Source organism: Autumnicola musiva (genome assembly GCF_031846585.1).
In the GTDB taxonomy this organism is placed as follows: Bacteria; Bacteroidota; Bacteroidia; order Flavobacteriales; family Flavobacteriaceae; genus Autumnicola; species Autumnicola musiva.
Window position 1 is genome coordinate 1 of record NZ_JAVRHK010000010.1, and the last position, 180,706, is coordinate 180,706.

121 protein-coding genes and 1 pseudogene are annotated in these 180,706 nt (G+C 39.2%); 14 read left to right on the top strand and 108 right to left on the bottom strand.

The genetic code is table 11. The features are described from left to right. From RM539_RS13240 to RM539_RS13275, 8 genes are all read right to left on the bottom strand, one after another. Positions 1-219: glucuronate isomerase (locus RM539_RS13240; RefSeq protein WP_311503889.1), on the bottom strand; the 219-nt coding region annotated here is incomplete at its 3' end. 79 nt (positions 220-298) lie between these two features. Next, positions 299-1,060: an SDR family NAD(P)-dependent oxidoreductase gene (locus tag RM539_RS13245; protein ID WP_311503890.1), complete on the bottom strand. Its 762-nt coding sequence runs from the start codon at positions 1,058-1,060 to the stop codon at positions 299-301. A gap of 6 nt (positions 1,061-1,066) precedes the next feature. Beyond that, a complete protein-coding gene (gene kduI, locus RM539_RS13250; protein ID WP_311503891.1) occupies positions 1,067-1,903 on the bottom strand; it encodes a 5-dehydro-4-deoxy-D-glucuronate isomerase in 837 nt (278 codons plus the stop codon). 340 nt (positions 1,904-2,243) lie between these two features. After that, positions 2,244-3,662, bottom strand: a complete 1,419-nt coding sequence (locus RM539_RS13255) for a purine-cytosine permease family protein (protein WP_311503892.1) — start codon at positions 3,660-3,662, stop codon at positions 2,244-2,246. 124 nt (positions 3,663-3,786) lie between these two features. Further along, on the bottom strand, positions 3,787-4,938 hold the full coding sequence (locus RM539_RS13260; protein ID WP_311503893.1) for an alpha-hydroxy acid oxidase: 1,152 nt from the start codon (positions 4,936-4,938) through the stop codon (positions 3,787-3,789). A gap of 75 nt (positions 4,939-5,013) precedes the next feature. Beyond that, a complete protein-coding gene (locus tag RM539_RS13265; RefSeq protein WP_311503894.1) occupies positions 5,014-6,399 on the bottom strand; it encodes an FGGY-family carbohydrate kinase in 1,386 nt (461 codons plus the stop codon). A 13-nt stretch (positions 6,400-6,412) separates the two neighbouring features. After that, positions 6,413-7,693, bottom strand: coding sequence for a sugar isomerase (locus RM539_RS13270; RefSeq protein WP_311503895.1), 1,281 nt, complete (start codon positions 7,691-7,693; stop codon positions 6,413-6,415). 71 nt (positions 7,694-7,764) lie between these two features. Further along, complete coding sequence (locus RM539_RS13275) at positions 7,765-9,861, bottom strand: bifunctional aldolase/short-chain dehydrogenase (RefSeq protein WP_311503896.1); 2,097 nt, start codon at positions 9,859-9,861, stop codon at positions 7,765-7,767. Positions 9,862-10,012: 151 nt separating this feature from the next. Between RM539_RS13275 and RM539_RS13280 the strand changes: the two genes are divergently transcribed. Beyond that, a complete protein-coding gene (locus tag RM539_RS13280; protein ID WP_311503897.1) occupies positions 10,013-11,059 on the top strand; it encodes a GntR family transcriptional regulator in 1,047 nt (348 codons plus the stop codon). Here RM539_RS13280 and fucP read toward each other — a convergent pair. The 50 genes from fucP to RM539_RS13530 form a co-directional block, all read right to left on the bottom strand. Next, positions 11,051-12,361: an L-fucose:H+ symporter permease gene (gene fucP, locus RM539_RS13285; RefSeq protein WP_311503898.1), complete on the bottom strand. Its 1,311-nt coding sequence runs from the start codon at positions 12,359-12,361 to the stop codon at positions 11,051-11,053. The genes RM539_RS13280 and fucP overlap by 9 nt on opposite strands. Positions 12,362-12,371: 10 nt before the next feature. After that, positions 12,372-13,163 carry an SDR family oxidoreductase gene (locus RM539_RS13290; protein WP_311503899.1) on the bottom strand — a complete coding sequence of 264 codons (792 nt, stop codon included), beginning with the start codon at positions 13,161-13,163 and terminating at the stop codon, positions 12,372-12,374. Positions 13,164-13,166: 3 nt separating this feature from the next. Continuing rightward, positions 13,167-13,994: an amidohydrolase family protein gene (locus RM539_RS13295; RefSeq protein ID WP_311503900.1), complete on the bottom strand. Its 828-nt coding sequence runs from the start codon at positions 13,992-13,994 to the stop codon at positions 13,167-13,169. Between the two features lie 12 nt (positions 13,995-14,006). Then, positions 14,007-14,351 (bottom strand): L-rhamnose mutarotase, encoded by a 345-nt coding sequence (locus RM539_RS13300; protein ID WP_311503901.1) that lies wholly within the window; start codon positions 14,349-14,351, stop codon positions 14,007-14,009. A 10-nt stretch (positions 14,352-14,361) separates the two neighbouring features. Next, positions 14,362-15,372, bottom strand: a complete 1,011-nt coding sequence (locus tag RM539_RS13305) for a zinc-binding alcohol dehydrogenase family protein (RefSeq protein ID WP_311503902.1) — start codon at positions 15,370-15,372, stop codon at positions 14,362-14,364. A 12-nt stretch (positions 15,373-15,384) separates the two neighbouring features. Further along, the gene (galB, locus tag RM539_RS13310; RefSeq protein WP_311503903.1) at positions 15,385-17,841 is read right to left on the bottom strand and encodes a beta-galactosidase GalB; all 2,457 of its coding nucleotides are present in this window, start codon (positions 17,839-17,841) and stop codon (positions 15,385-15,387) included. Further along, positions 17,842-21,375: a malectin domain-containing carbohydrate-binding protein gene (locus RM539_RS13315; RefSeq protein WP_311503904.1), complete on the bottom strand. Its 3,534-nt coding sequence runs from the start codon at positions 21,373-21,375 to the stop codon at positions 17,842-17,844. It abuts the gene before it with no gap. 14 nt (positions 21,376-21,389) lie between these two features. Beyond that, on the bottom strand, positions 21,390-22,319 hold the full coding sequence (locus tag RM539_RS13320; protein ID WP_311503905.1) for a TIM barrel protein: 930 nt from the start codon (positions 22,317-22,319) through the stop codon (positions 21,390-21,392). A 162-nt stretch (positions 22,320-22,481) separates the two neighbouring features. Continuing rightward, positions 22,482-24,056 carry an MGH1-like glycoside hydrolase domain-containing protein gene (locus RM539_RS13325; protein WP_311503906.1) on the bottom strand — a complete coding sequence of 525 codons (1,575 nt, stop codon included), beginning with the start codon at positions 24,054-24,056 and terminating at the stop codon, positions 22,482-22,484. Positions 24,057-24,062: 6 nt separating this feature from the next. Continuing rightward, positions 24,063-26,519, bottom strand: a complete 2,457-nt coding sequence (locus RM539_RS13330) for a glycoside hydrolase family 95 protein (RefSeq protein ID WP_311503907.1) — start codon at positions 26,517-26,519, stop codon at positions 24,063-24,065. Next, the gene (locus RM539_RS13335) at positions 26,512-27,960 is read right to left on the bottom strand and encodes an acetylxylan esterase (protein ID WP_311503908.1); all 1,449 of its coding nucleotides are present in this window, start codon (positions 27,958-27,960) and stop codon (positions 26,512-26,514) included. The genes RM539_RS13330 and RM539_RS13335 overlap by 8 nt, the downstream gene beginning before the upstream one ends. Then, positions 27,960-30,755, bottom strand: coding sequence for a glycoside hydrolase family 78 protein (locus RM539_RS13340; RefSeq protein ID WP_311503909.1), 2,796 nt, complete (start codon positions 30,753-30,755; stop codon positions 27,960-27,962). Before RM539_RS13340 ends, RM539_RS13335 begins: the two co-directional genes overlap by 1 nt. Beyond that, a complete protein-coding gene (locus tag RM539_RS13345) occupies positions 30,755-32,620 on the bottom strand; it encodes a six-hairpin glycosidase (protein WP_311503910.1) in 1,866 nt (621 codons plus the stop codon). Before RM539_RS13345 ends, RM539_RS13340 begins: the two co-directional genes overlap by 1 nt. A gap of 32 nt (positions 32,621-32,652) precedes the next feature. Then, complete coding sequence (locus RM539_RS13350; RefSeq protein ID WP_311503911.1) at positions 32,653-33,633, bottom strand: glycoside hydrolase family 43 protein; 981 nt, start codon at positions 33,631-33,633, stop codon at positions 32,653-32,655. Positions 33,634-33,639: 6 nt separating this feature from the next. Then, a complete protein-coding gene (locus RM539_RS13355; RefSeq protein WP_311503912.1) occupies positions 33,640-35,211 on the bottom strand; it encodes a glycoside hydrolase family 28 protein in 1,572 nt (523 codons plus the stop codon). Between the two features lie 16 nt (positions 35,212-35,227). Further along, positions 35,228-36,664 (bottom strand): glycoside hydrolase family 140 protein, encoded by a 1,437-nt coding sequence (locus RM539_RS13360; RefSeq protein ID WP_311503913.1) that lies wholly within the window; start codon positions 36,662-36,664, stop codon positions 35,228-35,230. Between the two features lie 3 nt (positions 36,665-36,667). Next, positions 36,668-39,793, bottom strand: coding sequence for a DUF6298 domain-containing protein (locus tag RM539_RS13365; protein WP_311503914.1), 3,126 nt, complete (start codon positions 39,791-39,793; stop codon positions 36,668-36,670). A 136-nt stretch (positions 39,794-39,929) separates the two neighbouring features. Next, positions 39,930-40,559, bottom strand: coding sequence for a DUF3826 domain-containing protein (locus RM539_RS13370; RefSeq protein ID WP_311503915.1), 630 nt, complete (start codon positions 40,557-40,559; stop codon positions 39,930-39,932). Positions 40,560-40,621: 62 nt separating this feature from the next. Further along, a complete protein-coding gene (locus RM539_RS13375) occupies positions 40,622-42,328 on the bottom strand; it encodes a pectate lyase family protein (RefSeq protein WP_311503916.1) in 1,707 nt (568 codons plus the stop codon). 81 nt (positions 42,329-42,409) lie between these two features. Further along, positions 42,410-44,104 (bottom strand): RagB/SusD family nutrient uptake outer membrane protein, encoded by a 1,695-nt coding sequence (locus RM539_RS13380; RefSeq protein ID WP_311503917.1) that lies wholly within the window; start codon positions 44,102-44,104, stop codon positions 42,410-42,412. A gap of 35 nt (positions 44,105-44,139) precedes the next feature. Continuing rightward, a complete protein-coding gene (locus RM539_RS13385) occupies positions 44,140-47,157 on the bottom strand; it encodes a SusC/RagA family TonB-linked outer membrane protein (protein ID WP_311503918.1) in 3,018 nt (1,005 codons plus the stop codon). A gap of 276 nt (positions 47,158-47,433) precedes the next feature. Continuing rightward, the gene (locus tag RM539_RS13390; protein WP_311503919.1) at positions 47,434-48,087 is read right to left on the bottom strand and encodes a DUF3826 domain-containing protein; all 654 of its coding nucleotides are present in this window, start codon (positions 48,085-48,087) and stop codon (positions 47,434-47,436) included. Between the two features lie 34 nt (positions 48,088-48,121). Continuing rightward, positions 48,122-49,846: a pectate lyase family protein gene (locus tag RM539_RS13395; protein ID WP_311503920.1), complete on the bottom strand. Its 1,725-nt coding sequence runs from the start codon at positions 49,844-49,846 to the stop codon at positions 48,122-48,124. A 373-nt stretch (positions 49,847-50,219) separates the two neighbouring features. After that, positions 50,220-52,331, bottom strand: coding sequence for a DUF3826 domain-containing protein (locus RM539_RS13400; RefSeq protein ID WP_311503921.1), 2,112 nt, complete (start codon positions 52,329-52,331; stop codon positions 50,220-50,222). A gap of 34 nt (positions 52,332-52,365) precedes the next feature. Further along, the gene (locus RM539_RS13405) at positions 52,366-54,081 is read right to left on the bottom strand and encodes a pectate lyase family protein (RefSeq protein WP_311503922.1); all 1,716 of its coding nucleotides are present in this window, start codon (positions 54,079-54,081) and stop codon (positions 52,366-52,368) included. Positions 54,082-54,157: 76 nt separating this feature from the next. Then, a complete protein-coding gene (locus RM539_RS13410) occupies positions 54,158-56,134 on the bottom strand; it encodes a RagB/SusD family nutrient uptake outer membrane protein (protein ID WP_311503923.1) in 1,977 nt (658 codons plus the stop codon). Between the two features lie 17 nt (positions 56,135-56,151). After that, complete coding sequence (locus tag RM539_RS13415) at positions 56,152-59,358, bottom strand: SusC/RagA family TonB-linked outer membrane protein (protein WP_311503924.1); 3,207 nt, start codon at positions 59,356-59,358, stop codon at positions 56,152-56,154. A gap of 422 nt (positions 59,359-59,780) precedes the next feature. Continuing rightward, positions 59,781-60,647, bottom strand: a complete 867-nt coding sequence (locus RM539_RS13420) for a PKD domain-containing protein (RefSeq protein WP_311503925.1) — start codon at positions 60,645-60,647, stop codon at positions 59,781-59,783. A 187-nt stretch (positions 60,648-60,834) separates the two neighbouring features. Next, positions 60,835-62,292, bottom strand: a complete 1,458-nt coding sequence (locus RM539_RS13425) for a pectate lyase family protein (RefSeq protein WP_311503926.1) — start codon at positions 62,290-62,292, stop codon at positions 60,835-60,837. Positions 62,293-62,480: 188 nt separating this feature from the next. Next, positions 62,481-64,091, bottom strand: a complete 1,611-nt coding sequence (locus RM539_RS13430) for a RagB/SusD family nutrient uptake outer membrane protein (protein WP_311503927.1) — start codon at positions 64,089-64,091, stop codon at positions 62,481-62,483. A gap of 25 nt (positions 64,092-64,116) precedes the next feature. Then, positions 64,117-67,128, bottom strand: a complete 3,012-nt coding sequence (locus RM539_RS13435) for a SusC/RagA family TonB-linked outer membrane protein (RefSeq protein ID WP_311503928.1) — start codon at positions 67,126-67,128, stop codon at positions 64,117-64,119. A 122-nt stretch (positions 67,129-67,250) separates the two neighbouring features. Beyond that, positions 67,251-68,516 (bottom strand): nucleoside hydrolase-like domain-containing protein, encoded by a 1,266-nt coding sequence (locus RM539_RS13440; RefSeq protein WP_311503929.1) that lies wholly within the window; start codon positions 68,514-68,516, stop codon positions 67,251-67,253. Between the two features lie 361 nt (positions 68,517-68,877). Next, positions 68,878-70,443 (bottom strand): sodium:solute symporter family protein, encoded by a 1,566-nt coding sequence (locus tag RM539_RS13445; protein WP_311503930.1) that lies wholly within the window; start codon positions 70,441-70,443, stop codon positions 68,878-68,880. 121 nt (positions 70,444-70,564) lie between these two features. Then, positions 70,565-72,070, bottom strand: coding sequence for an MGH1-like glycoside hydrolase domain-containing protein (locus RM539_RS13450; RefSeq protein WP_311503931.1), 1,506 nt, complete (start codon positions 72,068-72,070; stop codon positions 70,565-70,567). 432 nt (positions 72,071-72,502) lie between these two features. After that, positions 72,503-73,384, bottom strand: a complete 882-nt coding sequence (locus RM539_RS13455) for a hypothetical protein (protein WP_311503932.1) — start codon at positions 73,382-73,384, stop codon at positions 72,503-72,505. 1,091 nt (positions 73,385-74,475) lie between these two features. Then, the gene (locus RM539_RS13460; RefSeq protein ID WP_311503933.1) at positions 74,476-75,798 is read right to left on the bottom strand and encodes a pectate lyase family protein; all 1,323 of its coding nucleotides are present in this window, start codon (positions 75,796-75,798) and stop codon (positions 74,476-74,478) included. Positions 75,799-75,847: 49 nt separating this feature from the next. Further along, a complete protein-coding gene (locus RM539_RS13465; protein ID WP_311503934.1) occupies positions 75,848-77,557 on the bottom strand; it encodes a glycoside hydrolase family protein in 1,710 nt (569 codons plus the stop codon). A 196-nt stretch (positions 77,558-77,753) separates the two neighbouring features. Then, positions 77,754-79,778 carry an aceric acid hydrolase gene (locus tag RM539_RS13470; RefSeq protein WP_311503935.1) on the bottom strand — a complete coding sequence of 675 codons (2,025 nt, stop codon included), beginning with the start codon at positions 79,776-79,778 and terminating at the stop codon, positions 77,754-77,756. 15 nt (positions 79,779-79,793) lie between these two features. Then, positions 79,794-82,244 (bottom strand): pectate lyase family protein, encoded by a 2,451-nt coding sequence (locus RM539_RS13475; RefSeq protein WP_311503936.1) that lies wholly within the window; start codon positions 82,242-82,244, stop codon positions 79,794-79,796. A 285-nt stretch (positions 82,245-82,529) separates the two neighbouring features. Then, entirely contained in the window at positions 82,530-83,729 is a 1,200-nt protein-coding gene (locus RM539_RS13480) for a pectinesterase family protein (protein WP_311503937.1), read from the bottom strand. Positions 83,730-83,850: 121 nt separating this feature from the next. After that, a complete protein-coding gene (locus tag RM539_RS13485) occupies positions 83,851-85,299 on the bottom strand; it encodes a pectate lyase family protein (RefSeq protein ID WP_311503938.1) in 1,449 nt (482 codons plus the stop codon). Beyond that, a complete protein-coding gene (locus RM539_RS13490; protein WP_311503939.1) occupies positions 85,296-87,620 on the bottom strand; it encodes a DUF5703 domain-containing protein in 2,325 nt (774 codons plus the stop codon). Before RM539_RS13490 ends, RM539_RS13485 begins: the two co-directional genes overlap by 4 nt. An 11-nt stretch (positions 87,621-87,631) precedes the next feature. Continuing rightward, positions 87,632-89,059, bottom strand: coding sequence for a sialate O-acetylesterase (locus RM539_RS13495; RefSeq protein ID WP_311503940.1), 1,428 nt, complete (start codon positions 89,057-89,059; stop codon positions 87,632-87,634). 78 nt (positions 89,060-89,137) lie between these two features. After that, on the bottom strand, positions 89,138-90,409 hold the full coding sequence (locus RM539_RS13500) for a bile acid:sodium symporter family protein (RefSeq protein WP_311503941.1): 1,272 nt from the start codon (positions 90,407-90,409) through the stop codon (positions 89,138-89,140). A 1-nt stretch (position 90,410) separates the two neighbouring features. Next, positions 90,411-91,073: an aspartate/glutamate racemase family protein gene (locus RM539_RS13505; RefSeq protein WP_311503942.1), complete on the bottom strand. Its 663-nt coding sequence runs from the start codon at positions 91,071-91,073 to the stop codon at positions 90,411-90,413. 21 nt (positions 91,074-91,094) lie between these two features. Then, complete coding sequence (locus RM539_RS13510) at positions 91,095-92,483, bottom strand: four-carbon acid sugar kinase family protein (RefSeq protein WP_311503943.1); 1,389 nt, start codon at positions 92,481-92,483, stop codon at positions 91,095-91,097. Beyond that, a complete protein-coding gene (locus tag RM539_RS13515) occupies positions 92,483-93,727 on the bottom strand; it encodes a ribulose-bisphosphate carboxylase large subunit family protein (protein ID WP_311503944.1) in 1,245 nt (414 codons plus the stop codon). Before RM539_RS13515 ends, RM539_RS13510 begins: the two co-directional genes overlap by 1 nt. An 82-nt stretch (positions 93,728-93,809) precedes the next feature. Next, positions 93,810-97,214, bottom strand: coding sequence for a glycosyl hydrolase (locus tag RM539_RS13520; RefSeq protein WP_311503945.1), 3,405 nt, complete (start codon positions 97,212-97,214; stop codon positions 93,810-93,812). Next, a complete protein-coding gene (locus RM539_RS13525) occupies positions 97,214-100,483 on the bottom strand; it encodes a glycoside hydrolase family 2 TIM barrel-domain containing protein (protein ID WP_311503946.1) in 3,270 nt (1,089 codons plus the stop codon). Before RM539_RS13525 ends, RM539_RS13520 begins: the two co-directional genes overlap by 1 nt. Before the next feature lie 7 nt (positions 100,484-100,490). Next, positions 100,491-101,621 (bottom strand): glycoside hydrolase family protein, encoded by a 1,131-nt coding sequence (locus RM539_RS13530; RefSeq protein ID WP_311503947.1) that lies wholly within the window; start codon positions 101,619-101,621, stop codon positions 100,491-100,493. Between the two features lie 231 nt (positions 101,622-101,852). Between RM539_RS13530 and RM539_RS13535 the strand changes: the two genes are divergently transcribed. The 3 genes from RM539_RS13535 to RM539_RS13545 all read left to right on the top strand — a co-directional run bounded on the left by RM539_RS13535 (position 101,853) and on the right by RM539_RS13545 (position 107,728). Then, a complete protein-coding gene (locus RM539_RS13535) occupies positions 101,853-102,260 on the top strand; it encodes a carboxypeptidase-like regulatory domain-containing protein (RefSeq protein ID WP_311503948.1) in 408 nt (135 codons plus the stop codon). Between the two features lie 68 nt (positions 102,261-102,328). Further along, positions 102,329-104,602: an outer membrane beta-barrel protein gene (locus RM539_RS13540; protein WP_311503949.1), complete on the top strand. Its 2,274-nt coding sequence runs from the start codon at positions 102,329-102,331 to the stop codon at positions 104,600-104,602. A gap of 387 nt (positions 104,603-104,989) precedes the next feature. Then, positions 104,990-107,728, top strand: a complete 2,739-nt coding sequence (locus RM539_RS13545; RefSeq protein ID WP_311503950.1) for an outer membrane beta-barrel protein — start codon at positions 104,990-104,992, stop codon at positions 107,726-107,728. Positions 107,729-107,806: 78 nt separating this feature from the next. Here RM539_RS13545 and RM539_RS13550 read toward each other — a convergent pair whose 3' ends face one another. The 48 genes from RM539_RS13550 to RM539_RS13785 form a co-directional block, all read right to left on the bottom strand. After that, positions 107,807-108,214: a toxin-antitoxin system YwqK family antitoxin gene (locus RM539_RS13550; protein ID WP_311503951.1), complete on the bottom strand. Its 408-nt coding sequence runs from the start codon at positions 108,212-108,214 to the stop codon at positions 107,807-107,809. Positions 108,215-108,353: 139 nt separating this feature from the next. Beyond that, positions 108,354-109,595 carry a glucuronyl esterase domain-containing protein gene (locus RM539_RS13555; protein ID WP_311503952.1) on the bottom strand — a complete coding sequence of 414 codons (1,242 nt, stop codon included), beginning with the start codon at positions 109,593-109,595 and terminating at the stop codon, positions 108,354-108,356. After that, positions 109,592-109,921 carry a hypothetical protein gene (locus RM539_RS13560; RefSeq protein ID WP_311503953.1) on the bottom strand — a complete coding sequence of 110 codons (330 nt, stop codon included), beginning with the start codon at positions 109,919-109,921 and terminating at the stop codon, positions 109,592-109,594. Before RM539_RS13560 ends, RM539_RS13555 begins: the two co-directional genes overlap by 4 nt. 90 nt (positions 109,922-110,011) lie before the next feature. Next, positions 110,012-111,649: a glycoside hydrolase family 28 protein gene (locus tag RM539_RS13565; RefSeq protein WP_311503954.1), complete on the bottom strand. Its 1,638-nt coding sequence runs from the start codon at positions 111,647-111,649 to the stop codon at positions 110,012-110,014. Between the two features lie 10 nt (positions 111,650-111,659). Next, complete coding sequence (locus tag RM539_RS13570; protein ID WP_311503955.1) at positions 111,660-112,697, bottom strand: Gfo/Idh/MocA family protein; 1,038 nt, start codon at positions 112,695-112,697, stop codon at positions 111,660-111,662. Positions 112,698-112,708: 11 nt separating this feature from the next. Continuing rightward, positions 112,709-113,926: a four-carbon acid sugar kinase family protein gene (locus RM539_RS13575; RefSeq protein WP_311503956.1), complete on the bottom strand. Its 1,218-nt coding sequence runs from the start codon at positions 113,924-113,926 to the stop codon at positions 112,709-112,711. Next, positions 113,868-114,908, bottom strand: a complete 1,041-nt coding sequence (gene pdxA / locus RM539_RS13580; RefSeq protein WP_311503957.1) for a 4-hydroxythreonine-4-phosphate dehydrogenase PdxA — start codon at positions 114,906-114,908, stop codon at positions 113,868-113,870. The genes RM539_RS13575 and pdxA overlap by 59 nt, the downstream gene beginning before the upstream one ends. 8 nt (positions 114,909-114,916) lie before the next feature. Next, positions 114,917-115,852: a dihydrodipicolinate synthase family protein gene (locus RM539_RS13585; protein ID WP_311503958.1), complete on the bottom strand. Its 936-nt coding sequence runs from the start codon at positions 115,850-115,852 to the stop codon at positions 114,917-114,919. Between the two features lie 3 nt (positions 115,853-115,855). Next, the gene (locus tag RM539_RS13590) at positions 115,856-116,998 is read right to left on the bottom strand and encodes an iron-containing alcohol dehydrogenase (protein ID WP_311503959.1); all 1,143 of its coding nucleotides are present in this window, start codon (positions 116,996-116,998) and stop codon (positions 115,856-115,858) included. A 39-nt stretch (positions 116,999-117,037) separates the two neighbouring features. Further along, positions 117,038-118,072: an L-rhamnose/proton symporter RhaT gene (locus RM539_RS13595; RefSeq protein ID WP_311503960.1), complete on the bottom strand. Its 1,035-nt coding sequence runs from the start codon at positions 118,070-118,072 to the stop codon at positions 117,038-117,040. Continuing rightward, on the bottom strand, positions 118,072-118,932 hold the full coding sequence (locus RM539_RS13600; protein WP_311503961.1) for an amidohydrolase family protein: 861 nt from the start codon (positions 118,930-118,932) through the stop codon (positions 118,072-118,074). Before RM539_RS13600 ends, RM539_RS13595 begins: the two co-directional genes overlap by 1 nt. A 3-nt stretch (positions 118,933-118,935) precedes the next feature. After that, positions 118,936-120,084 (bottom strand): CaiB/BaiF CoA transferase family protein, encoded by a 1,149-nt coding sequence (locus tag RM539_RS13605; protein ID WP_311503962.1) that lies wholly within the window; start codon positions 120,082-120,084, stop codon positions 118,936-118,938. After that, entirely contained in the window at positions 120,081-121,250 is a 1,170-nt protein-coding gene (locus RM539_RS13610) for a CaiB/BaiF CoA transferase family protein (protein ID WP_311503963.1), read from the bottom strand. Before RM539_RS13610 ends, RM539_RS13605 begins: the two co-directional genes overlap by 4 nt. Beyond that, the gene (locus RM539_RS13615; RefSeq protein WP_311503964.1) at positions 121,237-122,403 is read right to left on the bottom strand and encodes an ABC transporter substrate-binding protein; all 1,167 of its coding nucleotides are present in this window, start codon (positions 122,401-122,403) and stop codon (positions 121,237-121,239) included. Before RM539_RS13615 ends, RM539_RS13610 begins: the two co-directional genes overlap by 14 nt. Then, complete coding sequence (locus RM539_RS13620; protein WP_311503965.1) at positions 122,403-122,846, bottom strand: MaoC family dehydratase; 444 nt, start codon at positions 122,844-122,846, stop codon at positions 122,403-122,405. Before RM539_RS13620 ends, RM539_RS13615 begins: the two co-directional genes overlap by 1 nt. Positions 122,847-122,894: 48 nt before the next feature. After that, the gene (locus tag RM539_RS13625; protein ID WP_311503966.1) at positions 122,895-123,767 is read right to left on the bottom strand and encodes a hypothetical protein; all 873 of its coding nucleotides are present in this window, start codon (positions 123,765-123,767) and stop codon (positions 122,895-122,897) included. Positions 123,768-123,788: 21 nt separating this feature from the next. Continuing rightward, entirely contained in the window at positions 123,789-125,996 is a 2,208-nt protein-coding gene (locus RM539_RS13630; RefSeq protein ID WP_311503967.1) for an alpha-L-rhamnosidase-related protein, read from the bottom strand. A gap of 69 nt (positions 125,997-126,065) precedes the next feature. Continuing rightward, positions 126,066-128,789 carry an alpha-d-galacturonidase gene (locus tag RM539_RS13635; protein ID WP_311503968.1) on the bottom strand — a complete coding sequence of 908 codons (2,724 nt, stop codon included), beginning with the start codon at positions 128,787-128,789 and terminating at the stop codon, positions 126,066-126,068. 41 nt (positions 128,790-128,830) lie between these two features. Then, positions 128,831-129,595, bottom strand: a complete 765-nt coding sequence (locus RM539_RS13640) for an SDR family NAD(P)-dependent oxidoreductase (RefSeq protein ID WP_311503969.1) — start codon at positions 129,593-129,595, stop codon at positions 128,831-128,833. Then, complete coding sequence (locus RM539_RS13645; protein WP_311503970.1) at positions 129,596-130,675, bottom strand: mandelate racemase/muconate lactonizing enzyme family protein; 1,080 nt, start codon at positions 130,673-130,675, stop codon at positions 129,596-129,598. It abuts the gene before it with no gap. Between the two features lie 11 nt (positions 130,676-130,686). Next, positions 130,687-132,270 (bottom strand): sodium:solute symporter, encoded by a 1,584-nt coding sequence (locus RM539_RS13650; RefSeq protein WP_311503971.1) that lies wholly within the window; start codon positions 132,268-132,270, stop codon positions 130,687-130,689. Between the two features lie 14 nt (positions 132,271-132,284). After that, entirely contained in the window at positions 132,285-133,373 is a 1,089-nt protein-coding gene (locus tag RM539_RS13655) for a Gfo/Idh/MocA family protein (RefSeq protein WP_311503972.1), read from the bottom strand. 1 nt (position 133,374) lies between these two features. Beyond that, entirely contained in the window at positions 133,375-135,255 is a 1,881-nt protein-coding gene (locus tag RM539_RS13660; RefSeq protein WP_311503973.1) for a right-handed parallel beta-helix repeat-containing protein, read from the bottom strand. A 135-nt stretch (positions 135,256-135,390) separates the two neighbouring features. Beyond that, positions 135,391-135,675 (bottom strand): hypothetical protein, encoded by a 285-nt coding sequence (locus tag RM539_RS13665; RefSeq protein ID WP_489752681.1) that lies wholly within the window; start codon positions 135,673-135,675, stop codon positions 135,391-135,393. A gap of 57 nt (positions 135,676-135,732) precedes the next feature. Beyond that, positions 135,733-138,558, bottom strand: a complete 2,826-nt coding sequence (locus tag RM539_RS13670) for a glycoside hydrolase family 2 TIM barrel-domain containing protein (RefSeq protein ID WP_311503974.1) — start codon at positions 138,556-138,558, stop codon at positions 135,733-135,735. Between the two features lie 55 nt (positions 138,559-138,613). Next, positions 138,614-140,128, bottom strand: coding sequence for an FGGY-family carbohydrate kinase (locus RM539_RS13675; RefSeq protein WP_311503975.1), 1,515 nt, complete (start codon positions 140,126-140,128; stop codon positions 138,614-138,616). Next, positions 140,118-141,104, bottom strand: coding sequence for an ABC transporter permease (locus tag RM539_RS13680; protein WP_311503976.1), 987 nt, complete (start codon positions 141,102-141,104; stop codon positions 140,118-140,120). Before RM539_RS13680 ends, RM539_RS13675 begins: the two co-directional genes overlap by 11 nt. A gap of 12 nt (positions 141,105-141,116) precedes the next feature. After that, positions 141,117-142,634 (bottom strand): sugar ABC transporter ATP-binding protein, encoded by a 1,518-nt coding sequence (locus tag RM539_RS13685; protein WP_311503977.1) that lies wholly within the window; start codon positions 142,632-142,634, stop codon positions 141,117-141,119. Positions 142,635-142,637: 3 nt separating this feature from the next. Then, positions 142,638-143,294, bottom strand: a complete 657-nt coding sequence (locus RM539_RS13690; RefSeq protein WP_311503978.1) for a DUF2291 family protein — start codon at positions 143,292-143,294, stop codon at positions 142,638-142,640. Next, positions 143,263-144,216 (bottom strand): D-ribose ABC transporter substrate-binding protein, encoded by a 954-nt coding sequence (locus RM539_RS13695; protein ID WP_311503979.1) that lies wholly within the window; start codon positions 144,214-144,216, stop codon positions 143,263-143,265. The genes RM539_RS13690 and RM539_RS13695 overlap by 32 nt, the downstream gene beginning before the upstream one ends. Then, positions 144,213-145,157, bottom strand: a complete 945-nt coding sequence (locus RM539_RS13700) for a transketolase family protein (protein WP_311503980.1) — start codon at positions 145,155-145,157, stop codon at positions 144,213-144,215. The genes RM539_RS13695 and RM539_RS13700 overlap by 4 nt, the downstream gene beginning before the upstream one ends. Next, on the bottom strand, positions 145,154-145,999 hold the full coding sequence (locus RM539_RS13705; protein WP_311503981.1) for a transketolase: 846 nt from the start codon (positions 145,997-145,999) through the stop codon (positions 145,154-145,156). Before RM539_RS13705 ends, RM539_RS13700 begins: the two co-directional genes overlap by 4 nt. 19 nt (positions 146,000-146,018) lie before the next feature. Further along, entirely contained in the window at positions 146,019-147,428 is a 1,410-nt protein-coding gene (locus RM539_RS13710; RefSeq protein WP_311503982.1) for an L-fucose/L-arabinose isomerase family protein, read from the bottom strand. Between the two features lie 126 nt (positions 147,429-147,554). Next, positions 147,555-149,159 (bottom strand): glycoside hydrolase family 28 protein, encoded by a 1,605-nt coding sequence (locus RM539_RS13715; protein ID WP_311503983.1) that lies wholly within the window; start codon positions 149,157-149,159, stop codon positions 147,555-147,557. A 17-nt stretch (positions 149,160-149,176) separates the two neighbouring features. Further along, a complete protein-coding gene (locus RM539_RS13720; RefSeq protein WP_311503984.1) occupies positions 149,177-150,886 on the bottom strand; it encodes a hypothetical protein in 1,710 nt (569 codons plus the stop codon). 10 nt (positions 150,887-150,896) lie between these two features. Continuing rightward, positions 150,897-152,399, bottom strand: coding sequence for a sodium:solute symporter family protein (locus RM539_RS13725; RefSeq protein ID WP_311503985.1), 1,503 nt, complete (start codon positions 152,397-152,399; stop codon positions 150,897-150,899). Next, positions 152,400-153,326, bottom strand: a complete 927-nt coding sequence (locus tag RM539_RS13730; RefSeq protein ID WP_311503986.1) for a dihydrodipicolinate synthase family protein — start codon at positions 153,324-153,326, stop codon at positions 152,400-152,402. Positions 153,327-153,409: 83 nt separating this feature from the next. Beyond that, positions 153,410-154,273, bottom strand: a complete 864-nt coding sequence (locus RM539_RS13735) for a fumarylacetoacetate hydrolase family protein (protein ID WP_311503987.1) — start codon at positions 154,271-154,273, stop codon at positions 153,410-153,412. A 9-nt stretch (positions 154,274-154,282) separates the two neighbouring features. Beyond that, a complete protein-coding gene (locus tag RM539_RS13740; protein WP_311503988.1) occupies positions 154,283-155,062 on the bottom strand; it encodes an SDR family NAD(P)-dependent oxidoreductase in 780 nt (259 codons plus the stop codon). Positions 155,063-155,067: 5 nt separating this feature from the next. Further along, positions 155,068-155,715: a DUF3826 domain-containing protein gene (locus RM539_RS13745; RefSeq protein ID WP_311503989.1), complete on the bottom strand. Its 648-nt coding sequence runs from the start codon at positions 155,713-155,715 to the stop codon at positions 155,068-155,070. Positions 155,716-155,828: 113 nt separating this feature from the next. Beyond that, positions 155,829-157,076: a glycoside hydrolase family 88/105 protein gene (locus tag RM539_RS13750; protein ID WP_311503990.1), complete on the bottom strand. Its 1,248-nt coding sequence runs from the start codon at positions 157,074-157,076 to the stop codon at positions 155,829-155,831. A 282-nt stretch (positions 157,077-157,358) separates the two neighbouring features. Continuing rightward, entirely contained in the window at positions 157,359-157,982 is a 624-nt protein-coding gene (locus RM539_RS13755) for a magnetosome magnetite crystal formation protein family (RefSeq protein WP_311503991.1), read from the bottom strand. Positions 157,983-158,278: 296 nt separating this feature from the next. Beyond that, on the bottom strand, positions 158,279-159,181 hold the full coding sequence (locus RM539_RS13760) for a DUF6807 family protein (protein WP_311503992.1): 903 nt from the start codon (positions 159,179-159,181) through the stop codon (positions 158,279-158,281). A gap of 157 nt (positions 159,182-159,338) precedes the next feature. Beyond that, positions 159,339-161,189 carry a right-handed parallel beta-helix repeat-containing protein gene (locus tag RM539_RS13765; RefSeq protein WP_311503993.1) on the bottom strand — a complete coding sequence of 617 codons (1,851 nt, stop codon included), beginning with the start codon at positions 161,187-161,189 and terminating at the stop codon, positions 159,339-159,341. Then, the gene (locus tag RM539_RS13770) at positions 161,186-164,038 is read right to left on the bottom strand and encodes a T9SS type A sorting domain-containing protein (protein WP_311503994.1); all 2,853 of its coding nucleotides are present in this window, start codon (positions 164,036-164,038) and stop codon (positions 161,186-161,188) included. Before RM539_RS13770 ends, RM539_RS13765 begins: the two co-directional genes overlap by 4 nt. Before the next feature lie 267 nt (positions 164,039-164,305). Then, positions 164,306-165,862, bottom strand: a complete 1,557-nt coding sequence (locus RM539_RS13775; protein WP_311503995.1) for a DUF5123 domain-containing protein — start codon at positions 165,860-165,862, stop codon at positions 164,306-164,308. Between the two features lie 28 nt (positions 165,863-165,890). Further along, on the bottom strand, positions 165,891-167,684 hold the full coding sequence (locus tag RM539_RS13780; protein ID WP_311503996.1) for a RagB/SusD family nutrient uptake outer membrane protein: 1,794 nt from the start codon (positions 167,682-167,684) through the stop codon (positions 165,891-165,893). Positions 167,685-167,696: 12 nt separating this feature from the next. Further along, positions 167,697-170,966: a SusC/RagA family TonB-linked outer membrane protein gene (locus RM539_RS13785; RefSeq protein WP_311503997.1), complete on the bottom strand. Its 3,270-nt coding sequence runs from the start codon at positions 170,964-170,966 to the stop codon at positions 167,697-167,699. A gap of 974 nt (positions 170,967-171,940) precedes the next feature. Here RM539_RS13785 and RM539_RS13790 point away from each other — a divergent pair. From RM539_RS13790 to RM539_RS13825, 8 genes are all read left to right on the top strand, one after another. Continuing rightward, positions 171,941-172,189: a helix-turn-helix domain-containing protein gene (locus RM539_RS13790; RefSeq protein ID WP_432264632.1), complete on the top strand. Its 249-nt coding sequence runs from the start codon at positions 171,941-171,943 to the stop codon at positions 172,187-172,189. 178 nt (positions 172,190-172,367) lie between these two features. After that, positions 172,368-173,213, top strand: coding sequence for an SDR family oxidoreductase (locus RM539_RS13795; RefSeq protein WP_311503998.1), 846 nt, complete (start codon positions 172,368-172,370; stop codon positions 173,211-173,213). An 11-nt stretch (positions 173,214-173,224) separates the two neighbouring features. Further along, complete coding sequence (locus tag RM539_RS13800) at positions 173,225-173,473, top strand: Atu4866 domain-containing protein (protein WP_311503999.1); 249 nt, start codon at positions 173,225-173,227, stop codon at positions 173,471-173,473. A gap of 16 nt (positions 173,474-173,489) precedes the next feature. Further along, positions 173,490-174,404, top strand: coding sequence for a helix-turn-helix domain-containing protein (locus tag RM539_RS13805; RefSeq protein WP_311504000.1), 915 nt, complete (start codon positions 173,490-173,492; stop codon positions 174,402-174,404). 74 nt (positions 174,405-174,478) lie between these two features. After that, a complete protein-coding gene (locus RM539_RS13810) occupies positions 174,479-174,700 on the top strand; it encodes an EamA family transporter (protein WP_311504001.1) in 222 nt (73 codons plus the stop codon). Continuing rightward, complete coding sequence (locus RM539_RS13815) at positions 174,700-175,188, top strand: hypothetical protein (protein WP_311504002.1); 489 nt, start codon at positions 174,700-174,702, stop codon at positions 175,186-175,188. The genes RM539_RS13810 and RM539_RS13815 overlap by 1 nt, the downstream gene beginning before the upstream one ends. A 179-nt stretch (positions 175,189-175,367) precedes the next feature. Continuing rightward, positions 175,368-176,258, top strand: coding sequence for an NAD(P)H-binding protein (locus tag RM539_RS13820; protein WP_311504003.1), 891 nt, complete (start codon positions 175,368-175,370; stop codon positions 176,256-176,258). A 19-nt stretch (positions 176,259-176,277) separates the two neighbouring features. Beyond that, positions 176,278-177,198, top strand: a complete 921-nt coding sequence (locus RM539_RS13825) for a helix-turn-helix domain-containing protein (protein ID WP_311504008.1) — start codon at positions 176,278-176,280, stop codon at positions 177,196-177,198. Between the two features lie 278 nt (positions 177,199-177,476). Here the strand turns inward: RM539_RS13825 and RM539_RS13830 are convergent, their stop codons facing one another. Then, the gene (locus RM539_RS13830; RefSeq protein ID WP_432264631.1) at positions 177,477-177,689 is read right to left on the bottom strand and encodes an integrase core domain-containing protein; all 213 of its coding nucleotides are present in this window, start codon (positions 177,687-177,689) and stop codon (positions 177,477-177,479) included. Positions 177,690-177,931: 242 nt separating this feature from the next. On the opposite strand from RM539_RS13830, the gene istA reads away from it, so the two are divergent. Together istA and istB are read left to right on the top strand one after the other, a co-directional pair. Continuing rightward, positions 177,932-179,515 carry an IS21 family transposase gene (gene istA, locus RM539_RS13835; protein ID WP_311504004.1) on the top strand — a complete coding sequence of 528 codons (1,584 nt, stop codon included), beginning with the start codon at positions 177,932-177,934 and terminating at the stop codon, positions 179,513-179,515. Between the two features lie 20 nt (positions 179,516-179,535). Next, positions 179,536-180,261, top strand: coding sequence for an IS21-like element helper ATPase IstB (istB, locus tag RM539_RS13840; protein WP_311504005.1), 726 nt, complete (start codon positions 179,536-179,538; stop codon positions 180,259-180,261). Positions 180,262-180,392: 131 nt separating this feature from the next. On the opposite strand, the pseudogene RM539_RS13845 reads toward istB, so the two are convergent. After that, positions 180,393-180,700 (bottom strand): annotated as a pseudogene (locus tag RM539_RS13845) (transposase); the annotation flags it as partial. Positions 180,701-180,706: the final 6 nt, after the last annotated feature.

Here is a 180,706-nt window from a genome sequence, read left to right on the forward strand (position 1 = left end):
GTCTACACCTAAAGTACGCATGGCACGCCACTTATAGTGATCTCCCGCCAGCCACACCTGGGTGATATTTTCAAATTTACGGTCCTCTACAATGTCTTTGGGAGGCAAGTGGTTATGATAATCTATAATGGGCTGATCTGCCGAATATTTTTGATAAAGTTCCTGTGCATATTTATTCTGTAACAGGAAATTATCGGTTATAAAAGTGTCGTTCTTCATGTTTGGTTTTATTCTTCATTTAATTTCTTCCGCGGAAACCTTTCTTAAAGAGGCACCCGAAATTTGGCAATTTTGGCCTTTATCTTCCCATCCAGCCGCCATCTACGGTAAGAATCGCCCCGCTCATATAGTCACTGGCTTTAGAAGCCAGAAAGATAATAGGGCCGTGAAAATCCTTGGGCTCGCCCCATCTTCCGGCAGGAATCCGCGATAAAATAGCTTCGCTGCGCTCTTCATTATCTCGTAAAGCCTGGGTATTATCGGTAGCGATATATCCAGGCGCAATAGCGTTAACCTGCACGCCTTTGGACGCCCATTCGTTGGAAAAAGCCATAGTAAGCTGGCCAATGGCGCCCTTGGAAGCAGCGTAGCCCGGAACGGTAATCCCGCCCTGAAAAGTGAGCAGGGATGCTGTAAATATTACTTTCCCGCTACCCCTTTTAATCATTTCTTTTCCAAACTCGCGGGTGAGGATAAATTGAGAATTCTGATTGACTTCTATAACCTTATCCCAGTATTCATCGGGATGTTCCGCAGCAGGTTTACGCATAATGGTTCCCGCATTGTTGACTAAAATATCAATTTTAGGATGTTCCGATTTTACTTTTTCTATAAAGGCGTAAAGGGCTTTCCTGTCTGAAAAATCACATTGATAGCCCTGGAATTTACGGCCTTTAGCCTGTACCGCTTTTTCTATATTGGAACCTTCTGTTTCCAGACTTGCTGAAACTCCTAAAATATCGGCGCCGGCTTCTGCCAAAGCTTCGGCCATCGCAAATCCAATTCCACGTTTACAACCGGTAACCAGTGCTGTTTTTCCTTCTAATTTAAATAAATCCATGCTTATCTACTTCAATTCGTTTACAGCTACTTTATCCATATCTCCATAGTCCAGGTTCTCCCCAGCCATACCCCAGATAAAGGTGTAATTTGATGTTCCGGCACCAGCGTGAATAGACCATTCGGGCGATAATACCGCCTGGTGGTTTTTTAAGAAAATATGCCTGGTCTCGTCTGGCTGCCCCATATAGTGACTAATAGTCTGGCCTTCTTCCAGGTCAAAATAAAAATAGGCTTCCATTCTCCTGGTGTGCGTATGCGGTGGCATGGTATTCCAGATGTTGCCTTCAACTAATTCCGTCATTCCCATCTGTAATTGACAGGTCTCCACAATACTATTTACAATCAGTTTGTTCAGGATACGTTTATTGGCATATTTGGCATCTCCGAGTTCAATGACCTCAGCGTCTTCTTTTCCCACTTTTTTAGTAGGATACGCATAATGTGCCGGAGCAGAATTCAGATAAAAATAAGGCTGTTCGCCCCCGGATTTCTCAAAAATCACTTCTTTCTTGCCCTGTCCTACATATAAGGCTTCTTTGTTAGCAAGCTCATAAACTTCTCCGTCCACAGTTACTTTTCCGGCACCTCCAACATTGATAATCCCTAGTTCCCGGCGGTCAAGGAAATTTTCAGATTTTAAATCGTCTATTGTCTCCAATTTTACAGCTTTATCAACAGGAAAAACTCCTCCAACAATAAAGCGATCGTACATGGAATAGGTAAGGTTGATCTCGTCTTTTTTAAAGAGTTCAGGGATTAAAAAGTGCTCGCGAAGCTCTTTTGTAGTATATCTTTTCACATCCTCCGGATGGTGTGCGTATCTGAATTCTGAGTTGGTCATTTGTATGTATTTTTAGTTAAACATGCAATCGATTACACGAATATAATCAAATTTTTCAGTTTATAAAATTCTAATTTTCTTTGAAAGAATGAAATTCTTATTTTCCACACTAAAGTAAATCATTAATAAACAGGTTTTCTTTTAGAATGAAGATTTATTTAACGTCTTATAATCTCAATATTTCCAATATACAGAAAATTTTCAGGCTTGTCTATCCTGTAGCATACTGCTTCCGTAAATGTTCATTAAATAACACTAGGAATAATTTAATTAAGCAGAAATAAGTGAACCATCCTGTTAATGATGTCAAAACGCAAAAAATTTCCGCACTTAATAATTTCTACCTTTTAAATTTCTTCTGATAGGTTTTACTGATTAGCAAAAATAAAATTCCGCAGCTTAACCAGGCAGGCAAGGTTAAGAAAGAGAGGAAAATGTCGAACTGAATGGAGATAATATAAAATACTCCAGCACTTATCAGCCAGGCCCAGAATACAGCCTGATTAAATTTGATTCCTGATTTTTCAGCATAAAAAGATTGAATGCCGGCTTTTTTTCCGAAGAAGTATTCAAAAACAATCACTGCTCCAATTGGTGCCAGAATAAATCCATACAGGGCAACAAAATCTAACAATTTCATAGCAAAAGCAGGGAAAAGGCCAGCTATGGTAGCAACTGTTCCAGCGATGATTGTAACCCAAAAGGTTGAAGTTTTAGAGATCACCGCCTGAAAAGCAAGGCCTGCACGATAAATAGTTGGGTTAGCGGTTGTCCAGCCTGCGAGAATTACCGCTAAAATTCCAAATACACCAATAGCATTATAAGCTAATGGGCCCGGTGCCACAGGAGGTGCCGCACCATTATTCAATAGCACCTGGGCTTCGGGGGATTGCAGGTACACCGCATAAAGCAAAGCTGCAGCTATCCATGCGATATAATGCCCGATATAAATCCCGGCAGCCGTTGTCCAGCCTGCTCCCGGATTTTTGGCAAATCTAAAAACCGAAAGATCAGACATCCCAATATGCATCGCAGCATTTGCAAACCATGACCATAAAAAGACATGCCAGAAGGTATATTTAATCTGTCCCGGAAATGGCTCACTGCCTTCTCCCCATATATTCCAGAATTCTGAAAAACTGCTTATTTCAAGATTAACTAATGACACTATTCCGCAGGCAATGAATGCAAGAACAATAACAGGCGACATCCAGTTTGCTGCCTTTGCAACCATACTATAACCCCTTGCAGCCACTACAGAAATTACTGCGCCAATACATAACACAATGATTACCCATGTTGCGCTGTTGGGCATGGTATCGGTAAGTCTGGGCATTTCCATATTAAATGGAATACCCACTGCGGTAGCTGAAATTGTAATCATCGCACCTGCCAGAAAGCAAAACAGCAAACCATTAGCCAGGTTATAAACAGTGACAAGTCTGGTACCGCAAATTTTCTCAAGGTGATAGTAAAGGGTATAACGGAATTTGGTTCCAATTTCTGCAGTCAGAAATCGCCAGCTAAGTACAGCCATCAAATTCCCCAAAAGTAAACCCACAATCAAATCAAAAGCGCTGACTCCCGTAGTTAGGAACAGGGGGCCAATTACGAATTCGGTTCCAGCGGCATGTTCCCCGGCATACATTCCAAGAAAACTTTTCCAGCTCTTAAGTTTGGATTCCGGTATACGCTCACGTTCGAATTCTCCCGAAACCTTTTCTTCTATAACTTCTTCTTCTACTTGTGCCAGGCTCATTGATTTATATTTATTAATAGAATACTACCTCTAATTTTAATTCACAATTTTTCATCCTAACCTACTATAAGATGTTAGATAAATTATATCTACTCAATCATGGATTGCTCAATTCTAAAATTTACTACTCCCTCACCATATATTTTGGTAAATCGGTTATTTGTTCACAGCAAACCTGTTCCAAAACTTGTTGCAGTTGCATTTTAAGCATTGCAATAGTGTGGTCACCACCTTTATCACCCAAAGCTCCAACTCCATACATAAACGACCGGCCTAAAAAGCTGAAATCAGCCCCACTGCTCATCACTCTGGCAATATCAGGACCCGAACGAATTCCACTGTCCATCATTACCGTAATTCTGTCTTTGTATTTTTCAGCGATATGAGAAAGTGGTTTTATGGTGGATTCCCCGGCATCTAACTGGCGACCTCCGTGATTAGAGACAATAATCCCGTCAAAACCTAAACGAATCGCTTCTTCAGCATCCTCATCAGAAACTACACCTTTCAATACCAGTTTCCCTTTCCACAAATCCCGCAATGGTTTTATTTTTTCTTCATTTAATCTTCCTGAAAAAGTGGCATCCATCCATTTTCCAAGCTGTTTGATGCTCATCCCCTTTTTCATATACTTCTCCATTGTGGCGAAGTTTGGCTGCCCGTGTTTTAGGGTTTGCATTGCCCAGGTAGGCTTACCCATTACCTGAAGTACATTCCGAAAATTTATTTGTGGCGGCATCGCCAATCCGTTTCTAATTTCTTTGGGGCGATATCCAAAAGTGGGCACATCGCATAAAATTACTAATACCGGAACTTCAGCCGCCTCAGCTCTTTTTAAAATATCGTCTCTTAACCATTCTTCCGTAGGATGATATAACTGAAACCATGCCCGACCTTCAGTAAGTTCACTTGCCCTCTCAATACTTGTGGTAGTTACCGTACTTAAAATAAATGGGATGTTATGCTTCAGGGAAGCTTTGGCTAAAATTTCAGGGGCATTTGGCCACATCAAACCTTGCAAACCAATAGGTGAAATTCCAAAAGGGGCATCGTATTTAATACCGAACAGTTCGGTTTCCAATTTTGATTTACTATAATTTTTAAGATATCGTGGTTTAAGCTGAACTTCCCTAATTTCAGCAGTATTTCTATAAATATTTATGTTTTCATTACATCCTCCATCCAGGTACTCAAATGCAAAACGCGGCATACGCTTTTTTGCACGCTCACGCAGTGCTTCAATAGAGGGATATTCAGTATCAAAAGGAAATGCCATAAATTGTTTAAGTTTTTTAGATTAAATTCAACGGAATTTAAAGGATTTTATAGTAAAGACATTTTCTTTAAAGGATCACTTTACAAATAATAATGGCACCAGCTTTTTCATGCGGTAATTCTCCTTCAAGAAGTTGGAAGCCACTTTTTTGTTCGAAATTACCATAGCCGCGCCCAATGCAGATCCCAATGGCGATTGCGTGGAGAGCACCTTAAATTCACTAAAATGATGGGACATCAGTTTCATAAACACATCATTATCGGTAAAGCCGCCATCTATGTATATTGTTTTAATATCTGAATTTCCGATTGCTTTTCGAATGGTATGAATTTGTAATTCCATAAGCTCAATCATAAGCTGATGGTAAGCTTCTTCAAACGTTTTAAAAGGTTCAAGATCGGTTTTATGAAGTTGTTTACGCTTTAGAGAGATTCCTTCAAATTTGAAATAAATGGAAGGCTTTTCAATCAATTTTAAATAAAGGTCCTGGTCAAATTCTACATTACGGTGGTACCCGTATTCCTTTCCGTAGTAATTTCCAAGTTTTTCCACCTGCAGGCGGTATTCATTCCCCATAAAAAAGCGGGAAGCTTTTACACGTTTTCCGTCTACTCTTAAATAATTAAGACAATTGTGCTGAATATCCTCTTCGGAAAGTTTTTCTGAATTAAAAGGGTTTAAAGAAATACTCCAGGTTCCTGTGGAAAGTAGCAAAAATGGCTTTTTCTTGCTGAGAATATAAGGCAGCAATGCCGAAGAACTGTCGTGTATCCCAACCCCAATTTTAATCTTTTTGCCGTTATAAGAGGTATTGATACTTGCTGAAGTAGGCACAATGGGCGCAAGAATCTTATCAATTTCCTCTTCATAAACCCACTGATGGTAATCTTCAGCATCAAAATCCCAAAGATTGGTGTGGCAGCCAATACTGGTATATTCACTTACCGGAATTCCGGTAAATAAATATGACAAATATTGTGGCAAATGAAGGCTGTATTTTATTTTACTGAAAACTTCAGGACGCCTCTTTTTTAGCCAATATAGCTGCATTCCCGAATTGAGCATACCGGCCTGCGGGGAAGCGGTTTCAGCTGAAAATTTTAGTTCATCTCCATGTTTGCCATAAAATTCCTCTTCCACAGAACTTTCAATCGATTTCGTGTAATTGTATAATGGAGTGAGCACATTGCCATCATGATCAAGATGGACAAAGCTGGCTCCATAAGAAGAAAAATTTACCGCTTTAACTTCATATTGGTCATTTTCCAGAATGGCATCAAAAGTAGATTTTATCCAGTTTTGTAATTCATGGATATCTTCTGCAGGATAACCTTCTTCGTCTTTTGTCTCTGGTAACCGGGTATAATCACGAAAAACCTCCTTATAATTCTTGTTAAACAAGAAGAATTTTTTATTGGTTTTCCCTATATCAAAAACAGCGGTAACTTTAATTTTTGTCATTCTGAAAATAAATTTATAACCCCGTAGCTTTTGTTTTTGTCCCTCTTTCTTTAATCAGATTTTTTCGTATTCCCAGATGGCGATAGGCCTGCAGAGGATCTATAGCTGCACCTGATTTTTCCCGCGCAGCTTTCAGCAAAGGCCGAACATCGGTCCTGTAAGCATCCTGCAGGATTTCCTGGCATCTCACCACGTCATTTTCTGCCTGTGCTTCTTTTAAAGCTTTTTGATCTACAAGAAGTGCCTGGGCATAAGCAATGAGAATAGCTTCTAAAGACTGAATTAAATCTTCCAGCGGATCTTTAGTGTTATGGCTGGCATCTATCATCCAGGATAAACCCGGATTTTGCGGATTATTCTCCATTCCATAGACTAGCTCATTAAAAATAAGAAACAATGCATAAGGCTTTATAGAACCTACTGTAACATCATCATCACCATATTTGCTATCGTTAAAATGAAAACCTCCCAGTTTTCCCTTCAGCATTAAGGTGGCAACAATTTGTTCAATATTGGTATTTGGCAGATGATGCCCCAAATCTACCAAAGTATAAGCTCTTTCCCCGCAGGCATTTGCCAGCATAAAAGAAGTGCCCCAATCCTGAATAACGGTACTATAGAAATTAGGTTCGTACGGCTTGTATTCAATAAACATTTTCCAGTCCTGCGGCAATTTGCCATAGATTTGGTTCAGACTGTCTTCAGTATTTTGTAAAGCTGTTTGAAAGTTATTCTGCCCAGGAAAATTCGCCCCGTCTGCCAACCATACGGTAAGGCTTTTAGAACCTAACTCTTTCCCGATTTTTATTACCTCGTGATTATGCTGAATGGCGTATTCCCTTACCGCTTTATCTGTATTACTTAAAGAACCAAATTTATAAGTCTTTTTTGCATCTGGCTGGTTCTGGAAGGTATTAGAATTCATGGCGTCAAAAACGATACCATGAGATTGGGCAATTTCTTTAACCGCTTTTACATCCCCGGGACTATCCCATGGAATGTGCAGGGAAACCGCTCCGGCGGATTTTGTGAGTGCATGCAGAATTCCAATATCATCTAATTTTTGTTCCAGGGAAGCAGGTTCGCCTCCGTAAGAAAACCGGCCAAACCTTGTGCCTCCTGCTCCAAGAGCCCAACTGGGAATCGCCACCTGGAAATCGGCTAATTTTTTAATTATTTCATCTAAAGATAATTTTCTGTTGGAAAATTTATTCCGAAGAAATTGTAATTCGGACGTATAAGAAACTTCCTGCTTTTCATTTAAATCTGACAGGTGATCTGTAGTTATTTTCATTTTTGCTACTTACATTCAAATAAGACCCCACAGTTACATCCTGTGAGGTCCGTAATCAGGCTAATTTAATTTTATCTTACGAAAGCATTTGCCATACCTCCATCTACATTAATGGTATTTCCGGTGCTTTTTTCCAGAATACCCACGCAGGCAAATACACCCTTGGCAATATCTTCCGGAAGGATAATCTCCTGTAATAAATTACGTTTTGCATAATGCTTTGGAAGATCTTCTACTTCTATGTTGTAGGCTTTTGCACGGCCCTCGGCCCATTCTCCTTCCCAAATTTTACTTCCTACAATTACTCCATCGGGATTTACAGTATTCACCCTAATATGGTCACCGCCTAATTCTGCAGCAAGTAACCTGGTCATGTGTTGTTGTGCGGCCTTGGCAGTTCCGTAGCCTACATTATTAGGCCCTGAAACCAATCCATTTTTGCTGGCAATATTCACAATATCACCGCCAAGGTTTTGTTTTTTCATTATAGCCACTCCTTTTTGTGCCATCATAAACTGGCCTTTAACCAAGACATCCTGCAAAAGCTCCCAATCTTTAAGCGTGGTATCTTCAAGGGATTTAGAAATGGCCAATCCTGCCGAATGTACAATAATATCTACCCCTCCAAAGGCAAGACAGGCTTTTTTGTAAGCTTCTTCAATAGAATCTTCTTTTGTTACATCACAGATAGCAACACTAACCTGGTCCTTTTTATAAGTTTTTAAAGCTTGTTGTAAAGCCTCTTCGGTAAGATCGGTAAGAACCACATTGGCACCTTCAGCAACAAGCTTGTCTGCAATTGCCTTTCCTATTCCTCCTGCTGCACCAGTTACAACTGCAATTTTACGTGAGAGGGGTTTTTCAGCAGGCATTCTTTGTAATTTTGCTTCCTCCAACAGCCAGTATTCAATATCAAAAGCCTCTTGTCTTGGGAGAGAGGTGTATTGTGAAATAGCTTCAGCACCACGCATTACATTTATAGCATTTACATAGAACTCACTTGCCACTCGTGCTGTCTGCTTGTTTTTTGCAAAACTAAACATGCCAACACCAGGATAAATGATAATTACCGGATTAGGATCACGCATAGCCGGACTGTTATCATGCTTACAATTTTCATAATATTCTCTGTATTCTTCACGATACCGGTCAAATGAAGGCTGCAGTTTTTTCAGAACTTCTTCTGTATTCGTTACATTTTCCGAAGTATCCAGATTCAGTATAAGCGGTTGAATTTTTGTTCGCAGAAAATGATCTGGACAGGAAGTGCCCATCGGCGCCAACCTTTCCAAATCATTACTGTTGATATATTCTAAAACTATATCACTATCGGTAAAGTGTCCAATCATTTGATTTTCTGAAGAGGCAAGCCCGCGTAGCAGAGGCATCAGTTCAGCAGCCTTCTGCTTCCTTTCTTCCGCAGCAAGGCTCTTTATTTTTTGTCCGCCAAAGGTGCTGCCTTTTTCTTTTACTTTCTTAGCAATATATTCTGAAGCCGTCTCGATAACATCAAGGCTGTTCATATAACACTCATAGGAAGTATCGCCCCAGGTAAAGAGTCCGTGGCTTCCAAGAACAATTCCGCGAATTCCGGGATTCTCTTCCAAACATTTTTCCAGCTGAAGACCAAGATCAAAACCAGGTCGCTGCCAGGGTACCCAACCCATAGTATCTCCCCAAATTTCTTTGGTTACCTGCTCACTATCTTTTGCGGCTGCAACTGCGATTAAAGCATCAGGATGTAAATGATCTATATGTTTAAAGGGAAGCAGTCCATGCAATGGCGTATCTATAGATGGGGCTTTACTATTAAGATCATAAATACAGTGATTGAACAGGCCTACCATGCGGTCTTCATCTTCAATCCCGCGATAAACATTTTTTAAATTACGTAATCTCTCCGTATATAAACCTGCTATTCCTGACCTGTCAAGAGTTCCAATATCTCCGCCCGATCCTTTTACCCACATTACTTCTACATCCTCTTCTGTGAGTGGGTCCTTTTCAATGGTTTTACAGCTGGTATTTCCACCTCCGTAGTTAGTGATTCGCAAATCGGCACCCAGAATATTGGAGCGGTACAAAAATAAAGCGACCTGATCGTCGCCTAATGCCTGAGCTTTTTCATTATCCCAGAGGTAGTCTACGTACTGAAAAGTTTTTTCCATTTTTCTAAAATTTCGGTTAAAGCATTTAATCTCAAATCTAGAACATAGGATTTAGGCTTCTATCCTGTAGTATACTGCTATTATTTTAAATAATTTTTAACAGCGGTACATTATTTGTTTAAATTTACCCTCATACCTAATGCGCAATAAGATGACACAGCTTTTACAAATAAAAATAGATGAAAACTCCCGTATACCAAAATATAAGCAGGTAGTTGATTCTATTATTGATGATATTTCCAAAGGAAATCTTACTGTTGGTGAAAAAATCCCGTCAATCAATCAACTTAGTGAAGATCTTTATCTTTCAAGGGATACTGTAGAAAAAGCCTACAAAGTACTAAAAGAAAAAAAAGTTATCATATCTGTTAAAGGAAAAGGATTTTATACCGCTAAAACTGATTTAATTTCTAAGGTAAATGTTTTTTTCCTTATCAATAAACCCAGCACTTATAAGATGATCATTTACAATTCTTTTGTTAATGGATTAGGAGTAAATGGCCATGTAAATCTTTTCATTTATCATTGTGAAGAATCCTTGTTCATAAGGACCTTAGAAAGAAATCTGGGGTTTTATGATTATTATGTAATAATGCCTCATTTTAAGGATGAAAATCTTAATCATCTAAGTTATACTAAAGATGTTCTTCAAGTTGTGGAACGTATACCAAAGGATAAGTTAATAATGCTGGATAATACTAAACCAGATATAACAGGGAATTATGGAGCCATATACCAGGATTTTGAAAAAGATATTTTCTATGCTTTAGGCGAAGCCTTAGAAAAATTGAAAAAATATGATAAGCTGATCCTTGTTTATCCCAGCAAATCTGTAAATCCTTATCCAAAGAGGATTATGCATGGATTTCGAAAATTCTGTATTCAAAATGAGTTTGATTTCGAAATACTTGATGAAATTTATGAAGACATGGAACTTCAAAGTAAAGATTTATATGTAACAATTCAAGAGCGTGATCTGGTTAATCTTGTACGACAAACAAGAGAGAAGAACCTAAAACTTGGAAGGGATATAGGTATAATATCTTATAATGATACTCCTTTAAAAGATTTATTGGGAATTACGGTAATAAGCACCGATTTTAAAGCTATGGGAGAAAGTGCTGCCTTTATGGTCTTAAAAAACAAAAAGGAAAAAGTAAAAAATGTCTTCAAATATATAGAGCGCAACTCAGTCTAACTTTCGGCTTACGGTTTTTCCATAGAACATTACCACAAAAAAGCACAGCAGTGGAAGAATAAATGAAAAATTAACTTCGGGAACTCCAAGAATTCTGGTATCGGTATAGCCCGTACCTCCTATGTCTAAAATTAATCCCTGCAGGGTGGGCATTAAAGCTCCTCCAACAATTGCCATTACTAAAAAAGCAGCACCAAATTTAGCATCCTGATCAAGACCTTCCAGCGCTACTCCATAAATGGTCGGGAACATGATGGACATGAAGAAAGAAATACCTACTAGTGTATAGAGGCCAATAAATCCAGATATAAAAATGGTGACTATTGTACAAACAGAAGCACCTATGGCGAAATAGAACAACAAACTACCTGAATTTAGATATTTCATAAGGGCGGTGCCAATCCACCTTCCAATGAGAAAAACTACCAAAGCGGCAATACCATAATTTACTGCCGTGGCATTATCTATCCCTATAGACTCCGCATACTGATACAGGTAAGTCCAGACCATTATTTGAGCACCAACATAAAACATCTGTGCCACCACGCCCCAGGCAAACCTGCCGTTTTGAAACAATCTTTTTATAGACAGCCCAATATGAGTCTTAGCCTCCTGCTCCTTATTCTGAGGCATTTTTGTAAAAAGAATGATCATAAAAAATGCAATTACCACTAATCCCAGAAAGACATAAGGGTCACGAATCACCGCCAGATCTGAAGTACGAATTGCGTTTCTTCCAGATTCATCCAGAGTTTCATAAAGCAATCTTCCTGAGGGCGCCACATCATCGGACTGTAAAGCTCTTAAAATGTAATTTTGTGCCACAATCAAACCGGCAAGAGCCCCCATAGGGTTAAAGGCCTGGGCAAGATTAAGGCGCCGGGTGGCTGTCTTTGGATCCCCCATAGCCAAAATATAGGGATTGGCAGTGGTTTCTAAAAAAGCCAGGCCAAAAGTTAGGATATACAAGGCAGCCAGGAAGAAGTAAAACTCTTCATAAGCCGCGGCAGGATAAAATAACAATGCGCCCACGACATATAAAACAAGTCCCAGCAACACGCCTTTTTTATATGTGTAGCGGTTCACAAAGATCGCGGCAGGCAAAGCCATGGTAAAATACCCCCCGTAAAAAGCCAGCTGCACCAGCGAAGCCTGAAAATTATCCAGTTCCAGCACCTTTTTAAAGGCAGAAACCATAGGATTGGTTATATCGTTTGCGAAACCCCATAAAGCGAATAATGAAGTAACCAGAATAAATGGAAATAATACTTTTTTTGATATTACCGGTGCGTCTGTTTTCATTAGTAAAATATTATTTTTTTAATAACGCCCTATCAAGATGAACGTAACCGCCATCTACATAAATAAACTGACCAGTAGTGTGACTCGATTTTTCAGAAATAAGAAACAGTGCCATATCGGCTATTTCTTTTGGTGTGGTCATGCGATTTTCAAGCGGAATTTTATCTTCAATAGCTTTTCGTTTTGCGTCTCCTTCTTCTAAAGTCTCCAGCCAGTTTTTGTAGGCCGGGGTCATACTTTCAGCAATTATCAATGCGTTACATCTTATTTTATCTTTAATTAAATCTACAGCCCATTCACGGGTTAACCCCAGCACGCCTCCTTTAGAAGCCGCATAACCGGAGGTTCCTCCCTGGCCGGTGGTTGCCACCTTAGATCCAATATTTAAAATATTCCCCTGTCTTTTCTTCAACAAGGGCAGGGCGTATTTTACTGTGGCATAATAACTAATAAGATTTAAATGAATAGAGTATAAAAAATCTTCCATAGAAGCATCCAGACCTGCACCATCGTTCACCCCAACATTATTTATAATCACGTCTATACCGGAAAATTCATTATCAATTTTTTCTACTGAAGCTTTAATCTGTTCAGGCTTTGATAGATCAGTTTGAAAGAACCTGGCTCCAGGCACCAGCTGCTTAAGGTGTTTTTCATATTCGAATCCACGCTCATTCCTATCCAGAATAACCGGAATAGCTCCTTCTTTAGCTAAAGCAAAAACCATTGTCTGCCCAATACTTCCTTCAATCCCGGCACCGCCGGTAATAAGCACAATTTTATCTTTAAGCTTTAAATCCATTTTTTACAACTTATAAATTTTTCTCGCATTGCCAATCCAGAAAGCTTGCTGTTCCTCCTCACTACAACCCTGAATGGCTTTTTTGGCAATTTTTTTAACTTCTGAATATTCTCCTGCAACCAAACATACCGGCCAGTCAGATCCAAACATGAGCCTTTTGGGACCAAAGCACTCTAAAGTGATATCAAGATAAGGTTTTAACTGCTCATAAGTCCACGATTTATAATCTGCTTCAGTAATTATTCCTGAAAATTTGCAGAATACGTTTTCATATTTTGCAATTTCAGTCATCAATATTTTCCAGCCGTCTATAAATCCGTCTTTAATATAAGGTTTAGCAATATGATCGATTATAAAATTTTGCTTCGGAAACTTTCTAACAAATTCCAAAACCGCTCCCAGCTGATGTGGAAACACCAGGATTTCATAAATAAACCCGTAGTTTTCTAATTTTGATATCCCATCACAGAATTCCTTCTGAAGCAAAAAGTTTGGATCGGCTTCTCCCTGGACTATATGTCGAAAACCTTTTATTTTATCAAAACCTGAATAATAATTCAGTCTTTCTTCAATATTATTTGCTTTAAAATCTACCCAACCAGTTATTCCTTTGATAAAATCATTTTCTTCGGAAAGTTTCAGCAGAAAATCGTTTTCAGCTTCGGTCTGATCTGCCTGTACAGCAATGCAGCCTTCCACTCCATTCCTTTTTAAAACAGGCTGAAGGTCTTCCGGAAGAAAATCTCTCCGGATGCGTTTCATATTATCATCTATCCAGTTGTGTTTTACTGAATCGTATTTCCAAAAATGCTGATGAGTATCAATTATCATAATATATGACTATTATCCATGTTCTGATAAATCAAAAATTTTTTCCATCAAAATCCATTTTTCACCATTTGAAAAATTCGGTATCTTCTGAAATTTATTCATCATAGTCTCCCATTTTTGTACCTGCTCATTTTCAGCATCCATGAGTCTTTTTTCCTTCAAACTGAAGGTATCATCAGCATCTATAATCATAAACATTCGGGTATCAATTAGGTAAATTTCCATATTCAAAACGCCTGAGGTTTTGATGCTTTCCAGTACTTCCTTCCAAACATTCCCTTTTTTATGATACTCTTTGTACTCCTTAATTAATTCTGGATCATTTTTTAGATCACAAGTAAAACAGAACTTTTGCATAAACCCGAATTTAGGAAAATTTCACCATTGCTTTAATCACTCCGGTCTGCGGATCCAGCCAGGAATCAAAATTTTTAATCATTTCAGAAAAATTGACCTGATGGGTGACAAAAGATTTCGTAGGAAAGTTCTTTAAATTATCAATTACAAACTGAAAATCTTCCCGCGTGGCATTACGGCTACACATCAAAGTAGTTTCCTTAGCATGTATTTTTGGGTGCTCATAAGTTAGTTCTCCTTTAGAGAGACCTACAAGCACAAACCTTCCTCCATGCGCCATATAATCTCCCCCGTTTTCCAGCGCCCTCTTGTTCCCGGTGGCATCAAAAACCGCTGTCGCCATATCTTCATTTGTGATTTCAGCAATTTTATTTACAGGATCTTCCATAACATTAAAAGCATGCTCAACTCCAATATCTTTTTTGGCATATTCCAACCTGTCATTGTTAACGTCCAACGCAATAACTTCAGCTCCTACAATTTGGGCCAATTTCATGAGCCCAATTCCTATAGGGCCGCAACCAATCACCACTACTTTCTCTCTTGACTGAATATTGGCCCTTCCAATAGCATGCGCACCAATTGCCAAAGGTTCCACGATTGCCATTTCGTTAAATGATAATCCGTTGGCCGGGATCAATAAATCATTTCGAACGGAGATCACCTCTTGCATCCCACCATCGGCATGTACTCCCAAAACCTTAATATTTGCACAACAATTTGTTTTCCCGTTTCGGCAGGCGATACATTTCCCGCAGCTCACATAAGGCATGATAATTACATTATCTCCTTTCTTAAAACCCTGCTCATTTTCTCCAATTTCGAGGATTTCCGCGGCGAGTTCATGGCCAAGGATACGCGGATATTTAAAGAAAGCCTGATTTCCAGCATAGGCATGCAAATCGGTTCCACAAATCCCCACCCGGTGTACTTTCAGCAATGCTTCTCCATCTTTTTTCGTGGGAGCTTCCTTTTCTTTTAACTGAAAATTATTCGGTTCTTCACAAACTATATATCTCATAGTTTTTTCAGTTTAATTTTTAGTTTGAATAGTAATGCTTTCAGAAGTCAATCCATCTGAAACGGCTCTTAACTCTACAGGTTCATTTTCGTAGTTGGACTGAATAATTACCAGGCACTTCCCATTAAAAGCCTTGCGTTGTTCTGCTTTAAATGGTTCCAGGCTGGCCTGATAACCATTATCCACACCTACAATTTTCCCTCCTCCTGAAATTTCAAATTTTACCAGATTTTCTGCTCTTGGAGCAAGCGTTCCTTTTTCATCCAGAATATTAACAGTTACAAAAATCATATCATTACCATCTGGATCCAATTCCTTCTTATTTGCCTCCAACTCAATCTGGGCAGGGGCTCCGGCAGTTTCTATCGTTCTTTCCAGTACGGTTTCGCCGTCTTTCCTGGAAACCGCCTTCAATGTACCCGGTATATAACTCACGCGCCAGGAGATATGTAAATCATCACCCTGCTTTGATTTTGTTCCTAAGGATTCTCCATTCAGAAAAAGCTCCACTTCATCGGCATTATTATAATAAGCCCATACATCTACTGTTTCTCCTTTTTCCCAGTTCCAGTGCGGGAATACGTGCAGCACATCCTTATTGGTCCATTCACTCTGGTACATATAATAAATGTCCTTTGGAAAACCTGCCAGATCGATAATTCCAAAGTAGGAACTCCTGGCCGGATAGGGATAAGGAATTGGTTCTCCCAGATAATCAAAACCGGTCCAGACAAACATTCCGGCCATAAAATCTAATTTTTTAACTGCTTTCCAGGTTTCTTCGTGGGTTGAACCCCAATAGGCTGAAACCTGGTCGTAAGCCGAAACGGTTAGATCCTCATTTCCATCAAATTCGGCATTATGTGCGGGAGGCCAGTTTCTACGTTCATCGGAAGGCATATCATAACTACCGCGAGTCATCAACCCGGATACACTTTCTGAAGAAAGGAATTTTTGATCTGGAAAACGATTAGGAAGATCCTTATAGGCTTCATGCTTGTAATTGAAACCAAGCACATCAAGTGCACCTGACTGCCAAATGTAGTTTTTCTCCGGAATATTTTCAGTTAAGGCAATAGTGACAGGACGGGTTGTGTCTATAGATTTTACAATATCAACCAGCTCCCTGGTTATTGAAATACCGGTACTGTCAAATTGTTCCCGAATCTCATTCCCGATACTCCACATCATTATAGAAGGATGATTACGGTCCCTTAAGACCATATCTTTTAAATCCTTTTCATACCATTCATCCCAATCAGTATGATAATCCTCATCTACTTTTTGCTTTTTCCAAACATCGAAAGCTTCATCCTGCACGATAAAACCCATACTGTCTGTTAATTTCAACATTTCAGGTGATGGCGGATTATGGGCAGTTCTTATGGCGTTTGCACCCATATCCTTCAAAAGTTTTAACCTTCTTTCCAGGGCATGGATATTTATTGCGGCACCCAAAGCACCAAGATCATGATGCAGGCAAACGCCATGGATCTTAGTAGGTTCCCCATTGAGGAAAAATCCTTTTTCAGCATCAAAATGAAATTCTCTTATTCCAAGAGGTGTTTCATAATCATCCATTAAAGTATTTCCATTATAAATCTTCGTCTTAATGGTGTAGAGGTAAGGATGATCTGTATCCCAAATTTTTGGATCTTTTACAATAAAATTGTGGTTCACCGTCAAAGAGTCCTGGGCAGAAATTTCCAGTTCCTTCTCCTGAGAAGTAATCTCGCGATCTTCTGAATCAAAAATAGTACTTACAACCCTTATATTTCTAACAGTATCCTGGGAGTTCCTAATGTTTACTTCCAGGTTTACCCTGGCACTATCTTTCGACACTTCCGGTGTGGTCACAAAAGTACCCCAGTGGTCTATATGGACTTTGTTTTTAGCAATGAGATAAACATTCCTGTAGATACCAGATCCCGTGTACCAGCGGGAATTGGGTTGCGCTGAATTATCGACCCTAACCGCTATCGTATTTTCCTCTCCAAACTTCAGGTGAGGGGTAAGATCGTACTGAAAAGAAATATAACCAAATGGTCTTTTTCCCACAGATTGGCCATTGATCCAAACCTCGCTGTTTCGGTAAACTCCGCCAAAAGAAATAAAAACCTTGCGATCATTCCAATCAACCGGAACCGGAAATGACTTGCGATACCACCCAATTCCGGCAGGCAATGCGCCACCTTCGGGCTTAGTAGCGTGTTCTTCGCTAAATTCTCCCTCTATACTCCAATCGTGCGGCACCTCTAAAGTTCTCCATTCTGAAAGATTTATGGAATCTTCTTTTGCTTTAGGATGGTCTCCCAACTGAAAGTTCCAGTCCTTATTGAAATTTTGAACAATCCTGCCATCTTGCTCCTTCTGCTCTTCCTGATCTTCCTGATCTTCACAGGAAAGAATTCCCAAGGCGAAAAAGCAAATTAAAACTGATTTTAAAGTATTTATATAATATCCTCTCATTTATTGAAATTCAAAAGATTCTAATCTAAGTCCCTGCAGGTTTTCTCCTGAAATCCTTATCTTATATTTCCCGGCATTAATATACCCGCCGGTGGTAGTATTCAGTATTTTCCATTTTTCGTTGCGTATGGGAAAAGTTATCTTATCGTTACGGACTATAGAGCCATTCACGGCAATGATTTCAAATTTAACCTCGATGGGTTTATCACTTACATTCATGTACCGGAACCGGAGCAAATGAATACCAGCCAGGCCGGTATTAACTTCCCACTCGATGCTGGCCGGACTTTTATTCCCGAAATCCACATAATCATCATCCTTAAAATTGCCGGTTTTTTCTCCGGCATAAAGCGCATCTTCCGCTTCAAATTTCACAGAAGGCCTGGCTTCTTCTCCTTCGCCCATTTCATAAGCCGGCATAACAGCTATGGAGAAATTGGCATTTTCAATAGTTGAAAACTGAAGTTTTTCATCAGCAGATATCGTGTCAAGATATACCTGATATTCTTCATTTTTTGAATTGATCGCCTTTCCTACAATTTTGGTGAAATTCTGAAGCCAATCCGGTTTATTAAGAGAATCTGTCGTAGATAACACGTAGACACCTGATCTTTCATTTACACTAAATGAACCTGAAACTTCTTCATTTTCAGGAAAACTTAACCATTCAGCTCCAAACACCTGATATGGTAAAGTGGTCCATTCAGTATTGGCATTAGTATATTGCTTTTGTCCGATATCCAGCCAGGTTTTTTTCTGAATCTTATCTGAAGAAATATCTTTTATATTTCCGGGAGAAGCACTGGCGGGTGTTTGCTTTTTACCCCTAATGGCAATAGCAGAAATAATTGCCTGTCCTGAAGTTACCTTTGGAAAATCTATAACCAGTTTACCATTTTTGGCTTCAGTAGTAAAAGTCTTTTTTATCGCGGTATCGTGGCCTGCTTCTTTCCAGATGTCGAAATTTTTAAGAACCACCTCATCATTAATCGCAATATCAAAATTTCTCCAGTTGGTACAATCCAGCCCGCCCCCTGTACCATACCAGGGCTCAACAAAATAAAGATCCACCTGATATTGACCATTTTTTACCGGGAATTCATACTTTAATTTACCCATTCCATAACGAAAGTTCTGGAACAATTCCCAGTTCTTAGTATTTTGGATTAGATCCCAGGTTCTACGCTGGCTTGCATAAAAAGCAGGTAAATTTTCGAAATCATCGGTCCATGAAATTGATCCCCAGGTATCTTCTTCAGATTTGTGAACATCTGCCTGCCAGGTATTCCCGAAACTATCGGTAAATTCAGGTCCACCGGCATTCACCCGGTATATATAATTATCTTCTGAAGGCTCTAAAACTTCTTCTTCAGAATATAATTGCTCAAAATTTGGTGATTCGGGAAGGTTATTCAATACAATAACATCTGTTGCGACCTCTTTTCCGTTCACAAAACCTTTTGCCTTCAACATATTGTATTCCACATTCACATTATCCCACTGGAAGTGTTCGCCAGTACCCGGATTCTTCTTTCTTCCAAGAGAATTACCATTCATATCATTCAGCAATTCAACTTCATCACAATTGGAATACACCACGATACTATCCTTCACTCCGGGGTTCTGCCAACGGTTGGGCCAGGTGTGTGATACGATATAAACCATGGGATCGGTCTTTTTAGAAGCGTAATTCCCTCGATACATATAATAGGCATCCGTCGGTTCTCCCCAGGCAGTAAATAGACCCTTATAATTTACCGGACCAATCCTGTCTATATCGCGATAAGCTTCTCCATTCTGAATCCTTCCAGGATTTTCATGTGAACTAAAAAGCCAGTTGTACTGCCCTACCACACTATCCCGCACTTTTTCTGCTTCGCGAACTTTTATTTCCATAAGTTGAGAAAAGCGATTTTCACTATATTCCCCATCCTGATCAAAAGGTCCCTCGGTATGAACATCGGCAGTTCGCCAGGCACCATATTCCCCATTTAGCAGATCATTCTTTAGTTCATTCGCATAGTTATACGGGTCCCCGCCGTAGGTACCGGACCAGTTCTGGATCACATTCCAGTCGGTTCCTTCCCCGCCGTTACAGGTGGTTACCAGTCGCTGCTGAGAAGAGGTAGGATCCATTTCCCTGATGATCCTGGTAGCCTCCCTGGCAAAAGCCTCGGGAATAGTACTCTCATTTTGAAGCCCCCACATAATAATTGATGGGCTGTTTCTACGTTCTTTGATCCAGTCCCGAAGTAACTTTTTGAAATTTTCCTTAAATTCAGGTGTATCATACCATATATGCGCTGAAAACTGGCTCCAGAAAAGGATTCCTTTCTCATCCCAATGTTGCTGGTATCTTAAATTATGAGGTTGATGCGCCTCACGAAAAGCATTGAACCCCCCGGCGATCATCTGGCTCACCCTCGCTTCTACCATTTCTTCTGTAAAGGAGTGGCTTTTCCCCATCATATGTTCATATTCACAGGTACCATTAATAAAATAAGGTTTGCCATTTAAGTGAAAACGCTGATCACCGTCATTCCTGTTATGCGGATAACTGATCCACCTTATGCCATACGGGGTTTCAAGCCTGTCAACAATTTTACCATTCTGCTTAACTATTGTTTCGAGATTGTAGAGATAAGGATCTTCAGGCGACCAGAGATTCGGATTTTTAATTAGCGGTAATTCCTGTTTGATGGTCTTACCTGCTTCCTCGTTATGAAGATCAAAACTGTTCACAATTTCGGCAACAGCAACGCCGTTCGCGTCGACCAGGCGGTTAAGGATCTCTATACTTTCTGAAGAATTACCGTAATTTTTTAATTCTGTCTCTACAAAAAGCCGGGCCTGTTCCTCAGAAATATTTCTATCATTCCAGATATGAACCCCAAAAGGTTCTATTTTGATATCATTTGTAACGATCAGCGAGACCGGGCGAAAGATCCCCATGGGCTGCGAACCTTCTGAAAATCCCCATTCCCCCGAACAACCCCCACATACCCAGGGTAAATCGGCGATAAAAGGCGGATGTTCTGCCTTTACAGTAATAATATTTTCAGTTCCAAAATCGATCGCATCCGTAATATCGATCGTAAATGTGGTACGGCCTCCTTTATGGCTTCCTACTTCTTTTCCGTTCACCCAAACAGTTGCGTAGGAACCAACGCCTTCAAAAAAAAGAAAATGACGCTTTTCTGTATTTTCAGGATCGAGTTCCAGGCTTTTGCGATACCATGCAGTTCCATGTAAATTACCGTGTTTCATACGGCGATACCCATAATATTGATCCCAGTTATGAGGCACCTCTACCTGTTCCCAGGCGGAATCGTTGAAATTGTTGTTTATAATGTTTGAAGTATCGGCTATTACACCCGAATCTTCCCTCGCAGTTTTCCAGTTATCATTCAGGGAAATGATCTGGCGGGCTTCTGTAGCCACATCTGTTGTAGAAACTTCTGGTTTTGTATCTCCCGTCTTACAGGAAAAGACAGCAAACAGAAAAATACTTAAGATCAACTTTGGTTTGATCATAAAAATCTTGGACTTTATTTATTCTGAAATACGGATTTTAGATAAGCTACATTGGCTCCATAATTTGCCTTTCGGTCGTGGACGTGATCGGTATCCCGGGAACGTTCTACGATCAACCAGCCTTTCCAGTTCATCTTATCCAAGGTTTTTTTAACTGCCGGCATATTAAGGGCCGGATCGTTTTCTATAAGTTCCCCATCGGTATTACTGGCGTGTATCTGTGCGATATTTTCGTTGCCCAGTATTTCCAGTTCCATGCAGATATCCTTTTCATTTTTTATCGCATTGGCAAAATTAAAAGAGCTCTTTATATTTGGAGATCCTATTTCTTCAAGAAATTCTTTCTCAGCCTTTGCATCATAAGAAGTTTCCACGCCAATTACTCCTCCTATTTCGCCGACTTCCTGACCTGCCCATTTTAAACGCTTCACAATTTCAGGCCGCAATTCGGGATATTTGATCATATCACCTTTTACACCCAACGGCAAATAGGCATTTTTTACTTTCATTTCTTCCATAACATCAATACAGTCCTTCACCATGAGATGTACGGTAGGCCTTTCAGCAAATGATTGTGCATAAAAACCAGACATTGCTACCGAACTAATCTCCACTCCGGTCTCTTTAGACTTCTGAAGGAATTGTGCTCTTATTTCCGGATCACCCAACTTATTGTCAAAAGTTACGCGATCACCCAGCCCGCCCATATCCATCTCGATTCCATCAGCATTGAGTTCATTTGCGAAACTGAAGGCACTTAATTTTTGTCTTTTTAAGATCATCCAGTCACAAACTGCTATTTTGTATCGTTCTTCTTTTAATCTGTGAAGCGAAAAAGCATTTGCTGAAATAAACGATGAGCCAAGGTAAACCCCCAACGAACCCAGAGCAGTTTTTTTTATAAAATCCCTTCTGGCTGTATTCTTTTCAAACTGTTCACTCATCGAATTATAAATTACTCTTCTCGAATTAAGATATTCAGTTTGAAAAATATCCTTTTAACAGGAATTTAGTATCCTGTACTATCCCGAAGCGATACAACCAGGATCGTGCATAGATAGATTTAGCCAGAATTAGTTTTAAATAATGTGCTGAATTTAAAAAATCTAGGAAGAAATGAGATGGCCAAGATTTTCTGACGAGGCAATTTCCTCTCCGTTTCTGAAAATCTTCAGCCCTTTACCCTTATTGTATTTATCGCCGGTTTTATCCCAGATAATAGTAAGAATATCCCCATGATAAAGCACATTATCCAGACAAAAATAGTCCCATTGATCTTCCGGAACTAAAGGATTTACTTCAATTTTTTCATCGGCTCTTGGTCTTAATCCAACCAGCCCGGTAATTACAAGATCGTTAAAAGTAGAATGATTATAATAGCGACTCCTTTCACGATCTCCCATTAGCCAGTATCCGGTGGATTCATCAAGATATTCTCCTATATAAGGACGGCCTCTGTAATATTGTGATTCCACATATCGATCCATTAGCTGATAATAATCTTCCTTCTCTACAATATCCTGATCATAATTATTCATAAAATTAGCCAGGGCAGTCATTGTTTGTGAGGTTGCAAAAGGCCATACTGCACCATCCCATTCACAGGTGCCGGTACCATGGCTTCTAAAGCGCGGACTTCTCCTTTCCGCTGTGGTCAAACCGAAAGGCGCCAGAAAACCTTCCTCATTTTTCACCTGTTTCCAGGCTTCATTATATTTAGAATTTTCATCTGGTAAATTGAAATACCAGGGAATAAATCCTATTGCCTCCCGAACATTCGCGCAGGTATCATTTTCAGTAAAAGTCTCGAAAAACTGATCTTTTGCATTCCACAGTTTTTCTTCAACCAGTTGCTTTAAAGTATCCGCTTTGGCTTCAAAGGTCGCAGCAAGCTCCTCGTCACCTTTCATCCTTGCCATTTCAGCAAGAGCCTTGGCATTTCCATACATATAACTATTTATAGTGGGCCGTGCATTTTTAACATGGCGACCACCACTTAGCGATTCTTCCATTCCATCTTTAACATCGTATTGCCAGAAAAGACCATCATCCCTGCGACGGTCCCCTTCCCAGGCTTTATACTCTTCTACCAGATCTGGAAACATATCCAGTAAATATTCCTCATTCTGGTCTACCAAATATTTATCATAAAGGCTCGAAGCAGTCCAGCTGCTAAAGGACCTTAATTTTTCCATATTCTCACCCTCATTCCCCCTGAACCATACATGCACGTTCTGATCTATATAATCTTTATTGTGCAGCCATCGAAATTCGTGGATATGATGACTTAGCGCACAGCTAATGAGGTTGAATTTATCTGCATAAGATCTTTCTACCAGAAATTCGGTGATCGCATAACCTTCAGGCGTCTCTTTTATATGTTTCCTGGCAGTCCACCAGCGGTAATAATACATTTCTTCAAAACTTTTTTGAGAAGTTTCAAAAAGCGGAATGTTCTTTTGCATCCAGTTCCAGGAACTATCGTTCGGAATTGCCTGCACGATGTTCTCCCCTTCCATATTATTAAATTTTTCGGCATAATTCTGAAAATCATTGGCTTTTAGAATAAATGCCTTCGAGCTGGTTTGCTGTTCCTCAGCTCCATTTTCAGTATCACAGGAAAATGAAATAAAACTCAGAAAAAACAATATTGAAAATAACTTTATATATCTCAGATTCATAAATGTTTATTTTGAATAAAATGTATAGATTTTACCTTTTTCGGTTTGAATATCGTATTCGTAGAATTTAGGCAGATCGGGTTTTGAAGTTTCAGTTTTGTCTGAAATTAGCGGTTCTTTGACCGGGTATATCTTGAAAAATGGATTTGGATTCTCTCCTTTCGCAATTTTTAGATCACCCAACTTCAGTTTAGTTGATGTCCGAAGCCGAAGATTTCCGCCTAAATTGGATTTAATCGTAAGCTTTGCCGGTTCGTTAGCTTCCCACTCCAGACTTTCAATGGTAAAACCTCCCCGGGCACGAATACCTTCAATTTTGCCTTTTTTCCATGCATCGGGCAGTGCCGGTAATAAATGAACAGCTCCTTCGTGGCTCTGCATCAGCATTTCAGCAATTCCCGCGGTAACGCCAAAATTCCCATCAATCTGAAATGGTGGATGCGCATCCAGCATATTCGGATAACTGCCGCCACCATCACTGCCTACCAGGCCTAACTGATCGTTAAGTAATTTATAAGCGCGATTTCCATCCAGCAACCTTGCCCATAAGTTCACCTTCCAGCCCATAGACCAGCCTGTTGATTTATCACCACGGTGCTCCAAAACAACTTTTGAAGCTTCAAAAAGCTCTGGGTTTCGAAAAGGTGAGATCTGGTTACTTGGAAAAAGTCCGTATAAATGTGAAACGTGACGGTGATCGTCTTCAGGATCGTCCCAATCCTTCAGCCATTCCTGTAACTGCCCGTAACGACCAATTTGCATAGGCGCCAGTTTTTCTTTTGCAGACTCTAATTTTCCCACGAAATCGTCATCTTTGGAAAGAATTTCTGCGGCTTCGGCTGTGTGCGAGAAAAGATCGAACACCAACTGGTTATCCATTGTTGAACCTGCGGTTATAGACGCATTCCCTTCGCCACCGCCATGAGAATTCTCCGGAGAATTGGAAGGTACTACAACAGACCAGCCATATTCAGGATGCGGGATCATAAAATCCAGGAAAAATTCAGCAGAACCTTTCATAATTGGATAGATCTCTGCCAGATATTCCTTATCACCGGAATAAAGGTAGCGTTCCCACAGATCCTGCATAAGCCAGGCTCCCCCGGCGGGCCACATTCCAGAATGAGCGTTATCAATAGGCCCGGTTATTCTCCAGATATCGGTATTGTGATGCAGCACCCAGCCATCAGCATCATACATTATTTGCGCTGTTTCCCTTCCGGTTTCGCTTACCTCTTTTGCCAGCTGAATAAAAGGTTCATGCATCTCCGGAAGATTAGTAAGTTCCGCAGGCCAGTAATTCATTTCGGCATTAATATTCATGGTGTATTTGCTTTCCCATGGTGGGAAAAGCATATCGTTCCAGATTCCCTGCAGGTTTGCGGGCTGTCCACCAGGCTGAGAACTGGAAATGAGCAGGTATCTTCCAAACTGGAAATACAATGAAACCAGTTGTGGATCATCCTGATCTGAAAAATTTTTAATTCTAAGATTTGTAGGTTGATTTACGGCATCGGTTTTCCCAAGATCGAGGGAAACGCGGTTAAAAAACTTCTGATAATAATCCGTATGATCTTTCCTGATCGTTTCAAAATCTCTCCGTCGGGCCTCGCTTAGCAAACGCTTTGTTTTTTCCCTCACATCTACCGAAAGATCCTTGTAATTTTTAAAATTTGTAGCGATAGAAATATAAATGGTTGCTTCATCTGCGCCATTAATAGCAATATATCCATCTTCAGATTTTGCTGTACCACCTTTAGTTTCAACAGCTGCCCTTCCTTCAAAATCCACTCCGCCTCTCAATCCTTCATGATTACTGGATGTGCCATCCAGCATAATCACATCTTCCCTGCTCACCGGGTCAGTTTTATCAAAAGGACTGTTCATTAAAACATTACAGGTAATGCTTCCTGGTTTATCTGCGGAAAGTTTTACCGCCACCACGTCATCTTCAAATGCTGAAATTATTTCACGTTTATAAGTTACCCCGTCTACTTTGTAAGAAACTGAAGCTATCGCTTTTGAAATATCAAGACCCCGGTAATAATCTGAATAATTATTATGTCCCGGAAAAGAAATATACACATTACCAAATGTCTGGTAAGGCATTCCATTGTTGGTCTGCGAGCGAATATCGCTGGTGGCAAGATCCTGAGCTTCCTTATATTTTCCTTCAAAGATGAGCTGCCTCACCTTTGGAAGTGCCTTTAAAGCCTTCTCGTGAGCAATACTGTTTGGCTGGCCAGCCCAAATGGTTTCTTCATTTAACTGCAAACGTTCTACGGAAGGATTACCAAAGATCATAGCTCCCAGTCGGCCATTCCCAATGGGAAGAGCTTCATTCCAGTTTTCAGCAGGTTTATCATACCATAGCTTCATGTTATTTTCAGACTGTCCATAGCCCGAAAAAACTGAAAGCACCAGTAAGATTACTAAATTAATGTTTTTAAATATTTTATTCATTTTGATCTTTTTCGTAGGTTTCGCCAAAAAGGGAATATAATTTATCAATATCCTTAATAGCATTTTCTGGTAGTTTTTCTCCGTTCTTTCCGAAGACTTTCATTTGATTTTCAGTTTCTACAGTTATATCTTCTGAAATTTTATCATCCTCAGTAATCTTTGTAATATCCAGGTTTAGATATCTGGCCATAAACGGATACATTGCCTTACGTTTGGACTCCTTATAATTATGGCCTTCCTCCTGAAAATGGGCATTTTCAACCTTCTCTTCAGCATCATAAAATGAATACACATCCCTGATGAAAGGATACTCAAGATCGGGGACATTTTGAGTCCAATCCTGCCCGTCGGATATAATCAACTGGGGCCTTGGAGCAGCCATTGCAGAAATTTCAGCATTATTGGTTCCATTACCACATAAATGTATTGGCTGACCACTTTCACAGGGACATCCACCTGAAAAATAGGAAGAAACCATAACCACCGGAACAGAAACCTTTATTCTGTCATCGATTGCCGTGAGAAATAGAGTATGAGAACCTCCGCCGGAACCTCCTGTAATACCAATTCTTGATGAGTCTGCTTCAGGAAGCTGTACTAAATAATCCAGTAGTTTTTTTCCATTTAACACCTGAATAGTTTGTGCCATACTGGTTCGGTGATATTCATACGGAAACTGAAGTGCCGATTCTCCCCAAGCGAAAAGATCATAACTCACTACAAGCGCTCCCATTTTTGCCAGATTTGCACATCTAATTTGTTCACTTTCGCGATAGCGGCCATCTCCAAAATGACCATTTGGAGATAATATTACCGCGTTCTTTTTCTTCAGCGGAAAAGGCTTATAAATCGAACCGGTGGCGTAAACACCAGGAACAATTTCTAAAGCGATATTTTCAACGGTATATCCTTTATATTTTCTCTTTTTAGTAGTAATTACTTCGGGATTTTTAACTTCAGAAGCTTTTTCGAGCTTTAAAGCGTCCTTTATACAGGATTTCAAATCAGCTTTACGAGATTCCCATTCGGCTTTGGTATCGTAAAGATTTTGCAGGTAATTCAACCTTTCCCGGCCCAAATCCGGAGTACGGCGGGGATAATCAAACTTTCGGATACTGTAAACAGAATCTGATTCTTTCCAGTACATTAAATTAAAAGGAGCCAGGACAGCTGTTAACGAAACTTCCAGGTTATCCTGACGGATACGCCAATCGGCATAATCAAGTTTCTTCCCTTCCAGCAACTTTTTTTCATCATTAATTTTTACATCATATATTTCCTCAATACGATCGATGGTTTCAGTAATCGATTGATTAAAATTGGTATCGGAATTCTGCGAAAGAATCGGGATAGACGCCACTAAAAAAAGACAAAGAAAAAGAACGCTTCCTCGGTGGGAAAGCTGTTTTATACCCTTTAACTTGTTCGATTCCTTTGCCATTATAGTCTTACATTTATTGAATAGGACCCGGAACCAACTTCAAAAACAGTTTTGCCTGATATGTTCTCATATGTCTCAAGTTTTTCAGCATTTAAAGTAACTTCTGAAAATTCATTTACTGGAAGCTTTACGGTAGCACTGGTATTTGCAGGAATTGTAAATTTAAAGCTAAGCCCTTCACTATCTCTCTCCCATTCTGAAATTATTTTACCATAAAGTGATTCGTAAGAAGCTTTTACAAATTCCATATCTCCTACAAGTTCGGGTTGTAAGAAGAAATGCTTATATCCGGGGTTTTCTTCATCAGGAACAATTCCTGCCAGACTCTTATAGAACCATTCTTCAATCTGACCCATCATAAAATGATTCAGAGAATTGCCATTCCGCGGATCCCATTGTTCGGTGAGTGTGGTTAAACCGAATTTGATCTGAAAACCATAGCCTGGTGTATCGTAATGATTCTGCATCTTATACATCACTTCGTTTTGGTCATTTTCAGCAAGTGTTTGAAAAAGGTACCTGTTTCCTACGTCTCCGGTAGTAAGCCTGTAATTGTTAGCCTTTATTGTATCGAGCAGACTGTTCATCACTTTCTCTTTATTTTCAGGTTCCACGATTCCCATATAAATCGGAACAGCATTGCTAAACTGGCTGCCAGTAGCATAATTTCCTTTTTTTGGGTTATAAAACCTGTTGTTGAAAGCTTTTCTGATTTCCGTGGATAAATTTTGATATTTTTTAGCATCCTGGTTTCGTCCCAGCATATCTGCAGCTTTTGCAACTAAACTGGCCCCATAGAAGTAATGGCTAGTAGCAGAAAGGGCAATTGGGCTGTTTTTGGAATATCCCGCAGCATGTTCACCGTAATCGTACCAGTCACCAAGACCGTGATCTACAATGTGATTTTCGGCTGTTGAAGAAAGATAGTCCACATACTTTGTCATAACCGGGTAATATTGCTCAATTAAAGAGGCATCACCATAATATTCATAATACATCCACGGCAGCATGATTCCGGCAAGGCCCCATTCGGGAGAATCGGTAAAGTCTCCACCAAAGATGATATATTCGGGTGCGATATTGGGAATAAGTCCATTTTCCCGCTGCGCATCGGCAATATCCCGCATTATTTTCGGTATAAAGCCTTCCAGATGATAATTATAAAAAAGCCCAGGGCCATTAAGATGTGTTTCCTCTAGCCAACCCAGTTTCTCCCGGTGCGGACAGTCGGTAAACACACTATGAAAATTACTTTTTATAGCTGCATCAATAAGCTCGTGCGCTTTATTAAAAATCTCATTCGAACTTGTAAAAGTGCCGCCTGGTTTAGCCGAATTGTTCACAAATAGTGAATTTACCTCCAGTACTGTTGGCAAACCCTCCATTTCATCCTTCTTGTAATTTGCACCTTCAATCTGTATATACTGGTAACCATAATAACTGAAGTAAGGCCGCCATTCCTCTATACCGTCGCCTTTAAATGTATATTCATAATAATACGGTTTTCCAGAACCGCCCTGGGCAATGGTGCCATCATCCTGAAGTTTTTCTCCAACCCAAATCTTTATCTTATCCCCTCTTTTTCCCCTGGCTTTGATTTTTGGAAAACCAGAAAGGTTCTGCCCCATATCCAATATATAGGTAGTATCATTAAAGGAATTTACCTCCTTTACTTTATAGCTTTTGGTCAATGAAACCGGAGGAGCTGTCTGAGGAATTAGCTTTCCTTTTGGCGCTTGCTGTAAAACAACTGGTTTCCAGGAAGCGGCATCAAAATCCGGAGTATTCCATCCCGGTTGCTCCATCCGGGCATCATAATCTTCCCCGCCAAAAAGCGTATTAAAGGTTATTGGACTCTTAGTATATTTCCAGCTATCGTCTGTTTTAATAATTTCTTCGGAACCATCTTCATAAGTAAGTCTAAGTTGAAGAAACAAAGTCGGTGGACCAAAACTAACAAAGAACTTGGAATACCTGTCGCCAATAACATTGTACATTCCGTTCCCAAGCATCACACCTACAGCATTTTCTCCTTGCTGAAGGTTTGTGGTTACATCATAAATATTATAATAAACCGTCTTATCATAATCGGTCCATAATGGAGCAAACTCACTATTACCAATATTTTTACCATTGATACTCAGCTTATAATGACCTAATCCGGAAACATAGACCTTGGCAGATTTAATATCCTTACCTGACTGAAATTCCTTCCGCAGCATGATACTCCGGTAAGCAAGAGAATCTACCGCATCCACTATTGAATCCCGCTTTGATTTTTTGAAGGTAGGTGTATGCATTTTCCGCCCTTCTGGCAAGTAACTGTCTGCCCTGGAAATTGCTCCAATCCATTCTGCTTTAAGAGCATCTTCACCGGGAGCAGTGAAGAAATGCGAAGTTTCGCTTTCTGAAGTTGTATTATTACCTGTCCATACCTGTATTTTCCAGTAATAATCCTGAGCGTTTTTCAATTTAGGACCTGCATATTTTATATGCTGGCTTTTTTCTGAATTAACCTTACCGCTATCCCAGTATAAATTACCATCAAAATCTTTATTTTCAGAAAGCTGAATGCGATAAGCCAACTGCTTTACATTAAAACCGGAAGATTGTAACTGCCATCCAAATCGCACCTCTTCAGGAGAAATCCCCATAGGGTTGAACTGCATGGCTACTTCTGGCTCTTCAACTTTCAAATCCTGAACCACAGGTACCGATTTTTCCTCTACCTTGCTTCCACAGGAAAAGAATAAAACCGATAAAAAAACATATATGATCTTAAATTTGATTTTCATTATTTGGAGAAAACTCCTGTTTTTAGACCTTTAATATAAAATGCTGCTTCGGGAATCTGCTTGCCGGGATTTTCCAAATCTTCGTGGTTTGCAGCCGGGCTTTCGGGAGTGGGTTCATATCTTTGATCTCCTGTTCTAAACATAATCCTTTCAAATTCATGTACAGGAGCATAAAAAATAAGGCGTTTTTCATCACCTCCATTCACCTGAACCGTATAAGATCTTGTTTCGGGTTCCAGGCGAACATCAATTCTATAGTTTTCACCTGCTTCATAATCTGCCAGCTTACTATATCTGTATCCTGCTTTAGCTTTTAATTCCCCATTTTCATCAAAAATAAGCCTTACCGCAGGCTGACCTTTTTCATTCTGGAATTCAACCTGAAGTTTCCCGTGGTCATTTTGCTCTGGACGGATTGTAAAAGAAGCCTCAAGATTTTTTGTAGTAGGAATAATCCTTTCTACCCTGGCATAATCATAGGCATCTTTATCCTTCAAGGCCAGCCATTTTTGATCGTTACTTTTCTCAATTTTTACGGGAGCCTGTTCCAAATCATAAATATTCCAGTATTTTAACTCCTCGCCATCAGGCATTAAATTAAAAACCTCATCAGCATGAGATTCAGCATTTGCTGTAATAGGAACGGGAACAGAAGCAACCCAAATATCTTCTTTATTCATGCTGTAGGTAACCCACATTTTCCCATCTGGTGGCGTGCCGTTTCCTTCAAGGATACCGCGTACGTATTGCGGGCCCCAGGATTTATAATTTCCGCCGTAACGCATCGTGGATATTTCCCCGTGAATCAGTAAAAGATCATTATAAACGATCCCATCTTCACTGGTGGAAACTGCTAGCGGCCATCTGAATTCTGAAGGATTATAAACTGTGGCATAATTTCCATCTGAAGTTTCCTGGCCCCATATCTTAGCATTTTTGTTTACAAATCCAGGAGCACGTAAAGGATGATATTTCCATGTTTCCCCTCCGTCCAGGCTTATTGAAGTTAAAGCATGCTTCCACAATCCCACTACTCGGTCATCAGGTAAATGATAATAACTGAATGCTTTAAATTGTTCCTGCAAAGGTATAAGCGGATCATCCCGATCCTGCTCTTCAACCCATTGTTGCATCATCAATGGTTTAGTAAGCAATTCCTCACAAGCTTGAATGAACTCCTCATCATCGCTTTCTTTATAAAATGGGAATTCAGATAAAGACTGATCCCAGTTTTTGTTGTAACGTATAAAATATATAGGGCCAAAACTTCCATTATCATAAATTTCCCTAACAACCCTTCCAATTCCATTTCCATCATTTGGAGAATCGTGTTCATCCATTGCAATTCCATAATACCCCAAAGCCAGAAGTTTATCTCCGGAAGAAACATAGAATCCCATTCGCTGATGCATAACCGAAGTAAGATCCTTGGCGGTGGCAGGATGCCCCTCCTTTTTATAACCATCAGGAATTGGATATACCGGGAAAAGCACTTCTGGTTTACCCCAGTTTTTCCCATCTTCTGAAGTAATCACGTATGACTGCCCCGGCGGAATATGTTCCCCTACCGGGTTGCTTAAATACTGCACAAAAAAAGTATCATCCCAATAGGCGAGGTTAGGCGCATGATTATAGGTCCAGCCATAATAATCTGCTGATTGTGGATGTTCTCTGCTGGCGCGCATTATTTGTCTGGCATGAACACCTACTGCAGGACGTAACTGCCCGTGATGGTAATCTATATTAGACAAGGTGCTACCAACATATTTAACAGTATCCACATCCTGTGCCAATACGGCATATGAAAATAAGCCGAAACAAACGGCTATAGCTATCTTGGTTAAATTCTCTGAATTTAATCGCATTGAAGTAAGATTAATATTATGGTTAAAAATTGCTATTTTAATTCCTTGCTTTTGGAGATAAGTCCGTCAAGAACTTTTCCTGAGATTCGGGTTATTGTCCCGTGTTTATGTCCTTCAGGCAGTTCAATTTTATCACTGATGTTAGTGAACTGATGAAAATTTTCAGTTTCAACGGCACCAAAGCTTTTCTCACCATAATGATCATAATAAATGATATATTTCCCATCCTGTTGTATCACGGTGGGACCTTCGGTTTTAAATCCGGTGAAGGGTTTTGAAATGTTCCTGTAAGGCCCCAACGGATCAGACCCAAAAGCCACCCTAAGATTTCTGTTAGGCCGGGTATTGTCTTTTATTACCAATACATAATCATCCTTGCCTCTTTTCACAATGACACAGTCGATCATACTGAAACCGGCATTCATAAAAAGTTGTGTATCTGTAAATTTCTTAAAATCCTTGGTCGTGGTGAAATACATACGGTGGTTGTTCTTCTCTTCTTCCTGTCCTTTTTCAAAACGATAGGGGATTGTAGAAGCCCAAAGAATAATAAACCTATCGCGATCTTTATCGTAAAACAGTTCCGGAGCCCAGACATTCACCACATCCGATTCATGGGCCATTGCAGGAATGTATTCTGCTTCGCTCCAGTTGATGAAATCTTTTGTACTGGCATGACCAAAACCATTTCCTCCCTGCCACTCTGTAGTCCAGACCATATGATATGTACCGTCCGGACCCTTTTCTACTGAAGGATCCCGCATAATTTTGCTTTCGCCGACATTTGGCTTAAGGTAAGGACCGCCAAGATTTTTCCAATGATAACCATCATCACTATAAGCCAGATAAAGACCTTCATCGGCCGGTTCCCGGAAACTCGTAAATAGATATACAGAATCCTGTTCATTTTCCTGCTGTTCCTGGATATCCTGCCCCACTGAAACATTCTTGCCTTTTTGATCTTTACAAGAAAAAATTAGAATTAGAAGTATTAACAGTAGCCCTTTTTTCATCGATTTTTATTTTTTTTGAATGATAGCGTTTTTTCCGACTTCTGCACTTTGCTCTAAAATTTTCCCGGCTTTGGGAAGAATATTGTTCTGAAAATGAATGTTCTCTGTCTGGTCTCCCGAAACAGAAAAGAAAATATCGAAAGGCTGAAATATAACGGAATTGCCAAGCAGCATATTTTTCACATTTTCAGCCTTAATAATCGCTGTATTTTTAAGAGGATTTTCAGATTCTACATTATCAAGTACAAGGTCTTCGGAATTTTTAAATTCAAAAGAAGGCCCCATTTCAGTAGTTACAGAGACATCATGAAATTCAACATTTTTAGCAACAGAAACGTAAAAACCTTCTTTAGCCTGAAAATTGATATCTGAAAAAGAGATATTTTGCACCGGCATTTCTTCAATTCCCAATATTTTTCCGGCAGCATTAATATTCTTGCCTGTTATACCCGAAAAATGAATGTTTCTGAAGGTGGGAGTTCTTTCTGAAACCGGTTCTATTTCTTTATTCTTATCATAAAACATATTCATCATTATCGCCTCGTCCTGAATATTGTTCATTATAATGTTAGATACTCTAATGTCTTCTACGGTACCACCCCGACCACGAGCAGTCTTTAGCCGTATTCCACGATCGGTTCCGTCAAAAATGCAATTTGAGATCGTTACCTTTTTTACTCCGCCAGACATTTCACTACCTATTACCACACCACCATGTCCACTAAGCATGGTACAGTTGGTAATGGTAACATTCTCGGTGGGAGTCGCCCATTTTCGCCCATCGGCATCACGGCCAGATTTGATGGTAATACAATCATCACCCACGCTAATATGACAATCTGAAATATGAACATTCTTACATGAAGTAGGGTTGATCCCATCGGTATTTGGTGAGGGCGGATTATAAATGGTGACGCCGGTAATTCGAATATTATTGCAGAAGGCAGGATTCACCGTCCAGAACGGACTGTTTTTTATCGTAATACCTTCAATAAGAATATTTTCAGATTGAAAGGCCTGAAATAAAGGCGGCCTGAAAAACATCAGGTTCATGGTGCGCTGGTAGTATTCAGAAGTTTCAAGGTTTGGATTTTGTTCCTTCCACATCTTTTGATATTTATTGAGCGGAAGTTTCTCTTCAGCCAATTCAATATCATACATAGAGTTCCACCATTTCTTTCCCTGTCCGTCTATAGTCCCTCTACCCGTAATCGCTATATTTTTTACATTATTGGCATAGATTAGTGGAGAGAAATTGTTCATCACCGTACCTTCCCATCGCATTTGTACAAAAGGCAGATAATTATCAAAATCGTCTGAAAACCGCAACACTGCACCCGCATCAAGGTGAAGTGTGATATCACTTTTTAATCGAATGCCGCCTGTGAGATAATCGCCGGCTGGAAAATAAATGGTGCCGCCGCCTTTTGCCGAAGCTTCATTTATGGCTCCCTGAATGATATCTGTAATAACAGAATCTATGGTTTGAGCCCGCCTTTCGGAGATATTGATCCATCCGTCCTGTGCAAAATTCAGTAACGGGATAAAGAAGAATATGATTAAGATTTTCTTTGACATCTTTAGCTTTTTAGCACTAGGATTTTTGCTCAAGAATAAGCACCCAGTCGTTTCCATCTTCCTGTTTTCCTTCTGGTCTAAATGTATATTTTTCTCCATCTGCCTGAGGCAATTCACCTATTTCGCTTTTTTTACCGGTTCTGGGATCGTACCAGCTGGCTTTAAAATCTTCAAAATTCAGTTCACTGGCGTCGATTTCTATTTCCCGGCCGTTGTACGTATAGACCAAAGCATAGCCATCACCACTGGTGGCAGGCAGATAATCATATCGTTCACCACTGTTCAGTACAAGAGTAGAATCAGGTCTTCTGCTGAAATAAGGATAATCAACTATAAGTTTCTTCACGTATTGCATTTGTTTAGCTCCGGGATCATCAAGGGCTACATCCCAGGCTTTTTTGTTTCCATAAGCTCCGGTTTCATCTCCGGCCGGATGCATTTGCATCACCGCGCTATGACCATAGGTAAATCCGGCAGCTCCTGCAAAAACCGACCAATATGCATAACGCCTAATTTCATGAGCTTTCCAAAAGGGCTGCAAAGTATCATGAAGTCCGTATGGAATACCTTCATAAGAGGGTTCTCCATCCAATGTTGGCTTTACAGGCTTTAATTCGTAATCGGCTTTTACATAACGCCAGTTATCTTCGCCATAATTTTTTTCGGTATCATCCTGGGCATAGGTTCTGTGGCCAGACTGAAACATATTGAAATCCAACCAGTCTGCCTCATGAAACCAGTCGGAAGAATCGTGCCTGCCACGCGGATGAAAAGTAATAAGTTTTTCAGGATTGTACTCGTTCAGGGTTTCCCCCAGTGCATTCCAGACATTGGTGTATTCATTTCCAAAAGTATCTCCTCCGTTCAGCCAGATCACATTTTCTTTATCCTTATATCTTTCGGCAAGAAACTTGGCATATTCCCGCGCCTGCTCTTCGGTAACATTTTCGATATTTCCACCCCACACCGGAACCATAGCCATATAAATACCATTTTCTTCCGCTGTTTTCACCGCATAATCGATATGATCCCAAAAATCGTATTGAAGGGAATCTGAAGCGTCAGCCCCATCGGTTACCACAGGTTCGGCTACATTTTGTTTTACCAGTGCAGTATCTTTATATACATTTACTGCGTCAAGCGAATGCAGTACCATGGCCTGTATTACATTGAACTCTTTAGATTTTCGATCTTCAATATATTTTTTGATTTGATCACGATCCAGACGATTAAACATAAGCCAACCTGTGTCTCCCAGCCAGAAAAAAGGTTCTCCGTTTTCTTTCTGAAAATAACGGTTGTTTTCTGAAATTGATAACGCACTAAGCGTGGTATCCTGTTTAACATTAGCTGCTTCTTGTGCACTTTCATTTTCCGAATTGTCCCGGCATCCGGATAACAACAAAAGTATGGATAGAATACCGCAAAGATTTAGAACAGATGTTTTGGTCATAATTTAAATTTTTTCAATAAAAAATATTTTTTCAACTTTTGAAGGATTTATACTCACAACAGAACCTGCCTTCAAAATTTCTTTTTTGGTGGCATTACCGCTTTCCGGATCAATTACATATACCTGAAATTTCCCTTTGGTATTACTTAGATCTACTACAAACTGTTGACTTTGATTTAGATAATACAAATAGGCCTGACCTTTATTCTGAAGTGTCCAAATATTACTTTGATAATCTTCTCCTTGAACCAAAGACATTTTGGGAATTTCATTATAAAATGATTCCAAAGAAACCTGTGGGATGCTTGGCAAAGAAGCGGTAGCCATAAGTTGTGCCCATCCAAAACGGGGAGCACCGTTTGTATTATATACCACCGCTTTTTCAGGAAATTGTTCCCTGTATTCCCTGATTGCACGGTAAACTGATCTTGTAGATTCCTTACCGTTTTCCATTTTTCGTGCATGTTGTCGTGGTGCAAGATTTTTTCCTCCTTCGGGAGCATAAGTTTCACCATTTTCACGGTAGTACCAGTACTTAATATCGATTACGTCTACAATAGAAGACCGTTCCTTGTCCTGCAGAATAGCATCCTGAACATCTTTAGTAGCACTTAGGCCAATCAAGGCTTCATTCTCATGATCTGCTTCCCAGTCCTTAATAACATCTACCCAAAACTGTGTAAAATGAAGGGGACCGGTATATTCAGCACTGGTAAACTGGACAACATTACCCTGATTTTTAAAATTATCAAGAGATTTCCTGATATAAGCTGCATGTAAACCTCTTCGTTTTTCGTTAGTTATATCGTAAAATTGTCGCGCCAGAAAAATGCGCTTGTCCCCGGCGTAAGGTGGAGGTTCAGGGAAACCAGTATCATTAATATTATTCGCAGAGCGCCAGGGAGAACTTGACCAGTGTGCCCCGGCCTCCAAAATATTATGCTGGAAGTACTGCTGGTGGAAAAGCATCTGCCCTTCCTGCTCAGCCAGTTCAGCATAACGTTGTAACCTTGACCAGTACCACGTGTTATATTTGGTAAGATCATATTTGCTTAGATGGTCCCAGGCCAGGCCTTCACCGCTGCGTGCGAAAGGTTGCTCATAGAATGGTGGCCAGGTATCAGTATCATATCTTCTAACTCTTTGATGATCGTCCATACGCCGCTCATACCACAACCCATAATTATGATCTAGTGCCACCACATTGTGCTCTTTGAGCCAATCTACAGTTTCCTCAAGATTATCTGTAAGTCCGCGGCCTCTCCTCCCTGGTGCGAAGCGGGTAACATGGGGAGTAGATTTTTGTACATCTTCATCGCGCAGGCTTCCACGCCACCACATCACGGTCATATGTTTACCTGCAAGTAACTTATCTTTAAATGTCAAAACACCGTTATTCATAGTTATTTTAAAATCATCTTCAGCTGACTCTTTATCTTTGGGAAGTTTAGATTTTAATATTTGATAACTGACTGCATTTTCATTGTTAAATTGAAGCGGCCTTCGTTTATCTACATTAGCAATCCACTGCTTTAAACCTACCAGTTCATTTGCTGCTTCCTGGGTAAGCTGTTCAGCAGCTTCCAATGTTGGACTTGTTGAAGGTTCGGTTCCTAATTCAAGTACATCTGGATTAACCGGAGTTTCACCCAATCTTTTTTCCAGTTGCGCATAGAACAAACTTCTGGGCGAAATATGGCTGTTCACTTCTTTCCAATTACCATCACCAGAATATTGTCCCCAAACCCCAAAAGCCCAATTTTCAGCAGTTGGCGGACTCGGAACTTCCATTTTTGAAGCCGAACTTTCCCAGATCACCGAATTAGCTGCTGTCCATCCGGAACCACGAGCCAGCTGACCCTGGTTAGCAAAGCTTAAAGCATCGCCATCAATAGTTACCACATCAAAAAGTACTCCGGTAGCCCAGCTGCCAATAGCCCCGCTGAAACTATATGGGAGATAGGCTTCACATTGTACGAAGGCATTGGGACCGGTAGTACCATAGCCCCCCACTGCAAAATCATGATAACCATGCTCAGAATAACAACGCTGAAAAAGCGTCTGCTGACCTTCAGTATAAAAAGTATGACGCCTGAAAGCAGCAATTTCGGAAACCGGATGAAGGGAAATACAATCTTCTACAGTAACCTGGCTGCCGGTTTTTAAAATATGTACTGCGCCCCCTGCCATATTTTCAAAATTAATACGGCGAACCCATACGTTACGGGCATTTTCTATAGCTATTCCAAGCCAGCGGTGTTGTTCATCTTTAGGATTACCTGGATCAAATTCAGATTTAATTTTAAGGTTTTCGATCCCTAATTGTTCTAATCTTCCCGGCCATTCGTATTTAAAAACCTTTAAATTATCATTTTGAGGATCCAAGTTCATGGTTAATGGAGCGCTGAGTTCTATCTTACCAGAATTTGCTGCTTCAATTCTTCGGTCCCAGCTGATATCCCAATCGTCGGTTTTCCATCCTATCCAGCCGGTTTCTGCACCAAAATCATTCATATTTAGTGTATCCAGCCACTCCTGCTCCAGCTGTTTCCTTATAAAAATATGATCGCCGGGATTAAGCTTTCCTGAAGCCGTATTAATACTTCTGGCTCCTAATGGTATAAAATTTCCATCCATGTTGAGGCTATCGGTGATCCTAAAATCTTTTTTACCAAGCACCCGAATCATAGCTTCACGTTTCACCCCGGTTCCTAAAATTATTGTTCCTTCATCTGTGTTTCCGGACCCCCTAAGCACTACTCCCGATCTATTAAGGTAAATGGTTCCCGATATTTTAAATGTCCCTTTTTCCAGGACTACAGCACCCCGAAATCCATCTGCATCAGGTTTGAGGTTGCCCACATAATCAATAGCTCTCTGTATGGCTTGAGTGGCATCTCCATCTACAGGGGCAATAACAACTTTACCCTGTACTGGCGGAATTGATACTGAAGAACTTTCGTATCCGGAGAATGAAAAATCGGGAATCTCATTTCCATAATTATCACTCACATATACTATTTCATCTTGTTCATCTTTAACAAGATCTGGATATTTTTCCTGGGAATTAGTTCCCATACCCATTAAAATAAATATAAGCAAGCATAAATCTTTGTTTTTCAAAACCATTTAATAGTATTTGGTAATTTATTTTCCTAATGAAGTTGTAAGAACAATTTGGTTATTCTCAAAATTTGTCCATCTCGATGTCCAAAACCTACTTCTTAAGCCATATTCCATGATTTTGTAAAACTCTGCTGGCTGGTTAATTTGCCCATTCTTTATCTGCGTTTGCTTTATCCCAGGTTTTACTTAATTTGCCAAAATCATAGCCTTGTGAAGCAATATAATTATTAATAATTCCGCGATATTTATCCCACCATTGAGTTTGTCCCTCTTTATTAACAGCCAGCATGGCATTCTCTCTACCCTCCACCAGCAATGCAAGAATATGAGCTTTTTCTCCAGGTTTTAGCCCAGGCACCATTTCTAAATACATATGATGAAAATTTGGAAAAGCATCATATGTCAATCCGTCTTTAACCCGTTCAACCTGATAAGGGGTTAGATCATTTTCCAGTTTATCTACATACATCCTTTTTAGAGGCAGGTATTTATCTCTTGCAATTTCATAGGCTTTCACAATCTGCGAATCTTTTTCTTTTGGATCATCTTTGTAATTCTTCTCAATACCGTTCAGAGTAACAGCTCTTTTATCTAAAATATCATCCAGTTGATCGAGGTAATATACTGTAGCTTCAATAAGTCTATTAGTTTTATCAACCTCACTGAGCCTCATTTCTTGTAAAATACTGGCGGCTAATCTGCGATGAGATAATTCAATTTCCTGGGAAATTGTAATTGTATAATTTCCCAGGGTTATGAATAAGGACAAAAGAAAAGCTTGTGAATTGAGATTCCTCATAAATTTATGATCTCTGATTGTCCTTGTTTAGACTACTTTTTATATTGATCCAGCCCATTCTCTAATTCTGCCAAAGTATCAGTATTATTATTAAGATTAGTCCAATCTATATTCTTAGTAGGGTCTATTCCATTGATATACATTTCAATGTTGGTATAACCATTTTTACCATTTGAATATTTACTTGCATCAGAAGAATCATTTGGATCCAAATTATATTTTACCTCCCATGCATTGGGCATTCCATCACTATCAGAATCTGTATAAGGCTCACCAATATATTCCGGATAACCACCTACCTGCTCCGGCCTTGTAATAATTCCTTTTTTATAAGAATCGGCAGGCAATCTCCTGTTTATGAATTCAGTACCTATTTCGGTTTCCAGTCCTTCCGGAGCATTAATTTCTCCGGTTCTTACTTGCTTAATAATTCGTTTATCTACTGGATCCCTTTTAGGAAGCGTAGCTCCCACATTATTAAGCACAAAATTATAAGCTTCTTTTGCAGACATTATATCTACATTATGCATTGAGAACATTTTATCCTGTTTGATATATTCAAAACGATCTCTTTTTTCCTCCTCAGAAACATCTTCTAATTGAACCCCACCATTCCAGTTGTTCTGAGTGACTTCAGGATTTCCTTCCACAAAATTTCCCGCTACATAAGCTCTTCCATAAGTTTTTGGATCAAGATAACCCGATTCTGGCTTAAGTATGCGGTAACTTATTGGTTCATCTTTAGGAGTAATAGGCCCAGGTTTAAAGTAGTTATTAATAATATTAAACTGCGAACGATAATCTCCACCGTCTACTGACCTGTTCCACCAATTGAAGAGTACGTTGTTCACTAAATTGAAACTACCATACATTCCTATTGAAGGATTACGGGAAATATTGTTTGCCCATAGATTTCTTATGAAAGTGCTGTTCAGGCCACCAATTGTACTTCCAAATGCGTGGTTATAGGTATCAAGACCTTCAGAGGAAATACTGTTTTGAATGGTTAAATTAGAAGTAGGCAGTTTTTCCCGATCAGAATTCTCATTGGCTTTAAACATGTTTCTGTACAAAGACATATTTTCGTCAAGTCCCCAGCTGGCAGAAATATGATCAATCATTATATTCCCCATAGGTGAGCCACCAAGTGCATCGTCCCGGCGGGTAACATCAGTCGCTCCCCTGCGGAACCGCATGTGTCTAATAATTACATCATGCGTATCTATTTTAAAGGTTTCTCCTGCTATGCAAACACCATCACCAGGAGCAGTTTGACCTGCAATAGTGACATAAGGGGCACGGATACTAATTGGCTTTTCCAGCTGGATAATACCGGCAACATTAAATACAATTATTCTCGCACCTCCGGCTTCACAAGCCTCTCTTAATGTTCCGGGACCACTATCCGCAATACTTGTCACTACAAACACTTTACCTCCACGTCCTCCGGGAGTAAAGGAACCACCACCTTCAGCACCGGGAAACGCTGGAATATCTGCTTTTAAAAAGTCTCCGGGGTAAGCCCCCCATGGGATATAAGGCTTACCTTCTTTAGCCTCCTGCCTTACAATTTTATAAACCTCGCTATCCCACAACTGTTGTAAGCGTTCTTCTTCCTTTGCCATCCTGGTATCAGTTTCAGCCTGCATATCTTCAGGAATTTCGGGATATTGAGCAAAACCCTGAAATCCAATAAAGGTCAACAGTATAAAAAACGTATAATTTTTTAGAGTCATCATTCTTAGAATTTAATAGTTTTAAAAGAACGTAAAGGAGAAGAATGTTTTCTCCTCCTCCATTCCTGGTTTTTCATCATTTATCTAATATCCCGGGTTCTGTTGTAAATCATTTGTAGCCTGATCAATTTCTCCCTGGGGAATAGGTCTTAATGCATGATAAGGCTGAAATTCAGTAATATCAGGATTATACTCCTCAATTCTTTCTTCAAGCCTTCCGGTTCTTTTTAAATCAAACCAACGCAAAAATTCACCGGCAAGTTCCCGGGCTCTCTCGTCAAGAATAAAATTAATATCTACATCAGAAGGAGATATTTGCATTTCTTCAACAGAACCTTCAGCAGCTGCTCTGGTTCTTAGTACATTGATATGTTCTGCCGCCGCCGCATTATTTCCAAGCTGGTGCTCTGCTTCAGCAGCTATTAGATACATCTCAGCTAATCTCATTACAATTATATCAAGATAGCCTGCTTCTGCCCCTGCCGACTCTCTAAACGGATCCATATATTTCTTGAGTACCACGTAATCATTCCCGGTTTTTATAGTTCCGTCAGGATTATATACACTATCCCTATCTATCACCACATAAGGCCTTTCAGACTCATTAGCAATTCTTTTTTTAGTAATAAATAAAGCAGTATCTGCGCCAGGAGTCATTGTTACCCCTTCTATTTCCGGCTCTTTATCATAAACTTCCACATCTTCATCGTCCCACGTGAATTCGGTATTTGCTATCCAGGCTTCTTTAAATGAACCATAATATCTTTCATCGATCTCTTCATCATAAAAATCTAATAATGCAAGTGTGGGCATAAATTGCCTACCATTATCTCTACCATACTCCAGACTTTGCTCAAGTCCCGGTTTACCTGAATATGGAGATAAGAAAAACTGGTGTAACTTATTTCCTCTGGTATCAAAATTAAGGGAAGGATTGTCGGAGTTACTAATTACATACAAAGCTTCTTTATTATTTTTGTTATTCTCCGGATCCCATAAATCTCCATAATTCTCCCAGAGCTCAACTCCAAATTCCTCTTTGCGATTAATCACTTCCATGGCGGCATCCCGCGCCATTTCAAAATAAGTAGCTTCATCTCCATAATAAGCTCTTGATAAGGCAGCTCTGGCAAGAAAACCATAGGCTGCTTTTTTATCTGCCCTGCTATACTGCTCACCCTGATCTATTGGCAGATGTTCTGCAGCAAATTGCAAGTCACTTAAAATTAATTCATAAAAGTCCTCTACCGAGCTTCTTTCAGAGGTTTGTATAGCCTCCTGAGTTTCCTGCGTTCTTAAAATGGCACCACCCCATTGCTCCACTATATGCCAATAATAAAATGCACGCATAAACCGAAGTTCTGCAAGGCTACTATTACGTTCTTCATCTGAAGGCCAGTCAATATTATCTATACGATTAATACCTGCATTAGACTGGTTAACCCCTATGTATAACTCTCTCCATGCATTCCGCACAAATCCCACATTGGTGTGAAAATTAACATACTGAGTGATTTCACCGGCCCATAGCCTCTTATCCCTGTTAAACCAAAGGTCTGTACCCATTTCTGCAAGAAAAATACCATCTTCCTTATTGTACCAATACCTTTGCTTATCGTAAGCAGAATTTACCAGGGTTTGAAAATTCTCTGGTGTTGAATTCCATACTTCCTCAGCGGTTGCATTTGAAGGATTATATTCATCCAGTTCACAACTAACTACTCCGAACAATAAAAGAGTGAAAAAGGTAATATATATATATCTTATAGTGTTTTTCATAACTTGTTTATTAATTTATAAAATTAAACCTCTGACTAGAGACTAATATTTAAACCGAATACAATTGTCTTTGTTAAAGGAAAAGATTCTTCACCACCTCTCTCCGGATCATACTCCCTTAGCAGAGGACTTTTAGCATAGGTCCACAAATTTGACCCAGTTCCATAAATTCTTAGTTGATTTATACCTCCTCCTAAAAAATTATCTGTTATACTATCAGGTAAAGTATAACCCAAAGAAATATTCTGAAGCTTAATAAAAGAACCATCTATAAAATTGAGCGATTGATATCCGGCATAATTAGTTAAACTCGCACCTCTACGTGGCCGCGGAAAATCATTTGTAGGATTTTCAGGAGTCCAGTAATCCATAAAGGCAGGACCATTTCTTTCTCCTGATGGATTATATCTACCTAATACTTCTGCATTAATCATTTGTCCCCAACGTGCAAACACGAAAGCACTTAAGTCAAAGCTTTTATATCTAAATGTATTCTGTAGTCCAATAACAAAATCTGGAACACTGGAACCTAAATATTGCCGATCAGCTTCATCTATAACTGAATCTCCATTTACATCCTCCAATTTGATATCACCGGGCTGAAAAGGAGTTCCTCCAAAACTTAAGGCTGCAGCCTCTTCTGCTTCAGAAATTTGCCAAATTCCCAATTTATCATATGAATAAAAGGAATTTATGGGTCTGCCCAATAATCTTGAATTATCCTCCTGTTGAATAATATCCTCACCATCAACCAGGCTAATTATCTCTTCATTATTTTTAGTAAACGTAAGTGTTGAAGTCCAGTTGAAATCATCAGAAACAATGTTTTGTGAATTAAGAAAAACTTCTATACCCCTATTTCGTGTTTCACCAATATTTTCATAAATTCTTGTTACTCCTGTTGACTGAGGGAGGAATCTGGGTAACAACAAATCAGTAGTATTCGCCTGATAAACGTCAACGGTAGCTTTTAAGCGGCTATTAAAAAATTCAAAATCCAGTCCAAGATTAGCTGTAGCTGTTTTTTCCCAGCCTAAGGAGGGATTACCCACTAAATCACTAAATAAATAAAATGTAGCCGGTACGCCACCAAAGTTTAAATTGGTTCTGGACTCCAAAACCGATTGAGTGCCATAGGGATCAATTCCAGAATTACCAGCAACACCATAGCTAGCTCTTATCTTTGCAAAATTCATTACACCATCGGCATTAAAAAATGGCTCATCACTTAATATCCATGCGGCAGCAATAGAAGGAAATGAGGCCCATTTATTACCAGGAGCCAATCTTGATGCCCCGTCATAACGATTAGTTAAAGTAAGAATATATCTATCCAGATAATCGTAATTCAACCTTCCGGCGAAGGATAATTGATTATAACCTACATAGGAGCTATATAAAAAACGACTTTCTGTTTCAGTCGCACCAAGATTATAAAAATATTGCGTAGCTAACGCCTGATTATTACCTTCTCCTATTAATTCGTCAGCATCACTTTGAATATAATTGGTTATTCCTGTAATGGTAAAATCATGATCTCCAAATGACCGACTATAGGTTAGGATATTATCCCAGTTAAAAAACCGGTTAAAAACCTGGGTTTCCCCTGCCTGGGTGAGCCTGGAATTCCGTTGAGCAAAAGCATTTTCACTTTCAAAAAAGCCATCCCTATTATTTTCCAGATTAGTTCCAAAATTTGATCGAAATTGTAAACCTTCTATAGGATTAATTTCAACATAAGCATTAAATAAAATATCACTCCTAATTTCATTATATTTCGCCACATAGGGCCGCTCATCTACTAATGGATTAACCAATGTAGGGTCTGCAGCTATTGGTGTAAGATTAATTTCTCCATTTTCATTAAAAGGAACACCAAAGGGAGACATAGTCATAGCATGTGCTAAAGGAGTGATTCGGTAATTTTGGTCATAGTAGGCTAATTGCCCATTAACCCCCGCTTCTGCCCAGGAATTAATTTCATGAGTGATTTTAAACCTTCCTGTAAATCGGTTCATATTATCACCCCTCAACATACCTTCTTCTCTAAAAAAACCACCGGAAAAGTACACCTTTGTTTTTTCCCCTCCTCCGCTAACACTAACTGTATGACTCTGCTGTATTCCATCACGAATTAGCAAATCTGTCCAATCCACCCATTGATTATTTTGAACAGCTTCCCATTCTCCGGCATTAGCAAATAGCATACGATCATCTTCAGGCGAATTCCAAAGGCCTTCTGTTCGAAATGCTTCTCTTCTAAGCCTGATGTAATCTTCTCCTGTTCTCATTTCAGGAAATTCTGCAAGCCCATTTATACCATAGTAGCCATCATAAGAAACCAAAGTCTTACCAGCTTTACCGCTTTTTGTAGTTACAAGGATTACACCATTTGCTCCCTGACTACCATAGATAGCTGTGGCAGATGCATCTTTTAAAACTTCAATAGATTCTATATCATTAGGATTAAGATCTGATATACTACCTCCCTGAAAACCATCAATAACATACAGTGGTTCGTTACTTCCACCAATAGATCTATTCCCTCTTATAGTAATATTTACATCAGCTCCTGCCTCTCCTGAAGAACGTGTAATATCCATACCCGGAACTCTACCTTTTATTGCATCAAGCGGATTGGAAGTTGGTGTTCTTACAATATCTTCCTGGTCTATAGAAACTACAGAACCAGTCAAATCTCTCCGTTTAACTTCACCATAACCAATAACTACCGTTTCCTCCAATGCCTGAACGTCTTCCTCCAGGACTACATCGATTTCGGCATTTCCATTAACTGAAATTTCCTTGGTTACATAACCTATTGAGGAAAACACCAGCACGGCATCCGGCTCTACTTCAATACTATATTCACCTTCCATATTTGTTACAGCTCCCCGATTAGTTCCCTGCACAAAGATGTTTACACCCGGAACAGTTTCTCCATTAACTGAACTTACAGTTCCGCTTACCTCTATTTCCTGAGCCTGGATGGAACCTATAACAATCAGAAAAAACGTTAAAAAAAGTCCAATTTTTTTAAATTTTTTAGTCATGCACTTCTAATTTTAATTAAATTTTACTCTCTAATAAATTAATAATATCACCAATACTTTTCAAAAAAACATAATATTTTTCCAGTATCAGAAAAATTTAGTTTCAATTTTAAAGATATTGGGTTTCTGCACTTAAACTATCCTGTTCTATACTGTTAAAAAAACTTAACAACAGGGGGAATAAGCGATATCTGTAAACACTGATAACAAAATAGGAGGTGATTGCCCATTTGACAAAGCACCTCCTATCATCTTTATAAAATTAGAATAATTGAATTATCTTTTTTCTTCAATCCTCTTAAGCCATTCTTCCTCAGCTTCCTTCAGATTATAGCCTTCAGCTGCAAGATAATTGGTAATTCGACCTTTATACTCGTTAAACCACCAATGTTTTTGATCTGAAGAACCTGCATCCATAGCATGTTCCCTGGCTTCAACCAGATTTTTATGAATAAAATCTTTTTGCTTTCTGGTTAGCTGTGGGAGCATATCCAGATAATTACCGTAGGTATTTGGAACAACTCCGTAAGTCATCCCGTCTTTTACTGCCACAACCTGTTCTGGAGTAAGTCCATCATGCAGATCATTTAAATATTCTTCATGCAGATCAGCAATATCTTCATCGGCTTTACTTTCCAATTTTTTAATCTTTTCTTCTTTCCTGGATTCCTCCATCTTGCTCTGCCTGATCTCTTCAATCTTTGCATCCCGCCCATCCTGAATCCAGCTTAGATTTCGGTATTGTTCAGCAATAAGATCTCTTACTTCCCTTTTCTTTTCAGCTGAGTTCAGGTTCATTCCGTCTACAATCTTTTGAGCCCGATCGTTAGTGACCTTTACATATTCCGGGTCAAATTCTTTTTTCTGTGCACCACAGCTATATATGGAAAAGCATAAGATGAGTGCAATTATTATCCTATTTGTTTTCATAGTGTTTTTAATGTGGTTGTAAATTCAACAAACATTACTTTTTATATTTTTCAAGACCATCTTGCAATTCTGCCAGAGTATCTTCATTATTTTCAAGATTTTTCCAATTTGCTGTACTACCAGGCTTTATACCATTGATGTACATTTCAATATTGGTATACCCATCATTATCCATATCTCCTTTTGCATCGGAATAATCATTTGGATCCAGTCCTACTGCTTTTTCATAGGCATCAGGCATCCCATCTTTATCGGCATCAGTATAAGGTGTACCTGTATATTCAGGATATCCCCCTACCTGCCGGATATCGGTAATTATCCCCTGCTTATAGGAATCGGCCGGAAGCCTCCTATGCTCAAACTGGTAAAAAGAATCAGGATCAAGGCCTTTTTCGTAAATGGCCTCTCCGGTTTTTACAGTTTTAATGATTCTTTCATCCACCGCATCTCTTTTCGGAAGAGTGGCACCAACATTTTTCATCACAAAATCATAGGCTTCTTTAGCAGGCAAAATATTTTTAAGCCATGGCATAGGCAAGGGTTCTTCTGCCTTCATATAAGGAAAGTAGGCTTTTGCTTCTTCATAAGGCATCAAATCACCATCAGTACCTTCCATCTGTACGCCATCTTTCCAGTTATCTGCAGTTATTTCAGGATAACCTTTCATAACATTCCCGGTTAAATAGGCTCTCCCAAAAACCACAGTATCTAAATCACTTCTTCCGGATTCCGGCTTTAACATCCTGTGCCCTACTCTATCGGTATCTGAAGTAACCGGGCCGGGTTTATAATAGTTGTTAATAATGTTATATTTTGCTTTATAATCCCCCCCATCAACAGACCGGTGCTTCCAATTGTAAACTACGTTATTGACAAAATTAAAAATGCCGTTCCAACCAATTGAAGGGTTACGCCCAGCATTGCTCGCCCAAAGATTACGGGTAAACATGTTGTTCTCTCCTCCAAGAGTACTCCCAAATGCATGATTATAGGTATCAAGGTCTTCAGAAAAAATACTGTTCTGAATAGTAATGTTTACCGTTGGAAGCTTTTCATCTTTATAATCGGCTCCTGGACTATACATATGCCGATAGATTGACATGTTTTCATCCAGTCCCCAGCTTGCGGAAACATGATCTATCATTATATTTCCCACAGCATTTCCTCCAATAGCATCATCCCTACGGGCAACATCGGTTGCTCCTCTTCGAAAGCGCATATGGCGTATCACTACATCATGAGTGTCTATCCACACTGTTTCGCCAGCAATTACCACTCCGTCACCAGGAGCAGTTTGTCCTGCTATGGTTATATAAGGAGCTCTGATAATTAAAGGAGTTTCTAAATCTATTTTTCCCGCCACATTAAAAACAATTATTCTTGCGCCACCTTTTTCACATGCCCACCGCAAGGAACCTGGGCCACTGTCCTCCAAGCTTGTTACAGTATATACTTCACCGCCACGACCGCCATAAGAATACATTCCTCCTCCCTGGGCACCAGGAAAAGAAGGGATTTTTGCCTGCGGTAAATCTGTAGGACGGGCTGCCCACGGAATATAAGGCTTACCCTCTCTTGCTTCTTTTAAAACTATTTTCTCAGCTTCTTTCCATGCATTGTCTGAATGTCTGTAAGCTCTCTCTTTAACGTCTTTTTCCCTCGCCCGGTCTTCTTCCGTAAGGTCAGGATATTGTGCATAAACTTCAGAACAGGCAATCATTATAAATAAAATTCCAACTATTACTTTTTCTAATTTCATATTTCTAATTTTAAATGAGCTATTTATTTAAATACCTGGTTTCATCATAAATTTTATAAAAAAGCCCAATTTTCACAATTTCCATTAATATTATTAACTTCATTTTAATAAAGTATCCTGCACCATAGGGTACGTGTAACATTAAATTCAGGTTTGAATAATTTTAAATTACTACCGGTACTATAGGAATTTTTCTGTGAAGCAACAGGTTTACTGAATATTTCCCCTGTCACAAGTAATAGTTAGGTGATCATAAACCCAATAACAAAAATCAAATTATTCAATAATTCATCATGTACGGCAACTAAATGGGGGCTGACCATACTATTTGATCAGCCCCCATCTGAAGCTTATATTAATTCAACTAAGAAAGCTAATCACTAACAGTATCGACATTATTGCCAAGATTGCGATAATTTAGTTTTTCCCGTGGATCAGTCCCATTAAGATATTCTTCAATATTGGTATAAACATCTCCGTCAGAATCAAAAGAACCATCTTCCGGATTTTCAGGATTAAGATTATATTCGTTTTCCCATTCATCAGGCATACCATCCCCGTCGGTATCTACAGGTACCTTGGCAGGATCATATGTTAGTTGCGGATATCCACCAACCTCGGAAACGTCATTAATAATTCCGGTTTCAGTGGTTGTTTTTCCTGTACGCACCATTTCTACTACACGGGTATCAACAGCATCACGTCTAGGTAAAGTTGCTCCGGCCTTTTCCAAAACAGATTCAAAAGCGGCTTCAGCCGAATGGTGTGGTGCTACTGGCCACCCTTCGAATGGGGTGTTTACGCGCGCTAGCCTCTTAAGATCATTCACGTTAGGTGAATTTGCATCACTGCCGCGCATACCAGCCCAGTTGTTGTTGGTCACATCTTTATTTTGGTGCATGATGTTGCCGGCAACATACCATTTGCCGGGACGATCTGATGCTTGAGGATACCAGTCACCATCCGCCCATGCACTACCGGGAGAGTACATATGTCGCTCTTCTATACGGGCAAAAGTGGATCTTATATTATCATTAGTGGCAGGTCCCGGTCTGAAATAATTATTAATAAGATTGACCATAGAAGTTTCATCTCCTCCATCTATTGAACGATGACCCCAATTGAATATAACATTATATCGGAAATCAAATGCACCGGACATACCTATAGATGGATTTCGGGCAGTGTTGCTAGCAAATAAGTTGTGATGAAATGTTGAGGGATTCCCTCCCCAGGTGCCACCAAAGGCATGTCCTCTGGCATCGAGAGCCTCACTTGAAATTGTCCATTGAATCGTTATATTCTCTGCGGGATCTTTTATACGAGTCGTTCCATCTGCAGATGGTCTCATATGTCGGTAAAGTGAAATGTTTTCATCCATACCCCAACTTGTAGAGCAATGATCTATTATTATGTGATGGTTCGGATTACCACCTATATTGTCATCACCCTGCCCACCAGAAGGAACGCCACGGCGTACACGCAGATGCCGGAGAATTACATTATGTGTATTAATATTAAATGTACCGGCAATACAAATACCATCACCAGGAGCAGATTGACCTGCAACAGTAATGTAAGGATCATCGATATTAAGATCACCATCAACTTTAATTGTACCTGCAACACGAAATATAACAATACGAGGGCCTTTTGTTTCTAACGCAGCTCGAAGACTACCAGGGCCGCTATCATTAAGGTTTGTAACAGCAATCACTTTGCCTCCACGTCCTCCGGTTGTAAACATACCGCCTCCCCATGCTCCGGGGAATGCAGGAATAACCTCTTCTGGCAATCGTGGGGGGTGTGGAGGTTTCTGGCCAGCTTCCTGAGTCTCCCGCTCCTTTATTCTCTTTTGCCATTCATCTCCTGCCTTTGCTAAATCATAACCACGTTCTGAAAGGTAATTATTTATTCTTCCTTTATATTTACCAAACCACCAGTGCTTCTGATGAGAGGAACCAGCATCCATTGCTTTTTCTCTGGCTTCTTCCAGATTCTCAAGGATAAATTCTTTTTCTTCTTCAGATAAATCTGGAAGCATTTCCTGAAATGCTACGTATGTTTTTGGTGCCACACCATAAGTCATCCCGTCTTTTACTGCCACAACCTGTTCTGGAGTAAGTCCATCATGCAGATCATTTAAATATTCTTCATGCAGATCAGCAATATCTTCATCAGCTTTACTTTTCAACTTCTTAATCTTTTCTTCTTTCCTGGATTCCTCCATCTTGCTCTGCCTAATCTCTTCAATCTTTGCATCCCGCCCATCCTGAATCCAGCTTAGATTTCGGTATTGTTCAGCAATAAGATCTCTTACTCCCCTTTTCTTTTCAGCTGAGTTCAGGTTCATTCCGTCTACAATCTTTTGAGCCCGATCGTTAGTGACCTTTACATATTCCGGGTCAAATTCTTTTTTCTGTGCACCACAGCTATATATTGAAAATGCCAGAATGAGTGCAATTATTAATTTATTTGTTTTCATAGTGTTTTTAATGTGGTTGTAAATTCAACAAACATTACTTTTTATATTTTTCAAGACCATCTTGCAATTCTGCCAGAGTATCTTCATTATTTTCAAGATTTTTCCAATTTGTTGTACTACCAGGCTTTATACCATTGATGTACATTTCAATATTGGTATACCCATCATTATCCATATCTCCTTTTGCATCGGAATAATCATTTGGATCCAGTCCTACTGCTTTTTCATAGGCATCAGGCATCCCATCTTTATCGGCATCAGTATAAGGTGTACCTGTATATTCAGGATATCCCCCTACCTGCCGGATATCGGTAATTATCCCCTGCTTATAGGAATCGGCCGGAAGCCTCCTATGCTCAAACTGGTAAAAAGAATCAGGATCAAGGCCTTTTTCGTAAATGGCCTCTCCGGTTTTTACAGTTTTAAGCACACGTTCATCAACCCCATCACGTACTGGTAATGTAGCCCCTACATTCTTCAAGACATAATTATAAGCATCCATTGTATGCATAATGGTTAAATGGGGCATTGGCATAGGTTTATCAACTTTTATGGTCGGGAACAAACTTTTAGATTCTTCATAAGTCATTAACTCACCATCTTTCCCTTCCATCTGTACTCCCCCATTCCAGTTATTCTCCGTAACTTCTGGAAAACCTTCTACTATGTTTCCATTCACATAGGCTCTTCCAAATAAAAGCGTATCTAAATCACTCAAACCACCTTCTGGTTTTAAAATACGATGAGCCACAGGTTCATCTTTAGGAGTAACAGGACCGGGTTTATAATAGTTGTTAACAATATTATACTTTGCTTTATAATCACCACCATCAGTGGTCCTATGACTCCAATTAAACACTATATTATTAACAAAATTAAAAATACCATTCCATCCAATAGAAGGATTTCTCCCAGCATTACTTGCCCAAAGATTTCTCATAAAAGAGCAGTTTTCACCGCCTAAGGTACTTCCAAGTGAATGGTTATAGGTGTCTAAATCTTCTGAAAAGATACTGTTTTGAATGGTAACGTTTACTGTTCCTAATTTCTCACGATCGTAATCTCCACCCGGGCTGTACATATGTCGATAGATGGACATATTTTCATCAAGGCCCCAACTTGCAGAAACATGATCTATCATAATATTTCCAACGGGATTCCCTCCAATAGCGTCATCCCTTCTACCTACAAAGGTTTCTCCCCTACGAAAACGCATATGCCGTATCACTACATCATGAGTGTTAACCCATACGGTTTCACCAGCTACCACTACTCCATCACCGGGTGCCGTTTGCCCTGCAATAGTTATATAAGGAGCGCGAACGATGAGGGGTGTTTCTAATTTTATAATGCCGGCAACATTAAACACAATGGTTCGTGCACCTCCCTGTTCGCAAGCCCACCGCAAGGAACCTGGGCCACTATCATTTAAATTAGTTACCGTGTACACTTCACCTCCACGGCCACCGTAGGTGTACATACCGCCACCTTCTGCGCCCGGGAAAGCAGGAATATCTGCCTGCGGTAAGTCAGTAGGACGAAAAGCCCAGGGAATATATGGCTTTCCCTCTCGCACCTCTTGTTTCACTACTTTAAGTGCATCTTCCCAAGCTTCATCTGAATATTTGTAAGCTTCTTCTTTAATAGCCTTTTCTTTTGCCCGATCTTCTTCCGTAAGGTCTGGATATTGTGCATAAGTTTCTATAGCACAAAAGGCTAATATTAGAAGAACAATTGATTTTCGATTCATAAATTCTTATTTGTTGAAATTGTAATAGAAATGAGCTGTTATTTTGCGATAACAGCTCATAAAGATCACGGTTAATTTAGTTCTCCTCCAATGGATCAAAAGAACCTCCCCAACCTATGGTTTGTTCTAAGTAGGGGTTTGTATCTATTAGGTCCTGGAATATTCCAAGAAAATAGAATTCGTTATACCAGGTAAAAGTCCAGTTATTCTCTGTTGGATCGAGATCATCCCGCACTTGAACACGTAGAAAATTGTCTCTCCACCATTCGGTGTATTCCTGTTGGTTTGCAATTCCATTCGGGAATTCTTCAGGTTCTCTGTCTATCACAGGAGCAACACCTTCATCATTTGGTTCAAAAGGATCTTCACTTCCTACATAATCATTGCCCTCTTCATTTTGTGCAATAAAGTAGAACCCGGTTCGTCTTGTACCATCAAGTGGTTCAATCCCAAGCCTTGAGGCTGTTCCAAAATCATCATTAAACAACATCCAACGTTTTAAGGTGTGGTATCGTTTTTGTCGCTCATAAGCTAATTCTACCTGTCGTTCTTTTACAACGGCCCCAAATAACTCATCTCTTGTGTTTACATCAGCTAATCCATAACTACCGTCGAGATTTTCAATTCCGGCACGTTCACGAATTGTCATAATGCCTTGTTTACCTTCATCAAGCATATTCACACCAATGGCAGATTCTGCAAGATTTAAGACTACTTCTGTAAAACGTATCTCCATAAAATCATTTCCTGATCTTCCCCAATTATCATCTCCGGATGCATTAGCCATAGTCATTTTTTTTACATAAAAGCCACTCGCGTTAGCAGCATCATCGGTATCTTCATTTGGAAATTCTAAGCCTTCCTCACTAAACCAGGTATAGTTCCAAGAACGATATTCCGGTTCGTCTTCGTATGGGAATCTATCGCCCGGGAATACAAAGGTGGCATAAAAACGCGGATCCCGGTTTTTATAAAAAGTTTGTAAATCATATTCATAAATATCAGATTCACCTATCTTGCTTCCATCCTTCATTGGAAAAGCATCCACAGTTTGTTTGGTTGGCTGTACTTGAGGGAATGCACCTTGATCACTGGGACGTGTAACAGCCTCCCAACCGCTGTTCAATTGTCCCTGATCTGATGATGAAGTGTTAAAGTTCCAAACCCAAACAGCCTCCGGATTATCTATATCCTGGTTCCAAATATCAGCCCAATCTCCCTGAAACAAACCAAAACCGTTAGCTTCCAGAATTCCTTTTGCTTCTAAATTTGCATCATAGGCAGATTGCCAACGGGACTGCTCATCGTCCCTATTAAATTGAGGGCTTGCCCATAATAAGGCGGCTCTACCTTTTAATGCTGCAGCAGTTCCACTTGTTACTCTTCCCCAATCAGCCGGATCTGTCCAACGACCGGGCAGTAATTCTTTGGCCATATCCAAATCAGCCATTGCTTGACCAAGTGTTTCTTCTGCAGATGCCCTGGAGGTACCACCAGTAGGATTTACAATAGGATTTTTTGCTTCCAATTCTATGGGCACTCCCCCATACCATGAAGCTAAATCATAGTACTGATAACCCCGCCAGAAGTACATCTGTCCTTTTAAATAATTTTTCATTTCCTCGTCTATCCCGTCGTATTGATCTACATTATTGATGAATAAATTAATCTGACGGATTCTGGTATATGGATTATTTCTAATACTGGTACCAATTGGAAAACCAATATAATCCCAGGCATGATATTCAGCGGGAGAAATAGTTGCCCACTCCTGATTCCATCTGGTTTCCCCATATGCCTCATCACCAGTTTGAAATAAATCATTGTTATGGGAGTTCCAATAAAATTGTGGAGCATTGCCATCTGCAGGTAAAAACAATCCATATACATAATCTATATATGCTGTTGCCCGTAATTCATCCTGAAACACCTGCTCATTTACACCTGTCCAATCCTGTTTTTCCTCAAGAAAATCATCACTACAAGATGAAGTAAGGAACACAAATGCCAATAAAAATAATTGGATTGCATGCTTTATATTAATCGTTTTCATTGTATTTATTTTTTTAATTAGAATCTAAGGTTTAGCCCTAAAGAAAATGTTCTTAACACAGGATATCCATCCCATGAACCAGTTGCGCTTTTATATGAAAATGGATTATAAAAGTTAATTGGATTAAGGGCTGTAAATCTTACACTTAAAGCTGACAGGTTGAATTTTTGCACTATTTCTTCAGGCACTGAATAACCTACATTTAGGTTAGGCATGGTAAACCGAAAACTACTCACCCGCCAAAATTCTGATGGTACGCCATTTATATCATTATAATATGGATTAGGCATGGTACCATCCGGATTTGTTTCGGGATTATAGACGTCATTCCAGATTCTGGGTACACTTTGAAAGCTCTGATCGATTTCTGGTGTAATTTCAATGTCTCTTGCATCAATAGCATCAAAACCACCCCATGACATTCCAAGAGTTGCATTAAAACTAAAGTTCTTGTACCCTAATCGTATGGTTGAGCCAAGACCAAAACTAGTGTTTGGTCTTTCAAGTTCTACGCGGTCGTTGTCATTAATAATCCCATCAGCCTCAGCAAACTCACCATTTCCTAAATGTTCTCCTCGAACATCACGGTAATAAAGCATTCCAGGCCTCAGGTTTTCCGCTGTCACACCAAAAACCTGTTGAATATTATATTCACTTACATAGGCATCAATATCTGCCTGGTTTCTAAACATTCCTAGATAATCATATCCCCAGGTTCCAACTTCTGACGGCTCTCCCTGACTTGCATTCCATGGCAAAGCCGAAGTCTCATCAAAATTTCCTACAAGGACTTTATTAGTGCTCCATCCACTATTCACGTCTATTCCATAAGTAAAGTCATTACCTATATTGTCTTGCCATCCTATGGAAAATTCTCCACCCCAGAAATCCACTTCACCAAAATTCTCTGCCGCAACAGTACCCCCAATTGAAAAAGGCACAGCTCCTGTTCGTTCAATTAACATGTTTCTTCCTCTATTATAGAAACCATCAACGTTTACATCTAATCGTCTATCAAAAAACTGCATATCAATACCTGCATTATTTTTATAATCATCACTCCAGACTGCAGCACGATTTGGAGATCTCTCCATTTTAAAACCATCAGATCTAAGATTGTCTCCTCCAAATACAGCTCCCTGTCCTGTTTGATAGGTATATCTTTGTCTCCAGGCCCACATTTGTGTATCATCTTTTCCTAATTTACCATGAGAGAATCTGATCTTAAGGAAATCAACCACATTCGAATTGAAGAAATTTTCTTTTGAAATAATCCATCCTCCTGAAATAGAATAGAAATGTCCCCAGTAATTTTCAGGTGCAAATTTTGTAGATGCATCTGATCGGTATAATAATTCAAATAAGTATTTGTCATTATACCGATAGTTTAATCGCCCTACGTATGACAAGGAACCAGATTCATATTTCCAGGTAAATCCTTCTTGCGGACCAAAAGCCGAGTTAAACTGGCCATTTGAATTTGGCGCCGGGTCTTCCCGCCGTACCTGTTGCTGCGAACCTTCGGTTTCACCACGCTCTATAGTAGCCAAAACACCTATAGTATGCCTTCCAAAGGTATTATTGTAGGTTCCAATAAAGTTATATTGTTCTGAGAATGAATCTGAATTTCGATAAAAAATACGGTTTCCATTCTCAATTTCCACGGGGTCACCAACTACTTGTGCATCCGGCGAATAAATATGTCCATTTTCTCCGCTTGTTTCGAAATTATAGAGATTATATACTGAGCCTAACTGGCTAAGTTTTCCGCTTCCCATGTTTCTTCCATAGGTCCCCCTAAATGCTAGTCCATTAATAAAAGGCACCTCATATTCGGCACTTATATTAAAAGTTAAGGTCTGATCTTGGTTTTTAGCATAGTTATCGAGGTTTTGAATTGCAAAATAATGATATCCATCCCCTCCTACTCCTCCATCAGGAATATTTACCGGCAGCCCGTTAATATAGGGAGGTATGTAACGCGGTGCCCGAAGAAGGTTATTATAATCATCTTCTGCATTCTCTCCAGTAACTTTATTAAAAGTAGTTGAACGGTTCGAGAAATTTCCGGACACCTGCAAATTCGCTTTTAAACCTGTTGCTATATCAACATTTGTTCCGGCACGAAAGGTCCATTTATCATAATCAACCTCAGCTAAATTCCCTGTTTGGGTGTAGTAAGAAGCACCACCAAAATATGTTGCACCCTCGGCTCCCCCACTTGCATTTAGTGTATGTCGTTGCGTAGTGGCAGAAGACCAGGCCTGGTCAAGCCAGTCATAACTATTGTTTTCAAAATATGCAATTTCATCATCAGAAAAAAAGTAATTATCACTATTACTATCTTCCCGATTAATATCTGGGTTACCGTAAGGGCCATTTAGCTCATTTATAAAACGTGCATATTCTGCTGCACTTAACATCTCTGTTCGTTCTTGTTCATCAGCAATACCATAAGAGCCGCTATAACTAAACTGGGGAGGACCAGCCTGACCACGTTTTGTTTTAATAACCACAGCACCATTGGCTCCTCTCGAGCCATACACCGCAGCCGCCGCATCTTTCAAAATACTTAAACTTTGAATTTCTGATGGATCAAGTTGATTAAATAATGTATTATCATTTCGTCCCTGTTCATCGATCTGGAGAATTCCATCAATAATATACAAGGGTTGGTTATTACCTCCATCTTTTGACATTGAAATTGGGTTTCTAATGGTTAGCGTGGGTTTCAAACCAGGACGAGTAGAACCGCCGGAAATATTGACACCCGGCAGTTTCCCTCGTAATGCTGTAGCTAAATTACCTACCGGCAGGTCTTCAATTTCCTCTATATCTACAGTTTCGACCGCACCGGTTAAATGCTCCCTTTTTTGCTCCCCATAACCAACAACCACAACATCACTAAGTTGTTCCTGATTTTCTTCCAGGGTGACATCAATATTGGATTCAGATCCAATCTCTCTCTCTATAGTTTTCATTCCAATGAAAGAAAACACCAGTACATCAGTTCCAAATGCTCTTATGGAATAATTTCCATCTCCATCGGTCACTACTCCATTATTAGTTCCCTTAACAAAAACACTCACCCCGGGAAGAGGCTCTCCTGTGTTGTCTACCACATCATCAGTGATGGTTCTTTGGTCACTAAGATCCTGAGCATAGGCCGTTATACCAAGACAGATAGCCAACAACAGTGTGCATACCTTTTTAATTTTTTTCATAGGTACTCTACTTTAGTTAATAATTAGTTTTTTAGTTAGGATAAATCAAAGAGACTACAACGTTTTCGATTATTCTGTTTATTTACCGGAAATACATCCGCATTAGTTAGTTTTTAAATTAACAGAAACCAAAAAAACCCCTTAAAATTATCTTAATCAAATATAACCGCTAACCAAAGTAAAAAGCATCCTGCACTGTACTGCATTTAAATATTAATAAAATTTTTAACTTTTGATGATATCTAAAGACTCCCAGTACCAAATAATTTTGGGAAATTTAAATTCAATTATTACCTGTTAATTATGGGCTGTATCAAGAAGTATTACAACTGGGGCAAAATTCAGCTCATAAAGATTATATAGTCAAAAAAAAACTGTCTGGCTCTTGCCAGACAGTTTTAGACTTCTCCTAAAAATCAATATTATTCCATATCATCAACCGGCATCAGGCTAACATTAGATATTGTTATACCTTCAGGGCCTAAATAGCCTTCATAGCTTCCAGATTTAATTACAATATAGGCGGTACCTCCTTCTTCAAAAGTAAAAATTCCATCAGCTGCACCATCACCACTACAGGATAAATCCACAATATCGCCTTCGAATGGATCTATACCACATTCAGCATAAGCGTTCAGGCTCCATAAATTATTTTCAGCATAATCATCTCCCTCAGGTTCCTCATTGCTAAAATGAAATTCCAACCAGGCCTGATTCATGCCTCCTCCAGCAACATCAGCAGAGAAATGATACTCTTTCCCAGCTTCCACCTGAATCTCCTGCCAAACTACAACATTGGTAGTTACACCTTCACCTTCATTTGAAAGGTGCAATCCTGCTTCTGTAAAAGAAACATCTGTAAGTATTTCATATCCAGCCTCCTGAACGTTCCAGGCATTCGGATCCTGAAAATTACCATCTTCAATTCTTTCTCCCTGTAATGCCGGATCAATAATCTCCACCATTCTCCGGACTTCTCCTCCATTTCCATCTCCCTGAACAGCTAAAATAACTTCAAATAGTCCACCATTAGGAAAGGTATGTGTTGGAGAATCTTCAGTTGAAAAACCACTGTCATCCCCAAAACGCCAGTAAGAAGCATCATATTGTTGAGATTCATTGTTAAAATGAACTGTAAAAGGATCTTCCGGATCTGTTTCATAACTGAATTCTGCATTATTTCCTTCTGGTAAGGATGGTAATGAATTATCGTCATCCTCTGAACATCCATACAAGAATGCCATTGTAATAATCGCAAAAAGCCTGATTTTTAAAAATGAATTTTTCATATGTTATTTTTTCTTATATAAACCTTAGGCCTATAAATTTATAATTATAGCTAAAATATAGTATCCCGCAGTATCCTGTAGAACCTGTTTAACAAAATTTGACTGAGCAACTGCACAATAAAAATTGCTGAGACCCCAATAATATCGATATAACAGATCATCTCTTACAACCGAAAACTTTCAGCGGTCAATGAGGAAGTAATAGATTAGGAAATTTATGCAAAGGGTTTTTATTATTAACAGGTATGGTATAATCTATTTCAATTTTTGGATTAGTACCGTTTAGGTATTCCTCAATATTGGTATAACCGCTTTGGTTCATATCCTGGCCTGCATCTGAAGGATCTTCAGGATTTAATCCGTATAATTCCTCCCACCAATCAGGGATTCCGTCACTATCACCATCGCTGACTGGTTCGGCAGTTTTAAGTTCCGGCCATCCTCCTACATCTTTCTGCGAATCAATGATCCCATTTTCACCAAAATAAGCAGTACCGGTACGAACTTCTTCTACAATTCTATGCTCCCAGGTATCACGTCCAGGTACAGTAACTCCGGCAAAACGAAGAATGGGAGCAACAATTTCTTTTGCCGGTTGTGTCCAGACTGGTGCCACTTCGATTGGTTCCTCCAGTTTATATTCATTAGGATTCATGTCTCCTTCAGCTTTAACCAAATCTTTCCAGTTATCATTACTTTTACGGGTTTCCAATACATTTCCGGAAACATACCAGCGTCCGGCAGGAAGACCATAGCCGCTACGGTCATCTATTCGAACAAGACGTTCCATAAGTTGTGTTACAGGGCCTGGTTTATAGTAGTTATTTATTACATTAATTTCATCAGGTTTACCATCCAGAGTACGATACTCCCAATTATAAACAAGGTTGTTACGCCAGTCAAGATTGTGTGTTCGCTCATCTGCATTTCCTGCAATGCTGGGATTTCGTGCCGTATGATGGGCCAGCAGGTTATGGTGATAGCTGGTATTTTCACCGCCCAAAGATGCACCATATCCATGCTCTCCCTTTTCATGAACAGAATTATTTAGAGCTTCAGCAACAATACACCACTGAAAGGTGACATTTTTAGCTCCGTGCCAGGTATTAATGGCTTCATCTGTAGTCCAGCTTATCGTGCAGTGGTCAACTATCACATTTTCGGCATCAGAAACTGCAATTCCATCATCGAATGTAAGATTTTCATCTCCACGCCTTACCCGAAGATATCGCACAATTGTATTATCACCACTAATATTTAATTTAGCCCCACGTAATGCAATCCCTTTACCCGGAGCTGTTTGACCTGCAATAGTTATATCCGGATTTTCAATAACAAGATCGGACTCCAGTTTTATAGTACCTCCTACCTTAAAGATTATAATACGTGGACCAGATGCCTCCACTGCTGATCTTAAACTTCCCGGACCGGCATCATTAAGATTAGTCACTAACAAAATCTCTCCTCCCCGTCCTCCGGTGGCATACATGCCCGCTCCCCATGCGCCCGGAAAAGCAGGAAGATCGAATAACTGTTCAATTTCATCATAGTAAGATTCCAGATCAGGTTGTATTGGGATTGAATCCTGGGCCAATCCTGAAAGGATTGTGAAATAGATAGTTAGTAATAGCAAACTCTTATGCATATATATTTGTATTTTAAAACTTGTTTACAATTATGATAAATAAGTTATTGAGTTCTATTTAAAAACATTAATCTATATTCTAGAAAGTAAAGAGATATTAAAAATACAGCACCTTCTCGTTTATACTTCCTTTTGAAAGTAGATCTTGAAGGTGCTATAAAACTAAACTAATAAACTAAGTCAATTATTTAATTAGCATAGGCAGGGTTCTGGGGATACTCTCCTTCATCCAGGGATATTGCACTTAATGGAATAGGTCGCAAAATTTTTAATGCTCCATTGTTACCCATGAACTGGCTCTCTGAGGTTATTTGAGGATTATAAAGAATGGTACGCTCTATAAGCCTGCCAGTACGTTTCAAAGTAAACCAGCGGTGACCTTCCCCAGCCAGTTCTCGAGCCCTCTCATCTAGTATCAAATCAAGATCAACTTCGGCTTCTGTTATAAGTATTTCCTCCACATGCCCCTCCATAGCTGCACGCCTTCGCACCTCGTTTATACGTTCAGCTGCCTGGGTTATATTCCCTTCCTGAAAATAGGCCTCAGCAGCAATAAGATAGGATTCACCCAAACGCGCTATATAAAGGTCATGCGTAAACCGAACATCACCGTTCTGGATTCTATCGAATTTCTGTAACGCAGGATATTGTTGACTGGTAGATGCCCACCAGCTCCCATCTATTGGAATAACAGTTGTTTCGCTACGTGTTTCGGGATTAGCTGCCCTCCATTCTTCTACATTTGCTATTTGCTCTTCTGTTCTGGGATAGTAAATCTCAACAGGAGTGTTTTCCGGGTCTAAATAATTACCTACATAAGGACTCGTTCTTACATTAAGGAAAGTACCTTCAAACCGGGTATCGTGCTCCCCAAAAGCAGTAAACAAATATTCTGTGGGATGAAGCATGTTTTTCTTGGAAACTCCTTCAAAAGCACCCTGAATAAGCGGCCCCCATGGATTATCCCAGTTATGTGCACCACCATTAATAAGAGAAGCCTCGTCATATTGTACAGCAAATAGCACCTCTTCGTTCATTTCATTATCCCTTCCAAAAAGTTCAGAAAAAGGAATATCAAGAGACTGGCCATTTATAGCCTGATCGGCATAAGAAGCAGCCTGGGAGAAATCGCTAGGTTGTCCAAAGTCTTCATAAGCACGAGTAAGGTACGCTTTGGCCAGCATGTGCATAACAGCTCTTTTTTCCACTCTTCCATATTCATTTTGAGTAACAGGGACCTCCTCCAATGCCATTTCCAATTCATCAATAATAAATTCATATACTTCTGAGGCCGGAGTTCGTTCAAAATGAGTGATAGGCTCGTTGATCATATCAGTTACCAACGTCACATCTCCAAAAGATTGCACCAGTAAAAAGTAATAGTACGCCCTTAAAAAACGGGTTTCTCCTTTTCTAGATTCCAGCTCCGGAAATTCTTCGGTGAGATCGGCATAATGAAGTGCGGTATTTTGCACCTGAATACTTTCATATAAAGTCTGGAAAAAATCCCCAACCTGGGGCGTACCCGGGGTTAAACTTTGATACGTTGTTAATGCCAGTGGAGCATCCTGATGAGCACCGAAAAAAAGATCGGTTCCTGCTGAGAAAATGTATGGAGTAGGCCCATAAACATCTCTCAATGTTGAATAGGCAGAATTCACTAAAGTTTCGTATCCTCCTGGAGTTACATAATAATTCTCCGCTGTCGCACTACTGGGGTTTTCTTCTTCTAAATAATCTGAGCAGCCAGTATTTAGCATTAATGTAAGTATTGCTGCTGTGTATAATATTTTTTTCATCTTCTTAAATTTTTTCATTAACCTTTTAGAATCTAATATTCACGCCTAACTGATAGGTTGAAAAAGCATTTGCGTTTGAACTCATACTCGCAGACCCCCATTCCGGATCAAAGCCTTCATATTCTGTCCAGACATAAGGATTTACCGCATTCACGTATATCCGCATCTCCTGTAAGCCAATCCTTTCGATAAAATTTCGATTAAAATTATATCCCAAAGTCACATTTTGCAGTCTCACAAAAGAAGCGTCCTTATTAAAGCCGGGATATCCATAATCTTCGGCATCTTCCCCATAGAATTGCCCGGCATAAGCAGGCTGAGGATAGGCATTGGTATAATTTGCTTCTGTTACAGGGTTTTCCCGCATATAATAATCTATATCCAGAATTTGTTTGGTATTCATATCTGTATATAATTCATGAAAAGGACTAAAGATAAACACCCCTTGTTTGGTATAAATATTTGCTGATAAATCCCAGCCTTTATACCTAAAGGTAGTTTGTAAACCGCCAATCCAGGTAGGAAGTGGAGAACCCAAAACCCTCATATCATTATCAATATCATATATCCCGTCTCCATTGAGATCTTTTACTCTCGCAGTCCCTTCAAGTTCCTGCATATTTTCTTCTGTTAGCTCATCGCGCTGCCATACGCCATCATATTCCATGGCATAAACTACTTCCACAGGCTGACCTATAAACCAGCGATTTGGCACATCATCTTCTTTTTTACCATACAGGTCCACAATCTTGTTTTCGTTTGTAGAAAAAGTAAAATTGGTTTCCCAACTGAAATCCCGTGATTGGATGTTAATAGTTCTTAGCTGTAACTCAATTCCTTTATTACTAACAGAACCAACATTGTCCATCATGCTAGCCCAACCTGTTGGTACCGCTAATTTGCGTGACATTAATAAGTCTAAAGACAACCTATCGTATAAGTTTATTTCTCCTGAAATCCTGTTGTTGAAAAAGCCAAAATCTACCCCAAGGTTCCACTCCCTGGTACGTTCCCAGGTTAACGATTTGTTCGCAATGGCACTAGGTCTAAATCCATTGGCCATCGTACCATTCCAGTCATAATAGGTTTGATTGCTAACTGCAAACTGTGTGGTATATGGAGAAATGTTATTGTTTCCGGTATACCCGTAACTCAACCTGAACTTTAAATTATTAATCGTTGGACTATTTTTAAGAAAATTCTCTTCAGAAACTCTCCAGGCTACTGCCCCAGAAGGGAAGCTGGCCCATTTGTTTCCTTCGGCTAATCTTGAAGAGCCATCCCAACGTAAGGTACCTGTGACTAAATATTTATCTTTAAAAGAATAATTTATTCTATTTGTGTAAGACATAAGGGTACTTTTTTCAAAACTACTAGCGGTATTTAAGGAAGAAGCACTTCCTACATTATAAAATTCAGAGTTAAACGGCAGATCCCAGCCAAAACCATATAAGTATTCATTACGGTCCATTTGCATAGAATAAATAAAATCATAATTAAAGCTATGATCACCAAAATCTTTTGAAAGACGTAAATGGTTATCCCAGATGTACGAAAAATCCTGAGAATTGGACATCTGCGCTCCTGCCCCACTCTTTGTTTGAGCAGGATCCCAGTATTCTCCATGTCGATTTAAATGAAAATTAGGCGAAAACGTAGATCTTAACGACAACCAGTCAATAGGTTGAAATTGCACATAAAAATTTGAAAGCACATAAAAGTCTTCATCATTAAATCTATTCTTCAGGTCAGCTAAAGGACTTGTATTCCCCGACATCCCTCTTAGGGGAAGAAGGATTTCATCTCCATTCTCATCATAAGCCGGGGCCCAATTAGGGGCACGAAATAATTGTTGCATTACTGTTCCACTTCTTAATTCCCGCTCAGAATATGCCAAATTAATATTAGCTCCCATTTTGATCTGATCATTAACATTAGCATCAACATTAGCTTTGAAGTTGTATTTATCATAGTATTGCCCATCAATATTTCCATTATCACCCTGGTAACCAGCACCAACAAGAAAAGTTACTTTTTCTGTTCCCCCGGATGCAGAAATAAAGTGATTCGTCTGAATGCTTGGTCTCAATAGTTCTTCTGTCCAGTCGAAGTAATTTTCATTTGCAAAAACATTTTCCCAAAATTCACGATCTTCTCCTGAAGAAGGAAACCCGTGATAATAATCACCTAGATCTTCAACGGGATCACCCTGATATAAGGACCTCGAAATCGCTCTGTTTTGCGTCCATAGGATTCCTTCTTCAGCATTGTGAAAATCTGGCATATTAGAAACTTCCTTGACTCCTACAAACCCCTGATAGGAAAAGCGTGTTTCACCTGCCAATCCTTCTCCAGATTTCGTAGTCACGATTACCACTCCATTGGAGCCACGAGAGCCGTAAATTGCAGTTGAAGAAGCATCTTTAAGAATATCAATTCGCTCGATATCCATTGGATTCAGAAAATTTATATTATCAGTCATTATTCCATCTACTACAAATAAAGGTCTCCCTCCAGATAGAGAATTAATCCCGCGGATGTTAATATCAAAATCGGCACCCGGAAGACCAGAATTGGCAGTAATATTCACACCGGCTACCTGTCCCTGCATGGCAGCCATTGGACTTGTAGTACCACGTGCTACCAAATCCTCATTACCTATTGTTGAGACGGCTCCTGTTAAATCCCGCTTCTGTACAGAACCATAACCAACCACTACAACCTCATCCAGTTGATCACTATCTTCTTCCATAACAACATTATAGGTATTCACCTCTCCAATAGTTCTCTCAATCGTTTTCGTACCCATAAAAGAAAAAACCAGGGTTTCACCGGGAGAAGCCTGTAAAGAGTACTCTCCGTCAAAGTTGGTTTGTGTACCGCTGTTCGTTCCTTTAACTGCAACATTAACTCCCGGTAGAGGCATACCCCTAGAATCTGTTACCTCACCTGACACAGTTTTTTCTTGAGCAAGCATTGCGAAACTAAAGAACAAAAAGTTAAGGAAAAGAATTTTTATTTTGCAATTTTTTTTCATTTTGCTTAAAATATTAAGTTAATTTTATATAATATATATTAATCTAAGCTAAAATTTCACATTTTATCTTTCATCCTGTTCTATCCTGCATAAAATATTTTTTTCTTCTATGGTTTAGCAGTCTATTCCCCGAGCCATCTCCACCTCTCTGCCCAGTCTGCCATAAACTTTTCACGCCATTTATAGATGGTCTTTGCTCCCTGGTACATTCCTTCAAAATTATCAGGATCATCACTCCACCAGTTATTTAAATTTCCCATATTATCCGGATGCGGTGCTCCCGGCCAGGGATCTACACTTACGAATTTCCCTTCCAACCCGTCGAATTCGTCTATTTTACTATGAATTTTATAACTCCAGTTTCCAGTGGTTTTGGTTACAAATCTTAATTTGTATTGCCCGTTGCCAATATAATAGCCATCGAATTGCTGACCGGCTATTTCCATGGTAAGGATTGGTTCTCCAACCCCTATTCCCGAAGTTGGGGCTTCCAGCACCCATTCCATTACACTGAAAACAGGAACAGTATCATTTATGGTAGTTAGGCGGTTAAATTCCCGTTTGGCGCTGTATTCTAATGGAACAAAGCTTCCTCCCCAGCTTAGCCCGGCTGGGCTTTCATGGTTCCCATTCAATAAATATAAAACCGAAGGAGTATCTCCCATTTTTATCACTCCTCCATAATAATTTCCAAAATCACGTCCCATGGCACCTCTGTTCTTGATATGAGATTTATAAAAATTTTTCACGGAAGTATCCCGGTGAGGATTATTATCTATAAAAAATCCACGGTAGGTAGCATTGGCTTCGATCATAAACAGATCTGGAAAATTAGAAGCTATGTAATTATAGGCATTCACACTCCATTTTTTATTAGGTCCCCCAATCCAGTATACTCTAATGGCAGGTGCAATCTCAGGGGCATCATGTAAAGCCTGGGCTACATCTTCAATTCCGCCCCAAACAAGGATCCATAACGGCTTTCTATTTTTCAGCTTTGCACATTCAATTATCCATTCAGAACCTTCATTCGAAGAAGACCAACCTTCTATGGGAGCTTCTTCAATGCTCCCCTGCTTAGTAATGGAGCGTAGGTAATCGGCAGTAGGAAAATTTTCGGAATGTTGTTCAAGTTTAGGATAATCCTGCTCATAAAGATCAAGCATATCCAAAATATCTTCTTTACGGCCCTCACCGTAGGGAGAAGAAATGAGTCCTTCGGTTTCAAATTGATCGGCATACATCAAAAAATGGATCATCGACTGGAAATCATCGGGATCGGTACCTCCAATATCGGTGCTAATGATTACCCTTTCCTGGCTGAAAAGTATGCCCACGTTCAGGAAAATACTCAGAAAAACTCCTGCTTTGAAAAATTTTTTTTTCATTTAATCTCAATTTAAGACAGCTTAATTTTTCAATAAAAAAACCTGCCTATTTCAATTCTTTGCCTTGTAAATCTATATTCCACGGCTTTAGGCCAATTCAATTATTAAAGATTGGTTAATGAATTCGATATTATTGCACTAGAATTCTTAAATAAGTCAACAACTATTACTGGAGTCGAATTAGAGACAATTATCGAAAGCAGTAAATTTTTATTTGCTTTTCAGGTACCTTTATTGCTATTTTCCAATTATTATAAGCTCCCTCAGTAATGAATCTCCATGGGATCTTATAATTTGCTTTTATCGAAATCTGTAAAAATCTATTAATATTGATGCCTGGATTTACATAGGTTCTGCAGATTTAAATCACTCCCTTTCTTTTTCTCGTTAGGTAGCCATAGAACGTTAGATCATTATCCACTTTCTGATATGGGAATAAATAACTTGCAGCCCAGCCTACGAAAAACAATATCAAATGACTATAAACCCCCAGCATGTATTTATGTTGGGTATAATTAAGGGAGCCAAGATCTAGCAATAGCCGCTCCTCTGCTCCTGAACCTATTGTTGTAGAAGTTAATATTGCATACCCTGTGTATAATATACAGGTGATTATTCCAATATAGGCACCTTTTTTATTAGCTCTTTTTACTAACAATCCTAAAAGAAACATACCTGCCAAACCACCAGAAAAAATGGCATATAACATAAAAACAATACTTAAAACTCCTTCATCGTCTGTATAGACATAGATAGTAGCAATACCTATTGCAATTAATCCTGACAAAACAACTAAAATTTTCCCCATTTTTACCCGGTCTGCATCGGTGCTATGAGGTTTAAAACGTCTGTAATAGTCCTCAACACCTACAGCTGACAGGCAGTTAAGATCAGAATCCAGGCTTGATATTGCAGCAGAAATAAGCGCTGATATTATCAGCCCAACTAAGCCCGGAGGGAGTTGAGTGGTTATGAAATACGGGAAGACGGCATCCGGTCTTATATCGGGAGGTAAGGCTAAAGGGGTAGCTTTATAAAAGGCAAATAAGGCCGTTCCAATAAACATAAATACCGTCCAGGCAGGAAGAGTCATCAACACCCCAAAAATAGAGGCATTAATAGCAGATTTATCTGTTTTAGCAGTAAGATACCTTTGAACAATGGTCTGATCGGTTCCATATTTTTGAATTGCATAAAAAATGCCATTGAATGCCATTACCCAGAAAGTAAGGTTTACAAAATCCCAGTTAAAGGGCCCTAAACCTATTTTTTCATTTTCCATTGCTGTGTCCCAGATTGTACCGAAACCGCCTTCAGTATTTAGAAGTATAACAGTAATTGCTATTATTCCACCTCCAATCAATAAAAATCCCTGAATAACATCAAGCCAGATCACTGCTTCCATTCCCCCAAGTAAAGTAAGAAAGACAACAGCAATACCTACTACCCATATTATTGTTAGAATATTAAAACCAGTCATACTTGAAAGAGCTAAGGACAGTAGAAAAAACACAGTTCCCATTCCTGAAAAAGTGGCAAATACAAAAGCAAGGGAACCATATAACCTGGCAAAATAACCAAACCGCTTTTCAAAGTATTCGTAGGCACTTAGCCCAATAACTTTACGATATAGCGGTACTATATAACCTATAAGAAATAAAAGAACCAAAGGCACCATTATACCCTGCACTAACCTAATCCAATTAGAGGAATAACCTTCTCCCGGATAAGCTAAAAAAGATATACTGCTTATAAGAGTAGCAAAGATAGACATACCAATTGCCCAGGAAGGAATATTACCACCCGCTGCAAAATATTGCTTCGTATCTTTCTGCTTTTTGGAAAATTTTATTCCCACTGCAAGAGATATCATCAGAGAAATAGCGATAATAATGTAATCTATAACATGTAAAGTTGCTCCGGACATTCTTATAATTTTTAAAATTCACTAATACTATTGATGCTGACCATTGATAGCTGCAATGATAGACGCCAGAACTAATTGATTTAATTGTCCTTTGAGCTTCCAACCAATAAATGCCATGTATTTATTTTCTCTCTGATAAATCTACAATCACTTTTCCCAAAGAATTAGCATGGAAAATCTCTTCATCATCAACAAAAATTCGGAAACCGGAACCCCTTCCATATTTTTTACCGTTTCTGTCCCATAGAAATGTAAGAATCCTGTCGTGATATTTTACTTTATCCAGACAAAACCAGTCCCACTGTCCTTCAGGAAGAAGCGGTTCTACTTCTAATATATTATCCTCCCGCGGCTTTAGACCAATGAGATCATTAATTATTAAATCTACATAACCAGAATGGTTATAGTGCACGCTGCGGGGCTTGTCTCCATGTAAATGTTCATTGGTTTGTTCATCAAAATATTCTCCAATGAAAGGTTTTCCATCCTTTTCATGCGCCATTGCGTATTTTTTCAGTTCTCTAAAATAATCTTCTTTGGTCATGAAATTTTCGCTGTAATTCGTCAACAAATTTGCCAGGGCTTTTAAAGTCTGGGTACTGGCATAGGGCCACACAGCTCCATCCCATTCGGAAGTACCGGTCCCGTGGGTGCGAAATTCGGGATGTCTTTGTTCAGCGGTAGTCAGACCATACGGAGCTTTAAAGCCTTCAGTATCGTTGATTTGTTTCCAAGCCTCTGCATACTCAGGATAATCTTTAGGGAGGTTAAAATACCACGGAATATACCCAATTGCTTCCCGCACGTCGGCCAATTCGCCATTTTCCAGCCGAACTTCAAAGAAATTTTCATCCTCACTCCAAAGATTTTCGTGCACCAGTTCTCGTAACTTTTCAGCTCTCTGAGTGTAAACTTCTTTCAGGCTATCCCTGTTTATCATTTTGGCCATTTTAGCCATAGCTTTAGCATTTCCATACATATAACTATTAATGGTGGGCCTGATATTTTTCTCGGTTCTCGATCCGCTTATAGATTCTTCCATAGCATCCCGCACATCATACTGCCAATACATCCCATTTGGGAGTCTTTTCTCCTCCTGCCACTGTAGATAATCTGCGTCTAACTCATTGATCAATGAGATTAAAAACACATCATCATTATTTACCAGGTAACGCTGATAAACGGCATGGGCCAGCCATCCACTAAACTTGTGATGAAAAGATTTTTCAGCATACTTATCCCTTATAAGCCAAAAAATAATATATTCATCCATATATTTATCATTGTGTAACCATCTTCCTTCGTTGATATGATGTCCTAAAGCCGAACTAATGGTATTGTAATTCCCCCCATGGCTTACAGGAGTAATAAATTCAGTAAAAACAAAACCTTCCGAAGTCTTCTTTAAATGCTTGCGAAAAGTCCACCAACGGAAATAATAAATTTCTTCCATTTTAGGATCGGGAGCTTCAAAAAGGGGAATATTATTCTCGAGCCATTTAAAAGATTCCTCATCTGAAATATAATTTACCACCTCTTCTTCATACATATCATTAAAGGACTTAACATATTCCTGAAGTTTGTCGGGTTGCAAAATCTGGCTCTTTAGTTCCTCTTTTGCACACATGAAGCAAATTAAAACAAAGACTATATTAATCTTGTAAGTATGCCTTAGCTTATTTTTTGAATTTTGAATTTTAGTCGAAAACATATTTATTATATTATATTATTAGATAAACTATCCAACTGTGTGAAGGGTTCGATAACAACTTTGGTTGACATCTAAACCTGCATCTGAAGAAACTTCAGAATTTTTTCACCATATATAATCCCCCACTTATTTGGCAGCCCATTTTATCACTATCCCCGGCTCGTTAAGCTATCCATGCTAATATTTATACGAAACAACGATCTCATTCGCAGAAAAATGAACTTTAACTTTATTAAATCTTATATTTCACAGGAGGAAAGTTTAAAGCATTTTTTTATTTCAATAAAAACTCGTTGCTAACCTCACCACCGGAACAGATAGAAAAAATAAATATTTGATAATTTATTTTCAATGATCAATTCCAGATTGAAAAGGATCTTTCAGAAAACTTTCAATTTTTGATTCTATTTGAGCATGGTCTTTATCAGCACTAATAAACCCAATAATGCATATATGTTCGTTACCGCTCATCCCGTAAATTTCATAGCCATCTTCTGGCCCGGTACGGCCAAAACTATAAAGGTCCATATTATGAACGTTTCCTTCTCTGATTTGGCGATGGTTCTCGTTGGGAGCATCATCATTGGGCGATTTTGCAAGAAAAAGATAATTGTTCACCTTTGGATCACCAAGATAATACCATTCCGGTGTAAAATCTTTAAACTTCCCACGAGGAGTATGCTTTTCCCCATCGGGCGTAACAAAATAATCTTCTGCCTCAGAAGAACCACCTACAACTCCTTCATATAGAAAAGAATAATCTCCTTGAGATTCTATCACTTTAACCACAACACGGTCTGGAAAGAACCAGTACTGAAAAGTAAAATCAGGATTCTTTGATTCCAGAATCACCAGGTCTCCTTCGGTTACATTTTTTATTATCCTTGTAGTCGACCCACTATCACGGCCAGCATGCCCAAAATTGTTTACAGTGTTGGGAAAACCTCTGAAATCTCCATTAGGACCTGGTTCCATATTAGATGCAATCCAATCATTCCCTTCATTATCAATAAAACTTTTGAATCCTGATACACCATCCTCTTTTTCAAAATAAACAGTACCCATTGGCATTTCAATTTTATAGCAGCCCGTTCCATTCCAGATTTCTTCTGTTAACTTTACCTTTTGGGCATTAACAGTAGTAAAGAGAAACACCAGGAAAAAAATAACCGTAAAAGATAATCTGCTGAATTTTATTCTGACTAAAATTTGTAACAATTCTACGAACATTAATGAGCATTTTAAATTCATTAATCCCAGCAATACTGGAGCCTGATTCACATAAATTTTTGGGCCGCTATTATCTAGGTTGATTACCACCTTTGAATGAATTCTTATTGTTATCTCTAGCAGAAACACATAAAGAAAGATTCAAAGAACAAATGAGGCTAAAACTTAAATCCGGGTTTTTCATATTAGTATTTAACAATATTAAGCGAAGTCAAATCTTAAAAATTCATTTAATGGAATTACAATTTATTTTTAAATATAATAATGCTATCCTGTACCTTACTGCAAATCACCATATACACTAAGTTTTTAATTCCCATTTCCCCTTATCAACCTATATTTTTTCAGCCAATTATAATTCTCTCCTGTTATTGTTCAATCGGAAATTTAAACACCTTATAATTTGGTGCAATTTTTTCAATAGCGAAACAAACTGGTCCCATTTCATACATTTCTGATTAAGTAGAGCCACAAGAGGGATAATGCCATTGCTCTCTTATTGTCAGCTTATAAATGTTACCTTTGACTCTTTCCACCAAACAAATTATGTAATTGTAGGTTGAACACCTTTATCCGTCTTTTGAATAGATAGCATCATATTTGTAAAATCTCATGAAGTAATTATGTAATACTATTTGCAAATAGTATTACATCAAACTACAAGTCGTTTTAAAGCTTATGTAAAAAGGAGGATAAAATGCTTTTGTTGAATTCGATAAATAACGACCCATGATCTATAATTATCTGGAATAATTTTTACAGTTTGGCTCTATAGCTCTTACCTCCTCCCCTTCTGGAAATAATTGATTAAAGATTACCTATTGAAGTCAAACTCATATCAGGTTTATTTTGTGGTATAACCAAATTACTATAGAAGGGAAATTTTTATCATGAAGATTTTATTTTTAAATTCAATACAACACTAATAGCTAACAAAAATTTAATAATATTCACCACAGTTTAGATAAGAATTATTAAGCTAAGGCAGCCTCTAAAAGGCTATGTGAATGGAGGTTGAGAATAAAAACCCCGAACCTTTCACAAAATTAATTTTCCCATGACCAAGTTAACCACAAATTTTTCTAATAAAATTATTTTATACTATTCAGGTATTTCTCCAACATAGTATATCCATCTTCCGTTACCTTATTTCTGTCTTCAGCATTACCTGGATTAAGACCATTTTCAAGTTCCCAATTGTCGGGCATACCATCTCTGTCCTTATCAGAAGGAGCAGGACCAGATTTCAATGTAGGCCAGCCACCCACATCTTTCTGGCTGTTGATAATCTTACCTGTACGATTTTTAACGTCCTTCACAATTCGGCTGTCTACTGCATCTCTTTTTGGCAAGCTGGCACCACCAGATTCCAGCACCTTTTTATACGCTATTGTAGCTTTTTTTGTTTCCACCGGACCTGACTCAAAGGGTAGATTTTGCTTATAAGCCTTTACTTGGTTTTTTGTCCAGCTGTGGTCAAAATCTACAAGGCTCCAGGGATCCTCGGAAAGCTTTCCGTTGTAGTAATTACCGGCAAAATAAGCACGATTATATGGAGAACCCGTGGAATAAGCGATCCCAGTAAGTTTTGAATCCGGTCCAGGAACCAAATAGTTACCAGCATAGTTGAGACGAGTAACGCTTTGTTCATCGGCATTGTACCCGGCATGTCCCCCACCCCAGTTATAGATGACATTATTCCTGAAATCGAGCAGCAAGCCTTCAGGATCTTCATTGTGTGAATTGGTATTATAGTTTCCCGGCCGCGGATTGCGTCCGTAGTTGTGGGCGTAAAGATTGTTCAGAAAACTGTATTTTGCGCCACCGGTTCCGCGGATTAAAGATCCGTAACCATGATTTTCAGGATTAAGTCCTTCGGTGATGAAGCACCATTGTACAGTGACCTTGGTCAGGCGAGGTTCCCGCGTGGAGGCGGAAAGAACCTCATCTGTACTCCAGCTAGCAGAACAATGGTCGATAATAATGTTTTCTCCTGCTCCAATTGAAATGGCGTCACCTCCATCACCCACGTCACCCAACCGGATCCGAATATAACGAACCACTACATCATGCGTACCTATTCGGAGCTTGGCGTCCCGAAAGGCGATGCCGTAGCCTGGAGCTGTCTGTCCCGCGATGGTAATATATGGATTCTCTAATTGAATATCATCTTCCAAAACAATGGTACCTGAAACATCAAATACCACGGTACGCCGGCCTTTCTTCTCCACTGCCCAACGAAAGCTCCCAGGACCGCTATCCTCAAGATTTGTCACATACAGAACTTCTCCCCCACGCCCGCCTTTCGAGTAGGCCCCAAATCCTTCGGCACCGGGAAATGCAAGTTGTTGAGCTTCTAGTGTGAAAAAATTCAATAATAACAAGAGAGCTATTAATATATTATTACTATTCATATCGAAATTATTTAATTTGAAGTCTTAGAAATGATTTATAATATCTATATCATTTCTGGAACCTACCTAAAACATCTGAATTCAATTTAACTTTCACCATGCCCATGGGATGGAAGCGTCGATCTAAATCTATAGCTGCGTACATAATTGTATAAACATCATTCCCTTCCGGTATCAGGCAGAGTGGTGTACGCATTATATCCCACCATTTATTCACTTTAGTCTCTATTGGTACATATCGGGCCTCCGACCAGTTGTATCCATTCTTAGAAATTGAATAGCCTATCATATTAGGTAAATGATGTCCCCAACCTTCTGGGCCACCATCGAAAATTGCAATATAAAGGCCATTTGATAATTGGCTTACAATTGGGTTTTCAACGAAATTAGGGTGTATGGATTTAATTGGGTTCAGCGTAGTATCCATGCGCGCCCAGGGACCTTCCAATTTATCTGCCTCAGCAAGACCTACAAACCAACCTTCTCCCGTTTTCTTAGGATAATCTTTCCAGGAATCAAAAGGGTAAGCCCCACTGTAAAACCCCAGCCATTGATTATCGACTTTAAAAGGAAAAAAAGATGCTACGCCCTGGCGGCCTTCCCAGGGTTGAGAATTAAGCCCTGGCTCTATAATTATACCTTTATCTTTATAAGGGCCACCGATGCCTTCCATACCTTCCTTCACTGATTCTGCTTGCCAAATCCGACCAAAAGAATGATTGGGTTCTATTTCTTCATGAACTGTGTAAGCTAAATAAAAACCATACCATCTATTTGCTTCTTCGTTGAAAATGGGCATAAAAGACCATATGGCGGCACGCCGGTCATTTATAGGGTTATCGTCTTCAGTTAGGGCATAATTACCACTGGATTGGTAAAGCGTAGATTGTCGTTTCCAATTAATCGCATCGTCACTCGTCCAATGGCCAATGCGGGTTTTTATCCGATCGTGATAAGCTTCCACACCTATTTCACCGGCACGCTCTGTAGGAAACATATGGTACATCCCATTAATTTTTACGCAGCGTCCTCCTTCAAATCCACCCTGAATTCCTTCTGTTCCAGGCATACCTTCATCCACCACCGGTTTTTCCGGCCCCCTAAGGATTTCAAAAAGAGGTTTTTCATCTGAATAACCTTCTATAATAAAGGTATCCCATTGCCGTCCGTCAGGTAATTCCACATCCCGTTTAATTAGATCCTGTTCGTTTTTTATAACACCCACTATAGTAAATGATCCCAAACCTTCAAGATTTATTTCCTGTCTACCGGCTGGATAAGAAACAGCATATATATTGGCAGCGGGCAAACCTGTAACGGTCAATGCATTGCCCAGCAATCGCTGGTACTTTTCCGTATCAAATTTTTGGATACTCTTGTTCCCAAAGATTGCGATTAGCACCTTCACCGGCTCTATAAAGCTTAGTTTTAATGGAGAATGCAGATCATTTTTATTCCTATCAGCAGGTATTTTGACTCCGGTAAGCCCTTCAATTTCCGGTGCCACTCGCATTATATTATGATTTGCTCCTGATAATACTTGTCCAAACTTTACCGTTTTAAAACTTTCATAGCCTTTAGATTCAATTTCAAAATCAGATCCTTGCCAGGTACTATTTCCTTTTTTTTCAGTTTGATCTAGTTGCTGAGCGGATCCTGGAATACTTTTTCCTTTTACTTCTTCAACACCATTTATGACGGAAGAAAAAAGCATCAATAAAACAATGGGAAACGGAAAGAACATTTTTGAATCTCTCATTTTTTTCTTAAATCAGGTCTGGTTCAATTCCGAATACCTCAGCAATTTTTGATAGTTTTCACGTTTAGCAGGAATAGTAATATCCTAGTTCTTACCAGAAAGGTCCAGAGAATATCCTTCAGGTTTATTTAATCCTGCAAAGCACAGCCTTCAACCTAAAAGCACAGCCTTCAACCTAATTGTTATTTCTTCTTCTTTAGTAGGACAACCAAACTGTCATTTCCTCGGCATCTCGGTTCCCCCAGGCGAAATATGGAATAAGCCTAACAGGATGATTTCCCTTAGAAGTATTGTCTTTCGGCTTATATAATTTATTTTCCCATAATGTAGAATTATTAAAAGAAACTTTCGTATTCAAGCCTATCAAATCTCTGTTTTGAATCCTGATATTCTCAGGATGAAAGCCGGAATCCAAATTAAGAGCAACTTCGTTGATGCTAACATCTTCAGGAAGATCTTCAGATTCCAGGCAATAAACCAAAGGCCCCCTTTTAACAGCGACCTGATTTCTGGTTTCTTCTACCAGAGGATTTGCCTGCATCACCTGTACCGGCATGGGTAGATCCAGCTTTATCTTATCTCCCTTCTTCCATCTACGATCAATCCTGAAGTAAGATTCGGCATTAGGCATATCAGAAAATTTTTCACCATTTACGCTAATTGAAGAATTTTTACTCCACCCCGGTATTCTAAGGAAAATACCGTATTCATTTTTTGGAGCATTTTCAACAGTAAGTGTGATTTCGCCATTCCATGGATAATTTGTAACCTGTTTAATAGCAACCTTTTCACCGTCTGCCGTTTTACTTTCCATTTTATTGCTCCCATATAAATTAACATATAGCCCTTCAGGTGAAAGATTATAGGCATAGTTATTTACCTGGGCCAAGGTTCTTGCTACATTTGGTGGACAACAATTTGACAGAGATATATATCCTTTTCGTTCATTTCCCCAACGTTGTTTAAACGGGAGATCATCTGATACGTTCAACGGATTATTATATAAAAACTTTTTTCCATCCAGATTTATTCCCGATAGTACACTATTATACAAAGCTAATTCAACGATATCGGCATATTTTGCATCTCCGGTAATTTGCAGCATCCTCCAGTTCCATAGAACATTACCAATATTAGCACAGGTTTCCGCATGGGCAGTGGCATTGGGCAACTGATAAGGACGGCCGTATGCCTGATGGATTTTTTGCACATCTACCGGATTATAAGAGGTACCATCAGGCGAAACACCATCATATAAAGAGCCACAGGCACCGGTGATATACATCTTTCTGTAAACCACATCCTGCCATATAGACTGAAGGTTTTCAATCAGTTTATCTTCACCGGTCTCGGCATAAAGATCGGCTACTCCGGCATAAAGATAATTCGCCCGGACAGCATGCCCCATAGCTGTGGTCTGCTCCCGAAAGGGAATCCTGTCTTGATTGTCATCCGTACCTTCATTTGTCGTTCCTCTTATATTGATGAGATTATTTGCCAGTTCCAGGTATCTGGGATCCCTTGTGGTCCTGTACATCTCAACCACGCCCATATAATGAGAAGGACAAATAGCATTTCTTGCCAGTTCTGGTGAGGCTTTTTTATAAAATTTATATAAATAATCGGCTACACCAATAGCTATATTCAAAAAATTATCTTTTCCCGTAGCCCTATGATGAACACAGGCTGCAGTCATCAAATGGCCCATATTATATTTTTCGAAACCAAGTTGCTTTTTAAGCTCCTCCGGCCCAAGAGTACCCCATCGCTCTTCAATAAGGACGGGTGTATGGATATAACCATCTCTCCGCTGAGCCTTATCTATTAGCGCTATAGCTTCATCCATCTGCCTGTTCAATTCTTGATCTTTAGTTGATGAATATACAGACGCCATGCCTTCAAAAACCTTATAGAAATCACCGTCGTGAAAAGATGGACCGTCATGTGTGCCCTTCATTAAACCGGCTGCAATCTCAAAATTGCGATAGGCGTGTGTTATATCTTCATTATGATATAGCTCCCACATAAACGGCAGGGTACTTTCTGTCTCCACATCAAACTGCTCTTTCCAGAATCCATTGGTCCAGGTCACGTCTCCCATTCCCAGACTTTGCAATTTTGAATGCGGACTTTTTGAATTGGCCACAAGACCATTTCCCTGGGCTACACAATAACTACCAAATCCAAGGAATAGTAATAAACTTGAAACTATCTTTAACATGTTCAACATTTTAAATTATTCAACAAAAACATGCACTGTTCGCTGCATGCTATCCCCATCAGCATCTTCTACTTCAATACTGAATGCATGCAATCCATTTGTGCTGCCCGTATAATAAAAGTCTCCATTCCGCAGTGTCGCTTCACCTCCTGAGACAGAGTATTTTGGCTTATTTGTAAATCCTAAAAACAATTCTTCCACGGGAATATTCAATTCTTCGCCACTTTTCAGAAAATAATGCGGCTGAGCCATCCAGTCCAAATATTCTTCCAGTTCTGTAAATCCATCACTGTCTTTATCTAAATTAGCTTCTGAAAAATCATCTTCTTTAGAATTCACATTTAGGCCCTTTACATTTTCCCACCAATTGGGAAGTCCATCGTGATCGCTATCCCAATCTGATGACCGATGCTCTTCAGGATAATTCTCCCAGCCACCCGCATCTTCTTCTGTATCTATCATACCTGCGAGTTTGCTTTTACTTCCTTTATATTTAAAAGTGCTGTCTATGGTTTCCTGAATGATACGTTTATCATGATTATCAAGCGGAAGGTTAGAACCTACATCTGATAATACACTCTTATAAGCTAGTTCTGCCGGCTGTGTGTCTACGTAAGAAGGAAAAAATGGCTCATCTGAAAAAGTTTCGTAATCAACCTTTTCATTATTAGTGATCACTGACCTTCTTCCTTCTTCCTGGTTTTCCAATCCAAAAGTGCCTGGCATGATATTTCCATCAAAATAGGCTCTTTGAGAACCTAACCCCACTCCTTCGTGCTGCATTGTTAAGGCAAAAAACAATGAGGTGGAAGGACCCGGCTTATAGAAATTGTTGACGAAATTCACCTCGTGTGCACCTCCATCGGTAGTGCGGTGACCCCAGTTATAGACCACATTATTACGAATATCCAGGCGGCCGATATAATAGCCATCTCCGTTAAGGCCTCCGCCCATACTCCAGTTTCTTCCGTAATTATGTGCAAGAAGATTGTGGTGAAAACTACCAATATCACCACCAATAGTTGCGGCGTATCCATGCATTTTCCCTTTTTCATATTTACCATGATCAGCTACATTCAGCGCTTCTGAAATTAAAGTTCGCTGTAGGGTAATATTATGCCCCCCCCGGGAACTGAAGGATTCGTCTATAGTCCAACTTATAGAGCTGTGATCAATGATACTGTGGTTAGCTCCAGTAAGCCCCATTCCATCATAGGTACGCCCGGCTCCTATTCTTACTCTTAAAAAGCGAATGATACCATCATCTCCCGTTAATCCAATTGGCGCTCTGGACAGGGTAATTCCCTTTCCCGGAGCAGTTTGCCCTGCAATAGTAACATAAGGATCGCTTACCACCAATCTGGATTTCAGTTCAATGTTACCGGAAACATTAAAAACAATAGTTCTGGGACCTTTTACATCTTCCACAGCATAACGCAAACTGCCCGGCCCTTCGTCTTTAAGGTTTGTTACTTCCACCACCTTTCCTCCACGCCCTCCAATGGCAAATCTTCCGTAGCCCTGGGCACCGGGGAAAGCCAGTTGAGCCGGCTTAAAAGACCATACCTCACCTTGTGTAATTTCACCATCCCCGTCCACTTCATCTACACGCCAGTAATAGGTATCCATCGAGTAAAGATCTGAAACTTCGTATTTATTGTCAGTCATATCACCTTTGAAAAGGTTTGAATCTTTTGTTGCATTTAGTACCGCATCCTTATCCTTTCCAAAGTAAAGTTTATGGTTTTCAATACCCTCTGGAGACTCCCATTGCAGAACGAGTTTATCATCTACCGTTACATGCTCATCTGCATTTCCGGGCTGCGGAGTTCTGGCCTGATTCATCATATTTTGGCCATCAAGTTCAAAACCGTTTAGCACGATAATCTCATTACCGGCGTTAGCTTCAGAATCGGCTTCAAACCTAATATTTACCGGATTTCCATTTTCTACCTCAAATTGAAGATATGCCATCGATGAATTTATAATAGCATCTGTACGATTTGAAGGTCTAACCGTCTTTACTTTTTCTTCATTTATATAAATATTTACCGGTGCAAAGCTTTTAGCTTCCGGATTATCAAATGTATTATGAAAGGTCAACAAGCTATGTGTACCGGCTTCAAGCCCGGAAACTGTCATTTCCAGGGGACCGTCTGAAACTAACCCATCGCTGACCAGCCTTGCATAGTGTGGTGCCTGCACCCCTACTTTATACCAACCGGAATTTATATTTCCAGAAAATTTTACATTAACATCTCCAAATTTTTTTTCTGCCTGCTGACCATCTTCTATAGGCCAGGAAACATATCTGGGATCATTTACCTCCTCTACACGCCTTCCGGAGAAATCAAGATCTGTTTTAATGCTTTTGAAATTAGTCGATTTTTTTGGAGTCTGGCAGTTGGTGTTAACTACCAATAAACCAACCAGGAATAATGTTATTCCGTTTCTTTTATAGTTCATCTAAAATTTATTTTAAAAGTCCATTGAGATATATTCTAATAAAGAATAGCCAAATATTGAAGTCAGCTATCCATCTCTCTAAAATATTTTATATTTTGATATGCTTAATACCAGATCACCTCTTCCCATCTCAAATAGCCCAGATAAGGTCTTAAAGAAAACCATTTCTAAATCTCTGCTGCTTAGAAGCGCTTCTAATTTATAGTTATAATGAAGAACAAGCGTCCTGTACCGTACTGCTCTGTGCGTTAATTACAAGGAGGATTTCCTAATTGCAGTACATAATTACCGCTTAGAAGAAGTACTGATATTGCCGTTCTCAGAAACTGTTTTTATAGAATATTGATCTATTTTAGTGACATCTATGGTTTTTTCCTGGTATATATTAGTTGCCGAAAATCCCACAACTTTATTATCTCTCAGAATAACATAACCCCTGGCCTTCGGCACAGCTTTCCATTCTAAGGTATTGGGAAAACTGCTCTTTTTCAGGTTTACAGGTGCAGGTAAAGATATAGTCAAAACTTCCGGGTTCCACGCCTCTCCATCTTTACGCAAAAAATAATCCAGATTATAAAGATGCTCCATTTCCTCCCTGGTAAGCTGTCTACTCCAATCTGCACGGCGGCTAACATCCAGCAAAGCACCGGAAAGATCTTTACTTTTATACTCTGCAAAAGTTCCGGAAAGATGATTCTTATTACCGTCCCACGCTGACCAGCCTTTATCATTTATATGATCCCCCATCCTGCTATTAACAAACACTGCTGAGGCCGGTGCTCCCCAGGGCCTCATAAGATAGTAGCTATTTTTTGCCACCTTGGCATCAGCCGCGAGCAAACAATCCAGGAAAAGCAATCCATGATAAAAATTCTTCCCAGAAGGAGTGGTTGAAATGAGCTTGGTATCGTTCGGGGCGGTTATATATTGTCCTCCCTCTAAAGCATGAATTTCACAATTTTCGAATACTGCTGTGGCATCACCAAAAATAAAGTCTGTAGCACCCTCTATGTAGCATTGGAAGTTATATTGACGTTTTTTATGGGCGTAGTAAGTGTCCTGGAAACCGAGGAATTTACAATTTTTAAAAATCTGCCTGTCTCCTGTTGTTCTTATTGCCACTGCCTGCGCTATTTCACCTGCCGTGTTCTCAATCGTCAGGTTTTCAGCATAAAAACCATCTCCCTCTGCTAAAAAGGTGTATGAATCTGCTGTACTCATAGCTGCTGTTTTCCCACTATAGTCATTCCAGCTAATAATTACCCCATCTGGTGATTCACCAATCAGGCTCACATTCTTCATATCTGGAGAGAGCCAGATCTTTTCTTTATATAGTCCATCTTTTATAAATATAAGACTGCGTCCTTCGTTGTTGCAAGGCAGCTTTTCCAGGGCAGCCTGTATAGTGGTAAATTCTCCAGACCCATCTTTTGCCACAACCATATCGTACACCTGCGCGTGGACAGATAAAACTGAGTTACACAATAACAATATTAAAACCTTCCGCTTCTTTATTAGCTTCGGCAGAATTTTATGGAGAAAAGACATTATGGCTATTATTTGAATAATCAGTTCTTTAAATTGAACTCTCTCGGAAGTATCTTGGTTAAGGCTTCTTTTCAACTAATTCATTAAGGTAAATCTCAAGATTGGTATAACCACCTGGAGCAACCTCATTTCCATCCTTTGAATTTTCAGGATCCAGTCCCTCTTTCAATTCCCATTCATCAGGTATTCCATCTTTGTCTGTATCTTCGGGCGCAGATGAACTTTCCAGTTTTGGCCAGCCTCCCACTTCAGATTGAGAATTGATAATCCCATTCCCGGTTATTTCTACATTTCCTCTGATTTCTGCAACAATACGCTCATCCACTTCATCACGTTCCGGCAAAGTGGCTCCGGCATTTTCTAAAACCATCCTGAAAGCTTCTTGTGCAGAGTGAGTTACAACAGGGGAAACCTTAAACTCCTGTTCTGAGCGAATATTCTCTACAGAGCCTACCTCTTCTATATCCACTCCCCTCCAGTTGTCCTTATTCATACCGCCTTCTACACCTTCCATATGATTTCCTGAGAAATACCATTGGCCATAACCTTGAGCCTCATCTCCTGCAGTTACCGTTGAAGGAGCAGCAAAATAAAGTTCATCTGCAGTCGCTGGTCCTGGTTTATAATAATTATTCACAAAATTGGTTCTATTCTCTCCGCCTGGAATTTCCTGCTCTCCGCCATAAACAGCACCACTTCTTCCCCAGTTAAAAATTACGTTATTGCGGAAATCTACGAGCGCAATAGTATCATGTGCCCTACTACCATTAATTCTGGGAGAACGGCTGTAATTATGAGCAAAAAGATTGTGGTGATAAGAAGAATACTGCCCTCCCCACTGACTGCCGTAACTGCGTTTTCCCTTAGGATCGTAAGAATCGTACAAGCCTTCACTAAGAATACACCATTGCACCGTAGAATTCACATTATCGTAAAAACCCATATTTTCTTCAACAGACCAACTTAAGGAACAATGGTCTACTATAACATTTTTGGCATTCTCTATATTTAAAGCACTGGTTTCGGCCTTGTTGAGATCTCCCGGCCTGGACCGGATGTAACGGATTATTAAATTTTCACCTGAAAGTTTAATAGTATGATCTTTTATAGTTATGCCATCTCCCGGGGCAGTCTGGCCGGCAATGGTCAAATTCGATCTTTTTACTTTCAGTTCTTTTTCCAGCGCAATATTCCCTGAAACATTAAAAATTACAGTTAAAGGCTCCTCTCCTTCAGTATTTAATGCTGCCCTAAAACTGCCAGGCACCGGATTCCCATCTTCATCCAGGTCCTTAAGGTTAGTCACCTTTACAACTTTACCTCCCCTGCCTCCTGTAGAATATTTTCCAAAGCCCTCAGCACCTGGAAAGGCAATCTGTTTAGGAGTAGGAGACTCCGATGCCCGAGCTTGTACTTTATTATCTTCCGAATTGTTACAACTGCTCAGCAGAATTAGGCAAATAATTCTTGTAATGTGATTTATAAATTGAATTTTATAAAGTTTCATTCCAGTTTCTGATTAGATTTAAACAGCATATTTTGGATATTCTTTTCCCGTTCCGCAGGAACAACTTTTAAAAGCTTCATTTGTCCACCTTCTAGTTTTGCTTCCACTACTGTATTCCCCGGGGCATGTAATTTAAAATGTACGTTCCAGTCTTTGGGCCATGCCGGAAAAAGCAAAATCTTATCTCCGGCAGTTTGTAAAAGCATCTCCTGCAGTCCAATCATCCCCGATCCTCCCCAGTTATGGTCCGGAACCCAGTCAAAACCGGGGCCCCAGAATGCAGGAAAACGCCTGCCGGAATTTGCCATTTTCAGCTTTGTATATTTCGCGGCATCATCAGTAAGGCCTAACCTTGCTGCAAAAATATTATCCTGTTTCCAGCCGACATGACTTCTGAATTTTTGAGCATCAGGATCCAGTTTCCAGGTGTTTCGGGCAATTTCCAGCTCAGGTTTGCCAATACCATATATTCCCCAGGGATACACGGGATATAACTGCGGGACTTCGGTATTATTAATCCTTTCCCAGCTTTTTGCGGGAGCAAGAACTTTTTGATTTTCTATTTCCCTGAAATTTAATGGAGGAATGCGCTCCTGGAATTCCTGAAGATAAGTTCTTTGGTCTGCTGAAAGATAGTCATCAGGTAAGTCCAGCATTTTCTCAGTAATTACCTGAAGCCCTGCAATCGTGGAATTGGCATTATAGGCCATCTTGTAGGTTTCAGCTGCTGAACCGGGATACAGCACCAAATCTCCTTCAGCATCCAGCTTTTTCCTGCCTCTCTTTCCCGCCAGGTATTGGTAATGTTCATCAAAAAACCTGAGGCTGCTCATAATAAACGGCAGGTATTCCTCCACATTCTTACCCGCATAATAATACTGGTCCAGCATCATTTTGTCAAATTCCAGCACTGTGTCCCACTGGTGCTCCAGCCATGCATTGTATTGCATGCCCGGATCGTAATCTTCCGGCCGGTCCCAGCTATATTCAGAAGGGTTTGGTAAACCGTAATTCTCGATCTGTTCGGTAAAGGAAGCACCGTCGTGATCCCAATAAACTTCGGAACGCAATTCGGCATTTTTCAGCATCCGCTGGTAAAATTTAAACTGTGCGGGCATCATATCAAAATCGCCACTTTTCAGCATAGGAAAATAAACAAGCCGCTGATTTTGGGCAGTCATCGTTCCCCCGCCCCAGTTCCGAAAATCTGGGGTGAAATTCTGAGTAGAATCTACAAACACGGGATCATAGGTAAACAGACCTCCATTAAATTTTGTAGGATATTCCCCATACGCATTACAGCCGAGCATGTACCGAAATAGCTGATAATTTCGACCTATTTGATACACAGAATCTTTTTCTTCGGAGTTATTCTTCTGAGTGTAAATAAAACTGCGATCCCAGAAGTTATTCCACCATTTCTGAGATTTTTTGGCAGCCGTTTTCGACTGATCTTTATATGCCGATATTGAAGAGAATAAATTTTGCTTCCAGTTTTCAATATTATCGCTCTGGCTCGTATAAAGCTGAATTAAAACCTGATGCTTTTTAGAGGCATCTTTACTTTCCAGTACAAATCCTTTAAAATCTGTATCCTGGTAAGTTCCTTCTGATGTCCCGGCCGGTTCAAAATTTTTACCATGCATTAACCCTCCAAACGTGAGGTTTTTTAAAGGATTCATCATTTGATCTTTTACCGATTCCATCTTTTGCTGCTTTACCGCCACATCAAAAACGGTAGAATCTCTATTATGATGATAAAACAACACTCCTTTTTCTTCAAATCTTATCGAATCGGCGTAGGTGATGATGTTTCCCTGTGGTGCCCATTTATAAGAATTGGCATTATTGGCCCTTCCTTTTACCTCCCGGTTTTTGTAACGCCAGTTTTCATAGAAAATCCTGGCTTCAATTTTTTCATTGCTATCAATATCCAGATGGATCACCGGGTTAAAGACATCTACCCAGAATTTTACTTCCGTGGTATTCTGCTGAATACTTATATATCCGTCATTCAACACCAGCTCCTGCTGAAAACCTTCGGAACCATCAAAAGGATTGGGCTCTAATTCTAATTTTAATCTTCCTAACTTCAAAAAAGTATTATGCTCATCGAAGGTCCCGCTTCGGGAGAAATATGCGTAAACAATACCATCTTCAACCCATACATTCATCCCGATATCGCCACCGCCCACAGGCATGGACTCTGAACTATTCTTGCTTTGAGATGTCCATAGCGGATTGTAATCCTCTAATTCCGGGACCTGGGCCTGCAGAAAAGCGCAGGTAAAGAATAATATAGTTAAAATGTGCTGTTTCAAATTAGTTAATCTTACCAGTCGTCTGTTCGGAATGAAGAAATTGGCAATCCTCCTACACTGAATAATTCGGCTTCAGCATAATTCTTGAATAAATATCGAACGGCTACCGGTTTATTGACATTTGGAGAAGAAAGCACTATTGATTTGCGTCTCACAACTGCGTTCGCAGGATAAAAAACCCTGTTTTCACCGGCAATTTGAAATCCTTTAACCTCCTTACCTAAAGAAGTAATTCCGTTCGGCACATTATTAAAAGAAACGACTACCGAAGTGTCTTTGATTTCCAGGGAGTTAAATTCAGGACTTTCGTATTCAAAACCTTCCATTCCATAAGTTTTAGCCAGGGCAAGATAAGCCAGGCGATAACCACCCTTTTTCTTCTGGGCCGGATGGATATTTTCCTTTTCCCCCACATCCATTAAAACCGCCATGCCGGAATTTGGAATTTCATGAGAAGCCTTCAATTGGGATTCCCTCACATAAGCCGAATTATATTTTTCTACAATAGTATCTGGAGTAAAAGCGCTGTAATCAAAAGGGGCGATCTGCGCAAAATAAAATGGAAATTCCCCCTGCTCCCATTCTTCTCTCCAGTCCTTCACCATTTTTTTAAATAAATGGCGATACTGGAAAGGCCGGTCATAATTAGATTCTCCCTGGTACCAGATGGCGCCCTGGATTCCGTAACCAATTACCGGAGACAGCATTCCGTTGTAAAGTGCAGTTGCCGTTCTGTTAGGTTCACCAATAGCCTCCTGATTTTCCGGAACGGCAATACTGTCAAAATCCTTTAGCATTTCTTTGCTCATCCAGGCTTCCACATTGGAACCGCCGTAAGAAACATGAATAAGTCCCACCGGCACCTCCAGCACTTCCTGTACTAGAGATCCGAAATACCAGGCCGTGGCGCTAAAATCTGCAACGTATTTTGGAGAAGCTTCATTCCAGCTGCCTTCAAAATCTTTTTTCGGCTCCACTTTGGAATCGCGCGGAATGGTTATTAATCTAATCTTATTATTTTTTGAACGGACTATTGCTTCGTTCCCGCCTTCAACAGGTTGCCCTGGAAAACCTTTCAGAGGCATTTCCATATTCGACTGACCCGAACAAAGCCATACTTCTCCAATCAGCACATTTTGAATTATCTTATTTTGACTTCCTTTACTTACTTTCAGTGTATATGGGCCACCTGCCTCAGGTGTACTGACTTTTGTACTCCAACGGCCTGACTCATCAGTTTTTACTGAATAGGTTTCCTGGCTCCAGGAAGTAGTAATATTATATTCTGAATTTTTATCTCCCCAGCCCCATACAGGTACTTCGGTTTGCTGCTGAAGGATCATATTATCTGAAAATAAGGCTGGTAATTCTATCTGTGCATTCGCCTGAATACAGAAACTACAAATTAAAAAAAGTAGAAAAGGTTTTGATAAATTCATTTGATGAAGGCTAATATGCTTTAAATTTAGGAAATACTAAGGTTAAACCATCCTGCACCGTCTTGTCTCTGTGCTATGTTAATCTTCCGAAGTAGGTTTTTTTCGCCAGTAATTTGCCAGTAGAGAACCTGAAATGTTCATCCAGGGGCTGAAAACCGCTGCAGCTAGTCCCAATGTTGCCAGTTTTCCCATAACTCCCGCAAGTCCCGAGGCCATTCCGCCATTCTGCATTCCTACTTCCAGCGCCACAGTACGGGAAGAATCCGTATCCAGCCCCATTAATCTGCTTAGCCAGTATCCTAATGTATAACCCAGGGAGTTATGCAGAATTGAAGCAAGCAAAAGGAATAAACCTATAGCAAGCAAATTATCCCGGCTTGCCGCCGTGGTCACCGTGGTAAAATAAACAATTCCAAACATCGAAATTACCGGCATGAAATTTTGCACCTTCGGATAGAGTTTAAAGATCCTGTAATATAAATTTCCGAAGATCACTGCGCCGAACAAGAAGTTGCTTAAGCTGATAATTTCAAGGGCGGTACCGCTAAAAGAAGCTTCAAAATAATCCCATAACCCGAAGGTCATCGCCAGAAGCCAAGCTGCGGAAATAAAAGATACCACATTTACGATTTTCCTGAATTTCAAAGATCCTTTCATCCCATCATAAAGAAGTGCGGCCCCAATGGGAACGATCACGATCTTGATGATCTGGAAACACATATCCAGAAAGTTGATCTCCACATAAGTGCCGGCTAGCATTTTCATTAAAAAGGGTGTCATAAGAGGAGCCAATAGAGTTGCCATAGCCGTAAGGGTTATGGAAAGCGTAAGGTTGGCATTGGCCAGGTAAACCATTACATTAGAAGCCAGGCCGCTGGAACAGGAACCAATCAGGATCACTCCCGCGGCAATTTCCGGTTCAAAATCGAAAATCCTGGTAAGCAGAAAACCGATTACAGGCATGATAGAAAACTGGCATATAAGACCGATTAGAACACCTTTACCCATGGTTCTCAATCCGGAGAAATCTTTCAGGCTCATCTGGGTACCCATTCCGAACATAACTAATTGCACCACTATTAAAATCAACCACGGATTGCGAAGATCAAACTCGCCCCACTGCAAAAAGGCAGAGGGATATAGCATTCCACATACGATTGCTACAATGATCCAGGCGGTGTATTGGTACGACTTCAGTGTTTCTACAGATCCCAATCCCAAAGCGATTAATACCGCTGCTACTACCGAAGCGGCCGGAATTAAACCGGCAAAACCGAATATCCAGAATATCAGGATCATTGCTCCGGAAGCAACTCCAAGCCATAAAGCATATCGGTATAATGCTGCCATATTAAAGAACCTCGGCCAGATATTCCATAGCTACCGGCGGGCTGGCCAGAATAGGCACTTTCTTATCGGCCTCATCCAGCTGGTCTACCACCCGGGCCATCGAAGCCTGGGCCAGCAGGATCACATCTACCTTTGTAGCAAGTTCTTTTAATGCAGCAGCCACTTTTTTGTCATGTTCCTCAGGATTTCCACCCATCAATGCTTCAAAAGCACCTTCGCACAATTTGGAAGTAAGCTCAATTTCTTTTCCTGCTGCAATTGCACGGCGGCGTACCAGGTCACTTGTAGGTTCCAGAGTAGTTGGCAGCGTCGCAACCACGCCAATTTTTTTTCCCTGCGCGACTGCTTTATCGGCCATAGGCCTGTCCACTCTTAATACCGGAATGGAAGTCAGTGACTCTGAAGATTCTACCGCTGCCCCTATGGAGGAGCAGGTCACCATTACGTAATCGGCGCCGGCTTCTTCAGCCGAACCTATATAATCTACCACGCGCCTGGAGGTATCGGGTGTAAGTTTATTTCTTTCGATTGTATTTTTGATCAGGCTGTCATCAACGATATTAAAAATTTTGATGTCCTTATCTTTTAAATATTTATCTGCCAGATCCTGGAATATCGGCACTAAAGTCGCCGAAGTATGGATCAATGCTAATCTCTTACTCATAATTCCTTATATTTAATTTTTCTACTCTAATTTTCCTTTCTTCAAATCAACAAAATAAGTTCGGTCACCAACCTGCCCGCCTTTAAGGTTAATTTGCATACCGTCTACCGGAGAGCCTTTGGCATACACGCGACACAGTGGAGCTCCTTTTACCAGCGGGGCGACCATCTCCACAGCTTCAATTCCCAATTCTCTGGCGGTATAACTGGAAGTGTCCCCACCGGCTATAATGAGTCTTTCCAGTTTGTATTCTGAAAGCACTCTTTTTGCAGTTTGCCCAAGAATTTCACCGAATCTTTTTGGAAGTTCTCTTCGTGACTGCAGGCTATCCCAATCTAATTTTCCGGTTATAGTTTTAGTTTTCTGAAGTCTTGAATCGTCAGGACCTTTTGAAGTATGGAAAATGACACTTTTCCCTTGTTCTAATAGTTGAATAATTTTTTCAGAATATTTCTGAATAAAATCTTCCGTTTTAGCTTCTAAAAACTCAGGTTCTACGGCAACTTCAGCAAAACCGTTTTTAATGGCATAGTTAATTTGATCTTCCGTTACCGGACTTACACTTCCTGAAAGCACCAAAATTGGTTTGCTTTCTTTTAGCTCTTGCCAATCTGTTTTTTCTGAAAATTGACCTTTTTGTTGCCAGTAATCACCCAATGCTTTTCCTACTCCTGAAGAACCTACCGTATACAATGATTTCCCTTCTTCTACCGAATTTTCTAAAAGTCCTCCCAGGATTTTCATCTGCTCTTCATAGATTCCGTCGAAAAAAACCACTTCATTTTCATCTGAGAGAACCTTAAGCTTCTGCTGAATTTCTTCCGAAGAAAGCTGAAGATCCAGCAAATTTATAAGTCCCGATCTATAATCGCATTGTAAAGCAAGGTGGTCCCGAAGGTCTCCTTCTTTAGCGGGCGTTACCGGGTGTCTCGACATAGATGGATGCTGATCTATTCGAAAAACTTCACCGCTGCTGCCAATTCCCATTTGGGCGAAGAGATTCCCAAAAGCCATATATCTGCCCAGATGCGGAGCGGCTACCAATATTGGAGTAAATTTATTATTAAACTGCTTAAAACCTTCCCTGATCGCTACCCCGATATTGCCAATTTCAGGGGAGCTATCAAAAGTGGAGCAGACTTTATAATGAACATGCCTGGGATTTAAAGCTGAGATCTTCTTAAAATCCTCTTCAAGCGTTTTGCTCATCGTGGAAGTATCCATAGAACGGGTCATTCCCGCAATTCCTATAGCATCAAGATCCTTAAAATTTTCGAGTTGTTCGGTGGTGGGAGGTTCCATAAAAAGCATTGTTTTCGCTCCTGCCCTGGTCATAAACTCCAGCGCATCGGTAGAACCGGTAAAATCGTCACCGTAAAATACCAGTAAGAGTTTATGATCTTGTGCCATTATTTTTTTCCGAATTTCTGAACTGACTCAGCGAATTCTTTATGTGCTTTTTCGGTTTCTTCCAAAGATTTTCCGGAAACCGCTCCTTCCCACGCCTGTGTTAAAGCTCGAACGCCTCCCGCAGGGCCTGAAGGATGCGCCATAATTCCGCCGCCCGCCATATATAATAAATCTGTGGTATTGGTAAATTTCCAGGTATCGAAAGCCTGGCCGCCCCATTGCCCGGAAGAAACCACCGGCAACAGTTCTTTATGATCTAAAAACCTGTCACTGCAGGATTTAATAGAGCGTATCACAGATTCGTCCGATTCCCAGAACTTATTCCGAATCCCGTTCACGTGCAATTGATCGACTCCTGCCAAACGCCATAACTTCGAATAAGCAGGAAAATTAATACCCAGCATAGGATGCCGGTTAATCATCCCCCAACCATTACGATGGGCGTGAATTGACAGTTTTCCCATATCGGCTATTGCCTTTACGCCTGCCCAGCCAACACTGTTAATACTTATCATGGCACAGGTACCATCATTTTTCACTATGGTTTCGTAATTATTCTTCAAAGTATCCAGATCCCCGGAAATATTAAAAGCATACATCACTTTTTTTCCGGTCTTCTGTTGAAAATCATTAATCTCCTTCATTACCAATTCCACTCTTTTTTTAAATGGGGAATTTGCGGTAGAAGACATTAATTCATCATCTTTAATAAAATCGATTCCCGCTTCTATAAGTTCTTTTACCAGCGCCGCCGTATCTTCAGGAGACATACCGACACTTGGTTTAATAATAGTACCAATCATTGGCCGGTCCGATTTAACGCCTGCTAATTGCTTTGTTCCATCGGCGCCAAAAGCCGGCCCACGGAATTTTCCCATATACCAGTGAGGCAGATCAAAATCATCGAATTTTAATCCGGTAAACTGGCGCAGTTCATAAAGATTCCCCTGCAAAGTGGAAATTAAAGTTGGAATATTATCCTGAAAATTCTCCACAGACCAACTAATGCTAACTCTTGCTCTTTTATATTTTGAATTATTAATATCGCCAGGAATACTTGGATTTTTAACTTCATCAAGCTCCTCAATATTTTCAATTCTGGCGGCAAATCTTTCTTTCAGTTCTTCGGTCTCGCCGGGAACAGAAACAAAAGTTCCGCTGGACTGTTCGCCGGCAAGTACCGCCGCCGCATCTTCAAGATTATAGGGAGTTTCAATTAAATAATGACCGGTAATTCTTTCCATGTAGTAATGAGCATTAAGTCTCGCAACCTAATTTCCCTCGAATGAAAGAATAATGCATCCTGCTCCTTCATGCAAAATCTGCCTATTCAGCTTTTTCAAGCTTAACCGGACCGAGAAGTCCTGCTTCCAACAAATCTTCACCTTCCAGTCTATAAGGAGCCGTAGTCCAGGTAAGCCGCTCTTCTTCAGATAATTTTTGATCCCCAATTAGTCGATTTCTCCAGGTATTGGTAATCTTAATTTCAAGCTTATTTACACCTTTTTTAAGTGCCCCGGAAATATCGATACGATGAGGAAAAGTCCAGACAACACCAATTTCTTTTCCATTCACGCTAACTTCAGCGATATCTGAAAATTCTCCGAGGTTTAACCAGATATCTTCTGTTTTTCCTTTATACTGAAAAGTTTTTGTATATACTGCTGTTCCTGAATAATACTTTATACTGTCTGATTTTGAAGTACTCCAATCAAACAATTGATTTACTGAAAGCGCATCAGCCGGACCATAATATTCCTTATCAAACTGAATTTGCCAGTTTTCATTCAATACTTTTTCAGCTTTAAACGATGCCCAGTTTTTACCATTTTTTGCCTTTTGTTTCTCTGTATCTTCTTTTAAAATAATAAAAAGAGAGCCGTTTTTACTAAACTTTAAAGGAAGCACTGTACGTCCATTTTCAATTCTCCACTCCTTTAGAGCTATCGTCTCATCGGTTACCGGATCATATTGGTACGGCAACTTTCCGCTCACTCTTAGTGAAATTTCCACTTCGCGCTCTTCCCCATTTTGATTACTGATGAAATAGATTTCCTCTTTTCCGGTAGTCCTGTGATGCCAGGCATAGTTTTCAGCAATCTGTCTGTCTGCGCCAGGAAATAAAACATCGGGCGCTACCCCTATTTCATTAAAATTTGGTTCATAATAGGGCAGCTGAATCACTTTTCCTTTTCCAATATTCCAGGAATTGGATTTTTCTGAACCTATATTTTCCTTATAACCACTCCAGATTTCATCAATGATGGATTGCCATTTATTACGGTTTTCTTCATTTGAAAAACCTGAAATTCTTGTCGGTTTCTCCGCAATGAAAACTGTTGCACCAGTTTTTATTAATTCCAGAATTTTCTGAGCAACTTCAGTAGATATCATTAGATTGGGAGACATTTTCCGGCTGCCCGGAAACAATAAAGTCTTATACTCGATATCGCCTTTAAATTTGATTTTTCCGTTAACCACCTTTGCCTCATTCAATAAAACATCAGGATTAAAGGAGTCATATTTGTAACCGTTCATAGAGTTTACCCAATCGGTAAGATCGGTTACATTTTTGGAGTAAGTGACTTCTTTAGGCATTTTGGCCGTGGGCTGGCCTTTATTTTCCAGGCGTTCTTTTTCTGATACTATGCGCTTTTCTCCAAAAATATTCGGGATAAATGGTAAAAGCCTGTCGGGTAAAACCGCACGGGATGGCAATTCTTCACCGGTAAATACGGCAAGGTCTACCACCGGTATTCCTTTTTGTAGTTGAAACTGTACCCTTCTGCAGTATTCCACCCAGGCCTTACCCGGTTCCCACCAGGTCTGGTCCCGCTGAAAATATGTACCTATACCATCCAACGTCATTCCCGGCTTACGATCGGTCCAGGGATTATGAACAAAAACATGGTAGAAAAACCTGTTGATCCCGAGTGCATAATTTCTATCCGCCATCGGCTTCAGCAATTCCGGGTCTTCATCCCAGTCCATGCGCAATTCGGTAAAGGCTTCAGCCTGAATAATATGTTTCCCGTAGATATGTCCACCAGAGATCGCATCCAGCATATCGTTTGGTTTATCATGTGTAGGGCTTCGGAGCCAGAACTCACCCCCGGGAAAATCTACATTTTTAAAATGCATCAATGCATCACTCACCATAGTTGGTGCAACATTTTCTGAACTAAACTTTACTCCCAGCTTATCGGCTTCCGCCTGCATGGTTCCGAAGAAATTATCCACAATAAGTTCTGAGATTGTTTTACGAACATCATACAGAACCTGTTCCGAAGTTTCCTGGCTTTCAATCGGAACTCCAGCCATTACCGGTAAAAAATTTACAAGATCGTAACCGCGGCGCTCTTTAAATTCTTTTCTGAATACCGTCGACCAGTTCTGACTACCGGCTTCCCAGCTGTCAATATGCAGGATACTTAGTACTTCCGGCACACGATTGGCACCTGCAATCTCAGCCGATTTTCCAAACCATTTCTGAAACTGGAATTTGACTGCTTCGGGATCGAATTTATCGACTTCCAGGCCTTTTCCCCCACCCCCGGTTTCATTTTCCTGCCCGGTGGAAGTATGGCCGAAACGCATGATATTCCAGTCGCCATCCGGTGCATTCCAGTTCAAACGACCATTTTCATCTAAATTTTCTGAAATGTTGATCATCTGAGCTTCGGGGATGAAATCTTCTGCAGGAATCTGCGCCGTCTCGGGACTTATTCTCCAGACCAGACCAGATTTGCCCTGGTAATTGTCAATTTTCGGCTGATTAGAAAGTATTATTTTGCTAACCTTTAATGATTGTTTCCATTTTGCGGCGTCCAGATCTTCGGCTCCGGGTTCTGTACCTTCAGGATCGTAAACAAAACGAAAATATTTTGCCTTTGTAGGCTCAATACTGTGTGTATAAGGAATACCCCAATCCTGCCAGCCATGCCGTGGTGCCATAAGACGGCCAAGATCCCTGAAATTCTCACCGTCATCGCTTACTAAAATGCGCAGCCGGTGCGCCTGGTAATTCACTCCTTTGCTTTCAATATTTATGGATTTACAGGTGAACGGCTGATCAAATTCATACTGAACCCAGCCTTTTTCATACATTTTAAACTCATCACTTTTTCCAGGATAGGTGAGAAAGGAAGCATCAAAATCGTTTAAAGTAGAAGTAACTTTAGGTTGAAGTTCAGAAGAGGTAATTTCCTGAGTTTGCTGAGGAATTGCAAAGACTGCGATATCTTCATAATAGCCTTCATAGTTTTCGGGCTGTTCAAGTTGAATGTTAAAGTCTTTTCCTCCTGTTAAAATTGTATCGGTCCAAACCACTTTTTGCATGGAATGTTCAGGCTCGATCCACGGGCCACCGGCAACCGCAAAACCATCAGAGGCATGCATGGCAATTTTCAAATCCAACCTGTCAGCTTCAGTAATGGCAAAATGTACCAGCTCCCACCATTTATCGCTTAGTTGAAGAATTGGCGGATCCATAAGCGGTGGATCGGTTGGACCTTTGATCGACATTAAATAGGCACCCGCAATTCCGGCATCTTTCATCGCCTCGAGATCGGCAGTAATTCCCTCTTTAGAATAAGCACTTTGCATCCAGTACCAGTAAACCCAGGGTCTTGAGCTTTCATAATCTGGTTGAAAGTCCTTCTGAGCAAAAATATTTTGAATGGAAAATATTCCGGAGCTTAAAATGATTATTAATAAATATTTTTTAAGCATTAGTAGCTGAATTTTTCGAGTTTTTGTTCAAGGTTTCCTTCATTGCCGAAAGGCACCAGGTAAAAGCTATATTTATAATCTTTCGCCGGTATCTGATATTTCTCCAGTGGTTGACTAACCGCCGACCAGCTATCGTTACCACCAACCCCCATCTGGATAAGGTCAATATTTAACGTAATGAAGCCTGGATCTTCAAGATCGTATGTATGCTCGGCTTCATTCAGATTTTCCTCAGTGTAAGGCCAGGCACTCATATTTAGAGGTTTTTCTTCCGAAACGACTAGAAAACCATTTTGCTTTTCAGGCGTTGTTAACGCCATCCATCGCACCTCAGTACGGTTCCCGTTTTCCTGTGGCATTACGTAAGATTCTATAAAATCTTCCAGTTTCAGGGAATATTTTCCCATCAGGAATCCATGATTCCGATCGATGTAATTTTCAAGAGGACCTTTACCATACCATGAAACCTGGTTATATTGAATTTTAACACCCATTTGCATACCTACTTTTGGAATATTGGGAAGGTATTCTGAAGCTTTTAATTCATATTCAACTTTTATGACACCCTCTGGATTAATGCTATAAACAAGCTCTACACTAGCACTATCTTTAACGATCTCATATTTACTGGAAACTTCAACTTTATTATTACGTTTTTTAATTTTAAAATCTTTCAATTGAGGTTCTGCCTCATACCATGATCTTAAAACCTTATTTGGTTTCCAACCCTTGCGGTCATTATCGGTTAAAGGCCGGGTAAAATTTGGCAGAAGTGGAGCAAAAACCTGCTCTTCCTCACTTATAGTGAAGGAAGTTAAAGCACCATTTTCTTTGTTGAATTCAACCTGGAAATCTTTCCCACTTACTGTAGCGGTTCCAGGATTTTCTGTAATTTCCAGCTCATTTGTCATATCTGAGTCTATGGAAATTCTATTTTTCTTTTTCAACAGGAATTGATCGGCCGCTACTGGATAACCATTACTAGCCCAGGGTTTATCTTCTTTCAGGCGGAATTCGATATTTAAAAAATATTCAGATTCATTTTCAAATTCCGGTAAAAATGAGGTGATATTAATGATGGTGTCTTTTCCAGAAGCAACGTTTAGCGGCTCCAGAACTTTCTCTTTAACAGGCTCCCCATCCTTCAGCAGTATCAAAACGGCATCATACACCGATAATGGCTGAACAGCATTCCTGTTTTTAATATGCAATTTATTTTGATCCAGAAGTTCACTGGTGGCCGGCTGATATACCCATTTGTTCTCATACATTGCAGCTTTTGGTCTGCCATCTGAAGCAACGATACCATTTATATTGAAGTTCCCACTGTGCAGCTCCTCTCCGAAATCACCCCCGTAAGCGAAAAATTCCTCTCCGGTTTCAGGATTGGTCTTTACAAGACCCTGATCTTTAAAATCCCAAATACAACCACCAATTACCCGTGGCAAAGAGCGAAACTGATCCCACAATTCTTTGAGATTTCCGGTGGAATTTCCCATGGAATGTGAATACTCCACAAACATTATCGGCCTGGTATCGGCATTTTTATCTACAAGATACTTCGGGGTGAAAACCCCAGGATAAAAACGACTCACTACATCTACGTAAGGTTCATCCTGCGGATTTTCAAATCGGTGTGCATGGTCTACTGATTCGGGATAACCTTCATCCAGAGGATCTAAATATCCATCCAGTCTTGGGTTTCCCTGTGCAGGTTCGTAATGAATGGGACGCGTAATATCAAAGCGATGCCCCCAACCTGCCATTGCCGCGAAGGCCGGACCATTACCCGCCTCATTACCCATGCTCCAGAAAACAATGCTGGGATGATTTTTATCCCTTTCAATCATTCTGGTAAAACGTTCCATATGGGCGGTTATCCACTGCGTATCGTTAGCCAGTTTTCCACCTAAACCATGCGTTTCCAGATTTGCTTCATCCATTACCATCAAACCATATTTATCACACAATTCATAAAAATATGGATCGTTAGGATAATGACTGGTTCTTATCAGGTTGAAATTAAATCGTTTAATGGTCTTTATATCTTCTTCAATATCTTCACGGGTTAAGGCTTTTCCTCTTACCGGATGGTGATCATGCCTGTTAACCCCATAAACATAGGTTTCCTTCCCGTTGATTAGCATTTTGCTGTTTTCTTGGGAAAATTCAATAGAACGAAAACCGACTTTTGAAGATTTTACTTCAGTAATATTTCCTGTTGAATCCTTTAGAATTAACAGCATCGTGTAAAGATTTGGAGTTTCTGCACTCCACTTTTTCGGATTGGGAATATCCTTTTCAAAAAAACCAAATCTTACATTATCCAGCCTTGGATAATCTTCATTTATAATTTCTGAAACTGCAGTATCAAGTGCTTTTTCAAAAACAGGCTTATTTTCAGCATCGTAAAGCTGTACTTCAAGCCTGTAATCTTTAATGGTATCTCCGGTAAGATTTTCCACTTCGGGCCTTAGCTGAAACAGCGCATCTTTATAATCTTTGTCCAGTTTGGTTTGATAGAAAAAATCGTTTATATGAAGCTTTGGCTCAGCCATAATAAAAACTTCCCGTTGAATACCACTTAGCCGCCAGTGATCCTGGTCTTCAAGATAAGAACCATCACTCCAACGCAACACCTGCACTGAAAGCAGATTATCACCATCTTTTATATAAGGAGTAATATTAAATTCGGAAGGCAGGAAACTATCTTCACCATAACCAAGAAATTCACCATTCAGCCAGACTTTAAAGGCAGAACTTACCGCTCCAAAATGTAAAGTCACTACCTGATTATTCCAGTTTTCAGGAACTACAAACTTGCGCTGATAAGAGCCAACGCCGTTAGTATCTTTTGGCACCAGCGGCGGATTTACGGGCCTAAAAGGATATACAGCACTTTTATAAATGGGGATATCATAACCTTTAAGTTCCCAGTTTGAAGGAACTTCTATTTTATCCCAGTTTTCAACTTCCTGTTTGTGAAAATCTTTTGGCGCTTCATTAAAGTTAACGGAATATTGAAAATCCCAGCGTCCGTTAAGCATTTTTAAACGGCTCTTCTCCCTATTACCTTCAAGCGCATCTTCAATGCTTGCGTAGGAATAAGCCGTTGCTCTTGCAGGTTCCCTGTTGATACTATTAACTTCAGGGTTTTCCCAGGGATTGGATTCATAAACTTTTGGCTCCGCAGGAATTCCTGCAGGCTCACCTGTTACCGTTTGCCCGTAACCGGGCAAACATAAACAGGTAAAAACTAAAACAAACATGAAACATTTACTCATTTTCCTCTTCAATAGGTACAAAACTCAAATTACTTTTTCCAAGATCTTTTGAAGTAGCCACAGCGATTCCTCTCTGAAATTCCTCATTTACGGCACAATAGAAATGGTAAACCACCCCATCTTCTTTCACTACAAAAGATTTGTGTGCAAAAACTTCATCATAAGGTTCAGAAGAAGCTATCAGATCTTCTCCCTCCCAATCTTTCCAGTTGATAAGATCATTGGAAACCGCAAAACGGTTAAAGGCTCCATCTTTCCAGAATGCGCCAAAATAAAACATTACCCAGGTATCATTTATTCTTTGAATGTAAGGATCACCGGAGATCCCCGTATGATGATTAATAAGAGGCTCCTCCCCGTAACGCTCCCAGTTTTTCATATCGTTTGAAACGGCCATAGCAATCCTTTCTGCTCCTCTTCCAGGATTTAGACTATCCCCCCGGGCATTGTAGTACATAATAAATTCGTGCCCGGTCTCCCCCTGGAAATCCCTGATCACGCTTTCCTTATACATGGTACTGTTATCATACCATGCCGCATCTTCATCATTAGGCGTAAGCACAGGTTCAGGCAAACGCTTGAATTCATGCGGATGCGTGGGAATTGTATCGGTATAGGCCATCCCAATGGAAAGCGTTCCTGCTTCATAACCTTCACTATCCCCGCCGAAATAACTCATCCAATATTTATCATCGTAAGTTGTCCATTCATAACTTCCTCCCCAGGTTGGATCCTGCAGCGCTATATATCCCGCTTTCTGATTTCTATCCCATTGTGTAGTATCTTCTGAAAAAGACATTACTTTGCCTAAATGCTCCCATTCAAGCAGATTATTACTCTTAGCCAGCCACGTCTCGTAACCCCTACCGGCATAGATTAGGTAGGTCATATACCACGTATCTTCATGTTTAAAAACGCTCGGACAATCCATTTTATAAGAATTATCCTCTGGGACCATCACCAGTCCATACTTATGGGGAGTTTTGATTTCATTATAAATCTCCTCCATTACCGCATCGGTAATTTCTCTTTTTTTATAGGATGTTTTTTCAGGCTGTGAGGAACAGGAGACAATCAGTATGAAAACTGCCAAAAATAAAAATCCGGTATAGTACTTTTTCATTTACAGATAAATTAAACTGAAATTTCAGACAGGAATGCAATATAAGGTTATGTTAATTTCCTACTATCCTGTACTTACTTGAATGAAAAAAATCAGAAAATTTTAAGTTTCGGGGCAACAAGGACACTACAGGACAGTTTAGAAGTTTAAATACATTATGTTTATGCAGATGTTAATTTTTTATTAATAATATCTTATTTTTCCCATATTTCCTGAAAACTTTACTAAAATATGGCTTGTTCTATTAATTCAGTTGGCAAAGAACATACTATTAGAACATATCTGTTCCTTATTGTCATTTTTATAGGTTTTTCAGCAATTTCACAAGAGGTCTCATTGAAGGGAAAAGTTGTGGATACGTCCGGCGCATTACTTGGCTCCGCAACGGTTTATCTGGAAAAAATTGCAGACAGTAGTTTGATTGGCTATACCATTTCTAAAGCTAATGGTGAATTTGAGCTATCTGAAAAGACTACGGAAAGAAAAGCGAATCTGTATATTTCCTTCGCCGGTTTCCAGACTTATCAAAATGTAATTGAATTAAAAGAGGAAGTCGACCTGGGTAATATTATTCTCGATATCCAGGAAAACAGCCTTGATGAAATTTTCCTCACAGGAAAAGCCCTCCTATCAGAATAAAAAAAGATACTATAGAATTTAATGCCGATTCATTTCAAACCCGTCCGGACGCCACCCTGGAAGATTTGATGAAGAAACTGCCTGGTGTGGAAATTGACAGGTCGGGAAATATTACCATGAATGGCACACCAATTAGTAAAATTATAGTTAATGGTGAGGAATTCTTTGGTGATGATCCTCAAATAGCTCTAAAAAATTTACCTAAAGAAATCGTTGATAAAATCCAGGTTACCGATACCAAAACAGAAGCACAGGCATTTACCGGCGAAGATGGCGATTCTAACAATAAAACTGTCAATATCACCATTAAAGAGGATAAAAATAAAGGGTATTTTGCCCGTGCCACCGCTGGCTATGGCACAGATGACCGCTATGAAGCAAGTGCAATTTTCAACTATTTTGACGATGAGTTACGAACAAGTATACTGGCAAGTTCGAACAATATTAACAGTTCAGGATTCAGCTATGATGAAACCTTCGGAATGATGGGTAGAAGCGCAGCAGCAATTAGTGGAGGCCCAGGAATCACTAAGTCTGAATCTGCAGGTATAAATGCCGCTAATAAATGGAAGAATAAATGGGGGTTCAAGGAGGTTGAGACCAGTGGAGATTATTTCTTCGGAAGAAATGATACCGAACAGCGATCTGAATCTCAAACCGAATACCTTTTACCGGATTCAAGATATTTCAGAAATACAGAAAGATCCAGCAACTTCATTAATGACAGCCATCGCGGAAATGCCGAATTTGAGATTGAATTCGATACGCTTACCAGGATTTCAGTCAAGCCAAAAATAGACGCAAATTTTGCGGAGTCGTACAGCCAGAGTTTTTCAGAGTCACTGGACGAGAACAGAAATCTCGTCAATAATACCGAAACAGCCCAGAATGGAAAATCGGAAAGTTTAAGATTTGAAAATCAAATCGGTTTTATTAAAAAATTCGGAAATAAAGGAGCTTTTTTTAGGCTGGGATTCAGCAATAAACACGAAAATCAAAATAGTGAAAGTCTTTATTATTCGGAAACTACATTTTTTGAAGAGGAAAATAACAGGATTCAGGTACAGGATCAATTCATCGATCTGGAAAATAAGGAAGACGCATACTCCCTTGAGGCCAGGCATAGACTACCTGCTTCAGAATCGCTTTCTTTTGATTCCTCCTACGATTTCGATTATAGTTATGCTACAAATAAGCGATATGTATATGATTCTGAAAATAACGATGGGAACTATAATAGCATTAATGATACGTTAAGTAATGATTTCAGTGTACTCAATAGAATACATGCTCCAAGATTTGGATTGAATTACGAAATAATGGATTGGGAGATTGAAGCCGATTTAGGCTTACTGCTCACACACCTGGAAAACGACAATTTGTTTCAGGAAACAACTTTTGAGAATGACTACACTAACCTCAACGTGAGTATGGAAATTAAATATGAGCAACAAGGAGAGCCTTATTACTCACTTGATTATGAAACAAGCACAGAAATTCCCTTCATTCGCCAGCTTCAGCCCGTTGTAGACCGAACTGACCCTTTAAATATTATCATTGGAAATCCGGAATTAAGGCCTACTTATAGGCATCAAATCAATCTGCAATACCGTAATTTTAATTATAATACCAGCAGCGGTATTTCCAGTTGGCTTTGGCTTAATTTTATTGAAAATGATATTGTTTCAATCAGTACTATAGATGAAGATCTGGTAAGGGAAACCCGCTTTACAAATATTGATGGCTCAATAAATGCACACGCCGGTGTGTCCTACAATAAAGGAATAAGAAAAGAAAATAAGCAATATAATTTCAGTTTAAGCCTTAGTGGATCCTACAATAAAAATTTGGGCTTTACCAATGGAATAAAATATCAGTCTGAACAATATTCTTTTAATCCGTCTGTACGGCTCACTTATGTAATAGAAAAAGTTTTAGAAATCAATCCAATATACGGATTGACCTATCGCAGTTCCGTTTATGATATTAATGCTGAAAGAAACGAGAATTTTATTAATCACCAGGTAGGTTTAGATTTTACAACCTACTGGCCTGAAAATCTAATTTTCGCCAATGATATCTCTTACCGCTATCTTGAGAACGTGGCCCCTGGCCTTCAAAATTCTTCTATACTCTGGAACCTAAGTTTAGGCTATCAGTTTTTTGAAGATAAAGCTACCATAAGGTTTAAGGTTTATGATTTATTGGACCAAAACATACAGGCGATGAGAATAATAAATAATGATTATATAAGAGATTCGAACGATTTGATATTAACCCGATATGCCATGCTGAGCTTTTCCTATAAACTAAGCAGTTTTGGCGGAAGATCAAGACCATAAGCCAAGTTCTTTGTTAATATTTAATAGCAAATTTTAAAAATTTCTGCCCCTTCCATCTTAAAACAGAATGATCAACTTCAGGAAATTAATATTTTGAAGAGCTTTTTATTTTCAAAGTGCAACCCAAATAACCCTTATCTAATTATTTCCTTTTAATTGTAAGGAATATTAATTTTTCGCAGTCTTGTACTTAGTTGAGAATCTTCAAATTTGTGCATTTACTTTCCGCAATCTCTATCTAATTATAAAACTTATACCCAATTCGTGAACATCTAAAATTATTTCAAGTAGGTACAGGATACTTTAGAGAGAAATTGGGGTTAAATTGATGCCTTCTATAATACTCCAAAATTTAATATTAATCCCCTGTAAATAAATAAATACTTAATGGGATACGTACCGTTTACTTCGACCAGCATATATTGGGCATTAATATTTTCAATAATTTTATTTCTTACCTCATCTGTCTTAGCTCAGGAGGTCACAATCCGCGGGAAAATATTAGACGAGGAAGGAGCCGCTCTGGAATCTGCAACCATTCACCTTGAGACGGTAAAAGACAGCAGTATGATAAGCTATACCATATCCAAGGAAAATGGCGAATTTCAACTAAAAGGTCGTACTACCGAAAACCAGGGAAATTTATTTATCTCCTTTGCAGGGTTTAGCCCCTATCAATCTACACTAGAACTAAAGGAAAATGTCGAAATTGGTACTATAACATTAAAAATACAGGAGAACACTTTAGATGAGGTTATGATTACCGCAGCAAGCCCTCCTATTAGAATAAAAAAAGATACCACTGAGTTTAATGCTTCATCATTTCAAACACGTCCCGATGCAAACCTTGAGGAATTAATGGAAAAACTTCCCGGAGTAGAGATCGACCGTGAAGGTAATATCACTATAAATGGAACTCCTATCTCTAATATAATTGTGAACGGGGAAGAATTCTTTGGAGATGACCCGCAAATTGCACTTAAAAACCTGCCAAAGGAGATCATTAATAAAATTCAGATTACAGACACAAAAACCGAATCTCAGGAATTTACCGGAGAATCGGGAGATTCCAACAATAAAACCGTAAATATCACCATTAAGGAAGATAAGAATAAGGGATATTTTGCCCGTGCTACTGCCGGAATTGGTACCGATGAACGCTACGAGGCAAGTGGAATTTTCAACTATTTTAAAGATGAATTAAGAACCAGTGTCCTTGCAAGCTCAAACAATATAAACAGTTCCGGTTTTAGTTACGATGAGACTTTTGGAATGATGGGCCGCAGTGCCGTAAGAAATGATGGTGGAAATGGAATCACAAAATCTGAATCTGCCGGAGTAAATGCTGCCAATGAATGGAAAGAGAAATGGGGCTTCGAGGAAGTAGAAGCCAGTGGGGATTATTTCTTCGGAAGAAATGATACAGACCAACGATCCAGTACTCAAACCGAATATCTTCTCCCAGATTCAAGATACTTCCAAAATACCGAAAGATCGAGTAACAATATCAACGACAGTCACCGCGGAAATATTGAATTTGAGATTGAATCTGACACGATGACGAGATTTTCTATAGAGCCCAGGATAAACGCCAATTTTCGGGAATCGAACAGTCAGAGTTTTTCAGAATCCTTGGATGAGGATAGAAACCTTGTGAATAATACCGAAACAAATCAAAATGGCACCTCTAAAAATCTCGATTTTGAGAATGAGATCGATTTCACCAAAAGGTTTGGTAGCAGGGGTGCGTTTTTAAGCCTGGAATTCTCAAATAGCCATGAAAATCAGACCAGCGAAAATTTTTACTATTCAGAAAGTACATTTTTTGAAGAAAACAATGAACGCATCCAAATCCAGGATCAGTTTATAGATGAAGAAGATAAACAGGACTCTTATTCATTTGAAGCAAGGCATAGATTACCTTTTTCAGAATACCTTTCTTTAGATTCGTCTTATGATTTTGATTATGATTATTCTACGAACAAAAGATATGTGTATGATTCTGAAAATAATGACGGTAATTATAACATTATCAATGATACGCTAAGCAACGACTTTAAAGTAATTAATCGCAGGCATGCTCCCCGGGTGGGTTTGGATTACGAGAAGGATGCCTGGGAATTGGAAGCCGACTTAGGCTTATTGCACACACAGTTGGAAAACGATAATCTGTTTCAGGAAACCTCCTTTGAGAATGATTATACAAACCTAAACCTTAATCTGGAAGTTGAATACGAAAGAGAAGGTAAATCAAGTTATTCTATCGATTATCGAACCGATACTGATATTCCATCTATTCGGGAGCTGCAACCTGTAGTAGATCGTACGGATCCTTTAAATATAATCATAGGAAATCCGGAACTGCGACCTACATACAGGCACGACATTAATTTGCGATACCGTAATTTTAATTATGACACCAGAAGTGGCGTTTCGAGTTGGGTTAATTTCAATTTTATTGAAAACCATGTGGTATCGGTAACCACTATCGATGATGATCTGGTACGGGAAACCCGTTTTACCAATATTGATGGATCTATGGATGCAAACGCCGGGGTGTCCTATAGCAAAAGATTTAAAAAAGAAAATGAAGAATTGCGGTTTCGTGTTCGGCTTAGTGGATCCTATGATAAAAATCTCGGTTTTACCAATGCCACAAGATTCCAATCTGAACAATATTCATTTAATCCTAATGTGCGTTTCACCTACCTGATAGAAGATATTCTGGAAATAAATCCAGTATACGAATTATCCTATCGAAGTTCTGTTTATGATATCAATGCAAATAGAAATCAAAATTTCACCAATCACCAGGCCGGATTGGATTTTACCACTTACTGGCCTGAAAATCTGATTTTTGCCAATGATATTTCTTACCGTTATCTGGAAAACGTCGCTCCGGGCCTCCAAAATTCGACGATCCTTTGGAACTTAAGTCTTGGATATCAATTCTTTAAGGATGATGCTTCTATTAAAATAAAGGTTTATGATCTTTTAGATCAAAACATTGAAACCAGACGAACTATAAATGATGATTATATCAGGGATTCCAACAATTTAATTCTCACACGTTATGCAATGTTTAGTTTATCTTATAAACTCAGCAATTTTGGAGGAAGGTCGTGATAAGGATATTAAAATTTTAATTTTTTAAATGGCTTTGGTTTAAGACATGATGCTGGAATCTAGCCTTTTATTATAGAACTAATCCTCTTTCATTCTTGAAGGAATTTCATATTTAAAATATTCTATTTCCTTCTCATTTTGGTTCCAAACATTTCCTTCTACCAGGTTTCCATTGTTATATAAATCTTTCCTTTTTAAGTTACCATTCTTCCAATAATCCACTAAAGGACCATGAAGTACAGAATTTTTCATTTTGATTTTTAAGCTGAGCTGACCATTATCATAATATTCTATATACTGTTCTACTTCAAATTCCTTTGTTTTCTTATAAATCTCATAGTTAAATAATTTCTGGGATTTTAATTTTCCATTAGAGTAGAAATCTTCTTGAATCAATAGTGGATATGGATCCTCCCCATCAGTAACAATTTGAGAATATGAAGCTGATGATACTGTTATCATTAATAAAACACATATTATTTTCATTGGTCAATGTTTTAAATTAAAAATATAGATTTCTGGAAGCTAATAATTTACGAAATATATTGTGTTCAACTCAAATAATGTTTCACAGTCGTATTTGTCCCTCTCTCAAAATGTAATAGAACTTAAAAATACGAATCTCCTATTTCAAATAAAGATCGGCAAATTTTAAATATTGCCGCCAGTCATACGAAGTAATATCATGGCTCCCGACACGAATATGGTATCCCATCCCGTCCTGCATTACTGGGCGATCTACCTTCGGAAATGAAACTTTTCTAAAAGCTTTTCTTCCGAAGAGATTATAGACCGGAGAAGCATATTTAGCGGAAAGAAATTCCCCTTCGGGATCTGAACCGGGGTCGCCCTCTGCACTTCCAATATAAACCGGTCTTGGCGCAATTAAGGATATAACCATATGCTGATCGAAAGGCAAAGCTGCTTCATTGTTATTGAACTGTTTAAAGCTTTGACTGAACCAGTGCGGGTTTCCATTATTCAGCCTTGCAATATCTTCCCCTACCTTTCTTTTAGACAACGCAGCGCCACCCCCACCCGATTCATTGCTGATCACCATAGCAAACCGCTGGTCTTTTGCTCCTGCCCATAAAGCTGCTTTTCCCATTCTGGAAAATCCTATTACTGCAATTTTGTTCGCATCGATATCCTTATCAGTTTCAAAATAATCCATACATCGGCTTAAGCCCCATGCCCAGGCTCCAATAGTGCTGAAATTATCCTCCCGATTTTGCAGTTCCGGATATAATGCATGAATGCCATTTTTAAAATCATCGTGATAATCGGGATCAAGATCACCTGCATAAACCGTTGCCACTCCATAGCCTTTTTCCAAAATCATTTCAATAGGCCAACGGTTGTTAACCGCACCGCGAGACTTCTCGGTGGAATGATTTTCTATGGAACCTCCTGCTCCAATCCAAACCCATTTATCTGAAAGCCGAATGGCAGGATCAGAGTTTACCGCATGATTTCCCTGGAAGTTCAGGCCGAGAAATAATGGCACCGGTTTTTTGGCATTTTTCGGTAAATAAAGTAATAGGTCTAGCAGGTGATAATCGGTTTTTCCTGAAATATAAATCGCCACCTGCTTGCGAATAGCTTTTCCATTTAAAGCCTCATCAGATTCGTCAAATAGAATAAATTTCAGATTTTCAGGAACATCAGGAGCTGTACCATACATTAACTCCTCTGTCATTTTCAGAATTTCCGGCCTGCGTTTATTTAACCATTCTCCTTTAGTTGAAATCGGCGATCCATCATCAGCTAGTAAAAGATCGGGTAAGTTATATTCTGCAGCCTGTTCCTTCTGAGAGAAAACAGTTATAAAGTTCAGAAGAAATGATATTAAAAATAAAACTTTCATATAAGTCCCTTTTCTTCCAATCTTCTCTTCAATCTTTTATAGTTTTCTAAATCAACTTCATCTTTTGATTTCTTTTCCTGGCGCCTAACATTCACTGGCTCAGAATTTTCAAATATATCCTTTACCCTTATAATAATTTCATCGCCTATTCTCAATGAAGAACGGTGCCAGTCTATATTTTCATTATAATTTTCGTTTTCAGTATTTAATCCGGCAAAATCGAGTTCAAGAAGATCTTTATGCTTCGTTAGAATAACTGTTACCACACCTTTTTCCAAAGCTGCCTGAAATGTTTCTCCCTTATTAATTACTTCAAAGCCTGTCATTTATTTTTAAGTTAGGTTCAATTATAAGAAATCATTTTACCAAGCATTAATCATTAATAGCTAAAATAAATTATAAAAAGCACCATCATATTATTTCCGTTTGCCCTGGTTGTTATAAATATTTCTTTCCCAGTTTGCAGGCTTGGTGGGCTCTGTATTTTTAAACTGAATATTCCTGATGGAGTCACCTTTCATTTCAGCAAAAATCTCTCCGCCGTTTACATTAAATTCGACATCCTCAAAAAGCACATTTTGAAAATTCTGAAACATCATTAGGGAATCATTGCTCGAAACCTTTATATTTTTAAAAACAAGGTCATGTGCATCAGAAGCCGTAAAAAAGTCGTTGGTATGATTTACCTGAATGTTTTTTAAGGAAACATTTTCCAGGGGTGATTCAGGAATCCCGTATATCTTCACAAAAGTTTCGGCATTGTCAACTAAAATATCCCTGATTTTCACATTTGAAAATTTTGGTGTAAGATCATTTACTTTCCTTAGCGGTAGCCTATTGGCCAATTCCCCAACATACATTTCCTGACCCAGCATATCCCATTTAAAGGCAGTTCCACGAAGGTCCATCCTTATACGTTCATAAATAAAATTTTCACCTCCCCCACCGCGAGGTCGTCTTGTCTTAAACCTGATTCCAACCGTGGTGTTATCGAAAACGCAGTCGTGCATGTATATATTTCTAATTTTTCCGGCAGTTTCACTTCCAATGGTTATCCCTCCATGACCTTCCTTTGCCAGACAATACCGGATTACTACATTTTCAGTAGGTTTATCAACTCGAATTCCATCTTCACCCCTACCCGCTTTCATGGTAAAACAATCGTCCCCGTTATTTAGGGTTGAATATTCTATCAGGACATTCCTGGAAGAAACAATATCAATCCCGTCACCTTTAGGAATCCCCACCGAGTTCACAGTAACACCCCGAATAATAACATTTTCACAATAAACGGGAACAATGTTCCAGAAAGCCGTGCGTTCCAAAGTCACCCCTTCAATATAAACGTTAGTGCATTTTGTGGGAGATATAAATGAAGGCAATAAAATTGATTCCCCATTATAGCCTTCATAAACCCTTTCTTCTACCGGTTTTTCAAGCGGTACAAATTTTTCAATCACATTTTCAGTCATCTCCTGATCACGGATAGAGCCTTCACCAGGACCATATAAAGTTCCACTGCCGGTAATGGCGATATTATCTTCTTCATAAGCATAAATACAGGCTCCGAGAGACATCACTTCCACTCCGCCATGACGGGTAAAAACAGCAGGTCGAAAATCTTCAATTTCTCCACTGAAATATAGTTCAGCTCCCTTTTCCAGATGTAGATTCACATTGCTTTTCAGAATAAGCCGCCCGGTTTTCCATTTTCCTGACGGAACGATCACCTTACCACCGCCTTTTTCACTAACCTCATCAATCGCGCTTTGAATTGCCCCAGTACTTAAAATTTGCTCCTTCGCCCCGTTTTCAGAAATATTGATGCTGAAGTCGGGGAATTCAGGTTTATTAAGTTGAGGCATTTCAAAGGGTGCTGCAATGGGTGCAATGCTATCCGGTAAAACTTCCGCTCCAACCTGATTTTTAGTCAGCAGTTTGTCTAAAGGAAAGTTTTCTTCTGTAGTTTTTTTTTGCTCATTTTCTGCACATGCAAAAAATATAAGAGCTAAGAACACTATTAAAAACTTAAAATATCGGACGGTCAAAATCATCTTTTTCAGTTTAAATTTTTTCGGGATCAATTCCTCCTTCAGCACTTGAAATATAAGCAGCTTCTACTGCTGCCATGGTGTGGATACAATCTTCCACACTATTATCGGGAATATAAGAATTGTCCTTTTTCACCTTAAACATTTCCTCCATGGAGCCAATGAAGGCATGCGGAAACCAGGTGCCGTGAATTTTCTCTTCCCGCCAGCCTTGCTTATCATCAAAAATGATATATTCAAATTTATCATCCTTCCCCTTTGGATAAGCTTTTAAAACACCAATTTCCATTCTTACAGCCCCTTTAGTCCCTTCAATTTTAATAAAGGAACGCTGGTACTTTTCGGCATATCCGTGATTATGATTGGTGAGGATATTGGCTCTTTTAAACATACCGTAATCCATTATGATATTGCTACGAACTGAAGCAAGTTTCTCACTGGCCGGGTGCTTAATCGTTTTGGCATAAACTTTTTCAGGGTTGCCGAGAAACGACCGTACCAAATCCATATAATGAATGCTATGATACAAAATCTCCATCCTGGGCAGCGATTTTAAAAAATCCCAGAGATGCCAGGGTGTAAATACATTTACATTAATTTCGATATCGCAAATCTCACCAAGCTTATCTTCCGAAATTAATTCCTTTGCCTTAAGAATAAAAGGTGCGTACCTAAGCTGAAAATTGATACCTGCCTTGAGCTTTTTTGTACGACATAATTCCAGAATCTGCCGCGCCATTACCAGATCTTCGCCCATCGGCTTCTGAATAAGGATCACGGAGTTGTCGGGGATTTTATTCAGTACGCTCAAAATTTCCCGTCCCGGAACGGCAAGATCGAACACTGAATTTTCAGAAGAAGCCTTTATAGCTTCTTCCAGTGACTTGTGTACCTGCGGTATTTTATATTCTTCAGCTAGTTCTTTTGCTTTTTCAAAATTCAGATCAAAAATACCAGCAACCTTAAAACCGGCAATTTTATAAGCCGGGAGATGCGCATCTTTCACGATTCCACCTGCGCCGATAATAATAATGCTTGGTTCCTGATTCACGTTTTAATATTTTAAGAAAACCATATTTTGTTCTGCCATTGATAACTTCCGGGTTTTACTGTTATAAAAAGGCCTTTTTCTTCCTCAACCCTCATCCGTATAACTCCAGGCGCAAATTCCTGTTCGGGAGAAAATTTGGTGTAATTAATTTCGCTCATTATAGCAAAGGCTGTTGCTCCGCCTTCGATAACCAGTTCTTCTAATTTCAAATTTTCTAAAACCATACACACCAGCCTGGCAAATGCCTTCTCGATAAGATCGGGAAGTTCGTCCTTTTCACGAAATTCTAACCTATCCACCGCTGCAATCACAGAACTATGTTCCTTAATGTCAGAAATAATTTTATCAGTCCAAGTCTGCATTTGCTTTTCCGTTTCCAGATGATTAAAAATCCTTTCCGGCATATTATGAATTATAGCTCCCTGTCTTGCTGCCTCTTGAATCGCATGTTTACTATTTGGATGGGCACTCCCACAAATATAAAGACGTTTTTCACCAAGAAATTTTGAAAAATGTCTGTCATTCTTATTCTTTATTCCAATTCTCTTGATAAGTGCTTCAAAAAAATTTGCACCTCCTGCCAGAAGATTTTCATTATTTGAGGTATTAGCCCAATCATCTACCTCTTTTACAGTGGAAGTATTTCCAATAACAATTCCCTGTGATACTGATTCATTTGATGAAGCCACCGCGATTTTATCATGCTCTTTTTTTTCAATTAAATCATAGACGTGGGAAGTTCGATTTTCTTCCATCGACTTCGAAAAAAAACCGGAATCCAGTAAAGGTTTTTGATGATAATAATAAATACCTTTTTGAATCGTGCGATTTAAGGAAGGATTGGCAGGAATGAATATGACCTGCTCCTTTTCCAATAATTTTAAAGCTGTTTGGAGTGTTATCTTAACATGGCCCCGAAATACAGAATCCAATTTTAAAAAAATCATCGAATTTGGCAAATCTTTCACTTTCAACAGAAAATCTTCCAGAATTCCCATGGCTAAGGATTCATCCTTAGCCCGCATGTTAGTTGCGAAAATTACCATATCACCCTTAAGGTCATCACTGAATGCGGTATGCAGATTAACTTCATATCCATATCGTAGACCAATACCGCCAATTTCTGCAGCACCCGTAAAATCATCTGCAATAACAATTATCATCCCTTGATTATCTCTGTTTTGACTGGTGCAATCGAACGGCATATTCAATAGCAAGTACCATGGCATCAGGACTGGCAATATTTTTACCGGCAATTTCCATTGCAGTTCCATGATCCACTGAAGTTCTGATTATAGGTAATCCTAGTGTAATGTTAACCCCACGAACACTCTTCATTTGTGCTTTCTCCTTATCCCAGTTAAATCCATGCACCTTAAAAGGAATATGTCCCTGATCGTGATACATCGCCACGCATCCATCATATACTCCTCCAATGGCTTTCGGAAACAAAGTATCTGGTGGGACCGGGCCTTCAACATCATAACCTTTTTCCTGAGCTTCTTTTATGGCAGGAATAATTTCTTTTTCCTCTTCATCTCCAAATAATCCTCCATCGCTGGAATGTGGATTTAAGCCTGGCACACCTAATTTTGGATTTTCAATACCTATACTTTTACAGGCATCATGAAGTAATTCTATAGTATCCAATACGCGCTCTTTTTTAACCATATCACAAGCCTGACGTAGAGAAACATGTGTGGAAACATGAATGACGCGAAGATTTTCTTCTACCAACAGCATAGCATATTTTTTGGTATTGGTATAATGCGCATAAATTTCTGTATGCCCGCTGTATTTATGACCGGCTTTATTAATGGATTCTTTATGAATGGGTCCCGTTACCGTAGCATCAATAGTCCCCTCAAGAGCAAGATCGATTACTTTCTTTACATTTTCAAAAGCAGCATTTCCAGCCATAGCTGAAATTTCACCCAACTGAAGTTGTTCCAGATCAACATTGTTCATATCAAAAACATTCACTAAATCCTGTTGATCAAAAATTGCTGCCGAAACATCATTTATTTTATGAAGCTTCAAATTCAGTCCGGTGATTTTTCGCGCATTTTGCAATACATCGGCATCACCAAAAATAATTGGTTTGCATATTTCAGTTACTTCAGCTAATGCAGCAGCTTTTAGTGAAACTTCGGGACCAATACTTGCAGGATCGCCCATTGAAATTCCTATAATTGGTTTATTCTGAATCATTATATTTTTTATTTACTGGTGTTGTATTTTGAATATTTTTGGAGGACCTCTGTGTCTATTTTTTCCTGTAATTCATCAGAAATTTGGATCATAGGAAACTCTACTTTGTTAGTGCACAATCCGAAAGTTTTCATCATCCCTTTTAAACGTGGTATGGCCTCACTTAATAAATTGCCAGCCTGATAATACGAACTTATCTCATTAGTGATTTCCTGTAGTTCTTCTGCTTTTGAAAAATCATTTCTCTTTGCCGCTGAAAATAATTCAGAATAAAGCCCGGGCACCAGATTTCCCGTACTGGGCACTATCCCATCAAGGCCATTCCTTACTCCATATGAGGACTTTGCAGCCCAGCCTAGATGAAACACGAAATCCTCACGGTCTTTCCATTTCTCCAGTGATTTATCCAAACGCTCCTCTCCCCGCTCCGAATCCTTAAGGCCAATAATATTGTCATGATGACTTAATTGATCAATGATTTCTATTGAAAGGGAATGATGTGTTGTAGCCGGCATATTATAAAGAATTAGTGGCAGTGGAACGGCATCGGCCAATGCTTCAAAATAATGAAGCATATGATCACCAGACAGTGGATAAAATGCAGGTAAATGAGCCACTACAGCGTCAACTCCCATTTCCTGAAATCGCTTGGCATTTTCCACACTTTCGTCAAAACAATTTCCTGATATACCTGCGTAAACAATCTTTCGTCCATTAGCTGATCTTACTGCCGCCTTAGCCAGATCATATTTTTTTTGATGACTAACCGATAAGGCTTCCCCGGTAGTACCCAGAATAAACACAGCACAATCATTTTTTACCAGATTATCAACGATGCGTCTCGTTGCTTCCTGGTCTATATCCAATTCCTTTGTAAATGGCGTAATCATAGGAACAATTACCCCTTTAAACTTTTCCATATCTTTTAGATCTACATTTTTCATTCTTTACAGGGCGGATTGGTATATGAACTTCGCATCATGAAGAGAAATTTCTCTTAAATTATTTTTTAGTAAACGCTGAACTTTAAGTGCATTTTCGGCCAAGTTATCTATTGCAGTTTCCGGAATTTCCAATTCCGAAAGCTTTGAGGGGATTCCGCAATCAACATTTAATTTCCTTATCATCTCAATACCCCTTTTTGCCGTTTCTTCCGGAGTGTTTCCCTTTTCAGCTCCAATAGCAAGTGCTATTTCGGAGTATGGCTCGATTGCTTTAGGTAAGTTAAATTCCATTACATAAGGTAAAAGCACCGCATTAGACAATCCATGAGCAATATGAAACTCTGTGCCTAAAGGATATGAAAGGGCGTGGACTGCAGCAGTATTCACCGGTCCCAGGCACATACCCCCATAAAGGCTTCCAAAAGCCACATTAGCCCTTGCTTCCTCATCACTTCCGTTTCTATAAGCCACCGGTAAATATTTTGCAATTAACTTAATTCCCTCCAGGGCGAATACATTCACCATTGGGTGAGCGAAATTATTCGCGTAAGCTTCCAGACAGTGCGTAAGCGCATCAATTCCCGTCGCCGCAGTTACAGAAGGTGGCACGCTATGTGTTAATTTAGGACAAATATAAGCTGCATCTGGTACTAAAAACGGACTCACAATCCCTACTTTATTACCTTCTTCATCTATAAAAATAGCATTTGGTGATACTTCACTTCCGGTACCCGAAGTTGTAGGCAAACAGGCCATATATGTTTTTCGCTCCGCTAAATTTCCAATTCCTTTAACTTCCTTCAAAGTTTGAGTATTCTTAAGTTGTGCGGCAACAAGTTTAGCCACATCGAGTACGCTCCCACCCCCAATACCAACTATACTATCAGCGTCATAAGATCTGGCATTTTCAAGAATTGTTTCAAATTCGGAAAAACTTGGTTCTTGTTGTATTGATTTATCTACATATATTTCAATCCCCTCCTGTTTTAATTTTTTTATACTTTCGTCAAGCAGATCTTCAACATGCTCAGTAATGAGCATATACAATCGGCGATTTCCCGTCATCAAATAATCCTCTACAAAAATCTTTAAGGCATCATCTCCAAAAGATACTTTAGCGGGATTGAGTAAATTTATTGTTCTCATTACATAAAATTTATTGTTTCTTCTAATTAAATTATTTCATCAAGCTGAAACTGAATTTCCTATTGTTAATGAAAGTACTGCGGTGAACAAAATAAATATTGCCAGGATTAGCACCAAAATAGTTTTCCTTTTTGCCTGCACCCATTCTTTTAATGCAAGACCCGCCACCATACTAAAAAGTACCAGCATAATCATATGAATTGCCCAGCTCGTAAATTTGTAATCACCCATACGCACATGGCCCAACCCGTAAAAGAAAAACTGGGAATACCAGAGCATTCCGGTGATGGCGGCAAGAATATAATTCATAGTCAATGGTGTGGCCTTGACGGGATTATATTCTTTCCAGGTCTTATTCTTGTTATGAAGGAAAATGCAATAAATGGCAGTAGTTAAAAAGGCACCCGTATTGGAAAAAATATAGACCACATTGGTCTGGAAATTCCTCGCTCCATGTTCATAAGCGATATCGGCGATTGGCTGACCCTGATCTATCGCAAAACCATATAAAGCCGAAAGCACACCGGCCAGAATACAAAGGGGCAAACCTTTTGCAATTGAGAAATTTGGATCTATTTTCCCGAGATATTTTGCAAGATCCAGTTCTTTAAATCTTCCGGCAAGTCCGCATAAAGCTATACCAATTACACCAAGAATCATCCCCAGGATGATATATTCAGATCCTGATTGAGATAAAACCTCTCCCAATTCACCCTTAACAAGGGGGGGTAATAATGTTCCTATTACACAAGATAATCCTATAGAAATCGCATAGGTAAGTGAAAATCCCATATACTTTATAGCCAACCCAAAAGCTGTCCCTCCAATTCCATATGCGGCGCCAAGAGCAAATGCTTTCCACATAGCATCGGTGGGAGCCTCGCGCAAAACACTACCAAGTTCCGGAATCGTAATCCAAGCCACCAAAAGCGGGAGGAGAAACCAACAGATAAAAGCCTGGGCCAGCCAATATGTTTGCCAGGACCAGTTTATAACCTTTTTTTGCGGGGTATAACATAACGCAGCGAAAGCGGCTCCTACAGCATGAAATGCCACTCCTCCAATTACACTCATCAAGTATTAAGATTTAAATTATAAAATTGATTAGCATTACTGAAGGAAACCATTTCCATTTCCTTTTCAGTTAAAAACACTTTCAGCGTTTCTACGTATTGGTTCCAGGTATAAGAATATGTTCCAGCCAGTAAGGAAACAGGCCAGTCTCCACCGAGAAAACAGCGCCCTTTCCCGAATTTCTGAAAGGTAAAATCTATGTAATCCCTGATTTCATTTTCACCCCAGCTTCCCGGTTTTCCGGAAGTGGTTCCCAAACCTGAAATTTTCATGTGAAAATTGGGGTTTTCTGAAGCTATTTCCATTAACCTGCCCCATTTCCCAAATTTAAGATTATCCTGAATAGGTGGCTGATTTAAATGATCGAAGACCATTCTTAGACCGGGAACTTTTTTCGAAACTTCAATGGCGGTTTCAATATGTTCGGGAAGTACTCCTACCAGATCAAAAGGAAGATCATGATTAGCCAATACTTGTAAACTTTCGAGTACTTTTTCCTGTAGTAGCCATTTTGGATCTTTTTCATCATGAATAAGATGTCGCACACCTTTGAAGTATTTATTTTTTAGATATTTTTCTTCTAAAGAAATTTCACATTCTTTAGGATCCTGAAGGGGCAGCCAGCCTACAACTCCCTTAATCCAGTTGCTTTCTTCAGCAACTTTCAGCATCCAGTCGGTATCCTGAAAGTTATTAGCCGCCTGTACCAATACACCATATTTTACATTGGTTTTTTGCCTTTCAGGTTCCAGTTCTTCAATAGAATAAGTTTTATTTAGAATGGATGCATCACCTTCCAGCCAGGCATATCGGGCTTTCTCCAAATCCCATATATGTATATGCGTATCGATAATTTTCATTTTCTAATTTTTTAAACCAAATTCCACAACAATGGCATCATTATGTTCACCCAAAAATGGCGCACCTCGTTCTGAATTCAGCTTCATCCCATTAATTCTTACGGGGCAACGGGTAGTTTTTATTTGTTGCCCTTTACTGGTGTTTACCGTCATCTCCATTTCTAATACCTTATAGCCCTCCTCAACGGTAAGCTCTTCGATATTTAAAACTTTTGCGCACCATATATCCGCCGGTTCCAGAATATTAAGCCAATAACTTGTTTTCTGATTTTTTAGATGATCTGCCAGGATTTTTTTGATTGCATCTCTCTGTTTAAACCAATTTTTAGGATTATCATATTTTAATAATGGGGAACAACTAAGTAGTTCTGCAAGTTTTGGTATACTTCCCATCGCCAAAGCTAAAAACCCATCTGTGGTTTCGTAAACTCCATATGGAGCTGCGATATAAGAATGCGCATGATTTTTCTCACTTCTTTCGGGTAATTCTTCTCCGTCATTTAGAAAGGTGGTAAAAACTTCAAATTGAAATTCCAGTGCCGATTCCAGCATACTTACCTGTACCAGGCTTCCTTGTCCCGTAGCATCCCGTTTTACAAGTGCTGCTAAAATTCCCTGGGCTAGATGCGTTCCCGCAAGAATATCTACCACACTTATTCCCATAGGAGTGGGAAGTTTAGTACTCTCCCCATTTAAATATGGTAAACCTGAAAGGGATTGTAGTAACAAATCCTGTCCAGGTAAATCCTTCCATTCTCCTTCTTCACCATACCCACTAATTCCTGCATAAATAATTTCCGGGTTGAGCTTTTGAACTTTTTCATAAGAAAAACCCAGCCGATCCATCACCCCGGGACGAAAATTGTGCATTACCACATCGGCTTTTTTTATTAGTTCTAAAACCTGATGTTTATCTCTTTCATCTTTAAGATTGGCAGAAAAACTCTCCTTATTCCTATTAATGGTATGAAAGAGTGTAGATTCATTGGCAACTTCAATTTCTGAAACGTACAATTGCCGGCAAATATCACCGGTTCCTGTCTTTTCGATTTTAATCACCCTGGCACCAAAATCGGCTAAACGCAGACTCGCAGAAGGTCCTGATAAGAATTGCGAAAAATCAACGACGGTTATTCCTTCCAACAATTTCATAACAGTTCTTCGTTTAATTCAAACTCCCTTTTAATCGCTTTGGAATGTTCCCCCAAATTAGGTGCGGGAATTTCACCCCACATCACTTCACCATCAATCCTTATGGGACAACGGTTGGTTTTAATCGTTTTTTCTTCTGAAAATTTTATTTCCTGTTCAAGCTGTAGCTTTTTATATCCTTCAGAATTTTTTAACTGCTCCCAGTTTTTAAGATCTGCCGCCCAAAGTCCATTAGCTTGTAATTTTTTCATCCAAAAAGCTGAGTTCTCTTTTTTCAGAATTTCGACCAAAACAGATTTAATTTTATCTCTTTTTGAAAAAACCATCGACTGGTCGAATTCATCTAATTCAGTACTTCCCAAAGTTTCTTTTAAATCCTTCAACGAAATCATTGCCAGAGCAATATGGCCATCATGTGTTTCATAGATTCCATATGGAGCACCAAGCAGCGGATGTGCATTATTTACTGCCGATCGTACAGGCAGTTTTCCACTTGTAAAGTAGGTTGTAAAAATTTCAAATTGAAAGTCTATCAGAGACTCCAGCAGACTTACTTCAATTTTCACCGCTTTGTTTTTTCTTTTTCTGTAAACTAAAGCAGCAAGAACAGCCTGCACCACCTGCGCTCCACATAAAATATCGCCAATAGCCAAACCAAATGGCGTAGGAGCATCTTCACGATCCCCACTTGCGTACATGAGCCCGCTCATTGCCTGTAATAACAAATCCTGTCCGGGTTTCTTGGCCCAGGGCTCTTCCTTGCCGTAGCCGCTTATTTCCGCAAAAATGATTTCGGAATTGCACATTTTCGCCTGCTGAAAATCCAGTCCTAATTTCTCCATCACACCGGGACGAAAATTATGGAGCATCACATCGGCTTTCGAGATGAGTTTTTTAATTTCTGCAAGTTCTCCTTCAGACTTTAAATTGGCAGTATAACTTTCCTTATTTCGATTGATCGTATGGAATAGCAAAGTATTTTCTTCTACCCATTGATCTTTAATTGGTAAGATTCGGCAAAGATCACCTTTTCCGGGATTTTCAATTTTAATTACCCGTGCACCAAGATCTGCCAGGCGTAGTCCTGCCGAAGGACCCGATAGATACTGGCAAAACTCCAGAACCAGAATCCCTTCCAAAGGTTTATTTTTATTAATTTTTGTCATTCTTCAATTTCAGACTTTCGAGATAGATTTTATTCATTTTATCAAGAGCTTCTTTTGCTTTTATTTTTCCTAATAAAAAATCCTGAACAGGATCTCCGGCATGATCCTGAAAATACAGATAGCCGTTATAACGAGGGCGTAAATAAGAATCGTCCAGTGATTTCAAAGATTCTTTAAAACAATTATTATTTAAAACATTATTCTGCTCGTCCAGCCATGCATTTCGATGCCCGGGCTGTCCGCCATGCATAACAAATTCGGTTGTTTGATAATTTTCAGAAGCGACCATTTCAGCAAATTCCAGGGCTTCATTTTTATGTTTACTAAAGGCAGAAACAGATAAGCCTGTACCACCGAGCGTGCTTCTTAAAGATTTCCCATTGAATTTTACGAGGTCGCCATAATGCAGCTGATAATCTGCATATCCGCGCCGGGTATAATTAGAGTAGCCATACGCAAAGGGACAATACCAGAAATCATTTGAACTGGACATCATTTCAGCCACTTTTATGGGATTTGCTTTAAACATCCTTTTATCAAGCAGGGAATAAAATTCTTCCATCGTCTCGAAGGCTTTTAAGGCCGTCTCTTCGCTAATAACTTCCTCTTCAGACCTAAAAGGAACTTCCCCATGAACCTGACAGAACATGTAAAAATTCATAAGCAGGTCAATAGGAATTGCCGGAGCCGCCACTTTACCTTTTTTTGCAAGATCAAGAACCTCATCCCAGGTTTCAGGAATTCTAGTTTGATTTTCATCGAGCAAATCTTTTCGGAAACTGGGAACCGGAGCAGCAGCATCTACTGCTAAAGCCCATTGATGGCCGCCATAATTATAACTGTCATGCGAACCTCCAACCTGGTTCTCTTTCTGGTTTTTTATATATTCCTCTGAAAGATGCTCATCAAGTGGAAGCACACAATTCGTAACTGCTGCGCAACCTACCCAGGGATGATCTATTATAAGCAAATCATAACTTTCGGTAAGTTTTTCAATGGGATAATCGGCAAATTCCTGCAGGGTTCTTTGCCGCCACTCGATATGAACATCAGGATACAATTCCCGAAATCTTTGAGCGCAGGCTTGCAGTGGTACAAGTCCGCGGGTATGTCCCCAGGTAATGCCTTTTAAAATTTTTGGAGAACTGGACATTATACTTCTTTCTTTTCGGTTAATAATAAATGCTCGCAAAGCATCACTAACTCTTCATCCTGATTAAAAACCTCGATTTTCTCGGTAACCAGACCAAATTGAGGTTTTTTGTGATCCTTTTTATCTGAAATACTGATCTTTACTTTAATGGTATCACCAATAAAAACCGGTTTTGTAAAGCGAAGTCGTTCATAACCATAAGTCATAGCTACTTCATTGATTACGTTGGCCGTCATTCCTATTGCTACGGAAAAAATTAATGTTCCATGAGCAATTCTCTTTTTAAACGGTTGCGTTTTACACCATTCTTCATCCATATGATGTGGAAAAAAATCCCCGGTCTGCCCGGCATGCATCACAATATCAGTCTCAGTTATAGTGCGGCCTATTGTAATTCGCTCATCGCCGACTTCAAATTCTTCGTAATATTTCTTTATAAACATGTGTACATTTTTAATAAGGAATTTTTACATTTTTCGTTCTAATAAGCATTAGCTATTGTTCCTATTTTTGGCTTCTCTCCAGCAATCTCGAACAATTTCTTTATAAAGAATGGCTTGTTGCCAGCGATCACCTTCTTCAACTTCTTTTAATTCGTTATTCAATTGAGTTCGGGCATAAAAAATTTCAGCCTGTAGCAATTCCACCGTAAAGGAAAGAAAGTCACCTGGCTGAGCAGATTTTAAAAAGCCTTCAAAAGATCTTGTCCACATCTCATTAAAATGTCCTACATATTCTTTTGAGTCATCTTCTATGTTTACCTGAATACATCCAGGATTTCCAATACGCCCATGCATAAATCGAACTCTGTCAAAAACAGGCTGAATGAAGTCCCATTTCATTTCAATACCACCATATACCATTTCCTGTCCTGTGTACCAGTGAGAAAAGTCGCCGTTAAACCTGATTTCAGGAAAACGTTTAATTAATTCAACGGTTCTTTGCATATCCTGAGTAATAGTTGCTCTATGAGTTTCCAGGTAAAGCGGGAAATTTTCAGTCGTAGATTTATTCAGGATATATTCCACTAAATTATCAACTTCAGCGTCAGACTCTAATCCCCATCCGGCATGCAGACTGGCGCAATCATAGCCTTCCTCTTTCCATCTCGGAAGTAATTCGTCTAAGTCACCAACATTATTTATTCTTGCATGTGCGGTATAATTAAGCCCAAGAGTACTGCAGATAGCCGGATCTCCATCCTGAATTCCAGCAAATCCCGCGTTCTTTATTGCGTTATGTTTTTTAAGATCATCTCCCCTCGGTCCTTCTGAAAATTCCGGAAGGTCTTCGCAGCCCAGATAATTCATATCCACTCTTAAATAAGGCTCATTCCCCTTACCATCATTAGTATTTTTTATCATAGAAAAATATTCATTTTAGTTTTAGATAGCCCGATAAGAAATCTTGTATTCTAGTCCGGGATCTATATTCATCTCATATTCGTTCTCACCAAGACTTTTAATAGCTGCGGAACCACGAGGTTTAGATTTACTTTTGAAAATTAGCTTTCCTTCACCTTTCACTCCGGTAACCCTTATTTCTTTCTGATTTGCGTAAACTTTAATCTCACCATGTGGAGTAGGAACTTTACCTTCTATCCACTTGAGCCCGCCAAGGTTTGGCCTAATCTCATATTCCGAATAACCTGGTGCCGTTGGTTGTACTCCAAGATAATATCTACCAAAGAGATAAATTGGGCTCGCACCCCAGGCATGACAAAGACTTTTACCATAAGGGCGTCCATACATAGATAAATGTTCAACTCCTTCGTCTGAAGGGTCATATTTTTCCCAGAACGAAGTTGCTCCCAATTCCAACATTCCGCCCCAATAATCCCGAATTTCATCTAACACATATTCCTGCTCTCCCATGGCGCAAAGCGCTTCGAGTTCATAAAAACGCATATAGGGCGTGGTAATCTGTAAAACATCATCATTCAATAGTACATTTTCTTTTACACTTTGCTTTTGTTCTTCATTAAAGTAGTTAAAGAAAATACCGAACATATTTGCATAACGCGTGACCATATCCTGCATCTCCCCGTCAACTCGCTGGTGCAGCATAACCTGATCCTGTTCATCCCAAAATACATCGAATAATTTGTCTTGCATTTCCTCTGCTAGGGCTTCATAGGTTTGCTGATCTTCAGTTTCATCGGCTATTTCAGCACTCACAGCCATGGCTTCCAGGCTTCGGGCAAGCAGCATTTGTTCAAAACTTACTTCCCCGGTCTTTGGTAAACCATCAGCCCAGTCTATAAATACCCAATCTCCTTCCAGTGGTTCAAGAAATCCGGCTTCGTTACGCCGACCCAGAACAAATTCCATTAAACTTTTCATCCGCGGATAAAAAGTTTCAATAAAATCAGTATCCCCGGTGTAGAGATAATAATCATAAATACCCACAAACCAGTACAGCGAATAATCCATTATTGTATTGATATGTGCCGTTACAGGTTCTTTTCCGCGAAGTGCAAGAAGAGTACGTTCTACGGAAGCTTCGTCAAAGAACAGGTAATAGTTCATCATATAACTCTGGTGCGCATCTCCAGACCAGATCCAGCGGTCGCGTTTGATACCATCGATAAAAAACTCCCGTGATGTTAAATGCATAGTGTATGCCGACACATCCCAGATTTCGTTCAGTAATTTATCAGAGGATTTAAATTCACCCCGATAATCCAAGGGCAAATATTCGTACAGCATGGAAATGGAATCATATTTTAACGTTGGATCAGCCTGTACCTGCACATAGCGGTAGGCTTTGGATTCGTCATGGGTGTAAGTAGAGGGTTGGCTGCCTTCGAACTCAATATAATCAAGAGTTTCAGAGCGGGCAGAGTCAAGAGCCTCCTCCCGGGATTCTCCATAAAAGAGCGAAAGCTGTCCTTCTCCTTTCAGCCCATGTACACGAATATAACCGAATGTCTCTTTACCAAAATCTACTAATTCCCCCGAACCAACTGGTTCCGTGCTTTTTGCAGCCCAGGGCTCAGTCTCCAACTGAAATTCGGAAGGTCTGTCATCCGGCGAATGAAATTTCCAGGAACCTACAGGCATCCATGGTGTTCCGGATTGTTGCGCATTGCCTTCTTCATCGATCCAGAGTTTATCTTCATTTGTCACCATCCAGGTCTCATCGGAATTAACATAGGTGCCATCAATATAAATAGCCGGTAGAAATTCCTGATTATAAACCTTAAATGAAATTTTATGTTTTCCCGGTTCGATCGTGATTGTTTTTGGTTGTCCGTGAATTTGAACACCATCCACCAATAATTGGAAAAGTCCTTCTGAGTAAATATTTATCTCATCTTTTTCCGGAATGTTCACTTCTGTTTGAAAGGTGACTAATGGAAAAGGACTGTAGTAGCGCCAAAGTGGTGGAAATACTGCCTCCCGCTCGGTACGCCGCACCTGCATTTTATTACTCAGCCATATTTCATAATCTCCCGGATACCAAATCCAGGTAGCTGTATTATCCTCTTTGGTTTCCTGCGCGCATAGAACATTGAAATTCAACCCGGTAATTACAAAAAATATCAGCGGCAGGCTTTTTAAAAGAACAAACTTTAGGGATTTTACCATCATTTTATTAGGTTAAACCCGGAAGATGATAATTATTCCGCTTGAACTTATCCTGTACCTTCCTGTTAGCAATTATTCGAACAACCAGTCAATAGATTTTTTTCCATCGCCCATGATACCTACATCACGGCTTTTAATATTTTGACTGGCTTCAATAAATCCTAAAACAAGAACTTTTCCCTTTTCCAGCTGAAGTTCATTCTCGCCATTTTCAAATTCATAGGTATGAATATTGACTTTTGGATAATCGTCCAGCTTCACTGCATTTGCAAGAACAATATCTGCCTGTCCCCTGGTATTTCCAGCAGCATTGGTTTCCAGAGTGGGAGGTGTGAGGTAATCTTCTTCTTCCGTATCAAAATAACCAACTACCAGTTTTACAGGCCTTGTATTTTTGAATTTAAGATTAGTTCCATTTTCTATTTGTTCCTGCTCTGCAAATTTCAGCGCATTTAAATTATTCAACTCCGGTGCGACCTCTAGAATTTGCGCATCCATTCTGTCGTACACCAGCTGCCCGGTCTCCACAGGAATTCTTGTTCGGTCAGGACCAAGAATTTGAACAGTTGCCGGAATCCAGGATTCGATTTTTTCCTTTTTACCGGAAGTCTTGCCCGGAGCGTCTAACATCTTAATGTTATTTTTGAAGTTATTGAATTCTTCTTCAAACAAAGGAAGCATTTCTTTCCAGGTTTTGAAATTTCCATCATCCCCACCTATAGGGATCCGTCTTTGTCCTGTTTGCATACTGTTAGCATAGAGATATGCGTCTTTAGTAAGCGAAACCAGTTCTTCATAATAATCCAGACTTTTTTCCAGATGAGCAGAAGCTTTTTTTAAAGTAGACACATCTCCTGAATAATTATATTCAAGTACCAGCATGGCTGCTTTCACTTTTTCAGCGAAGAAATTTGCAAAGGCATGATAGGCATAAATATCATTTTTTAACCTTTGAAACTCCTGTTCATCTTTTTTAACTTTATCTGCTGCATTGTCTATGGCTTTTACGGCCTCTTCAGCATGCGCTACTATTTCCCTAATTATTTGCGGTGGAGTTTCTCCCACATGAGGTTCATTGTTCCATTCTTTTCTCGCATAATCAATTAAAATTTCACCTTCGGGGCCAGTAGACTCATAAAATCCGGGGTAAACCCTCCACTTATATGGATTTACAAGCTGACTCATGAACATTCCAAGTAATAATGTCTGTCGATTACCTTCTGTAATTCCGAAACGTCTCAGTGTTTTTGGAGCTATTTCACCGGTTTCCTCATAAGCCTTCAGGATATTCTTACCGGTTTGTATATTGCCACCGTATTTATCAGCCAGTTTTTTGCCCCAGTATTCGATCTCCTTTTCCCGATCACGCTTTTGATCCCAGGCGTACCTTCCCCAGGATTCATACCAGATCCAGTCCCGGTTCATTTCCAATAATCGTTCATCGGTTTTATCGGCAGTATAAGGCCAGTCCCAGTACGAAACCTGTGGATACAGGTGTAAGGCGTTAGCGCCATGAACATTATGCATGGCTTTTACACTTTTCTGAATAAAGTCTGGTGAACCGTATCTGAAAGGCTCCAGATTTGCAAGAATATGAACATTAGAAATGTGAATAGAAGCCAGAGCGCTTAAATCCTTATGAATCTTTGTCCATGGACCCCGCGGCTCATATGTAGTTAGCGACTCGCCATTATACTTATGCATTGTATAAAGATTTTTATACAAGGGAAAAGCCTCTTCAATAACTTCGGGCGCATCGGTATCATGAGCCCTCAAAATAATTGGCGGCTCATCAGTCCTGTTTAGTTTTTCAAGACCATCCTTCACGCCAGGGATTACAGTGTTGGTAAACCAGTTGATATCATTTTCAATACCACTCATGGCTTCTCCTAAAGCAACGAGCAATCCCACATTTGGATATTTTTCAATAAAAGCGGCAACAGACTTGCGGGTATAATCTTCCAATAGAGGCGTGATTACCCTTCCCCTGTCCTGAGTTTTTATATCATGATATTCAGCAAATGGCTGGGAAACGATGATATTGTAAAACATCTGGATTACCCAGATTCCTCTTTTATTAGCCTCTTTGGTTAAAAAATCGAAGATCTCTTCATTCTTTTTAAATGTGGCTTCATCAACCTCAAGGGCATAAGGATAATCTTCAAGTTTAACCAGGGAAGCGAAAGGATGCCCGTTCCATAAATAAAGGGAATTATATCTGTTTTCAACAAGTACGTCCAGATATTTTATCCATAGTTCCTTATCGTAGAACCACGGAAAATTTTCCGGGGTATAGGGATATTCATAAACAGACCTTCCCGGCAACAGGGTGGTTTTTTGCAAACCAATGGCGGTACCCCGTATAACCATTTCCGGCCGATCTTCGAAATCTATATCAAACGGCAAGGCGCTTCCAGCATTGAGCCTTTCTGCAAGTTCCATTGCTCCGTATAAAGCCCCGGAAGCGTCGTGGCCAACGACAAAAATTTTATTCTCTTTTGAATAAATTCTAAAGCCTTCTTCTGCCTCAGGTACATTTTCCCTATAGCTGGCACCTATGTGTTTTATATACCATTCTGAATCCTTTTCAGCAATGTAAATAACTTGTTCTATGCTATTATTACCTGGAACTTCAGTAGATATTTGCACCTTGAAACCCGAATCAGAAAGAGACTCATTAAGTTCTTCCGATCCAAATTTGACCCGGGGAGATTGCTGATCACTAATAATTGCAATCTGAGCATTCAATCCCGCAGAAAACAATATTGTTATTAAAAGAAGAATTATATTTTTCATATCAATATTTTTATCTTTTTCGGAAATTTATTTGCTAGATCTCAGTATCCGAAAGCTCTTGCTCCACCATCCACACTAAAATCCTGACCTGTTATATACGTGGCGGAAGGGGAAGCTAAAAAACACACCATCGCAGCCAATTCCTCTTTTTCCCCAAACCGGTGTAAAGGCATTCGGGATAAAATTTTTATTTTTCGCTCTTCATCCATTACCTGCTCAACCAGCTTAGAAGGAAACCAACCCGGAGAAACAGAATTTACCAGGATATTATCGCTGCTCCATTCTACGGCCAGTCCACGTGTAATTCCCAGTACAGCAGTCTTACTGGAGCTGTATGGAACCACCTTAGAAAACCCAAAATAAGAAGCCATAGAAGAAATATTGATAATCCTTCCTGTGTGGGTTGATTTTTTAAGCCAGGAATAGGCAGCTTTACAACACCTGTAAACCGCATTTACATTTACTTCATGAATTTTTATCCAGCTTTCCTCAGTGACTTCTTCAGCTCTTTTTTTCATTGTTATTCCGGCATTATTCACCAGAACATCTATTCCTCCAGATGCTCCAATTTCGTTAAAAACTGAAGTAACCTGTTTGGCATTGGTCACATCGGTTTCAATAAAACGTAGATCTAAATTTGAAGGAATTGAAATATCCTCTTTTGTCCTGCCGGTTCGGCTTAACGCAAAAACTTCTGCGCCCAGTTCAGCCATTAACAATGCCTGGCTAAGTCCAAGTCCACCGGAAGCACCAGTAACGATTATCCGAATTCCTTCGAGCGAAAAAAGAGTTTTCAGTTTCTCCATCTATAAAACCTCTTCAAGTTTTCCATCTTTAAATTTAAAGCCCCATCCCGGGCCTTCATTTGGCTTCGCTATCCCATCTTCTACTGATATAGGATTATCGATTAGAGTATCTACCCAGTTAAAACTTTCAGAACCAAATCCATTTGTAATTGTACAAAGCAATGGCACATCATATTCTTTATAAAAGTGAGGGAGCACACTTGCGTTATGGATTCTTGCCAGGCTCGCACTCTCTCTCCAGCGCTCCACCCCTCCTATCCTTAGAATATCGGGTTGCCATAAATCTAACGCATTATTGTTCAGAAGATTTTTTAGGGTATGCAATGAATATTCCCGTTCTCCCATGGCAATAGATATTCCCGCTTTTTCCCTTAATATTTTATAGCCCTCAACATCACGTGAATCGATTGGCTCCTCAAACCAGGTGATATTCATATCTCTTGCGGCTTCTGCCAGTCGAAGCGCATTTGCCAGGCTCATTCCCTGGTTTGCATCCATCATAATTTCTATTCCTGAGCCCAAATTCTCCCTTACAAGCTTCAGCCTTTCGAGATCTTCCTGCCAGTCGGGTTTTCCCACCTTGATCTTAACCGCCTTGAAACCTTTGTTCTTATATGTAGAAACTTCATCTAATAATTCATCAACAGAATAGGATATCCAGCCGCCGCTTCCATAAACAGGAATCCTGGTTTGAGATGTCCCAAAAATTTTCCACACGGGCTGAGACAATACTTTACCCCATGCATCCCACATGGCTATATTGTAAGCAGCCATAGCCCATTGGTTTATTCCTTCACGCCCAAAATATTCATTTTGAGCCTCCAGTTCCTGAAGGACTTTAGCAGTTGCATTAACATGTTTTCCTACTAAAAATTCTCCTACATCTTTTAATGCGCCGATGATTGCATTTCTGCTATACTGAAAACTTAACAAGTATGCTTCTCCTTCAATTCCATTCTCCAACTGAATTCGAACAATGAGAAAACTAATCTCAGTAAGGCTATGTGTACTATCTGAAATAGGCTTATCAAGTATAGATCGTGAACTGAAGATTTTAAAGGAAGAAATTTTATCTCTCATTTTACCAGACTTTAGTTGCCGTTAAAAATCATGTAGAGAGCAATCATCACTACAAATAACGCACCCCATAAAATTTTAGCTGATCTTGTGAGCTTCGGTATTTGACCATAATTAAGTACACTTACAAATTTCTCTTTGGTTCTATCGGCAATTGAAATAATTACAATTAGTATAGACAGAAGAACAAAGATGTAAAAAGAAAGCATTAAGAAATGAGGCCAAACCTCATACTGATCTGCCGGAAAAACCCAGAGATATAAAATGCCTATTCCAAGGCTAATAATAGTCCCAAATAATAAGATAAAATTTGCGGCCCTCGTGGTGGTTCTTTTCCATAAAACACCAAATAAGAAGACCACCGACATTGGCGGAGCAATGAAACCTAAAATCGACTGGAATACATCGAAGAGATTTAATCCTTTTATGCTGTTTATAGCAAGAGTAATAAAAATCGCTATACCCGCCCCAAGAACAGTTACAATTCTTCCAATTTTTATTACCTGCTTCTGGCTGGCTTCTGGCTGAAATTTTTTTACGTAAATATCCATTGTAAAAACCGTACTGAGCGCATTTAATGCAGAATCTATAGTACTTACCAGGGCGGCGATTAAAACAGCCATCACCAATCCCGTCATTCCCACCGGGAACATTTTGGTTACCATAGTCATATAGGCTTCATCGGGATTCTGTAATTCAGGATATAAAATAAAACAGATAATTCCTGGAAGAATAAACAAAGGAACATCTAAAATCTTCAGCCAACCAGTAAAATTGGCTCCAAGTTGCCCCTGTTTTATATTTTTCGCCCCAAGAACCGACTGTACCATAGACTGATCTGTACACCAAAACCAAACACCCATTACGGGATAACCTAATAAAATGGCCAGCCAGGGATAATTAGGATCATCAGCCGGAAGAAATAAATTCCAGTATTCCGAAGGTGTTTCAGCAATAAGAGTTTCAATTCCTCCTATTTTATAAATTCCGGTTATGGTAAGCGCAAGAGAAACCACGATGAGCAAAATCATCTGAAAAACATTGGTATAAGCAATAGCCTTAAGGCCTCCGGCAATCGTAAAAAAAGAAGCTATTATAATGAGGACTATAATCGACATCCACATAGGTATTCCCAGTATCTGCTGGATCAAAATTCCACCGGCAAACAGGGTGAGCGACAACCAACTTATCAGTATTGTTACAATTGTATACCAGGCAAGTATATTTTGGGTAGAATCTCCAAAGCGCTTCCCCATAAATTCAGGAAGGGTTTGTACCCGTGCGCCCATATAACGAGGTGCAAAAACAACAGCTAGCAGGAATATAAATATGAATGCGTACCAGGCAAAATTTCCAGCTACAATTCCCGTAGTATAACCAATACTTGCAGAGGCTATAAGCATAGACGGCCCAACATTGGTACCCCACATAGTAAGGCCAATGCTGGTCCAATTAAGGGAATTCCCCGCAAGAAATAAATTTTCATCGGTTTCCCCTTTATTCCTGAAACTTGCCCAGTAACCAATCCCTACCAGAACCAAAATATACAATCCTACAACTACAAAATCTGTAATGCTTAGCAATTCATGTATTTCCATAGGTGGTTAGCTTTCTAAAGCAGGTAATCTTTGAGTTGATATTCTTTAATAATGTCTGCAGTCTTTTCCGGTTTACCTGAGGCCAAAGATCTTTCCATCGCCTTCAATAAAACAATTGTTCCAATTCCTTCAATTAGGTTTGGATAAGATGTGAATCCCTCACGAATACTGTCAGCAAAATAATTCAGGTAATTCTCATATTCTCCAGCATGATGGCTTTTCCCTTCAAAACGGAAGAAATGCTTCAACTTATGTTCCCAAGTGACATGCCGCTCCTCACCATCTTTATCGGTAATAGCATAGCGTAAATCCATATAATCGCCCTGGCTACAACCTAAATCCCCCCGGAGAATGCAGCTCATTTCACTATCGCGTTGTACCGGTTGCACAGGACCCGAATAGGCTCCACCTACCCTCGCAATTCGTCCATCTTTGGCCTTGTAGATAAATTGCATGGTATCCACATTTTTTAATCCGCCCTTTTTGCCATTTTCGCTAAGCATTCCGTAACCCATCACTTCTTCAATTTCCGGCAAATACCAACGGATAAAATCTACAGGATGGCTTAATCCTCCATACAACCATTTAAAGGAATCTTCAAGCGCCCAGGGCTTTTCCAAAAACCAGCGATGATCGGCATTATAATAGGATTCCACGGTTACCAGATCGCCAATAAGTCCGGCTTCAAAATCTTTCCGCTGGCGTTTCATCGGTTCAAAAAACCGACTGCTCTGGCCTACAAATAATTTTTTTCCGGTTTTCTTTTGAAGTTCAATTAATTCGGCAGCATCTTTTAGATTGTCTATTAAAGGTTTAGTACAAACCACATGTTTGTCATGTTCTAAAGCCATTTTAATATGCGTCGCATGAAGATGATCTGGTGTATAAATGGCGATCGCTTCAATAGACTCATCATTTAAAAGATCTTCAAATTTTGTAGTGTATTCATGAAAATCGAACTCCTTTGCCCTGTTCTTACAAACCTCGATATTGAGATCACACATTTTCACCAGTTCAACCTTCGGACTTGAAAGCGCAGCAGAAATTGTGCTTCTACCTTCGCCAAGCCCTAGTATTCCCAACCTTAATTTTTTGTCTTTCATATTAATCCCTTAAATATTGATATTCAGGCTCAAGACCAGCTTTTTCTTTTATTTCTTCGGATACCTCAGGCCCGTTATTCTCCCATTCATTGCCAGGTCCTGGAGAATTAGAGAAGAATTTATCTTTTTCGGTCCAGTTATCATTAGCCCTGATATATGAGGAAGCTTCGTCAAAATAAATGTATTGGTGATGATGCGGCATATGAGCATAAGGCGCATCCATAAGATCAAAAATCGCATTTTCACTAATCTCCATATTTGGCTGAGCAGATAGAGTGTATATCCCCCCTACATCATACATTTGCTTGGCGAACCTATGAATCTTGTTTGCATGAATACGATTATTCTTTGAAGCCGAAATGGTTTTAGTCCAACCCCATCCTAAAGAAATACCAGAATAATTTACATCCCGAATTTCATTATGCTCAATATTAACATCATGAGCAAAACCCACACCTATCCCTACAGTTCCCCAATCTTCATTGGTAACATTGGTAATAAGATTATTCCTTATCTCAATATTATGAACCAGCTCCCTCTCATCAGCCGGATTATATGGTAAATGCGCTTCAAAATCAGGTCCTCCGAAAAAGCCCAACTGTACTGCTGTACCTCCAATATCCCGAAAAATGTTACCTATAACATCGCTAAATTCAACTCCACTAACTAAATCTAGCCCTGTTGCTGCCATGTGCTGGAATATGCAATTTTCAAAACGTATATTAGAAGCATTTTTCACCATCACTCCAGCTGGCTGGCGACCAGTCCAGGCCTGATTTTCTAAACTACTTTTATCGGGAGTTCCCGGTTCTTGCAACTTATAAGCCTCTAAAATGTAAAAGCCTGCCTGTAAAGGTACATGCCCTCTTTCAGAAGGTCTCATCCAGGTAGTATGTTCAAAGCCTATTCCTGAAAATCCAAAATTCCTCACAGGATTCTCAAGATTCCCTTCTATTTCCACAATAGTTTCCAGAAACGGAACAACCACCTCAGCCCCATTCAAATCTTCTCCATCTTTTGGCCAATAATAAACTTTTCCTAATTTTTTATCGAGATACCATTCTCCTGGCTGGTTCAGTAACTCAATAGCCCCCTGGAAGAAAAAAGCAGAATTCCCATTATATTCATTTTCTTCATCTATAAAAGGAGCAGGCCATGGATGTTCAAATTCAATCTGGCTTTCAGGTTGATGAAAAGTAAGTTTGGTTTTATCCCCCTGCACTTCTATATCTTTTACCCGAAGATTTGCTATTGCCCACCATTGGTGTATTACAAATTCCAAATCATCGGGATCATTAAAATCCTGGGAGGGTGTTGGGATCCACATTTCCTGATTCTCTCCATCTACAGAAAGAATGCGATCCAGCTCTCCATCATCCAGATTAGTAGCTCTAACTGCCTTTTCATCATTAACCCACATTTGCCTAAATTGAATTTGTTGTCCCCCGACTACAGGAGCACTGGCAACCCAAATATGACCTTTCGCTTCTTCTGGCAAGCCATGAAGTTTTCCATTGAATTTTTGCCAGTCTTCAACTTTTACCCCACCCGAAAAAACAGGTTTAGCATTCCTTTCTGTCATTATCACAGTAGGGTTTTCAGTAGTACCAGCATCTTCAGGCCTTACCTGAAGCGGCTCATTAAAGTAGTAAACACCACCTGCTACATATATCTTTATACCTTCCTCAACGGAGGGATCATTAAGCCTTCTTAATTCTCTTGCCTTTCTCAAAGCCATATGAACCGTTGCAAAAGGTGCTTCTTTAGTTCCGGGATTAGAATCTTTCCCGTTAGGGGAGACCCATAATTCTGCTGCATTTGCTGTGAACCCTAAAAGAAGCACAAAAAGAAAGGAAATTTTAAACAGAAATCTTGCTGACATGTGGAGATTAGAATTATTTTCGCTAGTTGCTAAAGCGCATGTTAATTTTTTCAATTATCAATGATAAATAAATTATAATTGGACACTATCCTGTACTTGCAGGATAGGGAATTAAAAATAAGAAAATGAAAAGCATTAATATCCAGGATTCTGATTCAAATTAGGATTAGCTAAGACATCTGCCGGTGGAATTGGATAAATTAGATACTGTGCAGTAGAAGGTTCCTTTAAAGTCCAGGAACCCAAAAATTCTCCATATCTTATCAAATACTGACGCCTGTGTCCTTCCCAATACAATTCTCTCCCGCGCACATTCAGCAATATTTCAAGATTTAAGCCTGATAAAGGTTCCACATCTCTCACCTCTCTAATTTCATTCACAATCTCTAAAGCTCCAGTTTCTTGCCCTGTCCGGAACAAGGCTTCTGCTTTTATTTATCCTGGACTTTCCTGCAAATTTTAACTTAAGTTTTAAAACTAAAGACTACTTGAAAAATTAAAGAACAGCGTCATTTTTTTACTTCTGATGCGCCAGTCATCAAAAGTTCCATAATCAAAAAAGATATTTTTTCTACCTGATGGGCCGAGCCTTTCAGGGGGATTGGTTTTACTGCCAATCGCAGGTATCGCCTGCATAAATGAAATATCATGCGATGGAAAGGCCGGCGAAGTGCGGGCTTCATATACCTCCTCAGGATACTCCGGGGTATACAGTCTCAGAAATACATCTTCAGTTGAAGTTGCAACTAAAAAAGATTGCTCTTTTGACTGAATTTTGGCCCAGTATAAATTAGCATGATAGCCTTTGAATTCTGGATAAATCACGGGTGAAACCCCGGTAATTGTATTATTATAATCTTTTTGATGCACATCATACTCCACGCCCTGCATCCGGTTTTTCCAAACCCTGTAAGGCCCTTTTCCCAACCACTTTACACCTTTAACAAGTTCTTCCGGATACGAGAAATCGACTCCCATATAATCAAAATCCACATCATACTCCTCGGGTTTGTAAAATATTTCCAGTTTTGCCCAACCCGATGGATAGAAAGTCCATGTAGTTTCTTTCATCCGTGATTCCTCTTCAAAAGAACTGATAATAGAAACGGTATCACCCATTCGTTGGGTTTCCATAGATTTAAAAATAACCTCTCCCGCGCTGAGATGAGGACCATTATTAAATGGAATTTCTCCCTTTTCATTTACCACTTTTTTCAGTAGGCCGTTATTTTTGCCAATCTGGAATTCTATTTTTCCGGTATTGATGATGATCCTGTCCCCGGTTTCTGTCATGGTCACTGAACCCTTGGTATTACCTGTATTATCAGGCATAAGTTCAGCAATTACGTCTTTGGGCAATTCTATGGGCCAGCTCCAGGTATAAATTTCTCTTCCGAACCTATCAGTTGCAGTCAAATATAACACATCATAATTTTGCCAGTTTTCAGGTAGCTGAAGCTTTAATTCACCTATGCGTTTCGGTTTAATATCGGGTGAAGATGACTTTCCGGAGATAGTTTCAGCTTCCTTATTTTCATTTGGTAATGCTAGTTTTTTCAATCTCCAGCTAAAATCAACTTGCTTCAAATTAGTATAGAAATAACGATTTTCAATTTGAAAAGTTCCATCGAAATCTTTGGTAATATTAATATCCTGAAGATGGACCGGTGCCCATATTTCTTTTATCGCGAAATAACTGCCTTCCTTTTCGTGAAAGGGGCCAAGAATCCCATCGGCTGCAGAACCATTATAAGTATCAATTTCACCGGTATCGGTTCGCTTCACCCCCTCATCAGCAAACACCCACAGAAAACCTCCTGCCGCTTGTGGTTTATCCCAGATCATCTCCCAATAATCATTTAATCCAGCTCCGGCACCTCCATCATACATCCCGTGCAGAAATTCTGTTGGGAAAACTACATCTGGTCCATTCCAGTAGGTTCCTACCCCATAATTATAAGGTCGATAATGTTCATTTGACATACCATTGAACGATTGCCACGGATGTATCACTTCCCTGTTTTGAATATCATATTTTTGAAAAAGACTATCCAAATCGGTGTTATGACCACCTTCATTCCCATTGTCCCAGAAAAGGATTGAAGGATGATTCACATCACGGGTCACCATTGCCTTTACCAGCTCACTTCCTATTTCGGTATCATAGGCATCATGCCAGCCAGCTAGCTCATCAAGCACAAAAAGACCAAGGGAATCGGCAACATTAAGAAAATGCTGATCGGGTGGATAATGTGACATACGCACCGCATTCATATTCATACTTTTTATCAATTCCACATCTTCGATACTCCGCTTTTTACTCGAAGTCCTTCCGGTAGTTGGCCAAAAAGTATGGCGATTAACCCCTTTAAATTTTATTTTAGTCCCGTTTACATAAATCCCGTCCCGCTCCCGTAATTCTACTGTTCTGAAGCCAAAACGTTCGCTGAATTTATGGATCACTTTCTTATTGGACACCAGCTGAAGCCGGATTTTGTAAAGATTAGGGCTCTCCGGGTTCCAGGTTTTTATATCTTCAAATTGGGATTGTAACTTAACGGTATCCTGATCTTTATTTACTTCCTCGGAAAATGTCGACCCAACGGGTTTATCTTCCAAGTCGAATACCTGAGCATTTATTGTACCCCGGGTTTTGATCCCATCAAGAAAAACATTTGCTCTGAAGTTTCCATCGGCCTTTGCATCAATAGCCACTCTTTCTATATGTTGATGTGGTTTCGCCTGAAGGTATACGGGACGAAATATCCCACCAAAAATCCAGAAATCGGCATGGCGTTCAGCCTTATTTACCGATTCATTTTCGGAATGTTTAGCCACACGGACTTCCAAAAGATTGGTTTCCCCACCATACTTAAGCAAATTTGAAATATCATATTTAAAACGATAAAACGCTCCCTGATGAACTGGCCCCGCAAGCTTACCATTAATTTTCACCTCAGTATCAGTCATGGAACCTTCGAAAACGATCTCAACCTGCTTTTCCCGCCAATCGGCTGGAACGGTAAATTCGTATTTATAGAAGCCTACTTCCTTCCCTCTTTCCTCATCTTTTGCATGACCGTAATTATAGGTGCCAAATCCAAATTGTTCCCAGTTAGAAGGAACAGGAATAGTAGTCCACTCTCCTGCTTTTCTCCCGTCGTCTACCATGAATTCCCAGTCTACCGTATCATCGCTTCCAGTTCCGGAGAGGTATTTAGTATCTGTTTCCTGGGCGAAACTTTGCAAACATACTATAGAAAATATAACAAGTGTAATTGAGATCTTTAAGTACTTTTTCATTTAGAAAATCTAGAGGGTTTTTAATGCAATTGAAGAGATTTTAATAAGCTATAAATCAATAATATTTATGTTCTAGCAATTGTTTCCAGACCTTATAGCTTTTATCAACATTCTTTTTGGATTTTGGTTGAAATACTTTTCTGTTTTCCGGCTTCATTCTCGGAAGACTATCGATTTCTTTCCACAAACCAGCACCCAAACCGGAAATTAAGGCCGCGCCATAAGCTGAAACATCACTTATACCTATATTTACAACATTTTTGCCCAAAACATTACTTAGATATTGTAGAAGAAATCTGTTCCCGGTCATTCCCCCATCTACTTTTAATTCTTTTAAAGAGACGCCTTTTTCTTTTTCAATAGCATTAATGACATCTTTAATTTGGTAGGCAATAGATTCCAATCCTGCTCGAACTAAGTGTTCTTTCGTTGTCCCGAAGGTAAGACCATGAATAGAAGCTTTCCAGTTTTTTTCCCAATATGGAGCGCCCATTCCACTAAAAGCCGGAATTATATAAACTCCTTCGTTGGAAGAAAGTCCTTGGGCCATAATTTCTATTTTTGAATCTGCCGAAAAAGTATTCATTTGATTTTTAAGCCATTCCAAAGTGGAACCTGCACTCACTATTATTCCTTCGTAAGCATAAGACACTTCTTTTGAAGTACTCCAACCGATGGTAGTCATAATTTTGTCATTGTTGGAAATTGGTTTTTCGCCCGCATTCCAAAGTATGGAAGAACCCGTGCCTAATGTGGCTTTTGCCATGTTTTCCTTGTAACATTCTTCCCCAAAAAAAGCGGCGTGCGAATCCCCAATCATTCCGGTAATAGGTAGCGGAGTATTAAAAACACCTCCAAAATCTGATGCTCCATAATGACTTGCTGAGGATTTAACCTCGGGTAACTGAAGGTTTTTCAACTCAAAAGCCTCCAGTAATTCGGCATCCCATTTAAGGTCATAGATATTATAAAAAAGTGTTCGGGAGGCGTTGGTATGATCGGTATAATATTTTTTCCCTTTGGTCAACCTGAAAAGTAACCAGGTATCGATAGTGCCGAAAAAAGCATCTTTATTATCTACCGCATTTCTGAAGTTTTTATGATTCTGATATAACCAGACCACTTTGGTTGCTGAAAAATACGGGTCTATAATCAATCCGGTTTTTGAACTGATCGTATCTTCCAACTGTCGTTCTTGCAGTTGAGTACAAATTTCGTTTGAACGCTTACATTGCCAGACCACCGCCTGATGAAGCGGTTTCCCTTCCCCGTCCCATACCACAAAAGTTTCCCGCTGATTTGATATGCCACAGGAAAGGATTTTATGATTGTCTTCCGGAAATTGTTGTCTAAACTCAGAATAACATTTTTCAACCGCAGCAAGTACATTCCTATAAATCTCTTCCGGATCCTGCTCTACAAATCCCGTTTCAGGATAATGCGATTTTAAAGGTTCGGTAGCTTTAGTTACAACTTCTCCGTGCGTATTAAAGATTATCGCTTTAGTACCGCTGGTACCTTGATCTATTGATAAAATATAGTTTTCCAAAATGCTATTTTTATTCTTCATTAGGATGGTTTATCCTATCCATAATCACTGCGAAAAGGATCACAAAACCTTTGATAATCTGTTGCCAGAAAGGTGATACATTCAGCAACACCAATCCGCTGTTCAAAACTCCTATGATAAGTGCACCCTGAACTGTGCCGATTATGGAACCTCTACCACCCGATAACGAGGTACCGCCAATAACCACCGCGGCGATGGAATCGAGCTCATAAGTTAAACCTGCATTTGGTTGAGCTGAATCAAGCCTGGAAGTAAGTATAATTCCTCCAACGGCAGCTAATAATCCGGCAATAGTATAAACCCATATTTTGATCTTGCTGATATTGATTCCGGATAGCCGGGCAGCACTTTCGTTACCACCAATAGCGTAGATATATCTTCCAAATTTGGTGCGATTGGTTATAATCATAGCAATGATCACCACTACAATAGTAATCCAGACTGGCATGGGAATTCCTAAGAACCATCCTGTACCGATAAAAGCGAAATTTGAACCCAGGCCTGTGATTGGAAATCCACCCGTCCATAACATCGTGGCGCCCCTGGCGATTGTAAGCATGGCCAAAGTAGCTACAAATGATGGAATTTTAAACCTGGTGATCACCCATCCGTTAAATGCTCCAAGAGTCCCACCCACCGAAAAGCCCGCCAAAATAGCCCCCAGAATAGTAAAGCCTATATATAAGTCCATTGAAGGTATTTCAATACCCGATTTATATAAGCCGGCTGCGACTGCACCGCTAAATGCTAAAATAGAACCTACGGAAAGGTCTATTCCCCTGGTTAGAATCACCAGCGTCATCCCAACAGAAATACACACGTTAATGGAAATCTGCCGCATGATATTCCACATGTTTTCTGAAGTCAGAAATTTGTCAGACATTAAAGCGAGAACAATGCAGAGCACCAAAAGAGCAATTATCGACTGAAATTTTTTCAGAATATTTCCAATGTTTCCTTTGGCAAAATCTGTCATATTTTAACTGTTTTAAGCTGTAGCCGCTTTCATAATATTATCTTCTGTCGCGGTCTCTTTCTGAAATTCCCCCGTAAGTTTAGAGTTACTCATTACCAGAATACGATCTGAAATAGCCATTATTTCCGGTAATTCCGACGATACCACAATAATTCCCATGCCTTCAGCAGCAAGTTCGTTGATCAGGTGATAAATCTCATTTTTAGCATTAACATCAATTCCACGGGTTGGCTCATCCAGAAAAATAACCTTAGGTTTCGTGGCCAACCATTTGGAAAGCACAACTTTTTGCTGATTTCCTCCACTTAAATTTTTTGATTTCTGTTTTTCTGAAGTTGCTTTAATCCGCAAATCTTTGATATAATTTTTAGCCTGGTTTCGCTCTTTTTTAAAATCGAGCAAGCCATAGTTGCTGTTCTTATCGATGCAGGCCATACTCACATTTCGAGCAATATCCATATTCATTACCAGCCCGTCCTTTTTTCGATCTTCCGGAACCATGGCCAAACCAAATTCTATCGCTTTTTTAACTGATTTGATTTTCACCTTTTCTCCATTCATGAAAACCTCCCCCATAATTATTTTGGGATGCAGGCCAAAAAGCGCTTCAAGCAACTCCGTTCTTCCAGCGCCCATAAGCCCAAAAATTCCAAGAATTTCACCTTTATGTAATACAAAATTTACACCCTGAACCAGGTACCTACTTTTGCTTATATCCTTTGGAAGACTAATATTCTTCACCTTCAGAATTTCTTCGGAAGAAGCAGATGAATTTTTTCTATATGTATTTTCAATATTCCGCCCAACCATTAATCGAATAAGGTCCGGTTTATTCACTTCCTGAACCTCTTCAATAGTTCCTACCATTTCACCATCCCTTAACCCGATATATCTGTCGGCGATTTTAAACAGCTCATCCAGTTTGTGAGAAATGTAGAGAATTGCAACGCCTTCTTTCTTAAGTGAAGAAATAATCCTGAATAAAACTTCAACTTCGGTATCAGTAATTGCTGAAGTTGGTTCATCCATAATTAAAACCTGCGCATCCTCAAGCAGGGCTTTGGCGATTTCTACCAGCTGCTGCTCACCAACTCTTAGCTTTCCGACCCTGGTTTTTGGACTAAGATTACATTGAAGACGTTTTAGAAGGTCGGAAGCCTGTTGATTCATTTTCTTAAAATCCAGCATTCCAAGGGAATTTTTCAATTCCCGACCCAGAAAAATATTGGCGGTAATGCTTAAATAAGGAATAAGATTGAGCTCCTGGTGGATAATGGCAATACCTTTTTCCATTGCTTCCTTTGGATTCTGAAAGCTAACCGGTTTACCTTCCAATAAAAGTTGCCCCTCATAGTCCGGGTAAACGCCAGAAAGAATTTTCATTAAAGTTGACTTTCCAGCTCCATTCTCTCCTACAACCACATTTACTTTTGCCCTGTGAACGTCCAGATTAATATTTTGCAAGGCTGTTACCCCTGCAAACTTTTTGGTGATCCCATTTGCTTGTAATATGACTGTACTACTCTCCAAGGACTAATTCTTATTTTTTTTTGTATTCAGCATAATAGGGATTATTCTGAGCTTTCCATAATCTGGATTCCTATCGTTAATTTTTAAAGCGCCTTTAAACTGAAGTACATTGCCCTGCTTAACATCAGATTTTACAGGTTTTACAACTTCACTTCTTATTAACTTATTCAGCTCAATCGATATCGTATTGAAATCCATAGTATTCTGAAAATCACCAATTTTTGCCATTTCTGATGCTTCCCTCACCGCATTCCCATAAATAAAACCAGTGGCAATATCTATTTTTCGATCATTACTAAGAATAACTGAAATGTTTTCTTCGGAAATGGATTCGACAATTCCACTACCGGCAACCATAAAATAATAGTTGTGACTAATACCGAGCTTTTTCCCAGTAGGAACATAGCCTTTAAAATTACTATTTAACGAATCCAGGAATTTCTCAACAGGAATTGCTGAAATAGTTTCTCTGCGGTTTTCAATAAAATCAAGAGAATATCCAGCGGCATCAAATTCTTTCACTTTGACTTCAGAACGGAAATCTTCCAGCGACTTAAAATAAACCGAATTGTAAAGTACAAATCCGAAGATCAAGACAAACAAAACAGTTTTAAGAGGCTTTTTAATATTATTCGCCATTTCCGTAAACTCCAAATTCATCAATATTTTCTTTGGTAACAATCTCCACGGCGATTGGAATTTTCCTTGGAATATCCTTGTCACCTTGCAAATATTTATCTGCCATTTCCGCAGCAGTTTTGGCCATTAGTTTTGGAGACTGCATGGCTGTTGCAGTGATTTTTCCGTCTTTAATGGCATCCATCACATCTTCAGCTCCGTCAAAACCGAATACTTTTACTTCTTCAGCTTTCCCGGAAGCTACCAATGCCTGGTAGGCTCCCATTGCCATGGCATCATTTCCACAAAAAACGGCAGAAACATTTGGATTTGCCTGTAAAACAGATTCCATTACCTCCAGGGCTTTACTGCGATCAAAGTCAGCACTTTGCTGAGCCACCATTTTTAATTGTGGAAAATCATCCACCACACTGTGAAAGCCTTTAGAACGATTCCAGGTATTATTGTCTCCAACCAGCCCCAGCAGTTCCACATAATTACCTTGTTTATTCAATTCCCGTACGAAATACTGCCCCAGCTCTACACAACCTGAAAAATTATCTGAAATGATTTGGGTAACTGGTCCGTTAAGGGAATTCACCTCCCGGTCTATACAAAATGTTGGTATTCCAGCTACTTTCGCACGCTTTACGTTACTAACCGAGCCTTCGGCATCTGTAGGATTAAAAAGGATCGCATCAAAACCAGAAGCGATTATATTTTCAAAGTGTTCCGCCTCTTTAGCAGTGTTATTCTGAGAATCGAAAATTGTTGCCTCATATCCAAGTTCCCGCGCCCTGTTGGCTGCCGTTTCGCCTAATACAACAAACCAGGGATTATTAAGTGTAGAGATAACCACAGCCATCCTTTTTGGCCCCTCTTTTTCATTGCCATTACAGGCTACCAAAACAATTGAGCATAAAGCCAATATTATAACGCGGAAATGAGATTGCAAATCATTCATACTCTTAACCTGATAATTTTTAAAGCTGTTTCTGCAAGACCTTCTTCGGAAATTCCATAGTGTTCAAAAATTTCCATTTGCGCTCCTGTTACAGTGTACTCATCGGGTATACCCACAATTTTAAAGGGAATATTTATACCTTCTTCCATTAAAATTGCTGCGCAGAGTTCACCAAGGCCGCCGTAAATACCGTGTTCTTCAACAGTGACAATGGCACTGCAGGAACTGGCAATTTCAAGCAAAAGTTCTTTATCGAAAGGCTTAATAGAATGCATACTCACTACACTGCAGGATATACCTTCTTTCTCGAGTTTCTCCGCGGCTTTAAGCGCCGGGTAAACTGTCTCACCGGTAGCCACAAAGGCTAAATCTTTACCATTTTTTATCTGAATTCCTTTTCCCAACCGAAATTTTGTTTTGCTGTCGTGAAGATCGTACATAGGCCGCTTCCCAAATCGTATAAAAAAAGGCTCCTCGGATTCAGCAGCAATTTCTATTGATTTCTCTGTTTCAAAATTATCTGCCGGCACCAGAATATTAATATTGTTTATAGCCCTAAGAACAGCGAGATCATGTGTGGAATGATGTGTAGAACCAAGGGAACCATAGCTTACTCCCGCACTAATCCCTATAAGATTTACAGGATTATCAGAGTAACAAATATCATTCTTAATTTGTTCCAGTGAACGTGCTGTGAGAAAACAAGATGGAGAAACGGCAAACACTTTTTTTCCGGTTGAAGCCAGTCCGGCCGACATCCCTACCAGGTTTTGTTCAGCGATACCTACTTCCACAATCTGCTCTGGATATTCTTCCCCAAAATTAACTAGTTTTCCTGAGCCTCTGGAATCACTGGTAACCACCATGATATCAGAGTCGATTTTGGCTAACTTTTCAAGAGTTTTGGCAAAGGTTTTAAGATTTGGCTGTCCAAGATTCATACACTCAAGGTTTTACTGTTCAAAATTTCTTCAGCTTTATCAAGTTCCTTCATTGCTGTTTGGAATTCTTCGTCGCTGGGAACTCTGTGATGCCATGTTAGCTGGTCTTCCATAAAAGAAATTCCTTTTCCTTTTATCGTATTTGCGATAACAAGGCTTGGCTTACCTTTTTTCAATGGCATGGAATTTAAAATTTCCTTCATTTTCTCAAAATCATGCCCATCTACTTCAATCACTTCCCAACCAAAAGCCCTGAATTTATCATCCAGAGGATCGGTACTGCAAACGTTTATAGTTCTATTAGTAATCTGAAGTCCGTTATGATCTACAATAGCCACAAGATTATCAAGCTTATATTGAGCTGCAATAAGTGCAGCTTCCCAATTTGAACCTTCAGCAAGTTCTCCATCGCCCAAAAGAGTATACACTTTATAATCTAATTTATCCTTTTTCCCCGCCAGTGCAACTCCGGAACTAATTGCCAAACCATGTCCCAAGGCCCCGGTGTTTTGCTCGACGCCCGGAATTTTACGTGTAGGATGGCCTACGAAATGAGATTTATACCTACATAAGGTTTCCAGTCCACTTTCTGGGTAGAAACCCTTATCTGCCAGTACTACAAATAAGGCTTCCACAGAATGTCCTTTACTCTGTATATAACGATCACGGTTAGGGTTCTCAATATTGGAAGGTCCCACATTCATCACGTCATTATAAAGTACATTTAATACATCTATACATGAAAGACTTCCACCCGTATGCCCCGCATTAGCCTGCTTGATATAGGTTAAAATTTTCTTTCTGTATTCTATAGCTTTCTTTTCCAGTTCCTCTTTGGTCATAGCCTTTTTATTAATTGGTTCAATGCATATTTACTTCCCATTCCATATAATTACCTAAAGCCTCTTTCAGGATCGCACCGGTTTTGGAGGCATTCATCACTACATGATGCTCAAAACCATTTTTGCAAATAAAATTCATAAGCCCTTGTAGGTTAGGTATTTTTGCAACCGCACGGTTACCAAATGTTTTTAAAGGATCATCGGTAAGATCTCCTTCCCCAAAATAAGCTTTCATAATTCCCTTAGGATCGTCAGTACTAATCCTTCCATAGGTGAGTGGCATTGCCGGTGTACGGCCATCAAGTGCTCCATAGGTGTTTTCCACACCCACTGTGGTACCAAGTATAGGCGCAGTACCCATTTTAATATCAGGTAAAAATGATTTTGCCCAGTTACCGCAATGAAATAATACACATTTTTCCGGATCGTCGGCGTAATTGTTATTCCAGTCTACCAGTGCACTGGGAGAACCCGATGCCAGCTGCATGGCGTACATCGTCAGGGTTCCCGTAACATCCACCTCACAAGCTGATGGCAGCATATTTTCAGACATGATACTCATGCTGGTACATACGTTGCAACCGAAATTTTCCTGGAGCGATGTCCAACATTGAATAGCGGTGGCGTCCAAAGCCTGTTCATCCATAAAATCCTGTAATACTACATCTAGTTTCGCAATTTGAAAAAGAGCGTCGCTTGGGGTTTTTCCGGTAGGAACATAAGTGTTTATCTTTTCAAGATGCTGTTGGACAGCCTTATCAGTGTTCTGTAATCTTTCAGCCTTTCCGAGAATTTCAGAAAGATCGACTGTAGTGACTGTGATTCCATTACGCTGAAGAATTTTTTCAGAATAACGCACCGTATTAAAACCACCTGGTCTTGCTCCTACGGCTCCAATACGAATATTCCTCAAACCTTTTACCACTCTGCACACGGCAATAAAATCGGTAAGGTCTTTCTTAAAAATATCGTTTGATGGAAAACAAACGTGCTGACTCGTAAGACTATATTTTATACCATACTGATATAGATTATTACATACAGAAATCTTCCCGCACCAGGAATCCCTTCTGTTCACCACATTCATTTTTTCAAGTTCATCGGGATAGGCCTGAACAAGCACTGGCACATTCAATCCTGAAAGTTTTAGCGTATCTGCCACTCCTCTTTCATCTCCAAAATTTGGAAGAAAAACCACTACCCCAGATATTTCATCCCGGTGTTCACGAAAAAGATTTGCACAGGTTTGAGATTCTTTGAAGGTTTCGACACCTCCTAATTTTGTATCGGTAGTACCTAGAATAATAGGATTGATTTTCATTTCTGAAAAAAGATCAATAATCTCCTTTCTGGCTTGTTCTACCAATTTATCAGGGAAAAAATCCCTGTTTCCTATAATCACTCCAATACTTGGATTGTTATCTGCCATTATTTTTATTTTGAAGGATAAGTCTTCCTCATCTTGATTATTTAATATTATGAAAGACAGATATTAATTTCATCCTGTACTTACATGAGAATCAGAAAGAATTTCCAGTGTTTTAACAAATAAATTTTATTTTTCCTCCTGGAAAGGACTTGAATTTTCAAACTTGATATTTCCAGTCAGACTCCCCTTCTTCTCCAGGTAAAGCGTATCACCCGGAATATCAAATCTGGCATCTTCGAAAAGAATATCGCGACTATCCAGAAATACCATTAAGGAATCCTGACTGGTTACCTGAATATGTTTAAAATTCAGATTCTTTGCATCATTAGCTACGAAAAGTTCCTCGCTTTTCTGAACCACAACATTCTCCATCTGTAGGTTTTCCATCGGTGTTTCGGGTATTCCGTAGATTTTAAGGAAGGTTTCTGCTTTTTCTACCAAGATATCTTCCATGAAAATATTCTTGAACTGAGGGGTTAAGTCATTGATTTCCCTGGTGGGCTTTCGTTTGGCAAGATCACCTACATACATTGGCTGTCCCAGCATATCCCATTTAAAAGCGGTACCATGAAGATTCATTCTTAAACGCTTGTAGTACAGATTTTCACCCCCACCGCCTCTGGGCCTTCGGGTTTTAAACCTAATTCCCACACCGGTATTATCAAATACACAATCATGGATATATAGATTTCTTATTTTTCCAGCAGTTTCGCTTCCTACGGTAATAGCGCCGTGACCCTGTTTTGCAAGGCAGTAACGCACTACTACATTTTCCGTTGGTTTATTAACCCTTATACCATCTTCTCCCCTTCCTGCCTTCATTGTAAAACAGTCGTCACCGTTATTTAAGGTGGAATATTCAATTAGAACATTTCTCGACGATTCGATATCAATTCCGTCTCCCCGAGGTATCCCTACAGAATTCACCGTAACTCCGCGAATAATCACACCGTCGCAGTAAACCGGCACAATATTCCAAAAAGCAGTTCTTTCCAGGGTAACACCTTCAATATAAACATTAGTGCAGCTGGTAGGAGAAATAAGCATGGGCAGGAAGATAGATTCGCCGTTATAGCCCTCATAAACCCGTTCTTCTACAGGCTTTTCTATGGGTACAAATTTTTCGGTGACATCTTCGGTCATCATCTGACTTTTTACTGGTCCCTCTTCCGGGCCGTAAATGGTTCCGCTTCCGGTAACCGCAATATTATCCTGCTCAAAAGCATATATACAAGCCCCAAGGGACATTACCTCAACCCCTTCGTGCCGTGTAAAAACTGCAGGACGATAATCTTCCAGTTCTCCGCTAAAATATAATTCAGCTCCTTCTTTAAGATGGAAATTTACATTGCTTTTCAGGGAAATTCGGCCTGTTTTCCATTTACCTTTTGGAATGATAACTTTACCTCCGCCTTTTTCACTGGCTTCATCAATAGCCGACTGAATTATTTTAGTAATCTTTTGATTTTCCTTGGCACCTTTGTCTGTTATATCAATCGTTAAATTAGGAAAAACCGGCTTTTTGAATTCAGGCATATCGAACGGAGCATCTACCGGAGCAATTTCATCCGATAAATTTTCAGCGCCTACCTGATCTATGGTCACCAGGCTGTCCAACGGAAAATATTCTTCTTTCTGCGCAGTCATTTTATCCTTTCCGGAAGAATCTCCGCAGGACAAAAGCGCAAAAGAAAATAGTGCTGTGATTAAAAATCTTAAATTTCTGCTCATGCTTTAATTTTAAAAATTTACTTTCCTGCAAGTTTTATCTTAGTTCTGTTCTCACCTCCGTTAAGCAAATACACCAAAGGCAATGGCCGGTCTTCACCTTCTATAAAAACAGGTCGTTCTTGCCATGGAGTAAGCGACAAGGTATTGGTAAAATCCATCCAGTATTGCAGCCTCGCCGGTTTTAAGTTCCACGTCATATGAAAATGATTTGCTGGAGCATACTGCTTGTATTCCACCATTGAGGCATATTTAGGAACAACAAATGTGTGCGGCCAGGTTGGATTGGCTCCTTCGTAAACCTGCCTGGCAATTTTTTCCGGAAGCTCAACTGTTTCAGCCTCATCCCAAAGCATTGAGAACATTCCGCTTAACGAAGAATAAGAAAGTCTTGCTGCGACACCTTTAATTTCTCCCGGGGAAACGAAATGAACCGAATTCCCCAAATAGTAAAAATAGTCAACCGCTTTTGGAAAACTGATCTTACTCAAAACCTCTTTTTCTGAAGCTCCAGGTTTAGTGGCCCAGTTAAAAGATGCCGAACCGGAATTAACACCATCCACAAATCCTTTTTCAAGCCATTTATCATCCTCTTTCGCAGAATATGACTGACTTTCAGCAAGTTGTTTCGCATCTTCAGTTCCGTAGACCTTTCTGAAATCCATAAACAATGGCGGATTTCCTCCTGAAAGCCAGGTCATGAAAAGTTGGGTAAGCAATCCCTGCACATCGGCTTCGGTTGCAAAAGGAATTACCTCTTTTTCACCATTATGATCAAAAGTTGAATTAAATAAGGATTCCATAATATCGGCCACGGGAAGTTGGATTCCGCGATCATCTGATCCCCATTCCAATTGACTCATAAAACCGCCGCCTACCGCACCGAGTTCTTTCATCAGGTCACGAATAATTAGATACAACGCCAGGCTTTTTTCAAGTAGTTCTTCATCTTTCTCTTCGGAAATTTCTATTCTATCTTTGGCATGTGAAAAAAGCCAGTTTTTAAGCTTTTGAAGTTCTTCTTTATCATACGATTCTTTCTGAAGCATGTCGGCCAGTAATTTCATATCCAGTCGGGTGATCTCAATTCCAAACCTGTTCCTGGTTTCCATTACATGAGGCAAAGCAGTTTCCATTCCCATAGAATCATGGCCAAATACAATAACTCTTTTTCCTTTTAACCCCTGAAAAGTAGCCGCTCCATAACACCAATCGATTAAAGACTCCTTTGTTTCATCGCTCATCTCGGGATTTTGACCTTTATCTGGCCAGGAGCCGATATTGATATGGGATAATTTTCCATATTGTGCAATCGCACCATTTGTTGCATGCGTATAAACAACGCCGGGCCTTGTGGCACTGTTTCCGGTGGTAAAATTAATGGGAATATCCTTCGGGAAATGAGATAATAAGGAAATCGTGGTTAATTGCGGAAAGGACCAGGTATCTGGAATACAAACCAAAATATTGACCCCTGCTTCCAGAAATTGCTTGGCAACTACGTCTGCCTGAGGTTCAAGATCGACCAGAACATCAGAATAAACCACTTCAGCTGCCGAACCATCAGGAAATTTTATTGCTCCTGAAAGCGAATCGGCCACATGTTTTACTAAATTATTACAGCGTTCCCGGCTTTGATCGTCTATCCTGGGATCGCAGGGAGCGAAAACTCCTATCACAGCTTTGGACGTATTGGGATTAATCTCTTTTGATAATAACCTGCCACTCATAAGTTTATTTTTATATTGTTGCTTTATTATTTCTGCGGAACATTAAATTCAGAAGAAATCCTGATAAAAAGATAACCGTGGTCCCGATCACAATTGTAAGATTAGTATGTAATGGATTCCGGAAGCTTACCCACTCCTCAGCAGTTACCAAAATTGGGGTAAGGCTCATCCAGGCGATCACCAGAATTCCAATAATTACAGCAATTCCAGCTTCCATTTGTTTAATTTTCCTGGAAAAGAATCCCAGGAGGAAAAGACCTAAAACACCGCCACTGAATACAGACGATAATGCCCACCAGGCATCCAGCGCACTTTTTACCGAAGTCATGGCCAGTGCCACTAAAATGCTTAAAATCCCCATAATTGTACCGGATACCACCAAAACCCTGAATTCTATCTTGCTTGAAATTTGTTTTTTGGAATAGGTTTTAAAAAAATCGGTTAAAATAACAGTAGAAGAACTGTTAATACTGGTAGAAATGGTACTCATGCCGGCCGCGAAGATCGAGGCGATAAGCAATCCGGTAACACCTTTAGGCAATTCGGTTACAATAAAGAACGGAAAGATCTTATCGGCTTCAACAATACTCTGCAAGTTTTCAGGCAAAAGCCCAGGCTGTACTTTATAATAGGCAAATAATGCTGTACCTATCATAAAAAATAATAAGGACACCGGGATATAAAGCATGCTTCCCATCCATGTAGATTTCTTCGCCTCCTTTTCAGTTTTTGCACTCATATAACGTTGCACATAATTCTGATCTATCCCAAAATTCTGAAGATTGATAAACAGACCGTAGATAAGAATTACCCAAAAAGTAGCCTCTGTAAAACTAAGGCCATAACTCCCAAGGCTAAATTTATCAAATTCCCGACCTACTTCCACAATTTGTCCCGGCCCTTCAGGCATTGAGAACATGATGGTGAGCAGACACACCAGCGCTCCCGAGATCAAAACAATACCCTGAATCGCATCGGTCCAGATTACGGCTTCAATTCCACCCATTGAGGCATAAATAATCACAAATATTCCCGTAAAAATGATGATGCTACTAATATCCCAACCTAGTAAAGCATTCATAGGTAATGCCAAAAGGTAGAGTATAGTACCCATGCGGGCTAACTGGGTCAATAAATAACAAATGGAAGCATAGTTCTTGGCCCACGGGCCGAAGCGCTCCTGGAGATAATAATAAGCTGACTGACTTTGAATTTTTCTATAAAGTGGTACGAAAAATTTAACGGCGACCAGAGCGGCAATCGGTATGGAAAGACTAAAAACAAAACTGTTCCAGTTGCTGAGATAAGCCTTACCGGGTAATGCTAAAAAGCTGATACTGCTAACGAAGGTAGCAAAAATCGACATCCCGATTGCCCACGAAGGTAAGCGTTGCCCTCCCACCATATAATCATCGGTAGTCCTGCCTTTTTTGAAATAAAAAGAGATCCCAAAAAACAGAATAGCTGCCAGATAAATAATAAAGACTAAAAGATCAATAACCGGCAAATCCATTTAATGTATTTTCTTTTGAATTTCTCTTAGGTTGCTTTCTAACTGGTCTTTTTCCTCTTTTTCGAATTTATGCAGTGGCGAGGCCATATAATCATTACAGATTCCCAGAAGATTAAGGGCTCCCTTCAAACCTTTCAAATAACTGGACCCAAAACGTCCCAGGGAATAAATACCTGCTGAAATTTCCATCACCAAAGCATGAAGTTTCTTCACTTGTTCAATATCTCCGTTTATCGCTGCATTGTAAAGATCTACATAAAGTTTGGGAAACATATTGGCACCGCCGTTCACGCCACCTGCACCACCGAGTAGAACCGTTTCTGCCATAATTTCTTCGGGACCTACAAACAGGGAGAATTCAGGAGTTTCTTTCATATGGAACAAAACTTTATTAAAATAAGCTGTATTCCCTGAGCTGTCTTTTAAACCAATAATATTATCGTGTTTAGAAAGCTCTTTTACTGTATCTGGCTCTATATTGATCTTAGTATGAGAAGGCATATTGTAAAGAAACAAGGGCAAAGGAAGCCTATCTGCCAGATAATTATAATATTCTATCAATTCAGGTTGACCCAGACTAAAATAGTAGGGCGGGGCAGCTACCAGCGCTGAAGCTCCTGCATCCCTGGCAGTTTCTGCCAGCCTAATGCTTTCAGCGGTAGCAGTATCGGTAACTCCTACCAGTACAGGAACACGGCCATTTACATGCTTACACGTTTCTTTAATTAACCCATGGCGTAAGGCATAAGATAAACTGGTAGACTCGCCCGTAGTGCCAAGAATAAACAGGCCATGAACCCCGCCATCAATTACATGATCTATAAGTTTATGCAATCCCTGAAGATCTAATTCATCTTCATTCTTTAAGGGAGTTATCATTGGAGGAATTATTCCTCTATACTGTGAATTTTCAGGTTTCTCAGTCATATGTTTAATAGCTGTAATAAAAGGTTGCTATCAAACTTATTGTTAATAAAGTATTAAACTATCCTGTACCTACTTGGCAGTGATTAATTCCTTTCTTCCCATGCCCGCGCTGTTTGCTTTGAAGTTCCAAGACCTTCGATGCCAAGCTCGATTTCATCGCCAGGTTTTACGTAACGCTGAGGTTTTAGTCCCATTCCAACACCAAAGGGAGTTCCCGTAGAAATAATATCTCCAGGTATTAAACTCATAAACTGACTTAAATAACTTATGACAGTAGGTACATCAAAAACCATATCACTGGTATTGCTTTGCTGCTTAATTTCTCCATTGAGTTTAAGCCAGAGATTAAGATTATGAGGATTTTCAATTTCATCTTTCGTCACCACGTAAGGCCCTAACGGAGCAAAAGTATCACAGCTTTTTCCTTTTACCCACTGCCCGGCTCTTTCAAGTTGAAACTCTCTTTCACTGTAATCATTGTGAAGTACATAACCGGCTACATGATCCATTGCTTCATCTTTAGAAACATAACTGGCTTTTTTACCAATCACAATCCCTAATTCTACTTCCCAGTCAGTTTTTTCGCTATTCTTCGGAATAATTAGATCATCGTTAGGTCCAACGATTGCACTCGTCGCTTTAAAAAAAATAACAGGCTCATCGGGAACTGTTGCGCCACTTTCTTCAGCATGCCTGGCGTAATTTAAACCAATACATATTAGTTTGGATGGCTTCTTAACAGGGGGAGCGAGACGAACATGTTCTGAAATTATTGGACATTCGTTCTGATGTTTCTCCAGCCACATCCGTAGATTGGAGATTCCATTGTTTTCAAAAAACCTCTCGTCATAGTCTGATCCGAAAGCAGACACATCAATTCTGGTTCCATCTTTTAATTCAACACCCGGAAATTCAGCTCCGGGAGCACCACATCTTATTAACTTCATAAGAAAAATTTATCCATTTAATTTTATAAATCCGCCGTCAATGGGGAAATTTGTTCCTGTAATAAAAGAAGCCTCATCTGAGCAAAGGTATAACGCCAGAGCAGCCACTTCTTCGGGTTTGCCCATACGTCCTATAGGCTGGGTTTTTGAAAGCTGATCAAATTTTTCTTCAATCTCATCAGGATAATTCTTTTTAATAAATGCATCTACAAAAGGGGTATGCACTCTTGCCGGAGAAATGCAGTTACAGCGAATTCCATTTTTCAAATAATCTTTTGCTAAAGAATAGGTCATTGTTAAAACCGCTCCCTTAGACATGGAGTAGGCAAAACGATCTTCAATTCCTACTACTGATGCTATACTTGCCATGTTCAGGATCACGCCGTTTTCGTTATTTTTCATATGAGGCACCACCGCAATTGAACAATTGTAAAGCCCCTTTACATTCACCTCGTATACCTTATCAAAATCTTTTTCAGTAGTATTTTCTATATTACCCACATGTGCAATTCCTGCATTGTTGATCAAAATGTGAACAGGCTTTTGTTTGGTAATTTCTGCAAATATTTTTTGTACCTCATTATGTTTTGAAATGTCACATGAAATCACTTCTACTTTCTCCGGATTTGAAACAGATTTTTTTAGCTCATTAGCCTTTTCTAAATTCATATCCAATATGATCACGTGAGCACCATGAGCCACAAATTTCCTGGAGATTGCTTCTCCAATCCCACTTCCTCCGCCTGTAATTACAATATTTTTTCTTTCTAAACTGAATTTAGATTTCATATAGTTTATTTATCCCGGTTTACATAATCTTTATAAAGCTGACGCCAGCTCCTACCGTTGGAATTCAGGTAATTTTCTGCTTTGGTTTTATAAATTTCGAAAATAGCAGAAATTTCTTCCATATTCTTATAATCCACGGCCCGTTCACGAGCCTCTTCCAAAAGACCGCGTATATGCTTTGCTTCTTCTTCGGTAAGATCGGGAACGATAGCATGGTAGCCTTTCATAGTGAAATCTACTTTTCCAACAGTGTATTTATCCAGAATATGAATTACCTGCTCTTCATTTAAATGCTGTCTTAAGCCATTCATAAAGTCTTCATGAACAGAACCGGGCTTGGCCGAATGAGCTATCATTCGTCGGTCTAATTCACTTAAAGACTCCCCTGTTCTGGGATTGATGCCCGCAGGAACCATAGTATAAGGATGCTCATTATGCCAGTCCCGAACCGTCTTTAGATGAGTGGATATTACTTTTTCTACAGCCAAAATGCTTTCATGGTCTAAGAGACTTAATTCTGAAACCCATTCTTTTGCTTTTGCCTCCTGATCCCTATTGCTTTTCGAAGTTCTTTCTGAAATTTCTTCGGAAGATTTTTCAGTCTGCGCGTAAACTCCTGAGGAAATGCTCAAGCAAAACAAAAGAGTCCCCATTGTCAAAATTTTTTTCATCTTAAATAAGTGATATGGTTTAATATTATATAAACTCCGTTTTCAGGAGTTGTATCCTATATTCACTAGGTATAGAATGTAGGTAAAGGGACTATTTATCTATCTAGTGCTAAACTTGCCAAAATAAAAGGACCCGTACCTTTTGGATCGTTAGACCTGATTTTTTCGTTCACATAATAATCATAACTACCATCCCGATAAGGATCTCCCCCAAGTCCGGCAACAGCACAAACCTGGTTTAAATTAACAATTCCACTCTCTTCTACGGTAATTAGATTATTTAAAATACCCTCATAAGCTTTTTGAGCAGCGTCTTCAAATTTCTGAGGCAGATATCCCTGATTGTAGCCTTTTGCAAATGCATAGGTAAACATAGAAGAACCTGAGGCTTCCAGGTAATTATCCTGCCTATCACCTTGATCCACTACCTGGTACCACAATCCCGTTTCCTTATCCTGATACTTTAATAAGGCCTCCCCAAGATCATTAAGATAAGTCACAAGTTTTTCTCTTTCTGGATGATTTTCTGGCAGATAATCCAAAACATCAACCAAAGCCATAGAATACCATCCCATAGCTCTTGACCAGAAATTTGGAGATGTTCCAGTTTCGTTGTCAGCCCATTTCTGCTGCTTACTGGAATCCCAGCCATGGTAGAGCAAGCCTGTTTCTTCATCTAAAGCATGCTTTTGTATAAGCTCAAACTGATGAATTATATCCTCGTAATTTTCCTCAACGTTATTCAAACTATCTGAAAATATACTAGTATAATGGGCATAGAATGGTTCAGCCATATAAAGCCCATCCAGCCACATTTGTTGGGTATATCGCTTTTTATGCCAAAAACCACCTTCCGGCGTTCTTGGCTGCTCCTTAAGTTGTTCCATCAGCTTATTACTGGCCAGCCTAAACCGTTCTTCTCCGGTTTCGTTATAGAGATAAAGTAAATTATCACCGGATTTAATCATATCCAGATTATATTTCTCCTTATTGTAAGTTTTAATAGTGCCATCTTCCTCCACCAGGGCATTGGCATAAGCATAAATGTACTCGTAAAAAATATCCCTACCAGTTTTTTTATACACACCCTCGCAGGCGTTTAGCACAAGCCCATTGGTATAGCTCCACCGGGCCTGATCTACAAAATCCAGTTTAGAAGCTTCGGGAAAACGCTCAATTTCAGAAAGCATCATTCTAACTGACCAGTCCATGTCTTTAGAAATCAATAATTCCTGCTCTGCTCCCTGCTCTCTTGAAGCAACATCATTATTTTTATTGTTTTTACAACTAATTATAATAAAGATATTAAGAAGAATGCAAATGACTTTTGAAGAAAATTTCATAGAGAAATATAATTATTTATAATTGATAGATCTGCAATTTGCCTAATCTCTCTTAAAACAGCATCCTGTAGATACCTGAATATAAAATAGGATATTATCGAAAAACAACTTTATGATTGAAGTTATTTGTTGATTAAAAACTTTTTATTGAAGATTTGCATTAAAGACAAGGGCCGTATAATTATGGAAGCAGATTTGCCCGCTAATGAATTAATGTAATGGAACTTAATTCTTTTTTTTTGTAAAACCAGACATTTACAACTATCAGTGTTGAACCGTTGCTTATTTAATGAAAGATATTTTAGGAACTAACTTTGTTTTGGTTTTTTGATCAAGTCGCCAAGTATTCATTAATATAATATATATATTGAATAAATACATAAAGATCCATACAAATACGTGCTCAGAATGATTGTTATCGATCTTGTTCAAATCTGAATTTAAAATTGGTTCTATAACCATAATTGCTGTATTTATAATTGTATATAAGGTTGGAATAATGATAACTGGAGAAAATGGAAGTAATATACACCATGTTAATTGAAAGTTTAGCAAGTGCTTGATCACATTTTCTTTTTCTTTTAAATCATTTTTTTTCCAAATCCAAATAACCGTAGGAATGATAGCACCTAATAAAGGAAATATTATAAATGAAAGGCTCGATAAATATACCAACTTAGTTAATTGCAATTTAGCATTAGAGTCTTTCTCAATTTCAGATATAATATTGCTATTTAAAGCATTTGAGAGTCTGGCAATACTATCAGGAGTTGGTTTAACTTTAGCTTTTTCAATTCTCTGAATTGTTCTTACACTTAATCCAGACAAGTCGGATAATTGTTCTTGAGATAATCGCTTTATTATTCTGAGTTCTTTAATTTTCTGACAAATATTCCTATTTTCCATAATTAATGAATTATTTCATAAATATATATAAATCAAGTTTCTACAGTCACGACATTGTTATGACATCTTACGACAATCTCAATTAAGCTTTGCCCAACCAACCCGTTATATCTGCTTAAACATATCCTATTCTAGCCGAAGAAGAATTGCCGGTAGAAATATTCACTTGAAGAACATTTCAGTAAATTCTATTAAGGGTGAAAAATTGATTGATAAAATATTTAAAATTTTAGTATGCCTGATTAATATAGTAGATCAAAAAACCTCTACTAATTTTTAACCTGCAATCCTCTTTTCTAAAAGCTACAATAAAATTCCGCAATTTCTTCACTGCTCAAACCACTGTGGATTAACAGCTGATTCCTAAATGTAAGGCTTCCTCCTTTTTCTATACTTACTGTATTTCTACCCGGAAAAGCCATATTTTGCATACTGCTGGCACTCCTTAAAATCCATCCCTGATACGATGGCAATTTTTCTGGTTCTCCCATAATAACAACTCCTGAAGGTTTATCTAATGAGGGATTAAAATGTCCTGAAATATTTATCCATGGTCCTGCCTGTACCGGTAAATTTTGTGGCTTCACTTCTCCTGTAACAGAAGTAAAACACACATCGCCGGGCAGCTTGAGTCTTGGGGAAAACCCGCCATAGCCTTTTGCATCTTCAGAACCTCCTATCGCCACACCATCGACTAAAGCAGTCAGTTTAATGCTGAAATCAAGGCTAAAAATATCATTTCCATATCTTTTAAATGTTAGGAGCAAATTTTCTTCTATAACAGCTTCAGAAGTTGTTTTGTTAATCCACAAAACTTCGGAAGCAAGTATTGCTTCCTTTTCCTTTACTTCAGTTTCAGTTTTTATAATTTTCCATCTAATATTCTCGTTCATCCATGGATCGGCTATTCTTTCACCTCGGGCGTATAATTGATGCCAGGCCCAGAAAATGCCATGGTGATGCAGATGATCATCAGGAAAATCCTCGGTTAGTACTTCACCCTGGAGACCATAAAGCGGATGAATATAATTTGTTCTTGCAAAAGGACTGATGGTATCCACAGGAGAAGTCCGGTAAAAATATCTTGGCATACCGTTTTCCAGAAGAAGAAGCCCACCATTTTTCTGTTGAAATTCAAGCTCCTGTGCAAAAGAGATTAATGAGGAAAAAAAAAGAAAAATCAAGCCAATATTTTTCATGTTATATTAAAAACCATTTTAAAAATTTCAAATTATTTGTTTTGTCAGTAGCTCGAAGCACGCTAACAGGTATAACCTGAAAGGCACCACTAACCGGGTTATTAAAAAATCCGATAAATGATGCCTTTTAAATTAATCCCTTTCTAAACAATTAAGTTTAAAACTCAAAAGCTCCCAGATCTGGTGCAGATCCATTGTATTCCAAACCTACATCTACTCCTGCATCAATTAAATCACTATCAGACTCTAGATGAAAAAAGCTAACATCAGGAAGACTTCCATCGCTATTTCTAGGAGCCGTAAGCTCTGTATAATCTATGCTTTCAAAATCATCTACAGTAGTTTCAAAACCTTCCATCCAGCTGTTGTTGGTAACATCCAGGGTGGTTGCATTGATACTGCCCACATCTCCAAGCACATTACTGTTCTTAATAGTTAACTTTTCAAGAGGGTTTGTATTACCAAAAGCATAGTTTCTACCATTTTCGTAAGCAGAGCAGTTGTAAAGTATAACTTCTCCCCGGTTACTGTTATGATCAAAACCATCTGCTGCATTACCTACCGCCACACAATTTATATAAATGGCATTATGTTTTAGCTCCTTATCATCGCTTCCTCCGGTTTTAAACCCGTTTCCATCACCGCCGCTAGCAGAGCCATCCCCTAAATAACCATTTTTAATAGCCCAGCAATTTTCGTAAGTGGTAGTAACATTATCTGCTTCTCTCAAATAGCCATCCCAACCATCATCAAGATTTTGCCATGCTCTACAGCCAACAAATTTATTACCTGTACCTACATCTAATTTGGCTGCAAAACCATCAGCATTTTCAAGGGAGGAATCGGCATTAAAAAAGGAATCACAATTCAGGATCGTATTGTTAGCAGCACCATTGTCTAACTGAAGTCCGGTATCTGCACATTCTGAAAACGTACAGAATTCTATCATATTGTTATTACCTGTCACCTTCATCCCGTTATCACCGGCTTTGTAGAAATCAATGCCCTTAATATGCCAATAACTGGCTTCCAGTTCAATCCCTCTATTTGAAGAATTTTCAGCCATCGATGAAAAATCAAATCTCGGCCTGGTCTCATCTAAAGGGTGAGCCAATAGGGAAATCATACTGCCTTCACTACCATTGGTATTAATTTCTATGGTGGAATCGAACGTATAATCTCCACCGCGGATATAAATGTTTTCTCCCGGAACAGCCACTCCAATGGCGTCCAAAATTTCCTGTGATGTACTTACTACCTTACCTTGTATAGAAGATGTATTCTCTCCGGTCCTGAATGAAAAGGTATTACTTATTGCGGTATTCTTCCCATCTGTAGTTTCTACATGCCAGTAATAAATACTGTTAGGATCTACATCAATTTCCATGGAAGTTTCTGTTAGTCCTTTCCATTCTTCAGGTGGTTCCTGATCGCCATCCACCGTATCAGCAAATAAAGTATAGGTCAACGCATCACCATCTGTATCGGTTTCCGCGGCATCCCATTCAAGGGTCATTTTACCATCAACAGAAGATAGCATAGCTCCGGAAGCAGGCGCCATAAGAGATGCTGGAAAAGGCACATTATTAGAACCTGGTTTCCCGGCTACATAAAACCTGTAAGCTTCAGAAGCGGTAGTTTCTTCTCCATCATTCTTTGACATAACGCTCCAGGTATAGGGATTTCCCCTTTCCAGCCTAACCACAATTGCAGTAGTGTTCAAATTAGGTCTTTGCTTTACTTCCTGGGTATTCAGATTGGTGATTACAAGGTCATAAGTATCGGCATCACTTGCTTCACTCCATTCAAATGCTACTTCAGCCATATTGGCCACTATATCTCCTACTTCACATTCGGTATTGTCCTGCGGAAGAACTAACGAGGCTGCTCCCGGAACCGCATCATTAATTACCCCGGCATCATCGTCGCTGGAACAGGATAATGCTAGCATGCCCAGAACAAAAATCAGGAGCAGTTTATAGTAAGGTATGTTTATATAATTTTTCATGATTTTATAACTTTTAAAGTTTTACTTACCGTAGCCGATTTCAATTGAAGGAAATATATTCCGTTTCTATAATTGGTAAGGTCCAGATGAATAACCCTGTCTGAAGGAATTTCCATTTCTTCTGAAATGAACTTCGTTCCATTAAAATTGATAAGCAATACATTTATATTAATATCTGCTCCATTGATATAAACCTGAAGGTTACCCTTTGTTGGATTTGGAAACAGCACAACTTCTTCTGACATTAAAACCTCCTTATAAAATGTACCCTGACACTCCGAGTCTGTAGAAATTGTAAACTTGTTCTTACCCTTTTTAAGATCTAAGCTTATTCTGGATTGGGAGGTAGTGGTAATTTCACCATTATGTTCTATTATGTAAACTTCAGCCCCATCCAGGGAAAAGGTTACTGAATTATTTGCATTATTTATAGAAGAATAGGCTTCCAAAGGTGTTGGTCCGTCTATGGTCACATTAAAACATTGCTCATAATTGTCCTGCCCGTCAACGGTTACACATATATCATAGTTCCCTGCAGCAAGGTTTTCAATATCTGCTGAAAATCCATTTGAAGATGATAACGTGGCATCACCGGTTCCCGTACCAGATACCGCTACATTATACGTGTAATTTGTATCTGCGGCACTAATGTTAATGTACCCATCACCGTTTCCGTTACAACTTACATCATATACTGCGATACTGAAGTTATCTGCCGCGAGGTCAAAAACCTCACAACCAAATACGTCTACCATGGAACCTTCGGGAGTATCGGGACAGTTATCTTCATAATTGATGATCCCGTCTGCATCATCGTCATCACATACATCTCCAATTCCGTTTTCATTAATATCTGCCTGATCTGGGTTTGGAGTTGAGACACAATTATCTTCGGCATTCAGAATTCCGTCATCATCAATATCGCCAAATGGCCCATCGGGTTCAGCTTCAAAAGCTATATCAGATGTACTTTCAGCTGTTATTTCCAGAGTATTTTCAGGAATATAATATCCATCCACACCCTTGCTTTCAATAGTATATTGCACATTTGGTTCAAGTTTCACCGAATATGTTCCTGCATCTGCATCAATCATTGGCTTCGGAACATAAAGTGCATCTGCAGCGGGAGCTGGAGTAAATGCCAAGGCTAAATCTCCAATTTTCTCATCAAGACCAGTGATTGAACCCGTAACAGAGTAAATTTCAACTTTCTCTATAGTTATATCATGGGCCGCATTATCGGTTAAATTCAGCAAAGCACCATCAGAAATCACGTATCCATCAGCTCCTTCAAGAGAAATATTGTATTCGAAATCCACTGGCAGCTCAACCTGATACGAACCATCGGTTGGCGTTATGTTCCAGGTTTTTCCTTCTTCAATAGAAAATACTATGGTATAATCTTCGGGAATTCCCGGAGCATCAATAACATCTACATTACCTGATAAATTCGCATAAGTGGCAGATTTTCTGGTAATTCTGAAATAACTTGGCTTATCGGCCGTGTCATAAATATGATAAGTTCCATTAGCCTTTGCCACAAAACTCACTTCCTGAAGCTCACCACCCACATTTACCACGTCATTCTGTAATTCAGGATTTGCGACATTTTCAAAATGAAGCTCCACATTTCCATCCTGCCCGAGCACCCAAAGAGTTACTTTATCATCTTCATTTAAATTCAAACTGATAAACCGATTGGTTGCGCCTCTGGAATTGATATAAATTCTTCCTTTAAAATCTTCAAATTCATCAATATTATCATCATACCGGGTAAGGTTTAGATTTGAAGTACGCAATCGATCACTTCCGCCTCCGGTAAAGCTGAGGTCACCAGCTGTGAAATCTGGCAAATTATTACCTGCACTTCCAGGAGTTACAGATTCTTCATACCAGGAATTAATAATATCTTCAGATAATTGATTGTTATATTGAGACGCATCGAGTTGAGTGCCTCCAAAATCCCAAACATCAACCAGGCTTCTTGTAATAACCTTACTAATTGTAAGATCGTATGAAGAGGTGCTTTCATCTACACTTAATGTTGTAGCATTCGATATATCAAAACCATCGGCTCCTTCCAAAGAAATGCTATAGTCAAAACCTACAGGTAAATCTACCTGATAAGCACCACCTGTAACGGCTGCAGTAAATGTCTCACCGGTTTCATTGGTAAAAACTATGGAATAATCACCAGATAATCCTGATGCATTGGCAGTATCAATATTTCCTGAAACCGAAGTTAAGGTCGTGCTCGTACGTAAAATCCTGAAATAACTTGGTTTCCCTGTATCGTCATAGATTTTATAGGTGCCGGAGGTTTCTGCCGTAAATTTTAATTCGGTAATTTCCTTTCCTACAGCAACAATATCATTCTGAAGTTCTGAATCTGCAGCATTTTCAAAATGCATATTACTATCACCTTCCTGAGAAGAAACCCAAATTGTTATTACGTCATTTTCCTGCAGGTTAAGACTGAAAAATCTTCCTGTAGCTCCCGAAGAATTGATATAGACCTTTCCTTTAAAATCTTCATACTCATCAATATTCTCATCATAACGAGTCAAATTTGTATTAGAAGTACGCAGGCGATCACTCCCGCCCCCGTTAAAGCTAAGATCACCAACTGTGAAATCTGGTAGTTTAATGTCGGAAGAACCCGGCGCTATGGACGCATCATACCAGGAATTTATAATATCTACAGTCAACTGATTATTGTATTCAGATTCATCCAACTGCGTGGCACCAAAATCCCAAACATCGGGAAGGTTTTCTGAGCTTTCCTGTGAATAGCCCTGTAAAACTCCCAGTAGAAGGAACAGGCCTAAAAATTGTAATTTTTTCATCATTCCATAAAGATTTAATTTGATTAAAAATGCATTAATATGAAGATTACTTATCTTCTATGTAAACTTTCAATTTATATGAAACCAGGATAGGCTTCTTCAACTATAACTATCTACCATTCCTTCAGCGTTTACCCTTAAGTATCTCAATAATTGCCGTATTTGAGATCGTGTATAATCGAAATCGTTTTCGCTTGTTTAAAAAAATAAAGGGGCATGTGTCATTAAAACGCATACCCCTTTATTATCTATTTAAAGTTTAAAATCATATTATCTCCAACGAGGATCACCCACGTTATTATCAATTAATGTTTGATTAGTAACAGTAAAGTCTCCTGTAGATGGATCTACAAAACCTGGATCTAAATTAAAATAATTACTATCGTCATAAATGTACTGAGACGTATCCAGGAATCCTGGCGCATTAAAATAATTATTATTACTAAAAGTTGGAGATTCATCTATGCCCTCTCTGTCCGCATAACCTTCAGATTCTGTATTTACAATTAGTGTATTTCTAACTGTTACATCATTGGATACAAACCGAATATATAATATCCTGCTACTATCATTATCAGAAACGGCATATAAAGTACAGCTATCTATAAGGATATTAGCAGTTACACCGGTATCATTTGATGTTCCGCTGGCATCCATTCTTATGAAGTCACGAGCTGGAGCACAATTGTAAAAAGTACTTGTTAGAAGATTTACATTAAGTACATCAGAGGCTCTAAAATCTATAAAATCACCTCCATCAGTGAAGAAATCATGTATAATGGAATTTTCCACAGTTAAGTTCTGTAAAATCGCATCGGTTGTACTTCCTGCAACAAATGCTCTTGAATAATTATGAATATTACATTCACTAATTAACAAGGAATTATAATTGCCTGCCCCTGTATATTCAAGGAAGGTGTTTAGACTGGAGGATCCTATGCCTTCACCTTGTATATCCAGATCAATAAATTCCACATCCTCGGCACCGGCAACAAGTTCAAACGAAAGCTTGAGCATAGGTTTGTCAAAACTCCTCAAACCTCTAATAGTAATAGATTTGTCCAGAGTTATAGTTCCCGTCTGCCCTGTATAATCTCCGGGTTCAAGAACCAGTACATCGCCTGCGCTGGCATCGGCAATCATTTGTAATAAATCATCATCTACGGTTACTAATATTCCCGTACCTATATCGATTCCGGTTGTAAAGGTTCTAACACCCCTAATCTCGCTACCATTGAGTAAAGTTGCGGTGTATTCCGTTTCGCTGGTAAGACCTGTAACTGTAGCCATACCATCTGCTTTTTCTTCCTGGGTTATCGTGTGAGTAATATTACCAGGGCTTAAGCTTATCTCAGTGACTTCGCTATTAGGAACCCATCTAAAAATGGCCTCTTTAGCTTTGACATCATCGGGTTCGCCTTCAATAAAAAGCTGTTCTGTTAAAGTTCGAGCTGTAGTAGTTGCCCAAGAAGAATCATCATTTCCTCTTTCACTAATAGCTTTAACTCGTATAGAATATAAGGATTCACTTTCCAAAGGAACCAGAACAGGTAATTCATCTGGACTAACTTCGATCGACTTTACAATATTGTCGAATCTTAATGAGTCGTTTGCAAACTCAACAATATAACTATTAACATTTTCATTAACCGTCCAGTTAAGTTCTACATTTACCTGATTTCGTACAAAGGCTGACAGGTTTACGGGGGCAAATTCTCTCTCTACCGGAAGCTCTTCGATAATTTCCTTATCATAGTCGCAACCTGTAACGGTAGCCGCAAGTAGAATAGCTATCAGTAAACTTTTAAAGATATATCTTAGTTTCATAACTTATAAATTAATTCTGTTTTAGGTTCTAATAACCGTAATCATTTACCAGTTGACCATTACTGGCATCAATGAAGACTTGCCATATTGGCCAAAACTGCTTATTGTCCGGATCAACACCAGGTCTATAAAGTGTATTGATTATTTCCTCCAGCGGCTGATCCCAGTTAAATGCTGACCATTCAGGACCGGGGTTTGAAGTTTCTCCTCTTTCCAAACCATAAATATCCAGAGTATATCCATCTTCTTCATATTTATAATAAAGTGTGGTAGGTACATTGGCGTAATCTCCTGTTCTATTTTCCAGATTGCTCAGTTTTTCCTTTTCTTCATCTAGTTTTTCACTCAGAAGATTCCATCTTATAAGGTCCATTTTTCGATCCATTTCTCCGGTATATTCGTACTTATATTCCTCTACAATAGCATCAAACATCTGCTCCCTGGAAGATAGAGCATTAACATAAGCATCTACTTTTTCTGCATACAGATCTTCGGGGAAAGCTCTTCTACGGATTTCCTTAAGATAGGGTGCAGCCGCTGCAGGTCCTTCCAATTCATTAGCCGCTTCTGCAGCAGTAAGCAGGATTTCTGCGTACCTCATGTATATTAGATTTACACCATCATCATTTGTTGAGGTGACATAACGATCCATCCATTCATACCTGTATTTACCAAAATACCAGGTGTCAATTCCCACAAGCTCCTGTTGTGCGATACCGTCTATTGCAGTACCCCATTCATAAGGCACAGCAGTAACGTCTCTTCGGGTATCCTCTTCATCATAATCATAAAAAACTGTAGGTGTGGGACCCGCAGTTCCACCCCTGGGCTGAGCGGTAAATTGATCTGCACTACGGTGACGTACTGCAAATGAGAATAGCACGCGGCCACGGCCATCTGCAAATGGAATTTCCCATAGAGATTCACCACCGGCAGTTATATCTTCCTCGTTATATTTTCTCCATAATCCTTCAAAAGAAGGTTCGAGAGAAGCTGTGCCACTACTTATAATTTCCTGGCATTCATCCAATGCTAATTGATACATTTCCTGAACCGAAAGATCAGGATCATTACTTCTCCTTACGCCATCAGGATATTGTTGGTAACCACCTGCCACCATGGCAAGTCTTGCTCTTAAACCTTTTACAAAAGCTTTATTGATACGCTCTACAGTTGAGGTTGAAGCAGTTTCATTTGGCCATGCTACCAAAGTTGAGGCCTCACCCAGATCACTGATGAGTCTTTTGTATATACTGTCCCTACTTGTTTTGGGCAGATAAAGAGTTTCTGTAGTAATAGGCTCAAACCGTGCCGGAACATCTCCCCAGGCCTTCATAAGATCGGCATAATAAATTGCCCTGTAGGTAAGTGCCGCACCCAAAAGCTGACCAAATTCACTTTCCGGTTCAGGATTTCCATAATTACGTAATCCACGAATTACAATATTTGCACGCTCAATACCCTGATACATTAGCGCCCACGCATTATTATCAGTATTCATACGGGAATTACCAGGCTTTGCATCATAATAAACCAGGTCAGCATCGGAACCTTCATCCCCTGCACTATAATTATATTCCACATCGGTATTAAATCCGTAGTACGGGATAAAACGCCCCCTGTATGAATTCGTTTGACCAACCGGTTCCAAAATACCATCGACGGCTCCTCTGGCCAGACCAACTGTTGAAAAAATAGTAGATTCATCCAGCGTTGATTTTGCCGGTGCTTCCAAAAAATCTTCTTCTAAAAAATCTTCCTCGCAAGACACTGTTAGGGTTGTTATAAGAAATATCGAACAGATTTTTATTAAGTTTTTCATTTTCATTTAATTTTAAAAATTAAGGTTTAGGCCGAATACTACTTGTCTACTTCTTGGAAAAGGAGAGTAATCTACTCCCGGAGTAAGCGGGGTACTCCTCCTGGTAGAAACTTCAGGATCAAGGCCAGAATAATTAGTTAGGATAAATACATTGTTTGCTGTCGCATAAAATCTTAGCTTGGAAATACCGGCTTTAGACATTAGGGAATCAGGCAGCGTATAACCCAATGTAATTGTATTCAACCTAAGGAATGATCCATCTTCTACTGCCCAGTCACTAAATACATAATTTCGCATGTATGGTGACCACATGGTTGTATTCTCGTTAGCTGCCGCAAGTGCGTCAGGATCTGTAATTAGCTGTCCAGTTTCAGGATTTAGATTAGTCCATCTTCTCCCATCTTCCATTATAGTACTTAAATTTCTATACTGACTATTTTCGTTGGCTGTAGTGTACTGAACCTTATTCGCATTATAAACATCATTACCCACGCTGTAATTAAAGGCTGCCGAAAAGTCGAATCCATAAGCATATGCATTAAGTACAAAACCACCTGTAAAATCTGGATTAGCATCCCCAATAAGAGAGTTATCATTAATATCCACTATCCCATCGTCATTGATATCTTTCAATTTTAAAGATCCTGGCATTACTTCACCTACAATATCACTATTATCTACAACTCCTGATTTTAATGTATAAGTATTTGATGTGGCGTCATAGTCAAAATCGGATACTTCATACCGCCCATCATTTCTATAACCATACATCGCTCCTACTGGCTGGTCCACCCAAACAGCGTAATCGCTGCCTATTTGGGAGGAGGCCCAGCCTGAATATTCCTGATAATTTTCTAGCGACCCCAAGGAATTAATCTTGTTCCTATTCGCTGATAAATTAAAAGAGAAATTTAGACCATAATCTGCTTTGGTGATGGCTCTAATATTTAAAGAACCCTCTACACCAGTATTTTGGATCTCCCCTAAGTTTCTATATTGAAATTCATATCCAGAGCCAGGAGTCCGGAAGGCAAGCAACAGATCTGTCGTAATGTTTTTATATGCTTCAACACTACCACTTAAAATTCCATTGAACAAATCAAAATCAAGACCAATATTTTGAGTAACGGTAGTCTCCCATTTAAGATCAGGATTAGCCAAAACTCTTGAGGCAGACCAATAGGATGGAATTTCATTTAAATAAGTTGTTGTATTAGATTGAAAGCTTTGTACAGTTTGCCCTGGTGGAATATTATTGTTACCCGCTTCCCCATAGCTTAATCTTAACTTTAAAGCAGAAAGCCAGTCTGTATCCCTTAGAAAATTTTCTTCTTTTAGCTTCCATGCTACCGCTGCCGAGGGAAAATATCCCCAACGATTATCTCCAAGAAACTTGCTGGAACCATCAGCCCGATAAGTAGCCGTTACTAAATATTTATTCTGAAATTCATAATTAACACGGCCAAAGAAAGATAACAGCTTATCATCCGGGCTATAGAAATTATCCACGCTCTGCGGAGTACCCTGAGTAGTTAATTTTCTTGTAGTTTCAAAATCAAAATCCCTCGGAAAACCTTGAATTTCTGTAGTTTCTTCATTGTTTTGAGTAACAATCATCTCTTCACCTAAAAGTAATTTTAGATTATGATCATCATTAAGGTATGTATTAAAATCAAAATTAATAGTATTAGCATTCCTAAAGCTTTCACGCTTGCGGTCCCTGTAAACAAGAGATGGCAATCCCTGATTTTCGGCAGAAGGCCTGTTGCTTGAATAATAAGTGGAACGTCCATAGAAACGATAATCCTGATCGTAGCGGGTGTCCAATCCAAAGTCAGATTGAAACCTAAGGTTTTCTATAATATCCCAACCAAAACTTCCCAGCATATTAAAATTCTTTCTTAATTGCTGTCTTTGGTTATCCGCAGTAGCTACAAAAGGATTTATTAAGTAACTTGCTACGGCTCCTTCTGTATCTGTATTTGTAGTGGTAAGACCAGAAATTGGAATTGGAGAATATTGAACACTGTATTTTAATCGGGAATCGGAAGAAGATATTTCATTTTGCTCATTGGCACCACCACCGTCAACTTCTGTATCTGAATATCTGATGGTAAAAGATAAATCTACCTTTTCACCTGCCTGGCTTTTTAAAGCAAGGGACAGGTTGTCTCTCTTATAACCGGAACCCACCATAATGGTATTTACATCATAATGAGCATAATTAAAGTTGAAGTTCATTTTTTCTGAACCACCCCGAATTGCAAAATCATGGCTTCGTACTTCACCCATATTTCCATAAATCTGCTTTTGCCAATTATTACCTTCCACTCCATCGTACTGATCGTAATCCTGCCACAGACCGAAATATCTTTCATATGAATCTAAATTTTCCGGATCGCTGAGTAAAGCATATTCATATTGCCACTTTACAAAATCTTCCGGAGAAAGCACATCTATGGTATTTGCAATTTTTTGAAATCCGAAGAAGGAATTAGCATTTACGGTTACTTTACCACTCACTCCATCCTTTGTCGTAATTATAATTACCCCGTTTGCTCCTCTGGAACCATAAATAGCGGTAGAGGAAGCATCTTTAAGTACAGATATGCTGGCAATATCGGTTGGGCTTATATCGCTCATGCTGTTCACAGGAAAACCATCTACAATTATCAATGGTGAGCTATCCTGTGTAAGTGAGCCATTCCCTCTAATCCGAACGTTTATTTCAGCATCAGGCGACCCTTCTGTAGAAGTTACCTGCACACCCGCAAGCCTTCCCGTTAATGTTTCAGCCACACTGGATTTAGCCTGCTCCGTTAATTCATCTCCCGAAATAGAAACCACCGAACCCGTTAAATCTGACTTTTTAGTAGTTCCATATCCTACCACGACAACTTCATCCAATGAGTTTTGATCTATTTGAAGTGAAACATCAATAGTACCTCTTTCATTAACATTAACTTCAAGAGTCTGAAAACCAACATAGCTAAACACCAACGTAGCATCTGGACCAGACACATTAATGCTGTAGTTACCATCAAAATCGGTAACCGTTCCATTTGAAGTCCCCTGCTCGAGAACCGTAACTCCGGGAAGCGGTCCCCCACTATCCTCAGCAGTCACCGTTCCGCTTATGTCTGTAGTCTGAGCGTAGAGTGAATTACCTGCAAATATGATAACGAACAATAGCAAAAGACATAAAGGAATACCTTCAGGCTTTCCCACGGAAAATAAATTTCTTCGGAAAGAAAATAATCTGTTGTGTAAATCTTTCTTCATAAATACTTCATTTAAAAAATGTGATTAAACATATTGAGTTTAGTAAAATTAATTTAGCCAGTACAACCATAATCGAAAACGATATCGAAATGTTAAATAGTTCAAACAGGTTTTCCATTGTAATACCAATCAACAGCCGAAACCAATCCTGATATTTAATTTTTTAAGAATGTAATCGATTACGTAAATATATTTATTAATTATGAATTACAAAATTTTTCTATCTATAAATTAAAAATTTATAATTATATATGAACGATGAATATCTATATGATGAAATGTTAGGTTATAAATCATGAATTACGCAATTAGGAAATTCTTCATTAAGGATTTTCTAACAAAACACAACGTTAAATGTAATCGATAGCATTATTATTTGAAGTGCAAATAGTAAATGCTCCTAAGTCCTTCTACCTTTGGATGTGGCATAACAAATAACTAAATGTAAGGAGATATGAATTCAAATTCAGAGTGAAGTGACCGAATTATACAGACAGAGAAACGTATAATACTACAAAAGCTCAGTAAAATGAATTTTACTGAGCTTTAGCTTTAACCAGTGAAAGTGACCCCTATGGTACAAAATTCGAACCGATTAATAGAGGATTTAAAGCTTTTGGCGGATATATATTAGCTGCGTAATCACTAATGGAATTTAAAGTAGCTGACAATGAATATTTTATTCGTAATAGGCAAATTTATGTCCCCATGTATCCCGTATTACCTCTTTTACTAATTCTTAAAAGAATTTATTATAAGTTTTCATATCCTACTCATAATATAATAAGAGTGAAAAAAGTATTATTCTGGCCCAAGTAGAATTACTATTAAAATATGCTGAACGCTTTTACAAAAGGCAATTTATTACCCGCGATAAAATAAATAATAGCATTCTAACAAAAACAGAAACCTTACTATCAGATTATTTCAATCAAGGATTATCATTAGAAAATGGATTACCAAGTGTAGAATATATTGCAAATGAGCTACATCTCTCCCCCAATTATTTAAGCAATTTACTAAAACAAATTACCGGCAAGAGTACCCAAGTGCACATTCACGAAAAGCTTATCGAAAAAGCCAAAGAAAAACTTTCCGGATCTTTATTAACGGTAAACGAAATTGCATATGAATTAGGCTTTGAACGACCTGAATCTTTTAGTAGACTTTTTAAAGATAAAACCAATATATCACCTTTAGAATTTAGAAAATCTTTTAAATGAAAAATCCTGATATATCTGCAATATTAGTGAGCTAGAATTGGTTTAGAACCCTGAAAATACACTTATATATAACCTAAAATTATCTATTCATAGATTTGACTAAGTTTTCCATAGATTTAGAAAAGTGATAAACTTCTTGTTACACCAATTTTGTATCATAATTTTAAATTTAAGAACAATGAATACAAAAAAAGTATGGTTTATAACAGGAGCTTCGAAAGGATTAGGGTTAACCCTAACTAAAAAATTACTCGCTCAGGGTTTTAGTGTAGCTGCTACTTCAAGAAATAAACAATCCCTGATTCAAGAAATGGGAGAAGAAAATGAAAATTTCCTAGCCTTGGAGATGGATTTGACCAATAATGAAAACGTGAAAAAAGCTATTGAGACTACTAATGCTCATTTTGGTAAAATTGATGTGGTAGTCAATAATGCTGGTTACAGTCAAATTGGAACTTTAGAAGAACTTTCTGCATACGAAGTAGAAAATAACTTTAAAGTGAATGTATTTGGTTCTCTTAATGTTATTAGGAATGCTGCTCCATATTTACGCAAGCAACAATTTGGGCATATTTTTAATATTTCTTCGATTGGTGGTTATACAGGAAATTTTGCCGGTTTTGGTATATACTGCTCTACAAAGTTTGCTGTTGCCGGTTTTACAGAAGCATTGGCAGAAGAAATGAAATCCTTTGGAGTTCATACCACTTTAGTTTATCCTGGATATTTTAGAACCAATTTTTTATCAGAAGGTTCTGTTCAAACTCCAGCATATGAAATTGAAGATTACAAAGCTGCTCGTGAAATGGAACAAGTTCATTTAAATGAAATCAACGGGAATCAACCCAATGACCCAGAAAAGGCAGCGCACGTATTTATTTCATTAAGTGAACAAGAAAATCCACCTTTACATTTCTTTATGGGAGAGGATGCATATCATTATGCAAATCTTAAAATTGAAACCATCCAAAAAGCGATGAAAGAGAACGAGATTTTGGGAACATCTACAGGATTTAACAATTAAATTTAGGGGAAATGACGATAATAGAATCAAAGGAATATATTGGAATGTGGGTAACAGAGGATGGAAATATCCGTCACGAATTATTGCCTAATAACCGATATGATGAAGCACGAGGCAATAGAAAAAGTGCTTATCAGGGAGGTTATAAAGTTTTAGGAAATCATATTGATTATAAAGATGATACAGGTTTCACAGCTGATGGGGAATTCAGAAATGGAATCCTGTATCACGCAGGAATGGTATTATACAAAGAAAATTAATTCTTACTTTTAAAAAATGAAAACCATACTTCGATTTAAATCTCTTAGTGAATTTCATAGCTATAGTAATTTAGCCAAGCCAGAGCACCCCTTAATTAGTCTGGTAGATTATAGCCACGTAAATTATCCATCAGATACTGATGAAATTAAATGGATACAAGATTTTTATTCTATTGGTTTAAAACGAAATGTAAGCGAAAAGTTCAATTATGGGCAGCAAAACTATGATTTTGACGAAGGTGTTTTGTCTTTTGTTGCACCCCAACAAACCCTGAACATACAAATAAATCAAGATGTGAAAGTAAATGCATCTGGGTGGTTATTATTGATCCACCCAGATTTTTTATGGAATACACCCTTGGCTACCCTTATTAAAAAGTATGACTTCTTCGGTTATGCCGTTAATGAGGCTCTATTTTTATCAGAAAAAGAAGAAAATAATTTAGTAGCGCTGTTTAAAAACATTCAAAAAGAATATCAATCGAATATTGATAAATTTAGTCAGAATATCATCATTTCACAGATTGAATTATTACTGAATTATGCTGAACGTTATTACGAAAGACAATTTATAACAAGGAAAATTACAAATCACCAAATCCTCACAAGATTGGAAGAACGTTTAAATTACTATTTCAACAACTCGGAGATTTTAGCTAACGGAATTCCCACGGTAAGCCAAATTGCAAATGATTTAAATCTATCTCCTAATTACTTAAGCAGTATTTTAAAAATAATTAGCGGACAAAGTACGCAGCAACACATTCAGAATAAACTTATTGAAAAAGCTAAAGAAAAATTATCGACCACAGAACTAAGTGTAAGTGAAATTGCTTTTGAATTAGGCTTTGAACATCCCGCCTCATTCAGTAAATTATTTAAGAATAAAACGAATAGTTCACCTATTGCATTTAGACAGTCTTTTAATTGAAAAATCCTGTTGAAATAAAGTTATTAAACTGATAATAAATCAGCTTAAATATGCTGTGTTAAAAAAATTCTCGGATGACCAATAAAACAGGTTTTTTAGCCGCATTATTTTCTGCCGTAGCTTGGTCAACCACAGGTATATATGTTAGATTTCTAAATGGTTTCTCCTCCCTGGAAATCGTAGCTGGACGTTGTTTGAGTGGGCTGTTATTTATTGTTTTATTTTTGGTTTTCGCCGTCCAGGCTTTTCAAAAAAAATATGGATATCCAAGTAAGCTTGGTTTTTACGCCTTTTAATGGGCAGTAATTTTGTATTGGTAGCAACTGCTTATCAAATCGCTCCAGTTGCAGATGTCGTTATTCTAACAAATACAACCCCATTGTTTGCACTGTTCTATAAAAGATTGAAAGGATTATTAATTACGTCCAAGCAGGTTTGGGGAGTATTGCTGGGAATGATCGGAGTTATTTTAGTGGTGATATCAGGAACTTGTTCTAATCCGGATTCAGCAAATAGTTTACATCTTGTCGGTGATTTAATGGCCTTGATTGCTGGAGCAGCAATGGCGGTATATTCCATTTTTTACAACACAATATCTTCAGTTAAAAAGCTTTCCTCGCAAGTAGCTACGTTCTTCACATTTTTAATAGGTAGCCTAGTAAGTCTTTTTATAATCGGTATATCCGGTGAAATGTTTTATATGGAGCATCTGCTGGATTTTAATGCTATATATTTTATCTTGGCTTTAGGAATTTTTGCCACTCTTTTACCAACCCTTTGTTAGGCTTATGCTTCATCAGTTTTAGCTTCAATAACTGTTAGCAGCAAGGCGAACCAAGACCACGCATTACCCAAATATTTTAGCTGTTTACAAACATTTCATTTTGACTACAACAACAATCGTTTTGGCTACACCTGTTGCTTAATAACACCGCAACTTTGTATAAACAAAAAAGACAGAAAATGAAAATTGTAGTAACAGGCTCATTGGGCAACATCAGCAGACCTCTTGCAGAAGAATTAATTGCAAAAGGACATTCGGTAACAGTTATCAGTAGCAGTCCCGAAAAACAAAAAGAAATTGAAAGTTTAGGAGCAAAAGCAGCCATAGGTACTATGGAAGATGTAGCTTTTCTAACAAAAACATTTAAAGGTGCTGATGCAGTGTATTGTATGGAAACGTTTGGCTTCTTCAATCCAGATTTTGATTATATACAATATATCAGCCAGATTGCACACAATTACAAAGATGCGATTGAAGCATCCGCAATAAAAAAAGTGATTCATCTGAGTAGCATTGGCGCTCATACTTCTGAAGGTGTCGGCATCCTGAAATTCCATCATTTAGCAGAAAGGATAATGAACCAACTTTCAGAAGATATAGTCATTAAATTTATTCGACCGGTCGGGTTCTATGTGAATTTGTTAGGGCAAATACCAACTATTAAATCCCAAGGTATTATCGTTTCTAATTTTGGTAATCACGAGAAAGAACCTTGGGTTTCGCCTTATGACATTGCTGATGTGATTGCGGAAGAATTCGGACTTCCATTTAATCAGAGAAAAATCCGTTATGTGGCTAGCGATGAAGTTTCGGCTATTGAAATTGCAGAAACATTAGGTAAGGCAATTGAACAACCCGATTTAAAATGGGTAACTGTAACTGATGAACAGTATTTGGATAGTTTACTAAACATTGGAATGAATAAGCAGATTGCTGAAGACTACGTGGCTATGCAAGCAGCACAACGAACAGGAAGTATTTACGAAGATTTCAATAACCACAAACCCACATTCGGCAAAGTGAAATTCTCTGATTTTGCCAAAGAGTTTACAGCCATATACAACCAATAATAAGTATCTTTATCACGGTATGCCAAACAAAAAACCATATAGAATTAAAACAATTAGTGAGTTTCATAGATTCAGAGGCCTGCCAGCTTCCGAGCATCCTTTAATCAGTGTCATAGATTACGCTTCAATTAAGCATTCCAATGAAAATAATTCAATGAGCTGGGTGCTTGATTTTTATGCTATTTCTTTGAAAAAATCATCTCACACCAAGTTTAAATATGGCCATCAGCAATGCGATTTTGATGAAGGTTCACTGTTTTTTATGTCACCAAACCAAGTATTTCGTGTGGAGGTTGATAAAAACCATAAACCAGTGAACTCAGGATGGCTATTACTTATTCATCCTGAGTTCATTTGGGGTACAGCATTGGCAAAAACTATCAAGCAATATGATTTTTTTGATTATGCCATAAACGAGGCATTGTTCCTCTCACCTAACGAAGAATTAACTATCAACAGTATTGTTCAAAACATTAAAAAAGAGTATCGAACAAGCGTCGATAAATTCAGCAAACAAATTATCAGTACGCATATTGAAAATTTGCTCAGTTATTCGGAACGGTTTTACAATCGCCAATTCGTCACAAGGGAAAAGACCAATCATCAAATTCTAGAACGTCTGGAAAAGCTATTGACAGATTACTTTAACAGTGATGATTTGATAATTAAAGGCTTACCATCTGTTCTATATGTTTCCGAGGAATTGAATGTATCTCAAAGTTACTTAGGTAGTCTACTTAGGGTGCAAACGGGACAAAATACGCAGCAACACATTCACAACAAATTGATAGAAAAAGCGAAAGAAAGACTATCTACAACAGACCTTTCAATTAGCGAAGTTGCCTACGAATTAGGCTTTGAACATTCGCAATCATTCAGCAAACTTTTCAAGACAAAGACCAATTTATCGCCTTTGGAATTCAGGCACTCGTTTAACTAAAATAAGCCCAGCTGCCAACACGGTTACCTCGCTAAGATTACTCACCCCTCTATTCGCAGCCTTTCTAGGTATTTTGTTTTTAAATGAAATCCCCAATGTATTATTTTGGCCCAGAGCTCTTATTCTATTAATTGGGTTATATCTAATTATTAAGGAAAAATAACTAACTGGGAACTAATTTTAACTCTATCTATCATTTCCTTAAAAGCAACCGATTTAACAGTTCAGGGATACTACCACGAATAAGATGGACTTGCAACAAAAAACGGGACAAAAAGTTAAGCTACATTTTTGAATTGAGATAATTCTTCAAATTCTAATATAGTTCTGTTACCCAGAGCTGAATGTCTTCTGTTTCTGTTATACAATGTTTCTATCCATTCAAACACCGCTAGAGCGGCCTGTTCTTTTCGCTCATATCGGGTTCTATATATGAGTTCTACCTTTATGGTGGATATTCCGAGCCAAAGTTTACCACTGTTCCGAGCCAAAGTTTACCACCGATTCCGAAGCAATGTTTACCACTGATTCCTGAGTATAGTTTACCAGAATAATCAGGGCAGAAATTTACAATTTTTCTGATTGATTAGGGTTTTTGAAAATGGAACTGTGCTTTTTTAAGCTGACATTCCGGCACAATGTTTACCAAAAATTCCGAAGCAAAGTTTACCACCAAGGGAGCAAATCCATGATACTGGAGTACATTAGGTTGCATAACCAACTCCTTAAAATCATGGCCAATAAAACCCTTGGTATGCAGAAAGTTAGACAAATACTATTATTCCTAAAACGAGATGTATCAGAGCGCAGTATTGCAGAGCAGACTGGTGTCTCCCGGCCCACTATTCATTCCTACCGGGGCATCTTTGAGACCAGTGGATTTGATTATGATACACTTTTAAAACTTAAAGATGCGGAACTTTATGAATTGGTAAAAACCAAAAAGAAAGGACCGGATCAGCCCCCGGATGTTCGTAAACTTTATTTTTTGGAGCAATCGGATTATTTTATCGCCGAATTAAGGCGTGTCGGAGTCACCAGACTACTGCTCTGGCAAGAGTATTTAAAGGAATATCCAGAAGGCTTTAGTTACTCTCGCTTTTGTGAATTGTTGGATATCCAGATCAATTTAAAGAGCCCTACAATGCTCTTTAAACATCATCCTGGAGAGCTTCTGGAAATTGATTTTGCAGGTGCTAAATTAAGCTATGTGGCCACTTCTACTGGGGAGATTATAGCCTGCCCGGTACTTATAAGGGTCCTTCCTTTTAGTGGTTTTGGTTTTGCAAAAGCATTACCCGATGCTTCACTTGCACAGGTAATTCCGGCCCTAAATGACATCTTAAACTATTTTGGCGGGGTGCCACTCAATGCTAAATCCGACAATATGAAACAATGGGTGGTGCGCAGCTGCAGGTATGAACCTACCTTTCCTCAGGCACTGGAGCAATGGGCCCTGCACAACCATATCGGACTATTAAACACTAGAGTAAAGGCCCCCAAAGATAAGCCATCTGTAGAGAACCAGGTGAAAATCGTCTACCGCCGGATATATGCTGCAATCCGGAACGAAACCTTCTATAGTATCCGGGAGCTAAATCAAGGAATAAGAAAAGCTTTGGAAGTCCATCATGATATGAATTTCCAGAAGAAATCCTTTAGCCGAAGGGAACTCTTCACCAGCCAGGAACTTCCGCTATTGCAAAACCTTCCTGAGCATCCTTACCAGTTCAATCATCTCACTAGAGCTAAGGTTCAAAAAAACTATCACGTGGTGATGGGAGAAGACTGGCACTTCTATAGCGTTCCTTACCACTACGTGGGTAAGGAAGTAAATATTATTTACGATACGGAAGCTGTTGAAATTTATTATCAGCTCGAGCGCATTGCCGTTCATCAGCGGAATTATAAAAAACATGGAATAACCACGCTTTTAGAACATATGCCCGAACATCATCGAAGGATGGCTGTACAACGAGGATGGACTCCGGATTATTATTTAAAACAAGCTGCGGATAATGATCCTCATACCAAAGAATTCTTTGAGAAGCTTATGAAAAGTAAGATCTCCGTACATCAGGCCTATGGCCCCTTCCTTGGGATTATGCGACTGATCAAAGAGTATGGAGGGCCCCGTGTGGAGACAGCCTGTAAAAGAGCACTTACCGGGAACCGCTATAACTACAAAGTGATAGCCACCATATTAGAAAACAAGATGGATCAGTTAGAGGAAAGTCCACCAGAGGAATCCCCCATACCCTCCCATCACAACAATCTTCGGGGACCAGAGGCCTTTACAAACAAAATGGAACATTAATAATTAATAAACCTTGAAAAATGAACACTGAAACAACCTTACAACAATTACACGGCCTAAGGCTTACCGGAATGGCCAAGCGGTATGAAACCTTGCTAAGCCTGCCTACCCATCAGCAGGAGGATGCTCACACCATTGTGGCCCTGATGTGCCAGGCAGAGCAAGAGTATAGAAGTGACAAGCAGACCCAAAGATTGCTTAAGGCCGGAAAGCTTCGCTATCGCGCCAACCTGGAAGAGGTTATTTGTAGCCCGGAACGAGGACTTACAAAAGAAACCCTATTACAATTAGCGGAAGGACACTACCTGGAGAAAGGACAAAATATACTGATTCACGGTCAAACTGGAACCGGTAAATCCTTCCTGGCCTGTGCCCTGGGACGCTCCGCCTGTCTTATGGGATATAAAACCCTTTACTTATCTATGAATAAATTTTTAGAAACCCTGGCGCAATCCAGAATTGATGGCACCTATTTAAAACTTATCAAGCAGTTAGCGGCAAAAAAGCTGATCATCCTGGATGATTTTGGTCTCAAACCCTTATCAGGGGATGCAAAATTAACCTTATTAGACCTCTTGGAAGATCGTTATGGCGATGGCTCGGTGATCATCACCTCTCAATTACCCTTTGAACATTTTTATGCGTTCCTGGATCAACCAACCGTCGCTGAGGCAATACTAGACAGACTGTCAGCAGCTGCACATAAATTAGAATTGCAAGGACAATCTTTACGTAAAAGAAAATAATGTTGTATAATTGATTTTTATAACCGTTCCCGCGGTGGAAAAAAGTAAGGTAAAACTGGTAAACTTACGCCAGGAATTTACTGGTAAACTTTAGAGCGGAATGGTGGTAAACTTTCCTCGGAATATCCATTTATGGTTTTAAAGAAGCTTTCTGCCACGGAATTATCCCAGCAGTTCCCTTTCCTGCTCATACTTTGTTGAACTCCCTCATAACTGTTCAATAGATTTCTAAAGGCATTGCAGGCATATTGAATACCTCTGTCCGAGTGAAATATAAGTTTACCCGATAGTGGCCTGTTCTTGATAGCCATCCTCCAGGCGGCTATGCATGTATTTACGGCACTCAAATCGCTACTGAGGGACTAGCATAAATATCGATGATTACCGTTAAATAAAGCCATCCTCTCTTGGTTCTGATGTAAGTGATATCCGACACCCAAGCCTA

What these genes read in the sequence shown, in the direction of transcription:
- RM539_RS13245 (WP_311503890.1), bottom strand. Translation starts at nt 1,060, where the DNA reads ATGGATTTATTTAAATTAGAAGGAAAAACAGCACTGGTTACCGGTTGT.
- kduI (WP_311503891.1), bottom strand. Translation starts at nt 1,903, where the DNA reads ATGACCAACTCAGAATTCAGATACGCACACCATCCGGAGGATGTGAAA.
- RM539_RS13255 (WP_311503892.1), bottom strand. Translation starts at nt 3,662, where the DNA reads ATGAGCCTGGCACAAGTAGAAGAAGAAGTTATAGAAGAAAAGGTTTCG.
- RM539_RS13260 (WP_311503893.1), bottom strand. Translation starts at nt 4,938, where the DNA reads ATGGCATTTCCTTTTGATACTGAATATCCCTCTATTGAAGCACTGCGT.
- RM539_RS13265 (WP_311503894.1), bottom strand. Translation starts at nt 6,399, where the DNA reads ATGACAAAAATTAAAGTTACCGCTGTTTTTGATATAGGGAAAACCAAT.
- RM539_RS13270 (WP_311503895.1), bottom strand. Translation starts at nt 7,693, where the DNA reads ATGAAAATAACTACAGATCACCTGTCAGATTTAAATGAAAAGCAGGAA.
- RM539_RS13275 (WP_311503896.1), bottom strand. Translation starts at nt 9,861, where the DNA reads ATGGAAAAAACTTTTCAGTACGTAGACTACCTCTGGGATAATGAAAAA.
- RM539_RS13280 (WP_311503897.1), top strand. Translation starts at nt 10,013, where the DNA reads ATGACACAGCTTTTACAAATAAAAATAGATGAAAACTCCCGTATACCA.
- fucP (WP_311503898.1), bottom strand. Translation starts at nt 12,361, where the DNA reads ATGAAAACAGACGCACCGGTAATATCAAAAAAAGTATTATTTCCATTT.
- RM539_RS13290 (WP_311503899.1), bottom strand. Translation starts at nt 13,163, where the DNA reads ATGGATTTAAAGCTTAAAGATAAAATTGTGCTTATTACCGGCGGTGCC.
- RM539_RS13295 (WP_311503900.1), bottom strand. Translation starts at nt 13,994, where the DNA reads ATGATAATTGATACTCATCAGCATTTTTGGAAATACGATTCAGTAAAA.
- RM539_RS13300 (WP_311503901.1), bottom strand. Translation starts at nt 14,351, where the DNA reads ATGCAAAAGTTCTGTTTTACTTGTGATCTAAAAAATGATCCAGAATTA.
- RM539_RS13305 (WP_311503902.1), bottom strand. Translation starts at nt 15,372, where the DNA reads ATGAGATATATAGTTTGTGAAGAACCGAATAATTTTCAGTTAAAAGAA.
- galB (WP_311503903.1), bottom strand. Translation starts at nt 17,841, where the DNA reads ATGAGAGGATATTATATAAATACTTTAAAATCAGTTTTAATTTGCTTT.
- RM539_RS13315 (WP_311503904.1), bottom strand. Translation starts at nt 21,375, where the DNA reads ATGATCAAACCAAAGTTGATCTTAAGTATTTTTCTGTTTGCTGTCTTT.
- RM539_RS13320 (WP_311503905.1), bottom strand. Translation starts at nt 22,319, where the DNA reads ATGAGTGAACAGTTTGAAAAGAATACAGCCAGAAGGGATTTTATAAAA.
- RM539_RS13325 (WP_311503906.1), bottom strand. Translation starts at nt 24,056, where the DNA reads ATGAATCTGAGATATATAAAGTTATTTTCAATATTGTTTTTTCTGAGT.
- RM539_RS13330 (WP_311503907.1), bottom strand. Translation starts at nt 26,519, where the DNA reads ATGAATAAAATATTTAAAAACATTAATTTAGTAATCTTACTGGTGCTT.
- RM539_RS13335 (WP_311503908.1), bottom strand. Translation starts at nt 27,960, where the DNA reads ATGGCAAAGGAATCGAACAAGTTAAAGGGTATAAAACAGCTTTCCCAC.
- RM539_RS13340 (WP_311503909.1), bottom strand. Translation starts at nt 30,755, where the DNA reads ATGAAAATCAAATTTAAGATCATATATGTTTTTTTATCGGTTTTATTC.
- RM539_RS13345 (WP_311503910.1), bottom strand. Translation starts at nt 32,620, where the DNA reads ATGCGATTAAATTCAGAGAATTTAACCAAGATAGCTATAGCCGTTTGT.
- RM539_RS13350 (WP_311503911.1), bottom strand. Translation starts at nt 33,633, where the DNA reads ATGAAAAAAGGGCTACTGTTAATACTTCTAATTCTAATTTTTTCTTGT.
- RM539_RS13355 (WP_311503912.1), bottom strand. Translation starts at nt 35,211, where the DNA reads ATGTCAAAGAAAATCTTAATCATATTCTTCTTTATCCCGTTACTGAAT.
- RM539_RS13360 (WP_311503913.1), bottom strand. Translation starts at nt 36,664, where the DNA reads ATGACCAAAACATCTGTTCTAAATCTTTGCGGTATTCTATCCATACTT.
- RM539_RS13365 (WP_311503914.1), bottom strand. Translation starts at nt 39,793, where the DNA reads ATGGTTTTGAAAAACAAAGATTTATGCTTGCTTATATTTATTTTAATG.
- RM539_RS13375 (WP_311503916.1), bottom strand. Translation starts at nt 42,328, where the DNA reads ATGATGACTCTAAAAAATTATACGTTTTTTATACTGTTGACCTTTATT.
- RM539_RS13380 (WP_311503917.1), bottom strand. Translation starts at nt 44,104, where the DNA reads ATGAAAAACACTATAAGATATATATATATTACCTTTTTCACTCTTTTA.
- RM539_RS13385 (WP_311503918.1), bottom strand. Translation starts at nt 47,157, where the DNA reads ATGACTAAAAAATTTAAAAAAATTGGACTTTTTTTAACGTTTTTTCTG.
- RM539_RS13390 (WP_311503919.1), bottom strand. Translation starts at nt 48,087, where the DNA reads ATGAAAACAAATAGGATAATAATTGCACTCATCTTATGCTTTTCCATA.
- RM539_RS13395 (WP_311503920.1), bottom strand. Translation starts at nt 49,846, where the DNA reads ATGAAATTAGAAAAAGTAATAGTTGGAATTTTATTTATAATGATTGCC.
- RM539_RS13400 (WP_311503921.1), bottom strand. Translation starts at nt 52,331, where the DNA reads ATGAAAACAAATAAATTAATAATTGCACTCATTCTGGCATTTTCAATA.
- RM539_RS13405 (WP_311503922.1), bottom strand. Translation starts at nt 54,081, where the DNA reads ATGAATCGAAAATCAATTGTTCTTCTAATATTAGCCTTTTGTGCTATA.
- RM539_RS13410 (WP_311503923.1), bottom strand. Translation starts at nt 56,134, where the DNA reads ATGAAAACGATTAATATAAAGCATGCAATCCAATTATTTTTATTGGCA.
- RM539_RS13415 (WP_311503924.1), bottom strand. Translation starts at nt 59,358, where the DNA reads ATGAAAAAAATTAAAAAGGTATGCACACTGTTGTTGGCTATCTGTCTT.
- RM539_RS13420 (WP_311503925.1), bottom strand. Translation starts at nt 60,647, where the DNA reads ATGAAAAATTCATTTTTAAAAATCAGGCTTTTTGCGATTATTACAATG.
- RM539_RS13425 (WP_311503926.1), bottom strand. Translation starts at nt 62,292, where the DNA reads ATGCATAAGAGTTTGCTATTACTAACTATCTATTTCACAATCCTTTCA.
- RM539_RS13430 (WP_311503927.1), bottom strand. Translation starts at nt 64,091, where the DNA reads ATGAAAAAAATATTATACACAGCAGCAATACTTACATTAATGCTAAAT.
- RM539_RS13435 (WP_311503928.1), bottom strand. Translation starts at nt 67,128, where the DNA reads ATGAAAAAAAATTGCAAAATAAAAATTCTTTTCCTTAACTTTTTGTTC.
- RM539_RS13440 (WP_311503929.1), bottom strand. Translation starts at nt 68,516, where the DNA reads ATGAAAAAAAAATTTTTCAAAGCAGGAGTTTTTCTGAGTATTTTCCTG.
- RM539_RS13445 (WP_311503930.1), bottom strand. Translation starts at nt 70,443, where the DNA reads ATGTCCGGAGCAACTTTACATGTTATAGATTACATTATTATCGCTATT.
- RM539_RS13450 (WP_311503931.1), bottom strand. Translation starts at nt 72,070, where the DNA reads ATGTGTGCAAAAGAGGAACTAAAGAGCCAGATTTTGCAACCCGACAAA.
- RM539_RS13455 (WP_311503932.1), bottom strand. Translation starts at nt 73,384, where the DNA reads ATGTTCGTAGAATTGTTACAAATTTTAGTCAGAATAAAATTCAGCAGA.
- RM539_RS13460 (WP_311503933.1), bottom strand. Translation starts at nt 75,798, where the DNA reads ATGAATAGTAATAATATATTAATAGCTCTCTTGTTATTATTGAATTTT.
- RM539_RS13465 (WP_311503934.1), bottom strand. Translation starts at nt 77,557, where the DNA reads ATGAGAGATTCAAAAATGTTCTTTCCGTTTCCCATTGTTTTATTGATG.
- RM539_RS13470 (WP_311503935.1), bottom strand. Translation starts at nt 79,778, where the DNA reads ATGTTAAAGATAGTTTCAAGTTTATTACTATTCCTTGGATTTGGTAGT.
- RM539_RS13475 (WP_311503936.1), bottom strand. Translation starts at nt 82,244, where the DNA reads ATGAACTATAAAAGAAACGGAATAACATTATTCCTGGTTGGTTTATTG.
- RM539_RS13485 (WP_311503938.1), bottom strand. Translation starts at nt 85,299, where the DNA reads ATGAAACTTTATAAAATTCAATTTATAAATCACATTACAAGAATTATT.
- RM539_RS13495 (WP_311503940.1), bottom strand. Translation starts at nt 89,059, where the DNA reads ATGAATTTATCAAAACCTTTTCTACTTTTTTTAATTTGTAGTTTCTGT.
- RM539_RS13500 (WP_311503941.1), bottom strand. Translation starts at nt 90,409, where the DNA reads ATGGCAGCATTATACCGATATGCTTTATGGCTTGGAGTTGCTTCCGGA.
- RM539_RS13505 (WP_311503942.1), bottom strand. Translation starts at nt 91,073, where the DNA reads ATGAGTAAGAGATTAGCATTGATCCATACTTCGGCGACTTTAGTGCCG.
- RM539_RS13510 (WP_311503943.1), bottom strand. Translation starts at nt 92,483, where the DNA reads ATGGCACAAGATCATAAACTCTTACTGGTATTTTACGGTGACGATTTT.
- RM539_RS13515 (WP_311503944.1), bottom strand. Translation starts at nt 93,727, where the DNA reads ATGGAAAGAATTACCGGTCATTATTTAATTGAAACTCCCTATAATCTT.
- RM539_RS13520 (WP_311503945.1), bottom strand. Translation starts at nt 97,214, where the DNA reads ATGCTTAAAAAATATTTATTAATAATCATTTTAAGCTCCGGAATATTT.
- RM539_RS13525 (WP_311503946.1), bottom strand. Translation starts at nt 100,483, where the DNA reads ATGTTTGTTTTAGTTTTTACCTGTTTATGTTTGCCCGGTTACGGGCAA.
- RM539_RS13530 (WP_311503947.1), bottom strand. Translation starts at nt 101,621, where the DNA reads ATGAAAAAGTACTATACCGGATTTTTATTTTTGGCAGTTTTCATACTG.
- RM539_RS13535 (WP_311503948.1), top strand. Translation starts at nt 101,853, where the DNA reads ATGGCTTGTTCTATTAATTCAGTTGGCAAAGAACATACTATTAGAACA.
- RM539_RS13540 (WP_311503949.1), top strand. Translation starts at nt 102,329, where the DNA reads ATGAAGAAACTGCCTGGTGTGGAAATTGACAGGTCGGGAAATATTACC.
- RM539_RS13545 (WP_311503950.1), top strand. Translation starts at nt 104,990, where the DNA reads ATGGGATACGTACCGTTTACTTCGACCAGCATATATTGGGCATTAATA.
- RM539_RS13550 (WP_311503951.1), bottom strand. Translation starts at nt 108,214, where the DNA reads ATGAAAATAATATGTGTTTTATTAATGATAACAGTATCATCAGCTTCA.
- RM539_RS13555 (WP_311503952.1), bottom strand. Translation starts at nt 109,595, where the DNA reads ATGAAAGTTTTATTTTTAATATCATTTCTTCTGAACTTTATAACTGTT.
- RM539_RS13560 (WP_311503953.1), bottom strand. Translation starts at nt 109,921, where the DNA reads ATGACAGGCTTTGAAGTAATTAATAAGGGAGAAACATTTCAGGCAGCT.
- RM539_RS13565 (WP_311503954.1), bottom strand. Translation starts at nt 111,649, where the DNA reads ATGATTTTGACCGTCCGATATTTTAAGTTTTTAATAGTGTTCTTAGCT.
- RM539_RS13575 (WP_311503956.1), bottom strand. Translation starts at nt 113,926, where the DNA reads ATGCCATGGTACTTGCTATTGAATATGCCGTTCGATTGCACCAGTCAA.
- pdxA (WP_311503957.1), bottom strand. Translation starts at nt 114,908, where the DNA reads ATGATTCAGAATAAACCAATTATAGGAATTTCAATGGGCGATCCTGCA.
- RM539_RS13585 (WP_311503958.1), bottom strand. Translation starts at nt 115,852, where the DNA reads ATGAAAAATGTAGATCTAAAAGATATGGAAAAGTTTAAAGGGGTAATT.
- RM539_RS13590 (WP_311503959.1), bottom strand. Translation starts at nt 116,998, where the DNA reads ATGAGAACAATAAATTTACTCAATCCCGCTAAAGTATCTTTTGGAGAT.
- RM539_RS13595 (WP_311503960.1), bottom strand. Translation starts at nt 118,072, where the DNA reads ATGAGTGTAATTGGAGGAGTGGCATTTCATGCTGTAGGAGCCGCTTTC.
- RM539_RS13600 (WP_311503961.1), bottom strand. Translation starts at nt 118,932, where the DNA reads ATGAAAATTATCGATACGCATATACATATATGGGATTTGGAGAAAGCC.
- RM539_RS13605 (WP_311503962.1), bottom strand. Translation starts at nt 120,084, where the DNA reads ATGAAATTGTTGGAAGGAATAACCGTCGTTGATTTTTCGCAATTCTTA.
- RM539_RS13610 (WP_311503963.1), bottom strand. Translation starts at nt 121,250, where the DNA reads ATGACAAAAATTAATAAAAATAAACCTTTGGAAGGGATTCTGGTTCTG.
- RM539_RS13615 (WP_311503964.1), bottom strand. Translation starts at nt 122,403, where the DNA reads ATGTCCAGTTCTCCAAAAATTTTAAAAGGCATTACCTGGGGACATACC.
- RM539_RS13620 (WP_311503965.1), bottom strand. Translation starts at nt 122,846, where the DNA reads ATGTTTATAAAGAAATATTACGAAGAATTTGAAGTCGGCGATGAGCGA.
- RM539_RS13625 (WP_311503966.1), bottom strand. Translation starts at nt 123,767, where the DNA reads ATGATAAAAAATACTAATGATGGTAAGGGGAATGAGCCTTATTTAAGA.
- RM539_RS13630 (WP_311503967.1), bottom strand. Translation starts at nt 125,996, where the DNA reads ATGATGGTAAAATCCCTAAAGTTTGTTCTTTTAAAAAGCCTGCCGCTG.
- RM539_RS13635 (WP_311503968.1), bottom strand. Translation starts at nt 128,789, where the DNA reads ATGAAAAATATAATTCTTCTTTTAATAACAATATTGTTTTCTGCGGGA.
- RM539_RS13640 (WP_311503969.1), bottom strand. Translation starts at nt 129,595, where the DNA reads ATGGAGAAACTGAAAACTCTTTTTTCGCTCGAAGGAATTCGGATAATC.
- RM539_RS13645 (WP_311503970.1), bottom strand. Translation starts at nt 130,675, where the DNA reads ATGAGAGATAAAATTTCTTCCTTTAAAATCTTCAGTTCACGATCTATA.
- RM539_RS13650 (WP_311503971.1), bottom strand. Translation starts at nt 132,270, where the DNA reads ATGGAAATACATGAATTGCTAAGCATTACAGATTTTGTAGTTGTAGGA.
- RM539_RS13655 (WP_311503972.1), bottom strand. Translation starts at nt 133,373, where the DNA reads ATGAAAGACAAAAAATTAAGGTTGGGAATACTAGGGCTTGGCGAAGGT.
- RM539_RS13660 (WP_311503973.1), bottom strand. Translation starts at nt 135,255, where the DNA reads ATGTCAGCAAGATTTCTGTTTAAAATTTCCTTTCTTTTTGTGCTTCTT.
- RM539_RS13670 (WP_311503974.1), bottom strand. Translation starts at nt 138,558, where the DNA reads ATGAAAAAGTACTTAAAGATCTCAATTACACTTGTTATATTTTCTATA.
- RM539_RS13675 (WP_311503975.1), bottom strand. Translation starts at nt 140,128, where the DNA reads ATGAAGAATAAAAATAGCATTTTGGAAAACTATATTTTATCAATAGAT.
- RM539_RS13680 (WP_311503976.1), bottom strand. Translation starts at nt 141,104, where the DNA reads ATGACAGATTTTGCCAAAGGAAACATTGGAAATATTCTGAAAAAATTT.
- RM539_RS13690 (WP_311503978.1), bottom strand. Translation starts at nt 143,294, where the DNA reads ATGAATTTGGAGTTTACGGAAATGGCGAATAATATTAAAAAGCCTCTT.
- RM539_RS13695 (WP_311503979.1), bottom strand. Translation starts at nt 144,216, where the DNA reads ATGAATGATTTGCAATCTCATTTCCGCGTTATAATATTGGCTTTATGC.
- RM539_RS13700 (WP_311503980.1), bottom strand. Translation starts at nt 145,157, where the DNA reads ATGAATCTTGGACAGCCAAATCTTAAAACCTTTGCCAAAACTCTTGAA.
- RM539_RS13705 (WP_311503981.1), bottom strand. Translation starts at nt 145,999, where the DNA reads ATGACCAAAGAGGAACTGGAAAAGAAAGCTATAGAATACAGAAAGAAA.
- RM539_RS13710 (WP_311503982.1), bottom strand. Translation starts at nt 147,428, where the DNA reads ATGGCAGATAACAATCCAAGTATTGGAGTGATTATAGGAAACAGGGAT.
- RM539_RS13715 (WP_311503983.1), bottom strand. Translation starts at nt 149,159, where the DNA reads ATGAGCAGAAATTTAAGATTTTTAATCACAGCACTATTTTCTTTTGCG.
- RM539_RS13720 (WP_311503984.1), bottom strand. Translation starts at nt 150,886, where the DNA reads ATGAGTGGCAGGTTATTATCAAAAGAGATTAATCCCAATACGTCCAAA.
- RM539_RS13725 (WP_311503985.1), bottom strand. Translation starts at nt 152,399, where the DNA reads ATGGATTTGCCGGTTATTGATCTTTTAGTCTTTATTATTTATCTGGCA.
- RM539_RS13730 (WP_311503986.1), bottom strand. Translation starts at nt 153,326, where the DNA reads ATGACTGAGAAACCTGAAAATTCACAGTATAGAGGAATAATTCCTCCA.
- RM539_RS13735 (WP_311503987.1), bottom strand. Translation starts at nt 154,273, where the DNA reads ATGAAGTTAATAAGATGTGGTGCTCCCGGAGCTGAATTTCCGGGTGTT.
- RM539_RS13740 (WP_311503988.1), bottom strand. Translation starts at nt 155,062, where the DNA reads ATGAAATCTAAATTCAGTTTAGAAAGAAAAAATATTGTAATTACAGGC.
- RM539_RS13745 (WP_311503989.1), bottom strand. Translation starts at nt 155,715, where the DNA reads ATGGGGACTCTTTTGTTTTGCTTGAGCATTTCCTCAGGAGTTTACGCG.
- RM539_RS13750 (WP_311503990.1), bottom strand. Translation starts at nt 157,076, where the DNA reads ATGAAATTTTCTTCAAAAGTCATTTGCATTCTTCTTAATATCTTTATT.
- RM539_RS13755 (WP_311503991.1), bottom strand. Translation starts at nt 157,982, where the DNA reads ATGGAAAATAGGAATATTTGTCAGAAAATTAAAGAACTCAGAATAATA.
- RM539_RS13760 (WP_311503992.1), bottom strand. Translation starts at nt 159,181, where the DNA reads ATGAAAAATATTGGCTTGATTTTTCTTTTTTTTTCCTCATTAATCTCT.
- RM539_RS13765 (WP_311503993.1), bottom strand. Translation starts at nt 161,189, where the DNA reads ATGAAAAATTATATAAACATACCTTACTATAAACTGCTCCTGATTTTT.
- RM539_RS13770 (WP_311503994.1), bottom strand. Translation starts at nt 164,038, where the DNA reads ATGATGAAAAAATTACAATTTTTAGGCCTGTTCCTTCTACTGGGAGTT.
- RM539_RS13775 (WP_311503995.1), bottom strand. Translation starts at nt 165,862, where the DNA reads ATGAAACTAAGATATATCTTTAAAAGTTTACTGATAGCTATTCTACTT.
- RM539_RS13780 (WP_311503996.1), bottom strand. Translation starts at nt 167,684, where the DNA reads ATGAAAAACTTAATAAAAATCTGTTCGATATTTCTTATAACAACCCTA.
- RM539_RS13785 (WP_311503997.1), bottom strand. Translation starts at nt 170,966, where the DNA reads ATGAAGAAAGATTTACACAACAGATTATTTTCTTTCCGAAGAAATTTA.
- RM539_RS13795 (WP_311503998.1), top strand. Translation starts at nt 172,368, where the DNA reads ATGAATACAAAAAAAGTATGGTTTATAACAGGAGCTTCGAAAGGATTA.
- RM539_RS13800 (WP_311503999.1), top strand. Translation starts at nt 173,225, where the DNA reads ATGACGATAATAGAATCAAAGGAATATATTGGAATGTGGGTAACAGAG.
- RM539_RS13805 (WP_311504000.1), top strand. Translation starts at nt 173,490, where the DNA reads ATGAAAACCATACTTCGATTTAAATCTCTTAGTGAATTTCATAGCTAT.
- RM539_RS13810 (WP_311504001.1), top strand. Translation starts at nt 174,479, where the DNA reads ATGACCAATAAAACAGGTTTTTTAGCCGCATTATTTTCTGCCGTAGCT.
- RM539_RS13815 (WP_311504002.1), top strand. Translation starts at nt 174,700, where the DNA reads ATGGGCAGTAATTTTGTATTGGTAGCAACTGCTTATCAAATCGCTCCA.
- RM539_RS13820 (WP_311504003.1), top strand. Translation starts at nt 175,368, where the DNA reads ATGAAAATTGTAGTAACAGGCTCATTGGGCAACATCAGCAGACCTCTT.
- RM539_RS13825 (WP_311504008.1), top strand. Translation starts at nt 176,278, where the DNA reads ATGCCAAACAAAAAACCATATAGAATTAAAACAATTAGTGAGTTTCAT.
- istA (WP_311504004.1), top strand. Translation starts at nt 177,932, where the DNA reads ATGGCCAATAAAACCCTTGGTATGCAGAAAGTTAGACAAATACTATTA.
- istB (WP_311504005.1), top strand. Translation starts at nt 179,536, where the DNA reads ATGAACACTGAAACAACCTTACAACAATTACACGGCCTAAGGCTTACC.